154 protein-coding genes, 4 tRNA genes and 3 pseudogenes are annotated in these 180,041 nt (G+C 37.8%); 80 read left to right on the forward strand and 81 right to left on the reverse strand.

The features are described 5' to 3' along the window. Positions 1-9,748: HYR domain-containing protein (locus tag JMN12_RS05185; protein WP_203137690.1), on the reverse strand; the 9,748-nt coding region annotated here is incomplete at its 3' end. Positions 9,749-10,081: 333 nt separating this feature from the next. Here JMN12_RS05185 and JMN12_RS05190 point away from each other — a divergent pair. From JMN12_RS05190 to JMN12_RS05245, 12 genes are all read left to right on the forward strand, one after another. Continuing rightward, positions 10,082-10,945 (forward strand): NDP-sugar synthase, encoded by an 864-nt coding sequence (locus tag JMN12_RS05190; RefSeq protein ID WP_203137692.1) that lies wholly within the window; start codon positions 10,082-10,084, stop codon positions 10,943-10,945. Positions 10,946-11,015: 70 nt separating this feature from the next. Next, positions 11,016-12,059, forward strand: coding sequence for a phosphotransferase enzyme family protein (locus JMN12_RS05195; protein ID WP_203137694.1), 1,044 nt, complete (start codon positions 11,016-11,018; stop codon positions 12,057-12,059). A gap of 78 nt (positions 12,060-12,137) precedes the next feature. After that, entirely contained in the window at positions 12,138-12,965 is an 828-nt protein-coding gene (locus tag JMN12_RS05200; RefSeq protein ID WP_203137703.1) for an alpha/beta fold hydrolase, read from the forward strand. 124 nt (positions 12,966-13,089) lie between these two features. Beyond that, positions 13,090-14,247: a galactokinase gene (locus JMN12_RS05205; RefSeq protein ID WP_203137705.1), complete on the forward strand. Its 1,158-nt coding sequence runs from the start codon at positions 13,090-13,092 to the stop codon at positions 14,245-14,247. A gap of 12 nt (positions 14,248-14,259) precedes the next feature. Then, positions 14,260-15,327 carry an aldose epimerase family protein gene (locus JMN12_RS05210; RefSeq protein ID WP_203137707.1) on the forward strand — a complete coding sequence of 356 codons (1,068 nt, stop codon included), beginning with the start codon at positions 14,260-14,262 and terminating at the stop codon, positions 15,325-15,327. 39 nt (positions 15,328-15,366) lie between these two features. Further along, positions 15,367-16,926 carry a UDP-glucose--hexose-1-phosphate uridylyltransferase gene (locus tag JMN12_RS05215; protein WP_203137709.1) on the forward strand — a complete coding sequence of 520 codons (1,560 nt, stop codon included), beginning with the start codon at positions 15,367-15,369 and terminating at the stop codon, positions 16,924-16,926. Positions 16,927-16,973: 47 nt separating this feature from the next. After that, positions 16,974-19,490, forward strand: coding sequence for a DUF5686 and carboxypeptidase-like regulatory domain-containing protein (locus JMN12_RS05220; RefSeq protein ID WP_203137711.1), 2,517 nt, complete (start codon positions 16,974-16,976; stop codon positions 19,488-19,490). A gap of 96 nt (positions 19,491-19,586) precedes the next feature. Beyond that, on the forward strand, positions 19,587-20,594 hold the full coding sequence (locus JMN12_RS05225; protein ID WP_203081427.1) for an acyl-CoA reductase: 1,008 nt from the start codon (positions 19,587-19,589) through the stop codon (positions 20,592-20,594). Between the two features lie 184 nt (positions 20,595-20,778). Continuing rightward, a tRNA-Glu gene (locus JMN12_RS05230) sits at positions 20,779-20,850 on the forward strand. Positions 20,851-20,894: 44 nt separating this feature from the next. Next, positions 20,895-20,966 (forward strand) — tRNA-Glu (locus JMN12_RS05235). Positions 20,967-21,028: 62 nt separating this feature from the next. Further along, the gene (gene rpsT / locus JMN12_RS05240; protein ID WP_009412977.1) at positions 21,029-21,286 is read left to right on the forward strand and encodes a 30S ribosomal protein S20; all 258 of its coding nucleotides are present in this window, start codon (positions 21,029-21,031) and stop codon (positions 21,284-21,286) included. Between the two features lie 86 nt (positions 21,287-21,372). After that, positions 21,373-22,494: a hypothetical protein gene (locus JMN12_RS05245; RefSeq protein ID WP_203081428.1), complete on the forward strand. Its 1,122-nt coding sequence runs from the start codon at positions 21,373-21,375 to the stop codon at positions 22,492-22,494. 194 nt (positions 22,495-22,688) lie between these two features. Here the strand turns inward: JMN12_RS05245 and JMN12_RS05250 are convergent, their stop codons facing one another. The 4 genes from JMN12_RS05250 to JMN12_RS05265 all read right to left on the reverse strand — a co-directional run bounded on the left by JMN12_RS05250 (position 22,689) and on the right by JMN12_RS05265 (position 26,493). Next, positions 22,689-23,147, reverse strand: coding sequence for a hypothetical protein (locus JMN12_RS05250; RefSeq protein ID WP_203137714.1), 459 nt, complete (start codon positions 23,145-23,147; stop codon positions 22,689-22,691). A gap of 77 nt (positions 23,148-23,224) precedes the next feature. Continuing rightward, entirely contained in the window at positions 23,225-23,803 is a 579-nt protein-coding gene (locus tag JMN12_RS05255; protein WP_203137716.1) for a Crp/Fnr family transcriptional regulator, read from the reverse strand. Positions 23,804-23,881: 78 nt separating this feature from the next. Continuing rightward, positions 23,882-24,754, reverse strand: a complete 873-nt coding sequence (locus tag JMN12_RS05260) for a flagellar motor protein MotB (protein ID WP_009412973.1) — start codon at positions 24,752-24,754, stop codon at positions 23,882-23,884. 50 nt (positions 24,755-24,804) lie between these two features. After that, entirely contained in the window at positions 24,805-26,493 is a 1,689-nt protein-coding gene (locus JMN12_RS05265; protein WP_203137718.1) for an OstA-like protein, read from the reverse strand. Positions 26,494-26,946: 453 nt separating this feature from the next. Here JMN12_RS05265 and JMN12_RS05270 point away from each other — a divergent pair, with 453 nt between their 5' ends. Continuing rightward, positions 26,947-27,303 (forward strand): DUF6567 family protein, encoded by a 357-nt coding sequence (locus tag JMN12_RS05270; protein ID WP_203137720.1) that lies wholly within the window; start codon positions 26,947-26,949, stop codon positions 27,301-27,303. Between the two features lie 59 nt (positions 27,304-27,362). Here the strand turns inward: JMN12_RS05270 and glmS are convergent, their stop codons facing one another. From glmS to JMN12_RS05320, 10 genes and pseudogenes are all read right to left on the reverse strand, one after another. Beyond that, entirely contained in the window at positions 27,363-29,204 is a 1,842-nt protein-coding gene (gene glmS, locus JMN12_RS05275; protein ID WP_203137722.1) for a glutamine--fructose-6-phosphate transaminase (isomerizing), read from the reverse strand. Between the two features lie 30 nt (positions 29,205-29,234). After that, positions 29,235-29,687 carry a pantetheine-phosphate adenylyltransferase gene (gene coaD / locus JMN12_RS05280; RefSeq protein ID WP_203137738.1) on the reverse strand — a complete coding sequence of 151 codons (453 nt, stop codon included), beginning with the start codon at positions 29,685-29,687 and terminating at the stop codon, positions 29,235-29,237. Between the two features lie 17 nt (positions 29,688-29,704). Beyond that, positions 29,705-30,682: a D-alanine--D-alanine ligase gene (locus tag JMN12_RS05285; protein ID WP_203137740.1), complete on the reverse strand. Its 978-nt coding sequence runs from the start codon at positions 30,680-30,682 to the stop codon at positions 29,705-29,707. 15 nt (positions 30,683-30,697) lie between these two features. After that, complete coding sequence (locus tag JMN12_RS05290; RefSeq protein WP_238423818.1) at positions 30,698-31,423, reverse strand: hypothetical protein; 726 nt, start codon at positions 31,421-31,423, stop codon at positions 30,698-30,700. After that, positions 31,420-31,644 carry a hypothetical protein gene (locus tag JMN12_RS05295; protein WP_002677505.1) on the reverse strand — a complete coding sequence of 75 codons (225 nt, stop codon included), beginning with the start codon at positions 31,642-31,644 and terminating at the stop codon, positions 31,420-31,422. Before JMN12_RS05295 ends, JMN12_RS05290 begins: the two co-directional genes overlap by 4 nt. Positions 31,645-31,717: 73 nt before the next feature. Continuing rightward, complete coding sequence (gene der / locus JMN12_RS05300) at positions 31,718-33,022, reverse strand: ribosome biogenesis GTPase Der (RefSeq protein WP_088594658.1); 1,305 nt, start codon at positions 33,020-33,022, stop codon at positions 31,718-31,720. A 59-nt stretch (positions 33,023-33,081) separates the two neighbouring features. Then, complete coding sequence (locus JMN12_RS05305; RefSeq protein ID WP_203137742.1) at positions 33,082-34,005, reverse strand: DUF4300 family protein; 924 nt, start codon at positions 34,003-34,005, stop codon at positions 33,082-33,084. 6 nt (positions 34,006-34,011) lie between these two features. After that, the gene (locus JMN12_RS05310) at positions 34,012-34,749 is read right to left on the reverse strand and encodes a hypothetical protein (RefSeq protein WP_203137745.1); all 738 of its coding nucleotides are present in this window, start codon (positions 34,747-34,749) and stop codon (positions 34,012-34,014) included. A 21-nt stretch (positions 34,750-34,770) separates the two neighbouring features. Beyond that, positions 34,771-34,905, reverse strand: a pseudogene (locus JMN12_RS05315) (cell filamentation protein Fic); the annotation flags it as partial. 363 nt (positions 34,906-35,268) lie between these two features. Then, complete coding sequence (locus JMN12_RS05320) at positions 35,269-35,793, reverse strand: GNAT family N-acetyltransferase (RefSeq protein WP_203137747.1); 525 nt, start codon at positions 35,791-35,793, stop codon at positions 35,269-35,271. A 463-nt stretch (positions 35,794-36,256) separates the two neighbouring features. On the opposite strand from JMN12_RS05320, the gene JMN12_RS05325 reads away from it, so the two are divergent. Next, positions 36,257-37,054, forward strand: coding sequence for a helix-turn-helix transcriptional regulator (locus JMN12_RS05325; RefSeq protein ID WP_203137749.1), 798 nt, complete (start codon positions 36,257-36,259; stop codon positions 37,052-37,054). Here the strand turns inward: JMN12_RS05325 and JMN12_RS05330 are convergent. Continuing rightward, positions 37,051-37,722 carry a hypothetical protein gene (locus JMN12_RS05330; protein ID WP_198467502.1) on the reverse strand — a complete coding sequence of 224 codons (672 nt, stop codon included), beginning with the start codon at positions 37,720-37,722 and terminating at the stop codon, positions 37,051-37,053. The genes JMN12_RS05325 and JMN12_RS05330 overlap by 4 nt on opposite strands. A gap of 212 nt (positions 37,723-37,934) precedes the next feature. Here JMN12_RS05330 and JMN12_RS05335 point away from each other — a divergent pair. Beyond that, positions 37,935-39,506: pseudogene (locus JMN12_RS05335) on the forward strand (IS1182 family transposase); the annotation flags it as partial. A gap of 315 nt (positions 39,507-39,821) precedes the next feature. Here the strand turns inward: JMN12_RS05335 and JMN12_RS05340 are convergent. The 7 genes from JMN12_RS05340 to rsmH all read right to left on the reverse strand — a co-directional run bounded on the left by JMN12_RS05340 (position 39,822) and on the right by rsmH (position 48,899). Beyond that, positions 39,822-41,147: a hypothetical protein gene (locus tag JMN12_RS05340; RefSeq protein ID WP_198467501.1), complete on the reverse strand. Its 1,326-nt coding sequence runs from the start codon at positions 41,145-41,147 to the stop codon at positions 39,822-39,824. Between the two features lie 95 nt (positions 41,148-41,242). Beyond that, complete coding sequence (locus JMN12_RS05345) at positions 41,243-42,961, reverse strand: hypothetical protein (protein WP_203137751.1); 1,719 nt, start codon at positions 42,959-42,961, stop codon at positions 41,243-41,245. A gap of 238 nt (positions 42,962-43,199) precedes the next feature. Next, positions 43,200-44,663, reverse strand: a complete 1,464-nt coding sequence (locus JMN12_RS05350; protein WP_088594667.1) for a UDP-N-acetylmuramoyl-L-alanyl-D-glutamate--2,6-diaminopimelate ligase — start codon at positions 44,661-44,663, stop codon at positions 43,200-43,202. 18 nt (positions 44,664-44,681) lie between these two features. Further along, positions 44,682-45,416 carry a hypothetical protein gene (locus JMN12_RS05355; protein WP_088594668.1) on the reverse strand — a complete coding sequence of 245 codons (735 nt, stop codon included), beginning with the start codon at positions 45,414-45,416 and terminating at the stop codon, positions 44,682-44,684. Between the two features lie 176 nt (positions 45,417-45,592). Next, positions 45,593-47,611, reverse strand: a complete 2,019-nt coding sequence (locus tag JMN12_RS05360; protein WP_088594669.1) for a penicillin-binding protein — start codon at positions 47,609-47,611, stop codon at positions 45,593-45,595. 23 nt (positions 47,612-47,634) lie between these two features. Continuing rightward, positions 47,635-47,961, reverse strand: a complete 327-nt coding sequence (locus tag JMN12_RS05365) for an FtsL-like putative cell division protein (RefSeq protein ID WP_009412953.1) — start codon at positions 47,959-47,961, stop codon at positions 47,635-47,637. 23 nt (positions 47,962-47,984) lie between these two features. Further along, on the reverse strand, positions 47,985-48,899 hold the full coding sequence (gene rsmH, locus JMN12_RS05370; RefSeq protein ID WP_203137760.1) for a 16S rRNA (cytosine(1402)-N(4))-methyltransferase RsmH: 915 nt from the start codon (positions 48,897-48,899) through the stop codon (positions 47,985-47,987). Between the two features lie 156 nt (positions 48,900-49,055). Here rsmH and JMN12_RS05375 point away from each other — a divergent pair, with 156 nt between their 5' ends. The 9 genes from JMN12_RS05375 (at position 49,056) to JMN12_RS05415 (ending at position 54,968) form a co-directional block, all read left to right on the forward strand. Continuing rightward, positions 49,056-49,775: a nitroreductase family protein gene (locus tag JMN12_RS05375; protein WP_203137762.1), complete on the forward strand. Its 720-nt coding sequence runs from the start codon at positions 49,056-49,058 to the stop codon at positions 49,773-49,775. Positions 49,776-49,796: 21 nt separating this feature from the next. Continuing rightward, positions 49,797-50,621, forward strand: a complete 825-nt coding sequence (locus JMN12_RS05380) for an alpha/beta hydrolase (RefSeq protein WP_203138009.1) — start codon at positions 49,797-49,799, stop codon at positions 50,619-50,621. A gap of 149 nt (positions 50,622-50,770) precedes the next feature. After that, positions 50,771-51,250: a hypothetical protein gene (locus JMN12_RS05385; RefSeq protein ID WP_203137764.1), complete on the forward strand. Its 480-nt coding sequence runs from the start codon at positions 50,771-50,773 to the stop codon at positions 51,248-51,250. Between the two features lie 3 nt (positions 51,251-51,253). Further along, the gene (locus JMN12_RS15180; RefSeq protein ID WP_238423819.1) at positions 51,254-51,835 is read left to right on the forward strand and encodes a hypothetical protein; all 582 of its coding nucleotides are present in this window, start codon (positions 51,254-51,256) and stop codon (positions 51,833-51,835) included. Next, a complete protein-coding gene (locus JMN12_RS05395) occupies positions 51,832-52,221 on the forward strand; it encodes a hypothetical protein (protein WP_203137768.1) in 390 nt (129 codons plus the stop codon). The genes JMN12_RS15180 and JMN12_RS05395 overlap by 4 nt, the downstream gene beginning before the upstream one ends. Positions 52,222-52,261: 40 nt before the next feature. Continuing rightward, complete coding sequence (locus tag JMN12_RS05400; RefSeq protein WP_238423820.1) at positions 52,262-52,444, forward strand: hypothetical protein; 183 nt, start codon at positions 52,262-52,264, stop codon at positions 52,442-52,444. Positions 52,445-52,548: 104 nt separating this feature from the next. After that, the gene (locus tag JMN12_RS05405; protein ID WP_238423821.1) at positions 52,549-52,911 is read left to right on the forward strand and encodes a hypothetical protein; all 363 of its coding nucleotides are present in this window, start codon (positions 52,549-52,551) and stop codon (positions 52,909-52,911) included. Between the two features lie 76 nt (positions 52,912-52,987). Continuing rightward, a complete protein-coding gene (locus JMN12_RS05410; protein ID WP_203092751.1) occupies positions 52,988-53,950 on the forward strand; it encodes a type I phosphomannose isomerase catalytic subunit in 963 nt (320 codons plus the stop codon). Positions 53,951-53,960: 10 nt separating this feature from the next. Beyond that, entirely contained in the window at positions 53,961-54,968 is a 1,008-nt protein-coding gene (locus JMN12_RS05415; protein ID WP_203137772.1) for a beta-ketoacyl-ACP synthase III, read from the forward strand. An 83-nt stretch (positions 54,969-55,051) separates the two neighbouring features. Here JMN12_RS05415 and JMN12_RS05420 read toward each other — a convergent pair whose 3' ends face one another. From JMN12_RS05420 to JMN12_RS05445, 6 genes are read right to left on the reverse strand one after another with little or no spacing between them, the layout of a single operon-like run. Continuing rightward, the gene (locus JMN12_RS05420) at positions 55,052-55,816 is read right to left on the reverse strand and encodes an exodeoxyribonuclease III (protein WP_203137774.1); all 765 of its coding nucleotides are present in this window, start codon (positions 55,814-55,816) and stop codon (positions 55,052-55,054) included. Continuing rightward, positions 55,816-56,478, reverse strand: coding sequence for a deoxyribose-phosphate aldolase (deoC, locus tag JMN12_RS05425; RefSeq protein ID WP_198474346.1), 663 nt, complete (start codon positions 56,476-56,478; stop codon positions 55,816-55,818). Before deoC ends, JMN12_RS05420 begins: the two co-directional genes overlap by 1 nt. Before the next feature lie 58 nt (positions 56,479-56,536). After that, positions 56,537-57,310 (reverse strand): hypothetical protein, encoded by a 774-nt coding sequence (locus JMN12_RS05430; protein ID WP_203137776.1) that lies wholly within the window; start codon positions 57,308-57,310, stop codon positions 56,537-56,539. 36 nt (positions 57,311-57,346) lie between these two features. Further along, positions 57,347-58,348 carry a hypothetical protein gene (locus JMN12_RS05435; protein ID WP_203137778.1) on the reverse strand — a complete coding sequence of 334 codons (1,002 nt, stop codon included), beginning with the start codon at positions 58,346-58,348 and terminating at the stop codon, positions 57,347-57,349. A 36-nt stretch (positions 58,349-58,384) separates the two neighbouring features. Further along, on the reverse strand, positions 58,385-59,413 hold the full coding sequence (locus tag JMN12_RS05440) for a hypothetical protein (RefSeq protein ID WP_238423822.1): 1,029 nt from the start codon (positions 59,411-59,413) through the stop codon (positions 58,385-58,387). A 44-nt stretch (positions 59,414-59,457) separates the two neighbouring features. Beyond that, positions 59,458-61,605 carry a S46 family peptidase gene (locus JMN12_RS05445; protein WP_088594678.1) on the reverse strand — a complete coding sequence of 716 codons (2,148 nt, stop codon included), beginning with the start codon at positions 61,603-61,605 and terminating at the stop codon, positions 59,458-59,460. A gap of 134 nt (positions 61,606-61,739) precedes the next feature. Here JMN12_RS05445 and dgt point away from each other — a divergent pair, with 134 nt between their 5' ends. From dgt to metG, 24 genes are all read left to right on the forward strand, one after another. Further along, positions 61,740-63,083, forward strand: coding sequence for a dGTP triphosphohydrolase (dgt, locus tag JMN12_RS05450; protein WP_088594679.1), 1,344 nt, complete (start codon positions 61,740-61,742; stop codon positions 63,081-63,083). A gap of 146 nt (positions 63,084-63,229) precedes the next feature. Then, positions 63,230-63,303 (forward strand) — tRNA-Asp (locus tag JMN12_RS05455). Between the two features lie 176 nt (positions 63,304-63,479). After that, positions 63,480-64,268: an HAD family hydrolase gene (locus JMN12_RS05460; protein WP_203137782.1), complete on the forward strand. Its 789-nt coding sequence runs from the start codon at positions 63,480-63,482 to the stop codon at positions 64,266-64,268. A gap of 18 nt (positions 64,269-64,286) precedes the next feature. Next, entirely contained in the window at positions 64,287-65,051 is a 765-nt protein-coding gene (locus JMN12_RS05465; protein ID WP_203137784.1) for an acyl-[acyl-carrier-protein] thioesterase, read from the forward strand. Between the two features lie 15 nt (positions 65,052-65,066). Further along, positions 65,067-66,707 carry an alpha-1,3-galactosidase B gene (locus tag JMN12_RS05470; protein WP_203137787.1) on the forward strand — a complete coding sequence of 547 codons (1,641 nt, stop codon included), beginning with the start codon at positions 65,067-65,069 and terminating at the stop codon, positions 66,705-66,707. 34 nt (positions 66,708-66,741) lie between these two features. Then, positions 66,742-68,253, forward strand: coding sequence for a beta-N-acetylhexosaminidase (locus tag JMN12_RS05475; RefSeq protein WP_315137131.1), 1,512 nt, complete (start codon positions 66,742-66,744; stop codon positions 68,251-68,253). 4 nt (positions 68,254-68,257) lie between these two features. Beyond that, positions 68,258-70,030, forward strand: a complete 1,773-nt coding sequence (locus JMN12_RS05480) for an AMP-dependent synthetase/ligase (RefSeq protein WP_203137791.1) — start codon at positions 68,258-68,260, stop codon at positions 70,028-70,030. Further along, on the forward strand, positions 70,027-70,953 hold the full coding sequence (locus JMN12_RS05485) for a bifunctional riboflavin kinase/FAD synthetase (protein ID WP_198474370.1): 927 nt from the start codon (positions 70,027-70,029) through the stop codon (positions 70,951-70,953). The genes JMN12_RS05480 and JMN12_RS05485 overlap by 4 nt, the downstream gene beginning before the upstream one ends. Then, entirely contained in the window at positions 70,916-71,356 is a 441-nt protein-coding gene (locus JMN12_RS05490; protein WP_198467474.1) for a deoxycytidylate deaminase, read from the forward strand. Before JMN12_RS05485 ends, JMN12_RS05490 begins: the two co-directional genes overlap by 38 nt. 100 nt (positions 71,357-71,456) lie before the next feature. Continuing rightward, a complete protein-coding gene (gene rpsO / locus JMN12_RS05495) occupies positions 71,457-71,726 on the forward strand; it encodes a 30S ribosomal protein S15 (protein WP_002677173.1) in 270 nt (89 codons plus the stop codon). 111 nt (positions 71,727-71,837) lie between these two features. Continuing rightward, positions 71,838-74,072 carry a polyribonucleotide nucleotidyltransferase gene (locus JMN12_RS05500; RefSeq protein WP_203137793.1) on the forward strand — a complete coding sequence of 745 codons (2,235 nt, stop codon included), beginning with the start codon at positions 71,838-71,840 and terminating at the stop codon, positions 74,070-74,072. A gap of 158 nt (positions 74,073-74,230) precedes the next feature. After that, the gene (locus JMN12_RS05505) at positions 74,231-74,644 is read left to right on the forward strand and encodes a hypothetical protein (RefSeq protein ID WP_203137795.1); all 414 of its coding nucleotides are present in this window, start codon (positions 74,231-74,233) and stop codon (positions 74,642-74,644) included. Further along, positions 74,631-75,050 (forward strand): HXXEE domain-containing protein, encoded by a 420-nt coding sequence (locus JMN12_RS05510; protein ID WP_198467073.1) that lies wholly within the window; start codon positions 74,631-74,633, stop codon positions 75,048-75,050. Before JMN12_RS05505 ends, JMN12_RS05510 begins: the two co-directional genes overlap by 14 nt. Before the next feature lie 6 nt (positions 75,051-75,056). Further along, the gene (locus tag JMN12_RS05515) at positions 75,057-75,851 is read left to right on the forward strand and encodes a Fic family protein (protein ID WP_203081715.1); all 795 of its coding nucleotides are present in this window, start codon (positions 75,057-75,059) and stop codon (positions 75,849-75,851) included. 153 nt (positions 75,852-76,004) lie between these two features. After that, positions 76,005-76,376 carry a DUF4240 domain-containing protein gene (locus tag JMN12_RS05520; RefSeq protein ID WP_203081778.1) on the forward strand — a complete coding sequence of 124 codons (372 nt, stop codon included), beginning with the start codon at positions 76,005-76,007 and terminating at the stop codon, positions 76,374-76,376. Between the two features lie 72 nt (positions 76,377-76,448). Continuing rightward, complete coding sequence (gene mltG / locus JMN12_RS05525; protein ID WP_203081716.1) at positions 76,449-77,474, forward strand: endolytic transglycosylase MltG; 1,026 nt, start codon at positions 76,449-76,451, stop codon at positions 77,472-77,474. 34 nt (positions 77,475-77,508) lie between these two features. Beyond that, entirely contained in the window at positions 77,509-78,036 is a 528-nt protein-coding gene (locus tag JMN12_RS05530) for a hypothetical protein (RefSeq protein WP_203137798.1), read from the forward strand. 58 nt (positions 78,037-78,094) lie between these two features. Next, positions 78,095-79,030 carry a hypothetical protein gene (locus tag JMN12_RS05535; protein WP_203137800.1) on the forward strand — a complete coding sequence of 312 codons (936 nt, stop codon included), beginning with the start codon at positions 78,095-78,097 and terminating at the stop codon, positions 79,028-79,030. A 10-nt stretch (positions 79,031-79,040) separates the two neighbouring features. After that, positions 79,041-80,156: a hypothetical protein gene (locus JMN12_RS05540; protein ID WP_203137802.1), complete on the forward strand. Its 1,116-nt coding sequence runs from the start codon at positions 79,041-79,043 to the stop codon at positions 80,154-80,156. Then, positions 80,153-81,631: a YfcC family protein gene (locus JMN12_RS05545; protein WP_203137804.1), complete on the forward strand. Its 1,479-nt coding sequence runs from the start codon at positions 80,153-80,155 to the stop codon at positions 81,629-81,631. Before JMN12_RS05540 ends, JMN12_RS05545 begins: the two co-directional genes overlap by 4 nt. Positions 81,632-81,881: 250 nt before the next feature. Beyond that, the gene (locus JMN12_RS05550; RefSeq protein ID WP_203137814.1) at positions 81,882-82,508 is read left to right on the forward strand and encodes a rhomboid family intramembrane serine protease; all 627 of its coding nucleotides are present in this window, start codon (positions 81,882-81,884) and stop codon (positions 82,506-82,508) included. Positions 82,509-82,539: 31 nt separating this feature from the next. After that, a complete protein-coding gene (locus JMN12_RS05555) occupies positions 82,540-83,355 on the forward strand; it encodes a hypothetical protein (RefSeq protein ID WP_203137824.1) in 816 nt (271 codons plus the stop codon). 130 nt (positions 83,356-83,485) lie between these two features. Then, complete coding sequence (locus JMN12_RS05560) at positions 83,486-86,215, forward strand: PD-(D/E)XK nuclease family protein (protein ID WP_203137833.1); 2,730 nt, start codon at positions 83,486-83,488, stop codon at positions 86,213-86,215. Positions 86,216-86,290: 75 nt separating this feature from the next. Then, entirely contained in the window at positions 86,291-88,357 is a 2,067-nt protein-coding gene (gene metG, locus JMN12_RS05565; RefSeq protein WP_203137843.1) for a methionine--tRNA ligase, read from the forward strand. 72 nt (positions 88,358-88,429) lie between these two features. Here the strand turns inward: metG and serC are convergent, their stop codons facing one another. From serC to JMN12_RS05580, 3 genes are read right to left on the reverse strand one after another with little or no spacing between them, the layout of a single operon-like run. Continuing rightward, complete coding sequence (gene serC, locus JMN12_RS05570; protein WP_203137845.1) at positions 88,430-89,491, reverse strand: 3-phosphoserine/phosphohydroxythreonine transaminase; 1,062 nt, start codon at positions 89,489-89,491, stop codon at positions 88,430-88,432. Continuing rightward, the gene (locus JMN12_RS05575) at positions 89,478-90,443 is read right to left on the reverse strand and encodes a D-2-hydroxyacid dehydrogenase (protein WP_088594703.1); all 966 of its coding nucleotides are present in this window, start codon (positions 90,441-90,443) and stop codon (positions 89,478-89,480) included. The genes serC and JMN12_RS05575 overlap by 14 nt, the downstream gene beginning before the upstream one ends. A gap of 27 nt (positions 90,444-90,470) precedes the next feature. Beyond that, positions 90,471-90,752 (reverse strand): GNAT family N-acetyltransferase, encoded by a 282-nt coding sequence (locus JMN12_RS05580; RefSeq protein WP_009412912.1) that lies wholly within the window; start codon positions 90,750-90,752, stop codon positions 90,471-90,473. A 152-nt stretch (positions 90,753-90,904) separates the two neighbouring features. Here JMN12_RS05580 and JMN12_RS05585 point away from each other — a divergent pair, with 152 nt between their 5' ends. Continuing rightward, positions 90,905-91,576, forward strand: a complete 672-nt coding sequence (locus JMN12_RS05585) for an alpha/beta fold hydrolase (RefSeq protein ID WP_203137847.1) — start codon at positions 90,905-90,907, stop codon at positions 91,574-91,576. Between the two features lie 3 nt (positions 91,577-91,579). Here the strand turns inward: JMN12_RS05585 and mraY are convergent, their stop codons facing one another. Then, positions 91,580-92,818: a phospho-N-acetylmuramoyl-pentapeptide-transferase gene (gene mraY, locus JMN12_RS05590; protein ID WP_088594705.1), complete on the reverse strand. Its 1,239-nt coding sequence runs from the start codon at positions 92,816-92,818 to the stop codon at positions 91,580-91,582. 163 nt (positions 92,819-92,981) lie between these two features. Beyond that, a complete protein-coding gene (locus JMN12_RS05595; protein WP_203137849.1) occupies positions 92,982-93,680 on the reverse strand; it encodes a hypothetical protein in 699 nt (232 codons plus the stop codon). A gap of 145 nt (positions 93,681-93,825) precedes the next feature. On the opposite strand from JMN12_RS05595, the gene JMN12_RS05600 reads away from it, so the two are divergent. After that, the gene (locus JMN12_RS05600; protein ID WP_203137851.1) at positions 93,826-95,082 is read left to right on the forward strand and encodes an ABC transporter permease; all 1,257 of its coding nucleotides are present in this window, start codon (positions 93,826-93,828) and stop codon (positions 95,080-95,082) included. Then, positions 95,057-95,506: an acyl-CoA thioesterase gene (locus tag JMN12_RS05605; protein WP_009412906.1), complete on the forward strand. Its 450-nt coding sequence runs from the start codon at positions 95,057-95,059 to the stop codon at positions 95,504-95,506. Before JMN12_RS05600 ends, JMN12_RS05605 begins: the two co-directional genes overlap by 26 nt. A gap of 42 nt (positions 95,507-95,548) precedes the next feature. On the opposite strand, the gene JMN12_RS05610 is transcribed toward JMN12_RS05605, so the two are convergent. From JMN12_RS05610 to JMN12_RS05735, 26 genes are all read right to left on the reverse strand, one after another. Further along, the gene (locus tag JMN12_RS05610) at positions 95,549-96,859 is read right to left on the reverse strand and encodes a phenylacetate--CoA ligase family protein (RefSeq protein ID WP_203137854.1); all 1,311 of its coding nucleotides are present in this window, start codon (positions 96,857-96,859) and stop codon (positions 95,549-95,551) included. A gap of 80 nt (positions 96,860-96,939) precedes the next feature. Then, positions 96,940-98,943, reverse strand: coding sequence for a hypothetical protein (locus JMN12_RS05615; RefSeq protein WP_203137856.1), 2,004 nt, complete (start codon positions 98,941-98,943; stop codon positions 96,940-96,942). Positions 98,944-99,128: 185 nt separating this feature from the next. Further along, positions 99,129-100,598, reverse strand: a complete 1,470-nt coding sequence (locus JMN12_RS05620) for a vWA domain-containing protein (RefSeq protein WP_410494237.1) — start codon at positions 100,596-100,598, stop codon at positions 99,129-99,131. Between the two features lie 635 nt (positions 100,599-101,233). Then, entirely contained in the window at positions 101,234-102,487 is a 1,254-nt protein-coding gene (locus tag JMN12_RS05625) for an NAD(P)/FAD-dependent oxidoreductase (protein ID WP_203137870.1), read from the reverse strand. 45 nt (positions 102,488-102,532) lie between these two features. Further along, the gene (locus JMN12_RS05630; protein ID WP_009414229.1) at positions 102,533-104,206 is read right to left on the reverse strand and encodes a vWA domain-containing protein; all 1,674 of its coding nucleotides are present in this window, start codon (positions 104,204-104,206) and stop codon (positions 102,533-102,535) included. 52 nt (positions 104,207-104,258) lie between these two features. Further along, positions 104,259-104,615 carry a 4Fe-4S binding protein gene (locus JMN12_RS05635; protein ID WP_009414230.1) on the reverse strand — a complete coding sequence of 119 codons (357 nt, stop codon included), beginning with the start codon at positions 104,613-104,615 and terminating at the stop codon, positions 104,259-104,261. Positions 104,616-104,695: 80 nt separating this feature from the next. After that, positions 104,696-105,346 carry a vancomycin high temperature exclusion protein gene (locus JMN12_RS05640; protein WP_203137881.1) on the reverse strand — a complete coding sequence of 217 codons (651 nt, stop codon included), beginning with the start codon at positions 105,344-105,346 and terminating at the stop codon, positions 104,696-104,698. 24 nt (positions 105,347-105,370) lie between these two features. Continuing rightward, complete coding sequence (locus tag JMN12_RS05645) at positions 105,371-106,534, reverse strand: sigma-54-dependent transcriptional regulator (protein WP_203137883.1); 1,164 nt, start codon at positions 106,532-106,534, stop codon at positions 105,371-105,373. A 348-nt stretch (positions 106,535-106,882) separates the two neighbouring features. Then, positions 106,883-107,434: a thioredoxin family protein gene (locus JMN12_RS05650; RefSeq protein ID WP_009413494.1), complete on the reverse strand. Its 552-nt coding sequence runs from the start codon at positions 107,432-107,434 to the stop codon at positions 106,883-106,885. Positions 107,435-107,464: 30 nt separating this feature from the next. Beyond that, complete coding sequence (gene lpxK, locus JMN12_RS05655; RefSeq protein ID WP_009413495.1) at positions 107,465-108,460, reverse strand: tetraacyldisaccharide 4'-kinase; 996 nt, start codon at positions 108,458-108,460, stop codon at positions 107,465-107,467. Between the two features lies 1 nt (position 108,461). Beyond that, on the reverse strand, positions 108,462-110,582 hold the full coding sequence (locus JMN12_RS05660; RefSeq protein WP_009413496.1) for a DUF4357 domain-containing protein: 2,121 nt from the start codon (positions 110,580-110,582) through the stop codon (positions 108,462-108,464). Between the two features lie 3 nt (positions 110,583-110,585). Beyond that, positions 110,586-111,929 carry a restriction endonuclease subunit S gene (locus JMN12_RS05665; RefSeq protein WP_009413497.1) on the reverse strand — a complete coding sequence of 448 codons (1,344 nt, stop codon included), beginning with the start codon at positions 111,927-111,929 and terminating at the stop codon, positions 110,586-110,588. Further along, positions 111,916-114,192, reverse strand: a complete 2,277-nt coding sequence (locus JMN12_RS05670; RefSeq protein ID WP_203137894.1) for an N-6 DNA methylase — start codon at positions 114,190-114,192, stop codon at positions 111,916-111,918. Before JMN12_RS05670 ends, JMN12_RS05665 begins: the two co-directional genes overlap by 14 nt. Before the next feature lie 9 nt (positions 114,193-114,201). Next, complete coding sequence (locus JMN12_RS05675) at positions 114,202-114,882, reverse strand: TIGR02117 family protein (RefSeq protein ID WP_203137896.1); 681 nt, start codon at positions 114,880-114,882, stop codon at positions 114,202-114,204. Further along, complete coding sequence (locus JMN12_RS05680) at positions 114,879-115,901, reverse strand: NAD-dependent epimerase/dehydratase family protein (protein WP_203137898.1); 1,023 nt, start codon at positions 115,899-115,901, stop codon at positions 114,879-114,881. The genes JMN12_RS05675 and JMN12_RS05680 overlap by 4 nt, the downstream gene beginning before the upstream one ends. After that, positions 115,901-116,431: a ferritin gene (locus tag JMN12_RS05685; protein WP_088594723.1), complete on the reverse strand. Its 531-nt coding sequence runs from the start codon at positions 116,429-116,431 to the stop codon at positions 115,901-115,903. The genes JMN12_RS05680 and JMN12_RS05685 overlap by 1 nt, the downstream gene beginning before the upstream one ends. A gap of 79 nt (positions 116,432-116,510) precedes the next feature. After that, a complete protein-coding gene (locus tag JMN12_RS05690; protein WP_088594724.1) occupies positions 116,511-117,278 on the reverse strand; it encodes an ABC transporter ATP-binding protein in 768 nt (255 codons plus the stop codon). Further along, the gene (gene fabD, locus JMN12_RS05695; RefSeq protein ID WP_203137901.1) at positions 117,275-118,156 is read right to left on the reverse strand and encodes an ACP S-malonyltransferase; all 882 of its coding nucleotides are present in this window, start codon (positions 118,154-118,156) and stop codon (positions 117,275-117,277) included. The genes JMN12_RS05690 and fabD overlap by 4 nt, the downstream gene beginning before the upstream one ends. Before the next feature lie 75 nt (positions 118,157-118,231). Then, the gene (locus JMN12_RS05700; protein ID WP_203137903.1) at positions 118,232-119,503 is read right to left on the reverse strand and encodes a hypothetical protein; all 1,272 of its coding nucleotides are present in this window, start codon (positions 119,501-119,503) and stop codon (positions 118,232-118,234) included. Next, a complete protein-coding gene (gene coaBC, locus JMN12_RS05705; protein ID WP_203137913.1) occupies positions 119,500-120,672 on the reverse strand; it encodes a bifunctional phosphopantothenoylcysteine decarboxylase/phosphopantothenate--cysteine ligase CoaBC in 1,173 nt (390 codons plus the stop codon). The genes JMN12_RS05700 and coaBC overlap by 4 nt, the downstream gene beginning before the upstream one ends. An 85-nt stretch (positions 120,673-120,757) precedes the next feature. After that, a complete protein-coding gene (locus JMN12_RS05710; protein WP_009413506.1) occupies positions 120,758-121,072 on the reverse strand; it encodes a DNA-directed RNA polymerase subunit omega in 315 nt (104 codons plus the stop codon). A gap of 7 nt (positions 121,073-121,079) precedes the next feature. Continuing rightward, the gene (locus JMN12_RS05715) at positions 121,080-121,886 is read right to left on the reverse strand and encodes an outer membrane protein assembly factor BamD (RefSeq protein ID WP_002677223.1); all 807 of its coding nucleotides are present in this window, start codon (positions 121,884-121,886) and stop codon (positions 121,080-121,082) included. A 36-nt stretch (positions 121,887-121,922) separates the two neighbouring features. Next, the gene (fabG, locus tag JMN12_RS05720; protein WP_203137915.1) at positions 121,923-122,669 is read right to left on the reverse strand and encodes a 3-oxoacyl-[acyl-carrier-protein] reductase; all 747 of its coding nucleotides are present in this window, start codon (positions 122,667-122,669) and stop codon (positions 121,923-121,925) included. Between the two features lie 20 nt (positions 122,670-122,689). Next, complete coding sequence (locus JMN12_RS05725; RefSeq protein ID WP_009413508.1) at positions 122,690-123,013, reverse strand: translation initiation factor; 324 nt, start codon at positions 123,011-123,013, stop codon at positions 122,690-122,692. Positions 123,014-123,015: 2 nt separating this feature from the next. Next, positions 123,016-124,539 carry a DUF4270 domain-containing protein gene (locus JMN12_RS05730; protein WP_203137917.1) on the reverse strand — a complete coding sequence of 508 codons (1,524 nt, stop codon included), beginning with the start codon at positions 124,537-124,539 and terminating at the stop codon, positions 123,016-123,018. A gap of 10 nt (positions 124,540-124,549) precedes the next feature. Continuing rightward, entirely contained in the window at positions 124,550-125,359 is an 810-nt protein-coding gene (locus JMN12_RS05735; RefSeq protein WP_009413510.1) for a glycogen/starch synthase, read from the reverse strand. Between the two features lie 56 nt (positions 125,360-125,415). On the opposite strand from JMN12_RS05735, the gene panC reads away from it, so the two are divergent. After that, complete coding sequence (gene panC, locus JMN12_RS05740) at positions 125,416-126,312, forward strand: pantoate--beta-alanine ligase (RefSeq protein ID WP_203081741.1); 897 nt, start codon at positions 125,416-125,418, stop codon at positions 126,310-126,312. A 206-nt stretch (positions 126,313-126,518) separates the two neighbouring features. On the opposite strand, the gene JMN12_RS05745 is transcribed toward panC, so the two are convergent. The 4 genes from JMN12_RS05745 to glmM form a co-directional block, all read right to left on the reverse strand. Continuing rightward, the gene (locus tag JMN12_RS05745) at positions 126,519-127,142 is read right to left on the reverse strand and encodes a rhodanese-like domain-containing protein (RefSeq protein WP_198467105.1); all 624 of its coding nucleotides are present in this window, start codon (positions 127,140-127,142) and stop codon (positions 126,519-126,521) included. A gap of 53 nt (positions 127,143-127,195) precedes the next feature. Next, positions 127,196-129,019 carry a vWA domain-containing protein gene (locus JMN12_RS05750; protein ID WP_203137920.1) on the reverse strand — a complete coding sequence of 608 codons (1,824 nt, stop codon included), beginning with the start codon at positions 129,017-129,019 and terminating at the stop codon, positions 127,196-127,198. A 215-nt stretch (positions 129,020-129,234) separates the two neighbouring features. After that, complete coding sequence (locus JMN12_RS05755) at positions 129,235-131,046, reverse strand: vWA domain-containing protein (RefSeq protein WP_203137928.1); 1,812 nt, start codon at positions 131,044-131,046, stop codon at positions 129,235-129,237. A 195-nt stretch (positions 131,047-131,241) separates the two neighbouring features. Further along, a complete protein-coding gene (gene glmM, locus JMN12_RS05760; protein ID WP_203137935.1) occupies positions 131,242-132,627 on the reverse strand; it encodes a phosphoglucosamine mutase in 1,386 nt (461 codons plus the stop codon). A 151-nt stretch (positions 132,628-132,778) separates the two neighbouring features. Here glmM and JMN12_RS05765 point away from each other — a divergent pair, with 151 nt between their 5' ends. The 5 genes from JMN12_RS05765 (at position 132,779) to JMN12_RS05785 (ending at position 137,990) form a co-directional block, all read left to right on the forward strand. Beyond that, the gene (locus JMN12_RS05765) at positions 132,779-133,933 is read left to right on the forward strand and encodes an ATP-binding cassette domain-containing protein (RefSeq protein WP_203137936.1); all 1,155 of its coding nucleotides are present in this window, start codon (positions 132,779-132,781) and stop codon (positions 133,931-133,933) included. A gap of 73 nt (positions 133,934-134,006) precedes the next feature. Next, positions 134,007-135,047, forward strand: a complete 1,041-nt coding sequence (locus JMN12_RS05770) for a hypothetical protein (RefSeq protein WP_203137937.1) — start codon at positions 134,007-134,009, stop codon at positions 135,045-135,047. A 67-nt stretch (positions 135,048-135,114) separates the two neighbouring features. Further along, on the forward strand, positions 135,115-136,140 hold the full coding sequence (locus tag JMN12_RS05775; protein ID WP_203137938.1) for a hypothetical protein: 1,026 nt from the start codon (positions 135,115-135,117) through the stop codon (positions 136,138-136,140). Between the two features lie 81 nt (positions 136,141-136,221). Continuing rightward, the gene (locus tag JMN12_RS05780; protein ID WP_203137939.1) at positions 136,222-137,085 is read left to right on the forward strand and encodes a hypothetical protein; all 864 of its coding nucleotides are present in this window, start codon (positions 136,222-136,224) and stop codon (positions 137,083-137,085) included. Positions 137,086-137,144: 59 nt separating this feature from the next. Continuing rightward, on the forward strand, positions 137,145-137,990 hold the full coding sequence (locus JMN12_RS05785) for a hypothetical protein (protein ID WP_238423823.1): 846 nt from the start codon (positions 137,145-137,147) through the stop codon (positions 137,988-137,990). A 17-nt stretch (positions 137,991-138,007) separates the two neighbouring features. Here the strand turns inward: JMN12_RS05785 and JMN12_RS05790 are convergent, their stop codons facing one another. Together JMN12_RS05790 and JMN12_RS05795 are read right to left on the reverse strand one after the other, a co-directional pair. Then, positions 138,008-140,038 carry a recombinase gene (locus JMN12_RS05790; RefSeq protein ID WP_203137940.1) on the reverse strand — a complete coding sequence of 677 codons (2,031 nt, stop codon included), beginning with the start codon at positions 140,036-140,038 and terminating at the stop codon, positions 138,008-138,010. A gap of 144 nt (positions 140,039-140,182) precedes the next feature. After that, the gene (locus tag JMN12_RS05795; RefSeq protein ID WP_009413525.1) at positions 140,183-143,029 is read right to left on the reverse strand and encodes a TonB-dependent receptor; all 2,847 of its coding nucleotides are present in this window, start codon (positions 143,027-143,029) and stop codon (positions 140,183-140,185) included. 351 nt (positions 143,030-143,380) lie between these two features. Between JMN12_RS05795 and JMN12_RS05800 the strand changes: the two genes are divergently transcribed. Further along, entirely contained in the window at positions 143,381-144,697 is a 1,317-nt protein-coding gene (locus tag JMN12_RS05800) for a sugar MFS transporter (protein ID WP_203137941.1), read from the forward strand. Here JMN12_RS05800 and JMN12_RS05805 read toward each other — a convergent pair. From JMN12_RS05805 to JMN12_RS05835, 7 genes are all read right to left on the reverse strand, one after another. Continuing rightward, on the reverse strand, positions 144,679-145,353 hold the full coding sequence (locus JMN12_RS05805; protein WP_203137942.1) for a hypothetical protein: 675 nt from the start codon (positions 145,351-145,353) through the stop codon (positions 144,679-144,681). The two genes, JMN12_RS05800 and JMN12_RS05805, sit on opposite strands and share 19 nt — an antisense overlap. Before the next feature lie 86 nt (positions 145,354-145,439). Then, the gene (gene lysS, locus JMN12_RS05810; protein WP_203137943.1) at positions 145,440-147,128 is read right to left on the reverse strand and encodes a lysine--tRNA ligase; all 1,689 of its coding nucleotides are present in this window, start codon (positions 147,126-147,128) and stop codon (positions 145,440-145,442) included. A 44-nt stretch (positions 147,129-147,172) separates the two neighbouring features. Next, entirely contained in the window at positions 147,173-148,396 is a 1,224-nt protein-coding gene (locus JMN12_RS05815) for a hypothetical protein (RefSeq protein ID WP_203137944.1), read from the reverse strand. 4 nt (positions 148,397-148,400) lie between these two features. Beyond that, positions 148,401-149,255, reverse strand: a complete 855-nt coding sequence (locus JMN12_RS05820; RefSeq protein ID WP_203137945.1) for a hypothetical protein — start codon at positions 149,253-149,255, stop codon at positions 148,401-148,403. Positions 149,256-149,455: 200 nt separating this feature from the next. Next, positions 149,456-149,761 carry a hypothetical protein gene (locus JMN12_RS05825; RefSeq protein ID WP_203137947.1) on the reverse strand — a complete coding sequence of 102 codons (306 nt, stop codon included), beginning with the start codon at positions 149,759-149,761 and terminating at the stop codon, positions 149,456-149,458. 16 nt (positions 149,762-149,777) lie between these two features. Then, a complete protein-coding gene (locus JMN12_RS05830; protein ID WP_203137955.1) occupies positions 149,778-150,731 on the reverse strand; it encodes an acetyl-CoA carboxylase carboxyltransferase subunit alpha in 954 nt (317 codons plus the stop codon). Positions 150,732-150,812: 81 nt separating this feature from the next. After that, positions 150,813-151,829 carry a hypothetical protein gene (locus JMN12_RS05835; RefSeq protein WP_203083684.1) on the reverse strand — a complete coding sequence of 339 codons (1,017 nt, stop codon included), beginning with the start codon at positions 151,827-151,829 and terminating at the stop codon, positions 150,813-150,815. Positions 151,830-152,048: 219 nt separating this feature from the next. Between JMN12_RS05835 and gcvH the strand changes: the two genes are divergently transcribed. From gcvH to JMN12_RS05895, 12 genes are all read left to right on the forward strand, one after another. Then, the gene (gene gcvH, locus JMN12_RS05840) at positions 152,049-152,429 is read left to right on the forward strand and encodes a glycine cleavage system protein GcvH (protein WP_009413536.1); all 381 of its coding nucleotides are present in this window, start codon (positions 152,049-152,051) and stop codon (positions 152,427-152,429) included. Then, positions 152,422-152,802, forward strand: a complete 381-nt coding sequence (locus JMN12_RS05845) for a VanZ family protein (protein ID WP_009413537.1) — start codon at positions 152,422-152,424, stop codon at positions 152,800-152,802. Before gcvH ends, JMN12_RS05845 begins: the two co-directional genes overlap by 8 nt. Before the next feature lie 44 nt (positions 152,803-152,846). Continuing rightward, a complete protein-coding gene (locus JMN12_RS05850) occupies positions 152,847-153,578 on the forward strand; it encodes an energy transducer TonB (RefSeq protein WP_198467125.1) in 732 nt (243 codons plus the stop codon). A gap of 102 nt (positions 153,579-153,680) precedes the next feature. Next, complete coding sequence (locus JMN12_RS05855; RefSeq protein ID WP_203083683.1) at positions 153,681-154,106, forward strand: energy transducer TonB; 426 nt, start codon at positions 153,681-153,683, stop codon at positions 154,104-154,106. A gap of 13 nt (positions 154,107-154,119) precedes the next feature. Next, complete coding sequence (locus JMN12_RS05860; RefSeq protein WP_009413540.1) at positions 154,120-154,545, forward strand: energy transducer TonB; 426 nt, start codon at positions 154,120-154,122, stop codon at positions 154,543-154,545. Between the two features lie 40 nt (positions 154,546-154,585). Beyond that, complete coding sequence (locus JMN12_RS05865) at positions 154,586-155,017, forward strand: energy transducer TonB (protein ID WP_203083682.1); 432 nt, start codon at positions 154,586-154,588, stop codon at positions 155,015-155,017. A 125-nt stretch (positions 155,018-155,142) separates the two neighbouring features. Beyond that, positions 155,143-155,871, forward strand: a complete 729-nt coding sequence (locus tag JMN12_RS05870) for an energy transducer TonB (protein ID WP_203083681.1) — start codon at positions 155,143-155,145, stop codon at positions 155,869-155,871. A gap of 80 nt (positions 155,872-155,951) precedes the next feature. After that, entirely contained in the window at positions 155,952-156,422 is a 471-nt protein-coding gene (locus JMN12_RS05875; RefSeq protein WP_203083680.1) for an energy transducer TonB, read from the forward strand. 8 nt (positions 156,423-156,430) lie between these two features. Further along, positions 156,431-156,853: an energy transducer TonB gene (locus JMN12_RS05880; RefSeq protein ID WP_009413544.1), complete on the forward strand. Its 423-nt coding sequence runs from the start codon at positions 156,431-156,433 to the stop codon at positions 156,851-156,853. Between the two features lies 1 nt (position 156,854). Next, complete coding sequence (locus JMN12_RS05885) at positions 156,855-157,274, forward strand: energy transducer TonB (protein ID WP_203137963.1); 420 nt, start codon at positions 156,855-156,857, stop codon at positions 157,272-157,274. Positions 157,275-157,289: 15 nt separating this feature from the next. Next, positions 157,290-157,745 carry an energy transducer TonB gene (locus JMN12_RS05890; protein ID WP_203137964.1) on the forward strand — a complete coding sequence of 152 codons (456 nt, stop codon included), beginning with the start codon at positions 157,290-157,292 and terminating at the stop codon, positions 157,743-157,745. Positions 157,746-157,759: 14 nt separating this feature from the next. Further along, positions 157,760-158,293 (forward strand): energy transducer TonB, encoded by a 534-nt coding sequence (locus tag JMN12_RS05895; protein WP_203137967.1) that lies wholly within the window; start codon positions 157,760-157,762, stop codon positions 158,291-158,293. 28 nt (positions 158,294-158,321) lie between these two features. Here the strand turns inward: JMN12_RS05895 and JMN12_RS05900 are convergent, their stop codons facing one another. Further along, positions 158,322-159,812, reverse strand: a complete 1,491-nt coding sequence (locus JMN12_RS05900; RefSeq protein WP_203137969.1) for a GH3 auxin-responsive promoter family protein — start codon at positions 159,810-159,812, stop codon at positions 158,322-158,324. Between the two features lie 49 nt (positions 159,813-159,861). Between JMN12_RS05900 and JMN12_RS05905 the strand changes: the two genes are divergently transcribed. Beyond that, positions 159,862-161,550, forward strand: coding sequence for a hypothetical protein (locus tag JMN12_RS05905; protein WP_203137970.1), 1,689 nt, complete (start codon positions 159,862-159,864; stop codon positions 161,548-161,550). On the opposite strand, the gene dnaB is transcribed toward JMN12_RS05905, so the two are convergent. Further along, positions 161,547-163,121: a replicative DNA helicase gene (dnaB, locus tag JMN12_RS05910; protein ID WP_203137972.1), complete on the reverse strand. Its 1,575-nt coding sequence runs from the start codon at positions 163,119-163,121 to the stop codon at positions 161,547-161,549. The genes JMN12_RS05905 and dnaB overlap by 4 nt on opposite strands. 131 nt (positions 163,122-163,252) lie before the next feature. On the opposite strand from dnaB, the gene JMN12_RS05915 reads away from it, so the two are divergent. Next, complete coding sequence (locus JMN12_RS05915) at positions 163,253-163,672, forward strand: phosphohydrolase (protein WP_198467135.1); 420 nt, start codon at positions 163,253-163,255, stop codon at positions 163,670-163,672. 46 nt (positions 163,673-163,718) lie between these two features. On the opposite strand, the gene JMN12_RS05920 is transcribed toward JMN12_RS05915, so the two are convergent. Together JMN12_RS05920 and JMN12_RS05925 are read right to left on the reverse strand one after the other, a co-directional pair. After that, positions 163,719-163,792, reverse strand: a tRNA-Arg gene (locus tag JMN12_RS05920). An 88-nt stretch (positions 163,793-163,880) separates the two neighbouring features. Beyond that, entirely contained in the window at positions 163,881-164,933 is a 1,053-nt protein-coding gene (locus tag JMN12_RS05925; RefSeq protein ID WP_009413553.1) for a branched-chain amino acid aminotransferase, read from the reverse strand. Positions 164,934-165,090: 157 nt separating this feature from the next. Between JMN12_RS05925 and mnmD the strand changes: the two genes are divergently transcribed. Continuing rightward, complete coding sequence (gene mnmD / locus JMN12_RS05930) at positions 165,091-165,750, forward strand: tRNA (5-methylaminomethyl-2-thiouridine)(34)-methyltransferase MnmD (RefSeq protein ID WP_198467136.1); 660 nt, start codon at positions 165,091-165,093, stop codon at positions 165,748-165,750. Here mnmD and JMN12_RS05935 read toward each other — a convergent pair. Both JMN12_RS05935 and tsaE read right to left on the reverse strand, forming a co-directional pair. Next, positions 165,713-166,738, reverse strand: coding sequence for an o-succinylbenzoate synthase (locus tag JMN12_RS05935; RefSeq protein ID WP_198467137.1), 1,026 nt, complete (start codon positions 166,736-166,738; stop codon positions 165,713-165,715). The two genes, mnmD and JMN12_RS05935, sit on opposite strands and share 38 nt — an antisense overlap. After that, complete coding sequence (gene tsaE, locus JMN12_RS05940; protein ID WP_198467138.1) at positions 166,731-167,159, reverse strand: tRNA (adenosine(37)-N6)-threonylcarbamoyltransferase complex ATPase subunit type 1 TsaE; 429 nt, start codon at positions 167,157-167,159, stop codon at positions 166,731-166,733. The genes JMN12_RS05935 and tsaE overlap by 8 nt, the downstream gene beginning before the upstream one ends. Positions 167,160-167,373: 214 nt before the next feature. Between tsaE and JMN12_RS05945 the strand changes: the two genes are divergently transcribed. The 7 genes and pseudogenes from JMN12_RS05945 to JMN12_RS05975 all read left to right on the forward strand — a co-directional run bounded on the left by JMN12_RS05945 (position 167,374) and on the right by JMN12_RS05975 (position 176,563). Beyond that, complete coding sequence (locus tag JMN12_RS05945; RefSeq protein WP_203137974.1) at positions 167,374-168,669, forward strand: DUF262 domain-containing protein; 1,296 nt, start codon at positions 167,374-167,376, stop codon at positions 168,667-168,669. 19 nt (positions 168,670-168,688) lie between these two features. Then, entirely contained in the window at positions 168,689-170,506 is a 1,818-nt protein-coding gene (locus JMN12_RS05950; RefSeq protein ID WP_203137976.1) for a DUF262 domain-containing protein, read from the forward strand. Between the two features lie 122 nt (positions 170,507-170,628). Continuing rightward, positions 170,629-170,933: pseudogene (locus tag JMN12_RS05955) on the forward strand (cyclic-phosphate processing receiver domain-containing protein). A gap of 23 nt (positions 170,934-170,956) precedes the next feature. Further along, positions 170,957-171,865 carry a helix-turn-helix transcriptional regulator gene (locus tag JMN12_RS05960; protein ID WP_203137977.1) on the forward strand — a complete coding sequence of 303 codons (909 nt, stop codon included), beginning with the start codon at positions 170,957-170,959 and terminating at the stop codon, positions 171,863-171,865. A 69-nt stretch (positions 171,866-171,934) separates the two neighbouring features. Then, the gene (aroB, locus tag JMN12_RS05965; protein ID WP_203137978.1) at positions 171,935-173,008 is read left to right on the forward strand and encodes a 3-dehydroquinate synthase; all 1,074 of its coding nucleotides are present in this window, start codon (positions 171,935-171,937) and stop codon (positions 173,006-173,008) included. 14 nt (positions 173,009-173,022) lie between these two features. Continuing rightward, positions 173,023-175,617: a thrombospondin type 3 repeat-containing protein gene (locus JMN12_RS05970; protein ID WP_203137983.1), complete on the forward strand. Its 2,595-nt coding sequence runs from the start codon at positions 173,023-173,025 to the stop codon at positions 175,615-175,617. A 13-nt stretch (positions 175,618-175,630) separates the two neighbouring features. Next, positions 175,631-176,563 carry a PorP/SprF family type IX secretion system membrane protein gene (locus JMN12_RS05975; RefSeq protein WP_203137993.1) on the forward strand — a complete coding sequence of 311 codons (933 nt, stop codon included), beginning with the start codon at positions 175,631-175,633 and terminating at the stop codon, positions 176,561-176,563. An 18-nt stretch (positions 176,564-176,581) separates the two neighbouring features. Here the strand turns inward: JMN12_RS05975 and JMN12_RS05980 are convergent, their stop codons facing one another. Both JMN12_RS05980 and JMN12_RS05985 read right to left on the reverse strand, forming a co-directional pair. Continuing rightward, positions 176,582-177,454, reverse strand: a complete 873-nt coding sequence (locus tag JMN12_RS05980; protein WP_203137995.1) for a DUF4249 family protein — start codon at positions 177,452-177,454, stop codon at positions 176,582-176,584. A gap of 22 nt (positions 177,455-177,476) precedes the next feature. Continuing rightward, a complete protein-coding gene (locus JMN12_RS05985) occupies positions 177,477-179,849 on the reverse strand; it encodes a TonB-dependent receptor (protein WP_203138004.1) in 2,373 nt (790 codons plus the stop codon). Positions 179,850-180,041: the final 192 nt, after the last annotated feature.

Here is a 180,041-nt window from a genome sequence, read left to right on the forward strand (position 1 = left end):
TAGTGGTAAAGGCATTGTCATTTCCTTTTATCTCATAGCGCAATGGTGTACCTGCTATATAAGTAGGCGTAGCGGTTACACTGATGTTGATCACCTCGTCTACAGCGCAAGTAGCTGATGTTGTAGTGGTGATACTGAGTGTTTGCAACTCGAAGGCTGGTTCTACTGTTACGCTTGTGGTGCTCGTAGCACAAGTACCTGAAGCGTCTTTTATCATAGCGTAGAAAGTACCTCCATTCAAGTTCGAAAGTGTGTACTCTGTACCATTTCCTAAACTATTTCCTCCATTATCAAAGAACTCAATGGTATAAGGTGGTATTCCTCCACGTATCTTGCTCGTATCAACACTTACTCTTGGAGTTGATAAGCCTTTATTGCCCTCACAAACATATTGTGTGGCACTAATCACTCCCGTTTGTAACTCTAATGGTTCTGGAGAGGTGATAGTAGCATCAACATAGGCCACACAACCTGTACTATTAGTAATAGCTATTTGATATTTCACTCCTTGTGTTGTACCGTGTAACTGAGTGAAAGTAGCTGTATGAGTACCTGCGATAGCAGGAGTTGTAGTTACTGTTACATTATTTCCTGTAGTGATATCAATAGCGTTTGTAATCCTAAAGGTATAACTATCGCTATCGGTAGGCATTGCTATATCAATGCTACCTGTACCCGTAGCAGTAAGTCCTAAATTACATTTTTCGTGGTAAGGTTGCACCACTGTGTTATCTGTATTTATAGGGTCGGGGTCACGTACTACTACTTCTTTCACTATAGGACAATTTTCTGTTTCGGCATCGTAAATAGTGATGCGGTAAGTAGCTGCCTCGGTTGTAGGCGTTGCGATAGTAATCACTCCACCTGTAGGTGTTGGGAAGGCTACATTTTGTGCAAGTACAGCACCTGCTACTACGCCATTATCTAAGCGTTCTAAGGTATAGCTGTAAGTACCTGTACCTCCAGTCACAGTTACTGTGATATCGGCTGTAGGGGTTGCACAAGTTTTATTTCTACTAACAGTAGCTGTAGCTGTAATAAGTGCCGTAGTACTGAAAGTAGCTGTAGTCACACAGCCATTTACATCTTTCACAACTACAGTGTGTGCCGCCAATGGACTTACTTCTAATTCGAATGCTTGATTAGCTATTGTCCACACTATAGGTCTATCAGCAGCACCATCTAAACTATAGTAGTGGTTACCTTGACCTATTTTATTAAGGTCTACCCTTACTGGTATCTTACCATTAGAGTTATTGTAAGCTTGGCAAGCCAAAGTAGTTACAGTTACAATGTTAGGTGTATCAAAAATATCAATAGTAACTGTAGTAGATTGCAAGCAACCATAAGCATCAAGTACATATACATCCCAATTACCTGCAGGCAATTTGATATAATCTGAGGCTTGAAGCGTACGAGTCATTACAGATGATGTGTAGGATGTTCCTGAAGCTACATATCCATAAGTATAAGTAGCTGTACCTCCTGTAATATTCAACCACGCTTCACCCTGAGTATTACAAGAAGCTTTTTGGGTAGCAACTGCTGTAATTTGTAACTGAGTGAGCGAACGTTTGATTTCAAAGCTCTTAGAAGTTACACAACTAGCTACCCCACCAATAGTTTCAGTAAATTTCACATAATATTTACCTGCTGGCAGGTTACCATTTGCGACTTGAGGTGCGGTGAATGGAGATGGCACTGTACCTCCTGCACCTACCATTAGTTGATGATTATCTTCACGATAAACTTGATAATCTATATGGGTAGTGCTTCCGTGAGGATTTGTTAAAGTAAAGGTAAAGGTACCATCATTGCCAGTTGCACAACTTACATTTTTCACATCTATTGCTACTGACATCTGTGAGTATGTAGGTACAGGCACGGTCATCTGTTGGGTATAACGACACTTAGTAAGCATATTATAAGCTACAAAAGTGTATTGTACACCTGGTGTGAGCCCTCCTATGGTTACTGCCACTCCCGTACCTGAGGCAACTCCTTTGTGCCATACATCGTTAGTTCCATCGGCATTAAGTGTAGTAACTGTATTGAGAACTGATCCCGGAGGTGGGTTTTGAATACCTGGTCGATATATAGCAAAGTACGCATTAGTAGATGCTGTAAAGGTAGGTGAGCTGGTTGCTGTAATGCGTACCTCACCTGTAGTAGCACAAGCAGTAGGTATTACAGGAGTGATAGACATTACATTAGAATTAGGTAAGATTACAGTTGTGAAATGTGTTACACAGCTATTGCCATCAGTAATAGTGATGTTATAGTTACCATAATCTAATCCAGAGAATACTCTTGAGATATTATTAGAGGTTGTAAGTGTTTGTGTATCCTCTTTACCAGAAGTAGTATTTCTAACATTGATAACAAAAGGTTGCATACCTCCACCATTGAGAGTTACTGTAATGGCAGCTAAGTCAGCAGCGGATGAGGTACATCCCATTTGCTTACTTACTGTAGCTGTAGCCGTAAGTTGAGGCACTGCTGTAATAGTAAAGGCTTGAGTAGCCACACAACCACGGTCATCAGTGAGGTGCGCTATATAGTTACCTGGCGCTAAAGCTGTAGGAGTCTGCGTTACTCCTAAACCATTCACCACTTTAAGAGTATGTGAAGCTGTACCTACATAGTAATTACTTGGCGTAATTGTTACCGAACCGTTGTTATTACCACAAGTAGCTTGAGTAGTGGTAAAGGTATTGGTTAAGAAACGTGGTGGATCGTAAGCTAAAGTTATATAAGCTTGTCGTTTACATTCACTTCCATCAGGTTTGTAAGTTACTTGGAAACGGAACTCGGTAGTGGTAGCTATCGCTACTGGATAAGTAAAGGTTACTTGAGTAGTATTAGATGCTATAAAGTGATAAGTAGCTCCACCATCAACACTATAGCTAAACTCTTTGAGTGCTGTAGGGATACCTCCAGAAGCGGTGAGTGTATAGGTTACACTGCTACCTTTACAATCAGCATATTGTGTTTGAGTAGGTGATACAGTGAGTGATAATGGTGCATAAATTTGAGTAGTTACTGTTGCTTGACAACCAAAACCATCGGTTATTACAAATGTATGAGAGCCTACATCAAGTGCATCAGGATACTCAAAAATTGATGTATTGAAGGCATAATTATTACCTCCTACACGTTGTACTTTATAGTTTCCATTACCGCTAATTACTGTAATTTTTACTTTCTTCTCTTGTGTATCACCATAGCAATAAGAGGTAGGTTCAGCAGTAACTGAAAGTGTAGCTTTATCAGCGATTTCAAAGGTAGTTTCGGTAGTACAACCTTTGCTATCTTGTACTACTAAGCTATAAGTACCAGGTGCAAGGTTCGGTATTTCATAAGGGTTTACTCGTGGAGCTGCTGGTTGCAATGCTCCTAAGGTTCCACTTACTAATCCTACTCTGTACTGATAACCTCCTGCATTACCTCCTGTAGCCGATACTTTTATCTTAGCTACTCCACCGTTATAGCAAGTTACTTTATCCATTACTACTACTGTAGGTACAATAGGAGTAGGCTGGCCTATTTTGTAACTTACGGTTACTGCACAATTAGCATTAGCAGCATCTCTTATGCTCACTACTCCACTTTGGGTAGCTTCTAATCCTGTAACGGTAAATACTCCTTGAGCATCAAGGGTTGTAGGTGTCCAAGTGGTTGTAGTTGTGTATGTCCATTCTACTGAATAAAGAATATTTGTAGATGTTGGATTAATAACCTTGATACGTACCTCACCATCTTGAGCTCCAATACAGCTAACGTTTTTCTCGATACCGAATTTTTCGGCACGCATTTGTTTATTCTTTTCTATATTAATAAGTTGAGTAACCTTCAAATCACAATAAGCAATAGCCTGTGATACTTTAAGGTTATCCATTACAAAATCATTACCTAAGCCTCCATAAGTGGCAGCAGCTGTATTCACTACTTTCACTAATAGTTCTCCATTAGCAAAACCTGTCATCTCAGCTTCGGTAAAGGTGACTTTATAATTTGTCCAACTATTGTTGTTAATAGTTGCTAAACTCTTGCTACGCAAAGTAGTACCATCGGGTTTTGCTATTTCTATATTGAGGCGAGCTGGTACGGCAGTTACTCCTGTTCTAAAGAGGTTGAGTGCATCTAAACTTACAGTAAATTCAGTATTAGGAGCTACTCCTTTTAGAAGTTTTTGATATACTATTTCATTGTTACCATTTCCTGCTACTGCTAAGTAACGACCTCCAGAAGGATCAACAGGAGCTGTGGTAAGCCAATTAGGATTTGAACTTACTTGTAGTTGTTTAGTAAGCACTTGGTTACCATCTGAAAGGCTTCCTGAAGAGTTACATACCAAAGAAGTATTGGCTGCTGGTAAACAATCGTTATCATCTTTGCCAAAATCTTCTGCAAAGAGTACATTAGGTGTTGTAGCAGTGTCTATTGGACGATAGTATACTGTAAGAGTGTGTACTCCTGGTGATAATAATCGATTAAAGTTGTTACCTGCAAGAGTTTGTTTGGCACTACCATCAATGCTATATTGGTAAGTTTGGCTTACGGTAGATGAAACTGTAATAGTTACTGAACCATAACCATTATCACAACGATAAGCTATAGGGCTCAACGCTATGGTAGGCACTGAAGTTGCTTGTGTAACTATAGGTATTTCAATACGGCAATCTTTGTTATCTTTCACATAGATGGTTGTAGAACCTCCAATAAATCCTATAGGATTAGTTACATAAGTATTTTCACCATCAAAGCTATAACGATAAGGAGGAGTACCACCTGTAACGTTGTTCACTGATACTTTGTATTGGTTATGTGCTGTATCGCAGGATCTATCAGCTACTACACCAGCATAAGCGCGCAAAGGTGCTTGAGGAGGAAGTATCACCACAGGTTTCTTGATATAGGTACAAGTTGTTCCTGCCACTTGTGATAGCATTTCTATTTCGTAAGTACCTGCAGGAATACCTGTAAATAAACCTCCTGTACTAGTTTTGAAAGCAGCTCCTACACGAGCTCCTGTTTTATCTAATTTATATAGATTAATCTTACGATTTTGGTTTTGAGAGCCAGGAGCAAAAGTAAGATTAATCACCCCTGTATTAGGATTACTTTCACACTGAATTTCTTGTGTTGCACTAAAGGTAAATGTATGTGGATTTGGTGGAGTTACAGTCACCTTGTTAGACAAGGCAAAAGCTCCATTACGAGTATCACCCACTAAGAATATATATTCACCTACACGAGTGATATTTGCTACTTCAACCTCTACACTTGGCTGATGTGCCAATTGAATAGCGATATGAGGAGCATTCAAAGCGGTAGATATATCTGTATATTGTTGCTGACCATCTATTGTCCAGATATAGAAACGGTAAGTAGGTTTACCACCTTCAGCTTTAAGTTCAAACTTAGCCTTGTTACAAGAGGTAAATCCTTTGAAAGTAGCAGTTACCTTCATTTGGCTCGTTTTGTTGATAGTCACTTGTCCGTTGTATTGACAACCAGGTATTTGTGGTGAGGTTACCTTCACATCATAAGTACCTTGTGGCAAATTATTGATACGATAATCGTTTGTATTGATTACCTCAGTACGGAAAGGTGTACCTCCTTTGAAAATTTCTACTTTATAAGTTACTCCACTAGTACTAAGTAGCAATCTTACAGAACCTTGAGAAAAATCAGTTTCGTGAATTTCATCAGTAAGTGAACCTGTAAGTCCTGCTGTAAATACTTCAAAATAGAAACTTTCATTACAATTAAGCAATTTCAATCGGTATTTACCTGCTGTATTGGCTACAAAAGTGCGATTGTTGTGGAAAGTTGTCCAACATTGATCTTCAGTATTTCTACAATCAGAAGATGATTCATTACAAGAGCCACTCCATTGTTGCCACTCAAAAGCAGTATTTTGGTAGCTTACTGTAATATTTTTGGAGCTTCCTTGACAAAGGTAGAAATGACTTGTCCATCTACCATTATCAGGGCAAGTTACTCCTATGTTTTGTGCTTGAGCACGGATAGGATCGGTAGTTGCTGTAATAACTTGGTATTGTATTGTTTCAGTAGTTCCTATCTGATTTCCTTCGCAAGAAAGAGTTTTTACTACTTTGTAAACTCCTGGACCATTAGCTTGATATGTGCGATTAGTTTCGCCAGGAAGCATATTTCCATTTTTATACCATTGATAAGTATTAAAAGTTCCTGTAGCTTCGAGTGTCATTATTCCAGAACCACAAACTACTTCTTGGCGTGTACAATTGGAAGTATCTACTGTAATAGAACTTGAGCCAGCCTCTGATTGTTGAGCTGTAGGACAAGCGTTAGGTCCTCCTTCATACGTGATAGAGAAAGCTGTTTTCAGATAGTTAGCACAAGGTAGCAAGAGTTTATCACAATCGGCTACTACTTTCATTGGGATACGAATGCTCCGCCTTGGGTCGCCTAACTTGAGGGTAGATTGAGGGTAACCTGATGTACTACCTATTAAAAACTGATAGGTTTTCGTAGCAGGATTATACAATTTCTGAGGTTGTGGATTAGCTACTGTACCATCACCTGCATTATTGAGATCGGGCTCACCATTAGTAACTACCGCAGAATTGGGAGGTAGATTTACTGTAATAGTAGCACGTTTAATATTTTCAGCCCCTACATTCTCATAGCTTAATTCATAGAAGAAAGCTTGATTAGGAGTAAGATGAGTAATAGGATTACCCGATGTATCCACATAGCGTTGTGAAGTTTTTAGTTTCAAAGCATTCGACTTCACTGTCACGATAAATGTACAAGTGCTAATAGTAGCTAATAGATTATCCTTAAAGGTATAAGTAACTGTATGGACACCTATAGGGAATACACTTCCTGGAGCGTGGCTACGTGTAGTAGTTACTCCTCCTGAACAAGTAGGATATGCCTCGGGTTCACGCCATTGTACCAACTTGCCACACTGCCCTGCTTCTACAGTAACTTCTATATTATTCGGACAGTTTTTAACAAGAGGCGGTTCATCTATAGGTGGTAATACCACAGTAACTGTTTTAGTATAGATAGCGCTATTAGAACATCCTACTCCTGGTTTAAGTTTGTACTCAGCCATATAGGTAGTAGTGGTATAAATAGCCTCCCAGAAACTTTCTCCAGTACGTAATGGATAAGTAGTAGTTTTATTTCCGTTAGCATCAAGTTTGAACCAATTGATATCAAAAAGATGTTCTGAAAGACCTAATTTCACACGTGCTTGATTTCCGGTACAGAAAGGTACAGGACGGTCGATCACCAAGAACGGATTGAACGCATTGGTAAGGTCTATATCTACATCCTTAGGTACTGTTTGGCAACGGTGCTCAGTCTCTATGAGGTAGTGACCTGTAGTAAGATTTTCAAATATATTAAAGTATTTATTATCACTTGCCTCAAGTTTCACTGTTTCTTTAAGCGTAGCGGTAGTAGCCGTAGCCGATGTTTTTTGATAGAGGCGGAAAGTAAGAGGGAAATACACTTCTTGACCTGTTACATCAACAGCTATCATACCTGTAGCACTTCCTTGGTGGCAAATCACTGGGTTTACGACAGGGTTGAGCTTAACAAGATCGGCAATAGAAATTTCCTTATAGAAATAACTTTGCCAACTCCTGCTAGGCACTCCTGGATCGGATGCATCAGTTTGATACATAGATCCCGATTTAGGTTGGAGATAAGCATTATAATAAAAACCACTGGTTTTTATCCTATATTTACCAGCAAGTAAGTTTACAAATTCCCCTGAATGTCCTCTTACATAATCATTACCAGAAGGTTGTATCACCGCTTTCCAAGATTTGTTACCATAAGCATCCTCTTCTTCTCGTTCTAAATAAACATAAACACCATCTTGAAAAATTTGATTACCTATATTGTATTTGAGTTTCCCTATTTCGCAATCTTTTTCAACTTTTAATTCAGGTTTATAAGCAGGCATACCTGGTATATAAATTGTTTTTTGGGTAGTATTGCTACAAGCATCGGTAATCGTAATATTATAATTTCCTTCAGGTAAATTAGTATAATGGTATCGATAGCTTCCTGCAGGTTGTGTAGTTTCTAATGGGAAAGTTACAGTACGTGTACCGTGATCACCCATACTCACTTTTGCAAAATAAGAAACTACTTTTTTACCATCAGCTCGTTCTAATTTAAATTTCAAAGGATGAGAGTATATATTAACAGGGTAATCTATTCTAAAGGCTCCTGTACCTTCATACACTCCATAACCTATATCTAATTTATCAAATATTTTGTTGATATCTGCAGCCGCTGTAGTAGGATAATAAACATTTACTAATGAAGTACAAGTACTATGACAGTTATTAGGGTTTTCATAAGTAAGTCTATAGAGACCTTCTCCTACTTTGTCCACATAGATTAATCCATTAGTCCACTGAGCCTGTCCTAAAGCAGGCGAGTTAGAAGCTACCAAAGGTACATTTACCCAAGGGCCTCCTACACCACCAAGAGATTTTTCCAATTTAAAATACTGCATCTCAATAGGGTGAACCCATCCTAACAAATATGAGTAAGTGCCACCATTTATATTAGGCATATTTCTATAGTCACGATTCCTCATATTATAATTGAAATACAATCGCTTATCTAATCCACAATTTCGACTATAAGATTGGTTTTCAGCAGATAGCATTTGAAAGTTAGCGCAAGTCAATGGGTCTATTTGTTCATTGAAACGAACTCTCTCTTTAATGGTATTTTTAGGGCCTTTGATAGTAACCTCTATCTCATCACCTTTTTTAAAAACGTAGTTATTTACATAAAAACCATAACCATCAAAAGTAGAAGAAATATCAATATCAGGTTTTGAAGAATTTAAAAAGCGAACCACTGCCCTACCTGTTTGTTTAAAATAGTTCTTAATGGCATTTGCATCTGACATACCCGTAATTACCCAATTGTTATCTTGACGTACAATTTTAAATTGTCCTTTATATTTACCACAATCAGTTTTGTGCATTTCCATATACCTATCATACATTCTAATTTCCATACATTCTAAGGAGAATTGTTCTTTTGGTATTTGGATAGAAGGATAACGACGAGTTTCACCACATTTTTCACCTACAGCTGTAACATCCTTAATTTGGAGCGTTACTACTGTATTTTGTTTGATAGGATTTGCATTAGTACCACGCACCTCTATATAATTAGACCCTGAAGGTCTTGAAAATCTTTGAGTAGGTAGTAATACATTTTTACCTGTAGGATCAAGAATCGTAACATCAAAAGGACCGTGCCCTCCATTAGGTATCTGAAAGCGTACTCCTCCTGTATTAGGTTGTCCACAAATAGGAGGTAATATCTGCAAAGCTTGTACATTCATTACCTTGTAGTTAGACTCGGCTTCTACTTCACGTTCTTCAAAAGCACCAGTATTTTCATCGCGTACGATGATTTTATACTTTCCTGCTTTAAGATTGTAGAAAGTATGTTCAGCAGGAGCCGAAGGTGAAGGGCGCTGCATACGAAACATATCGCCACCTTGGCCTTCACCTTGTATTTCTACAATAAATTTACCACTTGAAGGTAAACATATAGCAGGATATGGAGAAGCATCTTGTGCTGTTACTTTTATCTGGTTATCATTATAACAATTTCCCTTGATAGAAGTGGTTTGCACATTGATACATTGAGCAAATCCTGTTGCTGTGAAGATTAAAAATACAATTGCTGTAAGAAACTTTTTCATTTTTTTTACTTTTAAGCTATAAGTAATAATATCTCGCGTGTAATTTATATATAATTAAGGGTACAAAAATAATATTTCTTTCTTATTTACACAACACTGTCTCCTTGTTTTTACACTAACAAAACATTCTTTTTATTATAATATACTGATTTTTAAATAAATAATTAGATGTTAAAATATTGTTAAATTTTTATTCAGGTAAAAAAATAAAAGATATGAAGTAAGAAAAATACAGATTTTTAAAAGCTAATTTTCATTAATTTCTTGCTATTTTGTTTTTTTTTTGTATTTTTGCCGATGTAATTTAATTAATCATAAAAAATACACACTATAATGACTACATTAGTGATTCTTGCCGCTGGATTAGGAAGCCGTTTTGGCTCTGATAAACAATTAGAAAATATTCACAATGGCAACGCTTTGTTTGATTACGGTATTTACGACGCACTACAAGCTGGTTTTGACAATATAGTGCTCATCATCCGCCACGAAATCGACAACCTCACCCGCCAACACCTCGAAAACCGCTTCAACAATGTTCCTATCTCCTACGTATATCAAGACGATTTTAACCCAAAAGGCATCGAACGTAAAAAACCTTGGGGTACAGGGCACGCTATGCTTTGTGTAAAAGAGTTTGTAAAAAACCCTTTTCTCATCATCAATGCCGATGATTACTATGGCAAAGAAGGCTTTAAATTGATGTATGAAGCGCTCAATGCTGGTAAAGAAAAAACTTTCTTCTCAGGAGGATATCTACTGAAAAACACCCTTAGTGAAAACGGAACTGTTTCACGCGGTATCTGCGAAGTAGACGCCAATCATCACCTACTCTCTATTAACGAAGCTACCAAACTGCGCAAAATTAACGAAACTACTGCCGTAGACGAAGCTACGGGCGCCGAGTATCCCCTCAGCACCTACGTTTCTATGAATTTTTGGGGATTTACTCACGAAGTATTGGATATAGCCGACCGTTATTTCAAAGAATTTGTAGCCGAACATAAAGATGACCCTAAATCCGAATTTTACATCCCTATGGTAGTACAACACGCCATTAAGGATTACGGATATAAATTAGAAGTATTACCCAATCACGACAACTGGTTCGGTATGACCTATCACGAAGATCTTGCTCTGGTACAAAACGAAATACAAAAACTCGTAGATAAAGGCGAATACCCTGATAAATTCTAATAAAATGTTTAACCCGTAAGAGATAATAAGTTTTTTTACTTCTTATCTCTTACTTCTTACCTAAATAAAAATGAAAGAAATAGCCAATCAATTTAACTTGAAAGGAAACCTCCTTTCTGTGGAACCTTATGGCAACGGACACATCAACCGCACGTATTTGGCAAAAACCACCGATACAAATTATATCCTTCAAGGGATTAACAGCAATGTGTTCAAAACCCCCGACAGCATCATCAAAAACATCGAACTGCTTTGGAAAACTGAACCTAACAATCACATCATCCTCCCGATGATGAAAGCTAAACAAGGAGGATACTCCGTAAATGCCGAGGGCATTGTATGGCGAGTATTCCCTTTTGCCGAAGGCTATACTTCTTATGAATTCATAGAAGCACCTTGGCAAGCCGAGAAAGCTGCCACCGCCTTTGCAACTTTTATGAAAACCTTTGCCAATATCGACACCTCTCGATTGCAGGCTACCATTCCTAATTTCCATAACGGAGATTTACGCTTCCAACAACTCGAAGATGCCTATGCTCAGGCAACACCTGCACGCAAAGACAAAGCTGAAAAGCTATACGAATTTGCGCAAAAACACAAGGTAATTTTCGACCTTATCCAAAAAGAAGTAGACGAAAAGCGCATCCCCATTCGTGTAACTCACAACGATACCAAAATCAATAACGTACTCATCAATAAATCCAATCCCGATGATTTTAGAGTAATCGACCTCGATACAGTGATGCAAGGTATCTTACTGTACGATTTCGGCGATATGGTACGTACTTCGGTAAGCCCTACCGAAGAAAACGAAGCCGATGAAAGCAAAATTGTATTCAATACTGAATTTTTCGAAGCACTTTGTAAAGGTTTTTCAGTAATGAACCCTGTGATGACTCCCTCAGAGAAAAAACACATCGTCGACGGAGCCAAATATATGATATTCATTATCGGTATCCGTTTCCTCGCCGATTATTTTAACAACGATGTGTACTTCAAAACCTCATATCCTGAGGAGAATTACATTCGTGCCCGCAATCAGTTCGTGCTATTTCAGCGTTTGGAAGACAAAGAAAAAGAACTCAGAGCGATTGCTAAAAAGTACTTTAAATAGGTAATACAAACTTTTAGTTTGAAACTTTGCCAAAGTTGAAACCAAGCTAATTTTAATTTAAAATCTATTTTTTTTACTATGAGAAATGTTTTTATAACCTCCCTTTTACTTATTTTGCCACTATCTACGTTTGGACAATCTCCATTCTCAGTGAAAAAAGTAGGAGAAAAAGGAAGTCCTATTTTGTTTATTCCAGGACTTGGCTGCTCCAGCGATGTCTGGCAAGAGACTGTATCTGCTCTGATCACTAACCACACTTGCTACCTGCTTACCTTAGCGGGGTTTGGAGGAATTACCCCTGTAAAGAATCCAAGTTTGGACTATTGGACAGATGCCATTATCTCCTATATCAAAAAGGAGAACATCCAAAAACCTACGATTGTAGGGCATAGCTTAGGGGGCATCCTTGCTATGAAAATAGCTGCTAAAGCCTCTGACCTACTTGATAGAATAGTGATTGTAGATGCTTTGCCTTGCTTGCCTTTGCTTTCTGATCCTAATTTTAAGATAACACCTAACAAGGATTGTACTCCTATGATCAAGGAACTTACAGCAATGCCCAAAGAAGACTTTGAGCGTTTGCAAATGGCTTCAATGATGTACTATACAACAAAGGAAGCCAAGAAGCCTACCATCGTTCAGTGGAGTGTAGCCTCAGATAGGGAGACCCTCGCCAAACTTGTATGTGAAATCTCTAATACAGACCTCAGAGAGGAAATAAAACAGATAAAAGTGCCTGCCTTAGTGCTCTTAGAGTCCGTATTTACTTCTTCAAAAGACAACATAAGAGATCAATATCAAAATTTATCTTTGAGAGACCTTAGATATGCCAATAAAGGGCTCCACTTTATTATGTATGATGACTTTGATTGGTATTTGACTCAGCTAAAATCCTTTATAAGATAAGAAATATATTGTCTCTACAAGAATCATATCTATTAGGAATTGTCTTTAACAGCACTCCCTTTTTCCATTATATTATTTAATTAAGTAATTTCTAAACAAAACTAATAACTAAAATTAAAACTATATGAAACACTTAGAACAAAAGTTTCAAGAAGTTTTCGGTGCTCCTGCCGAAAAACAATTCTTCGCACCAGGACGTGTGAATCTCATCGGTGAACATACCGACTACAATGGCGGTAATGTGTTCCCTTGCGCTATCGACAAAGGTACTTACGGTCTCGTAAAAAAACGCAACGATCGCAAATTCCGTATGTATTCTGAAAACTTTGCTGACCTTGGCGTAATGGAGTTCACTCTCGACGAACTTACCAACGACAAAAAACACGATTGGGCTAACTACCCAAAGGGTGTGATTAAAATGTTCCTCGAAGCAGGACAAAAAATCGACTCTGGTTTCGATATTCTCTTCTCTGGGAATATTCCTAATGGTGCAGGGCTTTCTTCTTCTGCTTCTATTGAGATGCTTACCGCTATTGTGCTAAAAGACCTTTTCCACCTTTCTATTGACCCCGTGGAAATGGCGCAATTAGGCAAGAAAACTGAAAACCTATTCATTGGGGTAAACTCTGGTATTATGGACCAATTTGCGGTAGCTATGGGTAAGAAAGACCACGCTATTCTCCTCGATTGTAACACTCTCAAATATGCCTATGTCCCTGTGGTACTTAAAAATGAGGTAATTGTGATTGCCAACACTAACAAACGTCGTGGTCTCGCTGATTCTAAATACAACGAACGCCGTGCCGAATGTGATGAAGCCTTAGCCGAATTACAAACTAAATTGCCTATCAAAGCCTTAGGAGAACTCTCTATTGAAGAATTTGAAGCCAACAAAGATCTCATCAAGAGTCCTATTCGCCAAAAAAGAGCAAAACACGCAGTATATGAAAACCAACGCACTCTTAAAGCACAAAAAGAGCTTTCAGCAGGTAATTTAGCTGAGTTTGGTAAGTTAATGAACCAATCGCACATTTCTTTGCGCGACGATTATGAGGTAACAGGCGTAGAACTCGACACTTTGGCTGCTCTTGCTTGGGAACAACCTGGGGTAGTAGGTTCACGTATGACGGGAGCTGGCTTTGGCGGTTGCACTGTAAGCATCGTGAAAAAAGACAAAGTAGACGATTTCATTAAAAACGTAGGCGAGGCTTACAAAAACAAAATAGGTTATGCTGCCGATTTCTATATCGCTTCTGTAAGCGACGGTGCTAAAAAACTATAAACAAGACAAAGTATGATAACCATCAACAAAAGCCTGTTCGGTACTCACAACGGACAGGCTGTCTATCAATATACCTTACAGAATGCGAATGGCTTTCGCGTGTCTGTTTTGAACTTAGGCGGTACTATTACCGAAATAGCTATAAAAGATAAGCTCAACGTACTGAAAAACGTAGTGTTAGGTTATGCGCATTTAGAAGATTACATAGGTAATGGCGCCTATAATGGAGCTACCATAGGGCGCACTTCAGGACGTATTCACAACGCTACTTTCACTATCGACGGGAAAACCTATCACCTATTTAAAAATAATGGTGAAAACTCATTGCACGGCGGTAAAGAAGGTTTTAGCAGTAAACTCTTTGAAGTAAAAGAGCTCGCTAATGGTTTAGAAATGCACTACACAAGTCCTGATGGTGAAGAAGGCTACCCTGCAAAAGTAGATTTCAAAGTGATTTACACCATCACTGATGACAACAGTCTGCACATTGCTTACGAAGCCGTTGCCGATGCCAAAACCTATCTCAATATCACCAACCACAGTTATTTCAACCTTTCAGGTGATATGGAAATGAATGGCGATACCCAAGTATTACAAATCGCTGCTGATAATATTTGTGAATTGGCAGAAGGATTGATACCTACGGGTGATTACATAGCTGTAAAAGATACTACTTTCGACCTCCGCAAAGGTAAAGTTATCGCTGAGGGTATTGCGGAAGGGCACCCTCAATTCAAAATCACTCGTGCCTACGACCACCCCTTTGTGCTCAACCACAGCGGACTCAATGGTGCTCCTCAGTTGGTATTGCACTCTCCTCACAGTGGTATTACTATGGAAGCCTATACTACCCAGCGTGTGGCTGTGATTTACACTGGTAACTTTTTAGACAATGTACCTGTATTCGATAAGGTATGTACTGCCAAAGAAAAACCATCAAAAAACCCACGATTTGTAGGTGTAGCTATTGAGATGCAAGATTTCCCTGATGGTATCAATCAGCCGAAGTTTGGGGTAAAACCCTTAGAAAAAGGGGAAGTGTACAAACAAGAAACCGTTTATAAGTTTTTTATTAAATAACAAATAGTCTTGTTAATTATTAATTTATAATTATTAATCGTGAAAGTTTATATTGAAATAGAAACCCTCATCAGCTATGCTATATTGCACGGATTGGTGAAGGAAGAAGACCGTATTCTTGTTACCAATGCTGTTTTGGAAAGTATTGGTTGCAATAGTTATACCGAGTTTACAAAAGAAGAGCAAGCTCAAATCGCTAAAGAGGTAGCCCAGATAACTTATCCTACGGAAGTACTCGACCGCTTAGTGCAGTGGGCAGCTGAGAACGGCACCCTCACTACCGATACGCTTACTTTCCGCGACCTACTGAACTCTAAGATTATGGGACAGGTATTACCTCGTACATCGGTAATTCGCAAAGACTTTTGGCATACTTACCAAAGGAGCAAAGAGCAAGCTACCCAACAGTTTTATGAGCTGAACAAGCAAAGCAACTACATACGCACCGATAGGATTTCTAAGAATATTCTGTGGGAACACAATAGCCCTTATGGCAATTTAGAGATTACTATCAACCTTTCTAAGCCAGAGAAAGACCCTCGTGATATTGCTGCCCAAAAAGATGTGGTAGCAACTAACTACCCAAAATGTTTGCTCTGTAAAGAGAACGAAGGCTATATGGGACGTGTAAATCACGCTGGTAGGCAGAACTTGCGCACGATTAAGCTGGATTTAGCCAATGAGGAATGGTTTTTCCAATACTCCCCCTATATCTATTACAACGAGCATTGTATTGTCTTTTCGAGTGAGCATCGCCCTATGAAGATTGACAAGGCTTGCTTTGAGCACGTATTGGGCTTTGTAGAGCAATTCCCTCATTACTTCCTCAGCTCTAATGCCGATTTACCTATTGTAGGAGGCTCTATCCTCTCACACGACCACTTTCAAGGTGGACGACACGTTTTCCCTATGGAAAAAGCTACCATAAAAGAACGCGTGAGCTTCAAAGGTTTTGAAGATGTGGAAACAGGCATCGTAAATTGGCCTATGAGCGTATTGCGATTGCGCGGTGAGAAAGACCGCCTCATCGCCTTAGCCGATATCATCTTGCAATCGTGGATAAATTACAGCGATGAATCATTAGGTATCTACTCGCATACTGAGGGTGTGCGTCACAATACGGTAAACCCTGTGGCACGTTTTAAAAACGGCAAATATGAACTTGATTTGGCTTTGCGCAACAACCGTACGGATACTGAGCACCCTATGGGTATCTTTCACCCTTACGAACATCTGCACAATATCAAAAAAGAGAACATTGGGATTATTGAGGTGATGGGCTTAGCGATTTTACCTGGTAGGTTAAAGACTGAAATGGCGAGCATTAAAACCTTGCTTAGTGAAGCCATTACAGCTGGTAACGCTTTCAGCACTGTATATTCCCAAATGACTGCTGACTCTGCTTTGCAAAAACACACTCAGTGGTTAGAACGTTACGTGAATACCTCCCCTACTCCACTTTCTATAAAGAACTTAGATAACTTTATTAATAGGAGTATAGGCGATACTTTCTGTGAGGTATTGGAGAATTGTGGCGTGTTCAAACATACTCCTGAAGGTGAGGAAGGATTTAGGAAATTCGTGAACCAAATTTGCTAATTTGCTAATTATTTGTATTTTTGCGCTTCAATATTAACTTTTATACGATGAAAAAACACTTCTTACTGCTCTTTTTGTGTGCTTTTGCACCCTTTGGTTCTTATCTATGGGCTCAAACGCACGTATCGGGTAAAGTAATCGACGAAAATGGCCAACCTATAGCTTTTGCTAATGTGTTATTCCCTAAAACTACTATCGGCGCTTATACCGATGATGAAGGGCGTTTTTCTTTATACTCCGAAAAAAAACAAAGAGAGTTAGAGGTATCATTCATAGGGTACACCACCAAAAAAATTCATTTGGAAAAAGATAACACCAAAGGATTGGTAGTAGTACTCGTAGAAGGTGAACAGTTAGACGCAGTAACTATTGTGGCTAAACCTAAAAAGGCACTTTCTAAAAAAGAGAACCCTGCCTATACCGTTTTGCAAGGAATTTGGAAAAACAAAAAGAAACGCGGATTGCAAAATGCAACAGCTTATCAGTATAAAAAACATACTACTACCGAGTTAGGGGTGAACAACCTCGATACTGTCTTCCTCAAAAAAGCCTTAGGCAAAGAATACGATACTATTAGAAAAATCCTATCTGAGAAAAAATACAAAGAAACTTTCTCACTCCCTATGTACCTCACCGAAAAAATAGAAACGGTGTACGGTGACAATCAGTTGGGTAAAAAGCGTGTAGACATAGAAGCCGAACGTTCCCAAGGCATTGTGCAACAAGGTTTTGGTTTGGAACGTGTGAGCCAATCGTTTGACGAGTTTGAGATTTATGACAATACTTATATGATACTCAACAAACCGTTCGTGAGTCCACTTTCCGAATTTGGCTATGGTGTGTATCTATATGTACTCAGCGATACGATTCAAAAAGATGAACGCCAATTCTATCGCATCAACTTCTTCCCACGTGATGATCAAGATTTAGCTTTGCAAGGGCAATTTGATGTAGATACCAAAACCTTTATAGTGAGTGCTATACAAATGCACACCACCCCTAAAACCAATATCAACTTAGTACGCCGACTCTCATTTGAAAAATACTTCACCATCGCCAACGATAGTATTTACTTACCCGAACGCGAAATTCAAGAAGGTGATTTTACACTACTTACCAAAAAAGATGAAGAAAAAGGACTTTATGTAAAGAACTTTATCGATTATTCCGATATATTATTGAACAAATCTAAAACTGCTGAATTTTACGACCAACAAATAGTGAAAACAGCTAAAGATCAGTTTCATAAGGATGATACTTATTGGGATAACAATACCTTGGGAGGGGCTGACCTCACCAAAACTAAACTCCTAATTCGTGAGGTGGGAAGCAATAGGCGTATCAAAATGATAGGCGATGTAACCGATGTGGTAACTTCAGGTTACATCCCCATTGGTAATTACCTACAATTTGGTAGATTCTGGCAAACTTTCTCAAGCAACAATGTTGAGGGCTTGCGTTTGCGTGCAGGATTCCGTTCCTTCATCTCTACCGACGATCGCTTTCGTACCTATGTATATGGTGCTTATGGATTGAGAGACAAACAGTTTAAGTACGGATTCAGTGGTAAATACCTCCTTTCTCACAGTCCACGCATCACCCTCGGAGCTGGTTATCAGAACGATAATTTGCAATTGGGTACCTTTGTAATGCACGACGATACTGAACTGAATTTCGAAAATACTACCAACTTCATCATTGCACGTGGTGAAAATTACTACCTCACCCGCAACAAAAAAATACAAGGAGTAATTAATTACGATATCATTCCTAACTTACAATTTTCAATATTTGGCACTTACCAAAAACTCTCTTCCGCAAGTGAAGATAACTTCCTCATTGCCTACCAAAATCCTAAAACAGGTGATGTAATTCACGAGTACGACAACTTCTATACAGGGCTACAACTCTCTTTCACCCCTTACCGAAAAGTATTTGGTTATGGTGTAGAACAACGTTATGGCAAAAAACTCTTCCCTATGTACACCCTCAAATATTCTAAAGGAGTAGAGGGGGTAATAAACAGCAAGTTTGATTACGACAAAGTGCAAATGATGCTTTACAAACCCATTCCTCTCTTTGGTTATGGCATTTTCCACGCTAATATTGAAGCTGGAAAAGTATTTGGTACAGCACCACTTATTGCTTTAGCTCCCACCCCCGCTAACCAATCGTATTCATCAGCTCCTAACACCTTTGCACTTTTGGATTACTACGATTTTATCACTGATACCTATATCAATGGATATTTTGAACATCATTTCGATGGTTTCTTGTTCAATCGTATTCCTTTCTTACAAAAAACACGATTCAAAAGCTTGATATTCGGTCGATTTGCTTATGGAACGCTCTCCAACAGGAACAAAAACGCTAATATCACCAATATTGTATTTAATTCACCCGAAAAACTCTATTGGGAATACGGCTTTGGTATTGAGAACATAGGGTTAGGTAACTTTCGCTTTATACGAGTAGATTTCGTATGGCGCAACGATTTCAATGATGTGAATGGGGTGCGGAATCCTAAGTTTGGTGTACGGATTGGAATAGTACCATCGTTTTAGGTAAAAGGTAAAAAGTAAAAGGTAAAGCTAGCGAGGGCTCACAGCTGGGTATGTGAGTAAAAGGTAAAAGATAAAAAGTAAAATAGATACTTTGTAATGAAGCAACAAAATATAAACAACTTAGTTCGGTTAGGGGAACTACTTTCTAAAACCGAACAATTCAACGATATATTTGAGAAAGCAGAACAGCAGAACAGTTGGTTTACGCGTACTAATGTAATATTTGCCTTTAAATCGTGGAGTGATGCCCTCAGCAAAAACAATGTAAAACAATGGCTGTCGCAATATCAATTACCACAAACTACTTCGTCTAAAAAAATATTGATTATAATGGCTGGCAATCTACCTTTGGTAGGCTTACACGATTTGTTATGCGTATTGGTAACAGGGCATAAGGCAATCGTGAAGCTCTCCAGCAACGACTGCGTATTACTTCCCTACCTTATAACACAGATGAAGACTTTTGCACCTGAATGGACAGAAGCAGTAACTTTCACAGATGATAAAGTAACTGAATACGATGCGGTAATAGCTACAGGTAGCAATAATACTGCACGCTATTTTGAGTATTACTTTGGTAAGAAACCCCATATTATAAGAAAAAACCGCCATTCAGTAGCCGTACTCACCGGAAAAGAAACCCCTGAAGAACTTTTCGCTTTAGGTAAAGACATTTTTCTGTACTATGGCTTAGGTTGCCGAAGTATTTCTAAACTATTTGTACCTAAAGGATATGACTTCAACCTGTTATTCCAAGCAATTTACCCCTATAAAGATATCATTCAAGAACAAAAATACGCCAATAACTACGACTACAACAAAGCCGTCTACCTAATGAGTTTATTTCAGCTCCTCGAAAACGGATTTTTACTCCTAAAAGAAGATGAGCACTATGGCTCTCCCATTGCTACTCTCTTCTATGAATACTACACTAATGTAGCTAGCTTGAAAGAAAAACTCACTACCGATGCTGAAAAAATACAATGTGTAGTTGCTCACAATTTTACAACTGAAGAAGTAGCCTTCGGAGAAACCCAAACCCCCCAATTATGGGACTACGCCGATGGAGTAGACACTCTCAATTTCCTACTCAAATTAGCCTAAAATAATCAAAAAACACCAACTGATAACAAAAATTTTAAACCTTATAAGATGTTAATTATAAGATACTTATAAAATAATTACAACTTTTCTCAAAAAAAAGTACTAAAAAAAATTGCAGATATAAAAAAAAGTAGTACTTTTGCCACCGCATTGAGAGAGAAACAATGCCTAAATAAAGCAAATTGGTCCGTTCGTCTAGGGGTTAGGACGCAAGGTTTTCATCCTTGTAACAGGGGTTCGATTCCCCTACGGACTACAAGCCATAATTTAAATTTTTTAAACGGTTAAACAAAAACTTAAGGTCCGTTCGTCTAGGGGTTAGGACGCAAGGTTTTCATCCTTGTAACAGGGGTTCGATTCCCCTACGGACTACTACACTAAATGCACTATTCGTATCTAAATGATACAACTTAAAATTAAATCAGTAAAGGAAAATGGCAAACCATAAATCAGCATTAAAAAGAATTAGAAGAAACGAAGCAGCTCGCTTGCGCAATCGCTATCAACACAAAACGGCTCGTAATGCCGTTAGAAAACTACGTGCTTTAGAAAATGTAGAAGAAGCTAAAACACTTTTCCCTAAAGTAGTTTCAATGATCGACAAGCTCGCTAAGAGAAATATCATTCATGCTAATAAAGCAGCGAATTTAAAAAGCAGTTTAGCTAAACATATCAATAAATTAGCTAAATAGTCATTTAGGTTTTAGATTTATCACTTATAGCCAGATTTATGCAAGTAAATCTGGCTTTGGTGTTTTAATATTAAATTTATAAAATTATGAAATATACATCTTATGCCCTACTCTTTTTGCTATCAGTACTTGTTTCTTGTAACAACACAAATCAAGATAATAACGAAAAACAAACACATAAAACAAAGTCTATAGAGTTCGAAGAGTTCAAACTCATCGACCTAACACCTAAAGCACAGGAAGATATGAGACACTGGAAAAGTTTCCAATCACTGATGCAAGTAATCGTTTCTATGGCGCCTGCCAAGATTAAAAACACCGATGATTTGATGCTCTCCAATCCTGATAGCTTGTTAATATACAGCCGTTTATATCCAGTTAATTCCAAAACTGAAGTTATCAATAGCGTTGTAGAACACGATTGGAGAACCCCAGCTGATGCTACTAAAGATACCGTTTTCAGGTTTGAAAAAAAGAAAAATAACGCAGAAAGTTTTCTACAATGGCATCGCTTTTTGGTAGCCAATATCCCTTATACTTTTTCAGTAGTTTTGAAAAAAGTGAATTATCCCAATGTAAAACTGAACTTTTTGGAAGGAGAAAACAATGAGTTATCCGCTACTTTAGCCCTTGATACCCTGAGCACTTCTACTAACAACGTAAAAAGAACTACCCTCTCCGACGATTGGTACAGTTACCAAATTAATTTTTTACCAAAAAAATCAGCGTCATACGCCATTAGGCTTTCCTTAGACGAAAATGCTAAAGAGAACGACAATGTAATACTATATCGCTCTATTTTAGAACTTCCTGCAAAACACTTTCACCAAGTAGGTAAATTTTCTGATAAGATTGTAGGAGAACACTCCGATGTTGAAAGCTCTTATTACTCTGTATTTTTTTGGTTAGTACAAATAGAAGATGCTCTCAAAGAGCTACTCAACAGCGATACTTTTCCCGAACGTATTGATGTTCCTACTGTAAAAGCTCGTTTCAGGCTTTTTCAAACACAAATTAAATCATTAGCCGATAATGTTAAAAACAATCCTGATTTCAACGAAAATGAGCTTAAAAACAACATTTTTTTATTAGGAGAAACTTTCAATAGTATTATAGCTCGTATCAACAATATATACAGCAACGACTTAGACGATCGTATGAAATATATCGATACTCAACAAGATTCTATTCCTTCAACTAATAATTGAATCTAAACACATTCATTAATTCAAAAGCCAATAATACCTTTATAAGATGTTATTGGCTTTTTCAAAATTTAAATTAGTCCCATATTCTTCTTGTTTAAAAGTAATTCGTAATTCATTTCTATTCAAAAAAGTCAGCAATTAGTAAAAACTAACTACTGACTTCTATCTCATTTGCTAATTTTCAAATTTGTTAACTAATTGCCTGTGCGACTCGCACAATATATCAACAATAAAAGTAGGTTGACTCCTCCCAAAACGTCTTCTTTATGCTTTATCGTAAGAAAATCAGAAGTTACTTGGTTCATTTCGTACTGCTGAAAAGCTAAAAGTGAAGTTTCGTAAGATAAGGGTATGATAAAAAACTCACCCAATACAAATACGGCAATTGAAAGTATAAGCAATAGTAAGTTTTTCCGAGTTCTTTGGCATAAGTAAATTACAATATTGCCTATAAGGAACAACCACATTCCTTTAATCATTCCCAGTTGAACCATCGCATCTATAAATCGGCGTTGCCATAAGAAGAATGAGGTATCTTGTGGTATAGAAAGCATATTCATCGCTATAAAAGCCGAAATATTCCCTATTAATAAACTAAGCCCCACAATAGCAATAAATTGAGCTACTCGTTGAAGAAGATTTTTACTTTTCATCTGTTATTCTGTTTTTAATTTCTGAGATGCAAAATAACACAGAAGTGGTGAGATAAAAATTAACTTTGGGTAATAAATTACAGATAGGCTATTCTTCTTCTAATTCTACTCAATGATTGTGGAGTAACTCCTACAAACGAAGCTATGTATTTCTGTGCTACTCGTTGCTCAATATTTTTATATTGTTTCATAAATTTCAAATAACGCTCTTGGGGAGTATCTGTAAGTCCCGAAATGATGTATTGTATAGCTTTAATAAAAGTCTCTTCAAGTAGTAACCTACCAAACCGTTCACCATCTTCTATTTCTTTGTAAAATCGTTGTAGATTAGCATAAGAAATCATTTGCAAAACAGTATCTTCAAGAGCGACAATTGTTTTCTGGGAAGGTATTTTAGTTATAAAACTCTCATAGTCACAAACAAAAGTATTCTCTTCGTTAAAATGTATAGTAAGTTCTTTTCCATCATAATTCATAAATTGCCTCAGTAATCCCTTGTTTACATAATAAAAATACTTACAGATATTGCCTTCTTGCAATAGTACTTCTCCTTTGGAAAGAAACAAAGGAACAAAAAGTTTTTCTATAAGAGTACAATCTCTTCTTAAAAGAGTTATATACTCCCTTATCTTGTTTAAAAGTAATTCGTAATTCATTTCTATACAAAAAAGTCAGCAATTAGTAAAAACTAACTGCTGACTTCTATCTCATTTGCTAATTTTCAAATTTGGTAATTATTTTCCTTTACCACCGATAGCAGGGTCTTTCATTCCCTCTTCAATCATAGTGTAGAATTGGTCGAGTTTAGGCAATACTACAATACGAGTACGGCGGTTTAGAGCGCGTCCGTTAGCATCGCCATTGCTTGCTAATGGCACGTAGTAGCTACGTCCGGCAGCGGTCATACGCTCAGGAGCAACACCGAAATCTTTTTGCAATACACGTACAATCTCGGTAGCGCGCATTACGCTCAAATCCCAGTTGTCGCGGATACAACCTGTTTTGATGTTTACATTATCAGTGTGACCTTCTACCATAAACTCAAAGTCGGGTTTGTTTTTCACTACTTTAGCTACTTTTTCGAGTACGCTCTTAGCGTTTTTAGAGATAGTGTAGCTACCACTGCTAAAGAGCATTTTATCGGAAATATTGATAAATACCACTCCTTTTTCAACTTTCACATCTACATCTTGGTCGTCTAAGTTCCCCAACACACCTTTGAGGCTTTGTACCAAGGCGAGGTTTACAGAGTCACGACGGGTAACCGCATCGCGCAAGTTTTTGATAGTTAAATCTTTTTCGCGCAAGCTTTCTAATGATTTTTCGAGGTTTTCAGCGCCTTTTTGGGTAAGCGTTGTGAGGTTACCCATATTGTTGATGAGCTGCTGGTTGTTCTCTTTGAGCAAATCATTTTGGTTTTTCAAACTCTCAATTTTATATGCCAAATTGTTCTTTTCGTCTAAACACATATTGAGTTTTACGGTAGCAGTGTTTAGCAAATCTTCAGTTTGTTTGTTTCTTGCTTCTAACTCAGCATACTTCTTTTTAGATACACACGATGTTGTAACTAATGCCAGCATCGATAGTGCGATAATAAATTTTTTCATATAGTTTATGTTTTATAATTAATGAATATGTTACAATAAGAGTGCCAAGATTATCTCTTACTTGTTTTTTGCTTGGCTTTGTTTTTTTCTTTAGCGGTTTTGAGTTCTTTTTTCAGAGATGGATTGGCTAATATCATTTCGTCTTCATCTATCTCTTCAGGGGTTTTCATTCCCTTTATTTTTTTAGGTTTTATCTTTTTCTCGGCATCGCTGTAAATCTCTTCTTTGCGATGAATACGCTCGTTGCCACGCCAGACAAATTCTTTAAACTTGCGATCGTTCATGTGTAACTTTTCTTCTGGGTATAAATTCCCCGAAGGTTGTGTAATAAACACAGTTTGTTGGAGTTGTTGTTTTTTATCCAAATAAAGTTTGATGTGGCTACAGGAGAGTTTGTTGATACCTACCAATTCTTTAGCATCGTTGTACACATAGTAAATAGACTCGGTATTTTGCAGAAAGTCTATTTGTCGTAAGGCGTTTTGTTTAAACTTTCCGTACAAGAATTTTCCTTTCACTTGGTTATACCCATCGCCTAAAGTATCTTTTTCTACCACGAGAGCGTTGTTGAACACTTTGAGGGAGTCTAACTGTTGAGTTTTTGTATTGGCAATCAGGTGGATATTATCGCCCGTCATCTGGCTTACGCCTGTCCATGCTACGGGTTTGCCCACCAATTGGGTGAGCCCGTTAGCTTCATCGGAGTGGATAGAGTCGCATTTGGCTTGCATATCGCTTTTGAAGATATGGGCATCGGGGTAGGCGCGAATCACGCGGTGTTGGGGTTTGCCCGTTACCAAAATGCGTTTGCCGTGCATATACATTGAATCTTTTTCTACCAGCGTAATTACCACTGCTTTTTTAGTGATAAACATTGAATCTTTAGCTTTGTGAATTTCGCCGTAATGTCCACGCACAAAGGTTTTGTTTATGGTATCGGAAATGAAGATATTGTTAGAACCTGAGGAAAACTGTCGGCGTTTATCAAAGTACAAGCTGTCGCCTACTAAGGTTTTGAGGTCGTATTCTATTTTGGCGTGTTTCATAAAATAGCCCAGTTCGCGACGTGTATCGTAAAAACCGCGTTCGCAATACACCTTGTAATCAGCGCCCACAATAGTAGTTTTACCATAAAAATAGGCATTGCCCGAATTGTGGTAATAGTCTAACACTTGTGAATTGACTGTAAAATCGCGATTGACAATCTTTACTGAATTGGTAAACTGATTTTTTTTAGTAGTTACATAATATTTGCCTGTTTGGCTGGTGAGTTCATTTTCAGCATTGGTAATTTTACCGAAATTATTGTAGTAAGCTTCTTGTTTATTGCGGTCAAAGAAGAGTTCTTGGGTTTCGAGGGTCATATTGCCGTTGCGCAATACTACATTTTCTTTAGCTATAGCGGTTTTAGTATTTCCTTTGTAGGATACGTATTGGCTGTTCATCTGCAGGGTATCGCCTTGTTGCAACACCACATTTCCGTGAGCGATTACCTCGTTTTTTTCCTCATAGAGCACTGCTAAATCGCACCACACATCCAATCCTTGGTGGCGGAATTGTACCCGCTGTCCATCGGATTTAAAAATAGTTGCACCAGGGTATTTCACATTGTCGATGGTAAACTCTCCTCCGTAAACAATTTCGATACGTTTAGTTTTAGGTTCGCTTGTTTGTGCCACAAGGCTTTGCAAGCTAAGAGTAAACATTGAAAATAATATGTAAAAAAACGTTTTTTTCATTCAGAAATGTTTTCATTGAGAATGCAAAGATAGTAAATAATTGATAATTAACAATTGATAATTGACAATTAATTGGCAAATTGTTCTTCCTATTGGAATTTACAAAAACTTCATTTTTAGAAAAAATCGTTTTTTATTATTTGTAATTTGCAATTAATTCATATTTTTGCACCAAATAAAAACAATTGAGATATAAAAGAATAGAAAAATACACATAAGATTTAAAGAGAAAGTTGTTAATATCCTTTTAAAAAGAATCTGGTAAATTCAATAGAAACAGAGGTGAATTAACAAAATGTTTCTCGCCCCATAAGGGCGTGAACTGTTTTTGTTACATACCTGTTTCGGGCATACCAGAGCCTTTTTAAAGTGTGAACAAAACATTCACGCTTTTTTTATGCTCTAAAAGTTGCCCTTATTCGTTTTGTAATATTAAAATTAAATCAATAACAAATGAAAAAAATCGTTTTATTCAGTGCTTTGGCACTACTGTTAGCGAGTTGTGGTGTAACAAGAGAGTTATCACACAATGTAAACAACCATACTACTCAAGTGGTATTGGCTAAAAATAACTTTAAAGTAGTAGAACACGTGAAAGGAGAAGCCTCTAATCAATATTTATTTATTATAGGAGGTGGAAAACGTGCTTTGGTGGAAAAAGCAAGAGCTAAAATGCTTCAAAATGCCAATTTGGTAGGTTCTTCAAGAGCGGTTATCAACGAAACTGTAGAAATACATTCTTTCTTTTTCTGGTTTGGTATGCAATACACAGTAACTGTTTCAGCTGACGTAATCGAATTTACTGAATAGTAAAAGTAAAAAGAGTCAGTTTACATTTTTAGGAAACTGACTCTTTTTTTATTAGTAAATTATTCTACGGTTACTGATTTGGCTAAATTACGAGGTTGATCGACATTGCAACCGCGCTTGATAGCGATATAATAGGACAGCAACTGCAAAGGTACTGAAGCTAAAATAGGGGTAAGCGCCTCACTGATTTCGGGTATTTCAATCACGTGGTTTGCTAAGCCCGCCATTTGGGTATCGCCTTCGGTTACTACGGCTATAATTTTACCTTTGCGTGCCTTTATCTCTTGTGCATTAGAAACTACCTTATCATAATGTCCTTTAGACGGTGCGATGAATATCACCGGCATATTCTGATCGATAAGGGCGATAGGTCCGTGTTTCATCTCGGCAGCTGGATAGCCTTCGGCGTGAATATAGGATATTTCTTTGAGTTTTAAAGCCCCTTCCAAAGCAGTAGGGAAGTTAAAACCACGACCTAAATACAAGCAATTGGTAGCTGTTTTATAGCTTTCGGCTATCTCGGCTATCTTGTGATCGACTGTTTTGATAGTGGTTTCAAGCAACTGGGGCACACGTTCTAATTCCTTGCAAAGACGGTGATAGGTTTCCGTACTAAGGGTACCCTTCTTATGTCCTAAATGCAAAGCGATAAGGGTAAGCACCGTGAGTTGGGTGGTAAAGGCTTTGGTAGAAGCTACCCCTATTTCAGGGCCTGCGTGAGTGTAAGTGCCTGAATGGGTGATACGCGCAATTGATGAACCCACCACATTGCAAATACCGTAGATAAAAGCTCCTTTTTCTTTCGCTAATTTGAGGGCTGCTAAGGTATCGGCGGTCTCGCCTGATTGTGAAATAGCAATGACGATATCCCCTTTATTGATAATAGGGTTACGATAGCGGAACTCTGAGGCGTACTCTACTTCTACAGGAATGCGCGCGTATTCTTCTAACAGATATTCACCTACCAAGCCTGCGTGCCACGAAGTCCCACACGCTACAATAACAATGCGTTTGGCATTGAGGAAGGTCTCTAAATGATTATCTATTCCTGATAGTTTGGTAGAGTGGTTGGGCAAGAGGCGACCGCGCATCGTGTCTTGGATAGACTTAGGCTGTTCGTAGATTTCTTTGAGCATAAAATGGTCGTATCCGCCTTTTTCAATTGCTTCGAGGTTGAGTTTGAGTTGTTGTACAAACGGACTCACCTGCTCATTACTGCCTATTTTAATCACTTTCAACGGTTTGTTGAGGTGAATGGTAGCCATTTCGCCATCTTCTAAATACACAGCATTTTGGGTGTACTCTATAAAAGGAGAGGCATCGGAGGCGATGAAAAACTCGCCATCACCTACCCCTATTACCAACGGACTACCCAAGCGGGCTACTACTATTTCCTCAGGTTTACTTTCCTCCATTACAGCAATGGCAAAAGCACCAACCACCTCGTTGAGCGCATAGCGCACCGCAGTCTCTAAATTGACGTTTTCTTTTTCTTTGAAGTATTCGATGAAGTTTACTAATACCTCGGTATCAGTATCAGAATGGAATACAAATCCCTCTTTGATGAGGTTTTGCTTGATACTTTCGTAATTCTCAATAATTCCGTTGTGTACAATGGCTATTTTGCCAGAATTAGAGCGGTGAGGATGTGAATTAACATCGTTAGGCACTCCGTGAGTAGCCCAACGGGTATGCCCCATACCGCAACCATAAGTAGGAACATTTTCTCCTGCTTTGGCTACCAAATCGGATACTTTGCCCTTGGTTTTTTCTCCGTAAAAACTCTCAGCGTTTAAGATAAAACCTGCGCTGTCGTATCCACGATACTCTAAGCGTTTTAACCCATCAATCACGATGGGAAAAGCGGCACGTTTGCCTAAATAACCTACAATTCCACACATATTTTTAAGTTCTTTTTATTATTTATTAATTTACACTCTTACACTTTCGGGCACTAATACGGTATAATCACCGTGATTGCGAATGACATCGCGCACAATAGACGATGATATAAACGAAGTACGTGCTGCCGTTAGTAAAAAGACAGTTTCTATTTGAGATAATTTGCGGTTAGTGTGTGCAATAGCTTTTTCAAACTCAAAGTCGGCTGGGTTGCGCAAACCTCTGAGAATGAACTGAGCATCGATTTCTTTGCAGAAGTCTACTGTAAGCCCTTGGTAGGTAGTAACTTTTACTTTGGATTCATCGGCAAAGGCTTTTTCGATAAACTCTTTGCGTTGTTCTACCGTAAACATATAGTTCTTGTCGCCATTAACACCTATGGCAACCACAATTTCATCGAATAGGTCTAAAGCACGTTTGATAATATCGTAATGACCTAAGGTAATGGGGTCAAACGACCCTGGAAATAAAGCTCTTTTCAATGATTAACGATTAATGGTTAGTGATTCAATACTCGTTCAATTTCGCTTTCGAATAGTTCTTCAAGACTGATACCTGCTACTTTAGCTTGTTGAGGCAGTAAACTAGCTTCTGAAAGCCCTGGTGTGGTATTCATTTCAAGCAAATAAGGCGTGTCGTCTACGATGATGAACTCACTTCGGCTGAAACCTTCCATTTTTAACAATCGGTATACGCGTTCCGCCAAAGCGTTGATTTTAGCAGTCATTTCGGCAGAAAGGCGCGCAGGGGTAATTTCTTGCGACTTACCATTATACTTCGCATCATAATCGAAGAAATCATTCTCGGATACAATCTCAGTCATTGGAAGAACTTTTATTTTCCCGCGATAGTTGATTACCCCGATAGAGATTTCAGTACCTTTCAAGAAACTTTCGATGAGGATTTCGTCGTCTACTTCAAATGCTTTGTCTATATACATAGGCAGTTGAGCCTCTTCATATACTTTATACACTCCAAAACTACTCCCTGATTTATTAGCCTTCACAAAGCAAGGCAAGCCTACTTTGGCTACAATATCAGCAGTGTTGTAGTCTTCACCTTTGTTGAGATAGTAAGAAGGGGCAGAAAGAATTCCAAAAGGTTTGAGTACCGATAGCATATCACGTTTGTTGAAAGTAAGAGCCGAAGCATACATACTGCATCCTGTGAGAGGTAAGCCAATCAAATTGAAATAGGCTTGCAAATAACCGTCTTCACCTGGGGTGCCGTGAATGGCATTGAAAACAGCATCAAAAGTAATTTTACGTCCGTTTACTGTTACCGAGAAGTCGTTTTTATCAATAGGATGTTCGTTGTTTTGAGCATCTACATACACCCATTTATCGCGGTCGATACGCACGGGGTAAGGTACATATTTATCTTGGCTGAGATGTTTGGCTACTACTGCAGCACTCTTTAAAGAAACGGGAGCTTCATTAGAGTATCCTCCCATTATGATTGCTATATTTTTTTTCACTTTTACAAGTATTTTTTATATATTTTCTATTTTTTCAATGAGATAGTGATGTGTCCATTCAGGGATAACATCTTGCAAAATCTTCATTTCAGTTCCTTTTTTCTCTATTAAGAGAGAACGTTTATCTGAAAAAGTTGTATCGAAAATAAAAGCTCTATCGGCTATCATAAAAGCTTCGAACAATAAGTCCATTGATCTATAATAACGCTCTATTACTTTCTTTTCTAACACATTATGGCCTCCTTTAGTCACTCTTAGTCCAATGCGTTCTATATTAATTTTTGGATCACGTGTGCTTACAAAATACAAATACGTTTTAAAGCCTTGTTTTTTTACATTCTTCAAAAAATCAACTTTTGAAGGGTGTGACATTACCGTTTCAAACGAAAAAGTACTTTCTGTACACAGTAATATCTGTCTAAAAAAGTTGGCTATACTTGCTGCTATATAGCTATCTATTGGAGTATTTAACACCAGAATATTATCAGTGATAACAATACTTTGGAGTTTTTGCTTATCAATTTGCTTATTTTCAGCATTTAGTTGAAAACTTTCCCAGTCATATTGTGTGATAGGGGTAGGTAGATACTCCTCACAGTTGATAAACCCCTGTGTTTTTAGTTGCTTTTCAATAATATCAGCATTTACAAAATAACCTACGTTATAATGTTTTTTCACATCTTCTATAAGAGTAGACTTTCCCGAACCATTAGGTCCTGCAAACATACGAAAGCGTTTCATATCGCTTTTTTTAGTTTATAAATACCCTTTTTAACCTTTACAGTTCCAAACTGAGCTTTTTGTCCTAAAGGTACAAGGGTACCATCGGGTTTTTCTTCCACTAATTCACCATCTATTACGGTAATATTGCTAAGCCCTAAAGCGCGATTTTCACGGCGCGCTCTTTGCATTGCGTTATAAAATATTTCATTTAAGGCTTCTGTAGGTATTTCTTGTTTCATATTAGGTCTTTACTTTGTGGTTGGGACACAAAATATTTATCTTTGTTTTGTTATGTTCTAAAAAATGATTTCATTATTTCTGTCTGAAATACACATCAATAGGCACACCGTTAAAATCGAAGTTTTCACGGAGTTTGTTTTCTATAAAACGTCGGTAGGGGTCTTTTACGTATTGTGGCAAATTAGCAAAGAAGGCAAATTGCGGCATAGGTGTGGGCAATTGAGTACAGAACTTTATCTTGACATATTTTCCTTTGATCGCAGGGGGTGGATAGTTCTCAATAATAGGCAACATCACCTCGTTGAGTTTGCGAGTAGGGATACGCTTGGTGCGGTTGTTATACACAGCTACAGCCGTTTCTATCGCTTTGTAGATACGTTGCTTATTCAATGCCGATACAAACAAGATAGGTACATCGGTGAAAGGTTCTATTTCTTTGCGGATAGCCGCTTCGTACTGTTTAGCCGTATTGTTTTCCTTCTCTACCAAATCCCATTTGTTTACTAATATCACGATGCCTTTGCGATTGCGTTGTGCCAACCAGAAGATATTAGCATCTTGGCTTTCAAAACCACGTGTAGCATCGAGCATCAAAATACACACATCGGAGTGTTCAATAGCACGAATAGAACGCATCACTGAGTAGAACTCTAAATCTTCTTTTACTTTAGATTTACGGCGGATTCCCGCTGTATCAACTAAATTAAATTCAAATCCAAAGCGGTTGTACTTAGTATCAATAGCATCGCGTGTAGTGCCTGCAATATCGGTAACAATATAGCGGTCTTCGCCTATAAGGGCGTTGATAAAGGACGATTTACCCGCATTAGGTCTCCCTACTACAGCAAAGCGAGGCAAGGGGTTTTCTTCTTGTTTTTCTTTTTCGGGCAAGAGAGCGACCAAATCGTCGAGTAGCTCTCCTGTACCACTACCATTTACACTTGATAGGGCGTAGAGATGTTCAAAGCCTAAGGCATAAAATTCGTGCATATCGTTGCGACGATTGTTGCTATCCACTTTGTTTACTGCTACTAATATTGGTTTATGGCATTTGCGCAACAACTCGGCTACAGCTTCGTCCATACCGGTAAGTCCTTCTTCGACGTTTACCATAAAGATAATCGCATCGGCTTCGTCTATGGCTAAGGCAACTTGTTTGTTGATTTCTTTCTCGAAAGAATCGTCACTACCTGCTAAGTAGCCACCCGTGTCGATCACAGAAAAAGAAACCCCATTCCAGTCGGTTTTACCATAATGGCGGTCACGTGTAACGCCACTCACGGCGTCCACGATAGCCTCACGGCGTTTTATCAAACGGTTGAAAAAAGTGGATTTACCTACATTGGGGCGTCCCACTACAGCTACTATAGCACTCATAATATACCTACTTATTTTTTGCAAAGATAGAAAATAATTAACAAATGGCAATTATCTTCTTATAAACGCTGTTCTTTTTTATAGGGATTAGGACGATATCCTTCCATTAAAGCATCGTTTTCCATTATAAACGGAATGGCATTGGGTTGCTCCCACTCTACATCATATCGGTTCATTAAATAATCGCTGAGCTGAGTGCGATTAGCAAATTTTATCGCCTGATAAGGTTCTTGGAAAGCGAGTTTTTCGATAAAGAGTAGCTTGCCTTCAAAAGGTACTAATACCCCTACGTGTCCCACAAAGAGAGTGTTCTCTTCTGGGGTGATTTGGGAATGGAAGACTGCCGATATGAGCGATGCCTTAGTAGGGTCGTTTTTATAACGGAAATCAATACCGCGTTCTTTCCACGCCTGTTGCATCGCCTGCAAATGAGTGTTTATATCTTTAGTATTAGTAGTGGGCACCTCGGTAAAGAGGGTGAAAAAGTTGTTTTCTTCCTCTGGGGTAAAGAACTTTTTAGGGGTATTGTGCAAGGACTCTCGGTCTATAAAAAGTACTTCGTCTTCCTCTTTGGTAGCAAACTTTTTATCTGCAGGAAAAGCAATCAAATCACGCAAGAGGGTAAAAGAGGTAAGACGACAGTTATAACCTTGAAACATAGGGTATTTAGACGTCCAAATGCTTTGTATAGCAACCTCATCATACTTAGGTAGCAGGCTATCAATAGTTACAAATCCTTTGGGTACTAAGCCTGCTTTATCGCCTACGGTTTGGTTGAAAAGGGCTACACTCTCCAAAAAAGAAGCCACATTTTGCTCAGATATTCCTGCTGCTGTAAGGGCTTTTTGCACTTCGTCTTGAGTAGCGGTATCTACCAAATTAGAATAAGTGAGAGTAACAGCTGTCTTTTCAGTTGTTACTTTCTTCTGCTGGCAAGAAATTGCTCCTAATGAGAGAATTGTTATTAGTAAAAGTTTTTTCATTTGATGTTATTTTAGACTTTTCTTTTTAGTTTTAAAACGTTTTTCCTTAGTATAAGTAGTATATCTTAATCCTGTGCCACAAATGTACATAACAGAACTATAGTAATCCTTTTTCCAAATGCCATTCTCTTTTTTATAAACGGCATCTATCTTTTTGTCGGATTGACCAAAGCTAAAATATGCTTTATTTCCTCCATCAAAGAATATGGGTTCTGAAAAAGTGAAACATTGTAGTTTTTCTGGTCTGTAAATGAGTTCTTTCAATTTTTTGTATACTTTCCAAGCTTCTTTTTCTCTTCTTTTTTTACTCCAATACCATTTTACAGTTACAAAAAAGGTATGCGGACGAACAAAACGTTCTTTGTCTTTTATGTTTCTCTTTGTAAAAACAAAATCTTGAGTATCAAATGATGGCAATAAACTATCTTGAAAACATTCTCTTGCTTTTTTGAATGCTTGAAAGTCCCAATACGATGATTCTGGATTTTTTTTTCGCTCCTCAATAGCTTTTATAACACCTTCTGCATCGTTAGATAATGCTGAGCTGCGACCGTAAAAAGGCTTTTCTTTTGCATACTCAAATTCATAAGCTGAAGGTATATAGGGCGGTTCTAAGTAAAAATATTCATAATCTTCAGGAATAAAATCCTTATATACTTGATTAAAAAATTCTTCTTTGCTTTCCTCTTGCGAAAAGAGCAATTTAGAACAGAACAACAATAAGAAGGTTATTTGTTTTTTCATATTTGTTTGATATAATTAAAGTTATATGTTGCTCTCATAATAATAAGACTGTTCTATACCTTTAAAAATTACTTTACGGTCATTTACTTTATCAGTAAGGGCAGGTTGCAACAAAAAGCGCAATTCCAAATCGTTGATAGGGCTACGCTCCATTGCCTTTCATATACGGTGTTCACATTTAAAAGCCTAACCCCCGTTGAGGGTGTCCGAAAAGTTTTATTTATGTGGGCGTTTGCAGCACATACCCAGCTATCGCTGGCTTTCCTACATAACATACTACAAAAGCTATTGATAATCAGAGTAATCAACTTTGCCAAAGTTTCAGACTTTGGCAAAGTGTAGCGACGCAATATTTTTAATCTCCCACGAATTACACGAATTTTCACGAAATTGAGAGTGCATAAAACTCCTTATTTTATATTATCTCACAAATTTTCACCTGACGATGAATTATTTTGTGAATATATTATGATACAAAGCTATAAAATCAATGTTCTGTTATATCGAGCTGACATTATTTTATAGTTTTTCTAATGTATATATTAAGCTTGTATGTTTCTCTCCTATAAGTGGAAACAAGAAATCTTCAAGGGTATGATGATAACGGAATCCACATTTTTCAAGTACTCGCTGTGAGGCAATATTTTCCTCGTATGCGCTTGCCCATAGTTGAGTAAGGTTCAACTGTTCAAAAGCATATTGTATTACCCTTAGGGTAGCTTCAGTAACATAGCCCTTATCCCAAAAGTCTTCTCCAAGCCAATAGCCTATTTCGGCTTCATTTTCTCCTATAGAAAGATTGCTCTCTCCTTGCAAAAGCAAGCCTATACTTCCTATGGGAATGTTGTTTGCTAAACAAATAGCAAAACTATGAGACTTGCTAAGGACAACCTCAATAATCTCTCGGCTCTCCTCCACACTTTTGTGAGGAGACCAACCGCACCTCTTGCCTATAATAGGGTTGTGCGCTTGTGTGTATAAGGCTTCGGCATCGGTAATTTCCCAAGGGCGAAGCAAAAGGCGTGTTGTGTGAAGTGTTTCCATAAACTTAGTTATAATTGTTTTAAGCGTTTTCTACTTTGATATAAGTAATTTATTAATTAACGTGAGTTCGGCGTAAGTAATTATTTAAAAATCAGAAAAAATATTATAAATCTCCCACAAAGCCAGCGAGGGCTCACAGCTGGGTATGTGAACACACGAATTTCCACCTGATGGTGAATTATTTTGTGAATATATTATGATATAAAGCTGTAAATCAATATTCTTTTATATCGAACTGACATTAAATAACAATTATAAATTTAACAAAGCTAAATATGATGGAATAAAAAAATGACAATTAGAGCAAAAGTTGTTTTTTGTTTTTGTGAATGTAGAAATAGAACTATATTGTCCCGAATTGCCAAAGTGCAAAGATAGTGAATAACGAGATAAAAGCAAATAGAAAACAAAATTATTTTCGTCAAGAGGAATTTACCCTAACTACCAACAAATCTACAAAGAAATGGATAGTTATTTAGGAGAAAAAGGGTATAACCGACAATTGTTTGAGCGCGACAAAGAGACAATACGCGATGAATGGCACTATGATTTGAGATTTGAGGATGAAACTTATGCGCTATACGAAGATGAAAATCAGCTGATAGTAGATGACCTATTGGCAGCTTACATCTTGTTTATCGTGCAAAACCAAGACGGCAAATTACCTGAATGCGTGATTACAGAAACTCGTCAGCATACGGGTACAAACCATATAGCCGACTGTATAGAGGCTATAGAAGCACATAAAGAACTGCACATCACTTACTACGACTACCGCGATAAGCAAAGCAAAGCCTATACGCTACAACCTTACAAACTAAAGCATAAAGACTATAAATGGTATGTATTGGCTGTAGATAAACAAGATAGCAGTGTGCCTTTTAAAGCTTTTGCCTTAGAGCGCGTGCGTTCGTTAGAAATAGGTGCTACTTTCCGTCCTAATAAGCAATTAGACTTCTACAGCACGTATTACAATGCTTTTGGGATGTTTACCGATGCCAAAGCCGAAAAGGTAGTGTTACAGTTTGATCACCGCGATGGCAACTATCTCAAAGCCTCGCCTATTCACCACTCACAGACGGTTATAGCTGAAACCGCAACGCATATCACCTTTGAACTTTATGTAAAACCCACTCTCGACTTTATTATGGAACTGATGAAACGCAGTTGGTCGCTTACTATATTAGAACCTACTCACTTGCGAGATACTTTTGTAAAATATTGGCAAGAAGCAGTGAAGAGAAATTTGGAAGTGGATTAATTCGCTGATTTAAGTTTTAAAAAAGCTTGAACTTCATCAGTCTTTATTAGAGGAAGTTCTATGGTCTCGCGATTGATTTTTTGATGGTATAAATCGCTCCATTCTTGTAAGGTTATTTTGAGTAAGTTGGCTCTTTGTACTAAGTTATCAGCGACTATTAGAAGATAGTTACACAGTCCTAATAACTTAAAATAGTGCTTAAAATAGTGTTTCCTTTCTATTTTACCGATTGATAGTACAAAGTAGATCCCTACTTTCTGACTTATTTCGAAGATATTTTTTAAAGTCTCAAAGTGAGTAATGGCAAAGTTCTCTATATTTTCTATAAACACAATGATATGAGGAGCTTTATAGTGCTTACTATGCTGCTTTTCATATCGATTTGCTATTTCTTTTTGTAAAATAGCAAGCATTTTGAACATTTTTTGTTCATCTTGTGCATTGATAGAGAACATTCGTACATTTTTAGAATGCTTATGGTAGAGCATTGTCCAGCGTATTTCTTGTACTAATAGTTGTCTTTCATCAGGATTATTACCCTCAATAAGTATAGGACTTATTTTAGCAATATCTACAAATTTCACTTCTTTGATAAATACACCTAAAGGTACGGGGAGTGTCATTTTTTTAGGAGCTCTAACTTGTAAAAGTTCTTGAAAGGTTTTCATATTGTGTGATATTATAAGTTATTGAGGGCAAAGGTAATATAGGAGGTGTATCATTTTGTGATACTATAGTAAAAAAAGAGCCTGTCCGAAAAGTTTTAACAGGCTGATTATCAGGAATGAATAAAAAAGAGGCTATCTGGCAAAAGATAGCCTCTTATTATTTGGTGTTTTACCACAAAAGTTGTATCTTTGTGGTTCCTAAAAAAAACACTATGGCAAAAGTATCATTTAAATCTGAACCTCACAAATTTTTAACACTTTTCCCCGAGAATATTTTTGATAAGTTAGATAGTAACCACCCTGCTAAATTAGTAGAAATGGTTGTTAATCAGTTAGATATAACTGATATTATTCAAAAATATAAGGGTGGAGGCTGTTCTGCATACCACCCTCGTACAATGATAAAAATAATCTTCTATAGCTATCTTTCTAACATTTATTCTTGCCGCAAAATGGCTATTGCTGTCAAAGAAAATCTCCCCCTTATGTATCTTGCAGGAGGTACAACTCCTGATTTTAGAACAATCAATGACTTTAGAGGTAAAATTTTGAAAGATTCTTTGCAAAAACTTTTTGCTGAAATAGTAAAACTCTTAGTAAAAGAGGGTTATCTAAGCCTTGATGTACAGTATATTGACGGTACAAAAATAGAATCAGCTGCTAACAAATATACTTTTGTGTGGAGAGGTTCTGTAGAGAAGTACAAGGAGAAGTTAGAGGCTAAAATAAATAAAGTGCTCTCTGATATAGAAGATAGCATACAATCAGATAATCAAGAGATTACTAAGCAAGAACTTCCTAAAGAAATCAATACCAAAGAGCTTAAAGAGAAATTAGCTGAGATTAATAAAAGGCTAAAAGAACCTACTAAAAAACAAGCTAAGGAGTTAGAAAAACTTCAAAATGAGCATCTTCCAAAGTTAGAAAAATATGAAGAAAGTCTAAAAATAATGGGAGATAGAAAATCTTATAGCAAAACAGATACAGATGCTACTTTTATGCGAATGAAAGATGACCATATGAAAAACGGTCAGCTCAAACCAGCTTATAATGCTCAAATATCCACTGAAAATCAATTTATTACTCACGTTAGTATACACCAAACACCAGGTGATACCAATACTTTAGAGAGCCATTTAGATGGTTTTGAAAAGAGCTATCAGAAACAAAGCAAGGAGGTATGTGCCGATGCAGGTTATGGTAGTGAAGAGAACTACGAAATGCTGAAAAAGAAAGAAATAGAGGCTTATGTGAAGTACAATTATTTTCATAAAGAGCAGAAGAAAAAACAAAAAGAAGATCCTTTTTCGGTTCAGAATATGTACTATAATCTAAAAGAGGATTATTATGTATGCCCAATGGGACAGAAATTGAGTAATGTAGGGAAAGGAAAACGGACTTCAAGTAATGGATATGAATCAAAAGTCACTTATTATCAAGCACAAAGGTGTGAGGGGTGTCTACTAAGAGGCTTATGTCATAAGTCAAAAGGCAACCGAAGGATAGAGGTCAATTATCGATTAAATCACTTAAAAACAGAAGCAAGAACCTTATTAATGAGTGAAAAAGGGCGGTATCATCGCAGTAAGCGACCGATAGAAGTAGAAGCGGTATTTGGTCAACTAAAAAGTAATAATAAGTTCAATCGGTTTACACATAGAGGCAAAGAAAAGGTAGAAATGGAGTTTTTACTAATGGCAGTTGGGCATAATTTTAGAAAATTAGTATCCAATAGGGCAACTACTGCCAAAAAAGAAGCAAAAAGCAATGAAAATATGGTAAAAACACCTCAAAATACTACTTTTTCATTTTTTTTACCTTGCCCAATCTGCTTAGGAACTCTAAAAACAATCTTTTTTAGCCAACCATAGAGTAATCCTCAAAAAAAAGGGGCTGTCCTTAAAAGTTTAAACTAAACTTTTTGGACAGCCTTTTTTTTAGTGTTGTAATATATTCACTACTTAACCTTATTGCGTTTGTAATTTTTACATCATAAGCTTTGCTAAAGCTGAATGATTGATAATCAATTATATTTACATTATACTTTTTTGTAAATGTTTTCACAAAATAGAATTTTCAAATAGTTTTTGTAATCAAAACTATATTGTTTTATCCCGTTTTTGGTTGTTATGGGAACCCTGCATTAGCTGCAATTCCATTTTAGAAACAACATTCTCAAACTCTTCTTTAAGTTTTGCTTTGATAATACTATTTCTAAACTCTATATTGTCTGAAAGAATAGTCCCTTTCTTAGCAAGCTTCTTGTTCTCACGCTTTCTAATGTTTTCATTTAAAGCGTTTGTTATTTTTACTAACTGAGAATAATTCTCTCCCTTCAAGTCTTTGAGAATTTTACTCATAGAAGTTCTGTGATCAATATCTATTTCTGAAAGATCGACAACTTCAAAAGGAATGTAAGCATTATTGTTTTTTGGAGACTGAGAGAAAATCATATTACCATTAATGAACACTTGACCTTCTTCAGAAATGCTTAATTCTTTCAAATTTCTGACTTCATCACATAGAGTCCCTTTATTGTAAAAGAATTGAATCCCTTCGATTTGTTGATTGATGATATTGTCAAAGTATTTCTTATCATCTGTTTTGTAAAAATATTGTTGAAGGAACCTGATAGGAAAATAAAAGTCACTTCTCTTATTGAATCGATTTTGACTTGTTAATCTTTTGAAAAAATTCTCACGTATTTCTTCATATAAATGGCTCTTTTTGGGAATAAAGAAAAGTTTTTCTACTTCTTCTTCCTCTAATAACTCTGTTTCATCATCGATATCAGGGTCACTTATAGTATCAAAATCATTATAGATGATTTCTTCTATAAAATCAAGGTATTTTTTGAATCCGGATATGTATTTAGAGATAGATGTTACATTTTTGAAGGTTGAAGATAAATACTTCTCACTTCCTTCTTTTAGGTTTTGTAATAATTGAAGTGTTCGTAATTGATAAATCTCTTCAATTATAGGAAATAGTTCACTTCCTAATAATTTATATACATTTTTTACATAGTTAATGTAATCATTAACACTTTTAATTTTCTTAGCCAAAAAAGTTTTGTACTCTTCTTCTTTAAAGATATGTATGCCACTTAAATCTACTCTTTTATTTTCTATTTCATAAGAAGCTAAAAAAGCAAAATAGAGTTTTATAGCATATTTATAGGTATGAGTACCTGTGTAAGGATTGCCATTGATAGGTATGTTATGTAATGGTTTAAAACCATTATCCATATCCTTGGTAGTATAGGTAAAGAGCCTATAAATTTCTTGGGTATTCCCCTTAGTAAAATACTCGTACAAGTCGTACTTTTCATTTACCTTTTTGCAATTGGTAATACGGCTTTGAATAGTTCCTTTATCATAACGGTTTTCTTCAAGCCACTTTTTAAATTCATTTTCGTATTTCATTCGATTTTTGTTTTTATTAACGCCCCAAAAGTACTAACTATTTTTCTTGCTGCCAAATATAAAATGTTAAAATTTGGGACGTTAGGGTGATTTTTTTACTGTTTATTCACTATTTGAAATGCTTGTTGTGATAATAGCTTTTCTATTTCGGCAATGAGGACTGTAGGGTTGAGCTCCTTAGCAAGCTTTTTGTCGCGGAAGATATTCTCTGTAACTTCCTTTATTTCACGAGGTTCTGTGATGGTTGAAGTATGCTCTCTAAGGGCGACTACTATCTTACTCAGTTGCGGATAGTTGTTATTGGGCAACGCATCAAAAATGGGAGAGATAATTCTCTTCGGATGAATAGCTATTGAAAAAGAGGGTGGATAATACTCACTGTGGTCGATTACAAAGGGAACTATTTCGCTATTGGGCATAGCACTGTACACCGCTTCTTGATTGATGAGCAACTGCCCGCTTTTCTTTAGAACATCTATATATGCTACATTACTGATTTTCTTAGGGGTATCGCTGATAAGATAGGTAGCCTCATTGCTGATGCGGAGAAGCATTTCTTCAAAAAGATCACGCTCCATACTGTTGAAAAAACGCCTTATCAAAAATAATGAAAACGCTACTTTCTCATCACTACTACATAATTGAGTGTATAGCAAGCTATTGACTAAAGTGTCCTTAAACGTTTTAACGCTGAGCTTTTCATTAGCTTTGCGTTTGCCGTCGCGTTTTCTTCGCTTTAAAAGTTTGTTTATGTATTCGCCAAGTGCTTGTGCTCTATGCAAGTCGGCTACAATCATAGTTTTGCGCGAAATCTCTCCTTTTTTAAAGGCTACAATCTTTTCAAAGATAGTTTCTTCAAAAGAAGGGGCTAAAATCTCAGTCCGCTCATACCACAGAGTGTTATCGTGCTTATACTCAAGCATTGTATCAAATACCTTGTGAAAATCGACGACCTTTTTTACGGTTGCTTGCTGTTGCACATAATCGGCAAAACTACCGATGAGGTGGATGCCTTGTTTAAAACTCTCCTCTAAGGTGTCCCACAATTCAGAATATTGCTGATACAATGCGTAAGCATCACTGATAAACACTATTATACGTGGCTCACAACTCTCACATTTCAAGCGTTTTTCATTTTCGGCAATTAGTGCTTGCAACACCTCTTGAGGTTCGGTAGCGGTAGTAAAAGCATAAGGTGCGATAACTTCTTGTAGAGCATTATCCGAGGTATTGTTACTATCTATCCATACCAACTGAACGTTTTTAGGCGTTTGCCAAAACAACAACGACAACAATACGAGTTGTAACCCCTTGTAGTTGTTGACTGGGGTATCGTTTTTAATAGACCAATGTGTTTCGGTAGCTAAATCAACGAGATGTAGGTTGTGATTATCGATTCCTAAGGCAATAGGCAAGGTCATAGCTGCATTTCTGAATTGTTGAGCGCAGAACAATTCGCTCAAATGTACCCAACGAGTACTTTGGTTAGGAATCGCGATGTGTACAAATTGTTTTTCTATGCGCTCACCTATAAAACTGTTGGGAGATAACACATAACCTTTCGGAAAGGCTTTTTGCACTCTTTCAAAATCATTTTGCCGAAACAACGATTTCATTTTCACCGAGAAAGTGTTCTGCTTTCGTTCAATAGTGGGGTGAAAAGTCTCTTTGAAAGGCAGTTCAAGCAATTGGAGCGTTTCCTTAATATAACGCTCTTGTTCAACAATTTCGCGTTCTAAAAGCACGCGCATAGTCATTTTTGACTGACCGAGCAGTGCCACTGGCAACTGCATTAATGATTTTTGTTTTTCCATAAGAAAAAAAAATAATAATATTATCTATATATATCGTTTTTTCTCTCAGATATAAGTAAAACGCAAAAAAGTTATTAACAATTTTCTTATATTGCTGATTATCAATGCTATATTTTTTATACTTTTTTCTTGCTTAACTTACAACAATACACACCAGAGTTTTTTAGTATAAAAAAACTTTGCTAAGAGTTTTGGGACTCTTAGCAAAGTCTAATTTCTATTTTCTAATTCCTAACTGCTACTTCTTGTACAATTCCAAAAACTCTCGGACGGTTTCAAAGTCGTCAAAATGGTGTTTTACGCCTTTAATTTCTTGGTAAGTTTCGTGTCCCTTACCGGCGATGAGGATGATATCGCCTTTTTGGGCGTTCTTACAAACGGATTGTATTGCCTGACGGCGGTCGGTGATGGTTTGTACTTTGTGGAAGTGTTGTGGCTGTACCCCTTGTTCCATTTCGGCAAGAATCGTCTCAGGTTCTTCGTTGCGAGGATTGTCGGAAGTGAGGATGACATTATCGCTGAGGGTTGTAGCGATATCAGCCATTATAGGGCGTTTGCCTTTGTCGCGATTGCCCCCACAACCCACTACAGTAGTGAGTGTCTCGTTGTGAGTGCGTATATCGTTGATGGTTTTTAGAACGTTTTCAAGGGCATCGGGGGTATGAGCGTAATCTACGATGGTAATCACTCCCGTAGCCGATACAGCGTACTGGAAACGCCCAGCCACGGGTTCTATAGCACTGATGAGTGTAAGCGCCTCAAGTTCGTCAATACCTAAAAGTGTAGCTGCTGCATATACCGCCAAAAGGTTGTAGGCATTGAACTCCCCTATGAGTTTTGTCCATACCTCGTGCTGATTGATGCGCAACAGCAAGCCGTCAAATCTGCTCTCAATGATATATGCTTTATAATCTGAATAGGTTTTGAGAGCGTAAGTTTTCTTTTGGGCTTTGGTGTTTTGTAGCATAAAAGCCCCATTTTTATCATCGTTGTTTACTAAGGCAAAAGCGGTAGCAGGCAACGCATCAAAGAAACGCTTTTTCACATCGCGATAGGCAGCGAAGGTTTTGTGATAGTCGAGGTGATCACGGGTGAGGTTAGTGAAAATACCACCTGCAAACTGTAGCCCTTCGGTGCGATGCTGGTCGATACCGTGCGAACTGACTTCCATAAAGCAGTATTTCACCCCTTGTTCTACCATTAAATGCAGATAATGATTTAGTTGAAGAGGGTCGGGGGTGGTGTGGGTAGCTTCAAAACGCTGGTCGTCTACGTATACTGCTACGGTAGAGAGCAAACCTGCTTTTTGTCCTGCTTTTCTAAACAATTGGTAGAGAAGCGTTGCAATAGTAGTCTTTCCGTTAGTGCCTGTAACACCTACTAAGGTAAGTTTTTCGGAAGGATTGCCATAGAAGTTAGCCGCGATAAGAGCTAAGGCACTATGGGTATTAGGTACAATGATATAGCTCACATCAGGGAAGAGCAATTGGGGTAATTGCTCACAGACGATAGCGGTTGCCCCATTGCGAGTGGCTTGGTCTATATATTCGTGTCCGTTAGATTGAGTGCCAGAAATAGCAACAAACATACTTCCTTTTTCCACCTTGCGAGAATCAAAGCAAACAGAAGTAATAGGTTTGTCTTCTTCATAAAGAGAAGCCTTTATAGAGATGTTTTTAAGTAATGTGTTTAAATTAGTCATTAGTTATTAGTCAATTTGTTAATTATAAGGAGCATAGCCAGGGTATTGGGCTTTCATTTCGTTGATAAATTCGTCCCAGCCGTATTTTAAGTATTTCTTATTGGGAATAAACTCTCCTGCCCCTATATCTAAATCACCTGAACAAGGTACGCGATAATATGCCCAACTTACTTGCTGTGTTTTCTGTGTTTGTTTGCTTGTCCACGTTCCAATAAAAGCATTGTTGAAATAAGGGTCAGCTCCTTCATAGAAATCGTTATACTCTAAATTTCCTTTGTTAGAAATAGCCCAACAAAGTAATACTTTCCCCTTAAAAATACCAGTTGCAGGAAGGTTTTCATATTCATCAAAAAGAAAGTTACCTTCAGCAATTCCTTCTTCCTTAAAGTTGGTTTCTTCAGAATTTACGAGTGTTTTTAGTGTGTTTATAATAATAGTTCCTCTAAACTTACGGGTGTTTTTAGCTACACGTGTCCAGCCTTCTACTTGGTATAATGATGGTTGTGTATTATCTTTTTTAATACTTGTAAACTGAACTACCAATCGCTTTTTGTGAGTGCCAATCGCACCTAAAAAATCAGTTTCTTTATATAAAAGAACAGGAGTAAAATCCATTTTAGCAATAGAGAGATTGCAAGGTTTTACTTTAGTATAAAGACTTGTTATTGTTTGCTCTAAATCTTTGTAAGAGCAAGGTTGCGCTACAGCTAATGAGGTGATGAAAACGAATGTTGTGATAAAGAATATTTTCATTTTATCATTTTAAGAGTTCAAGAGGCTGTTCAAAAAGTTTTTCTTTGGGGGCGTTTGCAAAACGCCCTTACACAACGTACTCTAAAAGTGATTGATTATCAGAGTAATCAACTTTGCCAAAGTCTGAAACTTTGGCAAAGTGTAGAGACGCAATCATTTGCTAATTGACAAATTGACTAATTAGTTAATTCTCCACACTGTAAAACTACTATGGTATTGCGCGCTACTTTGGCACCTTTGGCAACCGATTGGCTACTTACTTTGCCTTCGCCCGAGAATTTCACTCGTAAGCCCATATTTTCGAGTAAAGCAATAGCATCCATTACATTCATACCTGTAAGATCGGGCATTACTGTTTTGTATTTTGCAGCCTTAGCATAGTAATCTTCATAGTTTTTAGTAGTTTTTCCCGATACATTTTCCACATCTTCTACGGTGTCCATCAACAGTGAATTAGTATAGATTTTATGAGCTATACTTTTGAATACAGGTCCCGATACATCGGCACCGTAAATCCCCACACTGCGGTCGGGTTCGTGAATGACTACTATACACGAGTATTTTGGGTTATCTACTGGGAAAAATCCTGCAAACGAGGATATATAACTCAGTTTGCTTGCATCCGCATTGGCGTAGTTTTTACGAGCAGTTCCTGTTTTGCCTGCCATCGAAAAATCGGGGGAATAAAGTCGGTGTCCTGATCCATACGAACGTCTCACTACATCGGCGAGCATTCCCTTAGCTTTATCGGCAGTTTGTTTAGAGCAAATTTTTCCGTTGATAATCTCTACATTAAACTTTTCTATTGCTTTGTTCCATTCTTTTACTTCCTTGATCATTCGGGGTTTTACCATCACTCCCCCATTGGCAATAGCGTTGTAGAAAGCCAAGCTCTGCAAAGGGGTAATTTTTACGGCATAACCTATGGCCATAGATTCGAGGGTCACCCCACTCCATAGCTTGTCGCGTGGTGTAGGAATAAAAGGAGCTCCTTCACCTAAGATGGGTAAGCCTAACTGCTGATTGAGATTCATTTTTAGCAATTGAGTGGTAAAATCTGAAGGGGTTTTCGCAAATAGTGAGTGTACTAACTCAGTCATCCCCACGTTTGAGGATACCGAAAAGGCTTTGTTTAAGCTAATGCGCCCCGTGAAATGGTGTTGTGAATCTTGAAAAGTCTTATCGTAGTACTGTTGTTTTCCGTCTTTTATATCCACTACATAAGTGGTATCGATATTGCGGGTTTCCATAGCAGCGACAACTGTCATCAATTTGAATACCGACCCAGGTTCGTGAGCTTCGCCTATAGCAAAGTTATAACGCTCGGCATAGGTGTCGTTTTTTTTGTTTAACTCAAGATTGGAAATAGCTTTTATCTCGCCTGTACTCACTTCCATTACAATCACGCAACCGTGCTGAGCTTTGTATTTCTTAAGCTGGGTAAGTAAGGCGTGGTGTGCAATATCTTGTATGTTGATATTGATAGTAGAGACTACATCATAACCATCTTTAGGTTCTATAATATCAAACCCACTGGCGAGTTTCCACTGTCCTTTGGCGATTTTCTGTTCTAAGCGTCGTCCTTTAGTACCCAAAAGGTAATTGGCATAAGCACCTTCAAGCCCTACACGGGTAGTGTAACCAGTTTCATCGGTACGCGCATAACCAATACTGCGGTGAGCAATCCCCCCTAACGGATATTCGCGTTTGATGTTTTTCTCTATAATGATTCCCCCTTTGTAGGGGCCTTTGTCAAACAGTGGAAATTTTTTGATACGTGCGTATTCACTATAGCCTAAATTACTTGCGATAAGTAAGTATCTGTTCTTTAAATTGCGTTCTTTTTTAAGTAGATTCAAATAGTAGTTACTTGGACGACCAAACATCTTTGAAAGGGAATCACTTAGCGATTTTACATATTTGTTAAAATTAGCTTTAGAAGGGGCTATCCCGTCCCAACGAATATCATAACGAGTTACCGAGGTAGCCAATAGACTCCCATCATCGGAATACAAATTGCCTTGACTGGGGATAATATCAGCCTCACGCAAAGTAGTTTCGTCTACTTTGGCGCGATATTCATCACCTTCTATTTGTATTTTGATGAGTTTTACGGCTATTATTATAATCATCAGCAGGATTACCAATGCTACAAAGTAAGTGCGTGCAGTTATTTTTTTGTCGCTTTTTTCCAATGCTTTACCTCCTTATTGTTTTGTTATTCTTCTACAATTACTTTAATTTTTTGTGGTGGTTTCTCAGGCTGCTTGAGTCCTTTAGATTCTAATTGTTCTAACAGCGACGACTCTAATCGCACCTTTTGTAAGCGCGAACGCACATCTACAAACTGACTTTTGAGTTCATTCACCTCTTCATTCAGTTTAGCAATTTGGTGTACTTTGGCATCTACCCGCTGTGAACTGGTAATCATTATGATAATCAGCACAAACAGAAAGCCTACAAACATCCAGCTTTTAAAAGCGTCTTTGCCTACAAAAAACTTTCCGCGTAGTATATTTTTAATTTCGTCGGTAGCTCTTCCCATTTTTTTAGAATAAAAGTTAAGAATTAAGAGTTTATGCGTTCAGCAATGCGAAGTTTAGCACTGCGAGCTCGGTTATTCATTGCAATCTCACTATCGGTAGGAGTGATAAGTCCGCCTACTTTTTTAAACGGAACTGACACATTGCCAAACCAATCTTTTTCGGGGGCGCCTTCTAATTGTCCGTCGCGTATAAAGCGTTTCACGGCACGATCTTCAAGCGAGTGATAGCTGATGAGACTGATGCGCCCCCCAGGTTTCACCACATCGGGTAGTTGTAACAAAAACGATTCTAAAGCCTCCATTTCGCCATTCACCTCTATGCGTATTGCCTGATAGATTTGCGCCAACACTTTGTTTTCCTTGAACTTGGGTAAAAAACTCTTTACAGCCTCTTGTAACTCACTGCCTAACAAAATAGGCTTCTGTGCTCTATAATTGATAATCGCCCGAGCGATAGCTTTGGCGTTTTTCAGCTCACCATAACTGAAAAACAATCGGCTTAAATCTTCTTCATCATATTCATTTACAATTTCTTTAGCCGAAACCGTTGTATTTTGGTTCATACGCATATCCAAAGTACCTTCAAAACGAGTAGAAAAGCCGCGTTCGGCGACATCAAATTGATGAGAAGAAACCCCAAAATCACCTAAAACCCCATCCACTTGCGTAACACCATAGAAACGCAAGTATTGTCGCAAATATTTGAAATTCTGTTGAATGAGAGTAAAACGGACATCGGCTATAGCATTGGCAGCTGCATCAGCATCTTGGTCGAAAGCAAAAAGTCGCCCCTCATTGCCTAAATGTTTGAGGATTTCACGCGAATGACCACCACCGCCAAAAGTGACATCTATATAAGTGCCATTGGGCTTAATTGCCAAACCTTCAACACTTTGTTGCAACAAAACGGGAATGTGATAAGAGGAATTATCGTTCATATTACAAAATGTTCTAAAACAGAGGGCAAAGGTACAAATAATTAGCGAATTAGCAATATTTTGTTCGTTTCAGTTTCTTTTTGTAATTTTGTCATTACAAAATAAAAATCAATAAGAAATGTCAGGAAATTTAGCTGACTACTAAACACTAATTCTATGTTAAAAGATATTTTAAACTTTCGTAGGGCGGTACGCTATTATGCGCCTACGCCCATCAGTGAGGAAAAGGTGCGTGAATGCCTTCAGCTCGCTACATTAGCACCTACTAGTTCGAATATGCAACTGTATGAGCTGTACCATATTACCAATAAAGAGTTACTTAAAAAGCTCGCTCACGCCTGTCTCGACCAGCGTACGGCTGTCACCGCACAACAGATGGTGGTTTTTGTTACCCGTCAAGACAAGCACCGCGCGCACGCTAAGATGATTTTGGATTTTGAACGCGGTAATGTACAGCGCAACAGTCCGCTCGAAAGGCAAACCAAACGCATTAAAGACAAAGAGGCATATTACGGCAAACTGATGCCCTTTGTGTACAGTCGTTTTTTTGGCTTGTTAGGCGGATTCCGTAAACTATTTGGAGTGGTTACCAGTTGGTTTCGCCCTATGATGCAACAACTTTCCGAAAGCGATATTCGCGTGAGTGTACACAAAAGCTGTGGACTTGTAGCGCAAACTTTTATGCTTGCAATGGCAGAGGAAGGGTACGATACTTGTCCGTTAGAGGGTTACGACAGCAGACGTATTAAGAAGTTATTGCATTTGCCTTGCAGGGCTGAAGTGAGTATGGTTGTCACTTGTGGAATTCGTGAAGAGCGCGGTATCTGGGGTGAAAGGTTTAGATTGCCGTTTGAGGAAGTTTATAGAAATAATTAGCAAATGGGAAAATTAGTAAATATGAAAATTAGCACTTTAATTCTTAGTTTTTTACTTGCCTTTCACTGGGCAAATGCTAAAACAGAACCTGTAACTATTCAAGGAGCTGTGGGAACACTTCACGGAGTGGTAACTACCCCTGATACTGTGAAAAAATCTCAGAAAATCCCTACTGTGATTATCTTTCACGGACTGACCAGCAATAAAGACAAAAAGCTATATGTTACTTTGGCGGATAGCTTAGCCGCACACGGCATTGCCTCTGTACGGTTTGACTTCAATGCACACGGCGAAAGTGAAGGAGATTTTAAGAAGATGTCGTTAGACAATGAGTTAGAAGATGCACGACGCATAATGGCATTTACTAAAAAACTGCCTTTCGTAGGTAAGATAGGCTTGATAGGACACTCGCAAGGAGGGGCTATCGCTATGCTTTTGAGTGCAGAATTAGGGAAGAAAAACGTTAAAGCATTAGGCTTGTTAGCACCTGCTTCTACAATTCACGACATACTATCACAAGGGGTACTGTTCGATGCCACTTTCGACCCATTGAATGTGCCTGAGGAGCTTTCCTTTTTTGGAGGGAAAGTAACTGTGGGGAAAGACTATATCCTCTCAGCACAACGCTGTAAACTTATTCAGAAAGCGAGTACCTACAAAGGCAAGGTGCTGGTGATTCACGGCACAGGTGATCGGATGATATCCTATACCTATAGCGAGAATTTGCCTTTTTTCTACAAGCATTGTAAGGTAAGTCTTATTGAAAGAGGAGACCATTTGTTTACTGCCAAAGAAGCGCAAACAGCAGAGATGATGACACAATTTATGCTGAAAAACTTGAGATAATGAATCGATTAGTCGATTTGTCAATTTGCCGATGTGTCCCAATTTACTAATGACTAAACATTAATAATTAATTTATCAAATGAAAATATATAAAATTACCAATATTGTAAGAAATGGAGATATAGTGTAAAGGTAAAATATAAGTGGCAATGAAAGGAATCATCTTAACAGATAACACTAATTACTTAGGTTTTGATAGAAATATTTCTCTATGGGGGCAAAAATCTTTTCAATATCCTATAGTAGATGATTATTTTGTAGAAACAAAATATCTTGAGCGTATTCTGGAAGAAAAGGAAAGTCTTTTTAAGGATAATCTTCATTTATTATACTTCAGTGAAGATAGTTGCGAACTCCACAATTTTAAACAAATAGGTGTAGATTGTGGCTATTTATATGAGCCAATTGATGATTTCTATATAGGCTTTTCAATCATATACAATGAGATACTAAGAATTGACAATTCTTTTTGTGTAGAATATAAAAAACGACTTAATGAATATTCTCTTTTTTCCTCCGCTGTGCAGGCAAAATCTTTTTTACAAGAAAGAACTCTTTTCTGTGATAAGTATAAGTTTGAAAATGCTTTTCAGAAATTAAGTGTTGTGAATATTTATATATACAAATAGATTATGGCTTATTTTAGAATTATCTTTAAAGAGGATAATAAGTTGTGGCGGAAGTATTTTACTTTTGCTTATCGTTTTGTGATAGGGGATAATGAGGATGTGAAATTTCCTGAAAACTACACGCTTCAGTCTTCGGATGTGTTGAAGATACAAGCGCTTAATCATCAAGGGGAGGTAGTGAAAGATATTTCTTTGTTTAAAAAAGAAAAGATGTCTCCTTTTCAAAGGACTAAGAGACATATTTTGGTTAGGGAGGATATTTTTCAGGAAGAATTATTTAAGGATTTAAAAGGAATTACTTTTTTGACGGTGGTTCCTGATGGTAATTTTCCTTATAAATACAAAATGCTTTCTTTTACAAAAGTGTTGGACTGTGTTGATAGACAACATTCTATAAGAAAACAATTTGATTTTTTTAGTAAACTGGTATTGGATACTTCAAAAATACCAGAAGGCTTAAATGGTTTTTATCTATCTAATTGGAATCAGTTTGGTTATTATACTTGTATTGTGGATGAAAAACTCAAAGAAGCTCTTTTACAATTAGCTGAACTACCTAAATTTTTAGATTTTGCTGAATTATGATTAAAAATATTTATGAACCCGATAATGAAGATATACTTTTTTGGTTAGCCCATAATGAAAAATGGCCTGACTCCGATTGGGATCTTTATGTGGTGAATGGAAAAAATGATGATTTGGTTTTCCAATTAGCTAATGACAAGGCGTGCCCTGAACAAGAATTCTTCCTGCATTGTCTGTATTACTTTGTAGGTGAGGTGTATATCTCAAATGATATGGAGAAGTATCAGGAACGTATAGATAATTTATTTAGCAAGACTGCTCTTTTGCCTTCTGTGGTGCAGTGGAAAGACAAAGCAGTGCTTTTATTGGCTGAAAAGATTACTTTTGACAGCGATTTTTGGCTGGATTATCTCTTTTATCAAGATATTAGAAGATTTATTATATGAACCCAATTCTGTAGAAAAATTAAGAGAATATGCCTTGCTATTGTATACAAAAGGCTTTTCTAAAGAGGAAATATATCAGATATTCCTTAAATCCGACATCGAATTGCAGAATGATAAAACAGAAGAATCATATATAGATACATTGGAAGATGTAATGGATATGATAGTAGGTTGGTATCCAAGTAGAAATATTGATTTTGAAAATGAAGTAAAGAAAATATGAACCTATTCACTAAAAATATAAAGCGCAATGGCTATATTATAGTCATTTGCTATATAATATTAGTTTGTTTCTACAATGTATTCAATCATATAACAAAACTGGGAATGCCTGAGCTACATTCCTTTTCATTAGAAGGATTACAAGCCCTTGTAGGAACTTTTGCTGCACCTATGATGCTACTTTTTGAATCGTATAGACACGGTGATTGGGTGCTGAATACTATCAACAAACTCTTAATTATTGCTCCATTCCTACTTTATATACTCCTCCCTATTGTTCTGAAAAAGATAACTTCTTTCAATTCCAAAAACTATTTTCTCACCATAGATGTTATTACATTTGTGATATACGGACTTATAATGCTGCCTACTTTAGCTGTGGGTTTATCGGCTGTTATAGCAATTCCTGCCTATATTTTTATGCTGTATTATCGAAATCAACAGTATAAGAAACGACTATTTAATTGAAAAAATCGTCATTCATTATCCGTCATTCGTAATTATTTATTATCTTTGCCCTGTTTAATTAACAACCTTAATAAAAATGTATCCAATAAAATTTAAACCAATCCTCAAAGAACGCCTTTGGGGAGGCACTAAACTAAAAACATTATTCAACAAACCTATTGAAAGTGATATTACAGGCGAAAGCTGGGAAGTATCAGGAGTACCAGGCGATATCTCTGTAGTAGCCAATGGAGCTCTTGAAGGTAAAAGTCTCCAAGAACTCATTGATTTATACCCTAATGAACTGCTCGGCAAACACGTACACCAGCGTTTTGGTCGCGATTTCCCTATCCTTATTAAATTTATAGATGCACGCGAAGACCTTTCTATACAAGTGCATCCTAACGATAAATTGGCAAAAGAACGCCATAATTCTTTTGGTAAAACCGAAATGTGGTATGTGCTTCACGCTGATGCAGGTGCTGAATTGATTGTAGGCTTCAACAAAACAGTAACCAAAGAGGAGTATCAACAGCATTTAGACAATGGTACGCTTACTGATATTCTCAACTACGAAAAAGTGAAAGATGGCGATACTTTCTTTATCAATACAGGTAAAGTGCACGCCATAGGTAAGGGAATTATCATTGCCGAAATACAACAAACCAGCGATATTACTTACCGCGTATACGATTTCAACCGTCGCGATAAAAATGGCAACTTGCGCGAACTCCACACTGAACTCGCTCTCGATGCAATCGACTATGAGAAGAAAGACGACTTTAAAGTGCAGTACTCTCAAAATGCTAATGAGGTGAACAAAGTGGTGAATTGCCCTTATTTTATCACCAATTTACTGCCACTTACAGCAGGATATGAAAAACAACTCTCTGCCGATGATTCTTTCCATATCTATATGTGCGTAAAAGGTGAAGGTACTATTGGTGATGGCACTACCGAATTGCCTATCAAACAAGGTGAAACAGTGCTTTTCCCTGCTTCTTGCCACAAATTAGAGGTAAAGACCAAAGGAATGGATTTATTAGAAGTGTTTATCTAAAACTAAAAATATGTATACATCAAGAATTAAGGGATTAGGATTTTACGTCCCTGACAATGTAGTTACTAACGACGACTTATCCAAACTAATGGATACCAGTGATGAATGGATTCAAGAGCGCACTGGTATCAAAGAGCGTCGTCACGCCCTAAAAGGCAGTGATACCACTACCTCAATGGGGGTAAAAGCGAGCTTAAAAGCTATTGAAGCTGCTAAAATCAATAAAGAAGAAATAGACTTTATTGTGTTTGCAACCCTCAGTCCCGACTTTTATTTCCCAGGTTGCGGGGTATTAGTACAAAAAGAATTGGGCTTGCCTAACGTAGGGGCACTTGATATTCGCAACCAATGTTCGGGCTTTCTTTACGCGCTCTCTGTAGCCGACCAGTATATCAAAACGGGGATGTACAAAAATATCCTTGTGATAGGTGCTGAAACCCAATCGCCTGCGCTGGATATGACCACTCGCGGTCGCAATATGGCTGTGCTTTTTGGCGATGGTGCAGGGGCTGCTATCGTTTCTCGCTCTGATGAACCCGAACGCGGTATTCTTTCTACTCACTTGCACAGTCAAGGTGAGCACGCCGAGCAATTGGCAATGATAGCACCTGGGGTAGGTACCAAATGGGTGCCTCAAATATTGGCTGAAAACGACCCTGATGATGTGAGTTATTATCCTAATATGAACGGTCAGTTTGTATTTAAAAATGCTGTAGTGCGCTTTGCCGAAGTGATTGAAGAAGGACTAAAAGCTAACGGACTTTCTCGTGAAGATATCAATATGCTGATTCCTCACCAAGCTAATTTGCGTATCTCACAATTTGTACAACACCAATTCAAACTCACTGATGAGCAGATGTTCAACAATATAATGAAATATGGTAACACTACCGCCGCTTCTGTGCCTATTGCTCTTACCGAAGCAGTTCAACAAGGCAAAATCAAGGACGGTGACCTCGTAGTACTTGCTGCTTTTGGTAGTGGTTTCACTTGGGCAAGTGCCATTATAAGATGGTAGCCACAGCGTGGCAGACAATAAAAAAGCTGTTGAACATTACAATTTGTTCAACAGCTTTTTTTTATCTCTCTAACAGCTATCTTCTAACTCCTAATCTCTAATACAATAGGGCAATGGTCGCTGTGTTTTGCCTCAGGAAGGATAAGCGCACGTTCCATTCGGTTTTCTAAAGGGGCAGATACTAAATGATAGTCAATCCGCCAACCTTTGTTGTTGTTGCGAGCATTGGCGCGATAGCTCCACCACGAGTACTGATGTGGCTCTTTGTGGAAATAACGGAAACTGTCAATAAAACCACTCTTCATAAACTTGTCTAACCACTCGCGCTCTACGGGCAAGAAGCCTGATACAGTAGCATTGCGCACGGGATCGTGTATATCGATTGCCTCGTGACAGATGTTGTAATCACCACAGATAATGAGGTTAGGCACTGTTTGTTTGAGCTTATCAATATACTTTTGAAAGTCAGCCATAAAAGTGAGTTTGAAATCCAAACGATCGGGGTTCGTACCTGAGGGCAAATAGAGACTCATTACTGAGAGTGTCTCAAAATCAGCACGAAGCACCCGTCCTTCCTTGTCCATATAGTCAATACCCGTACCCACTTCCACGTGTTTAGGTTCGATTTTAGAGAGAATAGCCACACCACTATAACCTTTCTTTTCGGCACTATGGTAATATTGATAAGTATACCCTAATTCAGTAAATACTTCTGTAGGTATCTGGTCTTCAAAGGCTTTTATCTCTTGCAGACATAATACATCGGGGTTAGCACTTTTCAGCCAATCGGCAAAGCCTTTGGTGAGGGCTGCCCTTATACCGTTTACATTGTAACTGATAATCTTCATTAGTAGCCACTTCCTTTCTCTCCTTTTAAGATAGCAATTCCGTTAGAAGTACCTATACGCTCTACACCAAGGTTTACGTATTGCATAGCTGTTTCATAGTCGCGTATACCTCCAGAGGCTTTCACTTTAGCCTTATGTTGCACACATTCTTTCATCAGTTTTACATCGGCGAGTGTTGCGCCCCCCGTACCAAAGCCTGTAGAAGTTTTTACAAAATCGGCTTTAGCATCAAGGGCTAAACGGCAAGCCAAGCGTTTTTCTTCATCAGTAAGGTAACAAGTTTCGAGGATGACTTTCAGCACACGGTTTTCACCTGTACAGCGTTTAAGAGCGATAATTTCGTCCAATACTTGATTGGTTTTCCCTGATTTGAGCCAACCTACATTCAGCACCATATCAATTTCATCAGCACCATCGGCAAGGGCTTCACCTGTTTCAAAATATTTAGCTTTAGCCGACATTGCTCCTAAGGGGAAGCCTACTACGCTACATACCTTGATATCAGTACCTGTTAAGAATTTTTTAGCGGTTGCTACATAGCCACTATTCACACATACCGAATAAAAATCGTACTCCACAGCCTCTTTACAAAGAGTTTCAATCTCGCTAATGGTAGCTGTAGCTTTCAGAAGCGTGTGGTCAATGAGTTTGTTTAATTCCATAGTTTTTTTAGTTAAGAGGTAAGAAGTAGGAGGTAAGAGATGAGTACGATACTAATTTCTAACTCCTAATACCTATTTTAATATATTCTCGTTGATTGTAATTTTCTTTAAATGTTATAGATATATACAGATAGTTGTTTTTGCTAAAGAATATTGCTTCTTTTTCACTGTAATCAATTGTCCAATATTGAGGGCTAACAGTAATAAGTTTTTTTAAAGTGAATGATTTCGCTTGTTTTACTTTATAAAACATTAAAAATGTTCCCAAAACATCACTATATGTCCCTATTACATAGTTTCTATCAGGTGATAAGAGCGGTTCGCCTTCCATTTTAGTCTGATTACCTGTTTGTTTATCAATAAAAAGAATTTCTTGAGCTCTATAAACTGTATATCTCACTAGATATTGATTTAAATCAGGTATTTCACCTAAATAATCATATCTTTCAGCATCTCCAAACTCCTCTGATGCTTCTGTATCTTCAAATGTAACAGTTTTATTTTTACAAGGAAGCTCAATCACACCATCTTGTTTTTCAATTCTTAAATTGTCGTTAGTGAGAAAATAATAGCGATGTTTCAATGCTTGTAGGTATTCCTGCTTCGAAACCTTTTCTATAGTAAAATATTTCCCCAAAGCCTTAGTATCAGAAGTGTCTCCCATTGTTTCTAAAAGCTCCTTTTCTGTAGGTTTATCCTCTTTAGCAGAATTTTCTATTTGTATTTGAGGTTCTTCAGTAGGAGCAACACTTTCCCCTGCCTGCTGTTGCCCTTGAAAGAGGTTACAACCAGCTAATAATAGTGTTAAAATAAAAGAGATAAAGTATTTCATAGATTAGTTATAATGCTATTTACTAATTTCTAATTTCTAATTTCTAATTCCTATCTTGATATACATTCGCTGATCATTAAGTTTAACTTCTTTCCTTCCTTCCCAAAAAAGCCCTTCAACATTAAAAGAGGCGTAAATATTTCCATTACTGCTAAAAAACAAAGGTGTTTCTTTTGTGTGATAAGGCATCCAATAATTAATTTCTGTTTGAGCTACCATTTCAATAAGAGGAATGCTATCTTTTCGGATATTGTACAAAGATATTTTTGTGTAATTCATATATGTGGGGTTCGTTGTACAAAATAAATACTTGAAATCAGGAGAAAGAAAAGGTTCTTGCTCTAATTTTATTGTTTCTTTTGTGTCTTTCTCTATCAAAATAAAAAATCCATATGCTACATCTCCTTGGTATGTTATGTAGGCAAGATAACGTTGTAAAGGTGCTATCCACCATACTTTTTCACAATTACTCCATTCTATATTTTCTTTCTCTACTTCATAAGCTTGATGATTGATGTAAAGCACTCCCTCTTTGTAGGTGAAATTTTTTATCGGAGTTCTGAAATCTACTTTATTTTTCAATTCTTTTTGGTACTCTTGCTTTGATATGAGTGAAATAGTAAAATAATCAGATAGATTTTTCCCTTCTTTAGATATATCAAATTCTTTTTCATCTTCTTCTAACTCCTGAACTGCTTCTAAAATCTCTTTTGTAAGTGGGATTTCGTTATATGCACCCATATTCTCTTTCAGTAAATAACAATCCGCAGGTGATTTTATCTTATAGAAATGCTTCGACTCAGCTTCTAATTCTACAAGCTCTCCTAACTCACACTTTAAGTTGAGTTTAGCCGTTGTATCAGGGGTAGAATAAATTTCAGTTGTAGGATTTATCACATACAACTCCTTCTCCACTGGCACAAACGTTTCTACCTGCTTTTCCTCTACCGCAACACTTTCCCCTGCCTGCTGTTTTCCTTGAAAGAGGTTACAGCCAGCTAATAATAGTGTTAAAATAAAAGAGATAAAGTATTTCATAGATTAGTTATAATGCTATTTACTAATTTCTAATTCCTAATTCCTAATTCCTATCTTGATATACTTTCGCAAAGGATTATATTTCGTATAATTTATATAAAAGCACGTTTCTTTATTGATAGAAACATAAAGATTCTCTTCCTTATCCCAAAATATATCTTTTCCTTTATCATCATAAGGTGTCCAATGTGAGAGTAGAATATGCAATTTCTTCTTTATTTTAAAAGGTGAAAGACTTTTTATTTCATAAAGAATTATAAAACCTGACATATCCATTCCCTCTATTAAGCAAATGATATGCTTTTTATCAGGTGAAGCATAAGGAAAACCATCTATTTCTATCTGTTTCCCCGTTATTTCATCTATTAAGATATATCTTATCCACCCCGAAGTTGATTGTGAAACCACATATTGCCCTAATGATTCTATATACCCTTCATATTCATATATTTTAGAATCATCTTGCTCTTCCTCCAATTCATCTTTGAATTTTACAATCTTATTTTTACAATTAAAAACAAGCGTTTGATTGATTTTAGAGTGCAAAAGGGTATCTTTTTTCAATAAATCAATTCCATTTTCTTGTTCTTTCAAATATTCTTCCTTACCAATAGGTGTTACTGATAAGAATTGTGAGAAATCTGTATGATCTTTTTCTCCCTCTCCATTGATAAAAATGTTATCACATCGTTCCAAAGATTCCTTTGTAAACTCTATTTCTTCACATTTCCCTATATCTTTCTTGAGAAAAAAGAACGTTTTTTCCTCATCTTCTATTCTATAAAAATGCTCTGACTCTCCCGTTATTCTCTGCCAATTCCCAAAATATCCTTCTGCTTCTTCTGTAGGAGAATTTATATCAGGAATTCTATACAAAGGTGCCTTATAATTGATTACATAGCCTTCTTTTTTTATAGGCACAAAAGTTTCTCCCTCTTGTTGTATCTGTAAAGCCTCTTCCTGCTTTTCCTCTACCGCAATACTTTCCCCTGCTGGTTGTTTTCCTTGAAAGAGATTACAGCCAGCAAACAATAGTGTTAAAATAAAAGAGATAAAATATTTCATTAGTTGTAATTCGTAACTCGTCATTCGTAACTCGCAACTCGTCATTATTTCACCAGTTTCATTTCGTTTAACAGATAGCCTGCTCCAGCGTATTTATCTATAATGAAAAGCACATAGCGTATATCTACCATTATGTTGCGACATATTTTAGGATCGTAGTGAATATCACTCATTGTGCCTTCCCATACGCGGTCGAAATTGAGCCCGATGAGGTTGCCTTGCGCATCAATAGCAGGACTTCCTGAGTTTCCTCCTGTGGTGTGATTGGTCGCTATAAAGCACACGGGCATTTTGCCATTAACGCCATAAATACCGTAGTCCTTTTTCTCATAGAGTTCACGCAATTTAGCAGGTACATCAAACTCGTAATCGTTCGGTACATATTTTTCCATTACCCCGTCTAAATAGGTCATATAATCATAAGTTACAGCATCTAAAGGTGAATAGCCTGCTACCTTGCCATAAGTAACGCGCAAGGTGCTATTAGCATCGGGGAAGATGCGGTCTTGAGGTTTAGAAAACTCTAAAATAGCTTTCATATAGGTGCGTTGTAGTGCTGTAATTTCATCATCTAAGTTTTGATAAGTAGGCATTACAGTTTCGTAGAAATGAGAGATGATTTGCTCTACAAATTGCACTCCCACATCGTTTTTGAGACGTTTTTCAAAAGCGTCATCGGGGAGGTTGAGTACTTTATCCATTTCGGCTTTAGAGGCTAAAAACGATTCTTTATAGAGTTTATCAGCCAAAGCGTGTGCGTCAAATTGCTGAAGATTAGGAGATAGCAAGGCTTTAGGCATTGTTTTAGCATAATAGCTAATCGCTTGTTCAAACACAGCTTTATCTACATTGAGGTCGTAGTTTTTAAATACAGTTTCAAAGTTGTTTAAAAGGTTTTTCTTTCGGTCAGCAAACGATTGAGAGCCTTTTTCACGCAGCGCATTGCGGAGTTGGAGTATTTTATAACCATTAGCAATCAGGTCGATATTGCGCATAGCGAGTTCCGAGTAGAGACCAGCTGCTAAAGCGTAATCTTGAATTTGAGTGTATTTTTCGGCAAATTGAGGTAGAATATGTCCATATTCAGCATTTTTACCGCGTTTTTCAACTTCTTTTATGAATTTTTGTTCTTGAGCACGCTTGATAGCCACAGCGTTCGATTTTTTCAAACCTTGAGTTTCGCCTATCCATTTTTTCCAATAGTTGGCAACACTGGCATATTTAGAGGCATATTTTATTTTAATTTCGGGATTGGAGCGCATAAATGCGTCTTGTGTTTTAAGTACCACATCGCGAATGGCTATTTTAGCAGGGTTGAGTACATTTACAATTTGCTCTACAGCAACTGCTGGGAGGTATTCTTCAGTGCGACCAGGATAACCAAAAACCATTGTAAAATCACCCGCTTTCACTCCTTTGAGCGAGATAGGAAAGAAGTATTTAGGGCGATAGGGCACATTGTCTTTGGAGTACTCGGCAGGACGATTGTTCTTATCAGCGTAGACACGGAAGAGAGAAAAATCACCCGTATGGCGAGGCCACACCCAATTATCGGTATCTGAACCGAATTTGCCAATAGCTGAAGGGGGAGCGCCTACCAAACGTACATCTTTAAAGGTTTCAACTACAAAAAGGATATATTGGTTACCCTCATAGAATGCACGAATGCGGTTTTCTTGCCAACTTTCTTTAGGTGAGTTTTGTACCAAAGAGGCTATATTGCGTTCAATTTGGGCATTGCGAAGAGTTTCATCTTTGAGGTTTTGTGTATCAGCGAGTACTTTTTTAGTTACATCTTCAATACGAACGATAAAAGTAACTTCTAAATTCTTGTTAGGCAACTCATCTGATAGATTTTTAGCCCAAAAACCATTAGTGAGATAGTCATTTTGTACTGAAGAATGCGCTTGTATTTGTCCGTAACCACAATGGTGATTGGTGAGCAAGAGCCCTTGATTAGAAATCATTTCAGCAGTACACCCTCCATTGAAGTGGGGCACAGCATCTTTCAAACTCGATTTGTTGATGTTATAAATATCGCTTACCGACATTTTCATTCCTAAGGATTTCATTTCCTTGGCATTCATACCTTCAAGAAGAGAAGGAATCCACATACCACCTTGCTGAGCTGTTAAGGTAAGAGGTAAGAGATAAGAGATAAGAAGTAGTAGAATGAGGTTAATTTTTCTCATAGTGTTGATTTAATTAAAGTGCAAATGTAGGGAATATTTTTCTAATAAATAACTAATTGACAAATTATTTGTACTTTTGCCGATTGAACACTACACGTATTATTTTTTAATTGTCAATCGTTAATCAAAAAAATATGATTTGGGAAAAATTACTTCCGTTGAATAAATATGGCGATACAACACCACGACCTCGCCTCAAAGAGGACGAAACGCGCCTTAGCTTTGATATGGACTACGATCGTGTGGTCTTCTCAAGTGCTTTTCGCAGTTTGCAGGACAAAACACAAGTAATTCCGCTTTCTAAAACAGGTTTTGTGCATACTCGCCTCACTCACAGTATAGAGGTGTCGGTGGTAGGACGTAGTTTAGGGCGTGCCGTAGGGAAACATTTGCTCACCAAATACCCTCATTTGCGCGAATTAGGCTATCAAACTAATGATTTTGGGGCTATTATTGCAGCGGCAGCCGTAGCTCACGATATTGGCAACCCACCTTTTGGGCATAGTGGCGAAAAGGCAATAGGCGAGTTCTTTCAGTTTAAAAAAGGAACAGCCATCAAGCACTTGCTTACCGATGCCGAGTATGCCGATTTGTGTAATTTCGAGGGGAATGCCAATGGTTTTAGGATTCTCAACGAAACGCGCTTAGGAGTAGAGGGTGGTTTGCGCCTTACGTATGCTACCTTGGGAGCTTTTACTAAATATCCTAAAGAATCATTGCCTATACGCCCTACTAATAGAATAGCTGATAAAAAGTATGGATTCTTTCAAGGCGATAAAGTTTTCTTCAAAGAAGTAGCAGATATTTTAGGACTCAAATCAAATAGTGAAGCTGGTGAATTGCGTTATGCGCGCCATCCGTTGGCTTTCTTGGTAGAGGCTGCCGATGATATTTGCTATACTATTATCGATTTTGAAGATGGTATCAACTTGGGGCTCATCAGCGAAGAAGTAGCTTTAGAATACTTGGGAGCAATTATTGATAATCGTATCAACACTCAAAAATACAGCAAGTTGCAAACAAAAGAAGAGCGCATTGCCTATTTACGTGCGGTCTCCATCGGGGCATTAGTGCAAGATGCTACCGATATTTTCTTACAAAACGAAGAGACTATCCTCGCTGGCAATTTTCATCAATCCTTATTATACAATAGTAAATACCGTCACCAAATCACCGATGTAATCGATTGCAGTGTAGAACACATCTATCAATCGGATGAAGTAGTAGAGAAAGAAGTATCGGGTTATGTGATTTTACAGCATCTATTAGACATCTTTTTTACAGCAATTATCAATCGTGAGAATGGACGAGAAACCTCATTTGATAAACTTTTGCTCAAAAAACTACCTGAAAAATACCGCAAAGAGGGGTCGATATACGACAAAGTGATGGGTATTACCTGCTATGTAGCAAGCCTTACCGATAGCAATGCACTCGAATTGCACTTAAAAACTGCCAGTCGCACCTCAAATATGTGATAATACAAAACGTTCATTATCAGTAATATTTGAAAAAAGTTTTAAAAAAAAATAAAAAAAAGTCTTCAAAAAATTTGCAGGTATTGAAAATAGTTGTACTTTTGCAACCGCAATGAAGAAATGAATTGCACAATTTATTGATAAATGGTCTGGTAGTTCAGCTGGTTAGAATACATGCCTGTCACGCATGGGGTCGCGGGTTCGAGTCCCGTCCAGACCGCTTCATAAGATTTAGTTGTGTTGTTTTGTGTAAATATTTTTACACGGGTTTATAGTAAACCAATGAAAGCTTTCCTTTCTCCAAGGAGAGCTTTTCTTATTTTAACATCAATACATCAAAAATTAGCAAATTAGAAAATTGAAAAACAGCCGGTGCGGATCGCACCAAATTATAATATGATCAAGCTCATTGTTTCCGACATAGATGGTACTTTGGTGAATAACCAAAAGGAAATCCCCAATAGTTTTTGGGAAGTGTTCAAAACTATTGAACAGAAAGGTATTCTTTTTTGTGCAGCAAGTGGCAGACAGTTGCAGAGTTTGCACGAACTCTTTGCGCCTATCAAAGAGCGCATTGCCTATGCTCCCGATAATGGCGCATCGCTCATCTATCAGGGAAAAACGCTTTTTGAGCGACCTATCGCTTTTACTTCTTTCTTTCCTATCCTGCGCACTTGTAACGAAATTCAGCAAATAGGTGTAGCCCTTTGTGGCAAGAAAAGTGCTTATATAAAAACCGACGATGAGTGGATTTTTGATGAGATTGCTCGTCATTATCCTGCCCATACTCGTGTAACCGATTTTGCTGCTATCGATGATGATATTTTTAAGATAACAGTCTGTGATAGAGGTATTTCTCGCCTCAATTCCTTTCAGTATCTTAAAAAATATGCTAATGAGTTTAATGTAGTGGTATCGGGTGAGATATGGCTGGATATCACGGGTAAAGATGTGAATAAAGGGGATGCTATTGCGCACTTGCAATCACAACTGAATATCTCACCTGATGAAACTGTGGTATTTGGCGACCATTTAAACGATGTAGAGCTCATTCAGCAGGCTACTTATAGTTATGCAATGCTCAACGCACAAGAGGAACTCAAAGCACTTGCTAACTATGTAACCGAATACGACAACAATCACGCAGGTGTAGTGCGTACCCTCGAAAAATTATTGCAATCATAAACCTAAAAATATATTACAATGGACCACAATAAAACAATTTTCACCGAAACCTATAAAGTGCGTAGCACTCAAGTGAATTTAAATAATCAGTTAGGATTATACGGACTATTAGGAATGCTCCAAGATATCGCTGCCGAGCACGCTGCTTATTTAGGATTCGGTTACAAACAATTAGTGCAAAAAGGCTTCTTCTGGGCACTAATTCAGCAAAAACTCAAAATGAACTACTGGCCTCAGTGGAATGAGCGTATCACTGTGAAAACTTGGTCGTTACCAGTGCAAGGAGTCTATGCTTTCCGCGAGTTTGAACTCTATTACAACGACCAAAAAATAGGCGAATGTGCTAGCACTTGGATTACAATGGACATAGCCACCCGCCGCCCTATAGAACTCACTGAACAACAAGAAATTTTCCACCCGCGTACCGATGGAGGTCTTAATTTTCGCACTGAACGCATTGCGTTACCCGATGATATGCAACAAGTTAATCAATTCAAGGTACGTGTGAGTGACCTCGATATGAATGCTCACGTGAACAATGTGAAATACACTCAGTGGGCATTGGATATGATGACTGAACGCAACCACCGTGAGTTCACTATCAAAGAGTACGATATCAACTTCCTTTCCGAAACTTTTATGGGCGATGAGATGCAAGGCTTTAAGAGCAAAGGTAGGTATTTAGATGATGCTCATAATTTAGTAGAACTTTATCACTATGCTCAAAAAGTAGGAGCTTCTAAACCTGCTTTTATCTCACATTGGATAGCTGAAAGAATTTAACAAAAAACACCAAATATGAAACCAGCTATTATCATCACCCTCACTGCTCTACTTTTGGGTGCTTGTCAAAGCACTCAGTACCTCCCTACAACTACTCAATACACACTCAATCAAACTGTTGATAAGGAATTGTACATCTCCAATCATGACCAAACCAACCCTAAAAAAGTAGCGTTCTACTACGAAAATCTGCACAATGTAGTCATTGATGGCAAGGGACAAAAATTAGTGTTTCACGGTACGATTTTGCCTTTTGTAGTGAAAAACTGTAGCAATCTCACCCTTCGCAACTTCTCAATAGATTTTGCAACGCCTTACCTCAGACAGTTACAAATTACCGAAGTAGATAGCTTGCACAATAGTGTAAAGGCGCAACTCTACCCTCAAGGAAACTACAAAATTGAGAATGAAAAACTCTACTTCATAGGTGAAGATTATCAGGAAATGCCTTTTGGAGGAATGGTTTTTTCTCCCAATAAACACTTAGCCTACCGTCGTATCGATGTCCCTTTCTCACCTACAAAAATTGTTGAACTTGCTCCTAACAAGTTTTATATAGAGGGAATGGGTAAATCGCCCTATCTGCAAGTAGGCGAGCGCTTTGTGTTGCGCACTTATTCCCGACCTACACCTGCTATTTTTGTAACCGAAAGCAAAAATATAACTCTTGAGAATATCACAGTACACAATGTGCAAGGGATGGGGCTGTTGGCTCAACTCACTGAAAATATGACTCTTGATAAGTTTCGAGTAGCAATAGAGGAGGGAAGCGAACGTTTTTTCACCACTCAAGCCGATGCTACCCATTTTTCAGCTTGTAAAGGGAAAATACGCTCAGTAAATGGTTTGTATGAAGGTATGGCTGATGATGCTATCAATGTGCACGGCACTTACTTGAAAGTCATTACTCGTGAAAATGATTACACTATCAAAGCGCAATATATGCACCCTCAGTCGTGGGGATTTCTTTGGGGAGAAGTGGGTGACCAAGTGCAATTTGTCGCTGCTAAAACAATGGAAACTATAGGTGATAAAACTTATAAAATTCACCAGATAAAAGCTGTTGATAAACCTACTGAAGTAGGCGCAAAAATATTTGAAATCACTTTTGATAAACCTTTACCTGCTGAGGTAAACCCCGATACGCCTTGTGGGGTAGAAAATCTCACTTGGACGCCTAAAGTGCTTTTTAAAAACAACATAGTGCGCAACAATCGGGCACGAGGAGCACTTTTTAGTACCCCTAAAAAAGTGGTGTGCTGTAACAATCTATTCGACCATACCCACGGGGCTGCTATCTTGCTCTGTGGCGATTGCAATGGTTGGTACGAAACGGGCGCTTGCCGCAATGTGAGCATCAAAAACAATCGTTTTATAAATGCACTTACTGCCAACTATCAGTTTACGAATGCTATTATCTCTATCTACCCCGAAATCCCTAACTTAGAGGCTCAACAAAAATATTTTCACTCTAATATACGCATTGAGGATAATGTTTTTGAAACTTTTGACGAGCCTATTCTCTATGCTAAATCAGTAGAAAATCTTATCTATCGCAATAATAAAATTATCAAAAATCAGGACTTCAAACCGTTTCATTGGAATAAAGAACGCTTTAAATTGGAACGTGTTAAAAATGTAAAGATACAGGATTAGAGAATTAGAAAATTACCAAATTAACAAATCTATCATTATGAAACTATATTATATACTACTGCTTTTAGCTTTTCCTCTTTCAGCACAAATAAATGTAGTGCCACAGCCTAATGAAGTGCATTACTATAAAGGCAGTTGTAAGGTGAATACCCCCATTACTTATATAACAGAACCTACTATTGCCAATCCCGAAGGTTATCAGTTAGTTATTCAACCTCGAAAAATTATCATTAAGTACAGCACTGAAGCTGGAAAGTACTATGCAACACAAACACTTAGGCAATTGATATTTCAGGCAAAAAAAGAACACAAAGAATCCTTGCCTTGTCTCACCATTACCGATGCCCCTCGTTTTGCTTATCGCGCCCTAATGGTAGACCCCGCGCGTCACTATTGGAAAATAGAGGATTTGAAAAAGTATATCGATGTGATGTCGCAATACAAATTCAACTACTTACATTTGCATCTCAACGACGACCAAGGCTGGCGCATAGAGATTAAAAAATATCCCAAGCTGACAGAAATAGGGGCTAAACGAACAGATTTTGAAGGGAGCAAGCGCAATAATGAAGGCTTTTATACCCAAGAAGAAATGAAAGACTTGGTGCGGTATGCTTTAGAACGCAATGTGCAACTTATCCCTGAGTTTGATGTGCCAGGGCATAATGATGCCGCAGTGGCAGCTTATCCATTTCTCAGTTGCAACGATACAATTATAGGAGTGCGCACTACTGCTGGGGTTTCTAAGAATTTGTTATGTGTATCCAAAGAAGAAGTTTTTACTTTTATAGATGATGTTATCAGTGAGTTATCAGAGGTATTCCCTTGTAAATATTTTCATATAGGTGGCGATGAAGCTCCTTTGGATAAATGGCTTGAAAATCCGAAAGTGCAACAGCTTAAGAAAGAAGTACAAATTACGAACGACCACCAACTGATGAGTGAGTTTTTCAAAAGGGTAAATGAGTTCTTAGTAAAAAATGGCAAGCAACCTCTCATTTGGATGGAACTTGAGGTGCCTACTTATCCTCAAAATAGTGTAATGTATTTGTGGCGGATGCACACGACCCCTCAGGTATTAGAACGCGCTAAAAAAGATAACTTCAAAGTAATATGTTCACCGGGGGAGTATGCTTATTTTGATTATCCTCAAGCTAAAGACGATTTGCCTAATGTAGACTGGATGCCTACCCTCACGCTGCAACAAGTATATGAATTTAACCCCGCTTTTTCTCTCACATCACAAGAAGAAAAACAGTATATTTTAGGGGTAGAGGCTACCTTATGGGGCGAAAGTGTAAAAGACCTTTTTAGAGCTTTTTATATGACCTATCCGCGCGCCCTCGCCCTCTCCGAAGTAGGGTGGACACAAATGCAACACCGTTCTTGGAAGTCGTTTACCAATAGGTTAGAAGGTCAATTGAGTTATTTATTGCAACAAGGAGTCAATTACAGACCTCCTGTGGAGTTATCTCCTTTTTTTCGTCATTCGTATTTCGTATTTCGTAATTATTTATTACTTTTGCCCTCTGTAACAAAAATTTAAACCAATGAATACCGTAAATCGTTTATTCGATATACCTTATTATCAACAATCTAAACACCCTTTAGAGGTCGCTTTTGCTACCAAATACAACGGTGAGTGGGCAAAAACCTCTACTGCCGAATATATCCAAAAAGCGAATACCGTAAGCCGAGGCTTATTGCGCTTAGGCATTAAAAAAAATGATAAAATAGCGGTCATTTCAAGCACTAATCGCACCGAATGGCACGTGCTCGACATCGGGATTTTACAAGTAGGCGCACAGAATGTACCTATCTATCCCACAATCAACTTAGAGGATTTTGAGTATATCCTCAACCATTCGGAATGTAAATACTGTGTCGTTTCCGATAAAGAACTATGGGAAAAAATCTCTTCTATCCAAGATAAATTACCTCATCTAAAAACTATCTTTACCTTCAACGATGTACCTTATGCTCATCATTGGCAAGAAATCCTCGATTTAGGCGCCGATGAGAGCAATCAATCTGAAGTGGAAGCGCGCAAAGATAGTATTCAAAAAGACGATTTAGCGACTATCATCTACACTTCGGGCACTACCAGCCGCCCAAAAGGGGTAATGCTCTCTCATTGGAATATCATCTCCAACATACTGAACTGCCAAGACCGTTTACCTATTAGTGAAGGCTCTACAGCGCTCAGCTTTTTGCCTGTGTGCCACGTGTTTGAACGTATGCTCACCTACTTGTATCAGTACGATTGCTTAAATGTTTATTTTGCCGAATCTCTCGATAAAATCAGTGATAACTTACGCGAAGTAAAACCGCATATCATTACAGTAGTACCCCGACTCATAGAGAAGATTTACGACAAAATCTTCGCAAAAGGGGCCGAACTTAAAGGCATTAAACGCAAACTCTTCTTTTGGGCACTCAATTTGGGCTTTCAATACGAACCTTATGGCGCTAATGGTGCTTGGTATGAGTTCAAACTGAAAATTGCACGCAAACTCATCTTTAGCAAATGGCGCGAAGCCTTAGGTGGACGCATACAAATGATTGTCTCTGGTAGCGCTGCCCTCTCACCGCGTTTGGCTAAGGTGTTCTCTGCCGCAGGACTCAAAATTATGGAAGGTTATGGTCTTACCGAAACCGCTCCCGTTATTGCAGTAAACCGCGAATCGGGAAGATTCTGGAAAATAGGCACCGTAGGGAAACCTATTGTGAATATAGATGTAAAAATTGCCGAAGACGGTGAAATACTTGTGAAAGGAGAAAACGTAATGTTAGGCTACTATAAAGACCCTGAGCAAACAGCTGAAAACATCACCGATGGATTCTTCCACACGGGCGATATAGGCGAGCTTGACGCTGATGGCTTCCTTAAAATCACCGACCGCAAGAAGGAAATCTTTAAAACTTCAGGCGGTAAGTACGTATCACCTCAGCTAATAGAAAACCAATTGAAACTCTCTCGTTTCATCGAGAATGCAATGGTAGTAGGCGAAGGTGAAAAGATGCCTGCTGCTATTATTCAGCTCAACTTCCCATTTGTAAAAGAATGGGCACGCCGCCACAAAGTACAATTAGGTAAAACCAACGAAGAGATTATACAAAATCAAGCCGTTCACAATCGTATTGCCCAAGAAGTCGAAAAAGTAAACAGCCATCTCGGCAAGTGGGAACAAGTAAAACTTTTTGATTTCACCCCCGATGAATGGACAATAGATGGTGGTCACCTCACCCCTACCCTCAAACTTAAACGACGCGTGATTAAAGAAAAATATATAGACATTTACAACAAGTTCTACAACAAGTGAGAGAAATAACCGATATTACTACTTTTACTACCCAGCAGCCTACGGTGCTCACCATAGGTACATTTGATGGTGTGCATTTAGGACATCAAAAAATTGTTGAAAGAGTTGTAACAACCGCACACCAAGAAGGGCTTTTGGCTACTGTATTCACTTTTTTCCCGCATCCGCGAATGGTAGTGCAACACGACAAAGGCTTAAAACTCATTCACACTTTGGAAGAGAAAAAGCAACTACTCCAGCAATTAGGGGTCGATTTGCTCGTCGTGCAACCTTTTAATGAGGCTTTTGCCCAACTTACTGCCGAAGAGTTCGTAAGTACTATCTTAGTACAACGCCTCAATGTGAAAAAGGTGATTATCGGTTACGACCACCGTTTTGGGCGCAATCGCACAGCCAATATAGACGATATGCGTTTATTTGGTGAAAAGTATGGATTTGCTGTAGAAGAAATATCGGTGCAAGAAGTAGATGAAGTATCAGTGAGCTCCACCAAAATCAGAGAAGCGTTGAATAAAGGCGATGTTACCACTGCCGAGCATTACCTCGGGACTCCTTACAGCCTCACAGGCACGGTAGTACACGGACTCAAATTGGGGCGCACCTTAGGCTACCCTACTGCTAATATACAAGTAACCGAAGACTACAAACTCATTCCCAAAGATGGCGTATATGCCGTGTATAGCTACATTGGCGGTCGTAAAGTCTATGGAATGATGAGCATTGGCAAGAACCCTACTATCAAAGGAAAAGGAGCGTCTATCGAGGTGTATTTCTTTGACTTCAACGGCGACCTTTACGACCAAAAACTCACCATTGAGTTTGTACAATACCTACGTGAAGAACAGAAATTCGATACTATCGACCTCCTTAAAAAACAATTACAAGATGACGAAACAGCAGCGCGCAAAGCAATTGCGGTATGACAAAGCCTATATGCGTATGGCAATGGAATGGGCTAAACTCTCCTATTCACAACGCAAGCAAGTAGGTGCTATAATGGTAAAAGACCGTATGATTATTTCTGACGGTTATAATGGTACACCCACCGGTTTTGATAACTGTTGTGAAGATGAGGAAGGCAATACTCACTGGTATGTATTGCACGCCGAAGCCAATGCAATAATGAAAGTCGCCTCATCTACCCAATCGTCAGAAGGAGCAACGCTCTATATCACAATGTCACCTTGCAAAGAGTGCAGTAAGCTCATCTACCAATCGGGTATCAAGCGCGTGGTGTATAAGGAAGGCTATCGCGACAACGAGGGCTTAGCTTTTCTCGAAAAAGCAGGTGTAGAAGTCGTCCATTTAGAAGATGTAAGTGAATAAAAAAATAAAAATAAGTGCTATTTCTTTGGTAGTTAGAAAATATTTACTACCTTTGCGCCCGAAAAAATTCGTACATAATAATCATTAAATTAATATTGGAATGTATTTAACTAAAGAAGTAAAAGCGGAAATTTTTAAAAAGTACGCAGGTTCAGAAACCAACACTGGTTCAGCAGAAGGGCAAATCGCTCTTTTTACCCTTAGAATCAATCACCTTACAGAACACTTAAAGGTAAATCGCAAAGATTTCAATACCGAGCGTTCATTGGTGAAATTGGTAGGTAAACGCAGAAGTTTGCTCGATTATTTGAAAAATAACGATATCGAGAGATACCGTGCGATTATCAAAGAACTAAACATCAGAAAATAAGCAATACTAAGGAGGCTTTGTGCCTCCTTTTGTTTATTACAGCAGTTTTTCATTGGTTAATCCCTAAAGCCCTCAACACAACAATTATTAATTTATTAATTCACAAAAAGAATGATTCCAGAAGTTAAAAAAGAAATCATCGATTTAGGCGATGGTCGTACCATCTCTATCGAAACTGGCAAGTTGGCTAAACAAGCCGACGGCGCTGTTGTGGTGCAAATGGGCAATGCGATGCTATTGGCAACCGTAGTATCGGCTAAAGAAATCAATCCTGAAACTGACTTTTTACCTCTTACAGTAGACTATCGTGAGAAGTTTGCAGCGGCAGGTCGTTTCCCTGGGGGCTTCTTCAAACGCGAAGCACGCCCTAGCGATCAAGAAATCTTGACAATGCGCTTAGTTGACCGCGTATTGCGCCCGCTATTCCCCAAAGATTATCACGCTGAAACACAAGTGATGATCCAGCTTATCTCTCACGATGAGAATGTAATGCCCGATGCTTTAGCAGGTCTTGCTGCTTCTGCTTGTTTGGCTGTGTCTGACATTCCGTTCGATGGTCCTATTTCCGAAGTACGCGTAGGTCGTGTGAACGGTCAATTTATCGTAAACCCAAGTCGTGAACAATTAGAAGCTTCTGACATCGATATTATGGTAGGTGCTTCTAAAGACTTTGTGGCAATGGTAGAAGGTGAAATGGACGAGGTTAGCGAAAAAGATATGGCTGAAGCTATCAAATTTGCACACGAAGCTATCAAACCTCATATCGAAGCGCAATTGCGTTTGGCTGAAAAAGTAGGTAAAACTGAAAAACGCACCTACGAGCCTGAAGTAGAAAACGAAGAAGTAAAAGCAAAAGTATACGATTTTGCCTATAATAAATGTTATGCTATAGCCAAAGAAAACACTACTAAACAAGAACGCGGTGAAAAGTTCGCCGCAGTAAAAGAAGAGTGTTTGGCGCTCTTTACTGAAGAGGAATTAGAAGAGCTTACTCCTATCATCACTCGTTATTTCGGAGATGCTGAAAAAGAAGCTGTTCGTAATCTTATCTTAAACGAAAATATCCGTTTAGACGGTCGTAACACTACCCAAATACGCCCTATTTGGTGTGAAGTAGGCTATTTGCCATCAGCTCACGGTTCATCTATCTTTACACGTGGTGAAACCCAGTCACTTACTACCGTTACCTTAGGAACTTCACGCGAAGCAAACGTAATCGATTTACCTTCAGAACAAGGTGAAGAACGTTTCTACTTGCATTACAACTTCCCTCCTTTCTCAACAGGTGAAGCACGCCCATTGCGCGGAACATCACGCCGTGAGATAGGTCACGGTAACTTAGCACAACGCGCCCTCAAACGTATGATCCCTGAAGATTGCCCTTATACCGTTCGTGTAGTTTCTGAAATCTTGGAATCTAACGGTTCATCTTCAATGGCAACTGTGTGTGCAGGTACTTTAGCCTTGATGGATTCAGGGGTACAAATGGTAAAACCTGTATCGGGTATTGCTATGGGACTCATCACCGATGGCGAGCGTTATGCAGTACTTTCTGATATCTTAGGTGATGAAGACCACTTAGGTGATATGGACTTTAAGGTAACCGGTACAGCCGATGGTATTACCGCTTGCCAAATGGACATCAAAATCAAAGGTCTTTCTTACGAAATACTCGAAAAAGCTTTGAACCAAGCCCGCGAAGGACGTATGCACATCTTAGGCAAAATCACTGATACTATTGCCAAACCTAACCCAACAGTGAAACCTCACGCACCTAAAATTGTTAAGATGGATATGCCTAAGGAATACATCGGAGCATTTATCGGTACGGGTGGTAAGAACATTCAAGATTTGCAAGCGCGCACAAATACTACTATTGTGGTAGAAGAAGTGGGCGAATTGGGCATCATAGAAATCTTAGGTACCGACGAAGCTGGTATTCAAGAAGCTATTGAGGCAGTAAACGCAGTGAAATTTGAACCTGTAGAAGGAGAAACTTACACTGTAAAAGTAGTGCGCTTGGTAGAATTTGGGGCTTTTGTAGAGTTTGTTCCTGGTAAAGACTCTTTGCTCCACATCTCTGAAGTATCTTGGGATAGAATCGACAAAATAGAAGATGCTCTTAAAGAAGGTGATATCATAGAAGTGAAATACCTTGGTATCGACCCTAAAACCAAGAAAACAAGAGTATCGCGCAAAGCCTTGTTGCCACGTCCACCACGCGAAGAGCGCCCTGACCGTCCAGCGAGAGAAGACCGCCCAAAATCAGATAAACCTTACAACGGTAAACCTCGCAATGACCGCCCTAAAGGACACAATAATAACCAAAAACCACGTCAAGAATAGCAAAAAACTTTGTCAAAGTCTCAAAATTTAACAAAGCCTATCATAGAATTTTTGTATTCATAATATTTTTTAAACCGAAGATTTGGTACTTTTATAGTATAAAGTTTTCGGTTTTTCTTTTTTTTAGTATCTTTGCCTTCAGATAAAAGATTTCAAAAATGAAACCCTTTCTAATTTCAATAATAACTGATGTGATTGATGCGCCTATAACATTGGTATATAATATTGTTACTGATAACAAGAACTTTCAGTGGCGAAAGGAAGTGGAGAATATTGAGTTATTAGAAGACGGATTTATTGAATATTACAAAGGCGGAGGACGCACACTTTTTAACAATATTCAAAAGAAAGAAAATGAGTATTATGCCTTTATAATGCAACACAAACTATTTTATGGAGAATGGGAAGGAAAGTTTGAATCGTATAACGGAGGTACTAAAGTTTGCTTTCAAGAGAAAATACATATCAAAAACTTCTTTTTAAGACTCATAGCGCCTCTCTTTTGGAATTTAAAACGGATACAACAAAACTATATTACCGCATTAAAAGTAGAAGTATATGGAAACAAATAAATATATACACTTGTGGTTACCTATAATGGGACTACACGCTTTACATCAAGTAGAAGAGAGTATTTCATTCTGGCAATGGTATATTGACTTTGTGGATAAGATACCCCAATGGTTGCAACTCCCCAGAATTGCTGAGAGTGCTCATTTAGCTAATGAACACCCTGAATATTTTATAGGAGCTTCTATAGGACAACTCACTTTGGTAGCGGTCATTGCTTTTTTATGTCGAAAGAGCGAAAAAGCTACAAGAATTGCTCTTAGCTCATACCTTGCAGGATTGACTTTCTTCTTGGTATGGCATATCTTGGTAAGCTATTTCACCCATTCTTATTCTCCCGTAATGGTAACCTGCCTCATAGGCGTTTATCTCATTCCAAAATGGGGGTATATGTTGTTTAAAAGATAGAACCCAATGACTATTTCAGAAATTATACAAACTTACAGAGCACTTGGTTTAGAATCCTCGTTGAATTATAATGAGTTCAACAAAATTCTCATTACCAGTCACTCTACCCGTATAGAAGGCTCTACTTTAACTTTAAACGAAACTCGCGTACTGATTGAAGAAGGCAACACTCCTAATGGTAAGCCTCTATTGTTTGCCAATCAAACCAAAGATCATTATGAGGCATTAAATTTTGTACTAAAAGAAGCTACACAACAACGACTTCTATCAGTAGCTTTTATTCAGGAAATAGCTGCCAAAGTTATGAAAACTACAGGAGAAGTGCTTACTAATGCCTTAGGTACTGTAGATGCCAGCAAAGGCGAATTGCGTAAGGTGAGAGTAACCGCAGGAGGTGTATCGTTTATGAGTTTTGAAAAGGTACCAGCAGCGTTAGAGCAGTTAATAAAAAAACTAAATGAACTACTCCCTGAGCAAACTACCGAAGAAGCTCAATTAGCACTGTCATTTTATGCTCATTATGAGTTAGTGAACATTCACCCTTTTCTCGACGGTAACGGCAGAACCTCACGCCTGCTGATGAACTTTATTCAGCAGTGGTATGGTCTGCCTTTGGGTATTGTATTTGCAGAAGATAAAGCTGCTTATTACGAAGCTTTGAACTCTGTGCGAACAAACGAAAACTTTGAGACATATAACGCTTTTATGTTTAGTCAGTATACTAAACATTTGCAAAATGAGATTGCTAAAGAAAAGGAATTTCGAGAAAAAGAAGACAAAATCATAGAATGGAAATTTTAAAATAAATATGAAGAAAATTGATAAACTATATGAGCAATGGCAAGCTCTGCAACCTTTGAGAGATAACAAACAACACTTGCTCTGCTAATATATGGTGCTATGGTGGATAACACATCACTTCTTAAAGTCTCTCCTCAACAAAATAGAAAATATATGAACAATACAGATAAAGAACAATGGTTTTGGAATATTATAGCTAATGCTAAAGAAGATAGAGAGCTATTGCGAACCATTCTTATGGAATTTAGCAAGGATAATATCGTTACATTTCAAGAAATTTTTGTAGATTTAGCAGCTGAATTGCAATGTGAACCCTTTACCGATTATATCGAAGAATCTGAAGATGGTGTGGAAGATGTGTCACATTGGGTAGTGAGCAAAGGTAGAACATATTATGAGAAAATACTCAAACATCCTGAGCTAATACCCTATAGTATAAAAGGAAATGATAGTGATACTATTCTTTATGGAATTGCCGATGAAGTATGTTTAGACAAATATAATGATGTAACGGGTATTTATTGATAATAGGTTCAACTCTTAATTTGTGATTTTAGATAATAGGTAAAAAAGATAACAACAAATAGAAAAACAACTATGAAAAAATGGATTATAGGAGCGGTCATAGCCGCTGTAGCCGTAGTAGGCTTCTTTATTTATCGCGCTGTATTGGTAGGCAATACAGCTTTTCAAACCCAAGAAGAAATAGTATATATCCCTACAGGAGCTGATTTTAGCGAGGTATTACACCTGATAAGTCCACTACTGAAAGACCCTACCTCTTTTACTCAAGTAGCCAAACGTATGGGCTATGCCGATAAAGTAAAAGCAGGTAAATACATCATCAAAAAAGGGGCTACCAATATAGATATCGTACGCACACTTCGCAATCGCAATACTCCTGTAAAACTCAAATTTAACAATCAGGAGCGATTAGAAGACTTTGCTGGGCGCATTGCTGCTCAAATAGAACCCGATAGCGCTACTCTAATGCGTGCTTTCTTAAACCCTAACTTCCTCAAAGAAAACGGTTTCACCGATGCTACTGCATTGGCGATGTACATTCCTAATACCTATGAGTTTTATTGGAATACCTCGGCAGAAGAATTTCGCGACCGTATGCTCAAAGAATATGAACGTTTTTGGACACCTGAACGCAAAGCTCAAGCCCAAAAGCAAGACCTTACACCTATAGGAGTCAGTATATTGGCTTCTATCGTACAAAAAGAAACTGCTAAAGTTGATGAGCGCCCACGTATTGCTGGGGTTTATCTCAACCGCTTGCATAGCAATATGATGTTGCAAGCCGACCCTACTGCCATTTTTGGTTACAAAAACCATCTGGGAGACTACACACTCGTTATCAAACGCGTTACAGGACTGCATACAAGTTTGGAAAATCCTTATAATACCTATCAAAATTACGGTTTACCTATAGGTCTGATCACTATGCCCGATATTTCGTCTATCGAGGCGGTACTCAAGCCCGAACAACACGATTATTTCTTCTTTGCTGCCGATACCGAAAACTTTGGTTATCACAAGTTCTCACGCACCTTTTTGCAACACTCTCAAGAAGCTAAAAAATATCACAAATGGGCCGATGAAAAAGGCGTTAAATAGTGTAAGCCTCAAGGGCAATAACCAAAGATAAATAATGATACAAAAAGCCTTCCCCTCTTATTTACGCAAAAATGCTACTAAAATTGCAGATTTCTTACAGCAAAGTGACCCTAAAAGCTTCAAAACTATAGGAACGGAAGTCGTTTGCCTCAATGGGGAAGTTTTAGAGTTACCTCAAAGAGTCTATTTTGGGGAGTTCAACACCCAAAACCTGACTTTAGTCCAAGAGCAAATGCTTAATTGCTTGTATTTGTGTCATAATAATGGTCATTTAAGAGAATTTTATCTAAGGGAATTGTTAGCAGTAAAAGAAGATTTTGTCTTGCCCTTTATAGCCAAACTTTTTGGTGATTATGTTATAGAAATATTAGAAGTGCTCCACCGCGAACTTCCTAATAACACTCGTGATAAATTAAAGGTCTTCTTTCGTGCAAATTCTCTCTACCAAAAGTGTATAGAAAGCCGTATTGCCAGTTATTGGGACTGTTTCTATAGAAATGCACATCCCAATTTCAAAAAATATATAGGATATAAATTATTCCAATCAATCACTAACAACTAACAAATTTGCTAATTTGCTAATTAACCATTACCTTTGCCTCATAATAAAAAAATATACTATGGATTTTTTAACAGGAAAACCGCTATCGGATACTATTTACGACACTCTTTTTAAGGCGGAAAAAGAACTTATCATCATTTCACCTTATATTCAGTTAGGTGATTACCTCAAAGATAATATCTTTAAACAGCTTTTAAACAACTCCAAACTGCATATACTTATTGGGTTTGGAAAAACTTCTTCCAACGGAGATGATAACTTTAAGCGTGAAGATATTGAGTACTTCTTGAACTTCCCGAATATCACAATGGTGTATATTCCACAGTTACACGGACAATATTATGCTAACGAGAAACAATCGGTGATTACCTCTATGAACTTGTTGGATTACTCGCTGGAAAACAAGGTAGAGTTTGGCGTACTTGCCGAAAAAGCCCTCACCGACCTTGTAAACAAAAACAACTTCTTCGAGACTTCCAAAAATACCATTATGAGTGTACTCGATAGCGGTTACACTGTCTTTGCCAAACGCCCTAACTACAACAAGAAGTTTTTAGGTCTGGCAAAAGACTATGTAGGCTCTACTGTACATTTGGATTTGGTAGATGATGTACTCTCAAACAGAGCCGTGAAGCCTATCCGTTACTCTTCTTTTGTGCCTGAAAACTATGTAAATGCGGAAAACAGACAACGCACAGAAAGAGAGCCTGCACCTGAAAAGGTAGTACAAGAGGAGGCACCACAAGCTACCCCACAAGAAACAGTACAACCTATTGCACAAGCTGCTCCACAAGAAAAGAAAGGACATTGCATTCGTTGTAACACAGCTATTCCTTTAGACCCACTGAGACCTCTATGTTATAGTTGTTATCAGGAGTGGGCGAAGTATGGTAATCGTTTTTATGAAGAAAAGTACTGCCATTGTTGTGGTGAAGAGAAAAAAGTAACCGTAGCAACGCCTTTGTGTTATAGTTGCTATGCCAAACAATCATAAAATAAAACAAATGTCCCAATTCATTACTCAAAAAGACCAAATCATCGCCCAAATGCGTGCGGAACTCTCAACAACTATCGAGGAAGACCGCTATTATACAGAAGAAAATATCACCGATTGTAACACATATTTGGAGGCTTTCTTAACTAAATTAGAAAAAGCTGACCAAGCCACAGACAAACAGACTTACCTCGCAGAAGCTATACAAACCCTCTGCGAGCAACTCTCTACTTTTAATAACCCAGAGGAAGAAGAAATGCCTGAATTCCTTTGGGGATTTTTGTATCTTGGCTATACCAAAGAGCTTACTGATTTTATTCGTGAAGCTGCCTTAGCGTATGGCTTTAAGCCTATCCCTACAGTAATAGATTTGTATTATTGCAGGGTAGAAATAGGTAGTTTTGATTGGTTTTCAGTAGTATTAGGAGGTATAGAAGAGGAAAACTTTGCGTGTTTGGATTATAATCCTAATACACATCAATTCTATTATGATGAAAACCCTTATGGCGACCCTTTCCCTCTACCTCTTTACAATGTACAAGTAAAACCTGACTATAGCGAATTATCTTTTGAAGTGCTTTCAAGAGATAAACTTCAGCACTTCTGCTTCTTGGCACAATATCCATCGGATAAGGTGTGGATTAAAACTATTTACGATTTACATACTGGGCAAGTACTCTTAACCAAACGTAAAAAACAATGGAGTAGTATTACATTGGTTACCGAAAATGGCAAAGTGAGTGAACTGGGGGCTACTCAATATAATAATGAGGGAAATATCATACCTCGTGCTGAAGAAGGCGGTGGCTTTAGTGTATTTACTACGGGAATTAATGAAGAGAACAAACTGCAAAGTCGCAATGAAATTGCCGATACAAAGATTCTATTTGAAAAAACATTCTTTACCAATCCCCGTGAAGAAGAATGGCGACTTTATGAACTTCAGCATATTGCTATACAAAATGGAGTAGTAACCATTACTTCTACTGATGTAGTTAGAACACGTGACAAAAATTGGCAACTGATAACCGGAAGTATCACACCCATAAGCCTAAGTTACGAACTGAAAAACAGCGATTTTGTATTACACTTCATTGAAGAAGTAATCAATGTAACAAACCAATGAAAAAACTAAAATTCCCTACTCCCTATACGGTACTAATGTTGGTAATTATTTTAGCTGCCAGCCTTACTTTTTTATTGCCTTCAGGAACTTATAACACCTTACAGTATAACAAAACAAACGATACTTTTGTAATTCACACTTCCGATAGTACTTATGTGCTACCTGCTACACAAGAACAGCTCAATCATCTGGGTATCAATATTCAATTGAGCAAATTCAAAGAGGAGAAAATACGCAAACCTATCTCAATCCCCAATACGTATGTACAGAGCAAACCACATCATCAAGGCGTTAAATCCGTGCTCTTTGCCCCTATCAAAGGGATTTACGACACTATTGATATTATATTGTTCGTGTTAGTATTAGGGGGCTTTATAGGGGTATTCAACAGTTCGGGAGCTCTAAATATGGGAGTTGGCTATTTGGCGCACAAACTCAAAGGGCGTGAGGGGCTCCTCATCATTCTGCTCACTACACTTTTAGCATTAGGAGGAACATCTTTTGGCTTAGCCGAAGAAACTTTTGTATTCTACCCTATGATAGTTCCTATTTTTTTGGCAGCAGGCTACGATCTAATGGTACCGTTGGCTGTAATCTACATAGGTGCTAACATAGGTACATTGGCATCAACTACCAATCCGTTTGCAGTGATTATCGCTTCCGATGCCGCTGGGGTAGATTGGACATCAGGATTGAGTATTCGCATCATAGCTTTGGTTTTGTGTATTGTGATAAGCATTATTTATATTATCCACTATGCCGAAAAAGTACGCAAACATCCCGAAAAATCAATTGTATATGGAGTAGCCATCCCCGAAATATACACTTCTAACAGCTCCGAACCTACCACTTCACTCAAACTTTCTACCAAAATAGAGCTCTTAGTATTTGCGTTCTCATTTGTGATTATGATCATAGGTGTATCGCAATGGGAATGGAATTTTATGGATATGACTGCACTGTTTTTGGTAGCTGCTATTGCTATTGCATTCTTGCAACGCTGTGGCGAACAGCAATTCATTTCTCAATTTATGGCAGGAGCCCGCGATTTATTAGGCGTTGCTTTTATCATTGGGATAGCCAGAGGAGTATCGTTTATATTAAACGACGGACAAATATCAGGTACTATTTTGCATTATGCTACCGACCTTGTGCAAGGAATGTCGCCAATGGTCTTTCTACCAATGTTAATGCTTATTTTTGGGCTACTCAGTTTGTTCATATCCTCCTCCTCTGGAATGGCAGTGCTTACGATGCCTATCATAGGAGCATTAGCTTCGGTTGTAGGAGTAGAAGGACATAGTGTGGTGAGTGCCTACCTCTTTGGAATGGGAATAATGGCTTTTATCACCCCTACCGGACTCATATTGCCTTCACTAACAATGGTAAATATCAACTACAAACAGTGGTTGCGTTTCATCTCGCCATTAGCACTCATTCTTATAATAGTACTCACTATTTTATTGCTGTTCTAACTAAATATATTTATCTAACCAAACTATTATAAATATTTTTTTATTCAAGATAAAGTTATACCTTTGCAAAAAGTTTCATTAAATTTTTTAAGGGTAAGGGCTTTGCCCACCAGAAAATGGGAATGCGATACTATAAGCAATTGATAGTTATTAAGCCGAGTTTTCGCCTTTAAAAAACTTAAAATCAAACACTACCTTGAATATCTTTATTTGAGGTAGTTTTTTTATTTAAAATAAAAATACAGAACTTATGAATATCACTTTTATCATTATTCTTGTTGCTACAATTGCAATAAGTTATCACGGTTTCAACAACCCTACTTTCTTCAACCGCTACAAGTTCAATGTAGGAGCGGTGCAAAAAGGCGATTATGTGCGCCTGTTATCTTCTGGTTTCCTCCACGCCGATTGGCAACATCTCATTCTTAATATGGTTTCACTCTATTTCTTTCAAGATGTGATTATCGGTTCTATGGGTAACCTACTATTCTTGCTCATCTATTTTGGCTCAATGCTACTGGGGAGTTTCTTTAGTTTGCGTATCTATAAACATCAACCCTATTACTCTGCCATAGGAGCTTCGGGAGCTGTATCGGGGATTATCTTTGCCGCTATTGCTCTATATCCTAAAACGTTAAGTGTAAACTTCTTACCGGGTTGGCTCTTTGGAGCATTGTACTTTGGCTATTCGGTATTTATGATGTTCAACCCACAACAAGGCGACAACTTAGGGCACGCAGCTCACTTAGGAGGTGCACTCTTTGGCTTAGCGGTCGTTGTAGTTTATGCCCCTGAAGTAGTGATACACCACGCTTTCTATTTAGGAGTTATGGCATTGCCTTTAGGCTATATGGGAGTGCGGTTGTTGAAAAAATGAGGAAATTAGAAAATGTGAAAATTAGAAAATTATGGGCTCTTCTATTATCTACATACTTCTTTTAATAGCAATTATTCTCACTTATTACTTTGTAAAGCGATTTCGCCCTCAATCAGGTATTTTTACTTATCTTATCACTTTTGCAATAGTATCCCCCATTACTTTGGCTGGAATATTGCTCCCTATAACTGTTTTTGAATATGTTAAAGATCTATACCAAAGTGAAACTTACAACGCTAAAATAGTAGATTTCACCTACGAAACGAGAGAGAGGAATGACGACGATGGTAACCATTACGAAATAACCGTAAAACTCCCTATTGTTCAGTTGGTCACAACTCAAGGAGATACGATTACAAAGGAAGTTGTGCATTACAATAGTTTATATTCCTACAAGGGGAAAGCGATGTATTGCAAAGTAAACTACAATCCCTCTACAGGAAATGTCTTTATAGCAGATAAAAGAGGATTCTATAAAATGCTATCAATAATGGTTTTCTTTGCCTTATTTTTTGATTTTCTCCTTGTGGGAATTGTGCTTTATGCCTTGGGTAAAAATATGACGCGTTATAAGCAAATGTTGGGGATTGTACTTTTTCGTATCACTATTCCAACGGCAATACTTGGCTTTGCGGCAGTCCTTTTGTTTGCTGCCTATGAAGAAAGTGATATGTCCTTACTTGTCAAAATAGTTTGTATTGTTTTTGGAGTACTCCTTTTATTAACTTCTATAGGTTTAATAATACTGTCCACCTCTAAAAACAAAAAGAGAAATAGAAAGAGAAATAACAACAACCATCAAAACAACCCCCATTCTCGCCCATCTTTCTTAGAATTCAGAAATTAAAATATAAAAAACTTTATACAACGCTGATTTACAACTATATTTACAGATTGTCCCTCTTCTGGAAAGCTAACGAGTGCTCACTATTAGATATTTGGAGGACAAATTGTTAATTGTCAATTGTTAATTGATTATGAGTTATCTACAAGAAGTTATTACCGATGTTTTAGAAAACTATCCCGATAAGATAGAACGCCTTGTGTTTGTTACTACAGGGAAACGCCCTGCGCTCTTCCTCAAAAAACACTTTGCCGAGCAGGTAAAGCAGGCTACTATTGCTCCTGAGTTCATCGGTATAGCCGACCTATTTACGCGTATTTCAGGGGTACAGCCTATCAGCAATTTGCCTTTGCTTTTTGAGTTTTACGATTGCTACACAAAAACTTGTAAAGACACCCCCGATAGCTTTGAAGAGTTCCTCAGCTGGGGACAAACGGCTCTCAAAGATTTTAGCGAAATTGACCAATATTTGGTAAACCCCGATAAGATTTTTCCTTATATCCACGCCCTCAAAGAAGCCGAACACTGGTCGGGTATGGATGAGCTTAGCGAGATGCAGAAAAAGCACTTAGCTTTCTGGAATAGCCTTGGCGATTACTATTTCGCTCTCAACAGCAAACTCACCGAAATGGGTAAAGGCTATGGCGGTTTCATTGCTAAAAAAGCTGTTGAAAAACTCCCCGAATACCTGCAAACACACAGCAATAGCATTCATATATTCGTCGGTTTCAACGCCCTTTCCAAAGCCGAACAACACGTCATTCAATCTATATTAATGGATATAGGCGGTGAAATTTATTGGGATGGCGATACTTATTTTTTGAACAATCCTACTCACGATGCAGGGTTCTTCTTGCGCAAATATACTAATAGTTGGCGCTATTACCAAACCCATAAACCTAAGTTCATACAAAGCAATTACGAAAAAGAAAAAGAACTCTATGTCACGGGAGTACCCAAAAGCATCAATCAGGCGCATAGTGTAGCCGAACTGCTCAAAAATACGCCTACCAAAGCATTGGAAAAAACCGCCCTCATCATCGCCGATGAAAATCTGCTCATCCCTGTACTGCAAGCTGTACAACCCAAAACAAGTGTGAACATCACGATGGGTTACCCTTTGCAACAAACGCCTCTCAACGACCTTTTTGTCGCCTATTTCCGCTTGCATCTCTCCAAGAGTTTTTACCATAAAGATATACTGAACCTGCTCTCTCAACCTTTCTTGCACACCTTGCTAAAAGAAGAAGTGGTACGCCATATTTCGCAGTATATCAAAACGCACAACCTCACTTATATCACCCGTAAAAAGCTATTCGAGTCGGTAGATGAAACCGAACACGAAATGCTTACTTTGCTATTCCCCGATGCCAAAGGCAAAGCTCTCATCACTACCCTTATCGACAATGCTATTACGCTTATCTATCGCCTAAAAGCACAAATCGACCCTGAGAGCAATACTCACCTACTCACTCAAGAGTATGCTTATCGTTTCTTTCAGTTATTCAATCAGTTGAAGCAGTTGCAAGAGCAATACGGCTATATCGATTCGGTGAAAACGCTTTATCATTTCTATTTAAATGTCTTACAGAAGAGTTCACTCAATTTCCGCGGTGAGCCTTTGGAAGGCTTGCAAGTAATGGGGGTGCTGGAAAGCCGTAGTTTGGATTTCGACCGCGTGATTATCACCTCAGTAAACGAAGGGGTACTTCCGTTAGGCAAAAGTGGTGATTCGCTTATTCCTTACGATGTGAAACACGTGTTAGAACTGCCTACTTTCAAGGAACGCGATGCCGTGTATAGCTATAACTTCTACCGTATTTTGCAGCGTGCCAAGCAAGTACACTTGTTTTACGACACCGAGATGGACAGCCTGAAAAGCAAAGAAAAAAGTAGGTTTATCCTCCAAGTGTTAGCTGAGAAAATCCCCACCCACAAAGTCATACACCAAATCAAAGCTCCTGAAGTATATCCAGCAGTACTGCGACCGCTTACCATCGAAAAAACAACCGCTGTAATCGATGCGCTAAAAGTCCTTGCCGAGAAAGGCATTTCACCTTCAGCACTAACTACTTACATCCGCAATCCGCTCACTTTTTACGAGCAACAAGTACTGCATATATACGAAGAAAAAGAGGTAGAAGAAACTGTTGAAGCTCGTACTTTTGGAAATATCGTTCACGGTACTTTGGAAGATTTGTACACACCTTTCTTAAACGAAATACTCACTGAAGAGCACATCAAAAAAATGCAACCTTTGGTACTCCCTACTATCGAAAAACGCTTTGAAGAAGAGTATAGAAGTACTGATTTCAGAACAGGCAAAAACTGGCTCATCTTCAATGTGATAGAAAAGTATGTACGCAGTTTTTTAACTTTAGAACTCAACGAAATAAAGAGTGGTACCGAAATTATTCCTCTCTATTTAGAACAGAAAATAAAAATACCTTTCCAAGCTCCTCACCTCCCCTTCCCTATCTATTTCAAGGGGATTATCGACCGTGTAGATAGACGCAATGGAGTGTTGCACATTATCGACTACAAAACGGGTATTGTAGAAGAAACCGATGTTCGCATCAAAGATTGGAATAACCTCATTACCGATATTAAGTACGGCAAAGCCTTCCAGCTGCTCACTTATGCTTATATGATTACCAAACACTTAAATATCAATGAAAAAATGATAGTTGCCAACCTATCATTCAAGCGTTTACAAAAAGGTCTCTTGCCTTTCCATACCTATATCGACAAGGAGAAAGATTACGATGTAACCGCTCAAACTCTCGCTTTGTACAGTGAATACACCGAAGAACTATTGTGCGAAATCTTTGATATCGACACCCCTTTCTATGAAAAATCCTAACAATTGACAAATTCACAAATTGGCTAATTGACAAATTATTCGTAATTTTGCGACTTGTAATTCAAAACTCAAAAAATGTCTAAACGTTATACCATTACAGCGGCTTTACCCTATACGAACGGGCCTATCCATATTGGTCACTTGGCGGGAGTATATGTGCCAGCCGATATTTTTGCACGCTATCAACGATTGAAAAACAACGATGTAGCCTTTATTTGCGGGAGCGATGAACACGGAGTAGCCATCTCTATCAAAGCTAAAAAAGAAGGTACTACCCCTCAGGCTATTATCGATAAATACCACGCAATTATCAAGCAATCATTTGCCGATTTTGGCATTTCATTCGATAATTATTCGCGCACTTCTGCCCCTATTCATCACCAAACAGCTTCCGATTTCTTCAAAAAACTATATGAACAAGGTGATTTTATCGAAGAAATATCCGAACAACTCTACGACGAAGAAGCGCATCAATTCCTTGCCGACCGCTTTGTGATTGGTACTTGTCCAAAATGTGGCAATCCTGAGGCCTATGGCGACCAATGCGAGCGCTGTGGTAGTTCACTCAACGCTACCGACCTCATCGACCCTAAATCGTCAATCACTGGTAGCAAACCTACGCTAAAAGCTACCAAACACTGGTTTTTGCCCCTCAATCGCTACCAAGAGTTTTTGGAAAAATGGATATTAGAAGGTCATAAATCCGATTGGAAACCCAATGTATATGGGCAAGTGAAAAGTTGGCTCGACGATGAACTCAAACCACGTGCTGTAACCCGAGACCTCGATTGGGGAATTCCTGTACCTGTAGAAGGTGCTGAAGGTAAAGTGCTCTATGTGTGGTTTGATGCGCCTATCGGTTATATCTCATCTACTAAAGAATGGGCTGAACGCGAAGGCAAAGATTGGCGTCCTTATTGGCAAGATAAAAACACTGAATTAGTACACTTTATTGGAAAAGATAACATCGTATTCCACTGCATTATCTTCCCTGCAATGCTCAAAGCCGAAGGCAGCTATATATTGCCTACTAACGTTCCTGCTAATGAGTTTCTCAACTTAGAAGGCAACAAACTCTCTACCTCCAAAAACTGGGCAGTGTGGTTACACGAGTACTTGCAAGATTTTCCTAATCAGCAAGATGTATTGCGCTATGCCCTTACCGCCAACGCTCCTGAAACCAAAGACAACGACTTTACGTGGAAAGACTTTCAAGCGCGCAACAACAACGAGCTTGTGGCTATCTTTGGAAATTTCATCAATCGCGTGGCTGTGCTAACGCAGAAATATTACGAAGGAGTTATACCTGCTGCAGGAGAATTCAACGATATAGACACCGAAACGCTTCGCCAAATCACAGAACTTACTGAGAAAATAGAACAATCATTAGAGCGCTACCGTTTCCGTGAAGCTCAACAAGAACTGATGAATATGGCGCGCTTAGGCAATAAATATTTAGCCGATGAAGAGCCTTGGAAACTCATCAAAACCGACCCTGAACGCGTAAAAACAGTAATGTATGTCGCTTTGCAAATTGCCACTGCTTTGGCAGTTGCCAGCGAACCTTTCTTGCCTTTCACATCCGAGAAATTGAAACGTATGTTGCAATTGGGGGCTATCACTTGGGAGAACCTAAAAACAAATACCACCGAATTGCTAAAAGCAGGACATCGCATTGGTACTGCGGAACTTCTTTTCGAAAAAATTGAAGATACTGCTATCGAAAAGCAATTACAACGTTTAGAGAATACCAAATTAGCGAACAAACAAGAAGCCCAATCTAATACCGAAGTAACTGTAGCTCCACAAAAAGAACTCATCAGTTATGATGATTTTGCAAAAATGGATATTCGTATTGGTACTATTTTGGAAGCTGAAAAGATGCCTAAAGCCGATAAACTCCTTATCTTAAAAGTAGATACAGGCATCGACCAGCGCACTATCATCTCAGGAATTGCGCAAAGTTTTGCTCCTGAAGAGGTTATTGGCAAAAAAGTAACCGTATTAGTAAACCTTGCCCCTCGCAAACTACGCGGTGTAGAAAGTCAAGGAATGATACTAATGGTAGAGAATAGTGAAGGCAAATACACCTTCATCAACCCTGATGCCGAGGGCATTGCCAATGGTACTGAAGTGAAATAAGTTTTTTCATTAAATAAAAATCCCCCAAGAGCGAATGCTCTTGGGGGATTTTTATTTTCAACTAATTTATTATTACGCTGTTCGTTCAAATTCTTTGAGTACATCTACTAATACTTGTACACTTTCTAAAGGCAAAGCATTGTAGATAGAAGCGCGATAGCCTCCTACACTGCGGTGCCCTTTTATCCCACTGATATTCGCTTCTTTACACAAAGTATCAAAGCGTTCTTTGGTGTTTTCGTCAGTGAGGTTGAACACTACATTCATTAGAGAGCGGTCTTCTTTGTTAGCATAGCCTACTACTAATGGGTTGCGGTCGATTTCTCCATAAAGCAAATCGGCTTTAGTTTGGTTGCGTTTGCCTAAAGCTTGCAATCCACCTTGTGCTTGTATCCACTCAAGTACCAATAGGTTTACATATACTGCAAAAGTAGAAGGTGTATTGTACATACTATCGTTTTTGATATGCAACTGATAGTCCATCATTGAAGGTAGTTTACGGCTTACCTTCCCCAATATATCCTTCTTCACAATCACCAAAGTAGACCCCGAAGCGCCTAAATTCTTCTGTGAACCTGCATAAATCAAACTAAACTGTTTGTAGTCTAATGGGCGTGAGAAAATATCGGAACTCATATCGGCTACCAAAGGAATATCTGTTTGTGGCAAGCTGTGAAATTCGGTGCCATAAATTGTATTATTGGTAGTGATATGCAGATAGTTAGCATCTGTAGGGACAGTCACATTTTTTGGAATGTACTTATAACCATCGGCTTTAGAGGAAGCAATTACTTCGGCATTACCAAAGAGAGCAGCTTCTTTTTGTGCTTTGTTAGCCCAAGTACCTGTATCTATATAAGCAGCTTTGGTTTCGAGAAGGTTGTAAGGTACCATCAAGAATTGCATACTAGCACCTCCTTGCAAGAAGAGTGTAGTGTACGAATCGTCCAATCCGGCGATTTCCAATGCCAATGCACGAGCGCGTTCTATCACACGTACAAACTCTGGACTGCGGTGAGATATTTCTACTACTGATAAGCCAGTTCCTTCAAAGTCTAACAAGGCCTGAGAGGCTTTTTGGAATACCTCAGGTGCTAAGATAGAGGGACCAGCGCTAAAATTATGCTTTTTCATTTTGTTCGTGTTCAGCCTTATATTTTACTATAAAATCTTCAACTTGGCGTTTGAGGGTACGCCATAATTTATCTTGTGCGTACTCACTTGCCCAAGCTACGTGAGGGGTATAAATCACACGAGGGTGGTCGGTTATTTTTAGAAGAGGATCAGTAGCCAAAGGAGGTTCACTTTCAAACACATCGGTAGCAAAGCCCATAATACGGTTACTTTCGATAGCTTCGTATACTGCTTGAGGATCGACTATTGCCCCACGTGCCATATTGATGAGCAACGGTTTTTTGCGAAGTTTAGACACAAACTCTTCATTTACTAAATGTTTAGTTTCAGGGGTAAGCGGGCAGTTGAGGGAAATAATATCACTCTGTGCTAATACCTTATCAAAATCAGTATATTCTTTGCTGCGTGGTACTCTGCCTTGTCGTTCAGCCCATAGCACTTTCATACCAAAGGCTTCAGCTACTTTGCTAATAGCTTTACCGATATTACCTACGCCTATGATTCCTAAGGTTTTGCCGTGCAGTTCAAACACTGGAGGCTCAGTAAGACAAAAGCGACCATCTTTTTGCCAAGTGCCATCGCTTACATTTGCGTGATAGGTTTTGAGAGAGCGCATAGCTGAAAGCAACATCATAAAAAAGTGTTCAGTAACACTCTCGGTAGAGTAGCCAGCTACATTTTTCACTTCTATGCCCAATGCTTTGGCTGCTTCTTTATCAATATTATCCATACCCGTAGCGGTGAGGTGAATGAGCTTGAGGTTAGGCAGCTGCCTGAGGATACTCTCATCGAGTTTCACCTTGTTTACGATAGCTATATCAGCGGGTTTAAGGCGTTGAACAATTTCGTCGGGGGCAGTTTTTTGGAATGCGACCCATTGTACTACCCCTTTAGGAATATCCACATCTATACGCTCGGAGAGCGTATTGCGGTCTAAAAATACGGCTTTCATATAATTGACAATTAATGATTAATAACTTTATATTCGGATGCCAGCGGGTAATACATCTTTATATTCCTTATTGCGTTTAAAAAAAGCTATAGCCACAGGACATACAGGCACAACCCTATATTTTTTTTGAGCTACCAGCGCTAAGACCCCTTTGAAGAACTCATCGATAAGGGCTTCATCGGTTGCTTCGGGCAATAAGGTTTTGGTAAAGAATATTTTGCGCTCTTGTATAGCGTAGTCTACAAAGGCAAGTTCACCATTGATTTTGGCTTGGTACTGGCGTGAGAATTCACTGTCTATTACTTCCATTGTATTGCGTTTTTTAGTTTTTCAATTAGTAATATGTATTATTCAACAAAAAGTTGTAACTTTGCTTTTGTTAGGAAAGAGATAAGAGGTAAGGTTCTTACCAAATTATTTCGCTGCAAAGTTACTAATTTTTCGTAAAAAAACAATATCAAATGAATATAAAAGATAATCTTTCTATTTATTTAATGCCTGGAATGGCTGCCAGCCCTAAGATTTTTGAGCATTTACAATTCCCGAGCAACTATCGCGTGCATTTATTAGACTGGATTACGCCTGAAAAAAACGAGAGTTTGGCGCACTATGCAGGACGTATTGCTGAAGAAATTACTGAGCCGTCGCCAGTGCTATTAGGGGTATCGTTTGGAGGGATTATCGTACAAGAAATTGCTAAACAACACAACAATTATAGGAAGTTGGTAGTTATATCGAGCGTAAAAACACAATACGAACTACCTAAGAAAATGCTTTTAGCGCGCTATACAAATTTGCATAAGTTATTACCTACACGCACTATTAGCAATTTAGAATTTTGGAAGCGATTTTCATTTTCTGAGGTGCTGAGCAAGCGCATAGCCTTATACGAAAAGTACATCGGGATGCGTTCGCCTGCTTACCTTGATTGGTCGATAGATCGCATTGTGAATTGGCAACAAAAAGAGCCTTTACCTCGCACGATTCACATTCACGGTGATAAAGACCCTGTTTTTCCTATTCAGTATATAAAAAATGCCGTTGTAGTAAAGAACGGCACTCATATTATGATTATCAATCGGTATAAATGGTTTAACGAGAATCTAATTCCACAATTAGCAATTGAGGATTGAAGATTATCTAATTTTCAGTGTTACTATACTGATAACTGCTAAAAAGATACCTACAATGAGAAATCGCATTACGATTTTGCTTTCGTGATAGCCTCTTTTTTGATAATGGTGATGCAAAGGTGACATTAAAAAGATGCGTTTGCCCTCACCATATTTTTTCTTCGTATATTTAAAATAGGCTACTTGTAGTATCACCGATAAGTTTTCAATTAGGAAAATGCCGCAAAGTACAGGAATGAGCAATTCTTTGCGTACAGCGATGGCAATTACAGCGATAATCCCTCCTATAGTCAAACTACCCGTATCGCCCATAAACACTTGAGCAGGATAGGTGTTGTACCATAAGAAACCTACCAAAGCCCCTGCAAAAGCAGCGATGAACACCGTCATTTCTCCTACTCTTGGAATATACATAATATTGAGGTATTCTGAGAAGATAATATTACCTGAAATCCAAGCAAAAATACCCAAAGTCAGGACTATAATTGCCGAGCTTCCCGCCGCCAGTCCGTCGATACCATCGGTAAGGTTTGCGCCGTTAGAAACAGCAGTAACAATGAGAATGACGATAGGGATAAAGATGAGCCACACATAGTGGTGATAGTTATCACCCGTCCACGCAATAAGGTCGGCATAGTCGAACTCGTTATTTTTTACAAATGGAATGGTAGTTTTAGTAGATTTTACTTCGGGGACGACCACATTATCGGTATTGTTTTGGGCAACTACTTCAGTACGTGCACGACCAATACCCGTTTTTTCATTTTTAATAGTTACATTGCTATTGAAATAAAGAGTTGCCCCTACGATAATCCCCAAGCCTACTTGTCCTAATACTTTAAAACGCCCTTTAAGACCCTCTTTATTTTTGCGGAAAGTTTTGATATAGTCGTCGATAAAGCCAATAGTTCCCATCCATACAGTTGTGATGATGAGGAGCAAGGTATAGACATTATCTAACTTTGCGAGGAGCAATACGGGAATGAGAGTTGCAAGGATGATGATAATCCCTCCCATTGTAGGTGTTCCTGCTTTTTCATTCTGACCGCTAAGACCTAAATCGCGCACCGTTTCGCCTATCTGTTTGCGTTGTAAGAAACTGATAATGCGTTTCCCATAAATAGTGGAAATCAGCAGAGAGAGCATCAAAGCCAAACCTGCACGAAACGACAAGTATTTATATAATCCCGACCCTGGAAAGTCGTAATATTTTTCAAGATTTTCTAGTAAATGGTATAACATTTTTCAATGAACAATTAACAATTAACAATTAAAATGGGGCTTCTCCTTATTTTACTTTTTCACCAAAAACGAAAATAACGCACCTTCTTATTTTACTTTTTCGCTAAAAACGAAAATAACGTATCTCCTTATTTTACTTTTACCTCAAAAACGAAAATAACAATTATTTTGTTATAATTACAATTTCACTATCACGTTTCTTTTTCTTTTTGCCTTCTGGAGCATTTACATCTATTTTTATAGTGTGTGCATCTATTTTTTGAATAAAAGGATGTTTGCCTTTTATTTTCTTTATTTTATTTTCAAAAACAAGGGTATTATTGAGCTCTATGTTGAACATTTTTTTCATTTGTGCAAGACGCTCTGCTTGTTCATCATCTTTTTTGGAATCGAAAACATTCATATCAATATGCAATTCTTTACCTTCCCATTTAAAAGATGGCAATTGCAGTGGAGTGTTTTTCTGCTTTCCTTTGTCTAAAATAGTAGTGATAGAAGCGAACTGTTTAGGAGGAAAATGACTAAAATGAAGTTCAAATCCCACTTCTTTATCGTCTTTAAACAGTCCTTTAATCATAGAGCGTTTGAACAAATCAGCCTCTTCTTCTGAGATAGAATCCTTACTACCTATATTTTTTTGAAAGTCATATACCGATTGCCATTCTTTAGGAAATTTGGGCATATTCACATTTCTCAGGCTATTTTCACCTTGTTTTGCTTTAGCTTCCATAGCGAGCATTTCGCTCATATCTAAGGTCATATCAGTGGAAATAGTTCCATCGTTATGAAAGGTAAATACATTGGTTACACTGCAAGACTGCAAGGTGATGAACGCTATAGTTAATAGAATAAATTTCTTCATTTGTTATATAAGTTTAAGAAAGCAGCAAATCAAGGCGCAAATGTACAAAATAATTATGAATGACGAAAAATTTTAGGAATTAGGATTTAGAAATTGGGAAATAATTAGCAAAATATCTGTATCTTTGCCCCCTATTCAAACCGTTATGTTTCAATCTATAAAAAAAGAAGCCTTATTATTACTGCGCGATGTGGGGGCACTTATCATTCTCTTTGCAATGCCATTGCTATTGGTGGTAACCATTACGCTATTGCAGGACGGAGCTTTTAAGAATATCAGTGAGCAGAAAACAGCCGTTCTGTTAGTGGATAACGATGGCGGTGAAATTGCCAAAAACATCAGAGAAAGTTTAGAAGGAAGTGCTTTCGAAATGGTGAAAACGCTGGACGGAAAACCTATTGGTGAAGCTATGGCGCGTGAGCAGGTACTGAAAGGCAACTACCTGCTGGCTATTGTAATTCCTGCTGAACTCTCCTCTACCTTGCAAACTAAAGTGCAACAGAATGTAGAGACGATTATCAGCACTTTTGCAGGTGAGACTGTAACACCTACTGAAACGGCTTATACTACCAAAGAAATACGCCTTTATTTTGATCCGACTTTGCAGACTTCGTTTAAAGAAAGTGTGAAGAGTGGCATTGACAAATTGCTATACCAAATAGAAAATCAGTATATTTATAAAGCCTTTGAGAGTCAGTTAGAGGAAGGGGTGAGTTTACCAAAAACAGAAGCATTAGTGAGTTTTAGAGAAATCAATCCTAATACGGCTACTGTTGCTATCCCCAACGCTACCCAGCACAACGTACCGGCGTGGGCTCTCTTTGCTATCTTCTTCATTACCATACCACTATCGGCGAGTATTGTAAAGGAAAAAACACAAGGCACAGGACTCCGACTCTTCACGAGTCCCCTACCCTACTGGGCATTGCTCACCGCTAAAATCATTGTTTTTCTGATGATTAGCTTACTACAATTCGCTTTGATGGTAGTAATGGGCGTGTTAGTATTTCCTTACTTAGGCTTACCAATGTTAGAAGTGGGAGGTAAACTTTTACCCTTGTTGTTAGTCGCCATAGTCTCAGGGCTTTCGGCTATAGGCTTGGGGGTACTCTTGGGGACTTTAACAAAAACCCAAGAACAATCAGCGCCCTTGGGAGCTACCCTCACGGTACTTTTTGCAGCCATTGGTGGGGTGTGGATACCTACCTTTGCAATGCCCCACATTATGCAATTGCTTTCTAATATTTCCCCTATGAACTGGGGATTACAAGCCTTCTACGAGGTATTGCTAAGAGGCGATTCTGCGAGTAGTTTGCTACCTAAAATAGGAGCTTTACTGCTCTTTTTCATCAGTTGTATTCTTATCTCTATTTATTATGACAAAGCCAAAAGAAACGTATAAACCTGCGAATTTATCTGAGAGTCTTATTATTACGGTACGCTTTAGTGAAACTGACCCGCTTGGTATTGTGTGGCACGGCAACTACATCAAATACTTTGAAGACGGACGTGAGGCGTTTGGGAGAAAGTACGGTATTTCTTACCTTGATGTAGAGCGCGAAGGCTATGCAACACCTATTGTGAAGAGCGTATGTGAACACAAGAAAATGGTGCGCTATGGCGAACGCTTGCGCATAGAAACTCACTATATTCCCTCCAATGTAGCGAAACTCATCTTTCAGTATTTTATCTACAATGAAGCCAATGAATTGGTTTGTACGGGAGAAACTGTACAGGTATTTACTTCTCTAAAAGATAATAGCTTATCGCTGTATAAACCTAAGTTTTTTGAAGAATGGGAGAAACAAATAACAAGTAACAGGTAACAATATACTACTGCTAATAGTTTTTTTGTTTTCATATACAATTTAATTTAACGGTTTGCGTTTATCTACAAATTTCATCGGTTTGCGACTGCCCAACGGGTAGAGCTGCTGCTCAATAAGGGCTATATCGCAGAACTCAATCTTAGGGACGACCCTGAGTTTAGCACGGAAGTGATGACTTATTTGCTCGCGAAGGGCTTCGGTAGGAGTTTTTGTCCCTATTTTGATAAGAATTTCATCGGTGAAGATATCATTGGTATTGATTTCTATAATGTAATTCTCTATAGCCTCAAAGCCTGTAAGCAAATCCATTAGGGCTGGCGGGTAAAGAGTAGTTCCTTTGTATTTAATCATCTGCTGTTTGCGGCCTAGTACAGGACTCACTCGTGCCGTATGTCGCCCACACTTACAAGGGGTACTGTGCATCGCTACTATATCGCCTGTGCGAAAACGCAACAATGGCATACCTTCCACTCCCAAGGTAGTGATCGTGAGCTCTCCACTCTCACCATCGGGTACGGGGTGCCCTTCGTCGTCTAATACCTCAGTGATGATGAGCTCAGGGTGGTGATGCCCTCCGTGCTGGTATTCACACTCGGTGAAAGTAGTGCTCATCTCGGTAGAGGCATAAGTGGAGTAGAGTTGCAATCCTTGCCATTTTTCGGTAATCTTTTTTGCTAAGAGTGTAGGGCTAAAATCCTGATTGCGCAACGCCTCTCCTATACACACTACTCCCTTTACGGAAGAAGCGCGATAGTCGATACCATTCTTTTCGGCATATTCTATCATTTTCAGCACAAAGGAAGGAACCGCAATAAGGTATTTAGGTTCGTACAATCGGATAGAATCCCATTGCAATTCGGGTATTCCTGCCCCTACCCTAATGATGCTTGCTCCCATTTGGCGTATGCCTAAGAAATAAGCCAAACCTGCCATAAAACGGCGGTCGATAGTAGTCATCAGTTGGACTACATCGCCCTTTTGAATGCCTGCACAAGCCAATGAGATAGCTTCGTTGTACGCCAAACGGTCTAAATCCTTATCGGTGAGACCAAAAGTAACAGGCGTTCCCATAGTGCCTGAGGTAGAAGCATAGTCTACAATAGCACTTTTAGGCACACAAAGGAAAGCATCGTTTTCGCGTTGCAAATCGTCTTTATGAGTAGTGGGTATTTTTTGTAAATCGGCAAGGGTGCGGATATCCTCTATACGGATATGGTGCTTGCGGAAGAGATTTTGATAAAAAACCGATTTTTCATTGAGATATTGCAATAGCTCTCGCAGTTTTTCTTCTTGAAAAGCTACAATCTCGGCTTCCGATTGGGTTTCTATGGTTGGAATAAGTGCACTCATTATTTTTGTTAATAAAACTTTGCCAAAGGTTCTAATGTCCGTGTGGCTCACACCTTTGGCAAAGTTGTATGTAAATTTCCTTATTTAAAAAGTCGTTTTAAGGAATTTAAGAATCCTTTTTCTACCACATCGATACCGATACCAAAGTTGCTATCAGCCATAGTGTGATAATCTTCACGGATAGGTTCTAACTTGTGCAATGGCAATTCGATATTTGTGAGCGGATTGTACTCTACAATTACCTTACCAGAGTTTTTAGTGATGAATTTTTGGGTTTTATGAGTAAAATACTCATTTTTGATATCACACTCTTGTACGGTGTATTTTTCCTTAGTATCGATATTTTCATCGGTTTTGAGTTCAATTTCATAACGCTCGCTATCGAAGTTGTGCCAGAAGCTCGCATCGCTGTGCTGGTGTTCACGAATACTATTTTTCAACACACTACCATCGTAGTACATCAAGAAACGACGACCTTCGCTATCAATAAAGTAAGGCTGCTCAATAGTTGCTTCGTACTTCACTACAAATTCGTTTTCCACCTTGTCATCCTTTACTATTTGCAAGGTAGCATCTTTGAAAATCTCGCGGAAATCTTTGCCTTTGCGGTCATTTACATAGTTGAGCGCGTAGAACAAGGAGTTGTTCCAGCTGTCCAAACGTTCGTTTTTATTGCTCGACTTGAAGTAACTACGCATAGAATTAGCGCGATTATAACGATAAGTAGTAAGCAGTTGGATTTTACCTATATTGCCTTTGGCTTCTAAGGTGATGCGTTCATCGATACAAAAATCATCGAAATAAGTAGGTTTACGCACTTGTAACTCTTGGTTAGGCAAGATTTCCATAAAGTGACAGAAAGAAATCACAGCGCGTTTCTCCAATCTACCAAACTCATTACGAGCGGTAGCGTCCACAAAGTACTCTTTCCCTTTATAGTTGATTTTCACTATCACGTGGTTGAACGAAAGCAATGAAGGGAGGTAGAACTGCATATAATAATCGGAATTGTAGTTCACCAATACCACTGAAGCCTCTACACCAAGGTAGTTGAGGATAGATTTTAACAATACACATTTTGCTTTACAGTCACCTTGTTTATTTTGATAAGTAAGTGCAGGCGCTTGAGGTTTGTGTCCGTTCATCTCATCGGCGTTGTACACGTAGTAGATATTGTTTTGCACAAACTCTATAGCGTATTGCAATTTCTCATCGAGGGTAGCCATACCGTTGAGTTTCTCTACCAAATCGGGAGCGAAATCAGCGGGTTGCGCTTTGAATACCTCTTCGTAAAGCGGATAGATATAGTTAGACAAGTCTTTCCAAGTACTATCGGTAGCGAAATCTATAAAAGGGAAGATTTCACGGTTAGGGTCTACTGGGTTGATGTAGTTTTCTTGTACTATCTCAAATGCTTCACCCTGTGCTAAGTATTTCACCTGACTTGGGATTACGTTACCCTGCTCGTCGCGGAAGAATACATCTTTATAAGCCACACGTTTGTTGCGATTGTTGATGAGCTTGAAGTGGTATTTGCCGTACGCCCAATAAGTATCGGGAGTTACATATACATACTTCATAAAGTCACGGCGCAAAAACTCTTTTTCAGTAAACACTTTTTCTTTAGTGTCTTCCAAAATGAGGATATCGTCGAGGTGAAGGTCTTTGATAGAGAAGTTCAGTTTTTTAGAACTGCTGATAATACCACGACCGCTTTGTCCTTCGTTGTCCAATACTTTTATAGTAGTATCAGCTGTTTTGTCAATTAGCTGACCGTTGCGATACACACTGATGCGATGGATGCTAAAGTACTCATTTTCTTCGAGTATCATATCGTACATTGAAGCGCGTTCCAAGTTTTCGGGTTGAGTGAGGGTATAAGCCATCAATGTATAGTCGGAGGTACTATTACCATCTACTTTGCTGTATTTATGTAGGAAATAGCAGTAGTCGCGTCCCTCATCGGTTTGTTCACGAGAGAAGTCGGTTTCTACTAAAAGTTGTACCATTTCGTTATCAGAAAGGGAATTTGTCCAATCAGCTGCTTCGGCGAAGCTGTATAGTTCTTTTTCTTCTGTTTGCACTTTTTTGTTTAGAGTTTAAAAATTTGTATTTTAATTATATAAGAGAGAGAAAGCCCCCGACTCACTTACTCGGCAATTGCCGACAATCCCGAAGGGGACAAGCTGCAAAAGTGAATATTTATAAAGATAAACTATTCCATTGCAGTATTTAAAGCTAATAGGGTGCAAAGGTAATACTTTTTTGATTATTTTGCTAATAGTTGTGCACTTTTTACTAAACGCACGAACTCTTTGCGGTAACCTTCGGGGTCGTTGCCTGTAGCTCCTTCAGCTAATTTTACTACTTGTTCATAGGAAGCATTGGCCTTGTTATCGCTTTCGCGCAACAGCATTCCGAACTCGGCTACACTAGCTGCAAAGCGAAAATCAACAGAAGTATCAGAGAGTTTTTTGTTGTTGAAAGGCAGTGGTTCGGTTACTTCTACACTTTTAGCATCCTTTTCTTTAGGGTCTTTATAACGTATTTTGAGGAAAGCTACCTCGCCACTATTTGCTTGATCGTTAAGGGTTTTATGTTGGTAACGGAGATCTTGAGCTATTTTACCATCAGAAGGTACTAATTCATAGAGAGCAGTTACAGTATGTCCTGCTCCTATTTCACCAGCATCTTTTTTGTCGTTAGTAAAATCTTCTTTGGCAAGCATACGATTTTCATAGCCTATCAATCGGTAGGCTTTCACATACTTAGGATTGAATTCTACTTGTAGTTTTACATCTTTAGCCACTGTGAAAAGCGTACCACCAAACTCATTTACCAATACTTTTTTAGCTTCGGTGAGATCATCAATATAAGCGTAGTTGCCATTGCCTTTATCGGCTATGGTTTCAGCCATATCATCGCGGTAATTACCCATACCAAAACCTAAAACTGACATATAAATACCACTTTCGCGTTGTTCTTCGATGAATTTAGTCAGTTCTTCAGTGTTGTTAATCCCCACATTGAAATCGCCATCGGTAGCGAGAATCACGCGGTTGTTTCCCTTTTTGATAAAGGATTTTTTGGCTTCTTCATAAGCGAGTTGTATTCCTTTTTCACCTGAAGTTGAGCCCATTGCCACCAACTCATCTAATACTTTTACTATTTTTTCTCTGTTTTTTACAGCTGTAGAAGGCAAGGCTACTTTTGTACCACTGGCATAAGTAACAATAGCTACCTTATCGGTAGGTTTTAACTGACCTAACAAGAGTTTGAAAGACGATTTGAGCAGCGGCAACTTGTTAGGGTCGCTCATTGAGCCCGATACGTCAATCAAAAAGACAATATTAGAAGGAGGTGCTTGTGATAAATCCAATTTTTTAGCTTGTAAGCCAATGCGCAACAAGAGATTTTTGTCGTTCCAAGGAGCTGGCGCTAATTCGCTTGACGCACGCAAAGGCGATTTTGTTTCGGCAGTAGGTTGAGGATAATTATAATCAAAATAATTGATCATTTCCTCGATGCGCACGGCATCTTTTTGAGGGAATTGTCCATATCCTATCATTCGGCGTACATTGGTATACGAAGCTCTATCAACATCGGCTGAAAAGGTAGAAACTGGCTGATTTACCACTTCTACAAAACCATTTTCTTTAATTTCTTTATAGGTTTCTCCTTTTTGGTATTCGGGGAAGTAATAAGGAGATTTATCAACTTTTACATTAGCTTTAAGCATCATTTGGTCACTACGAACCATTTTAGGTTTAGCAGCTGGATGACTTGGGCTACGACCTATGAGCTCTCCACTACTCTCGGAGTATTTATTTCTATTGAAACAGCTGGCTAAAAGCAAGGTTGATAAAAGGCAAAGAGTGATATTTTTTTTCATATTTAGGTATTATTTAACTGAGTTGCCATAAGTAATTAAATCTCCCACGAATTTTACGAATTTTCACGAATTTGAGAGTGTATAAAAGTCTTTATTTTTTTATTATCTCACGAATTTTCACCTGACGGTGAATTATTTTGTGAATATATTATAATACAAAGCTGTAAATCAATATTTTTTTATATCGAACTGAGGCTGTTTATGTTCGTTTAAGGATATTTTATTTATAGGGGCGTTTGCAAAACGCCCCTACATAACACACTCTAAAAGTGATTGATTATCAGTTTTATAGACTTTGTCAAAGTTTTGGGACTTTGACAAAGTTTATGATGCAAAAGCGATTTTTAGACTTTTCGGACAGCTTCTACATAAATCATATTCATATACTTATATATCAAAGTCTAAGGACTTTGACAAAGTTTGTGATGTAAAAGTGATTTTAGGACTTTTGGGATAACTTTTTTGAAAGTATACAAAAACTTTTACGCTTCTTTCATTCCTAAGCCGTTGTTGATAGCGTACGCCATATTTTCGATGATATGCTTATGTTTGGTTACAAACGGATTGGTGGTATCCCATACATAACCCGCTAATACAGCACAGATTTTTTCTTTTACATCCTCATTAGTAGGTTGATGGAAGAAGAGTGTTTGCAAACTACCTGTATACCACTCTCTTACATAAGAAGTGAACACATCAATACCACGTTGCATATAGTCAGTGTATTCTTTTTGCCAATCTACTTTTTCTCCGGCAAGTTCGCGTTTTACCAATTTGGCTGCTAACATACCCGATTCGGTAGCAAAAGCCACCCCTGATGAGAATACAGGGTCTAAGAACTCGGTGCTGTTACCGGTGAGTACAAAGCCATTGCCAAAGAGTTTTTTCACTGAACAAGAGTAGCTTTGTATCTTGTTAGGTTCAAATAGAAAATCGGAATGCTGGAAGCGCTCTCTGTAAAAATCTGAGGTTACGATAGCCTTGCGCAAAGCTTCAGTAGTATTGCCGGAAGCCGATAGACTATTGATGTAGTGCGTAGGTCCTACAACCCCTACACTGGTATTGCCATTAGAGAAAGGAATCACCCAAAGCCATACTTCTCTTTCTAAAATATCAAAAGAAATGAGAGTTCCTTCTTCACCTTCAGGACGTACCTTATCTTCTTTGATATGAGTGAATATAGCAGAGTGGTCGTCTAATTTAGAAGGAGCATTGAGGTCTAACAAGCGAGGCAATACACGACCGTAACCACTGGCATCAATGACGAATTTAGAGGTGATTTCATATACTTCCCCGTTCTTGTCTTTTACGGTAGTAACTTGATGATCATCGAAAAACTGCACGTTCGTAACTTCGGTTTCAAAACTAAGAGGTACGCCTTTGCGGATGATTTCTTGAGCCAAAACATTATCGAAATCGGCGCGAGGCACTTGCCAAGTCCAATCCCAACCTTTGCCGTATTTCTTACCAAAATCAAATTGGCATACTTGTTCACCACGGATAAAACGGGCGCCCCATTTTACTTCGTACTTTTGGGCTTCCAAGGCAGGCAAAAGTCCTGCTTCGTCAAAATGATCCATCACACGTGGAATAAGGCTCTCCCCTACTACCAGACGCGGAAATTTAGTTTTTTCTACTACGCGTACTTTTACGCCATTGTTGTGCAAATAGGCAGCTGATACACAACCTGAAGGTCCTGCGCCTATTACCAATACATCAGTTACTTCTTTTTTCATAAATACTTTTTTTTTAAAGCACGGGGCAAATATAGTATTTTTTTACTATTTAGCCAACAATTTTGCACTTTTTACCAAGCGCACAAATTCTTTGCGATAGCCTTCTTCATCTTTGCCTATAGCACCATTAGCTAATTCTACTACTTGGTCATAAGTAGCTTGGGCTTTATTGCTATTGCCGCGCAAGAGAATACCAAACTCGGCTACACTGGCTGCAAAGCGAAAATCTACAGAAGTTTCATTTAAAGATTTCTTAGCAAATAACAAAGGTTCGGTTACTTCTACACTTTTAGCATCTTTTACCTTAGGGTCTTTATAACGTATTTTGAGGAATCCTAACTCATTGCCTTTACCTTTTTCGTTGAGTTCTTTTGTTTGGTAGCGGAGATTTTGAGCCACTTTACCTTCCGATGGAATGAGTTCATAGAGGGCTGTAACAGTATGCCCTGCGCCTATTTCACCTGCATCTTTCTTATCATCAGTAAAATCCTCATTAGCAAGTATACGGTTTTCATAACCTATGAGCTTATACTCTTTCACGTATTTAGGGTTGAACTCGATTTGCAGTTTCACATCTTTGGCTACGGCGAAAAGCGTACCGCTAAACTCGTTTACCAATACTTTTTTAGCTTCGGTAAGATCATCGATATAAGCGTAATTACCATTGCCTTTATCGGCTATGGTTTCGGCCATATCATCGCGATAATTACCCATACCAAAACCTAAAACTGACATATAAATACCACTTTCGCGCTGTTTTTCAATGAATTTTTCTAACTCTCTTGGATTACTAATCCCCACATTGAAATCGCCATCAGTAGCTAAAATAATACGGTTATTACCATTTTTAATGAAGTTTTTTTGAGCTTCTTTGTAAGCTAATTGAATACCACTACTACCTGACGTAGAACCACTTGCATACAGATTATCAAGTACTTTTTCTATTTTTTGTCTCTCTTTTACAGGAGTAGACGAAAGGGCTACTTTTGTACCGCTGGCATAAGTTACAATCGCCACTCTGTCGGTAGGTTTGAGCTGAGTGAGCAAGAGTTTGAATGAAGATTTTAGCAAAGGGAGCTTGTTAGGCTCATCCATTGAGCCCGATACATCAATTAGGAAAACAATATTAGAAGGTGGAGCTTGAGCCAAATCCAATTTTTTAGCTTGCAAACCAATGCGCAATAGCAAATGCTTAGGATTCCAAGGTGTAGGAGCTAATTCGGGGGTCACGCGCAAAGGAGAAGTAGCCTCCTTAGTAGGTGCAGGATAGTCGTAATCGAAGTAGTTTATCATCTCCTCTATGCGAATGGCATCTTTAGGAGGTAACTGACCATAACCTAACATACGACGCAAATTAGCATACGAAGCGCGGTCTACATCGGCAGAAAAAGTGGTAACAGGTTGTTGCGCTACTGCTACAAATGGATTTTCAGAAATCTCTTTGTAGGTTTCATTACTACGCGGTTGCTGTTGAGAAGGTTCTTCAGAATTGGCAATTTCCATTTCTTCTACTACAGCATCATACGCAGGTGGTGGGGGTGGCGGAGGTGGTGTTTCAGGCGAAGCCATTTTGTTCGCTGTAAGTTCTTCCACTGTTGTAGCAGGTGCAGGAGGTGGAAGCTGGTTGGCTGAATTGCTTGAATTTCGGTGACCTTCGGGGTTACCACAAGCCGCTAATAACAAAGCTGATAACAGCATTAAAGATACATTTGTTTTCATAAGGGTAATACATTAAAAATCTTACCTTTATAAAGTCAAATGTTATGCCAAACTAAGCTTCTTCGTTGTGAATAAAGCGTTTTTTAGCATAGAGTTCATCTTCTGTTTCTTGGTGGGCATCATCGGGCACGCAACAATCTACAGGGCACACCGCAGCGCATTGAGGTTCATCGTGGAAACCTATACACTCGGTGCATTTATCGGCAATGATAAAATAAATATCATCGCTAATAGCTTGTTGAGGCTCATCGGCATCTACTTCCAATCCGCTCGGTAATACTACACGTCCTTTTAAGGCTGTACCATCGCTATAGCGCCAATCATCAGCACCTTCGTAGATAGCGTTGTTAGGACATTCGGGTTCACAAGCCCCGCAGTTGATACAATCATCAGTTATTATTATAGCCATTTTTAGTTGTTAGTGATTAGAGAGTTTTAGAGGTTGGGAGGTAGGAAAGGGCGCAAAGATAATATTTTTTTGTTAATTTGCTACTTTTTGAATTTTGGTTGTACCTCGAACCACAAGTCTACAAAGAGTTTAGTGCGTGCTAAATACTCGCGTACACGTGTTTTAAAACCGTAGTAGGCAGTAACATCTTGCGCATCAAAACCAATAGCTTGTATGCCGTGGTGCTTTGCCAAGAAAAGGGCTCGCTCATTGTGAAAACGTTGTGAGATAACAATAAATGTATCATAGCCAAATACTTCTTTAGCTCGTACGACTGAGTCTAAAGTTCTAAAGCCTGCATAGTCTAAGACAATACGTTCTTCGGGGATCCCCTTATCTATTAAGGCTCTTTTCATTTCTTCGGGCTCGTTGTAGTCATTTCTATGATTGTCGCCACTGACCAAAATATATTCAATTTTTCCTGCCTCATATAGTTGCACAGCTGCTTCTATTCTATAAAGAAAATACTTGTTGGGCGCACCACTTTTTAAATAAGGATTGGTTCCTAAGAGCAAACCTACTTTATGTGCAGGCACCTCAGCAACTTGAGTGTACAACAAGTTTTTAGTCTCTTTAGTTACCTGCACGTTACAAGCAATGATTACTAAGAGCAACCACAGTGATAATAGAGCAGTAACTTTCCAGAAACGTTTGGTTTTTAAGGGTTTTAGAAAAGATTTTATTTTGTTCATTTTGTTTAGGTAAGAAGTAAGAGGTTACTTACCGGCAAAGGCTTTGACATCGTCTTCAGAGATTTCTTTACCTCCTAAGATGATAAGCCGTTCTACTACATTGCGCAATTCGCGAATATTACCTGTCCAATCTTGTTTTTGGAGGAGTTCTACCGCTTTTTTGCTAAATTTCTTAGGACTAATACCTTGTTCTTCGGCTATTTTTACTGAAAAATAATCAATAAGCAATGGAATATCATCTCTTCTTTCATTGAGTGAAGGCACACGAATAAGAATTACTGCCAAACGGTGGTACAAATCCTCGCGAAAACGACCTTCAGCTATTTCTTTTTTCAAATCTTTATTGGTTGCAGCTATCACACGTACATCTACATTGATATCTTTATCGCTACCTACACGGGTAATTTTATTTTCTTGCAAAGCACGCAATACTTTGGCTTGTGCAGATAGACTCATATCACCTATCTCGTCCAAGAAAATCGTACCATTGTTAGCAGCTTCAAACTTACCTGCACGGTCTTTTACCGCTGAAGTAAACGCTCCTTTGATATGCCCAAAGAGTTCACTTTCTATCAGTTCTGAAGGGATAGCAGCACAGTTCACCTCTATCATAGGGGCTTCACTGCGCTCACTTTGGTAGTGAATAGCGTGAGCTACTAACTCTTTACCTGTACCATTAGAGCCCGTGATGAGGACACGCGCTTCGGTAGGCGCTACTTTTTCTATCATCTGACGGATTTGTTGCAAAGGAGCACTCTCTCCTATCATCTCATAACTCTTGCTCACCTTCTTTTTGAGGTGTTTATTCTCTGCTACTAATTTTTTCTTATCGAGAGCATTGCGTACTGTATTGAGCAAGCGGTTCAAATCGGGTGGTTTTGAGATATAGTCGTAAGCTCCAAGACGCATTGCATTTACAGCTGTCTCAAGGTCGCCGTGACCCGAAATCATTACAAATGGGATTTCAGGTTTCACCTTCTTAATCTCGGTGAGTACCTCCATACCGTCCATTTTAGGCATTTTGATGTCGCAAAGTACCAAGTCGTAGTCCTCTTTTTTGAGTTTCTCTACGCCTTCGGTGCCATCAACCGCCTCTTCTACTTCGTACTCTTTGCTTTCTTCTACTAATATTTTGCTGAGCACACGGCGAATAGCCGATTCGTCTTCTATGATAAGTATTTTTGCCATAATTCTAATTTGTCAATTTAGTGCGAGCTGCACGGGCATTAATTTGTCTATTTAACGTGAGTTCGACGTAAGTAATTATTAAATAATCAGTAAAATGTTTTAAATCTCCCACGAATTACACGAATTTCCACGAAATTGGGAGTGCATAAAAGTCTTTATTTTTTATTATCTCACGAATTTTCACCTGACGGTGAATTATTTTGTGAATATATTATGATATAAAGCTGTAAATCAATATTCTGTTATATGGAACTGACGTTATTTATGTGGCAAAGATAATAAAAAATTAAAAAACTCTTGGCAAAATGTCAAGAGTTTTTCGCGTGTGTTTATGAAAAAGTGTATTTATTAGTTTTTGAATGTAGGTTTGAACTTTGATTGATATACTTGGAACTCTTGTTGGGTAGTAATACTTTTATGTTCGTCGTTTTTAAACATTTTCAAGTAGAGTTCTAATTGGGTAGGTGACATATAGCCAGTAAGCCCTGTTATCAAATCGTTTTTCTCGTCTAAGAACACCATTGTAGGGTATGCTTGTACTTGCAAGTAATTAGTGAGCGGGTGGAGAGAGTTGCGTGATTGAGCTCTTGCAGGATCATAATCCTTATTCTCAAACTTTTGACCTTTGTAGTTCACGACTTCATTACCTTCGCCATTGAATTTTACAGCGTAATAATTATCGTTCACATAGTTCACTAAGTCTTTGTTTTTAAAGGTGTTGTTAGCTAACATTTTGCAAGGTCCACACCAATTAGTGTATACATCGACGAATATTTTTTTAGGTTTTTTCTTTTGAGCGGCAATAGCTTGATCAAAAGTCATCCATTTAATTTCCTGAGCTTCGAGGGTAGCAGTAGCTGTTAAAACAAAAGCTACAATAGCGATGAGTTTTTTTGTCATAGTTGATAAAAGTTTGTAATTATTTTGTTTTTAGAGATTTTCAAAAACCGTGCCAAATATATGTTCATCAGCGGGGGTGAGGAATTGCATTGCTATAGGCAGGTAATATAAGTTTTGCAAATGAGGTTGGAGGCGCACATAGTCTTTCTCAGTAGTTAGGATGCGTTTGCCTTGTAATTGTTCCAATTCCTTATTAGTAAAATGATGATGATCGGGGAAGTTTAAGTGCTGAAAATCTGCTCCTTGCTCTTTTAAATAGGCTAATAGAGGTTGCGGATTAGCAATACCTGTTACTAAGGTAAAAGGTTCTTGTATAAACATTTCCAACGGGATTAGTTTTTCTTTGTCATACACTTGTTGGTTATAAACTATGGTAGCAAATGCGATAGGTGCTATTGTGTGCTGTTGTAGTTTTTGAGTAATAGCAGTACGTTCGGCCACTGATAAAGTAGGGGGACATTTGGTTACTACTACTATATCAGCTTGTTGCACGCGGCTTACTACATCACGGAGTCGCCCCATTGGCAGTAGCCAGTCATCTGTAAAGAGCTGTGCATAAGCGGTGAGCACTATGTTAAATTTTGCTTTTACGGGACGATGTTGAAAAGCATCGTCTAAGATAATGAGATTGGGAGGGGTAGGTAAAGAGCATATTTTTTGGATACCCTCAACGCGATTCGCACAGACTGCTAAAATAATATCCTTATATTTTTGCCAGAATTGAAAGGGTTCATCACCTAAATCCAAGACAGTAGAGGTTTTATCAGCTAAGAGGAATCCCTTGGTTTTGCGTTTGTAGCCACGACTGAGGACAGCTATTTTATGACGATTTTGGAATTTTTGGATAAGGTATTCTACCATTGGACTCTTGCCTGTCCCTCCTACCGCTACATTGCCCACGCAAATAGTAGGCACCGCAAAGGTATGTACTTTAAAAATGCCAACATTGTAGCACCAATGGCGCAGACGAACTATCGCACCATAAAGCACTGCAAAGGGAAAAAGCAAAAATTTTAAGTGTTTCATATTAAGAATTTTTGTTGATTCGGATAGAATCTAAAATATTATTATTCTCTTTAATTCTCCACTCTACCCAACCATTTGCAGTTCTTCCTAATACAAAGCAAGCAGCACCTGATACAGACTTACATTTTTTATCCTCCTTAAGAATGTAGTTATTTTCTGTTTGTTCTGCAATTTTCTTTAACTCTTTAAGCCTTTGTTTTTCTTGCTTCTTATAGCTATCAACAACTTCTAAAGCTAATTTACTTCCCTTCTTTAATGTAATTTCGCCAGATTGGGTATTATACCAAGCTAATGCATCTACACTCTGTGTTTTTAAAACCACTTCTATAGTATTTTGAGGTAACACATTTGCTTGTAGAACAGACTTAGGAGTATTAGATTCTGTATTTTTAGGCTTTTCGTTAGTGATTGTATTATCTTTTAAAGTTTTTGCATATTGGGCAATCTCTTTGATTAAATCAAATAGCTTTCTAAAATTCTTAAAATCTTCTTTTACAAAGCTATTAGAGTTTTCTGCTAAAATATTTTTTGCCTCTTGTAATACATCCTTACAATATTTATCAATTGACTTATCTTTAGTTTTTCCTGAAGTATGCTGTACAGCTTGTTGGTATGCTTCTTCCCATTTGGTATAATCATACATTGTTTCGATTGTACAATCACAAGTAATTCCTTCAGGTTTAGGCAATTCTACAGAAAAATAAGTGTTGTGTGCCTTATTATTTTCTTTAAGCTTCTTATAGCTTTTCTGACTGATTTCATCAAAGCTTTTATATGATTTATGCCCTGCTTCATCATTATCATAAACCCCTATATAGAGCTTATCTGTTTCAAAATCACTTTCGTACAACCCTGACAAGAAAGGCTGTATCTTAGTTTCACTATTTAAACAGAAGATATCGAAATTCAAATTTGGATACTCTTCTTTTAATGCTCTATAGGCATTATTGATATGTATTTTATCTAATTTACCTTCTACTAATAGTATAATGGGACTTTTGGAAGAAATAAATGTGTTTTGTTGAAATCTATTCCAAAATTCTCCAGAGATACTTTCTAAAACTTTTTGTTTTTCTGCTGAGATAAGTTTTCCTCTATCAAGCATATAGATAGATTCATTGTCTAAGCAATCGGTTAAGGTAGGTGAATGGGTAGTGATGATCACTTGTCTGTTTTGTTCATACTCTTCTAACACTTTTTTGATTTGCATTTTATTGCTAAGATGTATGTGAGCATCGGGTTCATCAAGGATAAACAGACTGTCCTCTTGTGCAGCAAATTCTAAAGCTGCTTTGATGAGTATCATTTTCTTTTCTCCCTCACTAAAATCTTCTATTTCTAAGTTTTCATTGTTGTATTTTATAACAATGTCTTGAAGCATTTTTTGGTCAGCGGGCGTAAAAGCAATATAGAAGAATTTGTAAACATCTATAAGTGTATATCCTTCTTGTTCAATAATCATTCTCAACTCTTCTAAGGTGTACTCTTGTTTTTTATCTATTTTACTGATAAATTGCTTAACAATACTATCTTTATAACTTTTATAATTCGCTTTATTAAAAGAAAACTTAATAGAGTTAGTATTTTCTATCCCCAAGATTTCACTACAAAAAGTATCCTCTAAGTTATTGAACTGATTTAACAACAAACACAACAGAGATATATGCCAATAAAACTTATTGATATACAACATTTTTGGCATATTATTATAGGTTTCAACTCCTATTTTTGCAATGTATTCTTGATAGGTAGGCAAATAATATTTTTTCCACAATCTATCTTCTTCACCACTATAGATAGCTACAATTTGTTTAGGAAGATAGTTATAAGGGTCAGATTTTGATTGGCTATTTATTTCTGTGGTAACAGAAGAGCCCTTTTTGGTAATTTTGACTATATCCTTACTACTTCCTATTATATAGGTTAATGAAAAATTAAAGGGAATATCCTTTTCCTTCTTGTCGTACAAATGCTTAAAAATAGCACTTATAGCTTCTAACAAATTACTTTTTCCACTGCCATTATTTCCTATAAAAGCCATTACCCCTGAAGTATTGTTTTCTAATGAAACATCAAGGTTTTTAAAGGCTTTATTGGCTATTTTAATTTCTTTGATTCTCATAATTTAGCTGAATATAGTTTGTTCAAATTCTTGTTCTGCTTGTTGTTTTAGGAGTGTTGCTCGTTCTATTTTGTTTTTTTGTTCTTGCTTCATTGTTGCTATTGTAGCTGCTATTTCGTTTTGTTTTGATAGTGGTGGAACAGGAATTTTTAAACTTTCTAATTCTGTTTGGGTAATAGCAGGATATAATGCCCCTGTCATTTTTATTTCGAATTGTTTTATTCCAATATCCGATTTGATTACCTCATTGAGAAAATACAAATTATATTTCCCTTTATTTTCTTCAATTACTGAAAAACCTGATGAAGCTACAAAGTCAGAATATTTTTCATCTATAATTGCAAACTTTTTCAAATAGGGTCTCGTAGTCCCAATGATTAAATCTCCTGTTTTTACTATTTGAGTAGCTCTGCTCGGTGATTTTTCAGGACTAATTGTTTTAGTTTCTAATATTCCAAAATTAGCATCTATAGATCCTAATTCTATATATTCCTTATCTTCATTTGCTTTCTTTTCCCAATTTCTTGAAATAAAATCAAATACATCACCAATGGTATTTATTGGAAATTTTGATTTACTTAAATCTTTATAAAATTGCATTTCTATTGAATTATATATCCAATTTTCAATTTCCTTAAACTCTATAAAGTGTAATTTACCTATTTGTAGAAGTTCATATTTTTGAAAACTCACTCCCAACTCCTCAAATAGATAGTTTTCAATGTTTTTTTCTAAGGTTTCAGCTTGTTGCCCATAAGTTGTAGCTTGAGTTATTTTATCGTAATAGTTTTTTACAATGGTTTCTTGCTCGGATAAAGGAGGAAGGGGTATAGAAAAATTTAAAAAAGATTCTTCTTGTAAATAGTTTCTATTTGTTGTGCCAACACTTGCTGATTGGCTTAAGTCTTGAAATTGTTTTGTTTTTGTGATTAATTGTAAAAAGTATGGATTGATTACATTATAATTAACATCAAAAGTCCAAAAATTACCTGTTATCACACCACCTTCAAGTTCTTCAGGCACAACCCCAAAAGCCCCATTTCTAGCATCAATTTTTGACAACAAAAATTGTCCTTTTTTAATAAGGAATTGACTTTTAGTACCTATTTCCTTCCCTTTAACCTTATCTCTTAAAGAAATACCAGCACCATTTATTTTAATAGTAGGACGCTTATAATAATTGTTATCTTCAATTTTTATAGAAGTTTTATTTCTTGAAAGAAAAGTTTTTATCTTTACTAATTTGTATTTATTTGAGAATCTTAATCCTTTTTCTAAGATACTATAAGCACTCCAACTTTCTATATTGCTAAATCCTACAAATTTTAATTTCTTATAAGTTTTCATACTTGCTTTTTTGATAGAAAATTTCGGGTTCACCAACTTCTTTATCTGCTATTTGAATGCGATATACAAACTCACCTTTTACATCGTACTGAACGCTTTCGGTAAGTTTTTCCCACAGATGATTTTCAGAAGTATATTTTTTAAATTCTTTAGCCAAGGGTTTTAATTCGTTATCTATACGAGCCCCTGTCGTACTAATACCTGCTTTTTCTACTTCGGCAATAGGAATAGTATAGTTAAACTCTTCTTTAACAATAGCTTTTATTTCTCGTTCTTTTTTAGCTTCAATATTTTTCAATTCGGCTCTCAGTTGTTTTTTCTCTTCTGCAGGTAATGCTTCTTTGCCTTTTTTAGCTAATTTCTGTTGGATATTTGCTACTTCCTCAGCATATTTAGCTTCTATTGTGATAGTTGCTTTGCTTTTAATACTTGCATATTGTAGCGCTTCTTCTTCTGTAAATTTTTTAAAAAACAACAAACTAGGTTTTACCGTAGCGCCGCTTGCTATAAACACATCTTGAGGAATAGATACGATTAGCAATATTTTTGCCTTGCTTTCTACATAATCTCGTACTTTTTGCAAATTACTATTGTTAAGCACACCTTCAGGAAGTACTATCCCCATTCTACCTCCTGGTTTGAGCAGGTTCAAGCATCGTTCTATAAAAAGCACTTCAGTAAGGGTACTCATTGCCCCCATTTTATAGAGGCTCACGAGAGGTTTCCCTATATTGTTATTCACTTGCTTTAATGCTTTATTATACTCATCACCATATCGTTTTTGGTATTTTTTGATACGTTCTTCATCAGTATATTTATCAGCTTCTGTAATTTTCAGTGATTTCTCTACACGTGCTCCAAAAGGAGGATTGGTAAGAATCACATCAAATCGGTTTTCAAAAATGCCGTTTACGTTTAGTAACCCATCATTGTGGTGTACACCTCCGTGACCATCACCGTGCATTATCATATTCATTTTGGCGGTACGGCTCATTCTAGGGTTGGCATCGGTTCCAAAAATACAATCATAACTCAATGTTCTAATTCGGCTTTTGTCATTGTTGATATTGAGTTCTTCATTTAACTGGGAGAAGAATTTATTTACTTTGTCGTCTATTTTTTCTTTTTCGGCATCTGATAGTTTTTCGTAGGTTTCAGTGTAATATTCTTGTTTGATGAGTTCTTTTTCTTGTTGGACTTTAGCTTCTATTTTTGCACGGACATACTCGAAGGCTTTTATTAAGAAACCACCTGAACCACAACAAGGGTCACAAATAGTTTCTGTTTCTTGAGGATCTAAGACTTCCACCATAAAATCCACAATAGTCCGAGGGGTGAAAAACTGTCCTAATTCTCCTCTGAATGTTTTTCCTAAGAACTGTTCAAAGGCGATCCCTTTTACATCATCGGAAGTAGTGGAAAGATTGTATATTTCCAATTCTTTTACAATAGCTTCAAAGCTATTCTCTCGTATTCTAATGATTTCAGTAGGTTCAAAAAGGTCATCATCTCTAAAATCTTCTTTAGTTTTCTCAAACAAAAGTTGATAAAAATCTTTATCTCCCTTAGATTTATATTTGTCATAACTTTCTTTATCAGCTCTGAATGCTTCTAATGAAAATATTTGATTTTCAGAGTTTGTTCTTTCATATCTAATTTTTATAAATAGTATCTTACTAATTTCATCAAAAGCAGCCTCAGGTGAAAGTTTATCATTATTCCTAATTATATTATGGCATTTAAAAAGTAGTTTAGAAAACTCATCTCGCGTAAACGCTTTAGTCTGTTTTAAGAGCTCGCTTATTTTTTTTTCACTCTTCATTTCTTCAGCAGTAGGAATATTTACTACTTCCTCAAGTTTTTTAGGGATATGCCCTTTGATAACCCTAAATATACGAGTTTCTTTTAGATTGGTTGTTACAAAAAAATCAGCACCTGCCCACGAAGCATAGTTGTAGCCTTGAAAGTAATCCTCTTCGCGAATTGTAATATGTTCAGCTTTACATTCTATTACAATCACGGGACTTTTGGAGGCTATTTTATCAGCTTCGCTTTTATAGACATTAATATCTGCTCTTGCTCTTCCTTGCCCTCTTTGAGAGTTAGTAACTCCTACTTCTTGCTCCATTTGTTTCAGATCAAAGCCATAGAAATTAACCAAACGGCAAATGTATTCTTGTCGTACTTTTTCTTCAGGTTTCAATACCAACCATTTATCCTTTAATGGTGCAAAAATTTTATTATCTTTTATTTGAACTTCCATTTTAAAAAATTAATGTTTATAGTGCCTAAATATTCCTGAATCGGTGGCAGTCCAGAGGGCGTATTTTTGTCCGGCAGCGCGAAGCCCATAGTCCGCCCAAGTATTGCAGGTATAGAGAAAGTTGTAAGTGCTTTTGGCTTCGTAGAAAGCATCGGTAGTGCCATAAACGGCATTGGTGGGTATAGGGATGTATTTACCTTGTGCATCTTTGTCGAACTGCTGGTCGATATAGCTTACCAAACGCTTGTATTGTGCAGCTGTAAGAGTTAGTTGTGCTACTTTTTCATATCCTTCGGTACCTCCTAAATAGGTGGTGTGCATAGCCGAATCACTCATCCAAAAAGCAGCTTTTACTGCTGTAGAGAACTTTAAATCAGCCCAAGTAGGGGTATTAAGGTAAAAGCCTTTGTCGCCCCAACCAAAAGCCAACCAATCGCCTCTCTTTTTTCCTTTGGTATCATTAGGGGAAACTTTGGTAGTCCAATCTATAAACTCATTTTGAGTAGGTAGTACCAAATCGGTGTGCATTCCGTTAGAGAGAAGGTAAATGGTAATAGTTTTGGGTTCAGTTGTTTTTTCTGCAGAAATGGGAATTAATGGCAACAGCAAGCACAGCACCCCATAGAGCACTACAAAACCTACCACAAAGAGTAGGGTTTTTAGGAAATATTTTAAAAGTTTTTTAATCATAGAGAGCTTCCGAGAGTTGTAGTTTTTATTTTATGACAAATCTCTTGGATTACTTCATCGATATCACTGTACTGAAAATCGATAAACTCTTTTATTTTATCGCCATTATAAGTCCTTATTAAGCCGAGAGCATCAGCTGTTTGGAGAGTGAGGGTTCGCTTTTTGATACCCAAGAAACTTAAAAAGCCGTCTAAACGCGCGAAACGACGCAATACTTTATGAGAAATCTTTTTAGTAGGAGCTTTCACTCCTAATCCTTTGGCTATCTTCTCAAAAAGTGATTGATAAGTAAGGTTAGCCGTATTCAGCACAAAGCGTTCTCCCGTAACTTCGGAGAATTGTAAGGCAATCATTGCGCGTACGACATCGTCTACCGCGACAAAACCTGTACCTCCTGTGGGGTAATATTTCTGTCCATCAGCTACTTTTTTAAACCACAAGCCAGAGCCTTGTTCGGAGAAATCAGCAGCCAACACCACTGAAGGATTTACAATAACCACTGGCAATCCTTCTTGCGAGCCGCGCCATACTTCCATCTCACCACCGTTCTTACTGATAGCGTAATCAGTGTTATTGTCCTCATTATTCCAATCGTTTTCCTCGTCAATAGGTGTGTGAGGCGAAGCAGAAAGGGTAGCTACAGAACTCACATAACAGAGTTTTTTTACCTTAAAATCAATACACAAGTTTACGATATTGGCCGTTCCCTCTACATTCACTTTGATGAGCTGAGCAAAATCTTTAGGTTGGAAAGAGATAAAGCCTGCACAGTGAAAAACAAAAGTAACATTCACAAATGCTTTTTCAAGCGCTGGAATGTTACTTATATCGGCTTCTACCCATTCAATAGAGCGGAATTGTTCCGCTCCATTGGGGGATTGTTGTATAAAAAGTTGTTCGATTTTTTCTAACGAATGGGCATTACGATAGATAGCCCTTACTTTATGCTCCTTGTTTTGAGTAAGGTAAAAAAGCAAGCGGCTACCAATCAGCCCTGTTCCGCCAGTTACTAAAATCATTATTTTTCGTCTAAAGGAATACGTTCGTCGATAAGTTTGAGAGCTATAGGCGAATCGTTCTCGTTGTAGAATTCGAAGAGGTCGAGGATAGAGTGTACCAAACGTTCTTCTTCTAACTGTTCTTGAACGAACCATTGCAAGAAGTTTTCGGAAGCGTAATCATCTACTTGGCGTGCTTTTTTGAAAATTGCGAAGATAGATTGAGTAACTTTGATTTCGTGTTCCAAAGTTTTTTCGTAAACTTCTTTAAGTGAATCAAATTCTTGTTGTACCTCACCTACTTTAGGAGCAAAAGCACGTGCGCCATTTTCGTTGAGGAAGCGGAAGATTTTCATCATATGATCTCTTTCTTCTACAGCGTGGTCATAAAAGAACTCGGCACTGCGAGAGTAGCCATTATATTCAGCCCAAGAAGCCATAGCCAAGTAGAGAGAGCTTGCTTCAGCTTCTTTACTTACCTGTTCATTCAATAGGTCGATAATTTCAGGGTGCAAACTAGTTTGCGATCTGGTGTACTTGTGTTTTGTCATTATAAAAAATTGTTTTTAAGTTTTTTAGTGGGCGCAAAGATAGTAATTATTTGCTAAATACGGATAAAAGAGTTGTAATTTAGACGTGTTCTTCCAAATACGCCTTTCGCACTTTTTTGAAGAGTTCCGATGAATACACGAAATCGGTAACGGCTTCATTGTCTGTACGGAAAATAGTATCTTTAGAACCTTCCCACTCTTTGTATCCATTTTTCAAGAAAACAATCTTAGCCCCTATTTCCATTACGGAGTTCATATCGTGAGTGTTGATAACAGTGGTGATATTGAACTCTTGGGTGATTTCTTGAATAAGGTTATCTATTACTATAGAGGTTTTAGGGTCGAGACCTGAGTTAGGTTCGTCGCAGAACAAGTAGTTAGGATTGTTTACAATAGCGCGAGCAATAGCCACCCGTTTTTGCATACCTCCAGAAATTTCTGAAGGCAATTTATTTTCAGCATTTACCAAATTCACCCTACTGAGCACTATATCAGCGCGCTCACGGATTTCATCAGCTGATTTTTGGGAGAACATCTTCAAAGGAAACATCACATTTTCGAGTACCGTCATCGAATCGAACAAGGCACTACCTTGAAATACCATTCCCATTTTTTGGCGGAGGGCTACTTGTTCTTTGCGTTTCATATCGGCGTACTTCACCCCATCGTAGATAATGTCACCTGAATCGGGGGTAAAGAGCCCTAAGAGTGATTTGAGGAATACTGTTTTGCCTGAACCACTTTGCCCAATAATAAGGTTTGTTTTACCTTTCTCGAATGTAGTGGAAATGCCTTTCAGCACTTCAGTTCCATTGAAAGATTTATGTAAATTTTCTACTTGTATCATAGTTCAGCCGAGGCTACCACTGCCTCTTTGTTTATCTTTTTCACCAAACCTTGTAGTACTTTACCAGGTCCCACTTCAATAAATTCGGTAGCTCCATCAGCAATCATTTGTTGTACGCTTTGTGTCCATTTCACAGGAGCGGTAAGTTGCTTAATAAGGTTGGTTTTGATAGCATTTTCATCGCTTACGGCTGTAGTGGTTACATTTTGATATACAGGGCATAATGGTTTATGGAATGCTGTTTGTTCAATTGCTGCAGCTAATTCTTCTTCAGCAGGTTTCATCAATACAGAATGGAAAGCCCCACTTACAGATAAGATAAGTGCTTTCTTAGCGCCTGCTTCTTTCATCTTTTCGCAAGCCGCTTCTACTGCTTTGAGTTCGCCTGAAATCACCAACTGACCTGGACAATTATAGTTGGCAGGAGTTACAATCCCGTCGATTGTTGCACAAAGTTCTTCCACTTTAGCATCCTCTAAGCCCAATACAGCAGCCATTGTACCAGGTTGTAATTCGCAAGCCTTTTGCATAGCAGCTGCACGTTTGGCTACTAATTGCAAACCATCTTCAAATGAGAGGGTTCCATTGGCTACTAAAGCAGAAAATTCACCTAATGAATGTCCTGCAACCATTTGAGGAGCAAAATTTTTACCGAGCACCTTACTAAGGATTACTGAGTGCAAGAAGATTGCAGGCTGGGTAACTTTGGTTTGCTTAAGGTCTTCATCAGTACCACTGAACATTATATCGGTAATGGAGAATCCGAGAATGCCATTAGCCGCTTCAAAAAGCGCTTTGGCTTGAGCAGATTTTTCATATAAGTCAAGCCCCATACCTACAAATTGGGCTCCTTGACCAGGGAAGATGTATGATTTCATTTATTTTATTTTTATTGTTAGAAATTACAAAGCTACTGTTTTTTTATAGAATTACAAAATATTGAGTGGAATATTTTATTTTTTTATCTCACTATAATAAAAATGCAGTTCATATTCTTTTTGATATTCTCCTTGCCGTTTATAGTAAAATGTAGCACTAAAGAGAGCGTGAGTAGAATCAAAACCTACAGTTCCTAATGCACCTTCATCTACTATTGATTTACGCAAGATAGAAGTGTTATACTCATAGATTATTTTATTCTCTTCTTCCCAGTTATCAGTGTCAAAATTATAGCGATAATCAATAGTGAGTATGCGGTTATTTTGTGCGTCGTATTGGTTTACGGTTTTTATTTTATCTTTTTTTACTTCGTTAAAAATAGAGAGTTTTTCAGTCATATTCTTATGAGTATCATACTGGTAAGATTGTTGTTCTATCATTGCAAAAACATCTTTTTCTTTATCCCAGTTACTATGAATATACGCTTGCAAGCAATCATTTTCATTATATTTTTCTTCTAGAAGGTAGTCGTTTTCCCACTGTTGTTGTTTTTCATTCCATTTTTGTCTTAAACGAGATATTTTTGTAGGGTTAAGAGTTAATTTTGTGCTGTTTTTCTCTTTAGGAATCCATTTGCCATTAAGCATTTCACTGTAAATAGAATAAGCGCCAACAATAGTATCCTCAGCATATTCATATTTTGCTTCTTCAACCCATTTATCAGTTTTATAAGTAGATTTTAACTCTGATTTTTTTATAGTATCATTCTCATAAACTGTTATGATTCTCTTTTGAGGCAACCACTGATTTTTATTTTCATCTCTACTATAATGAGTAAGTTCAGTAGTTTTGTTTTGTTTATTCTGTAAGTATATACTTTGGGTTTTGGGTTGCCATTTAGAGCCTTCAGTACATTCATATTTTGTATAAAAGAAGAACTTTCCTTTTTTGATAAGTTCTTCTTTTCGTTCTTTTATCCATTCATTTCTAAAAGCATTATAAGAAGAAGTAATTTTCTTATCTTTATCATTCACATACTCTTCTTTTTTCACTTTTTTCCACTTATCACTATCTTTTTTTCGAGTGTATTCTTCATATAAAACCAGTTGATTTTGTTTATCATAGAAATAAATAGACTTTGTAACATAAGGTTTTCTTATCATCAAAGAATATTCCTTAATAAGTTTACGTTTGGAGGAGTCATAGTATTGTTTAGTAGTATAGCTTCCCTCTCTGTCATATCCATTTATAGCAAAGAGTTTTCTTTGTACACTATCCAAATGCACTTTTTGAGCTTGCAACGTTATACTTGCAAATAAGATCAAAAACAGAGTGATATTTTTCATATATTTAGGCATTCTTTTAAAATATTAAAAGCTACTGTAGATTTATGTTGGAGTGGAAAAGCTTTTTGCTCGTTTTTAGTAATAAAAGTAACTTTATTAGTATCGGTACCAAAACCTGCCCCTGCATCGCGCAATGAGTTGAGTACAATGCCATCTAAGTTTTTTTTCTCCAATTTAGTTTGGGCATTAGCCACCTCATTTTCAGTTTCTAAGGCAAAGCCAATGAGTGTTTGGGTAGTTTTAATCTTACCTAAAGACGCTAATATATCGACGGTAGGGACTAAGGTTAGACTGAGATTACCGCCTTTCTTTTTAATTTTTTCGGGGGCTACAGTTTCGGGGGTATAATCGGCGACGGCTGCGGCGAGAATGGCAATATCGCAAGAAGGAAATTCGGTTACAGCAGCTTCGTACATCTGTTGAGCGCTTACCACCCGATGTAAATGAATTTGTGAGTGAATATTTTTTTCGGAAGAAGGTCCTAACACTAAATGTACTTCAGCACCTTGTCGTACAGCTTCATTAGCAAGAGCAATTCCCATTTTGCCAGAAGAGAAATTCCCTATAAATCGCACGGGGTCGATTGCCTCATAAGTAGGGCCTGCTGTGATAAGTATTTTTTTACCTTTAAGAGGAAGATTTTCGGTGAGTGTATTTTCTATAAAGAGCACTATATCTTCGGGTTCAGCCATACGTCCTTGTCCTACAAGTCCGCTAGCGAGTTCACCATAAGTTGCGGGAATAATGTGATTGCCATAGGATGCTAATTTTGCTAAATTCTCGGTAACCGTAGGGTGGGCATACATATCCAAATCCATTGCAGGAGCAATGAATACGGGTGCTTTAGCGGAGAAATAAGTAGCCAATAGTAAGTTATCACATACCCCGTGAGCCATTTTAGCAATGGTATTAGCCGTAGCAGGAGCGATGAGCATCACATCAGCCCATAGTGCTAACTCCACGTGGCTATGCCAATCACCCTCGGGAGATGAGAAGCTTGTAAGCACAGGATTTTTAGACACAGTGCTAAGGGTAAGAGGCGTTACGAACTCCTTTGCATTTTCGGTAAGGATTACCCTTACATTATATCCTTTTTTAGTGAGCAAGCGCACTAACTGAGGCGTTTTATAGGCGGCAATTCCAGCTGTGACACCAAGTACTATATTCATAATTAAAATAGATTGAAAAAGGCTTTAAACGGCAAGCGAGTGCTTACTGCTTAAAGCCTAACAAACAATTTATAAATACCCATTTTTATTCGGTTTCACGGTAGTATACCTTACCATCCAACCATTCTTTTACAGCGATGGCTTGAGGTTTAGGCAAACGCTCGTAGAAACGAGATACTTCTATTTGTTCTTTGTTCTCAAAGATTTCCTCTAAGCTATCGTTATTAGTAGCGAAAGCCTCTAACTTTTCTACCAATTCTTTTTTAATTTCGGCGTTTATTTGGTTAGCACGTTTGGCAATAATAGAGATGGCCTCGTAAATATTACCAGTAGGTGCTTCTATAGCCGATTTGTTGTAAGTAATCGTAGAGGTAGGAGCATCTATTTTTTTAAAATCCATAATGTAATTATTTTTGTGATGTAAAACTTTTTAGTGATGTATTAATTTTAGCGAGCATATTCTCAGCTTCCTTTTTGAATTTGCTTTCAGGGTAAGCACGCAACAAGTTGTCGTAGGCTTCTTTAGCGGTATTGAGGCGTTCTTCTTTTTTGCTTTCCACACTATTGATCGCCCACTCATAAGCTGAGTGCAAACGGGTGTACAAAGCTTCTTCTCTGAAAGGACTTCCAGGATTATTGGTCAAGAAATTATCTAATGATTTCATCGCTGCCTGATAGTCACGAATCTTATCGTATTGTTTGGCAATTTCAAAATCTTTTTTCTCTAAACGCGTTACCAAATCCAAGGTAAGTTCATTAGCCTCTTTGGTATACTCACTATTAGGGTATCTATCCAAAAAGTACTGCAGTTTTTCGAGTGCCTGATAAGTATAGGTTTGATCTACACTATACTTAGGTGTTTCTAAGTATAGTGATTTAGCTTCTAAAAAGGAAGCTTCGGTAGCTTTTTCACTACGAGGGTACAGCTTCTGCAAACGTTCGAATTGATAGGAAGCTAAACTATACTGCTTGAGTTGATAACAAGCGTCACCATACATATAGTAGATGCGTTCCCCTTGAGGTTTTCCTGCATATTCTGAGGCTATTTGTTCAAAAAGACGATTCGCTTTTTTGTATTTTTTAGCCTTATAGAGCTTTTCGGCTTCGATGTATTTGACACTTCCATCTGTAGATTTGAGGGCTTTTTGGTACTCACCACAGGAGGCAAAAAGCACACCGAGCAGACCGATGATGATATATTTTTTCATTAACATTCGGCAAAAGTAAAAAGTTTTTCTGAAATAACAAAATTATGTGAGCATTCCGCCATCTACATTGAGTACTTGCCCAGTGATATAAGCCGACATATCGGAGGCTAAAAACACGCAAGCATTGGCTACATCTTCAGGCTGTCCGCCACGTTTAAGAGGAATAGCATCACGCCATCCTTGTACTACTTTTTCATCGAGTACAGCAGTCATTTCAGTTTCGATAAAACCTGGCGCAATGGCATTACAGCGGATGTTACGAGAGCCTAATTCCAAGGCTATCGACTTAGTAAAGCCGATAATTCCTGCTTTAGAGGCAGCATAGTTAGACTGACCAGCATTACCTTTCACTCCTACCACGCTACTCATATTGATAATAGAGCCTTTGCGCTGTTTGAGCATCACACGTTGTACTGCTTTGGTCATATTAAACACAGATTTGAGGTTTACTTCGATTACTTTATCGAAATCCTCTTCACTGATACGCATCAGTAGGTTGTCCTTAGTAATACCAGCGTTATTTACAAGGATATCAACGGTGCCAAACTCGGCAACTACAGCATCGACAAATTCTTGAGATTGAGCAAAGTTAGAGGCATCACTTTGGTAGCCTTTCACTTTTACACCTTGTGCAGCTAATTCATTTTCTAAAGTTTTTGCAGCCTCTACTGAAGAGCTGTATGAAAAAGCAATGTTCGCTCCGTGAGCGGCAAATACTTCGGCTATACCACGACCGATGCCACGACTAGCACCAGTGATAATAGCGGTTTTTCCTTCTAATAATTTCATATTATAATTGTTAATTATCTTTAACCTCCTACGCGTTTTACTTTAAATCCTTTTTCTTTAAGGAGTTGCATAATAGTATCGCGGTAATCACCTTGTATGAGGATAGAGTCGTCTTTCACTGTTCCTCCTACTCCAAGGTATGTTTTGAGCTCTTTTGCTAATATTTTGAAATCGCTATCTGCTCCATTATAACCTTCGATTACAGTTACGGGTTTGCCTTTGCGCTTTTCGTATTTACAAAGCAAAGGCTCATCTTGCAACCATATAGTAGAAGGAGTTTCTTGAGGAGTTTCTTCTTCTATATGATCAGGAAAAAGATTTTTAAGTTGGTCTCTTAAGTCCATACTTATTTTACTTTGGTATAGTTGATAATCAATTTTATATCTTTAATCACCACGCCTAAGGGGGTAGCAAGAGCTGTTTTAGCTATTTTACCATCACCACTTGCACTTTTATAACTACCTACAGCAGTTTGCTTGATATTAGATCCTATAGCAATTGCTAAAGGAACATTGGTAGTATTATTTGTTACCATATTGAGGATGTGATTGGTAATTCTCAGTTGATAATATTTACCTACTCCGTTTTCTTTTTGCAATCTACCTAAGTGCACCAAGTGTGAATAGGAAGATTGATTGTTATTAGCTGTAGGGTCGTACTGATAATCGGCTAATACAGCGCCCGTTTGAGTATTGTAGATATAGAGGCGGTCGGGGGTTTTAGTATAAGTAACACTATTATCTACATAGAAAAATAGACTTGCATCGGTAACTAACCACTTTTCAGATTTGATGCGAGCAATATCGGTATCTGAAATGGTAATAGAAGCAGTTTGCCCTAAAGCGCCACTCAAATAGATTTTACTAGTATCGGTAAGGCTTTCACCAGCATTGTTGAAAAGGTTTAGAGCAATGCCATTGAGGGGCAAATCATAACGGCTATATTGTGTTTTAGTAGCAGTGCTACCACTTACATAAGCGGTATAGCTATATTCTAACTGTATTTTGGCATTTGCTATATTGAGGAGCATCATCACATCTTTAGAGAAGTTAGAGGTACTGATTTGTATCCCTTTAAAATACTTTTTAAAGTCGTTTACATTTGTCAATTCGTTGCTTCCTTCCTTATCTAATATTTTTGTTTGGAAGAAAGTAGTGTTAAGGGGGATGCGCAATCCAGGAGCTAAATTATCGTATACTGTTTTAGACTCATCGGTAGTAGTTTTAGGATCATCAAACTGGAAGCGTGTAATCGTTTTATTACTAATAGTAGTAGCTGAAGTAGTAGCTGAAACGATGGAACTACCTAAATTTGTAAGTACTTCAGTATTATTAGAATAATAGACTTTAGCTTTCAGGTCGGTACCTATATCACTAAGGAAGTAATTTGTTTCTTTTACTTCTACACGGAAAGAAGCACTTTTGTCGCCATAAATAGAATCTAATTGGTATTCAGCATTTTGGCTATAGGTAGCATTATTATTTAAACTATTAGGGTTGAAGAAAGGGATGTACAAATATGCCTTAGTTACTTTTTCGTTTTCAGGTTTGTTTTCGCTATTTTCTAACGCTTGAGTTTTGCTACCAAAAGTAGGGGCAGCCGTTGAGAGCCCTACTTGTGCTACAATAGTAGCTGATTTAGTACCAAAAGGCGCTTGAGTGTATTGCCCAAGCAAATATCCACCTAAGCCATTGGTTTGTACGGCAGTTTGTTTGATTTGGTTCACCGAAATAGTAGGGGTGAAGACACTGGTTTCGTAGTTAGGATTTTTGAGGAGTGCGCCATCTATTTCGTTGAAATCGTCGGAAGAGCAGGCGCTAAAAAGCGTTAGTACAGTGAGGGAAAAAAGTAATTTGTAAGTGTTATTCATTCGTTTATTGTTATTTCTTTAGTATTTTAGTGTAAAATTCGCGGTAAGACTCTTGGAAGGTTTCTTTATCGCTATTGTAAATCACTGGTTTTCTCAAGTTTTTGAGATAAGTTTTGAAATCGTCGGGCATCTTTTCACTCACTACAATTACGCCATCGGAATGCTTGATAGCGATGCGCATCAGGTTGTAGTAAGTAGGGTTTTTGAGGGGGTCGATTGTTTTTTTGCTAATGCCATCAAAAGCTACTTTGTTGATTAAGGCAGAATCGAGAGCTCCATCGTAATCACTATCGAACACAGAGGTAATGATTTTACTTTCGGAAAAGATAGGTTCATCTTTATAGTAAGTGCGCAAATAGAGAGGTAACAAAGCAGACACCCAGCCGTGTATGTGGATGATATCGGGTAACCAATTGAGTTTTTTCACAGTTTCGACGATACCTTTGGCGAAGAAGATACAGCGCTCATCGTTATCGGGATACATATTGTTTTCTTCATCAAAGAGTGTGCCAGTACGTGTGAAATACTCGTCATTATCAATAAAGTACACTTGTATGCGTTCCTTAGGGATAGAAGCTACTTTGATGATGAGAGGTACATCGATATCGTTGATGACAATATTCATACCCGATAGGCGTATCACTTCGTGTAGCTGGTGACGGCGTTCGTTGATATTGCCAAATTTAGGCATAAAGATACGTATTTGACCGCCGTTAGCATTCACCATTCTGGGGGCTTCAAACGACATTTTAGCTAATTCACTATAAGGTGAATAAGGCAATACTTCAGACGATACATAGAGTACTTTTTTATCTTTCATAAAGAGTATTTCTTTAAATTATTTTGCTCTTAGAAGGCACAAAAGTACAAAAAAATATGCACATATCCATAAAATTATATAAGTTTGCACCCAAAAAAGATTTTATATCGATGATTTACACACAGCAAAAGGAACTCCATTTACTTATGGAAACCCTTAGAAATCAGGGAAAAACAATAGGTTTAGTACCTACTATGGGTGCTTTACACGACGGGCATTTATCGCTTGTAAAAAAAGCTAAAGAAGAGAACGACATAGCCGTTGTGAGTATTTTTGTGAACCCAACACAATTCAACAATCCTACCGATTTAGAGAAGTATCCACGTACCTTAACAGCCGATGCTGATAAGATTGCCCAATATAGCAAAGAGGTAATTATTTTTGCTCCTGCTGTTAGCGATATTTACGGCGATGAAGTAGTAGCTCAGCCATTTGACTTTGCTGGATTAGACAAAGTAATGGAAGGCACATCGCGACCCGGGCATTTTGATGGTGTAGGTACGATTGTTAAAAAACTTTTCGAAATTGTAATGCCCGACAGAGCTTACTTTGGTGAAAAAGACTACCAACAACTGCTCATCATCCAGCAAATGGTACGACAAACAGGCTTACCTGTGACTATCGTCCCCTGCCCTATCGTGCGCAATAGCGAAGGGTTAGCCCTCAGTTCACGCAATGCTTTACTAAGTGAAGCTATGATACATCGCGCTTCTTTCATTTACCGTACCCTACTCGCTGCCAAAGAGCGTTTCGCTACTCATACTCCTGCTGAAGTAGAAGCGTGGGTGGTGAATACTTTTGCCAAAGAACCCGATTTTACTTTAGAGTATTTTACTATTACTGATGCTCATAACTTGCAACACGCAACTACCAAAGAAGCAGGGAAAGAGTACCGCGCTTTTATAGTGGTACACGCTGAGGGAGTGAGACTCATAGATAATTTATCAATGTGATGATTTGGCAATTAGCCCCTGAAGGGGACAATCTGGAAAAGTGAGAGCAATGGGAGGTGCGGGAGCGACAGATAACGATTTGATGATTTGGTAGGGGCGTTTGCAAAACGCCCCTACATAACATACTCTAAACAGAGTATTCAACTCTGCAAAAGGTATGAGCTCACGGGTAGTTTTTGTTACTTGTTACCTATTGTTACTTGAACTTAATTTCCTTTGGTTACTATAAATATATTTTCTTTCTCAACTCCTATCACTTCGTGTTCTACATCTACAGGGATTTGATAGGTATCGAGGTCTTTGAGTACAACTTCTTCACCATTAATAAGAAAACGCACAGTTCCTTTTACCATAATAAGGGTTGCAGGGATATTAGTAGTATGTTTTTTTAGTACAGCTCCTTCACCTAAAGCTATGGCTACTTGTCTCACATTTTGACCATCTTTTACGAAATAGGTAGTTTGTTTATCGTTGCGGAAAGTAAGTTTATCGGCTAAATTTACTTTTTGCAAAGATTTTATATGCTCTACAGTTTTGCCATTGACGGCTGTAATATTGTGCTTCTTGAGAATATCTTGTGCTTTGCCTGCACGAATGCCTCGACGACAAAAGAGTACAACATTCTCTTTTCCTCTTAATTCTTGCCATCGAGCTCCTATTTCTTCCAATGGGATATTGATTGCTCCTTCGGCTGTACCTTTGGCAAATTCTTCAGGGGTACGCACATCAATTAAAGTAGCATTTTTAGCATTAACACGCTCGGCGAGCGTTTGGGATTTTGCTGTAATCATTGTAAGCAAAAACATTCCTAAAGTTATTGAATATTTCATTATTGTTAGTTTGTTTGTTAGTTTACTATGTTTTAGGGGCAGGGGTTAGTTTATTATTTTATTTTTTCGGAAAGTTCGACCAAGCGAATGAACTCTTTGCGATAGCCCTCCTCATCTTTTCCAGTCGCATTCTTAGCTAAATCTATTACTTGTTTATATGAGGATTTTGCTTTGTATTTAGAATTTCTTAAGAGCATTCCCCATTCGGCAACAGCGGCGGCAAAGCGATAATCATCATCGGTTTGGGAGAAGTCGGTGAGAGTAAAAGGAATAGGAGTGCTTTCTTCTACGCTTTTAGCATCTTTTACCACAGGGTCTTTATAACGTATTTTGAGGAAAGCTAATTCATTAGCAAATCCTTCTTTCACTTGTTTTTGATAACGCAACCCATCGGTAGTAGCTCCTTTGGTAGGTATCAATTCATACAAAGCAGTTACAGTATGTCCTGCACCTATCTCACCAGCATCTTTCTTGTCGTCTTCAAAATCTTCATTGGCTAAAGCGCGGTTTTCATAGCCTACCAAGCGGTATTCTTTCACATATTGAGGGTTGAATTCTAACTGTAGTTTCACATCTTTGGCTACGGTGTAAAGTGTACCACCAAATTCATTTACCAATACTTTTTTAGCTTCAGTAAAATTATCGATATAAGCATAGTTACCATTTCCTTTGTTGGCAATAGTTTCTGCCATATCATCGCGGTAATTTCCCATACCATAGCCCAATACCGAAATATAAATTCCATTGTTGCGCTTCTCTTCTACCAAACGTTGCAACTCATCACGTGAAGAAATTCCTACGTTGAAATCACCATCGGTAGCCAAGATAATACGGTTATTACCTTTGGGTAAAAAGTTTTTTTCGGCTACTTCATAGGCAGTTTGTAATCCTGCTCCTCCTGCTGTAGATCCACTAGCTACCAAATCGTCTATCACTTTGGAGATTTTCTCTTTTTCTTTCGCTGGAGTAGAAGGTAAAGCAATACCTGTTTGACTTGCATAGACTACAATCGCTATCCTATCTTCTGGACGTAAGTTATCCAAAAGCAATTTGAACGATGCTTTGAGTAGAGGCATTTTATTGGGCTCGTCCATAGAACCTGAGGTATCTATTAGAAACACTATATTAGAAGGTGGCGCTTTGGTAAGATCTATTTTCTTTGCTTGTAATCCAATGCGCAACAGATAATTATCAGGATTCCAAGGACAGCTACTTAGCGTTGTTGTAGCATTGAGAGGTGTTTTGCTACCTTCGGCTGGAGGTGTATAGTTATAATCAAAATAGTTGATAAGCTCCTCTATGCGCACAGCATCTTTATGAGGCTTTTGTCCGTAGTTGAGCATACGGCGCACATTGCTGTAAGAGGCTCTATCTACATCGGCAGAGAAAGTTGTTACGGGGTCTTTCGATGTTTTCTTAAAGCCGCCTTCATCTATCGCTTTATAAGTCTCGCGAGAAGTATTTAAAGTATAGCCATTTTTTGTTCCATAATTTCCACTAACACTTCCTGCACCTCTTATACGTATAGAAGAACTAGTTACGTCTCGTCTTTTTGCAGTTTCATAACTTGTTACCACCACTTCTTGAAGGGCAACGTTATCTTCTTCTAAAACTACATTGATGACTTTTTGCCCATTAACTTTCACTTGTTTGGTTTTCATTCCTAAAGAAGAAAACTCTAGGATATCACCATTCTTTACTTTGATAGTGTATTTACCATCAAAATCAGTAGAAACTCCTTGGGTAGTTCCTTTGATGAGTACTGAAACTCCAGGTAAAGGATTGTTAGAAACATCAGTAACCTTTCCTGTTACTTCATACTCTTGTGCGTAGAGGCTTCCTATAAACAGGAAGCAGAATAATAAAATTTGTTTCATACTATTAGTTATTTGGATTTGGGTTATTATTTTAACGTGAGTTCGGCGTAAGTAATTATTTAACAATCAGTAAAATATTTTTAATCTCCCACGAATTACACGAATTTTCACGAAATTGAGAATGCATAAAACTCCTTATTTTATATTATCTCACGAATTTTCACCTGACGGTGTTACAAAGCTGTAAATCAATATTCTGTTATATCGAACTAACGTTATTTTATTTTTTCGGAAAGCTCAACTAAATCTATAAATTCTTTACGGTAGCCTTCTTTGTCTTCACCGAGAGCGTTTTTGGCTAATTCGAGTACTTGATTATAAGAAGATTGTGCTTTGTATTTAGAATTTCTTAGGAGCATTCCCCATTCGGCAACAGCAGCGGCAAAGCGATAATCATCATCGGTTTGGGCGAGGTCGGTGAGAGTAAAAGGAATAGGAGTGCTTTCTTCTACGCTTTTAGCGCGTTTGATGTAAGGGTCTTTATAGCGTATTTTGAGGAAAGCGAGTTCATCTTTATGAGCTTGTGTATTTTGCTTTTGGTAGCGCAACTCGTCAGTTGTTTTTCCTTTAGCAGGCACTAATTCATAGAGCACTGTTACAGTATGTCCTGCACCTATTTCGCCAGCATCTTTACTATCATCTTTAAAGTCTTCATTGGTTAAGGCACGGTTTTCATAGCCTATTTGGCGGTATTGTTTCACATATTGGGGGTTGAATTCTAACTGTAGTTTCACATCTTTGGCTACGGTGTAGAGCGTACCACCAAATTCATTCACCAATACTTTTTTTGCTTCGGCGATATTATCGATATAGGCATAATTACCATTTCCTTTATTGGCTATAGTTTCGAGCATATCATCGCGATAATTACCCATACCATAGCCCAATACAGATATATAGACTCCGCTTTGGCGTTCTTTTTCTACCAAGCGTTTCAATTCGCCATCGGAGCGCACACCGACATTGAAATCACCATCGGTAGCTAATATAATGCGGTTGTTTCCTTTTTCGATAAAGTTCTCGCGGGCAATTTGATAGGCTTTTTGAATACCAGCTCCTCCAGCGGTAGAGCCACCTGCTTCTAAGTTTTCTAAAACCTTAATAATTGTATCTTTTTCTTTGGCAGGTGTAGAAGGCAAAGCTACCCTTTCAGCTCCCGCATAGACTACAATCGCTACCCTATCTTCAGGACGCAAGCTTTCCAAGAGTAGCTTAAACGACTCTTTAAGTAAGGGCAATTTGTCGGGTGAATACATAGAGCCAGAGGTATCTATCAAAAACACTATATTAGAAGGAGGTGCTTTAGTAAGGTCTATTTTTTTAGCTTGCAACCCGATACGCAACAAATAGTTATCTGTATTCCAAGGACATTTACTTAGGGTAGTGGTCGCATTGAGAGGTGTTTTACTACCTTCGGCTGGAGGAGTATAGTTATAGTCAAAATAGTTGATAAGTTCCTCTATGCGCACCGCATCTTTATCGGGTTTTTGCTTATCATTGAGCATACGACGTACATTGCTGTAGGAAGCATTATCTACATCGGCGGCAAAGGTAGTAAGAGGGTCGGTAGCAGTGCTTTTAAAGCCATTCTCATCAATAGCTTTATAAGTTTCGGTTAGTCTTCTCCCTTGGGGTTTACGTTTTCGTTGTCTTCCTGCTGAGTAGCTTTTTACGGCTACTGCACAAGAAACAACAGATGCTTTCCTTACAGGAGCATAGCCAACTAATACGGTTTCTTCTATCTCGGAAATTTCTTCTAAAGCTATATCAATTACTTTTTGCCCAGTAATTTTGACTTCTTGAGTTTTATAGCCCATAGCAACAAATTGCAAGGTTTTTCCTTTCTTTACCTTAATGGAGTATTTACCTTCTTTATTGGTAGTAACTCCTTGAGCAGTACCTTTAATCACTACTGATACGAATTGCAAAGCTCTGTTTGAAGTATCGGATACAGTACCCGTTACTTCGTACTCTTGCGCGTGGAGACTTCCTATAAACAGAAAGCAGAATAATAAAATTTGTTTCATATTGTCAGTTATTAGATGTTAGTTTATTAGAGGTTAATTGTTAGTCCTTAGGGGACTACCTAACAATTGATTGAGTATTAAAATTTATTTTATTGGACAAGTTAGACGAGTCGGACAATTCGGACGGGTTGGAGGGGTGTTTTACAAAGCAAACGTAGTGTTAAGAGGGGACAACTGATTATCAAGCAATCAACCTTAACTAATCGCAGCCATTTCCTCCATAAAGCGGGTGGCTAAAGCATCGGCTTCTGCCTGAGTTTTAGCCTCAGTATAGATACGGATAATCGGCTCGGTATTCGATTTACGCAAGTGTACCCAGCTGAAAGGAAAGTCAATTTTGAGTCCGTCGATAGTGGTGATTTGCTCGTGTGCGTACTTTTCTTGCATTGCGTGCAACACCTTGTCCGGATTGAGTCCGGTAGTGAGTTGGATTTTATTTTTGCTCATAAAATAAGCGGGATAACTACGACGCAAAGCACTCACAGTAGTATCTTTTTCAACCAAAAGAGAAAGGAAAAGCACTACCCCCACTAAGGCATCACGACCATAATGCAATTCGGGGAAAATGACACCACCATTGCCTTCACCTCCTATCACAGCATTTACTTCTTTCATTTTGGTTACTACATTCACCTCACCAACAGCAGCAGCTGCATATTCTACCCCGTGTTTTTCGGCTATATCGCGCAAAGCACGTGAAGAGGAGAGGTTTGACACCACATTACCTTTCTTTTTACTGAGGTAATAATCGGCGCAGGCAACAAGGGTATATTCTTCACCAAACATTTCGCCTTCTTCGGTAATAAGTGCAAGGCGGTCTACATCGGGGTCTACCACCACCCCTAAATCGGCTTTTACTTCCACTACCTTAGCACAGATATCGGAAAGATGTTCTTTAAGAGGTTCGGGATTATGCGGAAACTGACCGTTAGGTTCACAGTAGAGTGGTACCACCTCAGCACCCAAGCGTTCTAACAAAAGTGGGATAGCGATACCTCCGGTAGAGTTTACAGCATCGACCGCTACTTTGAATTTGCGTTTGCGAATAGCTTCCAAAGTTGCTAATGGCAAGAGCGAAAGCACCGCATCGATATGGCGTTGTATATAAGTATCGTTGTGAGTGATATGCCCTAGTGCATCTACTTCGGCAAAAGTAAACTCATTGGCAGCAGCAATGCGCAAGATTTCTTCGCCTTCCTGAGCGTTGAGAAACTCACCTTTGCTGTTTAGCAGTTTGAGGGCATTCCACTGTTTAGGATTATGACTGGCAGTGAGGATAATACCGCCATCGGCTTGTTCCATAGTAACCGCCACTTCTACGGTAGGGGTGGTACTCAAACCTATATCTACCACATCAATTCCTAAACCTACAAGGGTGTATTGGACGAGATTCTGCACCATTTCACCCGAAATACGCGCATCGCGACCTACAACCACCTTCACACGGGTTTTATAAATATGTTTTTTGAGCCAAGTGCCATAAGCAGCGGCAAATTTTACAGCATCAATGGGGGTTAAGTTGTCATCGGGTACTCCCCCTATAGTACCGCGAATGCCTGATATAGATTTTATTAGAGACATATTCTTACAATTAAAATTTTATAATTTAGAATTAATAAGCGCAAAGGTAATAAATTATTGCGAATTACAAGTTACGAAAGTGATTTTTTTTATCGTTAATTTGCTAATTTACTAATTATTGACTACTTTTGTCGCATCAAACTATTCGTTTATGACAAAACATCAACTCCGCGTGCAAGATGCTCTTAAATTCTTTGCACAGAAAGATACTGAATTAGGCTTTCGCAAACTTTTAGATTGTGTAGCCGACACACAACAAATGCCTCTCTACCTAAAGGCTATAGAACTTACCAACTGGAAGGAAAACAATCCTAATGAGTTGGCTCAACTTACGGAAAAAGCATCTGCACTACTTGAAGAAGTAGGGCAATGCACCGTAGAGGAGGTAATAACTGAAAAAGCTGTGCTTGTTGCTAAAGACATTAAAAAAACCTACAATTCGGGAATGTTTTCATTAGGTCCTGTATCACTTACTATTAATAAAGGACAAGTTTACGGCTTAGTAGGTGAAAATGGCAATGGGAAAACAACCCTTTTGCGCATCTTAGCGCACGACCTCTCTTATAATTCGGGCGAAATAACCTATTACTTCAAAAAAACGCCCACTAATGAATACGATTTACGCACTAAATTAGCTTACATTCCCCAACGCACCGACAAATGGTATGGTAGTTTGAAAGACAATCTCAAATTTACTTTGGCGTGCTATGGTATCCCTGCTGAAGAAAACGAACCACGCACTCTGCTAATGATTGCCCGTTTAGGTTTGTGGAAATACCGCAATCTAAACTGGAATGCGCTATCATCGGGGTATAAAATGCGTTTTGAATTAGCGCGCACCCTATTACGTCAGCCAGAATTATTGCTCTTAGATGAGCCTTTAGGGAACTTAGATGTACTGGCACAACAGGTAATATTAGAAGACCTCAAAATGATAGCTAACTCAGTAAATCACCCTATCGCTTTGATATTGAGCTCTCAACAACTCTTTGAAGTAGAAAAAATATCTGACAAGGTAATTTTCCTCAAAAATGGACAATACCGCGAAAATGTTGAGACTGCCCAAGAGAACACCCCTACCCCACTCATCGTAGAAATTGACACTACTAACAGCAGAGAAGAATTATTAGCAGTATTTAGCACTTTTAATCTTGAAAAATTGCAGTACAACGGAGGTATTTACATCGCTTATTTTACCGAAGGTACTGAATATTCTACTGTGTTAGAAGCTCTTGGTAAAGCTAAAATAGAGCTTACTTATATACGAAATATTTCGGCTTCTACCCGCCGTTTCTTTGTGAGTTAGTTTTTAGGGGTCAGGGGACAGGTTTCAGGTTTTAGCGGTTATAGCTTATTAATTTTAAAACACTCATTATCAATTGAAAAAATATTTATTAGAACGTTATCCAGCAATTTGGAACATTCAGATTGTGTGGCTATTTCCATTAATACTCTTATCCCATTTAGTCTTTTTTGGATTGGGATTTATAATGCTCACTGATAGCACGTTAGGAATTTCCTATTACCCGTGGGGAAACTTGTTTAATGGCTTACCTATGTTGTTAAACTTTATTATAATTGTTTTGCTATTAGTAGGTTGGCTTATTTATTTGTTTAGAAACAATGCTTTTGAGCGTTTCTACCCTGTGAGTCGTTGGCAATTGTTTTGGCGTTTTGTAGTATACTTTGCTGTTATTGGCGGAATTACAAGTTCTAGTTTTTCATTTATGGCAGGTGAGAAAGCTAAAGTATACTGGCGGTATACCGATAGCTACATTCATAGTGTATTACGACAATACCCTGAGGATATTCGCGATTCTGAAAGGGAACAATTATCTGATGATCAACTAAAGGAATATCACATAGTTCATAATGCATCACAAATAAAAAAACAAGTGTTTATAGAAAATTTTGATGATGAAATTTTTCTTGTAATCATTATTGCTTTTGTTTTAACTATATTGATTTTTACAGTACGTATCACCTCATTGCGTACAGTGTTGCTCTCTATTGTTTTCAGTGGCTTGTTGTGCTTGCTGCTTGGCTTAGTGCTCATATTGGTTTTGGAGAGCAATATGTTTGCAATACGAGATGTATATGTAGTGCTGACAATCTTATGGTTGACTTACCTTTCAGTGATTGCTTTATCTATTTTCTCTAACAAAAAACAATACCGAGGTATTGCAATGAATACTTCACTATTTGGTTTTCTACCTATAACAATCACTACTCTAATAGCTATAGGAGAGAGATATAATTGGTGGTATCCTTCATCAAATACTGAGGAAATTTATTATTACTATTATTATTGGTACAATATAAGAGAACTTATAATTTCAATAGTAGGGATACTGCTTTCATTTGTGTTTGTAGGGCTTTATACGAATGTTATCAAACGATGGAAGGCAATGCCGGAGTAGAGTGTCAGGGGTCAAGGGTTAGGTGTTAGGAGGTATAGGTTATTAATTATAAAACACTCATTATCAATTGAAAAAATATTTATTAGAACGTTATCCAGCAATTTGGAATACGCAGGTGGTACTGTTATTACCACTGATATTCTTATCTCATTTAGCCTTTTTCGCTTTGGGATTTATGATGCTCACCGACGGAAAGTTATGTAAGGGGTATTACCCGTGGGGGGACTCGTTTAATGGCTTACCAATGTTGTTAAACTTTATTATAATTGTTTTGCTATTGGTAGGTTGGTTTATCTATTTGTTTAGAAACAATGCTTTTGATCGTTTCTACCCTGTGAGTCGTTGGCAATTGTTTTGGCGTTTTGTAGTGTATTTCGCTGTTATTTTGGGGATTATCAGTACTGGTTTTTCATTTATGACAGGCGAGAAAGCTAAAGTATATTGGCGGTATACTGATAGTTACCTTCACAGTGTGCTACAACAATATCCTGAGTATATTAGTGATTCTGAAATGAAACAATTTTCTGAAGCTCAGCGAGAAGAGTATTACATAGCTCATAATGCATCACTTATAAAAGAGCGAGTGTTTATAGAAAAATTTGATGCGCAAATTAACTTTATAATTATTATCGCTTTTTTACTCACATTATTACTCTTTGCGGTACGTATTACCTCATTGCGTACAGTGTTACTCTCTATTGTATTTAGCGGATTGTTGTGTTTGCTGCTTGCCTTAGTAGTAACACTTATTGTATATGTAGACACAAGTATAAAATTCAAAACATTTGCTGCTTTATCCCTGCTATGGATTAGCTATCTATCGGTGGTTTTCCTATCAATTACATCTAAAAAGAAACTATACCGAGGTATCGCAATGAATGCCACTCTATTTGGCTTTTTTCCTGCTATAGTTATTACTTTTGTAATTATAGAAGATAGGTACAATTTGTGGAAGTTTATAGAATATTATTTAGATCCTATTAAGAATGATATAAAAATACTTATCCTTTGGGGAATTGGAATATTGCTTTCACTTGTGTTTGTAGGACTTTATACGGGAGTTATCAAACGATGGAAGGCAATGCCAGAGTAGGGGTTAGGTATCAGGGGTCAGGGGGCAGGTGTTAGGTTTTAGGGGGGGGTAAATTGTTAATTATTAATTGTAAATTGTAAATTGAAAAAATATTTATTAGAAAATTATCCATTGATTTGGAACACTAAGCTGTTGCCAATGTTAGGTCTCGCTGCTTGCGGACACGTTTTTTTCTTTCTGTTGGGCTATATCGTTGATAAAGGCAGTATATATGAAAGAGTTTATACCATAGGAGAAGAATTTTTCCCTCTTCCTTTTTTGTTACACCTTATTGTGAGTATCTTGCTATTAGTGTTCTGGCTAATGCAACTCTCTAAAAACAATGCTTTTAAACATTTTTACCCCAGCAATCAGCTGAAGTTACTCGGTTTATATACACAATACTTTATAATTATATTTGCGGTACTCACTTTCTCTCTTTCGTTTATGGCTGGCGAAAAAACGCACTTACTTGTGATTGATAGACCGTTTTATGGCGCTGAGGAAGGATCTATTGTGCAAGGGCTGCTCATCGCATCGCTTTTTATCTCATTATTAGTGCTTTGTGTACGGATTACTGAGGTTAGAACCTTATTGCTTACAATTGTATTTTCGGGGGTATTATCACTCGCGTTAGGGATGGTGTCGGCATTTTTATTCAGTATTTTTTCTGATGCCAATTTGTTTTTTTCACTTGTTGTTTGGATGTATGTAGTAATTCCTTTCATTGCTATATTGGTAGTTGTTACTAATTTAGCAACGATGCCCAAACTGTTTTCGGGGATTCTCATCAACTTTTCACTGCTGTTCTTTACCCCTGCCCTTTACGGAGCTATCTTATTAATTTTCAAAGAAGAGACTTTTAACAATATGCCTCTTTTGAATTATGGAGTACTCTTGTCTAATTTCCTTTTCATATTGTTATACGCTCCTATACTGCACCAATGGAGAGCAGTGCCTGAATAGGTGCTAGGTGTCAGGTTTTAGGAGGCAGATTTTACTAATTATTAATTGTTGATTATCAATTGAAAAAGTATCTTTTAGAACATTATCCATTAATTTGGAGTACACGAGTAGTGCCAATGCTAATAATAGCTCTTGGCGCGCATTTGTTATTCTTTTTGTTAGGACTTATTGCTTCTAACAGAGGAGGAATGGGATTTGCTGAAGACTTTTGGGCACTTCCGTTTGAAATCTATCGCATTGGGCTTATTGTCTTTTTTGTGAAATGGCTGATGGATTTGTACAGGTTCAATGCCTTTAATTGGTTTTATCCTAACAGTCCGCTAAAGTTGTTTGGAACTTTTGTACTCTTTTTTCTCGTAACTCTCAGTGTGATTGGTTTGCCAGTATCATTTGCTTTAGGGGTGTTATGCACTTCTTCTTTTGTAGGCATCGAGAATAGTGATTTAACTAATATTCATTTGTTTATCACCAAAGCTCCTTTTTCACTTTTTGCCTTAGGGATTGCACTCATTATCTTCTGTGTGTATATTACCAAATTGCGAACTTTCCTACTCACCATTGTTTTCACCAGTGTTTTAGCACTCATTTTAGCAATGTTATGCATTATAATTGCTATTGTAGGTGATATTGATTTTCAGTTAGTTTTATGGATATATCTATTCGCTTACTTTGCTGTAGCGATAGCCTCGGTTATAGGTGCACCTTTGCTTCCCAAACTCTACAGTGGTATTCTCATTTGTTTCAGCCTATTGCTCTTCCCTGCTGCTATTTTCACCATTGCTTTGCTAAAAGTAGATATCGACCAATTTTCTCAATCACTTTACTACCAACTTTTAGCTGGGGCTTTTCTATTTGTATTTTTATACAATTACCATATCCAGCAGTGGAAGGCAATGCCGGAGTAGGGGTTAGGGGTCAGGGGTTAGGATTTTTTATTTCTTACGGGGAAGAAAAAAGCTCGGGGGCGTTCTTTGAAGGCTTTCCACACACAACGTGCTAAGTATTTAAGTTCGGAAGCGGGGACTTCACGAGAGCGTAAAGCTATCCATAGTGACAGACCAAAACTCACAATAAAGTTACCCAAACCGATAATGCCTATCCCTAAAACACACCAAAAGATATTTTCTAAGCTAATGATAAAATTCATACCGTACAAGCCGTAAGCTAAATTACCACTAGCAAAGGTGATGTGGCGTATATCGATAGGTAAACCGAAGAACTCACCTACAGCCCAAGCGCTCCCCATAAACACTCCAAACCAAATATTTGAAACAATACTTGGCCACTTTTTTTGCATCCAATTGGCAACGCGTTGCATACGCATTTTGCCAAAGAATCCTTTGAGGAAAGGGTGCTCGGATAGGCGGTAATAGAAGTTGTTGAAGTTGTTCACACTGGCAACATTACCAGCAATAATACCCGATAAAAACAAAAATACCCCAGCAATACAAGCGTGTAAAAATACTGGTGAGTGCCATATATTGAGATCTTCTAACAAATGTAACCCCTTTTTAGTGGCAATATTATACCCTTGTAAATAACTCATTCCTATCACCAAAAGCATTGACACGGGGAAAGCCCCAAACACATTACCTACAAAAGCAATGAACTGCGAACGGAATAAACGCGTGAAGAGCGCTGAGAACTCAGTGTATTGACGGCGTTTTTGTTTATCGTCGTTATCGTTTAGGTTTTCTAAGGTTTTGGCAATAGTAGAAGCCGTCATTGCAGGCTGCTTGGTAGCCAAAGTAGATCCTGTGAGGTAAATAATCACAAAACCAATAGCATAGTTAAAACTATAGTTTAAAGCGCGGAAAAACGCACTTTGGTCAGGTACCATAGACATATAGAGTTTTACCAAACACATAAAACTCACAATTACCCCTCCCCATAAAGCGGTTTTGAGCATTTTGAAATACTCCCTACCTGTAGAAGTGATGTAGTGTTCCCCCGTTTTACCGGTATAATTTGTAATCTCGTAGGTAATGTTGTAAACACTATCATTTATCAATTTGCGAATATTGTTTTTCTTAGAGTTGGTTTTTACCATATCTAAGTAGAAAGCAATTGCTTTTTCGCGCTTGTCGACTTCTTTTTCTATAAACAAGTAGTTATAAAGACGTTTGATGCGTTTAATCTGCTGACGGATGAGCAAAAGTGTTTGGTTCACACTAAAGGTTACCCCATATTTTTCGGCGTTAGCATCGGCTTTGTTCACAAAATCTTCACATTGGGCAGCTAAGATATTGAGTTGTTTATAGTCTAATTCGTGTTCTTGTATATAGAGATAAGATTTATTTTCTTTAGCGAGAGTACGTGCGAGTTGATTTAGTTCGTCGTCGAGTGCGATAAAGGGGCTGTTTAAATGAGCATACTCAGGCACCATACGGTGTACATCGGTTTGTAGAGCGAGTCCTCCCATACGTTGTGAGAGAATCATTATCGCCAAGAGGATTTGTTTAGAGGTAGCTTTGCGCTCTGTATCTTCATAAAAAGTATTGACAGAGAGGATATCAAAAAGTTCCTTCCAATTGTCTAACGGGATTTGCAACACCCATTTAGCATCGGAAGGGCGATAAAAAATTTGGTTTAGTACATATTGGATATTCTCTTGAGAAGGCTGGTCGGGCAGGAGCTGACGGCTGATGCGGCGGCGTAATTCTTTGAAAAAAGAAACACTATTGAGTAAGCCAGCATCAGTGAATAGAAGTGTTTTTTGTTTGTTAGCAAATACATTGTGGAGTTTTTCTCGGAAGAAAGCGATGCGCTCAGGTTCGTGTTTTATTTCGGAGATGAGTTCATCGATATTGATAGGAGTTTTTTTATCTTTACTTTTGCGGCGAAAGTAGTTCACTACATCAAACACGAAATCGATATCTTCGTAGTTAGATGAGTGCATATAAGTCTCAAAGACTTCATAGATAGATTTATATTTTTTTGCGAATAGCGACATATTTTTCAATTAACAATTAATAATTTAGAATGGTGCAAAGGTACGAAAAATTTATCAATTTGCTAATCTACTAATTCGTTAATTAAAAAAAGGCTGCCCGAGTAGAACAGCCTTTTGAAATCTTATCTTTTATTTTTCAACTTATTAGAAGTTGTATCGTACGCCGAAGCTAAAGGTACGACCGTCACCGAAGTATACTTGGTTTCTTACATCAATATCTTGATAAGTTTTACTGCCATTAGTAGTGTGGATACTTGTATAAGACTCTGAAATATAGTAAGTATCAAGTACATTATAAGCTTGCACTGAGAAAGTAAGACGTTGCTTATCGGTAAGTTGCCATTTATAAGAAGCTCCTAAATCAAAGAGATTATAACTTGGTAATTTGAGAGCACCTTTTTCAGCTTCAACTTTTTTATTGAAATTAGAAATATTTAAATTCGCATATAGATCATCTACGTAACGCCAATCAACATCGAATTTAAGTCCTTTTATAGGTGGTAGTATAGTTAGACCCAAAGAAGCAGTTGTTTGCGCGGTAGAACCTACTTTCACTTTGTCTAAGAAAAGTTTTACTTGGCTAGCACTACCTGCTGGTACTACATTTCCTTGATCATCGATAGTTTCGTTGCTCTCATTAGTAAGATTACCAGAAGCATCTCCTTTATAGTACCAATCACCTAATGAAAGAGAAGCATTTACTCTTACATAATCATTGATTTTAGCATTTGCTTCAAGTTCTATACCTTGGTGAATTTCTTCAATACCTAAGATATTTGCATAAGCACGAATTGTATTATTTTTAAGGTTATTAGATTTGCGTAAATAACGATCCTTCCAAGAAGTGTGATATAGGTTCAAATTGACATTCAAAAAACTTGATTTAAACCCGTAACCGAGTTCTACTCCAAAAATTTTTTCATTAGTAAGAGAAGGGTTTAAGAAGTTTCGGTAATTAGGATATACAGCATCAAACAATGGTTGTTTAGAGTAATATCCTACATTTGCAAACACATTGTGATGTTCGTTGATATTGTAATTTATACCACCTTTGATATTATAACCTACGATATCTTTGAAACCTGTTTTAGTACTCATAGCAGTTTCAGGTTTACCTGTAATAGCTAATGTACCTGGTTTTAAAAAACTATCTATACGCTGGTAGGACTGTATCGAAGTAGCTCCTTGTATGAAGGCAGAAAAATGATCATCAGAGTATTCAAACTGAGAGAAAAGACCAAACCATTTCACTTCTCCATCATTGCTATAGCCTATTTGGTTTTCTAAAGGCTCTGTTTTTTGGAACGGATTCCAAGAAACATTAGCGGGAACAACGGTGGTTACCACATTAGGATTATTTAGATTCTTATTCTTATTGTCGGCATAAGAGTTATTTCCTAACATATCAGTAACAACTTGGTGGTGATAGCCATAATAGTATCTGCCATCTAACCCAATATTTGCTGTAAAATTATCATTAATTTGGTGTTGCAAGTTGGTAAGGAATCCATACCAATCGTGAGAGTTCACGGAACCATTGCGTATGAAACCTTGGTTTACAGAGCCTGCTGATTTTCCGCTAGGGTCGGTTACTCTTACACTTCTACCTGCTTCACCAGGGTGTTGCATAGTCTCCAATCCACTTACTGCCTGACCTTTGTTATATTGTACTGCTTTGTCAAAGTCAATCAAACCTTCTTCAGTACGAAGTGTATTTAAATAATGTTTTTGAAGGGAGTAAGATGTAGTACCGCTCACTGTTTTTGAAGAGAAAGAGTGAGCTTCTCCTAAAGAGTTGGTGCCCATACCACGTCCTAAAGAAGCGTATACTACGGTACTAAGTGAGGTACTTTCGCTTATTTTCCAATCCCAGTTGAGCATTGCTACGGGTTTGTGATATAGATTTTTCTTAATAGTATATTCTTCACCATCTAAGTATCCCCAATCTGAATTGTATTTGCGATTAGGTTCATCACCATCGCCATAGCGTAAATAATCAGACAACAAAGGACTGTTAGAGCGTTGGTGATGCCATTGTGGAGCTCCTGTAAACATCAGCTGGAAACTGTGTTTATCGGAAGGTTCATAGCCTAAAGCAAAATAATAGCTATAGCCATCAAACTTGGTACCATCTACGTATTTACGTCCGGCATTTTTACTGAATAACACAGAAGCCGACCAACCTGTAAGGCTCTTACCTGTATTGTAAGCAACTAATCCTTTATACTCTTGGTTACTACCATAGCTAAAGTAAGCAGTTCCTCCTTCGGACATATCGGCAGCACGTGTTACCACATTAATAGTACCTCCTACTGAAGCTATTGCTAACTTAGAAGCTCCAAGCCCGCGCTGTACTTGCATTGCTGAAGTAACATCGGCAAGACCAGACCAGTTACTCCAATAAACAGTACCACCTTCCATATCGTTTACAGGCATACCATTTACCATTACAGCAATGTTTTTGGTATCAAAACCTCGAATATTGATTTTAGAGTCGCCGAAGCCTCCACCACCTTTAGTGGCGTATACTGATGGCGTGCGATTGAGTACTTCAGGAAGTTCACGCGTGCCCAATTTTTCGATAATTTCAGTAGCTTGAATAGTAGAGACAGCTACTGGTGTTTTACGTTCTTTAGCAATGTCTAACAGTGTACTTTTAGCGGTTACCACCACTTCGCCCAACGCCTGTTGGTCGGTAGAAAGAGTAACCTTTATGTGTGCTTTACCGTTTACTAATTTGTAAGGAACGGTCTTGGTTACATACCCGAGGTATGAAAACTCCAAGGTGCCTGTAGGGGCATTTACATTTAAGGAAAACTTACCCTGCATATCGGTGGAGACACCGTGGGTAGTACCCTTAACCAATACATTAGCCCCCATCAGAGGTGCATTATACTCACCATCAATCACTTCACCCGTTACTGTTCCACTTTGGGCATAAGTAATTGTTGCGAGCAATAAAATTGCGACATTTAAAAACCAGCTTTTCATTTATATTTAGTTAATTAGTTTCTCAGCCGACGGTTAGTAGATTGCTCATACACAAAGTGACTAAAAAAACAAAAAGCTGTTTCACTTCTTATTTCAGGGGCAAAATTAGTGCTTTTTTATGAAATACAAACATTTTTATCGCTTTTTTTATAAACAAAGTAATCAACAAGTTATCAAACGACAAATATACAAGTAAATTAAGAATCTTAAACAGAAGAATAAAAATTCTAAAAATCTCTGACAATAAACAACTTACAATCATTAGTTATATTTATAACAAAAATATATTGTTAAATTTTAACGTTTCTTTAAATATAAAGTGTAGATTTGCAGGCTAAAAATTGACCAATAATGAATAAAACCAAAAAATGTTTTAGAGCGTCTGTGTTTATTGCTATTTTATTTTTCTTATTTGGTGGGATTACTGTATTAGTACAATTGTTAGTTCCTCATCTAAAAGACATTTTTGAACTCAATTACGCTCAAGCAGGATTTATACTCTTTTTTTTCTTTTTACCTTATTTGCTCTTTTCAATTCCAGCGGGAGTTACGCTTAGCAAAATAGGATACCAGCGCAGTATTACCTTAGGGCTCATTATTGTAGCTTTAGGGTGTTTATTGTTTTATCCCGCTGCCGAAATGCGTTCTTTTTGGGCGTTTATGATTGCTATTTTCGTATTAGGAAGTGGCATCACCCTCTTACAAGTAGCCGCTAATCCTTATATTGCAGCTTTAGGCAAAGAAAATTCTACTCACAGCCGACTCACTTTCTCTCAAGCATTTAACGCTTTAGGAACTACTTTTGCACCTATCATCGGGGCAGTTTACTTGTTGAAAGACGAAGTAAAAACGTCTGGTGAAATACGATCGTTAGATTTTTTAGAACGAAATATGTATCTACAATCGGAAGCACTAACTATACAAACTCCTTTTTTATATATTTCACTTATAGTGATTGCTTTAGCTGTTATATTTGGCATTGCACAACTACCTTGTCACACCACAGAAGAAGAGGTGGTTGATAAAAAAAGTTATTTTTCATTGTTAAAAAGAACGCCTTTACTTTTAGGAGCTATTGCTATTTTTCTATATGTAGGAGCTGAAGTAGCTATAGGAAGTTTTGCTATCAACTATTTGGTAGAAATAAATATGTCTGAAATATCACAATGCCCTATAGGAGGACCTATGTGGAAAGCTTTGGGAATCATTTTTAACAAACCAGACCTTATCAATGCCGATCCTAAGGCTATGGTTGCCATATTTTTGTGTTTCTATTGGGGAGGTGCTATGGTAGGGAGATTTATAGGAGCACAACTCAGTAGACACTTGTCTCCAGCTAAAATGCTGATGTTTGTTGGCTTATGTAACGTTGTACTCATTTTGATAGCCATCAATACAGGAGGGCTTTTCTCGATGCTGAGCCTATTATTGCTAGGATTCTTCAATTCTATTATGTTTCCTACTATTTTTGCTTTAGCTTCTGAAGGGATTGACGAATTGAAAGCTCAGGCTTCTGGACTATTATGTACTATGATTGTAGGCGGCGGATTAGTGCCTATCCTATTTGGTTTCTTCACTGATCGCATAGGGTTTAGCTTAGCATTTCTCACCTTAGTAGCGTGCTATGGTTATATTGCTTTCTTTGGATTCTACAAAAGTAGTAGATGATTTTTCGATTGACAATTGAAAAATTCGTTAATTCTTTTCAACCCTTTATAAATTCCTAAAAGCGCTGCTAACCTTACCCCTTCATAAACCAATGGAGTTGCTAAATTTGCCAACTTTATTTTTGCTTCATATCTTGAAGAAAGCACATCGTTATCAATAAAATACAAAAAAGGAGAGGGGAATTGCCATACTATTAGTTCTATAATATAAAACAGAAGAAATGCACAAAATAACTGCCAGAGGTAATGTAACAACTCCTTTTTCTTTGTTGCCAAATACAACAGCAAAGCGCTGTTTAGCAAGCTCAATACACCAAAAATACCATTGTTATTGAATTGCATCACAGCAGTAATCCCTATCAATGCCCCCGTGATGAGCAGAAAATAACCTATATTTTTGCACAACATAAATCCATATAAATAATCTCTAAACTTTATATTTAGAGCCAACAAACGATCACGTTGTTGTTTCTCTTCATCGTTTAAAAGCTCATAAGCTGTTCCTGCTGAGGGCATCATTTCTTTCATTACCTCTTTGAGCAAACGTTCGTCTTTAATCTGTTCAAGGAGTTCAGCAGGGTATCTTCCTTGTGCTAAAATCATTTTAGCTCGCGTGATGAGTCTTTCTTTATAGGCTAATTTCTCGGTGATATTCATTACTATATTTTTTAAAAGAAAATGCCAAAGATTATAACACAACCTTTGGCATCTATAATTTGCTAATTGACAAATTGACAAATTGACTAATTTGCTAATTCTACGAACAGTTCTTCTCCTTCTTTTACTACTTTAGCAACTTTCTTGCTAGTAAGTCCTTTGATAGCTTTATCCCATTTCTTGTTAGAGAAAGCAGTTTGTGTTTTAAGAGCATCTAAAAGAAGTTTTTCTGATGTTTTTAGTAGTTCAAATACTACTTTTTCATCTTCTGATAGTTCTACGCCTTTCTTTTCAGGACGCATTTGTGGGAAGAAAAGCACTTCTTGTATGCTCTCATTATTGGTTAGGAACATAATCAATCTATCCATACCGATACCTAAACCTGAGGTAGGTGGCATACCATATTCAAGAGCGCGCAAGAAATCTTGGTCGATGAACATAGCCTCATCATCACCTTTTTCTGAGAGTCGCAATTGCTCTTCAAAGCGCTCGCGCTGGTCGATAGGGTCGTTGAGCTCAGAATAGGCATTAGCAATCTCTTTACCACATACCATTAGTTCAAAACGCTCAGTAAGTGCAGGATTGTCACGGTGTTCTTTGGTAAGAGGTGACATCTCTTTCGGGTAATCGGTGATGAATGTAGGCTGAATAAAGTTGCCTTCGCATTTCTCACCAAATATCTCATCTATGAGCTTGCCCTTGCCCATTGTTTCATCTACTGCAATACCAATAGAATGTGCAAAGGCTCTTAGTTCTTCTTCTGTTTTCCCTGTGATATCAAAACCTGTAAACTGTTTGATAGCCTCGGTCATCGTAATACGAGGATAGGGAGCTTTGAAATCTACTGTATGGGCTCCAAAAGTAGCCTTAGTAGTACCATTTACTGCCATAGCGCAATGTTCGATCAAACGCTCGGTGAAGTTCATCATCCAGTGGTAATCTTTATAAGCCACATAGATTTCCATCGCAGTAAATTCTGGGTTATGAGTTCTATCCATTCCCTCGTTACGGAAGTTTTTAGAAAACTCATACACTCCATCAAAACCACCCACAATAAGACGTTTTAGATAGAGTTCATTGGCAATACGCATATAGAGCGGAATGTCCAACGCATTGTGGTGAGTGATAAACGGACGCGCACTAGCTCCCCCTGGGATAGCTTGCAATATAGGTGTTTCTACTTCCAAATAACCTGCCTCATTAAAAAACTGGCGCATCGCATTGAACAGCTTTGTACGTTTGATAAATACCTCTTTCACTTGGGGATTTACTACCAAATCTACATAGCGCATACGGTAGCGTTGTTCAGGGTCGGTAAAGGCATCGTGCACTTTGCCATCGGCATCTACTTTAGGCATTGGCAGAGGGCGCAATACTTTAGATAAGAGGGTAAAATTCTTAACGGCTACTGTTTTTTCACCCATCTTGGTGATGAATAAATAACCTTCTACCCCTATAAAGTCGCCTAAATCGAGGAGTTTTTTAAACACCTCATTGTAGAGCGTTTTATCTTCCTCAGGGCACATCTCATCGCGATTGAAATACAACTGCATTGTGCCCTCGCTGTCTTGCAAAGTAGCAAACGAGGCTTTTCCTTGTACGCGCAAGGACATCAACCTACCAGCAACCACTACTTGCTTGCCTTCTTCATAACGGTCGGCTACATCCTTAGAGGTAGTATCGACAGGATATAATGGAGCGGGATATGGATTAATCCCTAATTCTTTCAATTTAGAGAGTTTTTCTCTACGAATGATTTCTTGTTCTGATAACATCTTTTTTAATGATTAATGTTTAATGATTAATAGTTAGTGGTTAGTTAATACATTTCATATTGGAAATAGTAGGTAACATCTTCTGAATCTTCCATATCCTTACGTTTAGATTCTATTTTTATTACACGTCCTTGTTTATCCCAATGGAATTTATTTGTTTGGTTATAACTTTCAAAAACCCAAAGAAGGGGATTTTTTTGGATAAACTTTCCTTGACCTCTTTCACCATCTTCTTTACCAAAAGTTATAGTGATAGGTAGGTGATTTTTAGTATTAGAAAGTGTGTATACGGTTTTATTTAGGTCATCTTCATCAATAATTTTATTACCTTCACGTTTGATTATGTTTTCATAAATTGACCAAGTATCGGTGGAAAAATTTGTTCTATAGCAATTTAAAAAATCATCTTGCAATTGGTAATAATCACAACTATAATAGAAATGCTTACCGTCATACGGAGGTGTTTCCTCTTTTACAACTTTCTTAAAAATTTCATTGTCGTTATACAGATATTGAGCAGTAGTGAGAGGTTCTGCATCTGACTGATATTCTACGAGTTCTCGCAATAATCCGTCTTCATATTTACATTCCATATATACTTCGCCATCTTGTCGCTCTATACGAGATAGTAATCCTTGTTCATTGAGACAGAGTCGCATTTGCACTTGTTTGTTTTCTTTTACTGTAATGCGCTTGACATTTTTCAAATTTAAAGAAAAAACAGGAGAGAGCATCAAGGCTTGATTGATCAACACATCTTTCACATATCTATCTGATACTTCTTTGGAGTGCGATGTAAGATGTTCTTTTTTCTGTTGAAAGTGCTTTAAACGTTTTTGAAATTCGGTATAATAGCTTGATTCAACTTTCTTTTTGAGTAGTTTAGGTGAAAAATATTCAGTAGCCCCTACTAAATCATTGTACAGTAAGGGAGTAGAACTTTTTTTACCATCCCAATAAACCACTCGCACACAGCCTTTACCCTCTTCATTATCAAAATGAATAGTAGAGTGTTTGTAATTATCAAAAGTTAAAGGCTGTGTACTGATCCAAGCATAACGTATTTTGGGGTTTAAAGATTTGAAATTCTTCGCTAACTCAGCTTCTTCACGTGTGCCAAGATTGTTAGGAATACCACAATATTCTCCTATTACAATAATAAAAATAGGTTGTCCTGCTGCTATAAAATTATTGTTTTCATCGTCGTTTTGGGCGTGAGCAGGCACTAACATTAAGACGGTAAGACATAAAAAAAGTAAGTGTTTCATAAGTTTAATACATTTCATACTCATACGTATAAACTGTTTTCTCTTTTCCTTCAGTAATTACAATTTTGCTAATACGCTGGTTGTTATCCCAATGATACTCTGTTTTTTCTCCTTCAAAAATATTTTCCCAATGAGTAGGCTGTTTTGCTATTATTTTACCTTCCTTATTTTTGTATTTATAAGTGATTGGTAAATAGTTCTTAGTCCTTGAAAGATGAATAGTAAGATCTAATTCTTTATTAACAATAAGATTTCCTTGCTTGATAACAGCTGCTCTTTCATTTACTGAATAATCAAAAGTTGAAAAGTGTACTATATATAAATCTAAAAAATCTTCTTTGAGTTGAGCGTAATTACAATTGTAATAATTCCCAAAAGGCGGATTATCTTTGGATATAGCTTTCGCGAAAATCTCATTATCATTATAAGCATACAAGATTTCATCTATAGCACCCTTACTTGATTTTTCTATCTTTTTGTGCAATAATCCATTTTCATAAACATATTCATTTATTGATGACTCCTCACCATCTTCAAAAAAAGACCTTGTTTTAATAAGTTGCCCCTTTTCATTAAGATAGATAGTTCGACTATTTTTTCCATTGCATTTTACTTGAATCACCTTAATTCCTTTTGTATTAATGGGCAAAAGTTCATAAGAACTCATAAACTGACTATAGTCTATTTTTTTAACAAGTTCATAATAAACAAATCTATCAGAAACTTCTTTAGAATGAGAAGTGATTTTCTCTTTTTTACTTTTGTATTCCTTAAGTCGTGCCTCATACATCTCTTTTTGCCCATATACAGATATAGACAACAATAGACTAATACACAAAAGAAATAAGTGTTTCATCATTCTTAAAAAATAGATTGTATGATTTTCTGTTGGATTTCTAATAAATAAGTTCGTTTGATACTTCCTACCCTTTTAATAATATCACCCTGTCTACACTTCATTTTCTAAATACTTTTCTATCACTGGTGCAGCCATACGTTTAGCATTGCTCAAAAATATTTCTCTCTCTTGAAAATAATCAATGAGCATTGTTCTGTATTCTAAAGCCTTATTAGTATATGAAGCGCTGACTGACGTATTACATCTGAAATGTCTGTTTGTAAGGTCATATCTCTAAGAGTATCAAATAAGGGTAAACTATCAACAAGAGCATTGTAGTCCACTTCTTTTTGAATAAAAGGTATTTTCCAAAAATTAGAAATATAACTATCTAATTTTTTATCTGTTTTTTCTAATACTGATAAGGCATAATCATTATAGTTAGTGTGTTGATATTCACTTATAGGAAATGAATTAATCACACCAAATGATGAATACAAATCATTTTGTAAAACTGCTGTAGTCATATTTTTAGCTTTTTTACTACTCCTTATACACTCCCATATTGAGATATTTGTTCATACGTTTTTCGACTAAGCGGTCGGCAGGAAGTTTTTTGAGTTCTTTATAGGCGTCGAGAATCACTTTACGCACGGTGTTGAATATAGCTTCACGGTCGTGATGAGCTCCTCCAAGAGGTTCTTTGATGATTTCGTCGATGAGTTTGAGTTTTTTCATATCGGGAGCGGTGAGTTTGAGGGCTTCGGCAGCCTCTTTTTTATACTCCCAACTACGCCATAAAATAGAAGAGCAAGATTCTGGTGATATTACTGAATACCAAGTATTTTCGAGCATATATACCTTATCGCCAATACCGATACCTAAGGCACCTCCTGAGGCACCTTCACCTATGATAAACACGATAGTAGGCACTTTGAGTCGCGACATTTCCAAGAGGTTACGCGCAATAGCTTCCCCTTGTCCGCGTTCTTCGGCTTCAATACCTGGGAAAGCGCCTGGGGTATCTACAAAGCACACTACAGGAATATTAAATTTTTCGGCTTGTTTCATCAAACGGAGGGCTTTGCGGTAGCCTTCAGGATTAGCCATACCAAAATTGCGATATTGGCGCATCTTCGTATTTGCTCCTTTTTGCTGACCAATAAACAAAAAACTTTGATTATCTATTTTGCCAAAGCCTCCTATCATCGCTTTATCGTCTTTCACATTGCGATCGCCGTGTAATTCTAAGAATGTATCACCAGCAAGCGCCTTAATATAATCCAAGGTATAAGGACGCTCAAGATGGCGAGAGATTTGTACTCGTTGCCAAGCTGTGAGGTTACCATAAATCTCTTTTTTTACTTGGTTGAGTTTTTTTTCTATCTTTTTGCAAGCGTCGGTCATATCCACATCACTTTCATTCCCAATGGTTTGACACTTTTGCATTTGTTCTTCTAACTCTTTGATTGGCTGTTCAAAATCTAAATATTCCATAGACTTAACTATTAATTTGGTTTATTTTCAGAGGGCAAAGATATGAATTAATTAACAATTGACAATCAACAATGAACAAATTTAATTTGCTTCGCCATAAATTCGGCGTTCTGAAGGTTGCTCACACTGGTAGTGAAAAATAGTTTGAGGCTCTATTTTCAGCTTTTTAAGATCTGTAGTACTTTGTTGCAGTTCTAATATTTTAAACTTGTGATACTCAATATTGTTATAAGGATCTTTATAAACATTTTTAGAGGCGTCATACTGCAAAAAAGAGTCTTCAATATTAGACGAAACTGTCTCATCTTTAAGCTCCATATACATTGCTTGAGGATCGTTTAATACATCAAATCGAAGCATTTCTTCCAGCTCTTTATCAACTTCATCCTCGTCTTCTTTAGCAAAGGCGAATTCACTAAGTTCCTCTATAGGTATTTTTTTTATTTGCTTTTTAATACTTTTTACAGCTTCTTGATTCTGTTCAAGTGTTCCCATATTGATAAAAATCAAACAAGTATGCCCTTCTTTTTCTACCAAAGCTCCTGCTCCATCAAGTTGATAATGAGAACGCTCGCCATACCAAATGAGAAAATCATTATTGTCATTCAAAGTAAAACGAGCTGTATTTTTAAGTCCTTGCGTTAGCAAAGGCAACTCATTTGAAAAATCAGCAATAAGTGTTAGGCTATTGCCTATCTCTTTTTTACTAAATGTATGTACGTAACGACTTGGTAAACAATTAGGATTCTCATTGAACACCGAGAACGTTTTGCCGTTCTCATACTGAAGATAATTTTTTCCATCTTCAAAGTTAGCAAATCGAATACGTACCTCATCAGGTTTTAAGTTTTTGTTGTGATTGCCATAAACTAAAAAGAGAGGACTCTTCTTAGGTTTAAAGAGTACCATTCCATCGGAAAGCACTTCATAAGTACCTGGAATCATAGTCATATACCCATATAGCGCAAACATTTTGTTAGGAAAGAGAAAAATTCCTCCTCCTCTACCTTTGTAACTTCCCACTAAATCTTTATTTTGAGCAGAAAGTCCAGCAACAAACATTAAAAAAATGAATGATGTAAGAGCTTTGTTTTTCATAACATTATTTTTTTTGGGGACAAAGATAGTAAAATAATTGATAATGAACAATTGATAAGTACGAATAACAATTTTAGTTTAAGACGCTGCATATTTTCTCTTTTTTTAGGACATTTTTACTGGCCTCTTTCTTTCCTTTTAGAAACTTTTTTAAGAAAAATTTGGCAGTTTAAAAAAAACATATTACCTTTGGCTCGTTTTTAAAAAAATATTACTTTTATGGAGTTTCCTCCTGAATTAAAATACACCCCCGACCATATTTGGGCACGCCTTGAAGGCGATATTGCTACAGTGGGCATCACCGATTTCGCTCAACAGCAACTCAGTGATATTGTGTATGTTGAAGTAGAAACTATAGGTGATACCTTAGCTAAAGACACTATCTTTGGCACTGTTGAAGCTATCAAAACTACCTCCGACCTCTTTATGCCGATGAGTGGTGAAGTACTCAGCTTTCACGAAGCCTTAGTTAAAAAACCTGAAATGGTAAATGCCGACCCTTATGGTGAGGGCTGGATGATACAAATAAAAATCACAACACCAGAAGAATGGGATAGCCTGCTCTCAGCAAGTGATTATCAAAAACTTATCAATGCTTAAAACTCATAAATACACGCTATTATGGGTGATTTGGACAATAGCAGTTATCAGCTTAAGTCTCATCTCCTCTAACGAAATACCTAAACCTCCACGTATTCCTTATGCTGATAAGATTGCGCATTTTGGGTTTTATTTTGGATATACCAGCTTGTTTGTACTTTCTTTTGGCAAAGAAACTCAATGGGTACAATCTATAAAAAAAGTATACCTATGGGCGTTTATTACTGCCCTTGTATTAGGGGCTACAATGGAGTTTTTGCAAGGTGCGCTCACCACCACCCGTAGTGCAGACCCTATAGATATGCTTTTCAATGCATTTGGCACAATTGTTGCTCTATTATTTATAGCAAAATATAAAGAATTATTTAAATAATTTCTTTCAAGTATATTTAGTAACCTTTTAAAAAGAAAATCATTATGCAACCTAAAAAAAATCCAAAAGCCGATTTGGCTAAAAGCAGTGGATTGTTCTTCGCAATAGGATTTGCTCTTGTTTCTGGACTCTCACTTTTCGCTTTTGAGTACACTCGCGAAGACAAAGGTCCAGATAAAGTTACCTTATCCGATGCCGACAAAAATCTCGACGAAGAACAAGAACAATTCGTAATGGAGAACCCTGATACTCCACCGCCACCACCACCTCCACCAGCTCCTGCTGTTGTAGAAGAAGTGAAAGTAGTAGACAACAAAACTGATATCAAGGACGAAATTATCGCTAGTACTGAAACCAGTAAAAAAGAAGAAGTAGTAGCTGTACAAAAAATTGAAACTCCTCAAGAAGAAGAAGTAGCTATTGATGTACCTTTTGCTGTGATTGAAGATAAACCAATGTTTGAAGTTTGCAAAAATGTTCCTAAAGACAAACAAATGCAATGCTTCAAAGAAAACTTGGACAAACACGTGAAAAACACTTTCAAATATCCACCTGCTGCTCTTGAAATGGGTATCCAAGGACGTGTGAATGTGAGTTTCCGTATCAATACTGATGGTACTGTATCTATCCTTGGTGTTCGTGGTACCGACAAATTACTTGAAGAAGAAGCTAAACGCATTATCAAGTCTATCCCTAAATTGATTCCTGGTAAACAACGCGGTAAACCTACCCCTGTAACGTTCGCTTACCCTATCAACTTTACTCTTTCTAACTAATTAAATTAACAAAATATAAAGTCAGTAGTGAGGACTCCTTACTACTGACTTTTTTAATTACACAACCTTTTTTTATCAAACCCTATTACCATTCATTTTATTATGAAAAATCTAATCTTTACACTTTTAGCTACGTTCTTCACTATTATTAGCTATGCTCAACTAAAAGATCCTAACGACAACCTTATCAGCCATTACCCTAAATTCGACAAATGCAAAGATGTAACTGAAGAGGAGGCAGCGTTGTGCTTTAAAACACAATTAAACAAATTTATAAATAGACATTTCATCTACCCTAAAAAAGCTAAAGAAAAAGGACTACAAGGAAAAGCCATTGTTTCTTTTTGCATCAATGCCCAAGGGAAAGTTGAAATCATAAATGTTAGCGCAACCGATAAAATCTTCGAGGAAAACGCAAGGCGTCTTATTGAAAAACTTCCGCAATTAATTCCTGCTGAAGAAAACGGAACTCCTACCTCCATAATGTTTGCTTACCCTATTAATTACACATTAGGTAATAACTTTTAAAATTTTTGAAAAAATGAAAAAATATATACTTATACTCTTAACACTACTTTTTGTAGGTTTTAGCTACGCACAAAACAAAGAAGAAGAAACTGATATACCCTACTCTAAAGTAGAACAAAAACCAAGATTTCAGGAATGTAAAGATGTTCCTGAAGATGAAACTTTCAAATGTTTTCAAGAAGTACTCAACAAACATATAGAAAACACGCTAAAATATCCTACTGAAGCTAAAGAGGTTGGGATAGAAGGAAAAGTAAATGTATCTTTTCGCATCAAAAAAGATGGCAACACAGAAGTTATAGGACTAAGAGGTGTTGATAAAGTTTTAGAACAAGAGGCTAAACGTATTATCGAAAGTATGCCTAAACTTATTCCTGCCAAACAAAACGGGAAACCTATAGCTGTAACTATTGCTTATCCTATTTTTTTTAAATTATAGTTATCAACTCATTAGGTAACAACTTTTAAATCTTTTTGAAATGAAAAAATATATACTTATACTCTTAACACTACTTTTTGTAGGTTTTAGTTACGCACAAACAGAAAATAACAAAGAAAAAACTTTAGAAGAACTAATACCTCCCCAATTTAAAGAATGTGAAAACATAAATATCCCTGAAAACAAACGATTTGTTTGTTTTAAAGAACGCTTAGACAAACACGTAAAAGATACTTTTAAATATCCTGAAAAAGCCATAAAGAAAAGGATAGTAGGCAGAGTTTATATAACCTTTTGTATCAATACCGACGGGACTATCACTACAATAAGTGTTAAAGCTCCTCATAAACTCTTAGAAAACGAAGCTAAACGTATCATCGAGAGCCTTCCTACACTTATTCCTGCCAAAGATAAAGATGGGAAACCAACAGAAGTAGCGATAACTTATCCTATCAACTTTAATCTATTGTAGTGAGTAAATTTTCACCCTTTTAAACTTTGGCACACTTGTTGATTTACAGCTTATAACAAACTGTTAAAAAGCTTTTTAAACCTTTGTTGATAGTACATTTAATAACCTTTTAAAGAAAAATCATTATGCAACTTAAAAAGAACCCTAAAGCCGATTTGGCTAAACAAAGTGGGTTGTTCTTTGCAATTGGTTTTGCCGCTATCTCTGGGTTTACCTTATGGGGATTTGAGGCAAAAATGCAAGACAAAGGCAACCTCAGCTATCAATACGCTGTAAATGACAAAGCAGTGATAGAGGAAGACCCCATAGCAATTGAACTTCCTACTCCCGAAATGCCTCAACAAGCCCCTCCACCACCTGTCCTCACTCAGGAAATTGAGGTAGTAGAGAATGACAAACCTGTGGATGAAGTGCTTATCGGGAATACTGACCCTAGTGATCCTACTCCCCCTGCGCTACCTGAAAGTATCCCAGTGGTAGAAGATGAAAATCCAGAAATAGTAGTCCCTTTTGCAGTAATTGAAGACAAACCTCTTTTCCAAGAATGTAAAAATGTGCCTAGAAGTGAGCAAATGAGTTGTTTTAAAGAACACTTAGACAAACACGTGAAAAACAACTTCAGATATCCACAAGCTGCTCTTGATATGGGTATTGAAGGACGTGTGAATGTGAGTTTCCGCATCAATACCGATGGCACTATCAGCATTTTAGGCGTGCGTGGCACCGATAGAATATTAGAGGACGAAGCAAAACGCATCATCAGTACAATTCCAAAGCTAATTCCAGGCAAACAACGCAACAAACCTACTGCTGTAACCTTTGCTTACCCTATCAATTTCAAATTAAGTCACTAATTTTTAAACCTTAGTCGTTAGTATTGTGTTGTTTAACACCCAATTACTAACGACTATTTTTATAAACAATTCTAAATCTAATGAAAACAAAAATACTTATACTATTTACATTTCTTTTTGTAGGTTATAGCTATGCACAAATAGTAAGTTGTGATTTTAATGCTAAAGGAGTGCAAGAAAAAGAAGAATATGCCATTCCTTTTCAAGTAGTAGAAGAAAAACCTAAATTTATGGCTTGTGAAGATGTTTCAAAAGAAAAAGAAGCAGAGTGTTTTAAAGAACAGCTCAACAAACACGTGATTAGGTATTTCTATTATCCTAAAGAAGCGATTGACAAAGGTATACAAGGCAGGGTAATTGTAAGTTTTCAAATTAACACTAACGGCACTGTAACCATTAGAGACGTTCGTGGAACTGATAAACTTTTAGAAACTGTTGCCAAAGAGATTATTGAAAAACTACCTACTTTCATTCCTGGCAAACAAGACGGAAAACCTGTTCCTGTAACCTTTAGTTATCCTATCAATTTTAAACTAACATACAAAAATTAACAACTACTATGACAAGATTTCTATTACTATTGTTTTTACTATTAGGTTATACTGTTTATAGTCAAGAAGACCCTTTTACTTTACCTTATACATTTGTGCAAGAAAAACCAATGTTCGAACAGTGCAAGGATAGTTTGAAAGAAAAGCAATTCGGTTGTTTTAAAGAGCAATTAGACAAACACATTTTCAAATACTACAAGTATCCTATGGCAGCACTTGAGATGGGTATCAGTGGGAAGGTGAAATTAAAATTCCGTATCAATACCGATGGCAGTGTTACTGTTTTAGAAGTACGAGGAATTGATAAACTATTAGAAAAGGAAACGGAACGTGTTATCAAAACTCTACCACCTTTTATCCCTGGCAAACATTTAGGCAAGCCCGTTGCTGTAACTTTTTCGCATATTGTCAATTTTAAAATTGAACAATAAAATGAAAAAGTTATTACTAATACTATTGTTTGCAATCACTTACTACAATACCTATTCGCAAACTGATACCCTTTTCTATGCTAATGTAGAGGAAAAACCGAGATTCGTAGAATGTAAAGAGGTAGCAAAAACTCAAGAAATCCAATGTTTCAAAGAACAGATGGATAAAATTGTAAAGGAATATATCAAAAGTATTACTTCTCAAGGCACTTGTGGTTTTATTCAGGGAAGAGTGAATGTGAGTTTCTGTATCAATCCCGATGGTACTACCAAAGTACTTCAAATGAAAAGTACAGATAAAGATTGGGAAGCTGTCACACAATCTATTATTGAAAGTCTTCCGCCTTTTATTCCTGCCAAACAGAATGGAAAACCTGTAGTAGTAAAAATGTTATGGCCTATACGATTTGAGTTAGAGTAAAAACTAAAGATACCAATGAAAGCAATAATTACCTTTATAATATTCTTCTTTGTAACTTCAACAAGTTACTCACAAGTACGTTGTGGAGAACCAATAGCTTCAGATATATCAAAACTTGACACAATTCCTTATGGGATAGTAGAAAAAAAACCAATATTTAAAGAATGCGAAAACTTAACTAACAATGAACAAGCTCTTTGTTTTAAACAACAGCTTGAAAAACATATCGCAACACACTTGCGCTACCCTATGGAATTTTGCGGGCAAGGTAGAGTGCTTGTAAGTTTTTGTATAGGAACTGATGGTTTTTCAAAAGTATTGAGAGTAAATAGCCTTGGATTGCCTAAAGTATTTGAAGATGAAGCCAAACGCATTATCGAAAGTTTACCTTGCCTTATTGCTGGTCAACAAAACGGAAAAACCGTAGCTGTAATTTTTGTTTACCCTGTGAAGTTTATAGTTCAACACTAACGATTTTTTATATTATGCAAAATAGTATCTTTATATTTTTAGTACTTTTACTGATGGGAATAGGTAATAGTTATGGACAAAAGAAAAAGAACAAGGCTACTCCACTACCAATATTGAAGGTAGATATACAAACGTGTACTTTACCCAAATACAATGATAATACTTATTATAGTACTCCTACTGAAATAGAAGAAAATGACACGATTCCTTATCATTGGGTAGAGGAAAAACCGCGATTTAAGGAGTGTGAAGATATTCCAGAGGCACAACAATTGGAGTGCTTTAAAAAGCAGTTAGACAAACACGTAAATACATATATATGTAAGATTATACCTCAAGGGACTACCTGTGAAATGACACAAGGAAGGGTTATTGTACAATTCTGTATCAATACTAATGGCTCTGTAACAGTGCTCGCTACACGCGGTAAAGATGAAAGTTTGAAGCGCGAAGCCAAACGCATTATTGAAGCATTACCCCATTTTACTGTAGGAAAAGTAAAAGGAAAGCCCATAACAGCAACTTTTGCTTACCCTATTCACTTTTAACTATTCACTTTTAACTATTCACTTTTAACTATTCACTTTTAACTAACCGTTCCACCACGCTTCTATCGTTTGCTAATCGTTGTATTTTGTTCTGTCCGCCGAGTTTGCCTTGCGACTTCATATAAGAGGCAAAACCGCCTTCAGGTACTTCAGTGATTTTAAGCGGTTGGAGTACTTTTCCTTGTATAAGGTCGTAGTAGTACATATTCTGTTTTTGCAATGCCTCGTCTATCACTTGGGCAAAGCGTTTCATATCAGTAGGTTTTTGCTCAAATTCTACAAACCATTCGTGATAAGGCAATTCACCTCCTGCCGGATTCACTTGAGGGGCAACCGTAAACTCTGTGATACGCGCTCCCGTAGCCTCTAAGCCCTCACGCATTGCCTCTTCCACTTCTTTGCCAATCACGTGTTCGCCAAAAGCCGAAATAAAATGCTTGATGCGCCCCGTAACTACTATGCGGTAAGGCGCCAACGATGTAAATTGCACGGTGTCGCCTATATTATAGCCCCAAAGTCCGGCATTGGTAGATATAATGAGTACATAGTTTACCCCCAATTGTACGTCCTGCAAAGCCACTCGTTTGGGGGCATCGCTGAAGAAAGTATCGGCTTCTACGAACTCGTAGAAAATACCCGAATTGAGCAATAAGAGCATTCCTTTTTCCGTTTGACTATCTTGATAGGCAAAGAATCCCTCGCTGGCAGGATAGAGTTCTATGCTATCCACTTTACGACCAATAAGGTGCTCAAATTGTTGGCGATAAGGTTCGTAATTCACCCCTCCATAAATAAACAAGTTGAAATTAGGAAACAATTTTCCTATCTTGATACCTGAGCGCGTGTATAACCGCTCGAAGTACATCAGCACCCAAGAAGGTATCCCGCTGATGAGAGTCATATTTTCAGAAAAAGTTTCGGTAACAATCGCTTCTACTTTGGTTTCCCAATCTTCTATACAGTTAGTTTTGTATGACGGCATACGATTGCGTTGCAAATAAGCAGGCACATAGTGCGCAACTATGCCCGAAAGTCGTCCTGTTTTAATGCCGTTTTTTTCACCTAAAATAGGACTTCCTTGCAAGAAAATCATCTTTCCTTCTACAAAATCGGCTTTTTTAGTCTCGTGTATATAACATAAAATCGCATCACGTGCTGCCTGAATATGGAAAGGCATTGAGGCTTTGGTAATAGGGATATACTTCGCCCCGCTGGTAGTCCCTGAAGTCTTGGCAAAATAGAGCGGTTTGCCTTTCCATAGCACATCTTTTTCGCCTTCCACTACCCTATCGATATAAGGGCGCAAGGCTTCATAATCTCGTATAGGCACGCGAGCCACAAAATCTTCATACGTTTGGATTTCCTCAAAATGATGGTCACGCCCAAAAGCCGTATTTTTAGCTTGTTCTATAAGCGACTGGAATACTTTTTGTTGTGTGTCTATTGGAGCTTTAGCCCAGCGGTCTATCTTTTTTTTAACGATAGAGGCAAATATTTTGGATATATATGATTTAATCATAATGAAGTCTGTTTGACTCCGCAAAGATACTACTTTTTTTAATTTCAATATGATGAAAGCACTAATTTTATGCGTTTTGTGTGGGATATTGCCCTTACAAGCGCAATTTATTCTTCCTTCTAAAGATGTTTCGCTCATAGCAGTTATCGATAAAGAATATCATTTTTATCACCAAAAGAAGAACGGTAACTATGTAGCGATGCTACTCAACTTCCGCAGGAAACCCTTGCCCGATAGTACTTTCTACGCCTATACTCCTTATTGGACAATGGGTGACAAAGAACTTAGCTACAATGATTTACACTTGCGAAAAGACGCTTTTATTGAAATGAAAGATGTGCGCCCTACTATACTTGATGAAATGATTGGCAAAAACTTTGGTAACCCTACTGTTATGTTAAAAAAACAGAAGACACATTGCTTTAGTTTGCTCAATACTTCGGTAGCCAGCGAAAGAAAATTAGAATTTGAAACCAAAGCATATAAGGGTGAGAGACTTATCATTGAAGACGAGGAGGGGTGGTCTCATATTGTTAAAGACACACTACCGCGATGGGAATCTTACGAATTCCAATATTATGCTTATTTCGTTTTAGATGTAGGTAAAGGAAGATACTTTTTCTTACTCTCTGACTTAAAAGGTGGAGATAACACCCCTTATATTTCAAAAATTTATTTTCCTCCAAAAGAAAAAAAGACAATCGCAGCATTAGATCGCTATAGTTGGCAAAGAAACATTAGCAAAATGGAAGAACTGCCTCCTATAGAAATGTGTTATACCAAATGGATAAACTATTGGAATGTAAATGAGTTTTTGACACTTCGACCCCAAGGAAAACAATATGAGTTGGTAAATCGCTTTAACCACAAAGTGTTACCTAAATCCTATGACACCATTTACTACAATGAATATGGGGTCATTGGCAAGAATAAAAATTCTTTAGACTTTTATAATTACCAGCATCAACCTATAAAATTCAAAGGGGTGAAAGTAGCTTATTTGTACAACATAGGTATAGAAACTCTTACTGAAAAAGGAGTAGAACTATACGATATGAACGGACAAAAAGTTGCAAAATTACCAAAAGCTTATAGAGGCTATTGTGGGCTCAGTTTTCGCGAGGAAGTGTATAGCCTCAATAAAGATACGATTGAGGGGCACATTACTCATTATATAGATTTTAAAGATACTCCTCTGATGAGTGGTAGTGAAGTAGCTGATGAGAGATACCGCCTCATAGACCGCAATGCTGAAGAGGAGGTCGCCTTTATAAATGCAAGAGACTATTACGGGAGAAGCTACTTAAGTTGGGATAACAAAGAAGAGGAAAGAACACGTTTATTTCCGCACTTGCTCAGTGTAAAACGCGAGGGAAAAGTAGGACTTTTTTACTACGATTATTCAAATGCTACAAACTATACGAATGAAGAAATACAAAATCTCTACAATAATTTCTTTTTAAAAGACGAAGATGGAAGCTCCGTACTTATACTTGGGATGATACCTACTGTTATAAAATATATGAAAGGCAAACAGTTATTGCCTTTTGTATTCGATAAAATTAAGCAGAAAGAAAACGATGTTATCTACTTATACAAGGACGGCAAGATAGGATTCTACCCGCAAACCTCAGCCCAATACGACAAAGCCATTCCTCTCTCAACATCATTTTATGCAATAGAGAAGAATGGCAAAAAAGGGTTCTTGGATATTCACACACTCCAAGAGTATTTTTAGTAAGGTATATCGTCGTCGGTTGAGGTGGTGGAAGGAGCTCCAAAAGCCTGAGCAGGGTTCGCCATTGGCACGGCATCAAAAGCTACATTTTCGTTCATTTTAGAAGTAAATTCCTGAGGTATTGCCGATAAGAAACCTCCACTGCTATATTCATCTAAATTTGCAAATCTACCTAAATGTCCTTCAAACTTCAAACGTATATTGTCTAACCCACCATTACGGTGTTTTGCTACAATAAATTCGGCTTGTCCAGCGGTAGGAGTTTGAGCTTCGTCATCCCATTCCATTATTTTGTAATACTCAGGGCGATAGATAAACGATACGATATCAGCATCTTGCTCAATCGCTCCTGATTCACGCAAATCGGATAGTTGAGGGCGTTTGTGACCAGGACGTGCCTCTACGTTACGCGACAATTGAGAAAGTGCAATTACCGGTATGTTGAGCTCTTTGGCAAGCGCCTTGAGGTTACGCGAAATGGTAGAAATTTCCTGCTCGCGGTTACCAGCTCCTTTGCTACCTCCGGCAGTCATCAGCTGCAAATAATCAATTACAATTAGCTGAATGCCATACTGTGAGGAAAGTCGGCGTGCTTTAGCTCGAAGGTCGAAAATAGAAATAGAAGGGGTATCGTCTATATATAAAGGGGCTTTTTCGAGGTCTTTCACGCGGTTGTTGAGCACATCCCATTCGTAGGCTTCCAATTTACCGGTACGAAGTTTTTCGGAGGAAAGTCCTGTTTCTGACGAGATTAAACGGGTAATAAGCTGTACTGACGACATTTCCAAAGAGAAGAAAGCCACCGGTATTTTTTGCCCTACAGCGATATTGCGTGCCATAGAGAGCGTGAGGGCTGTTTTCCCCATACCAGGGCGCGCGGCCACAATAATAAGGTCACTCGCTTGCCACCCCGAAGTGAGTTCATCTAATTTTGTAAACCCTGATGGCACTCCACTAAATCCATCGGTTTTATTAGACAATTCTTCGATTTTCTTTACCGCTTTATACACCAAATCACCTGCTGTTTCAGTAGAGCGTTTTAGGTTGTTTTGGGTAACCTCATAGAGTTTTTGTTCCGCTTGGTCAAGCAACTCAAAAGTATCGGTAGTTTCGTCGTAAGCATCTTCTATAATTTCAGACGAAAGTTCTATCAAGCGGCGTTTGATAAACGTCTGCAAAATCAATTGAGCGTGGAACTCCACATTGGCAGACGACGATACGCGCTGAGTGAGGTTGATAAGATAGAATTCTCCTCCTGCAGCTTCTAAGTTGCCATCTTTGCGCAATTGTTCAGAAACTGTGATAAGGTCGATAGGTAACGATTGGTTGAAAAGTTCAAAGATAGCTTGATAAATTAATTGATGTTGTTTTTTGTAGAACACATCGGGGCTAAGCATATCGATAGCGTTGTCAACACCGCGTTTATCAATGAGCATAGCGCCGAGCACTACTTCTTCGGCATTGAGGTTTTGCGGGGGGAGTTTACCGCGTTCAATACTCGTTTGTTGCTGAGTAAAACGCTGATATTGAGGTGTAATTTCAGGAGTTATTATATTTTCAGATTCATTCATAGCGCAAAAGTACAAAAAAGAATGATACTTGCTGTAATTATTTACTCACAGCCATTGTTAATAAGGTGTTGATAACAATTTGTCGATTTGCTGATTTTTTTGTACCTTTGTTGTTATAAAAAACAAGAATTATGTTAGAAAAAGCCATACAAATAGCCTCAGAAGCTCACATAGGTCAAGTAGACAAAGCTGGGCAACCTTATATTTTACATCTTATTAGGGTGATGAATGCAGGACAAACTGAAAGTGAAAAGATATGCGGTGTATTACACGATTTAGTTGAAGATACACATTGGACGTTTGCCGACCTTAAAAAAGAAGGTTTTTCAGAAGAAATACTCAATGCTTTACAGTGTGTAACAAAAGAAATTGGAGAAGATTATGAACATTTTATAGCGCGCATTAAAGGTAACCTATTAGCTGTAAGAGTAAAACTCAACGATTTAAAAGACAATATGGATATCACACGATTATCTTCTATTACAGAAGAAGATATGAAGCGTTTGAATAAATATTTAAAAGCATATCATTCTCTTTTAGATGAAGAATAATAACTAATAATAAAAAAAAAGCTCTAACTTTTGTTAGAGCTCTTTGTGACCTCGACAGGATTCAAACCTGTAACCTTCTGAGCCGTAATCAGATGCGCTATTCAGTTGCGCCACGAGGCCATTGTTGTTTTTGTTTTACGGGTGCAAAGGTACAACCTTTTTTGAAACCTGCAAATTTTTAAACAACTTTTTTTCAATTATTTTTTTCTTACTTCACTTGTACTCTCCATCCAAATGGGTCTTCAGCCTTGTTATACTGAATGTTAAGTATAGCTTGTTTAATTTTATCGGTATATAATTCAGCAGGACGATTTACACTGTAATCCTTGCCTTTATAGCCAAATCCAGATATAGGGCTAATCACTGCTGCCGTTCCACAACCAAATGCTTCTTTCAATTCACCTTTTTCAGCCGCTTCGATAAGTTCGGTTACTTTCACTGGGCGAACTTCGGTTTTGATTCCTAATTTTTCGGCTACTGCAATAATACTTTTACGAGTTACCCCATCGAGAATACGCTCACTGGTAGGGCAAGTAACAAGGGTATCACCAAAACGGAACCATAGGTTCATTGTACCTGCTTCTTCTAAGAATTGGTGCGTAGCATCGTCTGTCCACATCACTTGTTGGTAACCTTCATTGGCAGCTTCTTGGGTAGGGAAAAACTGACCTGCGTAGTTACCTGCAGCTTTAGCAAAACCAAAACCACCATTAGCCGCACGGCTGTAATAGTCGGCTATTTTTACTTTCACATCGCCTTTGTAATAAGCCTGTACAGGGGCGGTAATAATCATAAAGAGGTAGTTTTTAGCAGGGGCAGCTTGTACGCCAGCAGTAGTAGCAATCATAAATGGGCGCAAATAGAGGGCATTGCCGAATCCTGGTTTTATCCACTCACTATCGATATCTACAAGAGTGCGAAGAGCCTTATCAAACCATTCTTCAGGGAACTCAGGCATTGCCAATCGTGAGCAGGATTTATTGATACGTTTGTAATTTTCTTGCGGACGAAAGAGAAAAACGTGTCCGTTGTCATCTTTATAAGCTTTCATTCCCTCGAAAACAGCTTGCCCGTAGTGGAATACGCTTGCTGAAGGCTCAAGGGTAATAGGAGCATAAGGTTTGATGGTTGGGTTTTGCCACTGTCCATCTTTGTATTCACAGATAAACATATGGTCAGCAAAAGTTTTACCAAAACTCAGTTTTGAAAAGTCTATTTGATTGATACGACTTTCTTTTACTTTTTCAATCTTTAAATTCATATTGTTTTAGTTTTTAATTCTTAAATTTTTGTCAAAGGTACGAAATATTTTTTAACTTTGTCGCTTAAAAGACAAAAATCTTTATTGTGTATCCACCAATATACTAATTATGAAATAATTACTTGTTATTTACTACCTGTTACTTTTTATTTGAATTATGATTCACGAACTTATAAAAACCTCCGACGGCTCTACCAGCCTCTATATTCCGCAATTAGATGAGACCTATCACTCGGTACACGGCGCACTTCAAGAAACTCAGCACGTGTTTATCAAAAACGGACTGCAACTATTTGAACACCAGAGCATCTCTATCTTAGAAATTGGCTTTGGCACAGGGCTCAATGCTTTGGTTACTTACAAGGAACACAACGCCTTACAACTGAACATTCGTTACGAAACGGTAGAAGCCTATCCTATTTCGTGGGAGGAAGCCTCACAAATGAATTTTTCGGAAGTGCTCTCCCCTACCCTATCCCCTATTTTTGAACAGATGCACTGCTGTCCGTGGGACGAAAATGTTGCTCTCTCTCCTACCTTCAGCTTCAAAAAACGGCTACAACGCTTTGAAACTATTAACGATGTCGACACTTTCGACCTTATTTATTTCGATGCTTTTGGGGCGCAAGTACAACCAGAATTGTGGCAAGAAGCTATTTTCCAACAAATGTACACTGCCCTCAAACAAGGAGGCTATTTGGTAACTTATGCTGCCAAAGGTAGTGTGCGCCGTGCGATGCAGACTTGTGGTTTTACGGTGGAACGATTACCAGGACCGCCTATGAAAAGGGAAATGTTACGCGCTCATAAGGATTAAAGCCCAAACATCCGTTTTCCACATAAAGCGGAAAAGGTAAGTTGTTAGTATACAATGCCCCAGTACCTAAACCTTGAGGCATTGGGCTGTGAAGTGTGTACGTCCACTGTGCAATGGCATTGAGCCCTATGTTACTTTCCAAAGCCGAGGTTACCCACCAACCTATACCCAATGTTTCGGCAAGCATTATCCATTCTTCAGAACCTCGATAACCTCCTATGAGCGAAGGTTTTAAAATGATATACTGCGGTTGTATCTCTCTTAGAAGTCGTTGTTTTTCTTCAGAAGTAAATACCCCTATCAATTCCTCATCAAGGGCGATAGGTAGGGGTGTTTGTTCGCACAGTTCAGCCATAGCTTCCCACTGTCCTGCACGTATAGGCTGCTCAATAGAGTGCAATTGCAGGGCAGCTAACCGCTCTAAATACACCAGAGCCTCAGTTGCTTGAAACGCACCATTAGCATCCACCCTTATCTCTATATCACTTGCTGAAAACTCATTGCGCAAGGCTTTTAAAATACGATATTCCTCTTCAAAATCAATGGCACCTATCTTCATTTTGATACAGTGAAATCCCTGAGCGAGTTTTTCTTTTATCTGCGCTTTCATAAAGTCGGGAGAGCCCATCCAAATAAGTCCGTTGATAGGAATTGTGTCTTTACCCGCTGTAAAATCAGAAGGAAAAAGTTCGTGCCACTGTGACGCTGCTGCCGATCTAAAGGCTTGTTCCACACCAAATTGTATAGAAGGAAAGGCAACAAGTTCTTTGAGCAATGCCTCTTCACCCAAATGCAGGTGTTGTTCTACCCATTGCAGTTTTGCTTCATAATCAGGTACATCATCAGCACTCAATCCACGAAAGAGGTTGCATTCTCCTATGCCTTTTTTGCCCTCTTGATCTATTACCAAAAAAAAGGTTTCTTTGGAGGTAAGCACCCCCCGTGATGTCCCCGACGGACGTTTAAAATTGAGAATATGTTTAATCATAATACCAATTTGCTAATTCGCTAATTTTTAATTTTCTATGATTTTTGTCTATCTGTATCAATTCGACTATGGTATAAGTCTCTGGCAAGTATTTTTCAACTCTTTCTGCCCATTCAATAAAACACCAATCGCCCGAATAGAGGTATTCTTCAAAGCCTATATCAAAGGCTTCTTCCTCATTTTTGATACGATAGAAATCGAAGTGGTAAATCTTATCATTAGTGCCTTCATAAGGGTTCACCAAACTAAAAGTAGGGCTACTCACATTATCGGTACTGCCTAAAGCTCGTACCAAAGCCTTGATAAGGGTGGTTTTACCAAAGCCCATTCCTCCTTTGAAAATCACTACTTTGGATTGCAAATAAGGAAGAATTTTTTCGGCAATAGCATCTATTTCGGATAAAGTATAAGTAAATTCCATAAGGTTTGTTCCTTTAATTGGGCAAAGGTACTAATAATTGAGGAATTAGCAAATTAACAAATTTTCTAATTAGCTGGTCGTAGTTTGACCGGTTAGGAGTGTATTTTTGCCAGCAGAAAAAGAAAAGTAAAACTTTTTCACACAAAAAGGAATACATATCCAAAAAAGTTTGTACATTTGTCGCAAATACCAGTAACACTAAAAAATAAATTCAATGGAACAACCTAAATTAGAGGAAAAAGTGTTAAAAGAGCTTTATAATACTTATGTCATACCTCCTTATCAACGACCCTATAAATGGCATAAATCTCATGTTATTCAGCTACTTGATGATTTGTATGAAAATATCTATATTGGTAAGCGAACCTACCGAGTAGGAACTCTTATTATTCATCAAGATGAAAATGGCAATCATAATATTGTAGATGGACAACAACGCCTAACGACCCTTTCACTTATTTTATATTATTTAGGTGAAAAAGATAAGCTACTTCAGAACCAAGAATATAGCAATGAGATTTCTAAAAATAATCTCATCTATAATTATGAGCAAATCAAACAATGGTTTGGTGCTAAGAGATTAGAAATAAATGAAGAAATGTTTTTAAACGAGTTAAAAGATAAATGTGAGTTTGTTGTTATTACAGTATATCGTCAAGATGAAGCTTTTCAGCTATTTGACACTCAAAACTCAAGGGGTAAAGAACTTTATCCACACGATCTATTAAAAGCATTTCACCTAAGAGAAATGGATAAAGATGGGTATACAGATAAAGAAATAGAGCAATACGTTATAAAATGGGAAGATTATCTTCTCAAAGAAAACAATCCTTTGCTTGATATTCTCAATAATCATCTCTATAGAATACGAAAATGGATAAAAAGAGAGCCTAAATATTCATTTTATAAGTCAGATTTAAACGAATTTAAGGGTATAAGCCTTTATAAAAAAACAAAATACAACTATGAACAACCTCTAAGGATATTAGATAAGACAATATCTTCAATATCTCACAATTTTGGTATTACTCAAACTTATCCATTTCAGATAGGGATGAGTATCATCAATGGAAGAAATTTTTTTGATTATGTATTTCATTATATTGAGCTAAAAAAACAACTGCTTAAAGGTAATGAAGAATTCGAAACATTTTATAAGAAAAGATGTCTTGAATATTGGGGTTCGTGGAGAGTAGGTGATGTAAAGGTTAGAAATCTTTTTGAGAATATTTGCCTGCTTTTTGTTGATAGATTTGGTCTTTCTTTTTTAGAAGAGGCGGTTTTTTATGATGGTTTTTATAAAAATGTATATCTATTGCGATTAGAGAATAAAGCAATATCAGAAAGTAGTATTTTAAAGCACGAACATGCCCTTCGTTTCTTTAGGTCTATTCCTAATAGCTGCTCACCTGAGGAACTAAAAATAGATTTATCCTGTAATTACATTCCTCATGAAAGAGGCTATGCAAAAGGAGTAGAAGAAGGAGTTTTAATTTATTTTAACGCATAATAACAATAAAAATAAAAAAATGAAAGAAGCCTTAGCGATTGAAAAAATATTAAATGGAGATAATACTTACATTATCCCTATTTACCAACGAAATTACGAATGGGAACAACCTCAAATAGAGCGTCTTATTAGGGATGTTAACAGTATAGAAGAGAACGAATGGTACTATTTAGGCACTTTAGTTACCTTTAAAAGAGATGATGGGAGTTATGAACTTGTGGATGGGCAACAGCGTCATACCACCCTAAATCTTATCAAAGCTGTTTTAGAAAAGGAAATCTCCTTTAACCTCAACTTTCAAGCGCGCTCTGAGTGTAGGCAGTTTTTTAATGAGCTTTCTGAAGGTAAGAGTCTACCTGAAATTCCTAAAACACAAAATCTAAAGCAAGGCATTGAGATCATTAAAAGTATTTTCAACGATATTTTATCTACTGATGAAGATAAAGAAACATTTAGAAAGAAGTTTTTTGGACAAACTTATATCTTTAGGACAGAGTTACCCAAAGAGACTGAGTTAAATCATTATTTTGAGATAATGAACAATCGTGGTGAGCAGTTAGAGAAACACGAAATACTCAAAGCACAGCTGATGAATGAAATAAAAGATGAAGACAATAAAGATAGAAATGTAGATAGAGAAGTCTTCGCTCAAGTATGGGAGTCTTGTTCTTTTATGGGAGACTATATTTGGAATAATAAACTCCCTAAAGAATTATTAGAGAAAGAGGAACTCTCATTTGATGATATTGTATCTTCACTTGGAAAAGATGAAAGTAATAAAAAAAATCAGCCTCAAACAATAGCAGCACTTTTAGAAAAGGGTGTAGAAACACTTTCTGAAGGATTTAAGAGAGAAGAAAGCAAAACGTATGATTATCGTTCTGTATTAGAGTTTCCTACTTTCTTACTTTATGTATATCATCTTATAAATCCTAAAAAAGAAACTTCCTTTGATGATAAAAAACTTTTAGAGACATTTAAAGACTATAAAGATGCAGAAACTTTTATCGTAGCTTTACTCAAATATAGAATCTATTTTGATAAGTATATCATTAAAAATAGTCTCCTATCAAACGACAAGGAAAGCAATTGGGGAATAAGAGGATATGAATTTGAAAAAGAAGGAGTAGAAACAAAGGAAACTGCTTTTGAAAATACTGTTGAAGAGAAGAAAATAGAAATGTTGCAAGCAATGTTTCATTATACAACTATTTCTAACGACAAAAAGAATTGGCTCTTAAGATTACTAAGAGATAAGGTAGAAGAGAAAGACTTATATAGTGTTTTAAAATCAGAATTAGAAGAGGAAATTAAAGATATCTCATTAAGTGAAGTTTCCTTTTGGTCAGTTTCTACTAAGATATTCTATTACTTTGAGTATATGCTTTGGGAGGTCTATTATGACTATGTAAGAGGGGAAGATAAAGTAGTTAGACCTGAAGCAATAAAATCTATCACTAACAGAATAAAGGAAGTTAGGGACCAGTTTAATAAATTTTATTTCAGGCAATTGTCTTCTAAGGAGCATTTATTACCACAAAGTAAAAAAGGATCTATTGATATAGATAAAACGTTACCTACTGACAAACAAGATGAGGAGCGAGAGAAAATACTCCATAGTTTTGGAAACCTTTGCTTAATCAGTAGCTCTGAAAATTCATCAGCTAATAAAGAACATCCTGAGTACAAAAAGGAATCATTTTATAATAATACAAGTCTTAAAAGACTGATGATGTTTGAGACATTCTCGGTAAATGAATGGAATACTCAAGAAATTAAACAACATCAGGAAGAAATGGAAGCTCTTTTGAAATTTTATCAGTCTTCTAAAGAATAAACCTTCTCCCCCTCCCCACTCCTAAAAAAGTGGGGATATTTTTTTTCAAAAAACACCACCATCGGTCATAGTTTGTCCATTTAATATCGTATCTTTGCAGTGTAATTATTTAAAGCAATACAATGAATCTTTATTTAGATGACCTCCGCCCTACTCCTGAAGGCTTTGAGCGCGTGTATTCTTACACCGACTTTGTAGCTTACCTCAAGTGCAAAGGATTGCCTGATTTTATCTTGTTTGACCACGATTTGGGCGAAGAGTTTTCGGGCTATGATTGTGCTAAATATTTGGTGGATTATTGCTTAGATCGTCAGTTGCCTTTGCCTGATTTTGCAGTGCATAGCCAAAACCCTGTGGCAAAGAAAATATTGAGCGGTTGCTAAATAATTTCAAAGAACAACAAAAAACAATTTTAAAGGCAATTTAACTACTTAACACTTTTCACTTATTATGGCAAAACCTATCCAAATAGCACGTTTGGTGCATATCATTAGATTGCTTACTACTCATAAAAATGGACTATCAGCTCAGAATATTGCCGATTATTTGGCTGATGAAGGCGATGAATATGCTTTCAGTAACCGCACTATTCGCAGGGATTTCGACGATATATACATCGCTTTTGGTATTGACATCACCCTTAATACAAAGGAAAAAGTATGGGCTATCAACCCCGATAGCATTGCCAATAAACAAAGCATATTAGACCATCTGTTGTTAGTTGATGCCCACCGCAAGGCAAAAAATACAGGTACTCTCCTCTTAGAAGCACAACCTGAAAAAGGCTTGGAAATGCTCGACCCTATCCTTACAGCTATTCCTCAAAATGTATTGATTACCTTTACTCATACTTCCTTTGGTTGGGAAACTACTAAAGCATATCAGGTATTGCCTTATGCTGTGAAAGAATATCAAGGTCGTTGGTATCTCATTGCGACTGATAACAAACAGCCTATCAAACTCAAAGCTTTTGCTCTCGACCGTATGAGTAACTTAGAGGTAACCGACATCCAAGTGAAACGCAAAAAAATAGATATGGAGTCGTTTTTTGATCATTTCTATGGGGTTGCCATTGCTGAAGACGAGCCCTTGCAAAAGGTAATACTTTCCTTTGATTATGAACAAGGTAAGTATATCAAATCGCTAAAACTACATCCTTCTCAAGTAACTCTAATAGATAATGAGGACGAACTACGTGTGCAACTCACTCTTGCTTTTCCTAATGGTAAAGCTCCCTACGATTTGGTGATGAAACTCTGTTCGTTTAGCTGTTCGGTAAAGGTTATCGCACCTCAATCTTTAGCTGATGAGGTTGCTAACTACCATAAAGCCGCTTACGAACAATATCAGTCCTCGTAAAAAAATAGTCATTCGTAACTCGTTATTCGTAATTATTTTTTACCTTTGCCCATTAGAAATAAAAAACTTATGGGAAACACTACAATTGAAGCACAGAACTACTGCATATACTTCAACGAAGAAGGAACGCATTTTATCAATGATTTGATAGCTGAACGCCGTCCCTCTAAGCTCTTCCTTTTAGTAGATAGCCATACTAACGAACACTGTTTGCCGGTATTCCTCCCCGATTTGGCTACCGATATTCCCTTAGAAATTATAGAAATAGAAGCGGGTGAACCTAATAAAAACATCGATACTTGTACCCAAGTGTGGTATGCCCTTTCTGAATTGGGGGCTGACCGCAAGTCGTTGCTCATCAATATAGGTGGGGGCGTTGTTACCGATTTGGGGGGCTTTGTCGCCTCTACTTTTATGCGCGGTATCGATTTTATCAATGTACCTACGAGCTTGCTGGCAATGGTCGATGCCTCGGTAGGTGGTAAAACTGGAGTAGATTTAGGTGCTTTAAAAAACCTTATAGGAGTGATCAACAATCCGTTAGGGGTAGTGGTCGATACTCGCTTTTTGGCAACACTCCCTGCCGAAGAACTCCGCAGCGGAATGGCCGAAATGTTCAAACACGGTCTCATCAGTTCGCCTGAATATTGGCAACAAATGTGTCAGCTAAATGAACTTCCTGCAGAGTATTTGGGAGTGCTCATTCGTGAATCGGTAGTGATAAAAAATGAGGTTGTACGCCAAGATCCTACTGAGAAAGGTTTGCGGAAAAAGCTAAACTATGGTCATACCTTAGGGCACGCCATAGAATCGTATTGCTTGCAAAACCCAGAAAGAGAACGCTTGTTACACGGAGAAGCTGTTGCTATTGGGATGGTGCTTGCTACTTATCTTTCAGTAAAAGAATTGGGCTTCCCGCAAGCTGAATGCGACCATATCAAAGCTGTTTTAGCTGAATATTTCCCCAAACAATCTTTTTCTAACGAAGAAATTACCGATATTTGTCAGCTGATGCGTTTTGATAAGAAAAACGTGGGCGGCAATGTTTACTTTGTACTTTTAGAAGCCATTGGCAAACCAAAAATCGACTGTATTGTTCCTTTTGAAGAAATTTACAAAGCCTTTGAATATTACCTCATTTAATAACTCATAACCAGATGAAACATTTTTTAATCTTCTTATCATTTTGTTCTCTATGGGTAGGACGAGTGTCAGCACAAAGTTATTGGCGCAAAACCAATTTCACTACCCAGCGCGACACTCATTCCACCGACCCTTCTTTTCAGTATTTCACTTTGGATAAAGCTGCCTTTGCGCGTGCGTTGCAAACGAGCGAAACAAGCCGAGGTGTTGCTATCGTTGCTATTCCTGATGCCGAGGGGAATCTTATCAACTATTACATTACTCCCACACAAGTACTCTCGGAAGCGGTAGCACGCGATTTTCCTTCTATTAAAACCTTTGTAGGCAAGGGGGTAGACGATGCAACCCAGCATATCCGCTTTACGTGGAGCGATGATTATGGATTGGACGCTATTATGCAAAAAAATCTGCACTATAGTTTTGTAGAAACCGAAGATAAAGAGGGCATTCACTACAGAGTTTATAAATATGAAAATACCGAAAAACCTTTGGTAGACTGCAAAACTTTGGATGTACCTGCACTCGTAGCAGAAAGCCAAGCACTACAACGCGCTACTTTTTCAAGTCCTAATGTACTTCGCACTTTTAGAATTGCTATTGCTTGTACTCACGAGTACACCGATTACTTTTGGGGAAAAGCCTCTGCCTTTGCAGAAATAGTCAAAACCATAAACAGAGTGAATGAGGTATACGGGCAACAGCTTTCTATAGCCTTTCAGTTGGTTTCAAGCGATACCACCGTTTTTGAAGATAAAGACACCGACCCTTTTACGGGGATTAACTACAATTATTGGGAATATAGATCTGATGTATTACAACAAGTACTCGATGATAAGATAGGTAATGGTAACTATGATATAGGACACTTATTCCACAATGGTAATAATGGAGGCAACGCTGTGTGTATTGGCTGTGTATGCGAAAGTGACAGAAAAGGGCGTGGTTTTTCGTCTTATCCGTTTGCAAGAATGGGAATTTTCCGCAGCGCTTTTGCTATAGATGTAGTTGCTCACGAAATAGGACATCAATTAGGGGGGCGACATACTTTTTCATACCGCAAAGAGTTAGGCTCTGGCTCACAAATGGAACCAGGAAGCGGCACTACCATAATGAGCTATGCTGGCGTTACACGCGATTACGACGTGCAACAACACGCCGACCCTTATTTGCACCACCGCACTGTGTACGATATTACTAATAACCTACAAACTACCTCTTGTGCTACCGAAAATTCTACAGGTAACACGCCTCCTGAAATCCCTGACCTAAAGAGTTACACCATTCCATACAGCACTGCCTACTTATTAGAAGGCACTGCTACCGATGCCGATGGCGATGCGCTATTGTATACGTGGGAAGAAAGTGATAATTACACTGAATCTGGCAACTATAATTTTTCACCTACGATGCGTTCGGGAGCTACAGCCCGCTCTATGAAACCCTCTGCTCAATCGTATCGTTATATACCTCGCTTAGAGCGCATTGTAGCAGGTACACTCACCCAGCAAAACCCCAGAAAAGGAGATGCTTGGGAAACGGTACTCAACATAGGGCGCACCCTTCATTGGACGTTTATGGTAATCGACCGTCCTTTGGCAAGTAATCAAACGGGAAATACTGTTTATAAAACCATTGAGGTTGTAGTAAGTGCCGATGCAGGCCCTTTTAAAGTAACTTCTCACAACCAAAATAGCACTTGGATTGTAGGACAGAAAGTAAAGATTGAATGGGATGTTGCCAATACTAATAAAGCTCCCGTATCGGTAAACAAAGTGAAAATACTTTTTTCTACTGATAACGGAGCTACTTTCTCACATACTTTGGCTACAGGTTTACCCAATAACGGAAAAGCTGAAGTAACGATACCTGCAAGTCTAAAAACTACTCAGGGGCGTTTTATGATCAAAGCTGAAGAGAATATCTTTTTAGCAGTAAATGCGGGTACTATCACTATAAAAGAAGATGAAGATACCGATGGTGATGGTATAATGTCCAGTGTCGATAACTGTCCGTTTGTAGCCAATCCCAACCAAAAAGATAGCGATGGTGACGGTATAGGTGATGCTTGTGACGATGATATAGATGGCGATGGTATTCTCAACGCATTCGACAATTGCCCTACCGTGTCTAACACTACCCAACAAGACCTCGACAACGATGGTATAGGCGATGCTTGCGACAACGATATCGATGGTGATGGCATTCCTAACACTCAAGACAACTGTCCGCTGATTTACAACCCCGATCAAGCCGACCTCGACAGTGATGGTATAGGCGATGCTTGTGATGATGATATTGATGGGGATGGCATCCCAAATAAAGAAGACCCTCAGGTAGATTACGTACTCATTTCCAACGCCTTTACTCCTAACGGTGATGGCATCAACGATACTTATACGATTGCTCACGCCGAAAAATATCCGCGTAACACCCTTTATGTGTATAACAATTTAGGTCAGTTAGTATATGAAGCGAGAGGCTATAAAAACCAATGGGACGGCAAGATGTCTAACGGAACATTGGTAGCGAGAGGCTCGTATATAGCGATATTTAGCATTGATGGCTCTGACGAAAAACAAACTAAATACTGGATTTACATCAATTATTAGCAAAAGATAAACTATGAAAAAGATATTTTTAAGTGCTGCTTTATTGCTCGCTGGTGTGGCTCAAGCACAAACTATAGACCCCTCTTATATATTCTATTATCAGCACCAAAACTTGGTAAACCCAGCAGCTGTAGGGTTAGAGAGAGGGCACACCATTTCGGTGGATATACGCAACCAATGGCGCGGAATGACTGAAGCGCCTCAAACGCAAACTTTCTTCACCACTCACCGCCTTTCCGATCGCGTAGGGGTAGGACTTTCGCTTGCTAATAACAAAGTTTTTATACAGAAACAAGCCGGTATCTACGCCGATTTTTCCTACTCAATTCCTATTACTTACAACTCTAATTTAATAGGAGGTATAAAATTTGGGGGAGATTTTTTCAATGTAGATGGCAGTGATTTGCGCACCTACAATAATTTGTATAATATGTATTACCCTAATGGGAATCGTAAGCACCCCACTTACTACAACGACCCTTATTTGCAAAGTATTTCAGGGAAGTTTCAAACCAACTTTGGTGCAGGACTCTACTACGACCACCCTGATTTCTATATAGGTATGGCAATTCCTAATATGTTGGCTTCTGATAAAGTGCGTATGGATAACGAGGTGATGACTTCTATTGCCGATAATATGTTCTTCTATTCTATGATAGGGTACTATTGGCGTGTAGCTAATGATTTCACTATAAAACCTCGTATCCAAACAAAATTAGGCAAAGGATCATATCCTTCTACCGATCTTACTGTGGCAGGCAATTTTGCTAATCGCGCCGAATTAGGGGTCACTTATCGCACTGATAAGGCAGTAAATGCTTATGTATTCTTTGAAATTCCTGATTATTATGTAGCAATAGGTTATGGGTTTGAAAGTTACTTCCAAACCCATCTCAACTTGCAATCGCGTAACTCTCACGAGTTCTTAGTTCAATTCAAATGGTAGTGTGAGCCACACGGGCGATTATTTTACTGTATATTGAAGTGTAGTGTATTGGGCTACACGGAAAGCTCCGAGAGGGTTTTCACGTTTGTTAGTTGTATTCACGATGTTGCCTATGGGGCGCGTAGGAATAGTAAATGGGCTTTGTCCTTCTGATAATCGAACGAGCATTTGCACAAACTCCTTATATTGAGGATGAATGCGGTAGAGAATAATATGTACTACATCATCTTTTTTGAGTTTTTCTTTGTTATCTACTCCTGTTAATACAAAGAAGAATTTATTATTAGCTATGTAATTATCGTCTAAGGTGCCATAAACTGTTTTGGAAATATTATTCTGTGAAATCTTAATTAAATAGGCATTTGCAACCCCATCATTGATACCATCAAAATAGAAACGCACCTCTTTGCGATCTTTTAAAAAGCCTCCGTTTTCTTTCTGTACAATTCTATCAGAAGGTACTACGGGGGCTTCGAGCATTTTATCTTTGGCGGTATAAGTTTGCCCGTTGAGTTCTACAATCAATTCATAGTTTTTGCCTAACTCAGGGGTGATACCTGCAGGAAATACATAACGGCTACCACCTTTTAATTCAGGTAGATTATCGGAAGTGATAGTTGAGGTACCATCCCAAAGGGTAAGACTGTAGGTTTGGGTACCCGAAACTATCTTCACCACTGCATTATTTACCGCAGGTGAATGTGTTTCACCAAAATAGGCTTCAGTATAACTGATATCAACTATTGGGTAGGCTTTGGTTTCTCCTTTTTTCCAGTCGAGAGCTGCATCAATCACTAATTTCTTAGGAGCAGTATCCAAATTCAAATCGATAACTTCTTCGCAAGAAGTCAAAGCAAAGGCACTGAGGAGTATGATATAAAGGTTTTTCATTTTATTCTACTATTTTATAGGATTAGAAACTAAAGTTATAAGTTATACTAGGTATAATACCAAAAATGGAGAGTTTCACCGCTTCATTTTTATGAGTATCTTCGTTTTCACGGAAGGAAACACTTACGGCATTTTTGCGGTTATACACGTTGTAAACCCCAAATACCCACTCACTTTTCCAGCGTTTTGCTCTATCCGATTGTGGAGTATAGGTAGCCGATAAGTCTAAACGGTGATAGGTAGGTAAGCGGTATTCGTTGCGCTTGCTATAATCGGGGACAGTTTGTCCTAAGTAAGAATAACGCCCTATAGGGTAGTTTGCAGGCAATCCCGATTGCAAGTTGAATATAGCGCCAAACGTCCATTTAGGTGAAAGTTCGTAAGTAGCTGTAATAGAAAGGTCGTGAGGCTTATCATAAGGGGCATTATACCAATCGCCGTTGTTGATACCTATTTCTTCAGGGGTACGACCTTTGGTTTGCATTTCCGATTTTGAGAGTGTATAGGCAATCCAACCGGTAAGTCTGCCTGTATTTTTACGCAAGAGCACTTCCAAGCCATAAGCTCTGTTTTCTCCTGAGAGCAACACACGTTCAATAGCTTCGTTAGCTATTAGGCTTGCCCCATTGATATAATCCAAACGATTTTGCACCTTTTTGTAGTAAGTTTCTACCTCTATGCTGTATTTATCGTCAAAAACATTAGAGGCATAGCCTAATGCCACTTGGTCGGCGATTTGAGGTTTGATAAACTCATCACTGGGCGCCCAAACATTCAAAGGTGAAGGAGAGGCTGTGTTAGAAATCAAGTGTACATACTGGGCAGTGCGCGCATAACTCGCTTTTACTGATTTGGTATCGCTAAAAGCATAACTCATTGTAAAACGAGGTTCAAAATTAGAGTACAAATCGATAATACGGTTACTGCCGTAGTATTTAGTACCTATAGCAGTACCTTGGTAATACACTTGTCGGTTAGCATTGTAACCCACAGGATTGTCATTAGGATAAATATTCACGGTGCGTTTGCCCAAACTGTAGAAATTACTAAAACGCAAGCCGTAAGACACCGTAAGAGCTTCAGCTAATTTTTGTTCTACATCGGCATAGAAGCCCATTTCGGCAGCATAACGATGTTCGAGTATGCGTTCTTTGATAGTAGAAGCTGAGGTTTTAGGCACAATTTTCCCTGGTTTGAATATGTAGTACAAGCCCTGCACTCCATAAGTAAGTTTGAATTTTTCGGAAATATAGTTTTTGAAGTCGTATTTGAGGTTAAAATTCTCAATTCCCGACGTCCATTTCATATCAACGAAACTAAAATCGAACTTATAGTCGTAGTTGCTGTAGATAGCCGAGAGATTAGAGAAGAGTTTATCAGTAAACAAGTGATTCCAACGCAAGTTTACCAAGGCATTGCCATAAGTATTGGTGAGGTTTTCGCTGAGTATAAAACTATCTCTACCAAAATAGCCAGAAAGATAGAGCGCATTGTTTTGATTGAGTTGGTACGAAAGTTTGGTATTGAGGTCGTAGAAATAAGCTGAATTTTCGTTATCGCTCAATTTGAGAAAAAGATGAGCATAAGAAGCGCGCCCTCCTACTAAAAATGAGGCTTTGTCTTTCACGATAGGGCCTTCGGCAAGCAAGCGTGAGGAAAGTACCCCTATACCGCCAGTCGCTGCAAATTTATTTTTATTACCTTCTTTTTGATAAATATCTAAAACTGAAGCTATACGTCCGCCATAGCGCGCAGGAATTCCGCCTTTGTAGAGCTTCATATCACGTACAGCATCAGCATTGAAGACACTGAGGAAACCAAAGAGGTGAGAAGCATTAAAGATAGTAGCCTCATCGAGGAGTACCAAGTTCTGGTCGGCAGCGCCACCACGCACGTTAAATCCTGAGGAAGCCTCGCCCGCATTGCTCACCCCAGGCATTTGCATTAAGGTTTTGATAATATCTACCTCACCTACAAGTACAGGGAGTTTCTTGACGGTAGTAATAGGAATGGTAGCTACACTCATTTCGGGTTTGCGTACAGCCGCTTTAGGAGCAGAATGCGCATTGAGTTCCACGCCTTTAAGCTCTATAGCCTCAGGTTTTAGTTTATAGTCTCTACGGATATTTTTGTTAAGCTCTATAGTTTCTTGGTGAGTACCAAAGCCTATATATTCAATCACGATAGTATATTTACCTTCGGGTAAAGTGATAGAATAGAACCCATACTCATTCGTAGAAGTACCCGTATGGAGTTCTTTGACAATGAAGTTTACCCCTAATAATTTTTCACCATTAGAAGCATCGGAAATAGAGCCGCTAAGAGTGTACTTGTGTTGTGCAAACACAGCGGTTGTTACTACTAAAAAAAGTAGCAATAAGCACTTTTTTTTCATAAGATAATTTTTATTTTTTCAGGGGCAAAGATACAAATAAAAACTTTTGATACAAAATAAGTTTCTATTTCTCTATACCAAAAGAAGCATTTTCTATACAAAAAAGTTAGCAATTAGTTTTACACTAACTGCTGCTTTCTATTTTCACTTGTTTTTTAGGGAATCTGTAAATAAAACTCCCCGATTAGCATT

Source organism: Capnocytophaga genosp. AHN8471 (assembly GCF_016806945.1).
Lineage (GTDB): Bacteria > Bacteroidota > Bacteroidia > Flavobacteriales > Flavobacteriaceae > Capnocytophaga > Capnocytophaga periodontitidis.

Bases quoted from the DNA above. Each gene is read 5' to 3' on its own strand.
- JMN12_RS05935 (WP_198467137.1), bottom strand. From the start codon at position 166,738: ATGATTAAACATATTCTCAATTTTAAACGTCCGTCGGGGACATCACGG.
- lpxK (WP_009413495.1), bottom strand. From the start codon at position 108,460: ATGAAACACTTAAAATTTTTGCTTTTTCCCTTTGCAGTGCTTTATGGT.
- JMN12_RS05715 (WP_002677223.1), bottom strand. From the start codon at position 121,886: ATGTTAATGAAAAAATATATCATCATCGGTCTGCTCGGTGTGCTTTTT.
- JMN12_RS05845 (WP_009413537.1), top strand. From the start codon at position 152,422: ATGCTTAAAACTCATAAATACACGCTATTATGGGTGATTTGGACAATA.
- JMN12_RS05465 (WP_203137784.1), top strand. From the start codon at position 64,287: ATGGACCACAATAAAACAATTTTCACCGAAACCTATAAAGTGCGTAGC.
- JMN12_RS05480 (WP_203137791.1), top strand. From the start codon at position 68,258: ATGAATACCGTAAATCGTTTATTCGATATACCTTATTATCAACAATCT.
- JMN12_RS05620 (WP_410494237.1), bottom strand. From the start codon at position 100,598: ATGCTTAAAGCTAATGTAAAAGTTGATAAATCTCCTTATTACTTCCCC.
- rsmH (WP_203137760.1), bottom strand. From the start codon at position 48,899: ATGAACGATAATTCCTCTTATCACATTCCCGTTTTGTTGCAACAAAGT.
- JMN12_RS05915 (WP_198467135.1), top strand. From the start codon at position 163,253: ATGTTAGAAAAAGCCATACAAATAGCCTCAGAAGCTCACATAGGTCAA.
- JMN12_RS05435 (WP_203137778.1), bottom strand. From the start codon at position 58,348: ATGAAATACTTTATCTCTTTTATTTTAACACTATTATTAGCTGGCTGT.
- JMN12_RS05605 (WP_009412906.1), top strand. From the start codon at position 95,057: ATGACAAAGCCAAAAGAAACGTATAAACCTGCGAATTTATCTGAGAGT.
- JMN12_RS05895 (WP_203137967.1), top strand. From the start codon at position 157,760: ATGCAAAATAGTATCTTTATATTTTTAGTACTTTTACTGATGGGAATA.
- JMN12_RS05765 (WP_203137936.1), top strand. From the start codon at position 132,779: ATGACAAAACATCAACTCCGCGTGCAAGATGCTCTTAAATTCTTTGCA.
- JMN12_RS05430 (WP_203137776.1), bottom strand. From the start codon at position 57,310: ATGAAATACTTTATCTCTTTTATTTTAACACTATTATTAGCTGGTTGT.
- JMN12_RS05635 (WP_009414230.1), bottom strand. From the start codon at position 104,615: ATGGCTATAATAATAACTGATGATTGTATCAACTGCGGGGCTTGTGAA.
- JMN12_RS05600 (WP_203137851.1), top strand. From the start codon at position 93,826: ATGTTTCAATCTATAAAAAAAGAAGCCTTATTATTACTGCGCGATGTG.
- JMN12_RS05295 (WP_002677505.1), bottom strand. From the start codon at position 31,644: ATGAAACAAGAAATACCTACAGAAGCCTTAAATGAAATATTTTATAAC.
- JMN12_RS05210 (WP_203137707.1), top strand. From the start codon at position 14,260: ATGATAACCATCAACAAAAGCCTGTTCGGTACTCACAACGGACAGGCT.
- deoC (WP_198474346.1), bottom strand. From the start codon at position 56,478: ATGGAATTAAACAAACTCATTGACCACACGCTTCTGAAAGCTACAGCT.
- JMN12_RS05560 (WP_203137833.1), top strand. From the start codon at position 83,486: ATGAGTTATCTACAAGAAGTTATTACCGATGTTTTAGAAAACTATCCC.
- mltG (WP_203081716.1), top strand. From the start codon at position 76,449: ATGAAAAAATGGATTATAGGAGCGGTCATAGCCGCTGTAGCCGTAGTA.
- JMN12_RS05470 (WP_203137787.1), top strand. From the start codon at position 65,067: ATGAAACCAGCTATTATCATCACCCTCACTGCTCTACTTTTGGGTGCT.
- JMN12_RS05610 (WP_203137854.1), bottom strand. From the start codon at position 96,859: ATGAGTGCACTTATTCCAACCATAGAAACCCAATCGGAAGCCGAGATT.
- JMN12_RS05395 (WP_203137768.1), top strand. From the start codon at position 51,832: ATGATTAAAAATATTTATGAACCCGATAATGAAGATATACTTTTTTGG.
- JMN12_RS05255 (WP_203137716.1), bottom strand. From the start codon at position 23,803: ATGAATTACGAATTACTTTTAAACAAGATAAGGGAGTATATAACTCTT.
- JMN12_RS05855 (WP_203083683.1), top strand. From the start codon at position 153,681: ATGAAAAATCTAATCTTTACACTTTTAGCTACGTTCTTCACTATTATT.
- mraY (WP_088594705.1), bottom strand. From the start codon at position 92,818: ATGTTATACCATTTACTAGAAAATCTTGAAAAATATTACGACTTTCCA.
- JMN12_RS05710 (WP_009413506.1), bottom strand. From the start codon at position 121,072: ATGGATTTTAAAAAAATAGATGCTCCTACCTCTACGATTACTTACAAC.
- JMN12_RS05755 (WP_203137928.1), bottom strand. From the start codon at position 131,046: ATGAAACAAATTTTATTATTCTGCTTTCTGTTTATAGGAAGTCTCCAC.
- JMN12_RS05960 (WP_203137977.1), top strand. From the start codon at position 170,957: ATGGCAAAACCTATCCAAATAGCACGTTTGGTGCATATCATTAGATTG.
- JMN12_RS05380 (WP_203138009.1), top strand. From the start codon at position 49,797: ATGAAAATTAGCACTTTAATTCTTAGTTTTTTACTTGCCTTTCACTGG.
- JMN12_RS05365 (WP_009412953.1), bottom strand. From the start codon at position 47,961: ATGGGAAGAGCTACCGACGAAATTAAAAATATACTACGCGGAAAGTTT.
- JMN12_RS05680 (WP_203137898.1), bottom strand. From the start codon at position 115,901: ATGATTTTAGTAACTGGCGGAACAGGGCTGATTGGTAGCCGCTTGCTT.
- JMN12_RS05320 (WP_203137747.1), bottom strand. From the start codon at position 35,793: ATGGAAACACTTCACACAACACGCCTTTTGCTTCGCCCTTGGGAAATT.
- mnmD (WP_198467136.1), top strand. From the start codon at position 165,091: ATGATTCACGAACTTATAAAAACCTCCGACGGCTCTACCAGCCTCTAT.
- JMN12_RS05545 (WP_203137804.1), top strand. From the start codon at position 80,153: ATGAAAAAACTAAAATTCCCTACTCCCTATACGGTACTAATGTTGGTA.
- JMN12_RS05580 (WP_009412912.1), bottom strand. From the start codon at position 90,752: ATGGAAGTAATAGACAGTGAATTCTCACGCCAGTACCAAGCCAAAATC.
- JMN12_RS05385 (WP_203137764.1), top strand. From the start codon at position 50,771: ATGAAAGGAATCATCTTAACAGATAACACTAATTACTTAGGTTTTGAT.
- JMN12_RS05805 (WP_203137942.1), bottom strand. From the start codon at position 145,353: ATGAATATCACCGAGAAATTAGCCTATAAAGAAAGACTCATCACGCGA.
- JMN12_RS05220 (WP_203137711.1), top strand. From the start codon at position 16,974: ATGAAAAAACACTTCTTACTGCTCTTTTTGTGTGCTTTTGCACCCTTT.
- metG (WP_203137843.1), top strand. From the start codon at position 86,291: ATGTCTAAACGTTATACCATTACAGCGGCTTTACCCTATACGAACGGG.
- JMN12_RS05725 (WP_009413508.1), bottom strand. From the start codon at position 123,013: ATGGACTTAAGAGACCAACTTAAAAATCTTTTTCCTGATCATATAGAA.
- JMN12_RS05665 (WP_009413497.1), bottom strand. From the start codon at position 111,929: ATGAAAACTTATAAGAAATTAAAATTTGTAGGATTTAGCAATATAGAA.
- JMN12_RS05870 (WP_203083681.1), top strand. From the start codon at position 155,143: ATGCAACTTAAAAAGAACCCTAAAGCCGATTTGGCTAAACAAAGTGGG.
- dgt (WP_088594679.1), top strand. From the start codon at position 61,740: ATGATTTGGGAAAAATTACTTCCGTTGAATAAATATGGCGATACAACA.
- JMN12_RS05795 (WP_009413525.1), bottom strand. From the start codon at position 143,029: ATGAAAAGCTGGTTTTTAAATGTCGCAATTTTATTGCTCGCAACAATT.
- JMN12_RS05530 (WP_203137798.1), top strand. From the start codon at position 77,509: ATGATACAAAAAGCCTTCCCCTCTTATTTACGCAAAAATGCTACTAAA.
- JMN12_RS05890 (WP_203137964.1), top strand. From the start codon at position 157,290: ATGAAAGCAATAATTACCTTTATAATATTCTTCTTTGTAACTTCAACA.
- JMN12_RS05860 (WP_009413540.1), top strand. From the start codon at position 154,120: ATGAAAAAATATATACTTATACTCTTAACACTACTTTTTGTAGGTTTT.
- JMN12_RS05200 (WP_203137703.1), top strand. From the start codon at position 12,138: ATGAGAAATGTTTTTATAACCTCCCTTTTACTTATTTTGCCACTATCT.
- JMN12_RS05835 (WP_203083684.1), bottom strand. From the start codon at position 151,829: ATGAAAAACAAAGCTCTTACATCATTCATTTTTTTAATGTTTGTTGCT.
- coaBC (WP_203137913.1), bottom strand. From the start codon at position 120,672: ATGAATATAGTACTTGGTGTCACAGCTGGAATTGCCGCCTATAAAACG.
- JMN12_RS05410 (WP_203092751.1), top strand. From the start codon at position 52,988: ATGTATCCAATAAAATTTAAACCAATCCTCAAAGAACGCCTTTGGGGA.
- fabG (WP_203137915.1), bottom strand. From the start codon at position 122,669: ATGAAATTATTAGAAGGAAAAACCGCTATTATCACTGGTGCTAGTCGT.
- JMN12_RS05945 (WP_203137974.1), top strand. From the start codon at position 167,374: ATGGAACAACCTAAATTAGAGGAAAAAGTGTTAAAAGAGCTTTATAAT.
- JMN12_RS05270 (WP_203137720.1), top strand. From the start codon at position 26,947: ATGAAAAAAATCGTTTTATTCAGTGCTTTGGCACTACTGTTAGCGAGT.
- JMN12_RS05975 (WP_203137993.1), top strand. From the start codon at position 175,631: ATGAAAAAGATATTTTTAAGTGCTGCTTTATTGCTCGCTGGTGTGGCT.
- JMN12_RS05515 (WP_203081715.1), top strand. From the start codon at position 75,057: ATGACTATTTCAGAAATTATACAAACTTACAGAGCACTTGGTTTAGAA.
- JMN12_RS05735 (WP_009413510.1), bottom strand. From the start codon at position 125,359: ATGAAAGATAAAAAAGTACTCTATGTATCGTCTGAAGTATTGCCTTAT.
- JMN12_RS05885 (WP_203137963.1), top strand. From the start codon at position 156,855: ATGAAAAAGTTATTACTAATACTATTGTTTGCAATCACTTACTACAAT.
- JMN12_RS05265 (WP_203137718.1), bottom strand. From the start codon at position 26,493: ATGAAAAAAACGTTTTTTTACATATTATTTTCAATGTTTACTCTTAGC.
- JMN12_RS05205 (WP_203137705.1), top strand. From the start codon at position 13,090: ATGAAACACTTAGAACAAAAGTTTCAAGAAGTTTTCGGTGCTCCTGCC.
- JMN12_RS05925 (WP_009413553.1), bottom strand. From the start codon at position 164,933: ATGAATTTAAAGATTGAAAAAGTAAAAGAAAGTCGTATCAATCAAATA.
- der (WP_088594658.1), bottom strand. From the start codon at position 33,022: ATGAGTGCTATAGTAGCTGTAGTGGGACGCCCCAATGTAGGTAAATCC.
- JMN12_RS05825 (WP_203137947.1), bottom strand. From the start codon at position 149,761: ATGACTACAGCAGTTTTACAAAATGATTTGTATTCATCATTTGGTGTG.
- JMN12_RS05460 (WP_203137782.1), top strand. From the start codon at position 63,480: ATGATCAAGCTCATTGTTTCCGACATAGATGGTACTTTGGTGAATAAC.
- aroB (WP_203137978.1), top strand. From the start codon at position 171,935: ATGGGAAACACTACAATTGAAGCACAGAACTACTGCATATACTTCAAC.
- JMN12_RS05355 (WP_088594668.1), bottom strand. From the start codon at position 45,416: ATGAAAATATTCTTTATCACAACATTCGTTTTCATCACCTCATTAGCT.
- JMN12_RS05980 (WP_203137995.1), bottom strand. From the start codon at position 177,454: ATGAAAAACCTTTATATCATACTCCTCAGTGCCTTTGCTTTGACTTCT.
- JMN12_RS05800 (WP_203137941.1), top strand. From the start codon at position 143,381: ATGAATAAAACCAAAAAATGTTTTAGAGCGTCTGTGTTTATTGCTATT.
- JMN12_RS05490 (WP_198467474.1), top strand. From the start codon at position 70,916: ATGACGAAACAGCAGCGCGCAAAGCAATTGCGGTATGACAAAGCCTAT.
- JMN12_RS05260 (WP_009412973.1), bottom strand. From the start codon at position 24,754: ATGAAAAAATTTATTATCGCACTATCGATGCTGGCATTAGTTACAACA.
- JMN12_RS05730 (WP_203137917.1), bottom strand. From the start codon at position 124,539: ATGAATAACACTTACAAATTACTTTTTTCCCTCACTGTACTAACGCTT.
- JMN12_RS05970 (WP_203137983.1), top strand. From the start codon at position 173,023: ATGAAACATTTTTTAATCTTCTTATCATTTTGTTCTCTATGGGTAGGA.
- JMN12_RS05745 (WP_198467105.1), bottom strand. From the start codon at position 127,142: ATGAAATATTCAATAACTTTAGGAATGTTTTTGCTTACAATGATTACA.
- JMN12_RS05555 (WP_203137824.1), top strand. From the start codon at position 82,540: ATGGGCTCTTCTATTATCTACATACTTCTTTTAATAGCAATTATTCTC.
- JMN12_RS05830 (WP_203137955.1), bottom strand. From the start codon at position 150,731: ATGGAATATTTAGATTTTGAACAGCCAATCAAAGAGTTAGAAGAACAA.
- JMN12_RS05325 (WP_203137749.1), top strand. From the start codon at position 36,257: ATGGATAGTTATTTAGGAGAAAAAGGGTATAACCGACAATTGTTTGAG.
- dnaB (WP_203137972.1), bottom strand. From the start codon at position 163,121: ATGAATGAATCTGAAAATATAATAACTCCTGAAATTACACCTCAATAT.
- JMN12_RS05550 (WP_203137814.1), top strand. From the start codon at position 81,882: ATGAATATCACTTTTATCATTATTCTTGTTGCTACAATTGCAATAAGT.
- gcvH (WP_009413536.1), top strand. From the start codon at position 152,049: ATGGAGTTTCCTCCTGAATTAAAATACACCCCCGACCATATTTGGGCA.
- JMN12_RS05290 (WP_238423818.1), bottom strand. From the start codon at position 31,423: ATGAAACGCTTTCGTATGTTTGCAGGACCTAATGGTTCGGGAAAGTCT.
- JMN12_RS05535 (WP_203137800.1), top strand. From the start codon at position 78,095: ATGGATTTTTTAACAGGAAAACCGCTATCGGATACTATTTACGACACT.
- JMN12_RS15180 (WP_238423819.1), top strand. From the start codon at position 51,254: ATGGCTTATTTTAGAATTATCTTTAAAGAGGATAATAAGTTGTGGCGG.
- JMN12_RS05690 (WP_088594724.1), bottom strand. From the start codon at position 117,278: ATGATACAAGTAGAAAATTTACATAAATCTTTCAATGGAACTGAAGTG.
- JMN12_RS05405 (WP_238423821.1), top strand. From the start codon at position 52,549: ATGCCTGAGCTACATTCCTTTTCATTAGAAGGATTACAAGCCCTTGTA.
- lysS (WP_203137943.1), bottom strand. From the start codon at position 147,128: ATGTTATCAGAACAAGAAATCATTCGTAGAGAAAAACTCTCTAAATTG.
- JMN12_RS05350 (WP_088594667.1), bottom strand. From the start codon at position 44,663: ATGACTAATTTAAACACATTACTTAAAAACATCTCTATAAAGGCTTCT.
- JMN12_RS05625 (WP_203137870.1), bottom strand. From the start codon at position 102,487: ATGAAAAAAGAAGTAACTGATGTATTGGTAATAGGCGCAGGACCTTCA.
- JMN12_RS05850 (WP_198467125.1), top strand. From the start codon at position 152,847: ATGCAACCTAAAAAAAATCCAAAAGCCGATTTGGCTAAAAGCAGTGGA.
- JMN12_RS05510 (WP_198467073.1), top strand. From the start codon at position 74,631: ATGGAAACAAATAAATATATACACTTGTGGTTACCTATAATGGGACTA.
- JMN12_RS05245 (WP_203081428.1), top strand. From the start codon at position 21,373: ATGAAATATACATCTTATGCCCTACTCTTTTTGCTATCAGTACTTGTT.
- glmM (WP_203137935.1), bottom strand. From the start codon at position 132,627: ATGTCTCTAATAAAATCTATATCAGGCATTCGCGGTACTATAGGGGGA.
- JMN12_RS05540 (WP_203137802.1), top strand. From the start codon at position 79,041: ATGTCCCAATTCATTACTCAAAAAGACCAAATCATCGCCCAAATGCGT.
- JMN12_RS05575 (WP_088594703.1), bottom strand. From the start codon at position 90,443: ATGAAAGCCGTATTTTTAGACCGCAATACGCTCTCCGAGCGTATAGAT.
- JMN12_RS05500 (WP_203137793.1), top strand. From the start codon at position 71,838: ATGATTCCAGAAGTTAAAAAAGAAATCATCGATTTAGGCGATGGTCGT.
- JMN12_RS05190 (WP_203137692.1), top strand. From the start codon at position 10,082: ATGACTACATTAGTGATTCTTGCCGCTGGATTAGGAAGCCGTTTTGGC.
- JMN12_RS05750 (WP_203137920.1), bottom strand. From the start codon at position 129,019: ATGAAACAAATTTTATTATTCTGCTTCCTGTTTATAGGAAGCCTCTAC.
- JMN12_RS05520 (WP_203081778.1), top strand. From the start codon at position 76,005: ATGAACAATACAGATAAAGAACAATGGTTTTGGAATATTATAGCTAAT.
- JMN12_RS05585 (WP_203137847.1), top strand. From the start codon at position 90,905: ATGAATATAAAAGATAATCTTTCTATTTATTTAATGCCTGGAATGGCT.
- panC (WP_203081741.1), top strand. From the start codon at position 125,416: ATGCACATATCCATAAAATTATATAAGTTTGCACCCAAAAAAGATTTT.
- JMN12_RS05820 (WP_203137945.1), bottom strand. From the start codon at position 149,255: ATGATGAAACACTTATTTCTTTTGTGTATTAGTCTATTGTTGTCTATA.
- JMN12_RS05420 (WP_203137774.1), bottom strand. From the start codon at position 55,816: ATGAAGATTATCAGTTACAATGTAAACGGTATAAGGGCAGCCCTCACC.
- JMN12_RS05865 (WP_203083682.1), top strand. From the start codon at position 154,586: ATGAAAAAATATATACTTATACTCTTAACACTACTTTTTGTAGGTTTT.
- JMN12_RS05305 (WP_203137742.1), bottom strand. From the start codon at position 34,005: ATGAAAAAACTTTTACTAATAACAATTCTCTCATTAGGAGCAATTTCT.
- JMN12_RS05815 (WP_203137944.1), bottom strand. From the start codon at position 148,396: ATGAAACACTTACTTTTTTTATGTCTTACCGTCTTAATGTTAGTGCCT.
- JMN12_RS05650 (WP_009413494.1), bottom strand. From the start codon at position 107,434: ATGACAAAAAAACTCATCGCTATTGTAGCTTTTGTTTTAACAGCTACT.
- JMN12_RS05880 (WP_009413544.1), top strand. From the start codon at position 156,431: ATGACAAGATTTCTATTACTATTGTTTTTACTATTAGGTTATACTGTT.
- tsaE (WP_198467138.1), bottom strand. From the start codon at position 167,159: ATGGAATTTACTTATACTTTATCCGAAATAGATGCTATTGCCGAAAAA.
- JMN12_RS05595 (WP_203137849.1), bottom strand. From the start codon at position 93,680: ATGAAGAAATTTATTCTATTAACTATAGCGTTCATCACCTTGCAGTCT.
- JMN12_RS05950 (WP_203137976.1), top strand. From the start codon at position 168,689: ATGAAAGAAGCCTTAGCGATTGAAAAAATATTAAATGGAGATAATACT.
- JMN12_RS05375 (WP_203137762.1), top strand. From the start codon at position 49,056: ATGTTAAAAGATATTTTAAACTTTCGTAGGGCGGTACGCTATTATGCG.
- glmS (WP_203137722.1), bottom strand. From the start codon at position 29,204: ATGTGTGGAATTGTAGGTTATTTAGGCAAACGTGCCGCTTTTCCCATC.
- rpsO (WP_002677173.1), top strand. From the start codon at position 71,457: ATGTATTTAACTAAAGAAGTAAAAGCGGAAATTTTTAAAAAGTACGCA.
- JMN12_RS05310 (WP_203137745.1), bottom strand. From the start codon at position 34,749: ATGAAAAAACAAATAACCTTCTTATTGTTGTTCTGTTCTAAATTGCTC.
- JMN12_RS05645 (WP_203137883.1), bottom strand. From the start codon at position 106,534: ATGGCAAAAATACTTATCATAGAAGACGAATCGGCTATTCGCCGTGTG.
- JMN12_RS05330 (WP_198467502.1), bottom strand. From the start codon at position 37,722: ATGAAAACCTTTCAAGAACTTTTACAAGTTAGAGCTCCTAAAAAAATG.
- JMN12_RS05685 (WP_088594723.1), bottom strand. From the start codon at position 116,431: ATGACAAAACACAAGTACACCAGATCGCAAACTAGTTTGCACCCTGAA.
- JMN12_RS05875 (WP_203083680.1), top strand. From the start codon at position 155,952: ATGAAAACAAAAATACTTATACTATTTACATTTCTTTTTGTAGGTTAT.
- JMN12_RS05440 (WP_238423822.1), bottom strand. From the start codon at position 59,413: ATGAAATATTTTATCTCTTTTATTTTAACACTATTGTTTGCTGGCTGT.
- JMN12_RS05340 (WP_198467501.1), bottom strand. From the start codon at position 41,147: ATGAAATACGAAAATGAATTTAAAAAGTGGCTTGAAGAAAACCGTTAT.
- JMN12_RS05445 (WP_088594678.1), bottom strand. From the start codon at position 61,605: ATGAGAAAAATTAACCTCATTCTACTACTTCTTATCTCTTATCTCTTA.
- JMN12_RS05640 (WP_203137881.1), bottom strand. From the start codon at position 105,346: ATGAACAAAATAAAATCTTTTCTAAAACCCTTAAAAACCAAACGTTTC.
- JMN12_RS05675 (WP_203137896.1), bottom strand. From the start codon at position 114,882: ATGATTAAAAAACTTTTAAAATATTTCCTAAAAACCCTACTCTTTGTG.
- JMN12_RS05505 (WP_203137795.1), top strand. From the start codon at position 74,231: ATGAAACCCTTTCTAATTTCAATAATAACTGATGTGATTGATGCGCCT.
- serC (WP_203137845.1), bottom strand. From the start codon at position 89,491: ATGAAAAAGCATAATTTTAGCGCTGGTCCCTCTATCTTAGCACCTGAG.
- JMN12_RS05900 (WP_203137969.1), bottom strand. From the start codon at position 159,812: ATGATTAAATCATATATATCCAAAATATTTGCCTCTATCGTTAAAAAA.
- JMN12_RS05905 (WP_203137970.1), top strand. From the start codon at position 159,862: ATGATGAAAGCACTAATTTTATGCGTTTTGTGTGGGATATTGCCCTTA.
- JMN12_RS05250 (WP_203137714.1), bottom strand. From the start codon at position 23,147: ATGAAAAGTAAAAATCTTCTTCAACGAGTAGCTCAATTTATTGCTATT.
- JMN12_RS05630 (WP_009414229.1), bottom strand. From the start codon at position 104,206: ATGAAAACAAATGTATCTTTAATGCTGTTATCAGCTTTGTTATTAGCG.
- JMN12_RS05790 (WP_203137940.1), bottom strand. From the start codon at position 140,038: ATGTCGCTATTCGCAAAAAAATATAAATCTATCTATGAAGTCTTTGAG.
- JMN12_RS05670 (WP_203137894.1), bottom strand. From the start codon at position 114,192: ATGGAAGTTCAAATAAAAGATAATAAAATTTTTGCACCATTAAAGGAT.
- JMN12_RS05195 (WP_203137694.1), top strand. From the start codon at position 11,016: ATGAAAGAAATAGCCAATCAATTTAACTTGAAAGGAAACCTCCTTTCT.
- JMN12_RS05700 (WP_203137903.1), bottom strand. From the start codon at position 119,503: ATGAAAAATATCACTCTGTTTTTGATCTTATTTGCAAGTATAACGTTG.
- rpsT (WP_009412977.1), top strand. From the start codon at position 21,029: ATGGCAAACCATAAATCAGCATTAAAAAGAATTAGAAGAAACGAAGCA.
- fabD (WP_203137901.1), bottom strand. From the start codon at position 118,156: ATGAAATCATACATCTTCCCTGGTCAAGGAGCCCAATTTGTAGGTATG.
- JMN12_RS05225 (WP_203081427.1), top strand. From the start codon at position 19,587: ATGAAGCAACAAAATATAAACAACTTAGTTCGGTTAGGGGAACTACTT.
- JMN12_RS05985 (WP_203138004.1), bottom strand. From the start codon at position 179,849: ATGAAAAAAAAGTGCTTATTGCTACTTTTTTTAGTAGTAACAACCGCT.
- JMN12_RS05415 (WP_203137772.1), top strand. From the start codon at position 53,961: ATGTATACATCAAGAATTAAGGGATTAGGATTTTACGTCCCTGACAAT.
- JMN12_RS05345 (WP_203137751.1), bottom strand. From the start codon at position 42,961: ATGGAAAAACAAAAATCATTAATGCAGTTGCCAGTGGCACTGCTCGGT.
- JMN12_RS05660 (WP_009413496.1), bottom strand. From the start codon at position 110,582: ATGAGAATCAAAGAAATTAAAATAGCCAATAAAGCCTTTAAAAACCTT.